The 230,686-nt window shown below is 39.4% G+C and carries 199 protein-coding genes, 2 tRNA genes, 1 other RNA gene and 1 pseudogene (2 of these 203 cut by a window edge); 88 read left to right on the top strand and 115 right to left on the bottom strand.

From position 1 onward, the window contains the following. A protein-coding gene (locus NYP54_RS02200; RefSeq protein WP_283156974.1) for a sphingomyelin phosphodiesterase crosses the window boundary here: on the top strand, positions 1-395 show its end. It extends 544 nt beyond the left edge of the window; only the last 395 of its 939 coding nucleotides appear in the window; its start codon lies off the left edge, out of view; the stop codon is at positions 393-395. A gap of 264 nt (positions 396-659) precedes the next feature. Here the strand turns inward: NYP54_RS02200 and NYP54_RS02205 are convergent, their stop codons facing one another. From NYP54_RS02205 to NYP54_RS02230, 6 genes are all read right to left on the bottom strand, one after another. Beyond that, complete coding sequence (locus NYP54_RS02205) at positions 660-3,803, bottom strand: type I restriction endonuclease (protein ID WP_283156975.1); 3,144 nt, start codon at positions 3,801-3,803, stop codon at positions 660-662. Positions 3,804-3,830: 27 nt separating this feature from the next. Beyond that, complete coding sequence (gene rhuM / locus NYP54_RS02210; protein WP_283156976.1) at positions 3,831-4,406, bottom strand: RhuM family protein; 576 nt, start codon at positions 4,404-4,406, stop codon at positions 3,831-3,833. Further along, positions 4,406-5,713 (bottom strand): restriction endonuclease subunit S, encoded by a 1,308-nt coding sequence (locus NYP54_RS02215; protein WP_283156977.1) that lies wholly within the window; start codon positions 5,711-5,713, stop codon positions 4,406-4,408. Before NYP54_RS02215 ends, rhuM begins: the two co-directional genes overlap by 1 nt. Beyond that, entirely contained in the window at positions 5,710-6,303 is a 594-nt protein-coding gene (locus NYP54_RS02220) for a hypothetical protein (RefSeq protein WP_283156978.1), read from the bottom strand. Before NYP54_RS02220 ends, NYP54_RS02215 begins: the two co-directional genes overlap by 4 nt. Then, positions 6,303-8,270, bottom strand: coding sequence for a class I SAM-dependent DNA methyltransferase (locus NYP54_RS02225; RefSeq protein WP_283156979.1), 1,968 nt, complete (start codon positions 8,268-8,270; stop codon positions 6,303-6,305). Before NYP54_RS02225 ends, NYP54_RS02220 begins: the two co-directional genes overlap by 1 nt. A 206-nt stretch (positions 8,271-8,476) precedes the next feature. After that, positions 8,477-10,402: a lytic transglycosylase domain-containing protein gene (locus tag NYP54_RS02230; protein ID WP_283156980.1), complete on the bottom strand. Its 1,926-nt coding sequence runs from the start codon at positions 10,400-10,402 to the stop codon at positions 8,477-8,479. A gap of 325 nt (positions 10,403-10,727) precedes the next feature. Between NYP54_RS02230 and NYP54_RS02235 the strand changes: the two genes are divergently transcribed. The 3 genes from NYP54_RS02235 (at position 10,728) to nagE (ending at position 16,856) form a co-directional block, all read left to right on the top strand. Further along, on the top strand, positions 10,728-12,038 hold the full coding sequence (locus tag NYP54_RS02235) for a sensor histidine kinase (protein ID WP_283156981.1): 1,311 nt from the start codon (positions 10,728-10,730) through the stop codon (positions 12,036-12,038). Between the two features lie 565 nt (positions 12,039-12,603). Further along, positions 12,604-15,114, top strand: coding sequence for a phosphoenolpyruvate--protein phosphotransferase (ptsP, locus tag NYP54_RS02240; RefSeq protein ID WP_283156982.1), 2,511 nt, complete (start codon positions 12,604-12,606; stop codon positions 15,112-15,114). Next, a complete protein-coding gene (nagE, locus tag NYP54_RS02245) occupies positions 15,114-16,856 on the top strand; it encodes an N-acetylglucosamine-specific PTS transporter subunit IIBC (protein ID WP_283156983.1) in 1,743 nt (580 codons plus the stop codon). Before ptsP ends, nagE begins: the two co-directional genes overlap by 1 nt. A gap of 144 nt (positions 16,857-17,000) precedes the next feature. Here the strand turns inward: nagE and NYP54_RS02250 are convergent, their stop codons facing one another. From NYP54_RS02250 to NYP54_RS02295, 10 genes are all read right to left on the bottom strand, one after another. Further along, positions 17,001-18,647: an NAD+ synthase gene (locus NYP54_RS02250; protein WP_283156984.1), complete on the bottom strand. Its 1,647-nt coding sequence runs from the start codon at positions 18,645-18,647 to the stop codon at positions 17,001-17,003. Between the two features lie 18 nt (positions 18,648-18,665). Then, entirely contained in the window at positions 18,666-19,445 is a 780-nt protein-coding gene (locus NYP54_RS02255) for an ABC transporter permease (protein WP_283156985.1), read from the bottom strand. A gap of 9 nt (positions 19,446-19,454) precedes the next feature. Continuing rightward, positions 19,455-20,381, bottom strand: a complete 927-nt coding sequence (locus NYP54_RS02260; protein WP_283156986.1) for an ABC transporter ATP-binding protein — start codon at positions 20,379-20,381, stop codon at positions 19,455-19,457. A 78-nt stretch (positions 20,382-20,459) separates the two neighbouring features. Further along, complete coding sequence (locus tag NYP54_RS02265; RefSeq protein WP_283156987.1) at positions 20,460-21,809, bottom strand: MFS transporter; 1,350 nt, start codon at positions 21,807-21,809, stop codon at positions 20,460-20,462. A gap of 18 nt (positions 21,810-21,827) precedes the next feature. Next, complete coding sequence (locus NYP54_RS02270) at positions 21,828-22,847, bottom strand: inorganic phosphate transporter (RefSeq protein ID WP_349293365.1); 1,020 nt, start codon at positions 22,845-22,847, stop codon at positions 21,828-21,830. After that, positions 22,847-23,494, bottom strand: coding sequence for a PhoU family transcriptional regulator (locus NYP54_RS02275; RefSeq protein WP_117003557.1), 648 nt, complete (start codon positions 23,492-23,494; stop codon positions 22,847-22,849). The genes NYP54_RS02270 and NYP54_RS02275 overlap by 1 nt, the downstream gene beginning before the upstream one ends. A gap of 255 nt (positions 23,495-23,749) precedes the next feature. Next, the gene (locus NYP54_RS02280) at positions 23,750-23,896 is read right to left on the bottom strand and encodes a hypothetical protein (protein WP_283156989.1); all 147 of its coding nucleotides are present in this window, start codon (positions 23,894-23,896) and stop codon (positions 23,750-23,752) included. A gap of 15 nt (positions 23,897-23,911) precedes the next feature. Further along, positions 23,912-24,109, bottom strand: a complete 198-nt coding sequence (locus NYP54_RS02285) for a hypothetical protein (protein WP_283156990.1) — start codon at positions 24,107-24,109, stop codon at positions 23,912-23,914. A 76-nt stretch (positions 24,110-24,185) separates the two neighbouring features. Continuing rightward, complete coding sequence (locus NYP54_RS02290; RefSeq protein ID WP_283156991.1) at positions 24,186-24,800, bottom strand: hypothetical protein; 615 nt, start codon at positions 24,798-24,800, stop codon at positions 24,186-24,188. 825 nt (positions 24,801-25,625) lie between these two features. Next, entirely contained in the window at positions 25,626-37,397 is an 11,772-nt protein-coding gene (locus NYP54_RS02295) for a LysM peptidoglycan-binding domain-containing protein (RefSeq protein ID WP_283156992.1), read from the bottom strand. Between the two features lie 1,018 nt (positions 37,398-38,415). Between NYP54_RS02295 and NYP54_RS02300 the strand changes: the two genes are divergently transcribed. The 28 genes from NYP54_RS02300 to fliP all read left to right on the top strand — a co-directional run bounded on the left by NYP54_RS02300 (position 38,416) and on the right by fliP (position 61,520). After that, positions 38,416-39,336, top strand: a complete 921-nt coding sequence (locus NYP54_RS02300) for a hypothetical protein (RefSeq protein ID WP_283156993.1) — start codon at positions 38,416-38,418, stop codon at positions 39,334-39,336. A gap of 314 nt (positions 39,337-39,650) precedes the next feature. Beyond that, positions 39,651-40,331, top strand: a complete 681-nt coding sequence (locus NYP54_RS02305) for a hypothetical protein (RefSeq protein ID WP_283156994.1) — start codon at positions 39,651-39,653, stop codon at positions 40,329-40,331. Positions 40,332-40,511: 180 nt separating this feature from the next. Then, positions 40,512-41,417, top strand: coding sequence for a hypothetical protein (locus NYP54_RS02310; RefSeq protein ID WP_283156995.1), 906 nt, complete (start codon positions 40,512-40,514; stop codon positions 41,415-41,417). Between the two features lie 180 nt (positions 41,418-41,597). After that, complete coding sequence (gene fliQ, locus NYP54_RS02315; protein ID WP_283156996.1) at positions 41,598-41,864, top strand: flagellar biosynthesis protein FliQ; 267 nt, start codon at positions 41,598-41,600, stop codon at positions 41,862-41,864. A 9-nt stretch (positions 41,865-41,873) separates the two neighbouring features. Further along, positions 41,874-42,635 carry a flagellar biosynthetic protein FliR gene (locus NYP54_RS02320; RefSeq protein WP_283156997.1) on the top strand — a complete coding sequence of 254 codons (762 nt, stop codon included), beginning with the start codon at positions 41,874-41,876 and terminating at the stop codon, positions 42,633-42,635. After that, positions 42,628-43,689 (top strand): EscU/YscU/HrcU family type III secretion system export apparatus switch protein, encoded by a 1,062-nt coding sequence (locus NYP54_RS02325; protein ID WP_283156998.1) that lies wholly within the window; start codon positions 42,628-42,630, stop codon positions 43,687-43,689. Before NYP54_RS02320 ends, NYP54_RS02325 begins: the two co-directional genes overlap by 8 nt. Continuing rightward, positions 43,686-45,758 carry a flagellar biosynthesis protein FlhA gene (locus NYP54_RS02330; protein WP_283156999.1) on the top strand — a complete coding sequence of 691 codons (2,073 nt, stop codon included), beginning with the start codon at positions 43,686-43,688 and terminating at the stop codon, positions 45,756-45,758. The genes NYP54_RS02325 and NYP54_RS02330 overlap by 4 nt, the downstream gene beginning before the upstream one ends. After that, on the top strand, positions 45,751-46,521 hold the full coding sequence (locus tag NYP54_RS02335) for a flagellar hook basal-body protein (protein ID WP_283157000.1): 771 nt from the start codon (positions 45,751-45,753) through the stop codon (positions 46,519-46,521). The genes NYP54_RS02330 and NYP54_RS02335 overlap by 8 nt, the downstream gene beginning before the upstream one ends. Positions 46,522-46,594: 73 nt before the next feature. After that, positions 46,595-47,371, top strand: coding sequence for a flagellar basal-body rod protein FlgG (gene flgG, locus NYP54_RS02340; RefSeq protein WP_283157001.1), 777 nt, complete (start codon positions 46,595-46,597; stop codon positions 47,369-47,371). A 74-nt stretch (positions 47,372-47,445) separates the two neighbouring features. Further along, positions 47,446-48,468, top strand: a complete 1,023-nt coding sequence (locus tag NYP54_RS02345) for a flagella basal body P-ring formation protein FlgA (protein WP_283157002.1) — start codon at positions 47,446-47,448, stop codon at positions 48,466-48,468. Then, the gene (locus tag NYP54_RS02350) at positions 48,462-49,061 is read left to right on the top strand and encodes a flagellar basal body L-ring protein FlgH (protein WP_283157003.1); all 600 of its coding nucleotides are present in this window, start codon (positions 48,462-48,464) and stop codon (positions 49,059-49,061) included. The genes NYP54_RS02345 and NYP54_RS02350 overlap by 7 nt, the downstream gene beginning before the upstream one ends. Then, a complete protein-coding gene (locus NYP54_RS02355) occupies positions 49,061-50,206 on the top strand; it encodes a flagellar basal body P-ring protein FlgI (protein WP_283157004.1) in 1,146 nt (381 codons plus the stop codon). The genes NYP54_RS02350 and NYP54_RS02355 overlap by 1 nt, the downstream gene beginning before the upstream one ends. A gap of 24 nt (positions 50,207-50,230) precedes the next feature. Then, a complete protein-coding gene (locus tag NYP54_RS02360) occupies positions 50,231-50,593 on the top strand; it encodes a flagellar basal body protein (RefSeq protein WP_283157005.1) in 363 nt (120 codons plus the stop codon). Further along, positions 50,590-51,000 (top strand): flagellar basal body rod protein FlgC, encoded by a 411-nt coding sequence (gene flgC / locus NYP54_RS02365; RefSeq protein WP_283157006.1) that lies wholly within the window; start codon positions 50,590-50,592, stop codon positions 50,998-51,000. The genes NYP54_RS02360 and flgC overlap by 4 nt, the downstream gene beginning before the upstream one ends. An 8-nt stretch (positions 51,001-51,008) precedes the next feature. Beyond that, entirely contained in the window at positions 51,009-51,314 is a 306-nt protein-coding gene (gene fliE / locus NYP54_RS02370; RefSeq protein WP_283157007.1) for a flagellar hook-basal body complex protein FliE, read from the top strand. A 277-nt stretch (positions 51,315-51,591) separates the two neighbouring features. After that, on the top strand, positions 51,592-52,464 hold the full coding sequence (locus tag NYP54_RS02375; protein WP_283157008.1) for a hypothetical protein: 873 nt from the start codon (positions 51,592-51,594) through the stop codon (positions 52,462-52,464). A 16-nt stretch (positions 52,465-52,480) separates the two neighbouring features. Continuing rightward, on the top strand, positions 52,481-53,929 hold the full coding sequence (gene fliF / locus NYP54_RS02380) for a flagellar basal-body MS-ring/collar protein FliF (RefSeq protein ID WP_283157009.1): 1,449 nt from the start codon (positions 52,481-52,483) through the stop codon (positions 53,927-53,929). Continuing rightward, positions 53,919-54,398 (top strand): hypothetical protein, encoded by a 480-nt coding sequence (locus NYP54_RS02385; protein WP_283157010.1) that lies wholly within the window; start codon positions 53,919-53,921, stop codon positions 54,396-54,398. Before fliF ends, NYP54_RS02385 begins: the two co-directional genes overlap by 11 nt. Further along, a complete protein-coding gene (locus NYP54_RS02390) occupies positions 54,391-55,113 on the top strand; it encodes a hypothetical protein (RefSeq protein WP_283157011.1) in 723 nt (240 codons plus the stop codon). Before NYP54_RS02385 ends, NYP54_RS02390 begins: the two co-directional genes overlap by 8 nt. After that, entirely contained in the window at positions 55,085-56,410 is a 1,326-nt protein-coding gene (locus NYP54_RS02395) for a FliI/YscN family ATPase (protein WP_283157012.1), read from the top strand. Before NYP54_RS02390 ends, NYP54_RS02395 begins: the two co-directional genes overlap by 29 nt. Before the next feature lie 2 nt (positions 56,411-56,412). Then, positions 56,413-56,862, top strand: a complete 450-nt coding sequence (locus NYP54_RS02400; protein WP_283157013.1) for a hypothetical protein — start codon at positions 56,413-56,415, stop codon at positions 56,860-56,862. Positions 56,863-56,873: 11 nt separating this feature from the next. Continuing rightward, complete coding sequence (locus NYP54_RS02405) at positions 56,874-57,533, top strand: hypothetical protein (RefSeq protein ID WP_283157014.1); 660 nt, start codon at positions 56,874-56,876, stop codon at positions 57,531-57,533. Positions 57,534-57,536: 3 nt separating this feature from the next. Next, entirely contained in the window at positions 57,537-57,956 is a 420-nt protein-coding gene (locus NYP54_RS02410; protein WP_283157015.1) for a flagellar hook capping FlgD N-terminal domain-containing protein, read from the top strand. Positions 57,957-57,968: 12 nt separating this feature from the next. Continuing rightward, positions 57,969-59,252, top strand: a complete 1,284-nt coding sequence (flgF, locus tag NYP54_RS02415) for a flagellar basal-body rod protein FlgF (protein WP_283157016.1) — start codon at positions 57,969-57,971, stop codon at positions 59,250-59,252. Next, positions 59,252-59,959, top strand: a complete 708-nt coding sequence (locus NYP54_RS02420) for a FliM/FliN family flagellar motor C-terminal domain-containing protein (RefSeq protein WP_283157017.1) — start codon at positions 59,252-59,254, stop codon at positions 59,957-59,959. Before flgF ends, NYP54_RS02420 begins: the two co-directional genes overlap by 1 nt. Positions 59,960-60,145: 186 nt before the next feature. Then, positions 60,146-60,403, top strand: coding sequence for a FliM/FliN family flagellar motor switch protein (locus NYP54_RS02425; protein WP_283157018.1), 258 nt, complete (start codon positions 60,146-60,148; stop codon positions 60,401-60,403). Further along, the gene (locus NYP54_RS02430) at positions 60,403-60,768 is read left to right on the top strand and encodes a hypothetical protein (protein WP_283157019.1); all 366 of its coding nucleotides are present in this window, start codon (positions 60,403-60,405) and stop codon (positions 60,766-60,768) included. Before NYP54_RS02425 ends, NYP54_RS02430 begins: the two co-directional genes overlap by 1 nt. Beyond that, a complete protein-coding gene (gene fliP / locus NYP54_RS02435) occupies positions 60,765-61,520 on the top strand; it encodes a flagellar type III secretion system pore protein FliP (protein WP_283157020.1) in 756 nt (251 codons plus the stop codon). Before NYP54_RS02430 ends, fliP begins: the two co-directional genes overlap by 4 nt. Here fliP and NYP54_RS02440 read toward each other — a convergent pair. The 5 genes from NYP54_RS02440 to NYP54_RS02460 all read right to left on the bottom strand — a co-directional run bounded on the left by NYP54_RS02440 (position 61,517) and on the right by NYP54_RS02460 (position 66,329). Continuing rightward, positions 61,517-62,110, bottom strand: a complete 594-nt coding sequence (locus NYP54_RS02440; RefSeq protein WP_283157021.1) for a tetratricopeptide repeat protein — start codon at positions 62,108-62,110, stop codon at positions 61,517-61,519. The two genes, fliP and NYP54_RS02440, sit on opposite strands and share 4 nt — an antisense overlap. Positions 62,111-62,114: 4 nt before the next feature. Next, positions 62,115-63,326 carry a tetratricopeptide repeat protein gene (locus NYP54_RS02445; protein ID WP_283157022.1) on the bottom strand — a complete coding sequence of 404 codons (1,212 nt, stop codon included), beginning with the start codon at positions 63,324-63,326 and terminating at the stop codon, positions 62,115-62,117. A gap of 28 nt (positions 63,327-63,354) precedes the next feature. Beyond that, positions 63,355-64,737, bottom strand: coding sequence for a UDP-N-acetylmuramate:L-alanyl-gamma-D-glutamyl-meso-diaminopimelate ligase (gene mpl, locus NYP54_RS02450; protein ID WP_283157023.1), 1,383 nt, complete (start codon positions 64,735-64,737; stop codon positions 63,355-63,357). A 55-nt stretch (positions 64,738-64,792) separates the two neighbouring features. Then, entirely contained in the window at positions 64,793-65,482 is a 690-nt protein-coding gene (locus NYP54_RS02455; protein WP_283157505.1) for a 5'-methylthioadenosine/adenosylhomocysteine nucleosidase, read from the bottom strand. Positions 65,483-65,567: 85 nt separating this feature from the next. Continuing rightward, on the bottom strand, positions 65,568-66,329 hold the full coding sequence (locus NYP54_RS02460; protein ID WP_283157024.1) for a metallophosphoesterase: 762 nt from the start codon (positions 66,327-66,329) through the stop codon (positions 65,568-65,570). 290 nt (positions 66,330-66,619) lie between these two features. On the opposite strand from NYP54_RS02460, the gene NYP54_RS02465 reads away from it, so the two are divergent. Beyond that, positions 66,620-67,864, top strand: a complete 1,245-nt coding sequence (locus NYP54_RS02465) for an MFS transporter (RefSeq protein ID WP_349293366.1) — start codon at positions 66,620-66,622, stop codon at positions 67,862-67,864. A 5-nt stretch (positions 67,865-67,869) separates the two neighbouring features. Next, entirely contained in the window at positions 67,870-70,056 is a 2,187-nt protein-coding gene (locus tag NYP54_RS02470; protein WP_283157025.1) for a primosomal protein N', read from the top strand. A gap of 61 nt (positions 70,057-70,117) precedes the next feature. Here NYP54_RS02470 and pckA read toward each other — a convergent pair whose 3' ends face one another. After that, positions 70,118-71,737 carry a phosphoenolpyruvate carboxykinase (ATP) gene (gene pckA / locus NYP54_RS02475; RefSeq protein WP_283157026.1) on the bottom strand — a complete coding sequence of 540 codons (1,620 nt, stop codon included), beginning with the start codon at positions 71,735-71,737 and terminating at the stop codon, positions 70,118-70,120. Between the two features lie 176 nt (positions 71,738-71,913). Here pckA and NYP54_RS02480 point away from each other — a divergent pair, with 176 nt between their 5' ends. Continuing rightward, positions 71,914-73,572: a glutamine--tRNA ligase/YqeY domain fusion protein gene (locus NYP54_RS02480; protein ID WP_283157027.1), complete on the top strand. Its 1,659-nt coding sequence runs from the start codon at positions 71,914-71,916 to the stop codon at positions 73,570-73,572. A 1-nt stretch (position 73,573) separates the two neighbouring features. Here the strand turns inward: NYP54_RS02480 and NYP54_RS02485 are convergent, their stop codons facing one another. Beyond that, positions 73,574-74,140, bottom strand: coding sequence for a DOMON domain-containing protein (locus NYP54_RS02485; protein ID WP_283157028.1), 567 nt, complete (start codon positions 74,138-74,140; stop codon positions 73,574-73,576). A gap of 401 nt (positions 74,141-74,541) precedes the next feature. On the opposite strand from NYP54_RS02485, the gene NYP54_RS02490 reads away from it, so the two are divergent. Beyond that, positions 74,542-76,020: an oligopeptide:H+ symporter gene (locus NYP54_RS02490; RefSeq protein ID WP_117003564.1), complete on the top strand. Its 1,479-nt coding sequence runs from the start codon at positions 74,542-74,544 to the stop codon at positions 76,018-76,020. Positions 76,021-76,170: 150 nt separating this feature from the next. Here NYP54_RS02490 and putP read toward each other — a convergent pair whose 3' ends face one another. Next, on the bottom strand, positions 76,171-77,631 hold the full coding sequence (putP, locus tag NYP54_RS02495) for a sodium/proline symporter PutP (RefSeq protein WP_283157029.1): 1,461 nt from the start codon (positions 77,629-77,631) through the stop codon (positions 76,171-76,173). 111 nt (positions 77,632-77,742) lie between these two features. After that, on the bottom strand, positions 77,743-77,895 hold the full coding sequence (locus NYP54_RS02500; RefSeq protein WP_283157030.1) for a hypothetical protein: 153 nt from the start codon (positions 77,893-77,895) through the stop codon (positions 77,743-77,745). A 170-nt stretch (positions 77,896-78,065) separates the two neighbouring features. Here NYP54_RS02500 and NYP54_RS02505 point away from each other — a divergent pair. The 4 genes from NYP54_RS02505 (at position 78,066) to NYP54_RS02520 (ending at position 81,757) form a co-directional block, all read left to right on the top strand. Beyond that, positions 78,066-78,140 (top strand) — tRNA-Arg (locus NYP54_RS02505). Between the two features lie 93 nt (positions 78,141-78,233). After that, positions 78,234-79,778, top strand: coding sequence for a thaumatin family protein (locus NYP54_RS02510; protein ID WP_283157031.1), 1,545 nt, complete (start codon positions 78,234-78,236; stop codon positions 79,776-79,778). A 37-nt stretch (positions 79,779-79,815) separates the two neighbouring features. Next, entirely contained in the window at positions 79,816-80,352 is a 537-nt protein-coding gene (locus NYP54_RS02515) for a DUF6622 family protein (protein ID WP_117003567.1), read from the top strand. Between the two features lie 136 nt (positions 80,353-80,488). Further along, the gene (locus NYP54_RS02520) at positions 80,489-81,757 is read left to right on the top strand and encodes a cation:dicarboxylase symporter family transporter (RefSeq protein ID WP_283157032.1); all 1,269 of its coding nucleotides are present in this window, start codon (positions 80,489-80,491) and stop codon (positions 81,755-81,757) included. 125 nt (positions 81,758-81,882) lie between these two features. Here the strand turns inward: NYP54_RS02520 and tnpA are convergent. Beyond that, positions 81,883-82,125, bottom strand: a pseudogene (gene tnpA, locus NYP54_RS02525) (IS200/IS605 family transposase); the annotation flags it as partial. 151 nt (positions 82,126-82,276) lie between these two features. On the opposite strand from tnpA, the gene NYP54_RS02530 reads away from it, so the two are divergent. Continuing rightward, entirely contained in the window at positions 82,277-83,560 is a 1,284-nt protein-coding gene (locus NYP54_RS02530; RefSeq protein WP_283156274.1) for a transposase, read from the top strand. Positions 83,561-83,709: 149 nt separating this feature from the next. Then, positions 83,710-85,278, top strand: coding sequence for an ATP-binding protein (locus NYP54_RS02535; protein WP_283157033.1), 1,569 nt, complete (start codon positions 83,710-83,712; stop codon positions 85,276-85,278). A 167-nt stretch (positions 85,279-85,445) separates the two neighbouring features. Here the strand turns inward: NYP54_RS02535 and NYP54_RS02540 are convergent, their stop codons facing one another. Next, positions 85,446-86,810, bottom strand: a complete 1,365-nt coding sequence (locus tag NYP54_RS02540) for a transposase (protein WP_283156153.1) — start codon at positions 86,808-86,810, stop codon at positions 85,446-85,448. A 206-nt stretch (positions 86,811-87,016) separates the two neighbouring features. Between NYP54_RS02540 and NYP54_RS02545 the strand changes: the two genes are divergently transcribed. After that, entirely contained in the window at positions 87,017-87,190 is a 174-nt protein-coding gene (locus tag NYP54_RS02545; RefSeq protein ID WP_283157034.1) for a hypothetical protein, read from the top strand. Here NYP54_RS02545 and NYP54_RS02550 read toward each other — a convergent pair. Beyond that, on the bottom strand, positions 87,187-88,596 hold the full coding sequence (locus tag NYP54_RS02550) for an IS66 family transposase (RefSeq protein WP_283155771.1): 1,410 nt from the start codon (positions 88,594-88,596) through the stop codon (positions 87,187-87,189). The genes NYP54_RS02545 and NYP54_RS02550 overlap by 4 nt on opposite strands. 29 nt (positions 88,597-88,625) lie before the next feature. Here NYP54_RS02550 and NYP54_RS02555 point away from each other — a divergent pair, with 29 nt between their 5' ends. Further along, on the top strand, positions 88,626-89,579 hold the full coding sequence (locus NYP54_RS02555) for an IS982 family transposase (RefSeq protein WP_283157035.1): 954 nt from the start codon (positions 88,626-88,628) through the stop codon (positions 89,577-89,579). 5 nt (positions 89,580-89,584) lie between these two features. After that, positions 89,585-90,130 carry a hypothetical protein gene (locus NYP54_RS02560; RefSeq protein ID WP_283157036.1) on the top strand — a complete coding sequence of 182 codons (546 nt, stop codon included), beginning with the start codon at positions 89,585-89,587 and terminating at the stop codon, positions 90,128-90,130. On the opposite strand, the gene NYP54_RS02565 is transcribed toward NYP54_RS02560, so the two are convergent. The 7 genes from NYP54_RS02565 to NYP54_RS02595 all read right to left on the bottom strand — a co-directional run bounded on the left by NYP54_RS02565 (position 90,127) and on the right by NYP54_RS02595 (position 97,411). Further along, a complete protein-coding gene (locus tag NYP54_RS02565; RefSeq protein ID WP_283157037.1) occupies positions 90,127-90,306 on the bottom strand; it encodes a hypothetical protein in 180 nt (59 codons plus the stop codon). The two genes, NYP54_RS02560 and NYP54_RS02565, sit on opposite strands and share 4 nt — an antisense overlap. A 49-nt stretch (positions 90,307-90,355) precedes the next feature. Beyond that, positions 90,356-91,351: a dipeptide ABC transporter ATP-binding protein gene (locus tag NYP54_RS02570; protein ID WP_283157038.1), complete on the bottom strand. Its 996-nt coding sequence runs from the start codon at positions 91,349-91,351 to the stop codon at positions 90,356-90,358. Next, entirely contained in the window at positions 91,341-92,333 is a 993-nt protein-coding gene (locus NYP54_RS02575; RefSeq protein WP_283157039.1) for an oligopeptide/dipeptide ABC transporter ATP-binding protein, read from the bottom strand. The genes NYP54_RS02570 and NYP54_RS02575 overlap by 11 nt, the downstream gene beginning before the upstream one ends. An 8-nt stretch (positions 92,334-92,341) precedes the next feature. After that, positions 92,342-93,277 carry an ABC transporter permease gene (locus tag NYP54_RS02580; RefSeq protein WP_283157040.1) on the bottom strand — a complete coding sequence of 312 codons (936 nt, stop codon included), beginning with the start codon at positions 93,275-93,277 and terminating at the stop codon, positions 92,342-92,344. Positions 93,278-93,290: 13 nt separating this feature from the next. Continuing rightward, on the bottom strand, positions 93,291-94,229 hold the full coding sequence (locus NYP54_RS02585) for an ABC transporter permease subunit (protein ID WP_283157041.1): 939 nt from the start codon (positions 94,227-94,229) through the stop codon (positions 93,291-93,293). Positions 94,230-94,345: 116 nt separating this feature from the next. Continuing rightward, entirely contained in the window at positions 94,346-95,995 is a 1,650-nt protein-coding gene (locus NYP54_RS02590; protein WP_283157042.1) for a peptide ABC transporter substrate-binding protein, read from the bottom strand. A 153-nt stretch (positions 95,996-96,148) separates the two neighbouring features. Then, the gene (locus tag NYP54_RS02595) at positions 96,149-97,411 is read right to left on the bottom strand and encodes an MFS transporter (protein ID WP_283157043.1); all 1,263 of its coding nucleotides are present in this window, start codon (positions 97,409-97,411) and stop codon (positions 96,149-96,151) included. Positions 97,412-97,564: 153 nt separating this feature from the next. Between NYP54_RS02595 and trmB the strand changes: the two genes are divergently transcribed. Together trmB and NYP54_RS02605 are read left to right on the top strand one after the other, a co-directional pair. After that, positions 97,565-98,251 carry a tRNA (guanosine(46)-N7)-methyltransferase TrmB gene (trmB, locus tag NYP54_RS02600; RefSeq protein ID WP_283157044.1) on the top strand — a complete coding sequence of 229 codons (687 nt, stop codon included), beginning with the start codon at positions 97,565-97,567 and terminating at the stop codon, positions 98,249-98,251. 81 nt (positions 98,252-98,332) lie between these two features. After that, entirely contained in the window at positions 98,333-98,560 is a 228-nt protein-coding gene (locus NYP54_RS02605) for a hypothetical protein (protein ID WP_283157045.1), read from the top strand. 21 nt (positions 98,561-98,581) lie between these two features. On the opposite strand, the gene NYP54_RS02610 is transcribed toward NYP54_RS02605, so the two are convergent. Together NYP54_RS02610 and secA are read right to left on the bottom strand one after the other, a co-directional pair. After that, on the bottom strand, positions 98,582-98,893 hold the full coding sequence (locus tag NYP54_RS02610; RefSeq protein WP_117003696.1) for a helix-turn-helix domain-containing protein: 312 nt from the start codon (positions 98,891-98,893) through the stop codon (positions 98,582-98,584). Between the two features lie 377 nt (positions 98,894-99,270). Then, entirely contained in the window at positions 99,271-101,979 is a 2,709-nt protein-coding gene (secA, locus tag NYP54_RS02615) for a preprotein translocase subunit SecA (RefSeq protein WP_283157507.1), read from the bottom strand. Between the two features lie 78 nt (positions 101,980-102,057). Between secA and NYP54_RS02620 the strand changes: the two genes are divergently transcribed. Continuing rightward, a complete protein-coding gene (locus NYP54_RS02620) occupies positions 102,058-102,513 on the top strand; it encodes a hypothetical protein (protein WP_283157046.1) in 456 nt (151 codons plus the stop codon). After that, positions 102,506-103,177 carry an HAD-IA family hydrolase gene (locus tag NYP54_RS02625; protein ID WP_283157047.1) on the top strand — a complete coding sequence of 224 codons (672 nt, stop codon included), beginning with the start codon at positions 102,506-102,508 and terminating at the stop codon, positions 103,175-103,177. The genes NYP54_RS02620 and NYP54_RS02625 overlap by 8 nt, the downstream gene beginning before the upstream one ends. A gap of 49 nt (positions 103,178-103,226) precedes the next feature. Here NYP54_RS02625 and NYP54_RS02630 read toward each other — a convergent pair whose 3' ends face one another. Further along, entirely contained in the window at positions 103,227-103,514 is a 288-nt protein-coding gene (locus NYP54_RS02630) for a helix-turn-helix domain-containing protein (RefSeq protein ID WP_117003692.1), read from the bottom strand. A gap of 226 nt (positions 103,515-103,740) precedes the next feature. On the opposite strand from NYP54_RS02630, the gene NYP54_RS02635 reads away from it, so the two are divergent. Next, positions 103,741-104,187, top strand: a complete 447-nt coding sequence (locus NYP54_RS02635; RefSeq protein WP_283157048.1) for a hypothetical protein — start codon at positions 103,741-103,743, stop codon at positions 104,185-104,187. A 101-nt stretch (positions 104,188-104,288) separates the two neighbouring features. Here NYP54_RS02635 and NYP54_RS02640 read toward each other — a convergent pair whose 3' ends face one another. From NYP54_RS02640 to NYP54_RS02665, 6 genes are all read right to left on the bottom strand, one after another. Then, positions 104,289-105,296, bottom strand: coding sequence for an FUSC family protein (locus NYP54_RS02640; RefSeq protein ID WP_283157049.1), 1,008 nt, complete (start codon positions 105,294-105,296; stop codon positions 104,289-104,291). After that, positions 105,289-106,308: a hypothetical protein gene (locus NYP54_RS02645; RefSeq protein WP_283157050.1), complete on the bottom strand. Its 1,020-nt coding sequence runs from the start codon at positions 106,306-106,308 to the stop codon at positions 105,289-105,291. Before NYP54_RS02645 ends, NYP54_RS02640 begins: the two co-directional genes overlap by 8 nt. Beyond that, positions 106,283-107,155 (bottom strand): HlyD family secretion protein, encoded by an 873-nt coding sequence (locus NYP54_RS02650; protein WP_283157051.1) that lies wholly within the window; start codon positions 107,153-107,155, stop codon positions 106,283-106,285. The genes NYP54_RS02645 and NYP54_RS02650 overlap by 26 nt, the downstream gene beginning before the upstream one ends. A gap of 221 nt (positions 107,156-107,376) precedes the next feature. Next, complete coding sequence (locus NYP54_RS02655) at positions 107,377-108,333, bottom strand: DMT family transporter (protein ID WP_283157052.1); 957 nt, start codon at positions 108,331-108,333, stop codon at positions 107,377-107,379. 210 nt (positions 108,334-108,543) lie between these two features. Continuing rightward, entirely contained in the window at positions 108,544-109,584 is a 1,041-nt protein-coding gene (gene ruvB, locus NYP54_RS02660) for a Holliday junction branch migration DNA helicase RuvB (RefSeq protein ID WP_283157053.1), read from the bottom strand. 114 nt (positions 109,585-109,698) lie between these two features. Continuing rightward, positions 109,699-110,247, bottom strand: coding sequence for a PadR family transcriptional regulator (locus NYP54_RS02665; protein WP_283157054.1), 549 nt, complete (start codon positions 110,245-110,247; stop codon positions 109,699-109,701). 567 nt (positions 110,248-110,814) lie between these two features. Here NYP54_RS02665 and NYP54_RS02670 point away from each other — a divergent pair. Then, positions 110,815-112,005, top strand: coding sequence for a multidrug effflux MFS transporter (locus NYP54_RS02670; protein WP_283157055.1), 1,191 nt, complete (start codon positions 110,815-110,817; stop codon positions 112,003-112,005). Here NYP54_RS02670 and NYP54_RS02675 read toward each other — a convergent pair. The 5 genes from NYP54_RS02675 to NYP54_RS02695 all read right to left on the bottom strand — a co-directional run bounded on the left by NYP54_RS02675 (position 112,002) and on the right by NYP54_RS02695 (position 117,089). Continuing rightward, positions 112,002-112,607: a hypothetical protein gene (locus NYP54_RS02675; protein ID WP_283157056.1), complete on the bottom strand. Its 606-nt coding sequence runs from the start codon at positions 112,605-112,607 to the stop codon at positions 112,002-112,004. The genes NYP54_RS02670 and NYP54_RS02675 overlap by 4 nt on opposite strands. A 245-nt stretch (positions 112,608-112,852) precedes the next feature. Continuing rightward, positions 112,853-113,398 carry a pyridoxal 5'-phosphate synthase glutaminase subunit PdxT gene (gene pdxT / locus NYP54_RS02680; RefSeq protein WP_283157057.1) on the bottom strand — a complete coding sequence of 182 codons (546 nt, stop codon included), beginning with the start codon at positions 113,396-113,398 and terminating at the stop codon, positions 112,853-112,855. A 2-nt stretch (positions 113,399-113,400) separates the two neighbouring features. Next, positions 113,401-114,276, bottom strand: a complete 876-nt coding sequence (pdxS, locus tag NYP54_RS02685) for a pyridoxal 5'-phosphate synthase lyase subunit PdxS (protein ID WP_151193952.1) — start codon at positions 114,274-114,276, stop codon at positions 113,401-113,403. Positions 114,277-114,436: 160 nt separating this feature from the next. Continuing rightward, entirely contained in the window at positions 114,437-115,897 is a 1,461-nt protein-coding gene (gene guaB, locus NYP54_RS02690) for an IMP dehydrogenase (RefSeq protein WP_283157058.1), read from the bottom strand. A gap of 181 nt (positions 115,898-116,078) precedes the next feature. Continuing rightward, positions 116,079-117,089, bottom strand: coding sequence for a transposase (locus NYP54_RS02695; protein ID WP_349293368.1), 1,011 nt, complete (start codon positions 117,087-117,089; stop codon positions 116,079-116,081). Between the two features lie 68 nt (positions 117,090-117,157). Between NYP54_RS02695 and NYP54_RS02700 the strand changes: the two genes are divergently transcribed. Continuing rightward, positions 117,158-118,336 (top strand): IS3 family transposase, encoded by a 1,179-nt coding sequence (locus tag NYP54_RS02700; RefSeq protein ID WP_283155794.1) that lies wholly within the window; start codon positions 117,158-117,160, stop codon positions 118,334-118,336. Here NYP54_RS02700 and NYP54_RS02705 read toward each other — a convergent pair. Continuing rightward, positions 118,306-119,757: a hypothetical protein gene (locus NYP54_RS02705; protein WP_283157059.1), complete on the bottom strand. Its 1,452-nt coding sequence runs from the start codon at positions 119,755-119,757 to the stop codon at positions 118,306-118,308. The genes NYP54_RS02700 and NYP54_RS02705 overlap by 31 nt on opposite strands. Positions 119,758-120,639: 882 nt before the next feature. After that, positions 120,640-121,923, bottom strand: a complete 1,284-nt coding sequence (locus tag NYP54_RS02710; protein ID WP_283155944.1) for a transposase — start codon at positions 121,921-121,923, stop codon at positions 120,640-120,642. Positions 121,924-121,972: 49 nt separating this feature from the next. On the opposite strand from NYP54_RS02710, the gene NYP54_RS02715 reads away from it, so the two are divergent. After that, positions 121,973-123,586 (top strand): hypothetical protein, encoded by a 1,614-nt coding sequence (locus NYP54_RS02715; protein ID WP_283157060.1) that lies wholly within the window; start codon positions 121,973-121,975, stop codon positions 123,584-123,586. Here the strand turns inward: NYP54_RS02715 and queF are convergent. The 4 genes from queF to NYP54_RS02735 all read right to left on the bottom strand — a co-directional run bounded on the left by queF (position 123,531) and on the right by NYP54_RS02735 (position 131,353). After that, positions 123,531-124,364, bottom strand: a complete 834-nt coding sequence (queF, locus tag NYP54_RS02720; protein ID WP_283157061.1) for an NADPH-dependent 7-cyano-7-deazaguanine reductase QueF — start codon at positions 124,362-124,364, stop codon at positions 123,531-123,533. The two genes, NYP54_RS02715 and queF, sit on opposite strands and share 56 nt — an antisense overlap. A 170-nt stretch (positions 124,365-124,534) precedes the next feature. Next, positions 124,535-125,305 (bottom strand): phosphodiester glycosidase family protein, encoded by a 771-nt coding sequence (locus NYP54_RS02725; RefSeq protein WP_283157062.1) that lies wholly within the window; start codon positions 125,303-125,305, stop codon positions 124,535-124,537. 236 nt (positions 125,306-125,541) lie between these two features. Beyond that, positions 125,542-128,133 (bottom strand): ATP-dependent chaperone ClpB, encoded by a 2,592-nt coding sequence (gene clpB, locus NYP54_RS02730; RefSeq protein ID WP_283157063.1) that lies wholly within the window; start codon positions 128,131-128,133, stop codon positions 125,542-125,544. 430 nt (positions 128,134-128,563) lie between these two features. Then, positions 128,564-131,353: a valine--tRNA ligase gene (locus tag NYP54_RS02735; protein WP_283157509.1), complete on the bottom strand. Its 2,790-nt coding sequence runs from the start codon at positions 131,351-131,353 to the stop codon at positions 128,564-128,566. Positions 131,354-131,769: 416 nt separating this feature from the next. Between NYP54_RS02735 and NYP54_RS02740 the strand changes: the two genes are divergently transcribed. Continuing rightward, positions 131,770-132,765, top strand: coding sequence for a hypothetical protein (locus NYP54_RS02740; RefSeq protein ID WP_283157064.1), 996 nt, complete (start codon positions 131,770-131,772; stop codon positions 132,763-132,765). Positions 132,766-132,777: 12 nt separating this feature from the next. On the opposite strand, the gene NYP54_RS02745 is transcribed toward NYP54_RS02740, so the two are convergent. From NYP54_RS02745 to NYP54_RS02775, 7 genes are all read right to left on the bottom strand, one after another. After that, the gene (locus tag NYP54_RS02745) at positions 132,778-134,106 is read right to left on the bottom strand and encodes an MFS transporter (RefSeq protein ID WP_283157065.1); all 1,329 of its coding nucleotides are present in this window, start codon (positions 134,104-134,106) and stop codon (positions 132,778-132,780) included. A 170-nt stretch (positions 134,107-134,276) separates the two neighbouring features. Continuing rightward, positions 134,277-135,788 (bottom strand): sodium-dependent transporter, encoded by a 1,512-nt coding sequence (locus tag NYP54_RS02750; protein ID WP_283157066.1) that lies wholly within the window; start codon positions 135,786-135,788, stop codon positions 134,277-134,279. Between the two features lie 307 nt (positions 135,789-136,095). After that, positions 136,096-139,170 (bottom strand): efflux RND transporter permease subunit, encoded by a 3,075-nt coding sequence (locus NYP54_RS02755; protein WP_283157067.1) that lies wholly within the window; start codon positions 139,168-139,170, stop codon positions 136,096-136,098. Positions 139,171-139,173: 3 nt separating this feature from the next. Beyond that, positions 139,174-140,373: an efflux RND transporter periplasmic adaptor subunit gene (locus tag NYP54_RS02760; protein ID WP_157968203.1), complete on the bottom strand. Its 1,200-nt coding sequence runs from the start codon at positions 140,371-140,373 to the stop codon at positions 139,174-139,176. A 280-nt stretch (positions 140,374-140,653) separates the two neighbouring features. Further along, the gene (locus NYP54_RS02765; protein WP_283157068.1) at positions 140,654-141,595 is read right to left on the bottom strand and encodes an alpha-L-glutamate ligase-like protein; all 942 of its coding nucleotides are present in this window, start codon (positions 141,593-141,595) and stop codon (positions 140,654-140,656) included. Next, entirely contained in the window at positions 141,596-143,197 is a 1,602-nt protein-coding gene (locus NYP54_RS02770; RefSeq protein WP_283157069.1) for a UUP1 family membrane protein, read from the bottom strand. Then, positions 143,194-143,913: an ATP-dependent zinc protease gene (locus NYP54_RS02775; RefSeq protein ID WP_283157070.1), complete on the bottom strand. Its 720-nt coding sequence runs from the start codon at positions 143,911-143,913 to the stop codon at positions 143,194-143,196. The genes NYP54_RS02770 and NYP54_RS02775 overlap by 4 nt, the downstream gene beginning before the upstream one ends. 171 nt (positions 143,914-144,084) lie before the next feature. Here NYP54_RS02775 and NYP54_RS02780 point away from each other — a divergent pair, with 171 nt between their 5' ends. Continuing rightward, positions 144,085-144,687, top strand: coding sequence for a YigZ family protein (locus tag NYP54_RS02780; RefSeq protein ID WP_283157071.1), 603 nt, complete (start codon positions 144,085-144,087; stop codon positions 144,685-144,687). A gap of 63 nt (positions 144,688-144,750) precedes the next feature. Further along, positions 144,751-145,818, top strand: a complete 1,068-nt coding sequence (locus NYP54_RS02785) for a hypothetical protein (protein WP_283157072.1) — start codon at positions 144,751-144,753, stop codon at positions 145,816-145,818. 31 nt (positions 145,819-145,849) lie between these two features. On the opposite strand, the gene NYP54_RS02790 is transcribed toward NYP54_RS02785, so the two are convergent. After that, positions 145,850-146,281: a Fur family transcriptional regulator gene (locus tag NYP54_RS02790; protein WP_283157510.1), complete on the bottom strand. Its 432-nt coding sequence runs from the start codon at positions 146,279-146,281 to the stop codon at positions 145,850-145,852. 366 nt (positions 146,282-146,647) lie between these two features. Here NYP54_RS02790 and ubiD point away from each other — a divergent pair, with 366 nt between their 5' ends. The 4 genes from ubiD (at position 146,648) to NYP54_RS02810 (ending at position 150,720) form a co-directional block, all read left to right on the top strand. Next, positions 146,648-148,135: a 4-hydroxy-3-polyprenylbenzoate decarboxylase gene (gene ubiD, locus NYP54_RS02795; protein ID WP_283157511.1), complete on the top strand. Its 1,488-nt coding sequence runs from the start codon at positions 146,648-146,650 to the stop codon at positions 148,133-148,135. A gap of 105 nt (positions 148,136-148,240) precedes the next feature. After that, positions 148,241-148,996 carry a phosphatidylcholine synthase gene (locus NYP54_RS02800; RefSeq protein ID WP_283157073.1) on the top strand — a complete coding sequence of 252 codons (756 nt, stop codon included), beginning with the start codon at positions 148,241-148,243 and terminating at the stop codon, positions 148,994-148,996. A gap of 103 nt (positions 148,997-149,099) precedes the next feature. After that, a complete protein-coding gene (locus NYP54_RS02805) occupies positions 149,100-149,690 on the top strand; it encodes a UbiX family flavin prenyltransferase (protein ID WP_224728227.1) in 591 nt (196 codons plus the stop codon). Between the two features lie 13 nt (positions 149,691-149,703). After that, positions 149,704-150,720 (top strand): DUF475 domain-containing protein, encoded by a 1,017-nt coding sequence (locus tag NYP54_RS02810; protein WP_283157074.1) that lies wholly within the window; start codon positions 149,704-149,706, stop codon positions 150,718-150,720. 188 nt (positions 150,721-150,908) lie between these two features. On the opposite strand, the gene NYP54_RS02815 is transcribed toward NYP54_RS02810, so the two are convergent. The 5 genes from NYP54_RS02815 to gcvT all read right to left on the bottom strand — a co-directional run bounded on the left by NYP54_RS02815 (position 150,909) and on the right by gcvT (position 155,911). Further along, positions 150,909-151,328 (bottom strand): GIY-YIG nuclease family protein, encoded by a 420-nt coding sequence (locus NYP54_RS02815; RefSeq protein ID WP_283157075.1) that lies wholly within the window; start codon positions 151,326-151,328, stop codon positions 150,909-150,911. Then, the gene (gene gcvPB / locus NYP54_RS02820; protein WP_283157076.1) at positions 151,276-152,730 is read right to left on the bottom strand and encodes an aminomethyl-transferring glycine dehydrogenase subunit GcvPB; all 1,455 of its coding nucleotides are present in this window, start codon (positions 152,728-152,730) and stop codon (positions 151,276-151,278) included. The genes NYP54_RS02815 and gcvPB overlap by 53 nt, the downstream gene beginning before the upstream one ends. Positions 152,731-152,733: 3 nt before the next feature. Next, complete coding sequence (gene gcvPA / locus NYP54_RS02825) at positions 152,734-154,116, bottom strand: aminomethyl-transferring glycine dehydrogenase subunit GcvPA (RefSeq protein ID WP_283157077.1); 1,383 nt, start codon at positions 154,114-154,116, stop codon at positions 152,734-152,736. 264 nt (positions 154,117-154,380) lie between these two features. Beyond that, positions 154,381-154,764 (bottom strand): glycine cleavage system protein GcvH, encoded by a 384-nt coding sequence (gene gcvH / locus NYP54_RS02830; RefSeq protein WP_151193254.1) that lies wholly within the window; start codon positions 154,762-154,764, stop codon positions 154,381-154,383. A gap of 40 nt (positions 154,765-154,804) precedes the next feature. Further along, positions 154,805-155,911 carry a glycine cleavage system aminomethyltransferase GcvT gene (gene gcvT / locus NYP54_RS02835; RefSeq protein WP_283157078.1) on the bottom strand — a complete coding sequence of 369 codons (1,107 nt, stop codon included), beginning with the start codon at positions 155,909-155,911 and terminating at the stop codon, positions 154,805-154,807. A gap of 193 nt (positions 155,912-156,104) precedes the next feature. Here gcvT and ylqF point away from each other — a divergent pair, with 193 nt between their 5' ends. Further along, on the top strand, positions 156,105-156,947 hold the full coding sequence (ylqF, locus tag NYP54_RS02840; protein ID WP_283157079.1) for a ribosome biogenesis GTPase YlqF: 843 nt from the start codon (positions 156,105-156,107) through the stop codon (positions 156,945-156,947). Between the two features lie 2 nt (positions 156,948-156,949). On the opposite strand, the gene NYP54_RS02845 is transcribed toward ylqF, so the two are convergent. The 10 genes from NYP54_RS02845 to NYP54_RS02890 form a co-directional block, all read right to left on the bottom strand. Beyond that, the gene (locus NYP54_RS02845) at positions 156,950-157,915 is read right to left on the bottom strand and encodes a biotin--[acetyl-CoA-carboxylase] ligase (RefSeq protein WP_283157080.1); all 966 of its coding nucleotides are present in this window, start codon (positions 157,913-157,915) and stop codon (positions 156,950-156,952) included. Between the two features lie 140 nt (positions 157,916-158,055). After that, the gene (lpdA, locus tag NYP54_RS02850; RefSeq protein ID WP_283157081.1) at positions 158,056-159,474 is read right to left on the bottom strand and encodes a dihydrolipoyl dehydrogenase; all 1,419 of its coding nucleotides are present in this window, start codon (positions 159,472-159,474) and stop codon (positions 158,056-158,058) included. A gap of 15 nt (positions 159,475-159,489) precedes the next feature. Next, a complete protein-coding gene (gene aceF / locus NYP54_RS02855; protein WP_283157082.1) occupies positions 159,490-161,070 on the bottom strand; it encodes a dihydrolipoyllysine-residue acetyltransferase in 1,581 nt (526 codons plus the stop codon). 59 nt (positions 161,071-161,129) lie between these two features. Continuing rightward, positions 161,130-163,811 carry a pyruvate dehydrogenase (acetyl-transferring), homodimeric type gene (gene aceE / locus NYP54_RS02860; protein WP_283157083.1) on the bottom strand — a complete coding sequence of 894 codons (2,682 nt, stop codon included), beginning with the start codon at positions 163,809-163,811 and terminating at the stop codon, positions 161,130-161,132. Positions 163,812-163,956: 145 nt separating this feature from the next. Then, positions 163,957-165,231: an MFS transporter gene (locus tag NYP54_RS02865; RefSeq protein ID WP_283157084.1), complete on the bottom strand. Its 1,275-nt coding sequence runs from the start codon at positions 165,229-165,231 to the stop codon at positions 163,957-163,959. An 18-nt stretch (positions 165,232-165,249) separates the two neighbouring features. Beyond that, complete coding sequence (locus NYP54_RS02870; RefSeq protein WP_283157085.1) at positions 165,250-166,539, bottom strand: hypothetical protein; 1,290 nt, start codon at positions 166,537-166,539, stop codon at positions 165,250-165,252. A 117-nt stretch (positions 166,540-166,656) separates the two neighbouring features. Further along, positions 166,657-167,865 (bottom strand): CsgG/HfaB family protein, encoded by a 1,209-nt coding sequence (locus NYP54_RS02875; RefSeq protein WP_283157086.1) that lies wholly within the window; start codon positions 167,863-167,865, stop codon positions 166,657-166,659. A gap of 13 nt (positions 167,866-167,878) precedes the next feature. Then, a complete protein-coding gene (locus NYP54_RS02880; RefSeq protein ID WP_283157087.1) occupies positions 167,879-169,345 on the bottom strand; it encodes a DUF6844 domain-containing protein in 1,467 nt (488 codons plus the stop codon). Positions 169,346-169,596: 251 nt separating this feature from the next. Next, a complete protein-coding gene (lpoB, locus tag NYP54_RS02885; protein WP_170137191.1) occupies positions 169,597-170,184 on the bottom strand; it encodes a penicillin-binding protein activator LpoB in 588 nt (195 codons plus the stop codon). A gap of 165 nt (positions 170,185-170,349) precedes the next feature. After that, positions 170,350-171,093 (bottom strand): DUF2147 domain-containing protein, encoded by a 744-nt coding sequence (locus tag NYP54_RS02890; protein ID WP_283157088.1) that lies wholly within the window; start codon positions 171,091-171,093, stop codon positions 170,350-170,352. 237 nt (positions 171,094-171,330) lie between these two features. Here NYP54_RS02890 and leuS point away from each other — a divergent pair, with 237 nt between their 5' ends. The 3 genes from leuS (at position 171,331) to add (ending at position 175,528) form a co-directional block, all read left to right on the top strand. Further along, the gene (gene leuS / locus NYP54_RS02895) at positions 171,331-173,760 is read left to right on the top strand and encodes a leucine--tRNA ligase (RefSeq protein WP_283157089.1); all 2,430 of its coding nucleotides are present in this window, start codon (positions 171,331-171,333) and stop codon (positions 173,758-173,760) included. 6 nt (positions 173,761-173,766) lie between these two features. Beyond that, complete coding sequence (gene lptE, locus NYP54_RS02900) at positions 173,767-174,408, top strand: LPS assembly lipoprotein LptE (RefSeq protein WP_283157090.1); 642 nt, start codon at positions 173,767-173,769, stop codon at positions 174,406-174,408. Positions 174,409-174,514: 106 nt separating this feature from the next. Then, positions 174,515-175,528: an adenosine deaminase gene (gene add / locus NYP54_RS02905; protein WP_283157091.1), complete on the top strand. Its 1,014-nt coding sequence runs from the start codon at positions 174,515-174,517 to the stop codon at positions 175,526-175,528. Positions 175,529-175,554: 26 nt separating this feature from the next. On the opposite strand, the gene NYP54_RS02910 is transcribed toward add, so the two are convergent. Together NYP54_RS02910 and NYP54_RS02915 are read right to left on the bottom strand one after the other, a co-directional pair. Continuing rightward, positions 175,555-176,697, bottom strand: a complete 1,143-nt coding sequence (locus NYP54_RS02910) for a DUF481 domain-containing protein (RefSeq protein WP_283157092.1) — start codon at positions 176,695-176,697, stop codon at positions 175,555-175,557. A gap of 51 nt (positions 176,698-176,748) precedes the next feature. Continuing rightward, on the bottom strand, positions 176,749-177,129 hold the full coding sequence (locus NYP54_RS02915; protein WP_117001996.1) for a lipoprotein: 381 nt from the start codon (positions 177,127-177,129) through the stop codon (positions 176,749-176,751). 136 nt (positions 177,130-177,265) lie between these two features. On the opposite strand from NYP54_RS02915, the gene NYP54_RS02920 reads away from it, so the two are divergent. Continuing rightward, the gene (locus NYP54_RS02920; RefSeq protein WP_283157093.1) at positions 177,266-178,558 is read left to right on the top strand and encodes a hypothetical protein; all 1,293 of its coding nucleotides are present in this window, start codon (positions 177,266-177,268) and stop codon (positions 178,556-178,558) included. 4 nt (positions 178,559-178,562) lie between these two features. Further along, positions 178,563-180,617 (top strand): ATP-dependent DNA helicase RecG, encoded by a 2,055-nt coding sequence (gene recG / locus NYP54_RS02925; RefSeq protein WP_283157094.1) that lies wholly within the window; start codon positions 178,563-178,565, stop codon positions 180,615-180,617. Here the strand turns inward: recG and uvrC are convergent, their stop codons facing one another. Together uvrC and uvrY are read right to left on the bottom strand one after the other, a co-directional pair. Beyond that, the gene (uvrC, locus tag NYP54_RS02930; protein WP_283157095.1) at positions 180,618-182,459 is read right to left on the bottom strand and encodes an excinuclease ABC subunit UvrC; all 1,842 of its coding nucleotides are present in this window, start codon (positions 182,457-182,459) and stop codon (positions 180,618-180,620) included. A 33-nt stretch (positions 182,460-182,492) separates the two neighbouring features. Further along, entirely contained in the window at positions 182,493-183,143 is a 651-nt protein-coding gene (gene uvrY / locus NYP54_RS02935; RefSeq protein WP_283157096.1) for a UvrY/SirA/GacA family response regulator transcription factor, read from the bottom strand. A 246-nt stretch (positions 183,144-183,389) separates the two neighbouring features. Here uvrY and NYP54_RS02940 point away from each other — a divergent pair, with 246 nt between their 5' ends. After that, on the top strand, positions 183,390-184,532 hold the full coding sequence (locus tag NYP54_RS02940) for an HRDC domain-containing protein (RefSeq protein WP_283157097.1): 1,143 nt from the start codon (positions 183,390-183,392) through the stop codon (positions 184,530-184,532). Positions 184,533-184,589: 57 nt separating this feature from the next. Then, complete coding sequence (locus NYP54_RS02945) at positions 184,590-184,931, top strand: DUF2845 domain-containing protein (RefSeq protein ID WP_283157098.1); 342 nt, start codon at positions 184,590-184,592, stop codon at positions 184,929-184,931. A gap of 6 nt (positions 184,932-184,937) precedes the next feature. Here NYP54_RS02945 and purC read toward each other — a convergent pair whose 3' ends face one another. Further along, positions 184,938-185,645, bottom strand: a complete 708-nt coding sequence (gene purC / locus NYP54_RS02950; protein ID WP_349293347.1) for a phosphoribosylaminoimidazolesuccinocarboxamide synthase — start codon at positions 185,643-185,645, stop codon at positions 184,938-184,940. A 27-nt stretch (positions 185,646-185,672) separates the two neighbouring features. Beyond that, entirely contained in the window at positions 185,673-186,731 is a 1,059-nt protein-coding gene (locus tag NYP54_RS02955; RefSeq protein ID WP_283157100.1) for a hypothetical protein, read from the bottom strand. A gap of 182 nt (positions 186,732-186,913) precedes the next feature. On the opposite strand from NYP54_RS02955, the gene NYP54_RS02960 reads away from it, so the two are divergent. After that, complete coding sequence (locus NYP54_RS02960; protein ID WP_283157101.1) at positions 186,914-188,029, top strand: hypothetical protein; 1,116 nt, start codon at positions 186,914-186,916, stop codon at positions 188,027-188,029. Between the two features lie 105 nt (positions 188,030-188,134). After that, the gene (locus NYP54_RS02965) at positions 188,135-189,385 is read left to right on the top strand and encodes an MFS transporter (RefSeq protein ID WP_283157102.1); all 1,251 of its coding nucleotides are present in this window, start codon (positions 188,135-188,137) and stop codon (positions 189,383-189,385) included. Here NYP54_RS02965 and NYP54_RS02970 read toward each other — a convergent pair. Both NYP54_RS02970 and NYP54_RS02975 read right to left on the bottom strand, forming a co-directional pair. Further along, complete coding sequence (locus NYP54_RS02970; RefSeq protein ID WP_283157103.1) at positions 189,342-190,631, bottom strand: MFS transporter; 1,290 nt, start codon at positions 190,629-190,631, stop codon at positions 189,342-189,344. The two genes, NYP54_RS02965 and NYP54_RS02970, sit on opposite strands and share 44 nt — an antisense overlap. Before the next feature lie 187 nt (positions 190,632-190,818). Next, complete coding sequence (locus NYP54_RS02975; RefSeq protein ID WP_151193227.1) at positions 190,819-191,772, bottom strand: DNA-directed RNA polymerase subunit alpha; 954 nt, start codon at positions 191,770-191,772, stop codon at positions 190,819-190,821. A gap of 271 nt (positions 191,773-192,043) precedes the next feature. Here NYP54_RS02975 and NYP54_RS02980 point away from each other — a divergent pair, with 271 nt between their 5' ends. Both NYP54_RS02980 and NYP54_RS02985 read left to right on the top strand, forming a co-directional pair. After that, the gene (locus NYP54_RS02980; RefSeq protein WP_283157104.1) at positions 192,044-192,889 is read left to right on the top strand and encodes a 2OG-Fe(II) oxygenase family protein; all 846 of its coding nucleotides are present in this window, start codon (positions 192,044-192,046) and stop codon (positions 192,887-192,889) included. A 22-nt stretch (positions 192,890-192,911) separates the two neighbouring features. Then, the gene (locus NYP54_RS02985) at positions 192,912-193,544 is read left to right on the top strand and encodes a phosphatase PAP2 family protein (RefSeq protein ID WP_283157105.1); all 633 of its coding nucleotides are present in this window, start codon (positions 192,912-192,914) and stop codon (positions 193,542-193,544) included. 172 nt (positions 193,545-193,716) lie between these two features. On the opposite strand, the gene NYP54_RS02990 is transcribed toward NYP54_RS02985, so the two are convergent. The 15 genes from NYP54_RS02990 to deoD all read right to left on the bottom strand — a co-directional run bounded on the left by NYP54_RS02990 (position 193,717) and on the right by deoD (position 204,285). Continuing rightward, a complete protein-coding gene (locus NYP54_RS02990; RefSeq protein ID WP_283157106.1) occupies positions 193,717-194,412 on the bottom strand; it encodes a hypothetical protein in 696 nt (231 codons plus the stop codon). A 15-nt stretch (positions 194,413-194,427) separates the two neighbouring features. Next, complete coding sequence (hisIE, locus tag NYP54_RS02995; protein ID WP_283157107.1) at positions 194,428-195,045, bottom strand: bifunctional phosphoribosyl-AMP cyclohydrolase/phosphoribosyl-ATP diphosphatase HisIE; 618 nt, start codon at positions 195,043-195,045, stop codon at positions 194,428-194,430. 8 nt (positions 195,046-195,053) lie between these two features. Then, positions 195,054-195,827, bottom strand: coding sequence for an imidazole glycerol phosphate synthase subunit HisF (gene hisF, locus NYP54_RS03000; RefSeq protein ID WP_283157108.1), 774 nt, complete (start codon positions 195,825-195,827; stop codon positions 195,054-195,056). Continuing rightward, on the bottom strand, positions 195,821-196,546 hold the full coding sequence (gene hisA, locus NYP54_RS03005) for a 1-(5-phosphoribosyl)-5-[(5-phosphoribosylamino)methylideneamino]imidazole-4-carboxamide isomerase (RefSeq protein ID WP_283157109.1): 726 nt from the start codon (positions 196,544-196,546) through the stop codon (positions 195,821-195,823). Before hisA ends, hisF begins: the two co-directional genes overlap by 7 nt. A gap of 12 nt (positions 196,547-196,558) precedes the next feature. Beyond that, a complete protein-coding gene (locus NYP54_RS03010; protein ID WP_283157110.1) occupies positions 196,559-196,846 on the bottom strand; it encodes a type II toxin-antitoxin system RelE/ParE family toxin in 288 nt (95 codons plus the stop codon). Further along, positions 196,834-197,106 (bottom strand): CopG family ribbon-helix-helix protein, encoded by a 273-nt coding sequence (locus NYP54_RS03015; RefSeq protein WP_151193220.1) that lies wholly within the window; start codon positions 197,104-197,106, stop codon positions 196,834-196,836. Before NYP54_RS03015 ends, NYP54_RS03010 begins: the two co-directional genes overlap by 13 nt. Before the next feature lie 264 nt (positions 197,107-197,370). After that, positions 197,371-197,973: an imidazole glycerol phosphate synthase subunit HisH gene (gene hisH / locus NYP54_RS03020; protein WP_283157111.1), complete on the bottom strand. Its 603-nt coding sequence runs from the start codon at positions 197,971-197,973 to the stop codon at positions 197,371-197,373. Next, positions 197,970-199,040, bottom strand: a complete 1,071-nt coding sequence (gene hisB, locus NYP54_RS03025) for a bifunctional histidinol-phosphatase/imidazoleglycerol-phosphate dehydratase HisB (protein WP_283157112.1) — start codon at positions 199,038-199,040, stop codon at positions 197,970-197,972. Before hisB ends, hisH begins: the two co-directional genes overlap by 4 nt. Then, positions 199,027-200,112: a histidinol-phosphate transaminase gene (gene hisC / locus NYP54_RS03030; RefSeq protein WP_283157113.1), complete on the bottom strand. Its 1,086-nt coding sequence runs from the start codon at positions 200,110-200,112 to the stop codon at positions 199,027-199,029. The genes hisB and hisC overlap by 14 nt, the downstream gene beginning before the upstream one ends. Beyond that, complete coding sequence (gene hisD / locus NYP54_RS03035) at positions 200,097-201,428, bottom strand: histidinol dehydrogenase (RefSeq protein ID WP_283157114.1); 1,332 nt, start codon at positions 201,426-201,428, stop codon at positions 200,097-200,099. The genes hisC and hisD overlap by 16 nt, the downstream gene beginning before the upstream one ends. Before the next feature lie 17 nt (positions 201,429-201,445). After that, the gene (gene hisG / locus NYP54_RS03040; RefSeq protein WP_283157115.1) at positions 201,446-202,351 is read right to left on the bottom strand and encodes an ATP phosphoribosyltransferase; all 906 of its coding nucleotides are present in this window, start codon (positions 202,349-202,351) and stop codon (positions 201,446-201,448) included. A 217-nt stretch (positions 202,352-202,568) separates the two neighbouring features. After that, positions 202,569-202,880 carry a YerC/YecD family TrpR-related protein gene (locus NYP54_RS03045; RefSeq protein WP_283157116.1) on the bottom strand — a complete coding sequence of 104 codons (312 nt, stop codon included), beginning with the start codon at positions 202,878-202,880 and terminating at the stop codon, positions 202,569-202,571. Between the two features lie 94 nt (positions 202,881-202,974). Further along, positions 202,975-203,050, bottom strand: a tRNA-Thr gene (locus NYP54_RS03050). A 185-nt stretch (positions 203,051-203,235) separates the two neighbouring features. Next, positions 203,236-203,475, bottom strand: a complete 240-nt coding sequence (locus tag NYP54_RS03055; protein ID WP_117002019.1) for a hypothetical protein — start codon at positions 203,473-203,475, stop codon at positions 203,236-203,238. A gap of 99 nt (positions 203,476-203,574) precedes the next feature. Then, positions 203,575-204,285 carry a purine-nucleoside phosphorylase gene (gene deoD / locus NYP54_RS03060; RefSeq protein WP_283157117.1) on the bottom strand — a complete coding sequence of 237 codons (711 nt, stop codon included), beginning with the start codon at positions 204,283-204,285 and terminating at the stop codon, positions 203,575-203,577. A gap of 220 nt (positions 204,286-204,505) precedes the next feature. On the opposite strand from deoD, the gene NYP54_RS03065 reads away from it, so the two are divergent. From NYP54_RS03065 to NYP54_RS03075, 3 genes are all read left to right on the top strand, one after another. After that, the gene (locus NYP54_RS03065) at positions 204,506-205,153 is read left to right on the top strand and encodes a hypothetical protein (RefSeq protein ID WP_283157118.1); all 648 of its coding nucleotides are present in this window, start codon (positions 204,506-204,508) and stop codon (positions 205,151-205,153) included. Beyond that, entirely contained in the window at positions 205,146-206,102 is a 957-nt protein-coding gene (gene nagZ, locus NYP54_RS03070; RefSeq protein ID WP_283157119.1) for a beta-N-acetylhexosaminidase, read from the top strand. The genes NYP54_RS03065 and nagZ overlap by 8 nt, the downstream gene beginning before the upstream one ends. An 85-nt stretch (positions 206,103-206,187) precedes the next feature. Next, entirely contained in the window at positions 206,188-207,339 is a 1,152-nt protein-coding gene (locus tag NYP54_RS03075; protein ID WP_151193209.1) for a mechanosensitive ion channel family protein, read from the top strand. Between the two features lie 17 nt (positions 207,340-207,356). On the opposite strand, the gene tmk is transcribed toward NYP54_RS03075, so the two are convergent. The 4 genes from tmk to NYP54_RS03095 are packed head-to-tail and all read right to left on the bottom strand — an operon-like array spanning position 207,357 to position 210,613. Further along, positions 207,357-208,022, bottom strand: coding sequence for a dTMP kinase (tmk, locus tag NYP54_RS03080; protein ID WP_283157120.1), 666 nt, complete (start codon positions 208,020-208,022; stop codon positions 207,357-207,359). A 2-nt stretch (positions 208,023-208,024) separates the two neighbouring features. Beyond that, positions 208,025-208,765: a deoxyribose-phosphate aldolase gene (gene deoC / locus NYP54_RS03085; RefSeq protein ID WP_283157121.1), complete on the bottom strand. Its 741-nt coding sequence runs from the start codon at positions 208,763-208,765 to the stop codon at positions 208,025-208,027. After that, positions 208,755-210,023 carry a phosphopentomutase gene (locus NYP54_RS03090; protein ID WP_283157122.1) on the bottom strand — a complete coding sequence of 423 codons (1,269 nt, stop codon included), beginning with the start codon at positions 210,021-210,023 and terminating at the stop codon, positions 208,755-208,757. Before NYP54_RS03090 ends, deoC begins: the two co-directional genes overlap by 11 nt. Before the next feature lie 23 nt (positions 210,024-210,046). Further along, the gene (locus tag NYP54_RS03095) at positions 210,047-210,613 is read right to left on the bottom strand and encodes a UPF0149 family protein (protein WP_283157123.1); all 567 of its coding nucleotides are present in this window, start codon (positions 210,611-210,613) and stop codon (positions 210,047-210,049) included. Positions 210,614-210,721: 108 nt separating this feature from the next. On the opposite strand from NYP54_RS03095, the gene ssrS reads away from it, so the two are divergent. The 6 genes from ssrS (at position 210,722) to NYP54_RS03125 (ending at position 214,663) form a co-directional block, all read left to right on the top strand. Continuing rightward, positions 210,722-210,902, top strand: a non-coding RNA gene (ssrS, locus tag NYP54_RS03100) — 6S RNA. A 231-nt stretch (positions 210,903-211,133) separates the two neighbouring features. Continuing rightward, positions 211,134-212,156: an MBL fold metallo-hydrolase gene (locus tag NYP54_RS03105; protein ID WP_283157124.1), complete on the top strand. Its 1,023-nt coding sequence runs from the start codon at positions 211,134-211,136 to the stop codon at positions 212,154-212,156. 65 nt (positions 212,157-212,221) lie between these two features. Next, positions 212,222-212,533: a hypothetical protein gene (locus NYP54_RS03110; protein WP_117002029.1), complete on the top strand. Its 312-nt coding sequence runs from the start codon at positions 212,222-212,224 to the stop codon at positions 212,531-212,533. Continuing rightward, positions 212,521-213,348 (top strand): DUF692 domain-containing protein, encoded by an 828-nt coding sequence (locus NYP54_RS03115; protein WP_117002030.1) that lies wholly within the window; start codon positions 212,521-212,523, stop codon positions 213,346-213,348. Before NYP54_RS03110 ends, NYP54_RS03115 begins: the two co-directional genes overlap by 13 nt. Continuing rightward, positions 213,341-214,063 carry a putative DNA-binding domain-containing protein gene (locus tag NYP54_RS03120; protein WP_283157125.1) on the top strand — a complete coding sequence of 241 codons (723 nt, stop codon included), beginning with the start codon at positions 213,341-213,343 and terminating at the stop codon, positions 214,061-214,063. Before NYP54_RS03115 ends, NYP54_RS03120 begins: the two co-directional genes overlap by 8 nt. A gap of 3 nt (positions 214,064-214,066) precedes the next feature. Further along, positions 214,067-214,663 (top strand): DoxX family protein, encoded by a 597-nt coding sequence (locus NYP54_RS03125; RefSeq protein ID WP_283157126.1) that lies wholly within the window; start codon positions 214,067-214,069, stop codon positions 214,661-214,663. A gap of 13 nt (positions 214,664-214,676) precedes the next feature. Here NYP54_RS03125 and NYP54_RS03130 read toward each other — a convergent pair whose 3' ends face one another. Next, positions 214,677-215,321, bottom strand: coding sequence for a CvpA family protein (locus tag NYP54_RS03130; protein WP_283157127.1), 645 nt, complete (start codon positions 215,319-215,321; stop codon positions 214,677-214,679). 150 nt (positions 215,322-215,471) lie between these two features. Here NYP54_RS03130 and sthA point away from each other — a divergent pair, with 150 nt between their 5' ends. Continuing rightward, positions 215,472-216,863: a Si-specific NAD(P)(+) transhydrogenase gene (gene sthA / locus NYP54_RS03135; protein ID WP_283157128.1), complete on the top strand. Its 1,392-nt coding sequence runs from the start codon at positions 215,472-215,474 to the stop codon at positions 216,861-216,863. 2 nt (positions 216,864-216,865) lie between these two features. On the opposite strand, the gene msrA is transcribed toward sthA, so the two are convergent. Then, positions 216,866-217,444: a peptide-methionine (S)-S-oxide reductase MsrA gene (gene msrA / locus NYP54_RS03140; protein ID WP_283157129.1), complete on the bottom strand. Its 579-nt coding sequence runs from the start codon at positions 217,442-217,444 to the stop codon at positions 216,866-216,868. A gap of 304 nt (positions 217,445-217,748) precedes the next feature. Here msrA and NYP54_RS03145 point away from each other — a divergent pair, with 304 nt between their 5' ends. Continuing rightward, complete coding sequence (locus tag NYP54_RS03145) at positions 217,749-218,534, top strand: response regulator transcription factor (protein WP_191092694.1); 786 nt, start codon at positions 217,749-217,751, stop codon at positions 218,532-218,534. Positions 218,535-218,548: 14 nt separating this feature from the next. Here NYP54_RS03145 and parE read toward each other — a convergent pair whose 3' ends face one another. After that, positions 218,549-220,438 carry a DNA topoisomerase IV subunit B gene (parE, locus tag NYP54_RS03150; RefSeq protein WP_283157130.1) on the bottom strand — a complete coding sequence of 630 codons (1,890 nt, stop codon included), beginning with the start codon at positions 220,436-220,438 and terminating at the stop codon, positions 218,549-218,551. Positions 220,439-220,461: 23 nt separating this feature from the next. Between parE and NYP54_RS03155 the strand changes: the two genes are divergently transcribed. The 4 genes from NYP54_RS03155 (at position 220,462) to secB (ending at position 222,764) form a co-directional block, all read left to right on the top strand. Continuing rightward, the gene (locus NYP54_RS03155; protein WP_170137190.1) at positions 220,462-221,424 is read left to right on the top strand and encodes a LysR substrate-binding domain-containing protein; all 963 of its coding nucleotides are present in this window, start codon (positions 220,462-220,464) and stop codon (positions 221,422-221,424) included. Positions 221,425-221,521: 97 nt separating this feature from the next. After that, on the top strand, positions 221,522-222,037 hold the full coding sequence (locus NYP54_RS03160; RefSeq protein WP_283157131.1) for a rhodanese-like domain-containing protein: 516 nt from the start codon (positions 221,522-221,524) through the stop codon (positions 222,035-222,037). Beyond that, positions 222,034-222,285, top strand: a complete 252-nt coding sequence (gene grxC, locus NYP54_RS03165) for a glutaredoxin 3 (RefSeq protein ID WP_283157132.1) — start codon at positions 222,034-222,036, stop codon at positions 222,283-222,285. Before NYP54_RS03160 ends, grxC begins: the two co-directional genes overlap by 4 nt. A 29-nt stretch (positions 222,286-222,314) precedes the next feature. Continuing rightward, complete coding sequence (secB, locus tag NYP54_RS03170) at positions 222,315-222,764, top strand: protein-export chaperone SecB (RefSeq protein WP_117002041.1); 450 nt, start codon at positions 222,315-222,317, stop codon at positions 222,762-222,764. Between the two features lie 87 nt (positions 222,765-222,851). Here the strand turns inward: secB and hemL are convergent, their stop codons facing one another. The 6 genes from hemL to rpsO all read right to left on the bottom strand — a co-directional run bounded on the left by hemL (position 222,852) and on the right by rpsO (position 228,991). After that, positions 222,852-224,168 (bottom strand): glutamate-1-semialdehyde 2,1-aminomutase, encoded by a 1,317-nt coding sequence (gene hemL, locus NYP54_RS03175; RefSeq protein ID WP_283157133.1) that lies wholly within the window; start codon positions 224,166-224,168, stop codon positions 222,852-222,854. 212 nt (positions 224,169-224,380) lie between these two features. Further along, positions 224,381-225,337: a glutathione synthase gene (gshB, locus tag NYP54_RS03180; protein ID WP_283157134.1), complete on the bottom strand. Its 957-nt coding sequence runs from the start codon at positions 225,335-225,337 to the stop codon at positions 224,381-224,383. 27 nt (positions 225,338-225,364) lie between these two features. Then, complete coding sequence (locus NYP54_RS03185) at positions 225,365-225,862, bottom strand: GNAT family N-acetyltransferase (RefSeq protein WP_283157135.1); 498 nt, start codon at positions 225,860-225,862, stop codon at positions 225,365-225,367. 175 nt (positions 225,863-226,037) lie between these two features. Next, complete coding sequence (gene erpA, locus NYP54_RS03190; RefSeq protein WP_283157136.1) at positions 226,038-226,382, bottom strand: iron-sulfur cluster insertion protein ErpA; 345 nt, start codon at positions 226,380-226,382, stop codon at positions 226,038-226,040. 219 nt (positions 226,383-226,601) lie between these two features. After that, on the bottom strand, positions 226,602-228,677 hold the full coding sequence (gene pnp, locus NYP54_RS03195) for a polyribonucleotide nucleotidyltransferase (RefSeq protein WP_283157137.1): 2,076 nt from the start codon (positions 228,675-228,677) through the stop codon (positions 226,602-226,604). A 47-nt stretch (positions 228,678-228,724) separates the two neighbouring features. Then, positions 228,725-228,991, bottom strand: coding sequence for a 30S ribosomal protein S15 (gene rpsO, locus NYP54_RS03200; RefSeq protein ID WP_117002957.1), 267 nt, complete (start codon positions 228,989-228,991; stop codon positions 228,725-228,727). A gap of 284 nt (positions 228,992-229,275) precedes the next feature. Here rpsO and adk point away from each other — a divergent pair, with 284 nt between their 5' ends. Next, the gene (gene adk / locus NYP54_RS03205; RefSeq protein WP_283157138.1) at positions 229,276-229,947 is read left to right on the top strand and encodes an adenylate kinase; all 672 of its coding nucleotides are present in this window, start codon (positions 229,276-229,278) and stop codon (positions 229,945-229,947) included. A 336-nt stretch (positions 229,948-230,283) separates the two neighbouring features. Here the strand turns inward: adk and mutY are convergent, their stop codons facing one another. Beyond that, positions 230,284-230,686 carry the 3' portion of an A/G-specific adenine glycosylase gene (mutY, locus tag NYP54_RS03210; protein ID WP_283157139.1) on the bottom strand. It continues 608 nt past the right edge of the window, so 403 of the gene's 1,011 nt are visible here — the last part of the coding sequence; the start codon falls outside the window, past its right edge; it ends in the stop codon at positions 230,284-230,286.

The raw sequence follows: 230,686 nt of genomic DNA on the forward strand, positions 1-230,686 counted from the left end.
GTGCTTTGCAAGAAGCGATTTCAAATCAACATTTTTCAAGCAATGACAAAGTCATTTTAATGGGCGACTTTAACGCAGATAGCGGCTATTCGAGTACCACAGAACCCACTACGGGCAATATCGTCTATCAAACACTGCTTAATATGCTGCATTTAAAATCAAGCGCGCCTTTTGCTCAAAACACATTACCCTTTAGCTATGACAAATTAACCAATAGCATGGCAGTTAGTGATGAAAGAACAACACTTGATCACATTCTTTGTATCGATGGCGCCATCTGCCCAAGTGACACACAATCAAGCGTTGAAATCGTTGCCCTTAAAAACAAGCGCCTAGGTGACATGCCAGATTTATCTGATCATTATGCCGTGATTGGCAACTTGGTTTATCCTTAGATTGCTTTGATTTTAATAACTGGAGTTACGCACTTTAGAAAAAACGATGATTTTATAAACACCCCGTCAGCCTACCGCTGCCACCCCTCTTGCAAAGAAGGGAATTAGGCAAAGGTTGATGATTCCCCTCTTTACAAGAGGGGTGCCGAGCTTGCGAGGTGGGGTGTTGAAATGGAAAAAGGCCGTAACTTCAGTTAATAATGCGGGTATATACCGCCCGCAAAATGATTCACGAGCGGTATAATCCAACTTTACTCTTTGCATTTAGTTACAAATTGCACTATCTGCCTTTTCTGCATAGATCATATCTGCAATCACTGATGTAATTAATGCCATTTTTTCTTTTTGCCCTAGCGCTTGCATGCTTAAATTCTCATGCGTACGTAAACTATCGACAACAGCGCTTTCTACTGATTGTGGCAAACTTCCTTCCAACGCACGCTGTTTGTCATTTGCATAAATCTGCGCCATAGTTTTTTCATCTTTCTTTACTTTATCTTTGACACTCGTCACAAAGTTAATAGCATCTTCATTGCTAAACTCACCTGAAAATAATGCATTAAATTGATCGACAATTTTGCTGAACACTTCAGTTTTCTGATCGCGTGCTTTAGCTTGCCCAGGATTGATTGCATCTATTTTGCCACCTTTTAAATCAATGCTTTGAGTCGCCTGTTTTGTCAGCTTGTAGTTAGTCAGTACCACATCACCAATATCGACTTGAGGAGCTAACTCAGTGGTATGCAAGTTTGGCAACAAACCTCGCGCATAGCTTGAGAATTTTTCTAACTCGACATCATTATAATCATGCACCTGAGACAAGAAGTCATACATTCTGATAAAGGTTGATAACGATTTTTTAAACACATCTAAGTAATTTTTGGCTTCTGATACTTCTTTGAGCTCAGAACTTGTATTTTTGATCGCAATCTCATCATTAGCATCCTTGGCACGATCTAGCTCAAGTTGGGCACGCTTGATTGCCTCAACAGTCTGTCTATAGCGACCTTTAAATCTATCTGCTGCGGGCTTAATAGCAGCACTCATTAGGTTTTGAAGATTTTTATTCTGATAGAATGCTTGAGAGTAAGCCTCTATTTCAGATAGTGTAAATATGTCATATTCATCGAGCTTTTCATAAAGTTCATAAACCAAATTTTCATCCGTTACATCCGTAAGTTCAGCCGCCTTATAGTATGGCTCAAATGCTTCTTTAATATCTTCGGCTTTATTGACAAAATCCAAAATAAAAACATGATCTTTGCCGGTATAGGTGCGATTTAAGCGTGATAATGTTTGTACGGCATCAACACCGCTTAATTTCTTATCAACATACATAGCACAAAGCTTTGGTTGATCAAAGCTTGTTTGAAATTTATTAGCAACAAGCATGACTTGATAATCATCGCTATCAAAGGCGTCACGCATATCACGCCCCTTTAACCTAGGATTCATATTAAGCTCAGTATATTCCTTTTCATCCCCTTCATGATCATCATTAACCTTACCAGAGAAAGCGACCATTGCCGCAACGTTATCAAAAAGTGGATTGCCTTTATTTTTTTCTAAAAAGCGATCAAATTCAATTTTGTATCTTACTGCTGCCTTGCGTGATGAAGTCACTACCATTGCCTTTGCTTGATAGTTCAACAATGGCTTAATTGAATTGGCAAAGTGAGTGAGAATAATATCAATCTTCTGTGCAATCGCATAAGGATGCAATGTGGTATAACGCTTAAGCTTGATTTTAGCCTGCCTAGTTTCCACCTTACGCTCGCCATCTTTGGAGATGATTTTTAATGCTGTTTCATAGGTCGTATAGTTTTTTAAGACATCAAGAATAAAGCCCTCTTCAATGGCTTGTTGCATCGTATAGACATGAAATGGTAGTGGCAGATTATCCTTGCCTGTGGGCTCATTGGGGTTTGCAGGTCGCCCAAAGAGCTCCATCGTTTTGTATTTTGGTGTGGCAGTGAATGCAAAAAAACTGATATTGGTTAATTTGCCTTTACTCTCTAGAGTTGCATTTAACACATCCTCAGCACTCATCTCCTCATCAAGCATTTCAGCATTTAATACTTCCTTTACTTTTTGCGCTGTTTTTCCTGATTGCGACGAATGCGCCTCATCGGCAATAATAGCAAAGTTTTTGCCCTTTAATGAGGTTGTTTTTTGTATCTCTTCTAACACAAAAGGGAAGGTTTGGATCGTCACAGGGATAATGGCAGCACCATCTTTTAAAGCGGTAGCAAGTTGATTAGACTTACTTTGAAAATCCGACGTTTTCTCAATAGGCACCACCAAACCATCAACTTGTTCAAATTGTTTGATCGTTTGTTGTAGCTGACTATCCAAAACCGTGCGATCAGTAATCACAATCACGGTATCAAAGTAACGCTTACCTTCATTACTGTGTAAGGATGATAATTGATGTGACAGCCATGCAATCGAATTGGATTTGCCACTGCCGGCACTATGCTGGATTAAATATTTCTGACCAACCTTTTCAAAATGCACGGCTTGTAGTAATTTCCTGACCACATCAAGCTGATGATAGCGCGGGAAAATGAGGGTTTCTTTTTTGTACTTAACGCCTTCAGCCGTTGTTTTTTCTTCCACCTGAAGGTGCATGAATTTCGCCAAGATATTGAGTAAGCTCTCTTTGCTTAACACCTCCTGCCATAAATACTCCGTAGCAAAACCTTCGGGTTTATGCGGATTGCCTTTGCCACCATTATTGCCTTTGTTAAAAGGCAAGAAAAAAGTATCCTTGCCTTGAAGCTTAGTCGTCATATAGACTTCATCGGTGCTTACTGCAAAGTGTACTAACGCACCACGCTTGAAGCTAAGCAATGGCTCATCTTTGCGTGTTAGCTGATCTTTGGGTAAGCGATCTGATTTATATTGCTCAATCGCATCGTCAACCGTTTGCGTAAAGTCAGTTTTTAGCTCAATGGTTGCCACAGGAATACCATTGACAAATAACACCAGATCAATGCTGTTTTTATTGTTTTCAGAATAAAACACTTGCCTGACCACGCGGCAAATATTGGCATGATAATTACGCTCTAAGGTTTCATTATGTAGCTGTGGCTTAAACTGACAGAGTTTCAATCTTGCTGGATGGGCTTTTATTTCATACCTGAAATAATGAAGAGTACCTTTGTCATGAATCTTCTTGGCAACGAGTTTGCTAATCTCATCATCCGCCTTGTCTTTAAAGCGATTTTGATATTTCTCATAGGCTTCAGGTTGTGTCGTTTTAATATACTCAAGTAAATCCTCGGTATATAACGCTAATGACTTATTATAGCCACTTGAAACGCCTTCAACCCAACCGCACTCGGGTGCGCACATATCTAAAACAACTTGCTCTTCCATTTTTTTCTCGTGGTGTTTTGTACTCATTTATTGCCTCTTCCCTTTGGTAATTGATCAATGCAGTTTATTCTGAACTGTTTTAAAAAAGGTAATACTCGTTTCAAGTGTCGGATCATAATCAACACTGGTCGAGTATATATCCGTTATTTTTTGATAAAAGCGCTTTTCAGATGTGCGAATATCTTGGATGCGTTTGAGTAACTCATCAAAATAATCAAAAGGTTGATCAGGATTTTTCAAGCGCTCATCATCTAATACAAAGCCCTTAATAATATACTCTTTAAGCTGCTTGGTTGCCCATTGGCGGAATCTTGTTGCAATATGTGACTTAATCCTATATCCCACAGATATAATAGCGTCTAGGTTGTAGAGCTTTTGAACTCTTTCCACTTTTCTAGCACCCTCGTTTTGAACTTGTAAGAAATCCTTACAAGTTGAATTTTGATCAAGTTCTCCTTCTTGATAAATATTTTTAAGGTGTAACGTGATATTTTGAGGTGTAACTTGAAACAGCTCAGCCATGTTTTTTTGAGACAACCAAACGGTTTCATCGTGCAAGCGTACTTCTATTTTTGTTTTACCTGATTCAGTCTGATAGATAATAAATTGCGATTGATTTTCCACTGCCATCAAACACACTCCCTTACGTCCACTTTGCCTGTGACGACTGCGGTGATTAAGGCGGTACGTTTTTCTTTAAGCAGTTCTATGGCTCTTTCTGCCTTTTCAATTGTTTGATCTATTTTAGCGGTTTGTTGGTCTAGGTAGTTGCTGATTTTCATTTGTTCATCGAGAAATGGGGTTGGGATTCTAAGCCCATAAAATTCTTCAGATGGTAATCTCCATCTACCTAATTGTGAGCTACCCTGACCATATTTATAGAATATTTTATTAATGTAACAAGTTTGAAAAACATATAAGTAAAAATTTGTATTAAATATCTGATTCTTGATTGAAAAAACTCTGTAGTCTGGACTCACAACTCCATTATATTTTGAGATATCTATATAGCCAGTTAGCAAATCCATATGATTCATTCCAAACTCACCTTTGAAGATAAGTTGATATTTAGAGTAATCCATAGATAGTTGTCCTTCACCACTATCTATATCCTTAACTACGATGCCTTTCTGTGTAATAGATAGAACGTCATAATCCAAAGATCCTGAAATTCGCTTTTCGATCTTAAAGTGAGACTTAACTCTATCAACAATCCAATGCTCAGGCACCTCGCCCAACCATTCAACACCACTATCTTTCATTTTAATCGTTGGATCTAAGCCTTTGGTCACACAATGGGTAATTAAAGCCGTGCGCTTTTCTTTAGAAAGCGCAATTAGCTTTTGATAGTTTTCAATAAGTTGATTTATTTTTACGGTTTGTTGGTCTAGATAATTGGCAATGGTGGTTTGTTCTTTTGTAATAGGTACTGGAAGTTTCAATGAACGTATAGTTTCTTGACTAATATTTGGTTGCCCCGCACCATAAGCCAAATCAATTATGTAATTTCTAGAAGCTAATAGACAATAAAATATGTATTTGCTATCAATAGTGATTGCGGGTTCAAGCACACAACAAGCCTGATTTGTTGTAGCTGAACTAGTCGTAATCGTAAGCTTTCCAATAGTTGCCCCATACATAGCGATGATAATCGAACCTTTTGGATAAACTTTAAGCGTTGAAAAGTCTTCTAATGCTTTTTCCGTTATGTGTCTTTTACTTCCCTCTAAATAACCATCATTAAGGTCACCGGTGTTAACCCAAGGAATCAAACCACCTTCGTAATATTCCTTAGATGTTGATATTGGTGTCGTACCACTACCAATAGATAAAAATAGATTACCTATTTTAATCACCCTCCATTCCTCAGGCACCTCCCCCAACCACTCAACATCACTATCTTTATACTGTGGATAAGGCTTTAGTTTACCAGTCACTGATTGCCTCCTTGCTTATCCATATTATTAACCTTTCTGCCATCATTAATGCAATCGCCATCAAGATAAGACTGCCAAAGTTCAATAGGTCTTGTATAACCTTTTTTGGTATGTGGATTAGTAATTAAAGCACTTTGCCAGTAATCCATTGTTTTATCACAAACCGCCTGACTGACTTCACCATGGCGCGAACATTCGTACTCTAGAATTTGTTTAAATTGATTAAGATGCGTGGTAACACTACGATTATCTGTTTTACAAAACGTAAGCTTATTTAACTTCGGCTCAAAATAATCACGAATCTGACAACCATAGTCTTCAAAACCTCGTATTTCAAGCTCATTAATTGCCCACTCAATCATTGCTGGCAGCGAATCAAAGAGATATTTTGCCCCACCTATTTCAAACAATGGGATAGCTAATGCAACGCGTGTATCGATATGCATAAACACGGCAACATCTTTGCGCTGGATTTTTAGTAAGTCAACTGCCCAATCATCATAAAAAGGTAAAGACTGCGCTTGTGATTGTGGCAAGTCGCCTATTTTAAGCCTGCTTGCCATTTTAGCGGTTAATCTAAATTGTGCCATTATGAATGCACCTCACCTAAAAGTTCTAATATTTCTTTAGTTACCGCATCTAATTCTGCGTCAATTTCCTCTAATGCGCGCGGTGGTTTATACTCGTAAAAGTGACGATTAAAGGGTATCTCATAACCGACGATGCCAATATTTCCATCCTTTTCATCGCGCTTACTCTCATCAATCCAAGCGTCAGGTACATGTGGTTTGACTTCCTTTTCAAAGTAATCATAGATATCTTGTTTTAAAGGGATATTCTCATAATCTCTTAAATCCGTATTGGCTTCTGGATTACCTTTGTTGTCAACACAAACTTCAGCAGCATCATCTGTCTTAGCTAAATGTTTTTGCAATAGCTTAACTTGCGCTGCAGTCATTTTGACTTTTAGGTCGTTTAAGTCTTTTGTAAAGTACTCTTTTGATAAATACTCATCTTTACAATGGCTTAAGGCACTCAATATTTCTTGCTGTTGTTCATCTTTAAGCTTCAAAAACGCGTTATCCTCTTTAAGCGCATTGAGGTTATTCTCGTCTTTCGGGTAAAAGGCAAGCTTTAATGGTCGCTCGATAGTGACCCGCCTAAAACCGAACTCAGTATAATCAAATAACTTACTTGCTTTAGTTTGCTCAAAGTTGCCATACGCTTGAACAATGTCAGCAATAGCGTCTTCATCTAAGTATTTACGTTTGGAGCCCAGTGACTTACGCATGGGGCTGCCTTTATCTGCGGCATTAATCAGTTGCACTTTGCCTTTGCGCTTAGGTAATTTTTTATTGCTTAATATCCAGATATAAGTAGAAATGCCTGTGTTAAAAAACATATCCGTAGGCAAAGCAATAATTGCTTCCAACAAGTCGTTTTCAAGCACATAACGCCTGATTTCAGACTCACCGGATCCCGCCCCACCTGTAAACAACGGTGAGCCATTAAGAATAATGCCAATGCGACTTCCACCTTCTGTTACAGGACGCATTTTTGAAATAAGGTGCATTAAGAACAGTAACGAACCATCACTAACTCGTGGCAATCCTGCGCCAAAGCGCCCGTTATATCCTAGCACCTTATGTTCGTCTTTGACTGCCTTTTCAACCTTCTTCCATTCGACACCAAAGGGCGGATTAGACAGCATGTAATCAAACTTTTTAGATTGCAGTTGATCATCACTTAAGGTATTGCCAAATCTAATATTATCGGCATCTTCACCTTTGATTAAAATATCTGCCTTACAAATGGCAAAGGACTCGGGATTTAACTCTTGTCCATAAGTTTTTAAATGTGCATTAGGGTTAAGCTCTGCGATATATTCACTGGCGGATGTTAAAAAACCACCGGTGCCTACGGTTGGATCATAGAGTGAGCGCACCACACCTTGATCCGTTAAGATCGCATTATCCGCACTAAATACTAAAGACGTCGCCAAGCGCACAATGTCTCTAGGGGTGAAATGCTCCCCTGCGGTCTCGTTAGACTCCTCAGCAAACTTGCGAATCAACTCCTCAAATAAGTTACCCATTTCATAATTTGAAACCGCTTCAGGACTTAAGTCGCAATCTTCTTTTGTGAAGCGCTCAATGACCTTATAAAGCAAGTTTGCTTCATCTAGGTAATGTATCTGATCTATAAACTTAAATCGATTAAAAATATCCTTGATATTGTCACTAAAGGAATCAAGGTAGGTTATAAGGTTTGCTCTTAAGTTATCCGCATCAGCTTTCAGTTTAGTTAGCGTATATTCTGATGTATTATAAAACGTGTTTTGTGATTTAGCCGTTAAAATGGCATTTAGTGGAATGCCTAAATCTTTGCGTTTATTGTATTCATTGATCACATCTTGCCGTGTTGGCGCAAGAACTGCCTCAACACGTGCTAAAACTGTAAAGGGCAAAATCACCTTGCCAAAATCAGAGCGTTTATAATCACCGCGCAATAAATCTGCAACAGACCATATTAATGAAGATAAATTTTTAGTGTTCATTCTTTAGTGTCTATAATCATAAATGATCGTGAATCTAGCAGTAAAGCAGGTCAAAAGCAAGAATGTTACCGACTATAAGAACTGCTATAAACTGAAGTTAGGCACCTTAGAAAAACTATGATTTCATAAACACCCCGTCAGCCTCCGGCTGCCACCCCTCTTGAAAAGAGGGGAATTGGGCGACGATGATTTTAATTCCCCTATTTTTAAGTCTTATCTTTTTGAGATATCGGCTGCATCACTTGCCCTAATCGAAACTCTTTATTGCCTAATATTGCCTGATTATACACCACTATATTGCGCAGAATATTTTTAACATATTTGCGCGTCTCGCCAAAGGGGATGATTTCAATCCATTGATCTGCCGCTAGTTGTTGCGCTGGTAACCAGTTCGCCGCATTACCTTGCCCTGCATTATATGCTGCCATACCGATAATCAAGTTATTGTTAAACAACTGATCCATAAAGTTCAAATTAGCAGCTCCTAACATAATTACTTTTTGCGGTTTGTATAAATCATCATCTTCATAGCTTAGGCGGTATTTTTTTGCTAGAAATGCCGCTGTTGTTGGTAAAAGCTGCATGAGTCCTGTCGCACTTGCCGAAGATACACCGTGCACACGAAAGGCAGACTCTTGACGCATTATTGAGACAATAACATCCGGTTTGATATGAAACTCTTTACCTGCCTTTTGCACATCAGACCAAAATGCCAGCGGATATAAGCCAGTTAGGTTGCTCGAGCTTCCCGCATTAGCATAGGCACTGGTTGAAATCTGGTAGATTTTCTGCTTCTCTGCAAGCTCGCCAATGGCTAGCTGCTCCTCGTTAGTGAAGCCATTTCGACTAAAGCGCCATAAGGCAAACGATAAACCATATTCTTTAATCTGATACAAATCAAAGATCTGCAAAACGGTCTGATTATTTGCCATCTCGTCTAAAGTTTTTTGATCCACCTGAACGGGTTTATTATTTAACGCATAAGGCACACCTAAATCATCGGCAGCTAAAAAACCATAATAACTCGTCTCTTTTGCCAGCGCTGTTAAAATTGGCTTAGCTTTGTCATCTTGCTTTAAGGCTTGATAGCTTTTCGCCTGCCAATAACGCCAATCATCTTCTGATTTAAGCGATTGCGGCAACTTGTTATACCAATTTAAATAACCCTTATAATCATTCCAGTATATTGCTGTACGCAAACGCCATTGCCACAATAAGCTTGTGGCATATTCATCCTCGATATCCTTTAGCCACTGCAGCGCTTTTTTGTTGTGCGCTCTGGCATAATCAATCGCAATTTCAGCATTGATTAGATTAATCGTTTTATTATCGAGCAGATGCTTCTGTTTAAAGGCAAGCCAAAAATCTTCAGCATAATGTGTATCTTTAGCCGATAGGTTGCCCATGACACTAATCACAGCAGATGAGAATCCATTGATTTTATGATATTGAACTGTCCAGTTATCCATATATTTTTTAGGATTTTGTGTGGTCTTTAACCATAGCGAATAAAAGCCTTGTAGCTCTTTGTTCTTTGTCTTATTGATCCACTTTAGTGCATCTTCGACATAGCCAGAAGTAGCTAGTGAATAGGCTTTGAGCCTAATTTGGCGCTCGTTGAGCGTCACCTTACTTTCCCAGGTTGACTCAAAATCATTACATGCTTTTGGCAAACGCGCACGCGATAACCAAAGATCAGTAAAATCATTAATCGCCTTAGCCTTATCACCAACGCTATACTCGGCAACAACAGCATAACACTTGCCATTAAAGCCTAAGTTATTGTCATAATAATGTAGGAACTTCTGCCAATCTTTTTGCTTAAGATAGTAATTTGCTAAATCCTGCTTTAATTGACTTGCCCAAAAGCTGCCTTGATTTTGCTTTAAATAAGCATCGATGGTTTCTTGTTTAAACACATCCGGATCAACTGAGATCTCTTGATATTGCAAAAAGGGATATAACGGTGTTTTAGTAAGCTTTGCTTTGACTTGATAGTAGTCTTTATAATTTTTTGCCAAAAGCAGGCTTTCTGCTTTATTGAAATTCGCTAGATCTGTTTTATTCATTGCAACACTGGTAAATGACATCAGCATCGATGAAGTCAACAGCATTAATTTTCTAAATTGCATCTATTTATATACCTTAAGAACCATAACAGCGATTCATCTTAATAAAAAACATGGCATAAACTCAATAATTGCAGTCACCTTTGTATTACTTTAGGTAAAAAAACTCTACAATGAGCTACTTCAAATAGACATGCTCGCACACATGATTATCTTATACTCTGCATTAGTCGGATTTTTTGCAAGCTGCTTATCCAGCATCTGATGATGTTTATCGTTGCGATTTCAATGCTTGTTTAGCCACTACTCGCTCCTATTTTTGCATTATCGCTTTGGCGCTCTATACTTAAGCTGCAAAAGGATCTGATATGTAATTGATGGAAAAAGCATGCCAAACCAACTCACACAAAAAATAAATACGCACTTCACAACGCTTTTTCTAAAGAACTATATCAGTTTTCCAAAACTAATTAGCATTATGTTGATTCTAGTCATTCTCAATAGCTTTTTTATTACCGCAATACACCTGCACTATCATTCAAAATATGAGGACTCATTAGTACAAAACTCATTGTTTAGTTTACTGCGCATTCGTAATCAATACTTAACTCAAGCCAATGTTGAGCCGCGTTTTGTGCACTTTCAAACAGCAGTCGACCGAAGTACACAGCTCAATCAATTTAATATTATCTTTCAAAAAGTTGCTGGCGCCTATGAAGTAAAGAATACCTTTGTTAGCAATGAGTTATTTGATCAAATGCATCATGACCTACAAACTCATCATGAGTTATTTATCACCAGTCCGATTAACGATGATAAAGGCCATAAGGTTATTACTTTTTATATTTTTCTTAATCCTGATGATGACCTACCTTATCTTTTAAGTAGCAGCATTAGTATTAGCATTGCGATTATTCTTTTACTGTTTTTCATGTGGTATTTAGCGCGTTTTATTCTGCCTAAATTACTGCTTAATTCAGCAACCACCGACAAACAAATAAATCACTTACCAAAATACTTGAATAAAGATGTATCAGCACTTAAACAGCAAATTCAATTATTACTCCAAGAAAAAACGATTATGTTATCGTCGATGTCACATGATATGAAAAACTCGCTGACTAAATTAAAACTCTTAAAATACATTATTGATAACGAGAAAGCGCAAGCAATCCTAAGTCAAGAAATCGATGAGATGCAAATGATTATTGATTCATCTTTGGCTTTTGCAGAGCGTGGTAATAACAATGCCAAAGTGAGTTTTGATCTGTGCGCATTTCTTGACAACCTATACCAGCAACTCTGTCAACGTGGCTACACATTTGATTTTAACAATGAACTAAAAGCACATACCTTTTTCTTGGGATACCCTAATTTATTAAAGCGTGCGTTACTGAATATCATTAATAACGCGGTAAAGTATGCACCTAATTACATGTTGAATGCCTACATTGAAAATGATCATATTGTCATTGATGTTAAAGATAACGGTCCAGGCATTTCAGAGAGCGACTTAAAAAATATTGCTCGCGCATTTACACGCGCGCAACACGATGCACATCAAAATATTGATGGTCATGGGTTGGGACTGGCTATTACTCGGGTGGCTATTGAGTTTAACTCCGGCAAACTAAGTTTTGAAAACTTACAACCAAACGGACTACTTGTCCGCATACGTTTAGCAATTAATGAAAGCTAAACAGTACGAAAGGATTCAGACTAAGGCTAAATATTCACCCATAAGTGCTCACCGCACCCTGATCATAAGTCAAAGCGATGCACTGAGCGTTAGTTGAAGTGTGGTAGCTTGAGAAAATCACATTTCATAGAGGCTTCGACTTACGCTCAGCCAACGCTTATACAATCAAAAGGGGCAAGAATATGATCATAGCCAGAATTCACAACCACATTTAATGCTACATACACGATATAGATCACAGTAAATAATACATATTTATTGAAAATAAACTACATAAGATGTATTTTATAGCTACTTTTGATTTGGCTAAACATTATAAATGTTAGTAATTAAAGTTACGCGCTTTAGAAAAAACTATAATTTTATAAACACCCCGTCAGCCTACGGCTGCCACCCCTCTTGCAAAGAGGGGAATTAGGCAAGAGTTATTTTGTATTCCCCTCTTTGCAAGAGGGGTGCCAAACTTGCGAGGCGGGGTGTTGAGGTAGAAAAAGTGCGTAATTCTAGTTAGTACAAAGCCAAGTAACATTACGGGGTATAAAATAATGAGAGTGAGGGATAGACAATGGGGTTAACATTATACGCGCCTGTTAATGGGTTTATTGTTGAATTAGATCAAGTGCCAGATCCAGTATTTGCACAAAAAATGGTTGGCAATGGCTTTGCAATTGAGCCTCTGGATCAAAGCATTTACTCGCCAGTAATAGGCATTGTTAAAAATATTGCGAAAACAAAACATGCCATCACCATTGCTACTGAATCAGGCTATGATGTCCTTATACACTTGGGGCTTGAAAGTGTCGCACTTAATGGTCAAGGAATTGATGTACATGTATCAATCAACGATGAGGTTGATATCAACACGCTACTACTTAGCTTTGATCTAAGCACTATAAGTAAAAAGATTAAATCCTTAATTACACCGGTGATTATCACTGATTATCAAGAAGATGATCTTTTATTGAAAATAAAAGGAAGGTGCTCGGCACAAACACCAATCATTAGCTTAGATAGCACAGTGCATAATGATAGCAACAAATCAGCATTAAAAACGCAAGATCAGATTTTTGTAACGCGTAGCATCACTATCAACAACCCACATGGCTTGCATGCTCGTCCCGCAGCATTACTAGCACATACTTTAAAATCATTTGATGCCACTGCCGTAATATACAAAGGTGATACCAGCGCTGATGTTAAAAGTCTTGTCGCCTTGATGGGACTAAATATACAACTCAATGACAAAATCACACTGACTGTCAGCGGTGAAGATGCGGAGAAAGCAGCTTGCGCATTAGAAGAGGCACTCGTTAACTTTGTCGATGATCACATAGCCGAAGCACAACCCACAAAATCTGAACTTAATCAGACTAAAGTTAACGGTAATCAATACCTAGGTATCTCTGCTGCCAAAGGGATTGTTATTGGTGAGTTGCGGCGGATTAATGAAGAGCACTTTAACTATGCCGATGAAGCAAATGTACCAGAATCACAAGAGCTCAAGCGCTTTACATTAGCGAAAGAAAAACATGAAAAGCAACTATTAGCACAAATGACTACTTATGCACATGATAAAGCAAAGCATGCAATGCTTGGCGCGCATATAGGGCTTTTAAATGATGCCAATATTAACAACAGCATCACTCAATTTCTAGCTCAAGGCAAAACAGCAGAATACGCGTGGGATCATGCGATTATAGAATCAATCACCATTCTGGAGAAGACACAAAACACCCTACTGCAAGAACGTGTTGCCGACTTAAAAGATATTCGCAAACAAGTGCTATATATACTAACCAATAGCACACCAACTAAAACACACTATACCAAGCCCACCATTCTTATCGCGGATGAGTTTACCTTATCGGATATTTTAGAGGCGGATCAAAATGTCGTAGGCTTTATCTCAACAAAAGGCGGTCGCACTTCTCATGTCGCGATTATTGCCAACAACAATAACCTGCCTTTGTTAATCCAAGTAGATAGCAGGTTATTTGACCACTGTGCTCAACACGTTATCTTAAATGCAACGGATGGTTATGCTATTATTAATCCTGATCTTGATACGATGACGCAATACCAAGCTCAAATTGCTACTTTAAATGATGCCTTAGCATTAATGCGCGCTAAAGCAACAGAACCTGCTAAGACAAAAGATGATCATACGATTCATTGTTATATGAATATCAAATCACCTGAAGGATGTCTTAACTTCGCGCAATCAGGTGCTGAAGGCGTTGGTCTCTTTAGAAGCGAATTTGTTTTCTATGATCGCTTATCTGCACCAACTGAAGATGAGCAACTTAGCATTTATAATGAAGTATTAGATGCAACCAATGACAAACCTATTATTATTCGCACCTTAGATGCAGGTGGCGATAAACAAATCGATTATTTAAATATGCCACATGAAATGAATCCCTTTTTAGGTGTTCGCGGCATACGCTTATGTTTGAAGCACCCTGAGATTCTACGCACACAATTGCGCGCAATCATTCGCACAGAAAATCCTAACGCGCATATTATGCTGCCAATGATTACAAATATTGCTGAGTTTCGTCAGGTCAAAGCCATCTATAAAGAAGAACGTCTAAAACTTGGTAGTAGCATAAAACAGCCCTTGGGCATTATGGTAGAAGTGCCAAGTGTTGTCTTTCAAGCAGAGCTGTTTGCCAAAGAAGTCGATTTTATGTCGATTGGCACCAATGACTTAACACAATACCTTTTAGCAATGGATCGCGAGCATGATGCGCTTGCCGCTGAGATTGATCATTTGCATCCTGCGGTTATTCATGCCATTAATAACGTCAATATTGCCGCACACAAACACAATACTAAGCTATCCATTTGTGGCTTAATGGCTGCAGATCAAGAAGCACTTGCGATACTCATTGGCTTAGGCATTAAGCATTTATCAATGCGCAGCAATATGTTAGCTGAGAATAAAGCCTTGATTCGCGGGCTTAACTTGACTGATTGCCAACAGTTAGCACAACAAGCTTTAACACTTGAATCAGCCGAAGCTGTAAGAACACTTGTACGTCAACAAATTAGTTTTAATGAGGGAGGAAACTAATGGCTAAGAAATTTAACTTTCAAAATTTGCAACAACTTGGTCGCGCATTAATGCTGCCAATTGCAGTATTACCGGTTGCTGGTATTTTACTGCGATTTGGACAACCTGACCTACTCAACATCAAAGCCATTGCCGATGCTGGTAATGCGATCTTTGCCAACTTACCACTTTTATTTGCTGTGGGTGTCGCTCTTGGCTTTGCTAAGAAGAACCATGGCGCCGCTGCCCTTGCCGCTGTCGTTGGTTTCTTTATTATGAATAGTGTCATCAATACCATTGATACCGGCGTTAATACCGGTGTACTTGGTGGTATTGTTATCGGTATTGTTGCCGGAATGCTTTATAACCGTTTTTATGAAATCAAACTACCCGAATACCTCGCATTTTTTGGTGGTAAACGTTTTGTGCCGATTATTACGGGACTTACTGCCGTTTTGCTTGGTTTTCTCTTTGGCTATATCTGGCCTCTGATTCAAGAAGGTATTAATGCCTTTGGTAATTGGTTAATTGGTTCAGGCTCGATTGGTTTGTTTTTATATGGTGTTTTTAACCGTATTTTATTGATGTTTGGCTTACATCATATCCTAAACAATCTCGTGTGGTTTCAATTTGGTTCATTTCATGGTGCCGCTGGCATTGTTCACGGCGATATTGCACGATTTATGGCGGGTGATCCAACGGCTGGTGCATTTATGGCAGGCTTCTTCCCAATCATGATGTTTGGCTTGCCTGCAGCTTGCTTTGCGATGTATCGCCATGCGCATAGTCACAAGCAAAAGGCTGTTGCTGGTATGCTGTTTTCTATCGCATTAACTGCCTTTTTAACTGGGGTGACCGAGCCGATTGAATATAGCTTTATGTTTCTAGCACCCGTTTTATATCTAATACATGCACTACTTACCGGTATTTCGATGGTTGTTATGTATGTGCTAGGTGTCAAACTCGGGTTTACCTTTTCAGCAGGACTCATTGATTATGTGCTTTTCTTTAAGATGGATACACATCCATGGTTATTGCTACCTGTAGGTGCTGTAACAGCTGTTGTTTATTACTTCTTATTTAGTTTCTTCATTAAGAAGTTTAACCTGCTAACCATTGGTCGTGAGGTCGATGAAGTGGTTGAAGAAGATGAAAAAGATGAAAAAGAAGCATCTCAGTTAACCGACTCACGTGCACTTAACTTTATTGGTGCTTTAGGTGGTAAAAACAACTTAGATAATATTGATGCATGTACAACGCGCTTACGCTTACAAGTCAAAGACAGTAGTCACATCAATCAAGCACTACTTAAAAAGCTCGGTGCGCGCGGCATCGTTGTGCCTGATAGTAAAACTGTCCAAGTGATCTTAGGACCTGAGGCAGATCTTATTGCAGGTGAGATGAATGAAGCGTTACCTCATTCTGCTGATATCTCATTTATGAGCACAGCTAGAGATAAAACAAGCAATCACACCGAAACAACTGCAAAAACTATAAAAACAGTGACCGAACAAACTAAGTGCTATGACATCGATGCTATTATTAGCGCACTGGGTGGCAATGATAATATTGTCAATGTCAGCATGTGTTCATTAACACGACTTGATATTGAGCTTAAAACGGCTGATAAGGTAAATTCAAGCACCTTATTTGCGCTTGGCATTGATGGCTGTATTACCTTGGATAAACACTTAGTACAGCTATTGGTAATGCAATCCCCTGAAATGCTATTAACGGAGTTAAATGCGGTTTCTAGTCATTAATTGTATTACTTACTGAGGTTACGCACTCCATTTATTCCAACACCCCGCCTCACAAGCTCGGCACCCCTCTTGCAAAGAGGGGTGGCAGCCGTAGGCTGACGGGGTGTTTTAAAATCATAGTTTTTCTAAAACACGTAACTTCAATTACTTATTAAACTTCGCCGTGGTTGGCATACGTCGTCCCATACCAAACGGGCGGCGTTGAATAAATAAAATCTGTGGCGCTTGTTTGCGCTTAAACTCCGCTAATTCAACCAAACGATAAATTCTCTTTTGCTCAATTAAATCTACTTCAGCAACAATGCTCTCTAGTCGCTTTATTTCATCATCTGCCAACAAATCACGCTCTAGATATAGCTTAAGTATTGCATCAAGATGATCATAATCCGGCAAGCTATCAGAATCCTTTTGCCCTTCGGATAATTCAGCTGATGGCGCTTTATCGATAATGCTTTGCGGGATCAGCTCACCATATGCTTGATTAATATAATTTGATAAAGCATAGACGTCATTCTTATACAAATCACCAATGCAATTTAGTGCACCACACATATCACCATAAAGTGTCGCATAGCCCACAGCAAGCTCACTCTTGTTACCCGTTGTCAGCATTAAAAAACCTGTGTCATTGGAGTACTCCATCACAATTCGCCCACGAATACGTGCTTGCATATTCTCTTTGGTCAATTTTTTAGGTTCAGTTCCAAAGGCTTTGCTAAAGTTCCTGCAGGTGAGTAAAAACTCCTCTTTAATTTCACGTGTGAAAAGTTCAATTCCTAAATTCTGGCACAATTCAACGGAATCGCTTACCGAACCTTCGGAGGAATACACAGAAGGCATCGTAATCGCTTTGACATTATCTTCACCTAAACTCAAAGTAGCAATCGCCAAAGTCAATGCACTATCAATGCCACCAGATGATCCAACAACCACACCCTTAAACCCACACTTGTGGACATAATCCTTTAATCCACATATCAGTTGTTGCAAAACAAACGCTTGTGGGTTGTCTTGATATGGCGCATTAAGGATTGCTTGTGGTAAACGTTCAAGATCAATGCTAAAACTCCCCTCTTTAAAGCTATCTGCTAATGCCATAAGCTCTGATTTAGCATTACACACGAAACTTGCACCATCGTATATCAGCTCATCATAGCCACCAACTTGTGAGCTATAGATTACAGGGGCTTGAATCTTTTTGGTGATATTTTTTGCAATCTGTAACCGCTGCTCAAACTTACCAAACATCGAAGGCGAAGCATTTAACACAATAAGCGCATCTAGGTTTTGAGGTAAATCATCGATAGGATTTATTAAATAGCCCTGATGGTTGTCATACCAGATATCTTCACAAATCAAAATAGCTAAATGCTGACCTTTAAACTTGAAGCTTAGCTTATTGTTTTGTCCGGCAATAAAATGCCTTGTCTCATCAAAAACCCCATAGCTTGGAATAAGCTGTTTGTGATAACAATGAACAATCTCACCCTCGGCAATGACAAGTGCACTATTGTGAAATTTTTTAAGCCCTGCTATCGCCGTTGCCGCACCGATTACTACCGCTGTATCCAGTGTTTTTGTAAGCGTTTTAATCTTATCAATGATCTGATTTTGTCTGTTGATTACTTCATCATAAGTCAATAAATCATAGGGATAATAACCGCTGATACAAAGCTCAGAGAACACGATTAAATCCGCTGCTTTGTGCTCATGCATCGCGCGCGAAATTTTTTCAAAGTTATACGTAAAATCAGCAATGGTGTAATTTAATTGAACGACTGAAATTTTCATCTATTTCCTTTCATTTCCTTAAGATTTTAAGCGAATACCACGTGATAGCAAATACCATGCCAAGCTATAAAGAATAGCGATTAAGAGCACGATAGCAACTAAAGCAACCCATGGGTTGACAGATGAATAGCCGATAAATGCATAACGCACAAAATCAACGATATAGAATAACGGATTATATTGCGCGATATGTTGCCAAAAAGGAGGTAATGCACTCAAACCATAAAACACGCCACCAAGATAAATCAAAGGCGTAAGTACAAAGGTAGGGAAAATCGTCGTATCATCAAAGCTTTGCGAGAAAATACCATTTAACAGACCACCCAATGAAAACAAAGTACCGCATAAAATAAATGATAATAAGATTAATAGTAATCCACTAAAGCCAATTGAAATCCCGCCAAATAACCCTGCGACAACTGTAACCATCATCCCAACAAAAAAGCCACGCGCAACACCGCCTGAGACATAGCCCAGAATAATCAAATGATTGGTTGCCGGAGATACCAAAAGCTCTTGAATGGAGTGATTAAAGCGCGCACCATAAAACGAGCCCACGACATTGGCATATGAGTTATTAATAACTGCCATAATTACAAGACCAGGTGTAATAAAGTGCATATAACCAAAACCATCCATCGTACCAACGCGAGCACCAACCACTTTCCCAAAAATGAGGAAATATAAACTAATGGTAATCGCTGAAGGTAAAAGGGTTTGCGGCCAAATGCGTAGCACACGCACCACTTCTTTTCTTAATATTGTGTAATAAATAATCCAGTATTCTTTAAATGTCATCTTCCCCACCTATGCCTTATTTCTTGCGACATCAATAAACAGTTTTTCCAGTTTATTTGTTTTTGTCTTAACACTTAATACGTCAATATTCTGCTGACTTAAATCAGCAAATAATTGATTCAATGTCACACTCTTATCGACCTCAATTTCCAAGGTATTTGAATCAACTAACTGGCATTGCCCGTATTCACATTGCATTTGTGATGGTGTTATTGGCTCTTTCAAATCAAAAATATACGTCTCTTTTTCCACTGATCTTAACAGTGTCTTCATGTCTGAACTCGTGTGCAATTTACCCTGATGAATCAACGCAATGCGATTACACATGCTCTCAGCTTCTTCAAGATAATGTGTGGTTAAGATAATGGTTAAGCCTTCTTTATTTAACGCGCGCATTTGCTCCCATAGTGATTGACGTAGCTCAACATCAACCCCTGCCGTTGGCTCATCCAAGATCAGCACCTTGGGTTTATGAATAAGTGCACGCGCCACCATCAAGCGACGCTTCATACCACCAGATAAGAAGCGTACTTGCTCATCCTTTTTATCCCACAACGCCATATCTCTTAACAGCTTTTCAGCATAAGGTTTGGTTGCCTCACGGTCTATACCAAAGTAGCCTGCCTGTGTTAACAGGATTTGCATCGGTGTTTCAAAGATATTTAAGTTTACCTCTTGTGGCATAACCCCTAGATGCTTGCGCGCCATAAAGGGCGATTTCAGCGTATCATAGCCACAGACTTCAATGCTGCCGCTGGTTTTATTGACAAGCGCTGAAATCATCCCCAATGTAGTTGATTTACCCGCACCATTAGGTCCTAATAAGGCAAAAAAATCTCCCGGATATACGTCAAAACTGACATCTTTTACCGCATGAAAGCCACCTTTGTATATCTTATTGACATTAACCAAAGACAGCGCTTTTGTATAATTCATCGTAAACTCGATTATTAATTATAGATAGCTTTGCATTGTAACAGACAATTTATAGCTGACTAGCGGTACGTGCTTTTTTTATAAAACTGATTTCAATGTAACTTCATCAAATATTTTTTTATCAACTTTAAGATAGGCTGCCCCCTCATTTAAACAGACCATTGCCTCCTCAACACCTGGCAAATTAAGAATTTGCTGTTGTAGCGCCTTAGCATCCATATGCTGAGCTTTATTGAGGCTATATAGTTTAGAGCTTAATTGTTTCGGTTTTTGCATCGTTATAGCGATCACAATCCACAACACACCTAACAGACCATTAAAAATAAAAACACCCTGTATACCAAAGTGATGCATGATCACACCACCTAATACGCCACCAAAAAATATGCCAAAGAACTGAGCGCTAGAGTAAACACCCATTGCCGTGCCTTTGCTGCTAATTGGTGCCATTTTTGAGATCAGTGACGGCAAAGCCGCTTCAAGCAAGGTAAAGCTTGCAAAGTACAATACTAATAAAACACTCATCACAATGACATGATGATCAAATTCATACAGTAAAAACTGCATTGCCGTGAGAATGATGATCGCACCAATAAAAACAGGTTTCATCAAGTTTTTAGTCTCGGCAATAATGATAAATGGCACCATAAGGAAAAATGAGATAAATAGCACAGGCAAATAGATAATCCACTGCTTATCGATACTCACGCCAATATAGTCAATTAAAATAACCGGAATAGCGAGAAACAATGCCGTTAACATTGCATGCAAGCTAAAGATACCATAGTTTAAACGCAATAATTCAGGCTTTTTCAATACACTCTTGATTTGACTAGGTGTGGTTTCAGATCCTTTATGAAAAATAATTTTTGTCGGCGTTGGCACACCATAAATTAAGATAACAATACCAATAGCACCCAAGATGGCTGTCAACCAAAAGATACCCGACAAACCAATCCATGTATTTAAAATAGGACCTAGCACCATCGCCCCAATAAATGATAAACCGATTGTCATACCAATCACTGACATCGCTTTCATGCGATTTTCTTCTTTGGTCGTATCGGCAACTAAAGCGGTAAGTGTACTACCTATGGCACCTGCTCCTTGCAAAGCGCGACCAATGATAATGCCATAAATCGTATGTGACATCGCCGCGACAACGCTACCAATAATAAATACAATCAAACCAAACAATATAACGGGCTTTCGTCCATATTTATCGGATAGCACACCCAAAACAATCTGTAATAATGCTTGCGTTAAGCCATAAATACCCAATGCCACACCGATTAATGTTGGCGTTGCGTCAATAATCTTATCAGCATAAAGACTAAAAATAGGCAAAATAATAAAAAGACCCAGCATTCTAAACGCATAAATACTGGCAATACTTAAGGTAGATTTCTTTTCTGATTTTAACAACATAGTTAAACCTCAATATGACTAAATGTTAACGGATATCCCCAAGTCTCCAAAAAGTGCAAAAAGTAGTTTGTAGGCAACAAAGCTCATGATCATACAACACGGTAAGGTTAAAATCCAAGCCGTTGCCATCGTGCGTACGACACGCCAGTTAACACCACCGCTTTCTGGATAGCCCGCCCCCATAATTGAGCCTGAAGCAGCTTGCGTGGTACTCACTGGCAAGCCTAAATGTGAGGCGCCAAGAATCAATAACCCTGAGCTCATCTCAGCGGCAAAACCGTTCGCTGGACCAATTTTGGCAACACGTGTTGTCAATGTCTTAATAATGCGCATCCCACCGGATAAGGTACCAAGTGCCATGGTTAATGCACACAAGCAAATCACCCATACAGGAATGTGTGAAACCGTTGACACCATCCCAAAGCTAAATAATGCCAAGGTAATAATCGACATCGTTTTTTGCGCATCGTTTGAACCATGACTTAAAGCTAATAAGCTACTAGAGATCACCTGCATCTCACGAATACGTGCATTTGATTTACGTGGTGTTTTACGCTTGCTTAGGATTCTAAATAGAATAACGACTAGGATAAGTGCTAGGAAAAATGCCAAAATGGGTGACAGTATCATCGGTACAATAATCTTGCCAACTAAAATACCATAATGAATCGTGTGGACATTACTTGCGGCAATAGCAGCGCCTACCAAAGATCCAATTAGCGCATGTGATGAGCTAGATGGAATACCGAAATACCACGTAAACAGATTCCAGCTAATCGCCGCGAATAATGCAGCAATTAATACTAAATGTGTTACGACATTGGCATCAACCAGACCTTTACTAATCGTTGTCGCTACTGCTGTACCAATAAACGCACCAACAAAGTTAAAAATTGCGGCAATGATAATCGCTTGATAAGGGGATAATGACTTTGATGCAATCGGTGTTGCTACAACATTGGCAACATCATGAAAGCCATTAATGAATTCAAAAAAAAGTGCAATGATGATAATACTAACAAGAACTATCATCATAATTAGATTTCCTTGACGTAAATACGCATCACCGAATCACATAAAGTAGCACTGGTGTCAACCGCTGATTCTACAGCCTTGAATACTTCCTTTAGCTTGATTGTTGTCAATGTATCGTAATCCGCCTTTTTGATCTGATCAATCGCATCACCCAAGTCTTCAACGACATTCTCATCAAGTTCTGTCGCGCGCTGTGACGCAAGTTTAAGCTTTTGACCATCTTTATTTTTAAAGGCAATCAATAAGTCACACAAGGATTTTGTAATCTCTTGCAAGGTGACCACACTGCGAATCAAGCAATCATCGACTTTGCTGTCAATCGCATAAATTTGCATTTTTTTGTTGATCTTAATAATGCGTTTAGTCAGTTTGAGCATAATTCCCGATAAATGAAAAATATCACCACGATCAATTGGCGTAATAAATTGCTCATTCAACTCAACAATGATTTTCTTATTAATATCTACCGCATTTTGACGCTGCTGACGCAATTTAGCCATTAACTCAGTTGCTTTGTAAGCATTTTCTTCATTAACGATATCAACCAGAAGTGATGCTGAGAAATGCACATTTTGTGCTGCCTCAACAAATAGATCAAAAAAAACTTCCCCGCGTGACGGAATCAATGACTTGATAATTTTTCGCAACATAAGCGCATTTTTCTAAAAACCTTTCAGGTATCGCCATAATAATCGTATTGACGTAAAACACAACCTTAAACTTTATTTTTTGCAAGATCTTCCACACGCATATGTTACGCCATTTTGCGACGCATAATTAAAAATAAGATCAACATCAATAATGAAAAGCAAAAAAACCAAGCACCATAAAGGCTTGCCGTATGATCAAGAAAATTTCCAGCTATAAAGCCTGTAATGCACACGCTATTCCACTAAAGCAGATCATCACAACGCTATAACGCATTGATCACGTCTCCACAAAAAATCAATATCATCACCGATCGCTTTGCGAAGTCCTATGCTACCAAAGCTTACGGTTTCATTGGCTGCCAAGTTGGTCATCTGCCTTGCTAAAAAGTCTTTGTTTTGCATGTAAAAAGAATCAAATTAATGCTGCAATCCTTGATATATTCGATTAATTTCTTCGATACTCAATTCAGTAATTTCAGCAACATCCTTGGGCGTATAACCTTTCATCAGCATATTTTGCGCAACTACCATGGTCTTGTCGCGCATACCTTGTTGCATGCTTTGTTGCATACCATCTTGCTTTGCTGCTTCTTCTCTTCTTTGTAGATAGTTCATAAATTCATCCTTAGTTTTGCTTTAATGCCATTATTGTTGTTGATTCATGCCACTAGATCAAGTTTATTTTAAGGCTTTATCCCCTAGCTGTTTCATTCAATGCAACTTGTGATAATTTAACCGCCTGACCATTTATTTTTAGATCATCCAAGTCCTTGATTAATTCTGCAATATTATTTCTAATCGCGCCCTCATTGGCAAGTCGCAATCGTGTAGCACCAACAAATGCATCCGACGTCGTTGCCGTATATTTACTGCTTATCTGCTTATGCCAAACAGATTGCTTATTGTGAGTATTAATCAAATCGTAGCTTGCTGTAGCAGACACCGTCATGTCAAACCCCATAAAAGGTTGCTCGAGTTTTTCAAGCTTTGCATTTAACGCGTATTCAGCTTTGTTTGCAGGGGCATATAAATTGGCATGTTTCAGAGAGTCAACCAATGCTGCTTGCATGTTTTCATTATTAACTTTTGATGCCAACAGTGGATTTGTTTCACTACCTCCCGTCACACTTGTCACTACAAGATTGTTACTGAGGACTTTATTGTGCGTCACTGCGGCACTATAACTCATCCCAGTCACTGTAGCATTAGAGGCGCATCCCGTTATAAAAAGTCCACCGGCAAATATAACACTAAATGCCACCAATTTTTGGACATTCTTTTTGGCCTGATTTGTTTGTTTTTTCATAATTTGCTTTTTATTCCTCTCTTTGTTGTTGATTAAATTTTTAACTTTAAAATATATTTCACCGCTGCAAGTAGCTGATGTGACTTACTTTTGGCATTGCTCCAAAAGTAAGCAAAAACGCTAGCCTCACAAATTTTTTAACGCGCATTTTAGCGCTGCTTCACAAACTCGCTACGCTCAAACATGTTGCGCAGTAATCCTCTTCAATGCGCTAAAATTTGCAATGGCACCTTCTCTTTGCCCATTCAAGTTTTGCGTCAAGTAAAATAGATACCCCCGGGTAAACCCGGGGTTCTTGAGCGGCTGAGCCGCTGCACAACTTCGTTATGAGGTTAACGCTTCACATTGTGAAGCGACCAAAATTAAATACTCAATTTAATTTTGGTACTCTCATTCACCCACGGGCAAACCCGTGGTGCTCTGTCTTCGACCGCATATGGATCTAATTTTTGCTTGCCAATCTCTGTCCTCCGTCTTCTGTCTTCTGCTATCTGAACGGGCAAACCCATTATCAACACACCAAACAGTGTGGTGGATATTAGACCTAACTCCGTCATTATTTCTGGGTAGTCAGGACTCCATTAACCAAACCGACATGCCAAACACTCGCTACCATCATCTGTCATATATTCTGCAAACCAATAATGTGGATCATTGGGTTCGGCATACTGAAGATGCTCTAATGTATATGTGACTTGTTTAGAAAACTTATTTCTGAGGATAATTAATCGTGAACACCTAGGAGCCCAGCTTGAAATTTCATCTATTACATTACCTTGATTTAGTTCTATTTGTAGAATTTTATTAAGGTCGGGAGATTTGAAGCTAACCATTCAGTTCACCTTTTAATAACTCTATATCTTGAACTTTAGACAAATTACTCTCGAACTCTTTTATAAAAATTTGAGTTCCTCCTCCACTTCCAAATTGTGGGTTGGCTCGAGTAATTCCAATAGCTGCGTTAGTATCTTCAGTAAAGACATATTTTGCAATATTGGGGCGATACCCAAGAGTTTCATGCGATTTAACTTGAAGTGATTGCCATAATTTATCAGGAGAGCTTCCAAATCGTCGCAAAGTATTACTTGTAAAATAGTAATTACTTTGCCCTGGAATTCCTCCGTACACTTCAGTACCTTTTTTTATAGTTATGTTTTTATAATTATCAACTCCAAGATAAGGAGCTTTACCCTGCCAACTTTTAGCTAATTTAGAAATATCTTCATCAAGATAAAGTGTACTTTTGGTTGCTTTGTTTTCACTAACAAACAACGACGCAACTTTGTTCCCAAACGTTTTAAATCCATCAGCAACCGTTGATGCACCGAGTTTTAACGCACCCCATGCCGCAACAGGATCCTTGGCAACTGCTACACCGAGTCTGGCAACATCATAAGCACCACCAACTGCCATCGCTAAGTTCATGCCTTCTTCCCAAACATCAACTAATGGTTTTTCTGGAGTTGGTACGTTTGATTGCATCACCCCGTTTCTTTCAAAGTAATGATCATCCACCGCGTTTAATGATGAATTATGAATGTTAGATGTTGAATGATAGCTATCCGGATCCAGTGCTCTGCCCATATAGTCACCTACAAGGCTGTTAACAATATCATCTGCGGTCGATTCTGAATTTTGAATGTTGGATGTTGAATGTAACATTGCATCAAACAATCCATCATCACTCATATCCGCATCTAAACCACTTAGAGAATCATTTGCCATTTGATCAAAGACATCTTTGCCAACACTGCCAAAATAGCCGCCTTTTGCAGCATTACTGGATCCCCGGGTCATGCCCGAGGATGACAATACAGAATCCGTCCTCTGTCCTCTGTCTTCTGTCGTCTGTCCACTGAGCCAGTGTGCCTTAATATCTGAGCCAATCGAATTACCCAAACCATTACCAAACGCATCTCTGGCAATCGAGCCCATATTAAAAGCAATATCATCACCGATCGCTTTGCGAAGTCCTACATTCGCATAAGCATTAACCTCAGTTTGTACCACTCTTGAACCTGTACGTATAAACAGGTCATCATTTTCGGTCAAACGATCTGTACGCAGTTTAACCTGTGACTGATAGCTTGCTGCCGCTAAGCCTGTCGCAATTAAAGTTTCACGCCAATTAAAGCCATGCTGACGATTAGCGGCAATCTGCACGCCTTGGGAGGCTACATCACTTAAGCCTCCAATAAGTGCACTTTGATAGAGACTACTGGCGGCAACATTTACCCCTCCTGTAACACCTGCAGAAACCCCTGCCGTTGCCGCCGAAACTAAGCTTTGGGTAAGGAGACTCTTCCAGCTAAATCCGTATCCAATATTCGTATCAAAAGCTGCATCAAATGCCTGTCCTGCTAAATAACCCGCCATATAGCCTGCGGCTCCCGCTGCTGCTCCTACACCCATCGCTGTGGCTGTCGCACCTACCGCTGCAACCATCGGTGCCGATAAGGTGCCTAAGCTATATACCGTCACTACCGCAGCAACAACGGCAACCACTGCGGTAATAATAGCACCAACTACCCCGCAGCCACCGCCGCCATCGGCGGATGCCGGTGGTGGTGGAATCACTGGCATGGTCGGGTTAGTATCGCCGATAACCTTAGCTAAATCCTGTGGGCGGAAAGTTTCACTGCTGTTATGAATATTATCGATCTTATTCGGGATCGTCAGCGTCTGCCCGACTTTGGCTTTTAAATCATCATTGCTGGTGATGTTATTGGCATCGGCAATAACATACCAAAGCTTGCTATCACCAAACACCGTTGCCGCAATTGATTGTAGAGTGTCTCCTGTTTGCACCACATAGCTTGTTGGCGCTTTGGCAGGATAGCCATCACTGACTTTGACATAGTTATAATCAAAATCAGCGCTCGGCGTTTTGTCATCTTTGTGCTCAGGGTTAATATTATCGACATTGCCTGAAGTGCCTACCGGTTTACCATTGACGTAATAATAGCGCTGCACGCGATCTGCCTGATGCTTCTCAAGCACCATGCCTTCGGTGTTGTTATAAAAAGTGCGATCGTTGTTATGATCCTTTTCATCACTGACTGCTTTCAAGAAACCATTACCATCATAGTCAAAGGTGGTTGAGCCTGCCTCAAGCACGCCACTGTCATTTTTGCCACTGATCTTGGCTTGTTTATAGCTATCAAATTTGTAATAGGTCTTGGTGTAGTTGATATCATACGGTGTGCCTTCAGCGACATGTACACGATAATGCGTTAAATTACCAACACCATCATAATCCCCTGCGGCATCATAATAAACGGTATTACTTAAGCTACCATCGGCTTTGTAATTATCCTGTTTAACGACCCAACCATTTTGGTTATAGCTAGTCACTTGCTGATTGCTTAGCTTATCTTTATCACTATAGCTTTTAAGCGTTAATACTTGCCCTAGCTTATCAAGCTCCCTTAACTGGGTCACATAAGCCGAGTCAGCATGATCAATATAATTATAATGCGTGCTAAGGGTTAGATTACCATTTTGATCATACTGGTAACGATCACCCGAGAGAATCGGGCGTTCAAGGCGCACTTTACCGCCGATATTACTCTCGATTTTAAACAGTGTATCTTCGGTGTAATAGTTGACACCAATGCGTTTACCGACCTGATCATATAGGATCTCAACGGATTTGCCATCGGCAGCAAGCTTGATCTTACCATCTTTGATCTCACCACCACTTATGATCATGCGATCATCGGCATCGTATAGATAGTAATTATCTTGTGCACTATAGGATTTGTCATTAAACGACCAGGTCGTATGGCGGCGATTACCCACCGCATCATAGTCATAATGACCATGATAGCTATTATCCGATTTTGCCAGATCATTGCCTGAAATATCGGTCACACGTCCTAGCGCATCGTAGCTTACTGTTGTTGTTTGATCGACCTTACCATCATAACCTGTGGAATGCGTTAAGGTCTTATTGCCCGCTAGATCATACTCAAAGTAGTCTTTGTTACCAACGATGCCATCATCAATCGACTTAAGTAGTCCATTGTCATAATAATCATAGGTTTGTACTTGATTGAGGTTGTTGGTTTTTAACTGCAACTGATTAAGCTCGTTATAGCGATAAGTAAAGCTATTGCCACCAAGATCGGTATGTGCCACTAGACGGTTTTGTACATCATATTGCCAGCTCATGCTGTCGTTATTGGCATTGATCTCTTTGATCTTGTTACCGCGATCATCATATTGATAGGTACTTGTTTGCCCACCTGCCAAGGTTTGTTTAATTAAGTGATGCTCGTTGTCATAATCATAACGCGTGCTAAAACCTAAGGCATTGGTCGCACTTATTCTGTCGCCTAACTCATTATAGGCATAGTGATTCACGGCAAAGCCATTATCCTCAGCCACTAGCTGATCATTGCCATCGTAACTAAAACTCGTTTTTTGTCCTAAAGCATCAACTGCCGCAACTTTGCGCCCAAGCTGATCATAGCTATAGCTTGTGCTATTTCTTAAGGCATCGCGCGTTTGCGTCACCCGATCTTCAGCATCATAAGCTTTGGTTTGCATATGACCATTGCCATCAATCTCAGCAATCTCACGCCCCATGGCGTCATAGCCCTTAATCAGCACAGGTGCCATCATTTGCGCATTGCCTGCTTCATCCATCACGGCAATTTTCGGTAATGTCGTTTGTAGCAGCTGACCATGTTTGTTATAGCGGTAAGTTGTGGTATTGCCAAGCACATCGGTTTTGGTTAATAGCTCACCCCAGCGGTTAAAGCTTTGTTTAATCTCAGGGGTATAGCTTGTGCCATTTTTAGTAAATGTTGGCAAGGTGATACGAATGGGATTACCCGCACCATCATAAAAATAACTTGTGACCAGCATATTGTTATGAATAATCGTTGCAATATCATTGGCTGAGCTAAACTCATCACTTAAAAGCTTCTGACTTTGACTGGTCACTTGAGCACTCAACCTGCCCTGTAAATCATATAAATATACCTTGGCAATCCCATCTTTTTGATTTGTGCGCCATAATTGCCCTTTATTATCATAGTCATTATGCTCATAGATCTGACCATTTACACTCCGCGTGATCACTTGTGAGAAGGCATCGTATTGCACACTCTCGCTGCGTTTATGCCCATCGACTTCGGTTAATATGGTTTCGGTTTGCTGGGCTAAGACATCATAGGCATAGCTTTCAATCATCTCTCGCGCATTACCTAAACTGTCATGCACGGTTTGTTTCTTTTGCGCAAGCTTATTTTGGTGGTTATAACTGAAATAACTTAAGTTTCCATTGCCATCACTTTGCAGGATCATTCGTCCCCAAGCATCGTATTGTGCCGTGGTACTAATGTCATTTGCTGACATTGCAAAGCCAAAGCCCGTATCAGTAAGTGCGCTAACCCCTGAATTTAGGCGCGTGCTTGCCACCAGATTGCCGGCGATATCATACTCAAATGCAGTCACTGGCGTTTTAGATAAATCACTACCTTCAACAAAACCGCCGGTTTTCGCGATCAAATGTCCTTGTTGGTCATACATCATGCGCTGGGAAACGCCCAAAGCATTGGTTGTTTTAATGACATTACCCATCGCATCGTATTGCATGCTGGTGGTTAAATCAGCTGTTTTATTGACCAGTTGATAATGCGCTTCATCAATCGCTTGATAATCAACCGCTAACTCAGTTTTACTCACCAGTTGATGATTATGATCATAGTGATATTCAATCGTGCGATCATCATCACTATCATTAGGGAAACTATAAAAGCCCTTATTCCAAGCACCCTGCTCAAGAGGTGTTGCAAACTCAATTTGACGGCTAACATTGCCAAATTGATCATAAGACTTATAGGTCAAATAGCCTTGTGAGTCAACCTCTGCGACCTGTTGATTCAACGCATCGTAATAAAAATAATGCTCTGCCCACCGTTGATTAGTTGAATCAATCAGACTTGATGTTCTCACCACATTGCCAAAGCTGTCATAGTCATACAAAGTGATATTACTGCTATCGGCATTGGCTGTTTGATTTTGGTAACTAAAGACATGATCCTGCTCTGCACGCACTAAGCGATTGCCTTGATCATATTGATTGCTAATCGTGCGATCAAGCTTGCTTTCCTGAATCTTCGCTTTTAACTCGGCTTCATTAATGCCATTAGGGTGGTCTGTCATATCCACGGCGGTGGCATAGGCGGTTGTTTGCACTTTATTGCCAAAGTGATCATAGCTATATTCTTTAACATAACCCTTGGCATTGATTTCAAAACGCAGCTGATTTAATTGATCATATACCTTATAGGTACGATTACCTTGCTCATCAATATTGACAATTGCTCGCCCTAATGTGTCATAGATAACCGTATTACTTAAGTTTGTTAGCGTTGAGGTATTGCTTTGCACATCAAATACTGCCACGCCTTGCTGCGTGGTTTTCACTTGTCGATTTAATGCATCATAGCTGTAGCTTGTCGTATGCGCTTTATCGGTATCGCAATGCTCCGTAATGGCGATAACATTACCCATGGCATCGTATTGATAGCGAGTAATCGGTGCCTGTGTTGCTTGGCTTAACACAAGCTTGCCATTTACAAGTGTTGTCGTAGCAACAGCCAGCGCATCGCCTTGTTTACTGAGCATGCGTCCAGCACCATCATAACTGTAATGCCATTGATAGCCATTTTTTTGCGTGTGTGTTATGACATTGCCATTAGGATCATAAGCAAAATGCTCGGCAAAGCCATTGCCATCACAGGCAGTGATTTTGCGCCCTAAGTGATCGTATTCGTAAGTTATAGACTCGTTGCTATCTGCCGTTTTATTTACCGCTTGCGATAGCATCTCACTTAATGTCGTTTGCGGGATTGCGGTCATTTCCATGACAATTGCCACACTGGCGCGCTCGTAATGATCGCCGACTTTATGCACATAGTAAAACGTCGTCGATTGCGCTGATTGAGTTGGTCCCACATGAAAACGCGCAGTCGTGCCAACTTTGGCATTGCCTCCGGCATCATAGTGATCGATATCTAAGTAATAATCACCGCCTTGTGCTTGATCAATGGTTGCCTGATAAAACCCATCAACAATCGTAACCGGTACTTCAACAGGCGCAATTAAGCCATCAGCGCGCCAGATTTTGAGCTTCGTCGACCCTTTTAAATCTGGATACGTCGATACCGGCCAGCGAATCACCTGCTGATAGCTTTCAGCTATGTTTGGCGACACCGTTTGTTTGACATTGGTTTTTTTAATCAAATTGCCATCATTGTCATAGCTCAATGACGTGACCTTGGCATTAAATGCGTCTTGTTTTTCTAAGGTATAGCTTAAGCGCCCAGCGTGATCATAGACGTTGCGAAGCTCATGGTTATCTTGATCTGTGCTATCTAGCTGCTTTAAAAAGCCCTGCATATCAACCACGCTATTGCTTCTGTCAAAAAGCATATCAAGTGGTAGCGCGACATCAACCCATTGCCCATCAACTTGCTCTTTATGATGTGTTTCAAGCTTTAATTGTGTGCCGCTATCAGCCGTCGGAATAAAGGTGCCATTCCAAAAAGCCACCAGATTGCCACCGGCATCATAGCAGTTAACGGTAAAATCAGATTGATCCTGAGTCAAACTCGGTAATGACACCTCATAAAAACCATTGTGATAAGTCACCTTAGCTGCCATCTTTGAGCGATGCTGCCAGTCATAAACAAACTCAATCTTGCCATTGGCTGGCATCGGCGTTTGCCCTGCTGCCCAGCGTAAGGTGATTTTATTTGAACGCACCAGATCTTGAGAAATCGGTTTGGCAAACTCAGTCTTTTTGATCACTTTGCCACTGCCGTCATAATCAAACTGTGTCACTTGTTTTAAACTATTGATCTGATAACGCACTTGATTGACATTATTATAGATAAACTGCGTCGTCTGATCGTGAGCACTATCCACTTTAAGCGCACTTTCAATGCTTTCTCTTGTTAAAACCTGAGGCAAGGTAATCGCCGTGGCATATTGCGTTTTGATCGTCACATTGCCGTTGTAGTCGTAGTGATATGCCGTTAATGCGTTTTGCGGGTTGATCTCATACAATAGCTCGCCGGCTTTGCCATAAACATAATGATTGATATTGGCAGCTGTATCACCGTTTAGTGCTGTGGCAAGCTTATCTAAGCTATCAAGACCTGACAACGTAGCTGTATCAATGGTTTTGCTATATTGAACTTCGGCGATTTTTTGCCCGTTTTGATCATAGCGTAGCTCACTGACCTGACCAAGTGCATTAATCGTAAAGCGCAAGCGCCCCATAGCATCATAGCGATAGCTGGTGGTGTTGCCATTAGCGTCTGTTGCGCTAATGAGTTGATTGCTTTGATCATAGTGATAAGTTTTCGTGATCTTCAATCCGGTTGGATCGGTAATCTCAGAGCTTAAACGCCCTAAATGATCATAGGTATAGGCTTTTGTTATACCACCTTTAGTTACAAGCACTTTGTTGCCTTGGGCATCATAGCTAAAGCTACTGATAACAGCTAAACCATCTGCATCTTCAATCATCTTGGTTAAGTTGCCATTTTGATCGTACTCAAAATGGGTTTTGACACCATTGCCATCCGTACTTAACACCTTGTTACCCAGTGCATCATATTGCATGCTGGTGGTGATTTTAAGCCCCTCTGGATCGATGGTTTTTGTTAACAGTCGCCCTAGCGCATCGTATTGGTAAATGACTTTATTGTTATCAGCGTCAACTGTTTCAATCAGCTGATTATTGGCATCAAAACGCGCGTGAGTCACCCCATTCTCACCATCAATAGTAGTGATTAGATTACCATTTTTATCGTACTGATAATGTGTGCTTACGCCATTGCCATCTGTTAATGTTATTTTCTGCCCATGGCGATCAAATGCTGTGGTGACATGCACGCCCTCACTTGAGGTTGCTGTCATGCTATGGGTTTGATCATCGTAGCTTATGGTTGTGATATTGCCAAGCGCATCCTCTTGTGTGAGCTTGCGCCCAAAGGCATCATAGCTTATGCGATTTGTCGTGCCATCTGCTCGTGTTAACGTGATCTCGCGCCCTAATGCGTCATATTGATGCTCGATACTGAGACCTGCGGCATCGGTTTGTTTGATCAGGCGTCCAAAGGCATCATAGCTTTGCGTCTTGATAGCATTAAGCCCACCGACATCTTGCGTGGTTTTAAGCAATTGCCCCATGGCATCATACTCAAAACGATCAATTCTTTGCTCGGGATTGGTTTGCGTGTTAGCCACACCTACATCCTGGCTTTGTTCAACCACATCAGCAAATGCATCATACACCTTGTGCGTAATATGATGTAAACCATCGATGACTTCAGTCAAATTACCTCGGCTGTCATATTGATACTTAAGATGAATATCTTGTGCTGTCGTTTTTAGCTGTTTTTCTAAAGAGCTAACTTCATTAGGGTTTAATGCATTATGGTCAACGGCTTGTGCATAACGTATCTTTTCAGTGACCTGCCCAAAGCTGTCATAATGAATACTGGTGACGCCACCACTGCCATCAACGCTATAACTTAGCCTGCCATTTTGATCATAGTAAAAGTAGCTGACATGCCCTAATGGATCGGTTTCTATGATTTTATTGCCAATGGCATCATAGCTAAAACGCGTTGATTTCGTTTGCCAGATGCTGTCAATTTCCTGTTGCGATTTAGCTTGTGTTAAAAGTGCCACCGCATTGGCATCTAAGCGTGCTATCAAATGCCCTTGTAAATCATATTTATTCTGTATTGTGCGCACGTCTGCATAATCATTGGCTTGTTCACCAACAAAATGCCCCACCTCAGACTGGGTCAGATTACCCATCGCATCATAGCTAAAGCGACTGATTGTGCCGTAAGCATCAACACTTTGAATCAGATTACCCTTGGCATCATAAGCATACGTCACTGTTTGATCATGCGCGCTTTTTTGAGGTCTCAATGCTTGAAGCTGCAAATTCGCAACCTCAGCAAACGCTGGCATTTGTGCGATCTTGTTGCCAAAGCGTGTTTTACTGACAAGCAGTCCATCCTGACCATAGTGGTACTCGGTTAAATAACCCGCGCTATCGATTTCAGCCTGTTTTTGCCCTGCCTGATCGTAAAGCACAAAACTTCTTAAGTCATCATTAGTTGCCGTTGGCATCAACATCAGGCGCGCGTTATTATCTGGCGCTTTTTGTAATGCGTCTTGCGCAACCGTTTGGCTGTAGTGATTAACAGCAACAACGGCTCCAGCATTGTTATACGCAAAACCTGTAGCGCGCCCTAGAGCATCGATCTGATAGCTTACGCGTCCAGCTGCATCATATAGTGTAAAACTATGGCGATCTTGAGCAGTTGTTTGAATATTTAATGGCGCATTACTTGCCAAAGCGCTTAATGCCACAGGGGTGGCATAATGGATCACTTCCGTCTGCAAGCCGCGCTCATCATAACGAAGCTCACTAACGCCACCATTACCATCGATCTGATAGTGAAGGCTGTTATCAGCGTTATAGATAAACCATGCTTTTTGATCTAACGCATCTTGCTTTGGTTTGATGCTGGAAAAATCTTTGTTTAACCACACCCCTTTATCATCTAACCAGTTACTAGGATCGACACTGTTCGCATAGCGTATTTTTTGGTTGATATTACCGGCTTTGTCATAGACATTCTCAGTGACATTGCCTGTTGCATCAACCTCGGCAATTTGGCGATTCTGTCCATCGTAGAAATAATATACTCGCTGCCCTAGGGGATTCTGCACGTACGCCAATAAACCTTGATCATTATAGCTAAAATGTGTAACCCCCAGCGTCTGTCCTGCTTGATCAAGCGCTGTTTTACAAATAATTTGCCCACTGTGATCATACTGCTCAAGAGACACTAAACCATTAGCAAATTGGGTGCGAATCTGTTGATTGGCATCATCATAGCTCGTTGTTGTCGTATTGCCCAAAGCATCGGTTTTACTCAATAATCGTCCTAGAGCATCGTAGGTGAAGTGCGTTATTTGCGCATTGTTTTGCCCATCAAAGCTAATTTGCTGCATCAACTTACCACTAGCATCATAGACATATTGGGTTTTAAACATCTGATTACTTAACCCATTGCCTGCTTGATCCAACCCACGATAACTTAAGGTTTGTGAGAGCTGCCCCAAGGCATCATATTGATAGTCTTGACGCATGACAGCCTGAAGGTTTGCCTGTTGCTGCCAAGTTGAAATCGCTTCTAAACTTAACTGCTGATTTGCGCTGAGTGTATTAACATCAAAACGATTAGCAAGATACTGCAAGGTCGATATTTTATTGCCTTTGTTATCATAGCGATACTCAAGTACATCGCCCGTCTCATCAACGATAAAGCGCAAATTGCTATGCTCATCGTAAACATAACGCTTGGTGAGCGCTTTTCCTGCAACCGTTTTTGTCTCACTCACTAGTTGATTGTTTGTGTCATATGCTCTTGTCAGCGTGTTGCCATTAGCATCGGTAATACTGATGATATTACCCTGTTGATCATAGCCATAACTTGTCTTATGTGCATTACCATCAATAAAGCTGATCAAATTGCCATGCGTGTCATATTGATATTCATTAACTACAGGTGTGAGCTTATCACTACTTGCGGCAACAAACTTTATCACACGTTGATGATCATCGTAAAAAATACTGCTGTTATTACCATGCGCGTCGATAATATCGGTTTTGTGTGCATCTAAATCATATTGCAATGTCGTTTGTCGCCCTTGCCCATCAATCCAATGGCTGATGCGATACTCATTACCAACAAGTCCATAGCCAAATTGCATGACACTGCCATCACTTTGCTTGATCATCGTAATGCGTTGACTATCACCATCGTACGCGTATTCGGTAACATAGCTTTGATCATTCGCCATAAGCACCGTCGTTTTGATCAAGCGCTTATTCGCATCATAGCCATAATGAATTTCTGAGATCGTGTTATCGACACTAACACTCTTAATGCCTGAGACTAAATCGCCATCGTAGCTTAGGATGATTTTGCCATTTGAGCTATCGTCTATTTCAACAAGCTTACTACCATCATAACGATAACGAATCACATTACCCATCTGATCAGCTTTTTGTGTCAGCTGACCATTGCTATCAAAGCTTTCTATGGTTTTGTGATCACCTGAGATATGCTGCCATTGTTGATTGACAAAACGCAGCTGGCTTAATGCGCCACGTTCATCTTTTGCGCTATAGCACCCTTTATCCGCATCATAGCTAAAACGCAATACATGCCCATCTTCTGCGGTATAGTCGATATAGCTATTGGCAGTATTAAGCGTGCCATTTAGCCCTGAGATACTGGCGGTATTGAAACGCCAATGCGAAGCGTCACTCAACTGCCCTTCGCTGTTATAAAACTGATTAAGCGTATTATCAAGCCTCGTGCTTGCTAAATGCAATCCTTGGTCTTGTAACACCAAGTTGCCATTAGCCGCGTTGACGAAAAAGCCCTCTTGACGCTGTCCCAAGGTTTGGGTTTTTCCCCCTAAAAAATTAAAATTCGATCCAGATAACCCTAATCCATCTACTGCAAAAATATTTGACATGCTATTCCTTAAACTGATCAATACGACATCATTTACAAACCATTTTGCTGGTTTAACGCTGGGTATAAATAGCTATGCAAGTATTATCAGGTATTTTTTTAGATTCTCGGATCAAGAACGTCATCCTCGGACTTGATCCGGGGATCCAGTATTGACCCAAATATCCATGATTACCAACAAGCAATTGCTTAGATACTTACATGTAACTCCCATCTTTGTTGCGATGATACTATACGAATTTTCTTTAGCAGTTCAAGCACAATAATTAATTATTTTCTAAAATCTCAAACTTTGATTGCAAAAAGATCAAAATAAATAAAAAACCGCAGCATTGATCACATAAAAACCCATTAAAGAGCTTTATCAAAACACATTCATTACAAATTTATAACAATTTTTATTTATTTCTCTATTGAAATTAAACTTATTTTCTATACAATTCCTGCCGAATATAACAAAGGTCGAGATGTATTATGGTTATCACTATCGATAAAAGAGTTATCACATAACACGTATCTGGTATCTGATTTTGGATATTGGATACTGTGAGCGTTTGATTTTGAATGTTAGGTTTTGGATGCTCGATTTTGGATGATAAATTTTGGATGCTGGATTTTGGGTGCTGAACTGTCATCCTCGTGTTTAACACGGGGATCCACAAAAAATCACCATTAAAGAACACGGTATCGGTATCGATATAAATAAACTAGTAACTGAAATTGCACATTTTTCAGAAAATTATAACTCTTAAAACACCCCGTCAGCCTGCGGCTGCCACCCCTCTTGCAAAGAGGGGAATTAGGCAATGGTCGATTTTACATTCCCCTCTTTGCAAGAGGGGTGCCGAGTTTCCGAGGTGGGGTGTTGAAATAGAAAGATGTGCACAACTTCAGCAACTAAGAAGGTTGCAGTACAGGCTTTAGCACAATGCATTTATGCATGTTTCTCCTCAAAGCTTGAGCCTGTTATTGCACTAAAAAAATATGATTAAAAGGGAAATAAGGGAATAAAAACCAAAATGGGTAATAAACGATTTTTAAAACTGATAACAACTGTTGTTTTAGGTAGTGGCTGTGTTTCTCTGGCATATGCAGATTTTAATAGCTGTTTGGCTCAAGTTAGCTACCATGATACCTATAACAATGTTTTAAATTGTACAGATCAAAGTAAGGCTAAAGACTCCAGACAAGTTTGTGATAGCTCAGGCGGAGGAGGAAATTACCCATCTCATACAACATGTTCTGTATTGCAAAGTTCATATCTTATCGATTGCGTCCCAAGAATAGCTTTGTGTGCTCAACAAGACCTAAGTACACGCATTGATTGGCAATATGCTGATACTCGTAATTTATGGAATCAATTTAGCACATATAAAGACCAAGTAAATTATCGTTTTAATGTAGATGAGACATCGGCTACCAATAGTTTCAACAATGTAAACGCCCAAATTCAAGCAACCAATAATAGTATTGCCACCACAGTTACCAATACGGTGAATCAGCAGTTGCCTGCACAAGTTACGCAAAACTTGCCACAAGTGGTACAAAATCAGCTCACGCCTGAGCTTATTGCCAAAGGTTTACAAAGCCAATATCAAATGGCGCTAAGCACCAAGTTCAAAAAAAATAGCGGCGCGCTTTATATTCGCGGCTTTATGACCAAGGTGAACGAAAACGGCGGGCAAGAGCTGCAAGTCTATGCGGTTGATCCCGACACCAATTTTTGCAACTCAACAGATGGCTTTATTTCACCATCACAGGCGACCTTACATATGGGGCAAAAAAATGCCACGACCATTGCTGCTTATTTATTTAGCGCTTATGCCACTGGCAAACCCGTCGTGCTTGAGACACAAAGCGGTCATGATAGCAACAATAACCCGTACTGCAACATCCTCAATATCAAACAGGATGTTGATGTGAATACTTTAAAAGCATAATGGCAATACGGTGTTTAAAGCTTACCATCCATGGCAAACTGGATTATCGGCCTCCATGCCGATAATGACGGGGCGTTAACTGTCATATTCGGGCTTGACCCGGATATCTAAGGTCATCCTCCGACTTGATCGGAGGATCCACGAAAATAGTGATGAGAAGTGCTGCCAATAGTGACGAAGTGTTAACTGTCATCCTCGTGCTTGACACGGGGATCCAAAAATACTCTTGACACGGGGCTGGGCTTAGAAGCAAAAGACTGTTTTAAAGATTATAAAAAACCAAGATAAAAACAACCAATATTTTAGGGATAATTATGATGATACAAACTCGTAAAACCATATTAAGCACTGCACTTTGTCTTATGCTTGGCGCCTGTGGTACAACAGCCTATGCTGATAGTATGTTTATCATTAGCAACAACACAGCAAACTCCATTTATGTTGCTGAGGCGACACATGGCGATAGCGCAGGCTTTAATGGCAAAACCTATTACTGGCAAGAAATAAAGCCCGGCAAACAAGCACAATTTCAAGCCTTAGATAGCAGCTATAACGCTGCCTTTTACGCAGAATCACACGATAAAGATGGCACATGGAAATGGTATGGTGAGAAAAACGACAGTGACCCAAGCCAATTTGCCATTTGTGTGCCTCAGTTTAACGCTGTTGATATACGCCCTAGCTTAAATGATCAAGATCATCCGCAAATTATGCCGTGGAATTTTGATCCCGCGCACAAAGATGCTCCTAACTGCTATGGTATGTTTGCGCCTCAAGCCAAAATACTCACCGCGAAAACGCATGCTGCCACTTGGGTGTTAACAGAACAAAATGCCTCGGATGTGCCAGCAGGACAGCAGAAACCTTTAAGTCTTTTGACACTCAGTGGCGAGATTGCTAAGCAAATAACACCATTTACCAAGGGCAGCAATCCGGATGTTTATAGCAGTATTGAGGACACACTTAATAAGCTGCACGATGGTGGGGTTTACTAATCCAGAGGACAGAAGACAGATGACAGAGGACAGAAAACTGAGGTTGGATGCTTAATTTTGAATGTTGAAAGCTAAAGGTTGGATGATGAACTGTCATCCTCCGACTTGATCGGAGGATCCATAAACACAAATGACAAGAATTGAAATGCTAAAACAATAAGCAAAGAAGGATAAATAAACATGAAACAACTTACTCGCCTATTTATTGCAGGCACATTAAGCGTAATTGCCAGTAGTAATCTCTATGCCAGTATGGCAAGTTGTTTACAAGCACATCCAGTGAATATTCCTGCTCATCGTATAGCAATAGGAGGCGTGATAATGGATTTACCTGCCAGTTCGATTGTATGTGATTTTGCCTCAGCGTCCACAGATAACTGTGTAAATACTCAGGGCTGTATCAGCATTAAAAACGCTTGCATACCAACAATATACAATTGTATCGACTCTGAAATTCAAACAGCAGCACAAAACGCCAACGCGCAAATCACCGACCTTAAAAACCTTCACAATGTTGATACCTCTCATATTGTTGATAGATTTAATCAAGACGAAGCAATTATTAATAATAATCACAATAATGTACTAGCTCAGATTCAAGCAACCAATAATAGTATTGCTACCACAGTTACCAATACGGTCAATCAACAGCTGCTTGCACAAGTGTCGCAAAACTTGCCACAAGTGGTGCAAAGTCAGCTAACCCCTGAGCTTATTGCCAAGGGCTTACAAAGCCAATATCAAATGGCGTTAAACACCAAGTTCAAAAAAAATAGCGGCGCGCTTTATATTCGTGGCTTTATGACCAAGGTGAACGAAAACGGCGGGCAAGAGCTGCAAGTCTATGCAGTTGATCCCGACACCAATTTTTGTAATTCAACCGATGGATTTAAATCACCGGCACAAGCGACTTTATATATGGGTCAGAAAAATGCCACCACCATTGCTGCGTATTTATTTAGCGCTTATGCCACTGGTAAGCCCGTAGTGCTTGAAACACAAGGTGGCAAAGATGGCAGTGGCAATCCTTATTGCAGTATTGTCAATATTAAACAAGATGTTGACGTGAATACTTTAAAAGCATGATGGCAATACGAGATTTAAAGCTTACCATCCATGGCAAACTGGATTATCGGCCTCCATGCCGATAATGACGAAGTGTTAACTGTCATCCTCGTGCTTGACACAGGGATCCACAAGACGCTTTAACTTGTCACCCTGAGGCTTAAACCAAACGTATCATATAAAAAGAGGACAAAACAAACAATGCAACAAAGTCTGGCGATTTTTTTCTCAAAAGCGCTGTTGATTAAAGCAATGATTATTGGCGCGCCTGTGATTATTGTCGCTTTAATCGTTGGCATTGTTATTAGTATTCTTCAGGCAATCACTCAGATTCAAGATAGTAGCTTAAGCTTTATTCCTAAGATTATTGCCGTGGCATTGGTGCTGATGTTGTGTGGAGGCTGGATGTTAAGCGAGCTTAGCGAATATGCCATTAATCTGATTAATCACATCCCTGATTATATCTAAGGATTGGTGATGATGACTTTTTCGGCTGAACTCCTGATATTGACCTTACTTATTAGCACACGCCTAGGTATTGTTTGCCTGTTTACCCCCCTGCCGATCTTAAGCTATATTCCACGGATAATACGTGTGCTTTTTGTTTTGAGTTTTTCACTGCTGTTAGCACTTAACCAGCCCTTTCAACAGCTTGATTTAACAGCCATTAACTTAGTCAGTGATTTTTTACAAGAGATTGCAATTGGCAGCTTGTTTGCCTTTGCGGTATATGCAAGCTTTGCTGTATTTAGCTTTGCAGGCAATTTGATGGAGACGCAAATGGGGCTTAATGCTATTGGCACTTTAAACCCAAACGCTGCTGAGCAATCGCGTCTACTGGAGAGTTTTTGGGTATTACTGGCAACGCTTTTTTTTGTGATCAGTGGTGGTTTTAGATATTTTTTTGGCGAGGTTTCAGCCAGCACACTGATGACATTAAATCCCAATCTATTAAATAGTAGCTTTAGTCTTGCCAAGTTAAGTATGGTCTTTGGTAAGACTTTTAGCTTTGGTTTAATGCTCGCTGCCAGTGTTTTATTTGGCATTTTTTTGCTGGATATTATTTTAGGGGTGATCTCACGCATTATGCCGCAGATGAATATCTACTTTGTAAGCTTACCGCTTAAAATGGCTTTAGGTCTGTGGTTGATGACTTTAGCCATTGGGCTTAGCAGTCATCTTGCTAATCAGCTAACGAGTATGGCAATCAAAACATTCTTTGGGGGCAGTTATGGCTGAAAAAGCATTTAATCGTAGTGAGAAAGCTACCCCCTTTAAGCTACGTAAGGCGCGCGAAAAAGGACAAACCGCCAAAAGCATGCTAACCAATCAATTGATAAGCCTTGTGATTGGAGGATTAACCCTCTATTGGTTACAAGATCAACTTGCTCGCGACTTGCAGCAGCAGTTTTATACGCTTTTGCACTTAAGTGGTGATTTTGAGTTTAGCCTTAATAATTGGCAGAAACTCGCGAACTTACTAATACTACAATTCTTTGAACTATTACTCCCGTTATTGCTTATTATTGTTTTGGCAGTGATTATTGCTAATTTATTCCAATCAGGTTTTATCTGGAGTTTTGAACCGCTTAAACCAGATGTTAAGCGCCTTAACCCCGTTGATGGCTTTAAGCGCTTATTCAATCTAAAAATGCTATATGAACTGTGCAAAAATCTCTTGCTATGCGGCGCTATTGCGCTGGTGATTTATCTTAATTTCTCCACACAACTAAGTACGTTTTATCATTTAAGCCTTATCTCGCCAAAGGCATATGGCACAATCATCAGTGAGGATATTATCAAGGTCATCAAGTCCTTACTGGTGGTTATTAGTATTGCCGCTGTCATTGATATCATCTTTGTCCGCAAGCGCTTTGCCAAAGAGATGATGATGAGTAAACATGAGCTGAAAGATGAGTACAAAGAGCAACAAGGCAACCCTGAGATTAAACAAAAGCGCAAAAGCTTATTAAGGCAAAGCTATCAACAAACCGCAGCTCTTGGTGAGGTTAAATCTGCAGATATCGTTATCACCAACCCCACACACTTAGCCGTTGCCCTTAAGTATGAGCAAGGCAAAATGATCGCACCCAAAATTGTGGCGCGTGGTCAAGCAGCGGTTGCCAGACGCATTCGCAAGCTTGCCCATAAATACCATGTCTATATCACTGAAAACAAACCGTTGGCACGCAAGCTTTATCGCCAGAAAGTAGGCAGCTACATTGAGATCAGTGAATACGAAGTCGTTGCACAATTATTAAAAGATGCCTATCTGGCTAAGGGGCATGTATGATCGCTAAAACAAACAACTGGCAGCTTTTATTTGGCAAGCGCAGCGAGCTTATGTTTGTTGTTATGATTATTGGCATCTTATTGGTATTGTTTATGCCAATTCCTGCCTTTTTGCTTGATTTGCTATTGATCCTCAACCTAAGCTTTGCCTTGGTGTTGTTTTTATTAACCTTTTATATCGATAAACCGTTAAGCTTCTCAACCTTTCCTTCATTACTGCTCATTGCAACCTTATTTCGTTTAGCCTTAAACATCTCGGCAACACGTCTGATTTTAACCCATGCTGAAGCTGGTAAAGTCATTGAAGCCATTGGCACTTATGTTATTCAAGGTAATTATATCGTTGGTCTTGTGGTGTTTTTGATTTTAATCGTCGTTCAATTTATCGTTGTCACTAATGGTGCACAACGCGTCGCTGAAGTTGCCGCACGCTTCACCTTGGATAGCTTACCGGGTAAGCAAATGAGTATTGATGCTGAGATGAACTTGGGACTCATTGATCACAACACTGCACGCAAACGTCGCCAAGCGCTTGAAAAAGAAACCAACTTCTACGGCGCGATGGATGGAGCCAGCAAATTTGTCAAGGGAGATGCCATTGCTGGCATTATTATCATTCTGATTGATATTATTGCCGGTCTTACCATTGGGTTGTCACAGCATGCCATGAGTTGGTCAGGTGCATTACATACCTACACCCTTTTAACCGTCGGCGATGGGATCATTACCCAAATCCCGGCACTTATCATCTCAACCGCCACAGGGGTTATTGTCACACGTGCTGCCACCGATGCCGAGCTTGGTCAAGAGGTCAGTCGACAAATCAGCGCTTACCCTAAGATTCTGGTGATGGTCAGTATCGGGTTATTTGTGTTGATGCTATTGCCTGGCATTCCTGGATTACCTGTTTTTATCGTACTTGCTTTGTTGGTATTTTTATCTTATCTGACGATTAAACGCTTTAAAGCAGGCGAGAATAACACTGATAATAGCAACACGACTGACAATGATAGTAAGACACCACATCATGATGTGGAATCGGTGCTTGTTGTTCATCCGATTGCGATTAATTTACACTCGCAACTTCAAGCGATTATCGGCAGCAAACACGAGCTACTTAAATCACGCATTGATCAATTTCGCATCAAATACGCGCAGGAAATTGGTTTTATCCTGCCTGCAGTACACATCACTTTTAGTAACACACTCAAAGAAAATCATTACGAGATCACCTTTAATGAGATCAAGGTAGGCGAAGGATTATTGATGCCACAGCATCAGCTTGCCATTAATGCGCATAATGCGCCAATTCAGTTAGCTGGTATTGTTACGGTTGATCCGACCTATCAGCTGCCCGCTATTTGGGTGGATGAAAATGCCGTGGATAAGGCAAAAGCACAAAAGCTCACCGTTGTTTCAAGCTTAAATGTCCTGATGACGCACTTTAGCCAAAAGGTGCGTCTACATACCGCTGAGCTCTTGACACGCCAAGCGCTAGAGGCAAGGCTTCATACCTTAAAATCAACGCATGAAAGCCTTATCGATGAAGCGATCCCTGAGATTATTAGTTTAAGCGTGCTGCAGCAGATATTAAAACAACTGCTTAAAGAACAAGTCTCGATTCGTCAATTAGCTACGATTTTAGAGGTTATTATCGATGAAGGTAAAGCACAAAACCAACCCGCTCATCTTATTGAAAAGATCAGACAACGTCTTGCTAATACGATTTGCTATCAATTAATGAAGGAGCACAAGGAACTACACGTTTTAACACTGGCGCCACAGCTTGAACAAAGCTTTCATCAAGCATTGAGTGAAAACAATTTTCAAACACTGGTGTTAGCACCGACTGTCATTGAGCGTTTTAGCAAATCGCTGTTAAAACAGGTTGAGACGATGCTTGCGCACAATCACCCACCGGTACTGCTGACAAATACCCCATTGCGTCGACATCTTAGGTTGATTACCGAGCGTATTTTTCAGCAACTGACGATCTTATCGATTGATGAAATTCCGCAACATGTTGCTCTTAAGTCTTTTGCAACCGTGACAGGAGAGAGTAATGCTTGATGCCATTCATGCAGCGCACCATGCGCTTAACCAAACACAACAACAGCTTGACATTACTGCTGAGAATATTGCCAATGTCAATACACCTGCTTATAAAGAAGCGATCTATCAAGGTAATGTTACTTACGATGATTCAAGGATCGACAAAATAACGACACATTCGCAGGCACGAGAGGCAAAAGAAGCACAAAGACCACAAATAACGTATGATTTTGCACAAGGTCATGCGATTTATACGGCAAGACCATTGGATATTATGCTCAAAGGTGATGGGCTTTTACATGTGTCTTGGCATGATCAAAGTTACTATACACGCCTTGGTAAGTTACACATCGGCAATGATGGCAATCTATATCTTGATAATGGCGCACGTCTTTTGGGCCTAAACGGTGCTATTCCTAATGATGTTGAAAAATTAACCATCGATCACAATGGCATCATCTGGGCAGATAATCGCAAAATCGGACAGCTTGATCTTGTTCAAATCACACATCCTCAGAATCTACGCTATGTTGCCCAAGGCATGTATCAGCTTACACAAGGGGCAACGAGTCAGATCATTCAAGAAAACCAAAACAACCAAAATAGTCAAGATAGTCAAAAGAATAAAGTTGAAGTTCTCCAAGGTTACCTTGAGAGCTCTAATGTCAATAATGTCGATACAATGATGAATATGATGAAGATCTCACAAGATTTCTCTGCTTCACAAAAAGTAGTGCAAACCTATGATGATATGTTAGGGAATGCCATTAATGATATGTGAAAAATACTTAACTCGTATGGTGTCATATTCGGATTTAATCCGAATCGCCATAACTAAAACAGGATATTAAATAATGAGTAATGATGCATTAGCCATTGCCGCAACCGGTATGAAAGCACAACAGTACGAAATCGATGCGATTTCAAATGACTTTGCCAATATCAATACCAATGGCTATAAGAGTAGCCGTGTTAATTTTGCCGATGTGATGTATAAACCCGTCACCGAAGTAAACAATGATGCGCAAAACAACGTCAATCAACTCGGTGTTGGTACCATGGTTGAATCCAGTAGCAAAGACTTTAGCCAAGGTGCGCCTAAACAGACACAAAACCCTGAAAATATTGCGATTAATGGCAATGGTTTTTTTGAGGTTACCCTTGCCGATGGCAGCTATGCTTATAGCCGAAGTAACACGCTTAAACCTGATAGTGATGGCTATCTGGTAACCGATGGCGGCTATCGCTTATCTGATAACATCCAACTGCCACCAGATACGATCGCTTACCAAATTTCCAAAGAGGGTGAAGTCAGCGTTCAGCTAAATAATCAAAATGAGCTGATGAGTGTGGGTCACATTCAACTAGCTAAGTTTATGAACCCTGGCGCGTTAACTGCCAAAGGTGATGGGCTTTATCTTACCAGCAATTTATCTGGTGAAGCCTACTTGGACACCCCAGGGCAAAATGGTCTAGGCACACTTAATCAAGGCATGATTGAAGCCTCTAATGTCAACATGGTTGAAGAAATGATGCGCTTAACGATGGCGCAACGTGCCTATCAGTTAAATGCCAAAGCGGCACAAGTTGCCGATGATATTGATAAACAAACCAATGAGCTACGTCGTTGATGAAAGGCTTTGTGATGCTTATATTAAGCTTATATGCAAATAGGATTGGCTGTTTTCTGGGTTTTCGGAATAGCATGTCATACTCAGACTTGATCCGAATATCCACTATTGCCAGCAAGCGATTATTGAAGTTCTTATTAGTCTTGGCATTGTTATCTATCAATTTATGCTATAGCGCGCCAACAGTCATGCTTAAGCTAAAACCTGCAATAACGGTTACTAAGCCAGATATTTATCTACGTGACATTGTTGCACTAAACGATGATACGCTTAGTACTTGCATGCTAGCAAATCTATGGCTTAGCCATGCGCCTAAATATAGCCAAAACATGCGTTTATCCGCTGATTTTATTAAAGGCAAAATCAACCACCTACGCCATATGCCTTGTCAGATTCAATGGCAGAATGACATCGCCGTGAACATTAGCCGCTCTGGACAAATGCTTGATCAAAAATCCATTGAGAAAACCGCGCAAACGCAACTGTTTGACTATCTTCATAAGAAGTTCCCTCAAGCGCGTATTGCGCTTACCCTCAAAACCGCGCTTAAGCCCAATGCCGTGGCTTTAGGCACGATAGACATTCACTATACAATGCCGATAAACATTGCCTCGAGCATGCCTGTTAATGTTTCAATCCAGATTAATCATGCGCCAGCATTAAACTTTAGCATCTGGTTTGAGAGTCATATTGTATTAAAAGCCTATGCCCTTTCCCATGATGCAGCACGCCACAGTCGTATCAATCGCTCCATGCTTACAGACGTTAGTATTGATTTTGCGCAAAATCCGCTAAGTATTATTGATGCTCAGGATTTTGATCATCACTGGCTTAGCCAATCCCTAGCAGCAGGACATGTATTACAGCACCAAGATTTAACTGCTATTGCTGCAGTTAAAGCCAATGATATTATTGAGGTAACAAGCTGTTCAGGTCGGGTTTGCATTAAAACCCAAGCGCGTGCTTTGAACAATGCTTTTGTGCAATCACGCTTATTAGTCGAAACCCTTGATACGCATCAGCGTTATTACGTTACTGTCACCGATGATGCCAAGGCAATCAGTAATACGTTTGAGTCTAAGGAAATAAAATGTTAAAAAACAAACTCCCCAAGTTGTCATGCCTATGCGTTGGTATATTGATATTTATTAGCGCAAATTGCCCATTGGCATTTGCGCAAAACCTGTTTGATGCACAACATTACCAACCACTGACCGCTGATCAACGTGCACATCAGATTGGTGATATTATTACTGTGTTGATTTTACAAAACAGTACAGCACGCTCCTCGGCAGATTTATCTACCAATAAAAATATGAATATCAACGCTCAGGCAAATGCCAATGGCACCCAAAACAAAGTGGGTGCTGGCGTTGGTGTTTCAGATAATGGTAGCGGCGAAACCTCGCGAGGTGGCAATCTTAAAGCCGTAATCAGTGTGACGATCTGTGGCATTGATAGCAATGGCAACTATCTGATCAAAGGCGAGCAGGAGATGCTGATCAATGGCGAGAAACAAAGTATTACCCTCTCTGGTAGCGTTCGCAGCACTGATATCAGCAGTAATAATACGATTTATTCCAGTCAAATCGCGAATGCCAATATCAGTTACACTGGTGACGGTGCGCTATCTGCGGCACAGCGTCATGGAATTTTCTATCGTATTTTTTCATTTTTGGGGTTGATTTGATGACTAAGATAATCACGAATGCTAGCAAACTATTCTTTAAGAGCATGTTCTTATTACTTATTGCGCTATTTAGCGCACAAAGCGCTATGGCAGCGCTTAAAGTGCGCATTAAAGATATTACCCATTTCTCTGGATTAATCGACAACCCCGTGGTTGGCTATGGACTGGTGGTTGGTCTTGCCGGTACTGGTGATAGTAATCGCGCTAAACAAACGGTGCAATCCGTTGCTAACATGCTTAAAGCGTTCAATATTAACGTGCCCGTTGATGATCTAAACACGCGCAATGTCGCAGCAGTGATGCTTACTGCGAGTTTAAGTCCTTATGCTTATGAGGGTGATAAAATCGATGTGCAGGTTTCCTCTCTTGGCGACGCGCGCAGTCTTGTGGGTGGGACTTTGCTGATTGCACCGATGAAAGCTGCTGATAATCAAACTTATGTGATCGCACAAGGTGCGGTTTCGGTGGGCGGCTATAAATATGATATGTTTGGCAATGTCGTGCAGAAAAACCACCCTACCGTTGGACTGGTAAGTAATGGCGGCATTGTCGAGAAAACACTTGATAATCATTTACTGGGCATCAAAGATGGTGCATTGCAACTGGTGTTAAATCGTGCTGATTTCACGACTGCCAGTCGCATTGCAGATAAGATCAATAGCAATTTCGGCATTGAGATCGCCAAAGCACGAAGCCCCGCTGTGATCAGTATTATTGCCCCAACAGGCAATAACTTAATTGATTTTATTAGCATCATTGAACGCTTAAACATCACACCAGATGATCAACCGGTGGTTGTCGTTAACGAGCGCACTGGCACGATTGTCACTGGTGGCGATGTTGTATTAGACAGTGTCAGTATTTCGCAAGGTGACCTGCAAATTAATATTCAAACAGATTACAGCGCATCACAACCCTGGCTTGTGCGTCAAACCGGCGATGATGTCAAAACCGTTGTGCTACCGCATACCAAGATTCATGCCAGTGAAGATAATGCCTCCTTAGTGAGTTTACAAAGTGGTGCCACAATTGCTGATCTTATCAGCGCGCTTGCCAAGGTTAAAGCCAGCACACGCGATGTTATTTCGGTACTAGAAGCCCTTAAACGCTCAGGTGCTTTGCATGCTGAGCTGATCGTGCAATAAGGTTAAAGGATAAGGATTAGAAAAATGCTCCAAGATGTCACCTTATGTCTGCTGCAGCGCGTTTTAGATGTTGATGATCTAAAACAGCAAGTCATCAGCAACAATATTGCTAACACCAATACTCCAGGCTTTACAGCACAACGTGTTGATTTCAGTCAAGCCCTTGCCGCCATTGCCCAATCCCTAAACCATGGCGATCGTCCTGAGCAGACACGTGATGTTATTGCGCATGCTAAAGCAAAGATTGAAACGGCAACTGATCACAACACCTTGGATCAACAAATGCTGATGATGAACCAAACATCAATTGAATATCAAACGTTGATCAAGGGCGTGCAGCAAAAGTATAGTTTACTTAATATTGCCATTAATGGAGGGAGTCAATGAGTTATCATGATGTCTTTGCCATTGCTGGCAGTGGCATGGCGTATGAACAGTTGCGCCTTGATGCCGTTGCTAATAACTTAGCCAACATTCACAGTATTGACACCAATGGTCAACCCTATCAGCCGCTTGAAGTCATTGGCGATGCTAAGAGCATGAGCTTTAGTGATCACTTTGCCGGAGGTGTCACTAATATGGCGATTGTCAGTAACAACAGCTCCCCCAAAATGGTCTATGAGCCGAATAACCCACATGCCAACGCACAAGGTCTTGTCGCCTATCCCAATGTTAACAAAGTAGATGAGATGATGACGATGATGGCAGCCAAACGCGCCTATGAAGCCGATGTTAAAGTCATCAATATTGCTAAAACTATGGCATTAAAAGCCCTTGAAATCGGAGATAAATAGGATAAGTCATGATTCATAACATTGATTTTTTAGCCCCTATCGATGCAATGCCAAATGTGCAAAGCCCTGTGATCATGAGTGAGACTAAAATGAAGGATAGCTTTTCACAGCTGTTAAGCACTCAGTTATCTGAAGTCAATAACAGCCAAAGTGCGGCAGATAGTGCTTTACAAGATCTGGCTTTAGGCAAGACAGAAAACACGCATTCGGTGATGATGGCATTGCAACAGGCAAAGCTTGAGTTGCAATTAACTCAAAGCATCCGTAATAAATTGCTAGAGTCTTATCAGCAGATTATGCGTGAGCAGATTTAGGTTCAGAAGACAGAAGACAGAAGACAGAGGACAGAGGGCAAACTCACATAGTAGAGTTACATATTTTAAAACTATGATTTTTTTAAAACACCCCGTCAGTCTACGACTGCCACCCCTCTTGCAAAGAGGGGAATAAGGCAAAGGTTGATTTTATATTCCCCTCTTTGCAAGAGGGGTGCCGAGCTTGCGAGGCGGGGTGTTGAAAATAGAAAACGTGCGCAACCTCAGTAAACAACAAGAATTGAATTACTAAAACAACAAAAAAGAAGGATTAAAAATGAAACGAATTATTTTGAAGACGGTTATATCATCACTCGCAGTGGCAAGTCTCGTAGCTATTGGACACGCGGATATTCAAAGCTGTATCCATCAAGCTACATACAATGATCCCCTCAGACGAAGCTCTCCTTGTGATGAAGGGTTAATCAATCTTCAAAATAGTCAGTATGTTGATTTGTATGTCACTCAATGTATGCCTAAACTTTATAATTGCATCCAAGCAGAAATTAATGCCAATACACAAAATGCCATTAATAATGCCAATGCGCAAATAGGCACTCTTAATAATCAGCGCACAACAGATATTACTAATATTAACAACCGTTTCAATGGCGATGAAGCCGCGATTAATAATAACCACAATAATGTGCTAGCTCAAATTCAAGCAACCAATAATAGCATTGCTGCCACAGTCACCAACACAGTCAATCAGCAGTTGCCTACGCAAGTTAGTCAAAACTTGCCACAAGTGGTACAAAGCCAGTTGACACCTGATCTTATTGCCAAAGGTTTACAAAGCCAGTATCAAACGGCATTAAACACTAAGTTTAAAACAAATAGTGGTGCGCTTTATATTCGTGGCTTTATGACCAAGGTGAACGAGAATGGTGGGCAAGAGCTGCAGGTTTATGCCGTTGATGATAAAGATAATTTCTGTAACTCACAGGATGGTTTTAAAACACCAGCACAAGCCACTTTATATATGGGACAGAAAAATGCCACCACCATTGCTGCCTATTTATTTAGCGCTTATGCCACTGGGAAACCAGTTGTACTTGAAACTCAGGGTATTGTAGGTACAGATGGCATATTACAGTGCCACATTATCAACATAAAGCAAGATATTGATGTGAATACTCTAAAAGCATAAACAACAGAAGACAAATATGTTAGAAACTTTAAAACAACTGATCTTAAGCAACAAAAAACGTGCCATTGGCTTGATCAGTGGCTTGATGGCTGTGGTTATGCTCACCATCTTGTTGCTCTATTGGTTAATGACACCGAGCTATGCTATTTTGTTTAGCCATCTTGAGCCTGGCGCTGCTGCGAGCATTAGTCAAAAACTCGATGCACTTAAGATTAGCTATAAGCTAGAAGATGATGGTCAAAGCATCCTGGTTGATCAAAGCCTTGTTGCCGCGACACGCCTTAAATTATTATCTTCGGGTATTGGCATGAGTTCGCATACCGGCTTTGAGCTTTTTGATAAAAATGATCTGGGCATGACCGACTTTAGTCAAAAGATTAATTACCAACGTGCGTTACAAGGTGAGCTTGAGCGCACGATTATGAGTTTAAATGCCGTCAAGGATGCACGTGTCCACTTGGTACTGCCTGAGTCGAGCCTTTTTAGCGATGATCACAACAAACCGAAAGCAGCTGTCAATTTAACGTTAAAACCGTTTACAGAACTAAGTAGCGCTGAAATCCAAGGCATTCAACGCCTTGTCGCCTACTCAGTGGCAAAGCTTGATGTCAATGAAGTGACGGTTATCGATCAAACAGGTAAGGTCTTGAGTGCGTTAAGTGATGATAGTAGCGCCAATCTAAGCGATCAGCTTAAACAGCAGCAAGCGATTGAAAACTATCTCAATAGCAAAGCCAATGCGATTTTGCATAGCATTTTCCCACAACAGGACGCTTCCGCGCGCGTGAGTGTTGAGCTTAATTTCGATCAGATCAAACGCACCTCTCAGCGCTATTTGCAGGCTGATCAAGATCCAAAGCAACAGCAAAACAGCAAAAATACAAATGATTTCAAGGGCGTGATCAGTCATATTCGTGAAACAACAAATACCTCAAATACCAGCAACAATGCTAATAGTAATGCGCAAGAGGTCGACTACAAAGTGGGTAATGAAGTCGAGCAGATTATCGTCTCACCAGGAAGTATTGAGCATATGGCATTAAGCATTATCGTCCCTAAAGACACAACAGTACAACAGATGGATGAAATCAAAGCATTGATTAGTAATGCCGTTGGAATCAATATAAAACGTGGTGATGATATCAGTATTGCTGCATTGATCACTGAACCTAAGATAGCAACACCTAAGATCAATACAACAAAGCTGCCAATCATTGCAACGCAACAACCTGTTAAAGCAGTTAATGCTAAACTTGACCTTGTCTCGTTGTGGCAGCAGTTTAGCTGGCATATGAAACTTTTGTTATGCGTGCTGTTGTTTTTAGCCTTATGTGGTGTGATCAGCTTGATAACCCTAACCTTCCGCAAGCGTCACAAAAAGTCATTATCTGAGCATGAGAGACAACAGCTGTTAACCGAGCTTAATCAGTGGCTAACACACAAGGATTCCGAGCATGGCACATGATGCACTGATACTGCTTCGCTTTGCTCACTTGCCAAAGAAAGATAAGCGCTGGTTTAAACAACAACTTGGCAACCGAGCCTATCAACAATTGCACGCTGAGCTTAAACAGTTACCTAAGCACCTAAGAAAACAACTAGACGAGCAACTCATTGCTGAACTAGCCGCTTTTACGACATCTAGCGATCAGGAAACTAAAGCAATATCAAGTAACAATGAGTTTTCTAATGAACCGCGACAACTAATGGATGCTTGTCAGTGGTTTTTAGGTGGTGATCGCTTAGCAAATCCTGAGATTCAGTTAACCGCTGATTGCCAACAATTGATACTTAACCTATTTGCAGAAATGGGGGGAATGAATGAATTGGAAGATAAAGCTAAGCAGCCAAGCTTTGCGCAACTGTTGGCTAAGCAGCTTTATGCCGATGATTCACTGAAGCAAGATGAAAATACTAAGCTCTACCATGACTAAAATAATAAAACACACGGACAATCAACACCCATCTTTTAATAGCTACTCGTGGTTAGAGCAATCTGCTACCCAAAACAAAAAGATAGCACCCGCATCTGAAAAAGATGAATCAACAAATACCTATATAGCTAAAAGCACGCAACCAACGACTGATAAGCAGCTAACTGACGCTTATGAACAAGCACAAAAAGACGGTTATAAGGCAGGTTATGCGCAAGCCCTTGACACGTTTAAAAACAAAATAGCGGATGATCAAGCTCGCCTTAATGCCTTTATGACAACCATTGAGTCACTTAAAGGTAAGATTCATATCGCCTATCGTAAACAAGCCACGTTATTGACACTTCAAGCCCTACAAGCATTACTTCCTCAGCTTGTGCATGATGAAGAAACCATCAAAGCGACCATTGAGATGTTATTAGAGCCTCTGGCTTGCGAGCAAGCTGCTCAAAATAAGCAGCAAGAGCAAGATAAGCCAGCGGCAACCCTTTTACTAAGCGCGCGTGATCATATGACATTACAACATGCCAAAGCGTATTACCAAACGCTTGTTGAAACATCGGCACTTAGTATCCAATCAAGTAAACAGGTTCACTCAGGCGCTGTGTTGTCTTTATCCGATGGTGGTGAGTATGACGCGCAGCTTGAGCAGCTTATTGACTTATTAAAAGCGGATCTACGCAGTTATGTACAAAACGATGAAGTGCCGAGTTGAGCCAATGATTGACGCTATTTTTAAGACCACACAACCGTACTTACGCTGCGGCTATGTCAAGCATATCTATGGCAATATTATCGAAGCCAGTTGCCCACCCCAAAGTATCGTTGGTGATATTTGCCGCATTAAATCAATTCATCACGAGGATCTGCTGGCTGAAATTATTGGTTTTAATGACAATAAAGCGATTCTTATGCCCTATTCTTCTTCATATGGGGTCATGGTTGGTGCACGCATCACGATCTGTGATCACGCCAACAAAATTCAGGTGAGTGATGCATTACTAGGTCAAGTGGTTGATGCATTTGCTAAGCCATTGACAAATGACGTGCTTATATCAGGTCAGAGTATTAGTACACAGATCAGCGCAATTAATCCTGTTTTGCGTCAACCTATCAATGAGAGATTAGCAACAGGGATTGCAGTTATCGATAGCTTGATGACCCTTGGTAAGGGGCAACGCATTGGCATTTTTGCCGGTAGTGGTGTTGGCAAGTCAACGCTACTTAATATGATTGCGCAACATTGCCAACAACAGATTTGCGTTATTGCGTTGATTGGTGAGCGTGGGCGCGAAGTGCATGATTTTTTAAACACCTTAAGTGATGATAAACATCAGCATATTGTCACGGTCGTTGCAACATCTGATCAATCCGCCCTGTTAAGAAAACAAGCCGCTTATACAGCAACTGCGATTGCGCAATACTTTGCCCAACAAGGGCATGACGTATTGCTGATGATGGATTCGATTACGCGTCTTGCTATGGCACAACGCGAAATTGGGCTTGCGATTGGCGAGATGCCTACGGCTCGCGGATATACCGCAAGTACGTTTAGCATTTTGCCTCAACTTTTGGAGTGTTGTGGTCGTTTTAAAGAACAAGGCAGTATCAGTGCTATTTACACCATTTTGGTTGAGGGTGATGATCTTAATGAACCCATCGCTGATTATATGCGCGCAAGTCTTGATGGTCACATTGTACTTAATCGTGAATTGGCACACAGTGGACAATATCCGGCGATTGATATTTTAAAAAGTACGAGTCGACTTTTTCATCAACTGACTGATCCTGAAATACAAACTTTAGTGCATCAACTTAAAGCACAATATCAACTGGTGCATAAATATCAGGATATGATCGCACTGGGGGCTTATACTCAAGGCAGCAACCCTACATTAGATACGGCAATACAAAAGGTTCAAGCACTCAATCGGCTCTTTGCACAGACGGCTGATCAATCGATGATTTATGATCAGGTTATCATTCAAATCAAATCGATTCTTAAGGATTAACAATGGATCTGGCTATGCTTAATCAACAAATGGCACAATGTCGCATGTTACTACGCAAACTACAGGCAGATCAGCTACAACATGAACTGCAATTATCCAAAGTTCAGCGGGATCTCTTGTTGGTTGAAGATAAACTCCAGCAACTTGAGCATACGCTTAATACGCCCTTTGAGCCGTCATCAATGCACTTAAGTCACGCCTATTACCATTATCGTGAGACTCAATTTAAAGCGCACACCCAGCTACATACTGAAATAACAAAGCTTAAACAACATGAGCAAAGCATTATCAGCAAACAAATGAAGTTAGTCTCTGAGTGCCATCTTTATGAGCACAAGATTGAAGCTTTACAAAAGCAACATCATCAAATTGAGCAAAAATCGCAATGGTTAGCACTAGATGAACAAGTCACTAGAAACAAAAAAGTTAGCAAAGTTAAAAATGATATCTAAGGCAACAGCAAATGAAAATAGATGATCAAAAGGGTTTATATACTCAGACGCAAACGACAAATGACAACGGTGCACTGCTCTTTAACCTTCATGCACGTCAAGGTTTTGATCAATCTTTCCAACTGGTCAATCCTCATCAAGAAAATACTTCGTGCAAGGAATTGCCTAAAGCCAACATAGCACATAAAAAACAAGCTAGCACCCAAGAAGAAGCTATTTTGTCGATAAAAAAACCACTTACGTTTACGAGCACACATGCGAGGCTGAGTTTTACGACACAATTACTGAAAACCAAACAAAGCATAATGCCACCACAACACACCTTGTTAAAAATGCATGACAGTACTAGTAATACTGATAACTATATAACTTCTCAGCCTATTAAGGCTGACTCATTAAAACCAAAGCTTGAAAAAGTTGAAAAAATTGAACAAATCAATAAGAGCCTTTCAGCTTTGTTAAATGATCAAACGCTTCATAGTCATGCTCACATTAGCGAAAATCAACTTGATCTTAGTATGCGCACACAAGCAAATATTACTGACGATACTCTTAAAAAGTTAAAACAGCACATTATTGTTACTGCCAAAGAGATGGGGCTTCAACCACGCCATATCCACATAAACGGTCAGTTAATACACTTTATCAATTCAATACAAATAGAGGATTAAGGCATGTCTATCGATAGCATTAACGCCATCTCAGCTAACCCAACTGCAAATAACGCCATGCAGAACAACGTTGATCAAATGGATTTTTTAAAGCTTTTTTTACAAGAGCTTAATTATCAAGACCCAACCAAGCCGGTTGATAATAAAGAATTCATGGCACAGATGGCACAATTTTCAGCATTACAAGAAGCACGACAAACGCGCACTGGCGTGGAGAATCTACAAAAGATGCTAATGGCAAACCAAGCACTATCACTCGTGGGCAGAATGGTCGAGCTAAGTGTGGATAAAGAGAAACCTTATCAGGTTGCTTCAGTCAGCTTTGTCGATGGCGACCCTGTTTTAAATCTAAGTAGCGATAATCAAAAAGTGTTAACTGCCAAATTAAGTGATATTTCACGTGTATATGGACCAAACAAATAGGATAGAAACAAGATGAGCAGTATTTATTACAACAGCCTAAGTGGCATGCAAGCTGCTAGTAGCGGTTTGGACAACGTCTCAAATAATATGGCCAATATGAAAACCAATGGTTATAAAAAGCGCACACAGTTTTTTAGTGAGTTGACCAAAGAGCATCCTGACTATTTAGGGCAACAAACTTCTCAGGGAGTTAAGTCACTTGGCAATAGTGTTAACTATCAACAAGGGCAAATTCAAAAAACAGGCAATAAACTCGATGTTGCTCTTGATGGCAATGGTTTTTTTGTTTTAAAGAAAGACGGCAAAACTTTCTACACTCGCGATGGTGAATTTGACTTTGACCACAATGGCATACTTGTTGATAAGATTAATGGCGCGCATGTACAAGCGCTTGATAAAAATGGCGCACTTAAAGATATCAGTATTACCGATGAACGTGAGATTCCAGGCAAGCCCAGTAGCCAAATCGAGTTATCTGGGAAGTTAGCTTTACAAGAAGATAAAAGCACAACACCACCAACTCCAGGTGGTGATACCTCTGATAAAAAGTATTTACCTATCTCACAGAACATTACGATTTATGATCAAAACGGACAGGAACACCAACTAACCATTCTGCTAACCCCTAAAAAATCAGATGTCCCAACACCTGGCGTCACCACGCCACATAATTGGCAGATCAGTATCAAAGACGAGCACGGTAAAACCTTGCAAATAACATCACAAGATGAAATTCAATTTGATCTGATGGGGCAACCACAGCTTGGCTTCAATAAAATCGGCTTTACTTATGTTAGTGACAATGGGCAAAAGCAAGCGATCACGCTTAATTTTGGTGAGCCAAACTCAAGTAAAGGAGTTACCCAGATTGATAACTCGTTAACACCTGGCAATAATGACAGTAAGCTTGAAAAAACAAAAGATGATGGTTTTGGTGTTGGTAAGCTGATGGATTGTCAGTTTGATAGCAATGGTCAACTGGTTTATCAATACAGCAATGGCCAGACACGCAAATCCGATCTGATTGCCCTTGCTAATTTTAGCGATTTATCGACACTAAACGAAATCAGTGGCAATTTATTTGTCAGTACAGATCATGCAAAACCTGAGCTATCACAGGCAGGAGTCAATGGCTTTGGGCAGATCAAAACAAACTCCGTTGAGCTATCCAATGTTGATCCAAGCACCGAGTTTGCCGATATTATCGTTTATCAGCGTATGTTTCAGGCATGCTCTGAAGTGATGCAGGTGGAAAAACAGATGCTTGAAAACTTATATAAAAATGGGGGCATGTAATGGCTCATACATTTGTTCTACTGTCAGATAATCGTCTTAAACTACTTAAAACACATTATCACACGATCATCCACACTTGGCTTAAACGCTGGTTTATGCTTGAGCAATTTACACTTGATACTACGGCTATAAAAGCCGCTACGCTTTTAGATCAGTCATTCGTGCTAAATCAGGTTATTTTTAACCCATCTGAAGAAAGTAAAATATTCCATGCTGTTTTTGATCATCAACCCACAAATAATGACAAAATTAAACTGTTTTGTGAGCATGTGGCAGATGACTTATACCAAGTTATTTTTAATAACAACCAAAAAAGTAACAGTAATGATATGACTTCAGCCAATCCCCCTTTGGATGACTGTTTGCAGCTTACCATTAAAGCTCGCACCTGTTTTGGGCACTTTAGTTTTAGTATCTATCTAAGCTCAGTGCATTTTTATGCTCTTTTGCCCTTGTCAACTGCAGCAAATAGCGCCTTGACCAAGCTCACGCATGCCATGACGGATTGTGAGATAACAATAGATGCAACATTAGACCCCATACACATGACACTTAAGCAAATTAAAAATTTAGACATCGGTGATGTTATTGCCACGGAGCATCATTTTGATTCACCGGTGACGCTTAAGATAAATAGCACAAACGAGCTCAAAGCCAAGCTTATTGCCGATAATGGCTATAAGGCATTGTCGTTATTGAATAGCTAAGTAGAATTCTAAGTTTAAAACACCCCGTCAGCCTTCGGTTGCCACCCCTCTTGTAAAGAGGGGAATTAGGCAAAGGTGACTTTACATTCCCCTCTTTACAAGAGGGGTGCCGAGCTTGCGAGGCGGGGTGTTGAAATAGAGAAAGTATGTAACAACCTTAAAACAGAAAAAAGAGAGTAAAAATTAATGAGTGAAAATACTGTATTAAACAACAATTTGACCCTGTTGGATGAATTAGACGTTGAATTAACCGCTGTGCTAGGGCAAGCAAATCTTAAAGTAAAAACACTGTTATCTGCCAAAAAAGATACCATCATTGCATTAGACCAGCCTATTAATGCCCCGCTTAAGCTCATGCTAAATGGACATTGTATTGCTGAAGGCGAACTGGTCACTGTTGCTGAAAACTTTGCGATTAAAATTACCAAGGTTGCTGATCGATAATGCAAAAACTAACCCATTACATCCTGCTATTGATTGCAATCAGTCAATTAACTTGGGCTGATGATGCTATCCCTTTCGCACAAAGCCAACATTATGGTTCAGCATTAATTAGAGTATATATTGCATTATTCGTCCTATTAGCTATTGCTAGCTGTATCTTGTTATATCTTAAACGCAAAAAAGGATTTAATCGTTTAAAGCATACTGCAAAGCAAAGTGACATCACATTAAACGCACAACGCAAACTCAGTGCCAAAACAACGCTTTATCACATAACAGTCGATAATCAACCTTTTCTCGTTGCTGAACATGCACAAATGCTAACGATTCAAGCATTGAGTGAGCACCAGGGTGTGACATCATGAAAAGATATTGCTTATTTATTATCGCCATAAGCTTCACCCTATGGTCTCAGCATGCATTAGCCAACGATTTACTTCAAATCCCAGGACTTAATCTATCCTTATCAAGTAGTGCATCAAATCACACACAGATCAGTACTAGCTTACAAATTATCACACTTCTAACAGTATTATCATTAGCACCTTCTATTTTGATCATGTTGACTGCTTTTACGCGCATTGTGATTGTGCTATCGATGTTACGACATGCTTTTGGTTTACAGCAAACACCTCCTAACTCAGTCATTATCAGCCTATCGTTATTTTTAACCTTTTTTGTTATGGCACCGGTATTTAGCCAAATCTACACACAAGCAGCCAAACCATATCTTGAGGAGAAGCTCGAAGCAAAGCCTGCTTTAGATAAAGCCATTACACCATTACGTGCTTTTATGATCAAACAAACGCAAGAAGATGACATGGCATTAATTTTAAAACTCTCTCACAGTGCTCAGCCTAAAACAGCAGATGACATCCCATTATACAAGCTCATTCCGGCATTTATGCTGAGCGAACTACAAACCGCTTTTAAAATTGGCTTTATTATCTTTTTACCGTTCTTATTGGTTGACTTACTTGTGGCTGTAATTTTGATGTCGCTAGGGATGGTAATGCTGCCACCAACAACTATTTCATTACCGATTAAGATATTACTATTTGTGCTTATTAGCGGTTGGGATATTGTAATCAATGCCTTAGTTGGCAGCTTTCATTAACACGACCAGTCTTGATATTTTTCAAGGAGTTGCAAGACATTCAACCGCCCTATTTCCTTATTATTATTCTTATTATTTTCTTGTAGCAACTCACTCTTTGTATTAGGTTGATTCATCTTACCAACGGCATTAACAATACTCTCAACATATTGATTTAATGCTGGATTTTCCTTGTTTACGGTAACTCCCTTGCTTAAATCATCCAATGCTTGTGTGAAATTCTCATTTGCCAATGCGTTAAGACCTTGTCCAAAATAATGGAAATAATGCCCATCCATCATCTCGCTGGTTAATCGCTGTGTATATTGTGCCATAGTAGCTGTATCACCCATATATAGGTGAATAACTGCCAATTGAAATACGGCAATCATCATATCTGGTTGTAGTTGCAGCGCTTTTTGCATTGAGCTTGTGGCTTTGTGCAGCAATTGTAATTCCGCGTATTCAGCGCCCAATAAAAAATATGCTTGTGCATTCTCTGGCTCATTGTCTATCACAGATTTTAACAAGCGAATGGCACTTTCTTTATCCCCTCTGTAACTTGCGTTGATCGCCAATGAGATTGATTCTTCTGTATCAAATATATCCATGATTTTATTTAACCTGATTTTTTACATTTTTAGTCTTATGCGCATCATTTAAATGCTTGTTAGCTCTGTTGTTTCTTGCTTGTAATTGTTGTACCAATAGATCAAATTTTTGCTGATCAACACCTGGAATATATTTTTTAATCTCATTTATTTTTTGTTGTGCTTTTACTGGATCTTGTGTTTGCAATACTAATGCTTCGGCATAATTCCCGCTGATATTGTGTGGATGAAGCTTCTTAGCAGTCGCAATATAACTATTGGCTAGATCACTATCTGCTTCAAGTACAGCAATAATTGCCAAACCACCATGACTTTCGGCAAAGTTATGATCCAACTTATAGGCTCTAGTAAAGCTTTGTTTGGCATTTATGAACATCCCTTGCATTAATTCACACCACGCCTTAAGCTGCCATATACCAATAAACTCGGGAAATAATGATACTGCTTGATCACAAGCTTGATATGCTTTTACAAGATCACCAAGCAGCATGTAAGCCGTCGCAAAATTTATCCAGGCACGTGCATTTTTGCTATTAAGTTCAATAAGTGCTTTTGCCTGTTGATACGCTTTTTGTGCATCCTGCTCATGTAAAGTCAGATAGTTTTCAACCAATAATGCTTCTTGTTGCATAGGATTTATAGCTAGCGCCTTTTTCATCCAAACCAGTGCGCGTGGCAGTTGATTTACATCAGCATATAATAACGCATACACACCACAAAATTCTGCATCATCTTGCGCTGTTTCTTTATTTTGTTCCAATATGCTTAATGCATTTTTTATCTCACCCAAGGCATGTAAAATACGTGCTTTTAAGATAATATGCTGACGCTCTGGCGATGTATCCAATCCACCCTCATCAAAGGTTTTAAGTGCATCTGAATATTGCGCTATTTGAAAATAACAAAAGCTGAGTGTAAAACTTATATTTTTATCACTTTGATCATGCGCATACAGACTAGCTAATAATTCAATCGCCCGCGGAAACTCACCCATTTGTAAATGCCACACAGCTAATTGATAGGTTTCGTTGAAACTTAATGCTAAGGTTGCAAGCTTATCCAATAACTGACGTGCTTGAATCAGATGGTTATGTTGAAGATATATTGGCACCAAGTCCATAATTAATGCTACATTATCAGGATCTTGATTTAAATAATTTTGATAACGTATGAGTTTACTCTCTTTACTTTCTTTACTCTCAGTTGTTTTACTCATAATCCTTTCTCGTTTTTCTTACTTTTTATTAACTGAAATTACGCAATTTTTCTGTTTGAATACCTCGCTTTGCAAGTGCACCTAACTGTTGATGCAACCCATCAAAAGCGCCATTACTCATAACGACGTAATGGGTAAAGCGCTCGGGCTGTGATTGCTTGAAATGCTCAATAATATCGGTAACATGATTAAACACCAGAAAGTTATCTTTGACATACGATGCCGCTTGCCATTGCATCACACTGTTTTGATAAAACCAGATTTCATCGGCGATATGAAGTGCATTGATTAATGCTGATTCTTGCGCACCCATTTTCATCGTGTTTGAGCGCGGCTCTAAAATTGCGACGACTCTTTCCTTATCACCAGCTCGTGCTTTAATGGCTTTGAGTGTTTGTGCTACTGCCGTTGGATGGTGAGCAAAATCATCATAAATGGCATAGTGATCGTTTTGTGCAATGCATTCAAGACGGCGCTTGACCCCTTTGAAGTTTTTAAAGCTCTCTGTCACTTTATCCAATGAAACACCGAGTGTTTTTAAAACCGCATACGCTGATAGCGCGTTTTTAGCATTATGCTCACCTAATAGCGCCCAGTTAATCTTAAGTGTTCTATTATGATCTATAATCTCAAACTGGCTATAGTCTTGAAGTAAAGGCTTAATATCAAGTCCATGCTCAGCTTGCAGCAGGCAACGTTCAGACCAACAGCCCATCGCTAATAGCTTATCAATATGTGTATCATGCACAGGGTAAATAATCGTGCTCCTGCCAGGTAACAGACGCATGAGATGGTGAAACTGGCGATAAATATCCTCAATTGAGTTAAAAATATCGGCATGATCAAACTCAAGGTTATTAATGACTAATATATCCGGATGGTAATGCATAAACTTCGAGCGCTTATCAAAAAATGCCGTATCATATTCATCGGCTTCAATCACAAAGTACTCCGAATCCGTTAAGCGCGATGATACGCCAAAGTCCTGAGTAATCCCACCAACCAGAAAGCTTGGATTTAATCCCACATCATCCATCAGTTTAATCACCATTGAGGTGGTAGTTGTTTTGCCATGTGTGCCAGCAATGGCAATGACTTTTTTATCTTTGAGAATTTCTTGATAAAGCCACTCAGGGCCCGAAAAATACTCAAGCTCGCTATTTAATAAATATTCAACAATCGCCATGCCACGGCGCATCGTATTACCAACAATCACCTGATCCGGTTTAAATGATTCAATATCATACTCATAACCGGATATAAGCTTAATGCCTTGAGACTCAAGATAGCTGCTCATCGGTGGGTAAACATTTTGATCACTGCCTGTGACCTTATAACCTTTTTCACGCGCTAGTAACGCTAAAGCACCCATAAACGTGCCACAAATACCTAATATATGAATGTGTTTCATGCTAAAAGAAACCTTGTTTAACTATTTACTTTCTAAAACCGTATCTTTATATACCTTATAACAACCTTACCAACGATAAAATAAGTGTGGCTGATTGCTTAGCTGCTTTCTCAACAAACTGTGGGAAATCATCCACTGCCTGACCATCTGCTGTATCTGAGATAGCGCGCAATACCACGCAAGGGATATTAAGCTCATGACACACTAAGTTAACACTGGCTCCTTCCATCTCAATCGCCTGCGCATTGAAGTGCTTTACGATCATCTCTTTCACTTCTTTGCTATGGATAAACTGATCCCCTGTTGCAATAACACCTTCCTTTAAGGCAATACCATGCGTATTTGCCGCTTTCTTTAACTTTGATGTTAAGCGCTGGCAAGTTTCGATAAACACTTTACTGCCTGGAATTTCGCCCTTTTGGCGACCAAATGCGGTGATATCAATATCATGTTGTACTGTTTGTGTGGCAACAACGATATCCCCAACTTGCACATCTGCTGAGCCGCCTCCTGCGACACCAGAGAATAGCAAAACTTCCGCGCCAAAATGCTCAATCATCACGGTTGCGGTCAAGGTTGAAAATACCTTACCAATTTTACTATAGGCAATAATTAAATCATGTCCATGATAGCGTCCTAGATAATAGGTGTTATTGGCATATTTTTTGGTGTCATAAGTATCTAATTCAGCAAGAATTGGTGTAATCTCTTCGGGCATTGCCCCCATAATTGCAATTTTCATTATTATTTTTGATTTTTCTTGGTCATGATGAATGGCAGATACTATACGCAAAACATTATTGGTTGACCATCAATAACTGAGCTTATAACTAGAACTTAGCATCATAATCAAATGCCGGATGCTTTGATAAATCTATCACACGATGTGGTGATGGCTTGCCTTGTTTACCAGTAGATGTCCCGCCATCATAAACACGTGGGATCCCCCATTTACCACTCCACACTAAACCATCGTGATTATGACCAAACAAAAGCATATCAATCTTATGTGCTTTAAGTATTTTACCTAAATCATCTGAGTCTTTTAAATGATGAAATGGACAGGGAGAAAAGGGATGGTGATGCAGATAAACCACGCGATATTCTGCATTTTTAACATCTTCATCATGGCTTAAATAATTATCTAAACGCTGTAATTGCGCCTCACCCAACTGCCCCTCGGCAAATAATCGATCATACCAATGAAGCTCTTCTGCCATTGAGTCTAATCCCAGAAAGGCAATATTATCGATAATCGTTTTAATTGGATATTGCACATCAATACTGCCATAAAAAGCTTGTTTAAATGCTGGCACATAACCACTGTAGCCAATCGATCCTGTGCCGTAATCATGATTACCCGGAATCACGAGCACATGAAACCCCGCGCGCTTTAAGCGATTGATCTGTGCTAAGGCCTCATCATAAGCACCATCCTTTGTTGCATCCTCGACAATGTCGCCAGTAATGACAATAATATAATCACCCGCCTTTTCCTTGGTAAAAATAATGCGTGTAACTAAATCACGCATAACTGAAGATAGGTTTTCATAACCTAAATGGGTATCAGTTAAGTGAATAATCCGTTTCATTGCTTATCCTTTTATCTGTTGGTTATAACTTTAATTTGTAAGCATCTAAGCAATGGTTTATTGGTAGTCATGGATATTTGGGTCAAGCCCGAATATAACGGTTAGCGGTCATTCTCGGACTTGATCCGAGAATCCAAAAAAAACACCTAATAATATTTGCATAGCTACTTAAGATACGACTTCAGTATAGTCAAAACTTTCGACATAAAAGAAAATTTATCTCTAGTCTTGCCAAAATTTCATTGATAGAATCAGGCAACCCCGATGTGAATATGGACAGATCAATCAATATGCTTAATAAAAATCAACGTAAAATTCTATGGTTATCAAGCTTAGGTGGCATGCTTGAGTTTTATGATTTCATCATATACGCACTCCTTGCTGGCTATATATCACAGCTTTTCTTTCCGACACATTCAGCAATTAACTCGCTTTTAATTGCCTTTAGTGCTTATGCTGTTGGTTATTTTGCGCGTCCATTTGGCGGCATTATTTTTGGACATTTTGGTGACAAATATGGGCGCAAGAAGACCTTTACCATTTCAATTTTGGTAATGGCATTATCAACGTTTGTCATTGGCATTCTACCAACGTATCAAAGCGTTGGCATGTTAGCGCCTATTTTATTGGTGATTTGTCGCATTGCCCAAGGCTTCTCTGTCGGTGGCGAAATCCCAGGTGCCATTACCTATGTCAGTGAATCAGTGCCGGATAAAAAAGCCTTTATGACGGGTTTTGTCTTTTGTTTTTTAATCTCAGGCGTCGCCATTGGTTTTATTGTTGAAGCACTCTTATTGCAATTTTTTAGCCATGAGCAAATGCTTATGCATGTGTGGCGTGTGCCCTTTATTTTGGGTGGCATTTTTGGCTTTATTGCTTATTACCTACGTAAACAATTGATGGATATTGAGGACTTTCAACCCTTTATCCAAAAAGAATACGCTTTACCAATTACCAAAGTCTTGCACACCCATGGCTGGAACTTAGTCTATACCACCATCATTGTCTCATTCGGTGCATTATGCTTTGTGACCTTATTTTTATTACTTCCAGCGTATTTTGGCACTATTCTTAACTTGCATTTGAAAAATTTTGTGTGGATTAATAGCTTGGGCGTTATTATTCTGTCAGTTTTATGTATCATCGTTGGTTTTTTTGCCGATAAAATCAATAGACAAGTGATTCTATTATTAACCACTATCATCACAATAATTGCCAGCTTTTTTATCTATCACATCTACACACAAAACCAAGATATTTACTTTGTTGCGATTGTCATCAGTGCGATTGTTTGCGCGTTATGCTGGGGCAATATCCCCGCAATGCTTATTGATGCTTTCAAACAAGATGTACGTTATAGCGGCATTGGTTTTGCATATAATTTAGGTTTTGCTGTTTTTGGTGGTTTAACGCCAACGATTGTTATTGCTGCCATTAAAACCAGTGGCAACTTAATGGCACCTGCTTATGTCTTGGCTATTGGTGCCCTCATTACCCTTATTGCTATGCTCATTAATCGTATGATCAAAAAATAACATTTATGACTGTTGTTCGCGTTCTTGTGCATGGTCCCTTTACTGATGGACTTGATTATCTTTATTCTGTGGCGACACCAGCAATGCCTTTCACTCGTGTTATTGTCCCACTTGGCACACGTAAGGTGATTGGTGTCATCAGTGAAATCAACCCTAAAGCTAGCTTACCCAAAGATAAACTTAAATCCATTGTTAAAGTACTTGATCATAAGACGCTGCTATCAACACCAGCGATTGATCTGATTAAATGGCTTGCCAATTACTATCAGTGCACGTTGTATCAAAGCTTAAGATTATCACTACCCAAACACTATTTGCAAAAAGAACAACCCGAATGCGCCAAACAAATTATTTATACCTTAAATAACGCTGATCATAATGATTTTAATCCTGCTAAAAATGCACATAAACAGCATAAAGCATTAGCATTATTGCGTGAACATGGTGGTGTTTCGCATGATACCTTTATCAGTCATGAGATAACATCATCAACCATAAAATCACTTATCAGCAAAAATATCATTACACAATCAAAGCATAGGCTCTTTCCAAAAACTCACGCCACAACAGCAATAACACCGCGCACATTGACTAACGCACAGCAAAGCGCTGTTGATGCGATTTGTCAGCATCTTCATCACTTTAAAACCTTTTTGCTGTTTGGTGTGACGGGAAGTGGCAAAACAGCAGTCTATATTGAAGCGATTAAGCCTGTGATTCAAAGCGGCAAACAAGTATTAGTTTTAGTGCCTGAGATCAACCTAACCCCTCAAACGTTGATGCGCTTTGAGCAAAACTTTAATGAACCTATTGCGGCTATTCATTCGCAACTGACTGATCAGGCACGCTTTGAGCTGTTTGTTAAAGTACAAAATACTGAGATCAATATTATTATCGCAACACGCTCAGGTCTTTTATTTGACACACCAAATCTTGGCATGATTATCGTTGATGAAGAGCATGACGCTTCTTATAAGCAACAAAACATTCCTACCTATCACGCGCGCGATATTGCGATTGTCAAAGCGCAAAAATATAATATTCCGATTATCTTAGGTAGTGGCACGCCATCTTTAGAAAGTTATTATCATGCATCAAATGGCAAGTATCATTTATTGACCTTAAAAAATCGCGCATTGAATCAAGTTAGCAATCAAGTACACATTATTAACTTGCAGAAAAGTAAAACTCAAGCTGGCCTGAGTCCGATATTAATTGATAAAGTCAAACAGACGATTGCCAACAATGAACAAGTCCTATTATTTATTAATCGTCGCGGTTTTGCCCATAGCTTAATCTGTCAAGATTGCGGTTGGTGTGCTAACTGCAACCAATGCGAGAAACCGTATACCTTACACACTAAACCACAGCATCTGGCATGTCATTTTTGTGGCAAAGCACGTGAAATTATTCTGCAATGCCCTAATTGCCAATCACATAATTTATCAGATATCGGACAAGGTACTGAAAAACTCGAAGATGAATTAAGCGCCCTTTTACCAACAGCTAATATCGCGCGTCTAGATCGCAGTTCAACGCAAAAAAAAGGTGCGCTTGAAGATGTGCTTAATGACATTAAATCACAACATATCGATATTATCGTTGGCACACAGATGATTGCCAAAGGGCATGACTTTCAAAATGTCAGCCTTGTCGGTATTATCAATGCCGATGCAGGCTTTTACAGTCAAGATTTTCATGCGGTTGAGAGAACCGCGCAATTGATTATTCAAGTCGCCGGTAGAACAGGACGAGGAAGTAAGCCAGGAGATGTTTACATTCAAACTTATCAACCAGATAACCCTATATTGCAACTGATTTTACAGGCTGATTATAAGAAATTCTTAGAGCATAGCCTTGAAACACGCAAGCTTCTTAGCTACCCGCCCTTTTCCTATCAGGCATATATTTATGCCCAAGCAAGTAAGACGCAGACTTGCACACATGCCTTACAACAATTAAATCATGCACTTGTAAACTGTAATGAACAAAAAAAATTACACTGTCAAATTTCGCATGTGTTGCCTGCAATTAATATCAAACAAGCAGGACATTATCGCTTTATGTTGATGCTGACAGCAGGTACACGCAAACAGCTGCATCAACTGCTAAACGCTGTTACTAACGACATTAAGCTTGCGCGTAAGAAAGTAAGAATTACCATTGATATCGACCCAATAGATATTAAATAAAACCCCACGGGCTCACGCCCGTGGGGTTTTATTCTACTTGTTCCCTGATTTAAGCTATAAATTAAACCAAGGCATCAGACTTTGGGCCGTATTGCTCATACTTTTTGCCTAAGTCATTATTAGTAAACTTCTTGAAGTTATTGACAAACATCTCAGCAAGCTTCTGATATTGAGCATCATAGGCAGCTTTATCTGTCCACGTATTGCGTGGATTTAAAATATTACTGTCAACATCATGCAAAGCTTGCGGAATCTCAAAACCAAACATTTCATCTTTACGTAATGGCGCACGATCAATCGAACCATCAAGTACCGCATCAATGATTGCACGTGTATCTTTGATCGAAATGCGGTGCCCTTTACCATAGCCACCACCCGTCCAGCCGGTATTAACCAAATAAGCACTGGCACCATGCTCAAGCATTTTCTTACCTAAAATTTCAGCATATTTTGTTGGGTGAAGTAATAAAAATGGTTGACCAAAGCATGATGAAAATACGGCTGTTGGCTCTTTAACGCCTAGCTCAGTACCGGCAACTTTTGCCGTGTAACCGGATAAGAACTGATACATTGCCTGCTCAATCGATAGCTTTGATACAGGCGGTAGCACACCATAAGCATCACAGGTTAAGAAAATGATCTTAGTTGGGTGCCCTGCCTTAGATACAGGCTTAACAATATTATCAATATGGTAAATAGGATAAGAAACGCGTGTATTCTCAGTTTTTACATTTGATGCGAAATCAATGCTTTTATCATCGTTTAAAACCACATTCTCAAGCAACGCATTACGGCGAATCGCATGATAAATATCTGGCTCATTTTCTTTAGATAGGTTAATGGTTTTAGCATAGCACCCTCCTTCTAAGTTGAAGATGCCATCATGATCCCAACCATGCTCATCATCACCGATAAGTTCACGCTTTGGATCAGCAGACAATGTTGTTTTGCCCGTACCTGATAAACCAAAGAATAGTGCTGAGTCACCCTCTTTGCCAACATTTGCAGAACAATGGAAAGAGCCGATTTCTTGCAATGGTAAGAAGTAATTCATCATCGAGAAAATACCCTTTTTAATCTCACCACCGTACCATGTACCACCGATTAAAGTCATACGCTCAGCAATATTAAATGCCACAAAGGTTTCTGAGTTTAAACCCCATTTCTGATAATCTTCACATTTCGTTTTGCACGCATTTAAAATTGTCCAATCTGGGGTGAAATTTTTAAGCTCATCTGCTGTTGGGCGGATAAACATGTTTTTAAAGAAATGTGCCATCCATGCAACTTCAGTCACTAAGCGCACAGATAATCGTGTTTCAGGATTAGCACCACAAAAGCCATCCATAACATACAGTTTTTTATCATTAAGCTGTGTCGTTGCCAATGTTTTTAAATGCTGCCAGCTTTCAAGAGACAATGGCTTATTGTCTGAGCCATCTTTTGCCCACCAAACATTTTTCTTGGCTTCAGCCGTTTCAACAATAAATTTATCTTTTGGTGAACGCCCTGTATATTTACCCGTATCCACCGCAACAGCACCAGTAGCTGTTTCAACCCCTTTTTCATACCCTTGAGCAGTTGTTGATGTTTCATGATCATACAAGCCTTCATAAGAAATATTGTGGAATATTTCTTTTGTTTCATTAATTCCGCATTTTTTCAACTGATCAAGTAGCATTTTTGTAAATTCTCCATTATTTTGTGCATAAATATAATAATATGCCAAAGAAAAATGAACAACCCACTCTAACCAACTTTATCAAAATTTTATTCGCTTTACTAAGCTTGCTATTGAGCTCATTGATAAAGCACTTTACAATGGCGCGGTTAACTAAATTAAAACTCGAGTAAACAATGTCTGAAACTGCACACAAGACCAATTTTATACGTAATATTATCGATAGCGATCTTGCTAACAATAAAACTCATGGCAAGGTGATTACACGCTTTCCACCAGAGCCTAATGGCTACTTACATATCGGCCATGCCAAATCGATTTGCCTTAACTTTGGCTTGGCATTATCTTACCAAAAAGGACCATGTCACTTACGCTTTGATGATACAAATCCAGCTAATGAAGAAGCAGAATTTGTTGCGGCAATCAAAGAAGATGTCAAATGGCTTGGCTTTGACTGGGGAGATAATCTTTTCTACGCCTCTGACTATTTTGAAACACTCTACGCGCTAGCGGTTAAGCTAATTACAGAGGGTAACGCCTATGTTTGTGACTTAACAGCAGATGAAGTGCGCGCTCACCGCGGCACACTAACTGAAAGCGGTAAAGATAGCCCATATCGCCAACGCAGTGTTGAAGAAAATTTACAAAAATTTGAACAAATGCGTCAAGGCCTCTTTGATGAAGGTACGTGCACCTTACGCGCTAAAATTGACATGAGTGCCGGTAACATAAATATGCGAGATCCAGCACTTTATCGCATTAAGAAAGTAACTCACCCGCATACAGGGGAGCTTTGGTGTATTTATCCTATGTATGATTTCGCGCATGCTGCCTCTGACGCCATTGAGAACATCACTCACTCACTTTGCACGCTTGAGTTTCAAGATCATCGCCCATTGTACGACTGGGTTGTTGAAAAGTGTGGATTTGAGAACAAACCACAGCAAATTGAGTTCTCACGCTTGAATTTAAACTACACCATTACCAGCAAACGCAAATTAAAATATCTTGTTGAACACAAGCTTGTTTCTGGCTGGGATGACCCTAGAATGCCTACCATTCGCGGATTACGTCGCCGTGGTGTGACACCTGCTGCTATTCGTCGTTTGATCGATCTTGTAGGCATTTCAAAGCAAGACTCCATTACTGATTACAGCTTATTTGAAGAGGTCATTCGTGATGATCTAAATCAAACAGCTGAACGTCGCAATGCCGTATTAAAGCCGTTATTGGTTGAAATCGATAATCTAGCAAACGAAGTACTCAATGTCCCGAATCATCCACAAAACCCTGAGTTTGGACGCAGAGATATTAGCATTTCAAATCGTATTTATATTGAACAAGACGATTTTATGGAACAATTAGAGAAAGGTCATAAAAAGCTCTCTTTAAATGGACGTGCGCGCTTATTAAATGCCTATGTGATCGAATGCTATGATCTTGAAAAAGATCACTTGGGTCATATCACCAAATTGAAATGTCGCTATTTACCAGAAACACTAGGTGGCAAAAAACCAAATGATGGTATCAAACCACAAGGGATGCTCCATTGGGTAGATGCTAATAATTGCATCAATGCTGAAATCAAACAATATGATCGCTTGTTCAACTGTGAAAACCCCGCTGCCTTAGACAATTTAGAGCAAGGCTTAAATCCACACTCTTTAGTGGTTATTAACAATGCCAAGCTTGAAGCTTCATTAGCACAAACTGAATCCGAAACACGTTTCCAGTTTAATCGTTTAGGGTATTTTTGTGCTGATCAAGTTGAGCATAGCGCTAGCAATATTGTCTTTAATCAAATTGTTAATCTTAGAGATACTTGGGCAAGTTAATTTATTTAGGCAACTTTATCTCCGCACTAGTGCGATACTGATGATAACTAGTGAAATTCTTTGCGCCATTTTTGCCATAAGCCAAAATGATGGGAATATCTTCACCTTGAGTAAACGTATAATTATATTTAGCAGATGATGGCGTCATTGGCAGTGTGAAACTAATGGTTGTTTGCCCTTTTTCCACTTTGCCTGAAATCAGTTTAACCTCTGGCGTACCGCCTAAAGATATAACACTCTTGTGTGGTGGACGTCCTTTCACCCCATACTCCTGTGATAACTGCACTTTACCATCGGCATCAACATATCCCAACACCATCATCGCATCTACCATCGTATTGTTAACACCAAATCCGACGGCAACCCATCCCGTTGTCTTGGCACTTAATGTAAACTTGATATTTTTATCTGCTTGCAACTGATAAGACAAGTACATATTCTTCAAATGCAGTGAACACACACCCTCTTTGCACACCTCATTAGGTACTTTGGCACCCGCAAATACAGCTGTCACCATCAAACTGCCTAGCAATACACCTCTTAATATTAATGTTAATTGTTTATCCATTGAACTTCCTTATTTTAGTTAGCGTGATCTGCACCGTCATTTAAACACAGCAACTCTCGTAATACAATTACAGTAAACAGCAAAAACAGTACTAAAAGTTATCATACAAAATGTATCAAATGATAAAGCCACTCAAAAATGAAGTAAATTTACACTTGTTTACTTATTTTCAGTTGATTTTAATCATAAAAGGATTTATAAATACTGCCAGAGCGGAAGAAGTTAAAACTTATATAATCTAGAGAGTTACGATGCATTATCACTAATTATGAGGCGTTGTAACTTTATTGATTTCTTGTTATATACCCATGTGAATCATTTTGCGGTGGTTAGTTGCAAAGTAGTTTGCGGTGGGTATAACTTCCGATTCTACATATTATTAAAAATACGGGAGAAACTACATGTCAAATGAGGTTATTGCCTCTAGAGGACTACCCAAACCATTTTGGGTAATCTGGGGAATCGAATTATGGGAACGCTTTGGTTATTATGCAACCCAAGCAATTTTAGCACTCTACTTTGTAAGTCACTTAGGCTTTAGCCAAGAGCTAAGTATTTATACTTTTGGCTCTTTTTCAGCCTTTGTATATGGATTTGTTTGGGTTGGCGGCTATGTTGGTGATAAATACCTAGGTGCCAAGCGTACTGTTGCACTCGGCGCCATTATTTTACTTATTTCATATGTTGCATTAGCAATGTCAACTAAGGGCACGATATTTTACGCGCTTGGCGGGATTATTGTCGGTAATGCGCTGTTTAAAGCAAATCCATCATCACTTATTTCTAAGTTATATGAAAAAGGTGACCCTGCTTTAGATGGTGCGATGACCTTATATTATATGGCAATCAATTTAGGTTCATTCGTTTCTATGCTAATTGCCCCAGTTGCCGCACAAGCTTTTGGCTGGGAAGCAGCCTTCTGGATCAGTGCTTTTGGCTTATTACTTGGTCTTTTAAACTACTTTGTCTTTTATAAAGTCTTAGGCTCTCTATCGACCGAAGCAGGCGCAAAACCAATGATTTTCGGTCGTTTGATCACCATTATTGTTGCATCAATTGTTGCTGTTATTGTTTTTGGTAAACTGCTACCGCATACAGAAATTTGTTACACGATTGTTTACATTGTTGTTGCAGGTGGTTTCTTATACTTCTTAAAAACCGCCTTAAGCTTAAAAGGCTCTGATCGCATTCGTATGCTTATCGCATTTCTTTTGATCCTTGAAGGGATTGTCTTCTTTGTTCTTTACAACCAAATGCCTACTTCATTAACATTTTTTGCTGTGCACAATATCGATAACAACCTCTTTGGTTGGACAATTCCTGCAGCTTCTTACCAAGTTTTAAACCCACTAGTAATTATTATTGCCTCACCTATTTTGGCTGTGATTTATAGAAAACTACCAGGAACGCACGTTACAAAATTCTGCTTTGGTATGACATTGTGTGGTCTTGCCTTCTTAGTGCTTTATTTACCACGTTTTACTGCTGCTGAAACAGGTCTTGCCTCACCTTGGTGGATGGTATTAACTTATACCTTGCAATCTACCGGTGAATTGTTAGTTTCTGGTTTAGGTGTTGCCATGGTTGCTGAGCTTTGCCCGCGCGCCATGTCTGGCTTTGTTATGGGTATTTGGTTCTTAACATCAATGTTAGCGGGTCCACTAGGTGCGTTTGTTGGTAATATGACTTCTCCACCAAGTGGTGTGACATTAAGCACACTGGAAAGTCTCCATGTCTATACAGGGGTGTTTGCACAAATCGGTATTGTTACCTTGATTATTGCCGCAATCATGTGGCTATCACGCCCAATTTTGAATAAGTACATCCATGATAAGAAAGAGATCACTAGTGATCATCAAATCAATGAAGTTATCAACTAAATATATTTCCTAAATTCAAGTCATAAGTGCCTATACACATATTATCAGGTGTTTTTTAGATTCTCGGATCAAGTCCGAGAATAACTGCAAGTCGTCATGTTCGGGCATGAGCTGAATATCCATGATGACCAATAAGCCATTGCTTAGTACTTATAGATGATCAAGCATTTGTTGATGGCGTTGATAAATCGCATCACTTGGTGCTTTACTCAAGACACTACCCACATAGATAGCAATACAGGCAAAGACAAAGCCAGGGAGCAATTCATACAATTCAAAAATGCCACCCAAGCTCTTTAAATAAGGCCAGATAATGACAGTTAATGCACCAACAACGATACCGCAAAAAGCGCCAGTTAAATTCATGCGTCTCCAGAAAAGTGACAACACAATAATCGGACCAAATGATGCACCTAGTCCTGCCCAAGCATATCCCACAAGATTTAAAATCGAGCTTTTAGGATCAAGCGCCAATAGCACTGCAATAATAGCAATTACAGTGACAATGATGCGACTAATAATGAGCATTTCATTGGCTTTAGCATTCGGACGAATAAACTTGTGATAAAAATCCTCAACCACAGCACTTGAAGACGCCAGAAGCTGTGCTGAAGCCGTACTCATCGTTGCTGATAAAACTGCTGCTAATAACACACCTGCCACCCATGGATTAAATAATGTTTCTGCTAATACAATAAAAATCGTTTCAGGATTTTTAAGCGTATGTGGTGCGTAATATGCAATACCAAAAAGCCCAGTAAATACTGCACCAATGAGTGCCACGCACATCCACGTCATACAGATAAACTGCGCTTGCGGGATGGTTTTCGCACTCTTAGTTGCCATAAAGCGCACCAGAATATGCGGCTGACCAAAATAACCTAACCCCCAAGCAAAGAGTGATAACACACCAATAATACTTGTGCCTTTAAAGGCATTTAAATATACCGGTGATTGCTGAGAAACAGTGTGTAATGCCTCAGATAAACTGCCAATATGCACCCATACGGTAACCGGCACGATAATCAAAGCAATAAACATCAAAGCCCCTTGGAAAAAATCAATCCATGAGATCGCTAAAAAGCCACCGACACAGGTATAAACCAGAATAATCAATGCAGTAATATAAAGACCTGTGGTGTAATCAATTTTAAAGGTTGAACCAAACAACAAACCTCCGGCAACAAATGCTGATGCCGTATAGAAAGTAAAAAAGATCAAAATCACTAGCGCACTGAGCAGGCGCAGCATACCACTTTTTTCCATAAAGCGGTTTTCAAAATACGATGGAATCGTAATTGAATCATTGGCAACTTCAGTATAAACACGCAAGCGCTTAGCGACAAACTGCCAGTTTAAGTAAGCACCCAATGATAAGCCAAGCGGCAACCAGATCTGGTTTAAACCATTAAGCATGACAGCCCCTGGTAACGCAAGTAACAACCATGAGCTCATATCAGAAGCGCCAGCTCCTAGAGCGGCAATGGGGCCACTTAATGAACGTCCACCGAGCATATAATCATGTAGATTTTTTGTGTAAAAATATGAGCAAATACCTAGCCCTAAAATAATGCCGATATACAGCACAAATACAATAACTAAAACCGTCATCCCCTACCCCTTTTATTTTACTTAGCTAAACAAAATGACTATTGACTAAAACGACCTAAAAGTATTTATATCCCTTACTTCTAGTGTCTTTTTAGTACTCAATTATATTGTTTAAGGTTTATTTTTAATGTAATTTGCCAATGACAAACCAATAATCACGACTAATGGAGCAAACACAACCGCCCACGAACCTACAGATCCCATAGATACCTCCAAAAAATTAAAGCCATCCATGCTATGAGTCGTATTTTTTAACGTATTCATTCGCATTTCTGACATTTTTCTACATAACTCTGGGCGAGGATACTGAAAACTTTTACAAATTGCAAATACCAAAACAAGCTTAGTTCAAGAAAATTAATGTTTAAATGTTTCTATATAGCTACTCCACTTGAATATGCTGATCTTTTCAGGCATCATCACCTCATCTTTTTGTCCTGATAGTTCAACGGATAGAACAAGCCCCTCCTAAGGGCTAGATGCAGGTTCGATTCCTGCTCGGGACACCATATTTAAAATTGCGCTTACCTCGTAAATATTTAAATTGGTGCTAGAATCATACTTGCCTATACTAACTAAAGTCATCGCACAAGGAGTTTTTGATGATTCGCAATACACGAATAATTTCCCTAGCCACAATTGGTGCATTTTCACTAATCCTCTTTGGGTGTGGCGGTAGTAGCTCTCCATCAACCACTGCACTCTCACTCACTGGCACGACCAATCAATATTACAACCAAAGCTATACTTATACAGCGACCTTTTCCAATCTTGGGAGCACTCAGGGTACTGGCATCACAAACTGCACATTGAATATTTCAGGAGATGCTAGCGCCTATCTGCAAATTGTTAATACACAAACCACTGCTAATCAATGCATATTTACGGTAAAAGACAGTAATACAACAAATACTAATTTATTAGCCTCACTATCAGCAACTGCTAGCTATAATAATCAAAGTTATCAATCTGGTAATAGCCTTCAAGTGGAAGCATATAGCATCCAAGTCAACCCACCACAGCCAGGAACTACCAATTACTGGCGCTTAAACTTCCCTTCCGGCACGCCTTTGCCAAGCTATGTTTATCAAGGTCAGAAATTAATTGCTTATGTTGAAAGCTTGGCACAACCGGTTTTTTTAATGCCAACAAATACAAATGGTACTTTCCAAATCATCACGCCTAATGGCGATGGAACTTACCGAGGTTGTCAGTTGACGATGTCTCAATCAAATACTGTCTCTGGCAGCTGTCCTGGAATTAGCACGCCTCAACTAAGCGGTAATGAGCTTAATGTTTCTTATGCAGCTGGGACACTACCAAATATTACCCCACAAGTAACACCAACACCTCCCTCGTATCCCCCTCGACAAATTGTTTTTATGAATAATCTCACGTTACCGGTTACCATAAAAGTTACCGGCGGTGGTCAAACAAGTTCATTCACAGTAAATGCACAATCAAACTATAACTACGCCATTCCTGATGTGGGCCTAACATCCTATAATTTTCAAGTGGCTAGTATTGATACACGCAATGTAAGTGATGGCACATATGGTGAATATGCCACACTTTTAGAAGCCACCTATCCTGCACTTACGGATATTCACAACCAAGCAAATATTGATGTTTCAATGGTCAATGGCTATAACACACGCTATAAGCTCTACCCTCAAGCAGGAACTTATTTTACTTATGATTTTGCACTAGGTGACACCACACAGGCAGTATCTTATTTTGATGAACAAATCCCTGCATCCACATTAAACCCGTCAAATATTTCACTGGAGCAATTATGCCAAACCATTGATAGCGGTATGAAAGCTCAGCAACCACAGTTCAACAGTACTAATTTTATTGCGACATCATCATCAAGCTTTGCTGGCTGCTATAGCCCAGGGTCAGTAGCTAGTGTTGCCTTTGGTCCCACGTCTAATATTTTTCAGCAATATGGTTGCGTTGGTGCTTACAACACACCGGCAACATGTACAACTGGCGCTAATTCTAGTTATGTTAGTAATATTCATGCCAATGCCTTTCGCGGCTATGCTTACCCTTACGATGATTGGTTTGCTGATTATTCTGCTGATCGCCACACCTCTTTAGTATTTGAAATATTGAGCGCACCCAATGGCTTAGCAAACTAACTAGAATTAAGTGAAACGAGTTAAAGGAGTAATATCAATGAACACAACGACAATTAGTTTTTGGACCATGCTTATTTATACCCCATGGTGGGTTTATCTGATTTTTATTTACTGTCTTGTGATTGGCATCAAAGCGACTAAGCCGCGCACGGTATCACTAACGAAACTATCCATTATCCCAATTATTTTTACCTTATTGTCACTTGATACCTTAATTAGTGTATTTCCGCTAACATTAACCAATATTATCATCTGGATTATCGCTATACTCATTGGCATTGGTATTGGACTAATTATTGCTTTAAACGGTAAATATGATGTGATCGTCAACAACAAATCTATCCATTTTCATGGTGGTTGGTTCACTTTCGTGTTATTGGTCATCATCTTTATCAGTAAATACGACGTAAACTATAAGCTTGCATTGGAACCCGCGCTTGCTGATCAATTTACTTTTAGTCTTATTAGTCTCAGTGTCTCGGGAATATGTAGTGGTCTGTTTGTTGGACGATTGATTGGTTACATCAAGCGCTATCGTCAAGCCAAACAAGCGATCAATAGCACATATAACTGACCCATCTCATTAATCAGTTTTTCTTATACTGTTAATAAATAATATATCGACTGTTTGTTTTGCTATCGTCCAACAACTCGCCTATCATTATCCAATGATTATCTTTATCATTTTACAACCATACGGAGCCCTCTACGTGATCACAACTATTTTTTTGCTGATATCAATCCTATTGGCACTGGCACAATTTTATAAAATCAGTTTTAACATTCGTGCCGTCGCCTCTTTAGTCATCGGTGTTGCCTTTGGTATTATTTTACGGCTATTAAATCAAAATAGTGGTGATGACACCTTGCATAGTCTCTTAAATTTAGTTAGTGATACTTATATTAGCTTACTTAAGATGTTAATTATCCCACTGGTATTAACTGCCATTATCCATGCGATCGTTAACCTGCGTCATCACCAAGGATCTTATCTGATTAAAATGGTGACAAAGGCGGTTGTCATTATTCTGCTTCTTACTGGTATCAGTGCAGTTATTGGCGGAATGGTCGGATCATGGATGCATATTGGCTTTGGCATGTCATTCTCTGGTGCTTTAAACACCCCTGAAGCACATAGCCTTGTGGATACGATTACCGGCATGTTACCAAGCAACCCAGTCACGGCAATGGCAGATAATAATGTCATTGCCGTTGTTATTTTTGCCGCTTTGATTGGCTTTGCCACGTTAAAGCTTCATCAACAGGAAAAAGAAATCGCAGCCCCTTTTATTAGCTTTATTCACTCAGCATTTTTTGTTGCCAAAAAGCTTGCCAATATGATTATTGCTCTGACACCTTATGGTGTCTTTGCATTGATGACACAAATGACACTTGATCACGGATTAACAACTTTAATGCAAATGATTAACTTCATTGCTGCGATGTATATTGCCATGCTTATTGTTATTATTATGCATACCATATTGATTACTCTAAGCGGTGTTAATCCAATTCATTATTACAAAAATGTTTGGCGCGCATTACTGGTTGCCTTCACCACACGTTCAAGCTTTGGCACATTACCGGTAACCATGGATGCTTTAGGTAATCGCTTAAAGCTCTCTGAAAGTGTTTCAAACTTCACACCAAGCATAGGCGCTACAATTGGCATGAATGCTTGCGCGGGTATTTATCCAGCGATGCTTGTGGTGATGACCCTAACGATTATGGGTGAGCCAATTACTTGGCAAATCATTCTACTAGTCGGTGCGATTAATATGATTGCTTCATTAGGTGTCTCCGGCATCCCAGGTACTGCCTTTATTGCAGCGGGGGTTACTTTTGCAACGCTTGGGTTACCATTTAATATTATCGCGCTTGTGCAGGGCGTTGACCCCATTCTTGATATGGGACGAACTGCCACCAATGTTAATGGGGTGATGACAACAGCAGTTATTACCGATAGAACAACACGATAAATGCCTGCTCTAAATCAGTTGAAAAAATTCAATTCAATACTATAGTCATACCGCTCCCGTGGAACGGGAGGCTTGGCGGTTTTTAGCAGCCCCAAGGGCTGCCAGATTAAACGTTATTCCAAGATTTAAAACTTACCAGATTCGTCTGAACCTCGTCCGTCAATCTGCTCTTGGTTCTTAATGTACTCACGTATCTGAACCTCTTCAAAGCCTACTGTCGAAACAGCATAGCCTCTTGCCCAGAATCGCTCACCATTGAAATTACGCTGCCTTCCTCCAAATTGACGCGCAACTGCAATCGCACTTTTACCCTTGATATACCCAATTACTTCAGCAACTGAGTATTTCGGTGGTATTTTTATTAGCATGCTGAAAACTCCCCAAAAATTTAAAAGCGTGTACAATACGTCCGAAGCAATGATATAAGAAGAGGAATCACAAGGATGTCGCACACTACTTTTGGTGATCACATGAGTAAATTATTAAACAAAATGACATCAAAGGTGTCTTTTAAAAAATGTGAAGACCATACTGGAAAAGGTTTTAGAGCATGGCAGTTTAAACCTTTATTCAATCAGTAGCAGCCAAAAGGAGTACGAAAAATTGAGACGGACAATTACAGGTGACAATAAGCTAAATGACTTTGATCCCGAGCAAATTAGTGAAGTACTATGTACTGAAGCAGCCAAGAAATATGAAGCTTCCGATAATGTTATTTTGATTCATGATCCCAGTGAGATACGCAAAAAATATACCAAGCAGGCAGAGCATATAGGAAAAGTAAAGGATCTGAATAAGAAAACCATCAATGGCTACAGCAGCTTCAATACAATTGCCGTTAATTTAGATAATAAACAGATTGATTTATTGGGTCATGAGCTATACAGCAACAAGCAGCCAGAGTTTTTATCAAAAGAAACGATTGAACAGTTGAATTCTGGTGCGGATATCGTGATTTCACAGGAGTCTAAAGAAGCCTATGATGACGATAGTTATTTGACTTCAAAGCGCGTAGCATTAAAGCATATTAAATCCTGCTCTAACGCCTTAAAAGAAAAGAATTCAACATTGAATATTACGCATGTATTAGATCGTGAGTTTGATGATAGCGAGTACTTTGATTTTATACAGGAAATGAAAGATGAGTTTGTCATACGATTGAAGAAAAGCAGGACGGTTTCAGGCTTAAGCGGTGATAAGGAGCAAAAAGGGAAATTGATAGATCACGCCTTTGAACATTCATATACTTTCTGTATTCAAAAGCTGTATATCAGTGGACGCTGTTTTCAGGATTGCGTGATCAAGGCCAAATGGCAGAAGATTGGGCAGTATCATGTTGTTTTAATGACGCTGCTTGATCGCAAGGGCAAAGAAGCTTTTGACGAACCGATGCTTTTAATCACAAATAAGGAGCTTATGAATCAATATGACGTTTACAACGTTTATGATTGCTATTTAAAGCGCTCTCGTATTGAGGGTGTGTTTAAATTTATCAAAGGTGAGTTAGGCTGGGAAGAGTTTAGGATAAAAGACTTTGAAGGGATTAAAGCCATTACTGCTATTGGTTTCTTTGTTGCATCTTATTTATATGAGATTGGTCAAGGTGAAGTTTATGATGACTTTGTTGTATTGATTGCACAGCTTGGCGGCTCTAAATCAGGTGAAGTAACAAGGCATTACATCTTGGAAGGAATGAAAACATATCTTGCAAAACTACGCGTAGATCAGTTTATTGAGGAGCATCAGATAAGCCAAGCAGACTTAAAAGCCATATTGAATTTTATTGGGCGAGGAGAAATTTAAAAAATGAGGAGTTTTCAGTATTTTTTAGAATTAAGAGCTGATGGGGGAGAGTAAAAATCTATTTCGTAATGACTTCGCTATTTCTATATTTCTATCAACAGACATATTTGCTAGACTTTGTGGCAATGATATTTTGAGTTAGTGTTGTGATGCATATGAAAAACTTGCCGATTGGTTATTCGAGCCTGTCTGAGATGATAAATGGCAATACTTTTTATGTTGATAAAACCCGTCATATTTATGAGATTGCGGCAAAGGGTAAGTATTATTTTTTATCACGTCCACGCCGTTTTGGCAAAAGCTTAACTATTGATACGTTAAAGCAATTATTTTTGGGTGAAAAGTCACTTTTTAAAGGCTTGTACATCGAAGATAAATGGGATTTTGATGAGACTTTTCCTGTGATTCATTTTAGCTTTGGGCGCTCTAAATCGGTGTTTTCAGAGGAGTCGTTGCTGCAATGGATTTTACGTGAGCTATCAGATACTGCCAAACACTATGGGATTGAGTTAGATACCAGTAAGCATTATGACCTGCAGTTTGATCAATTGATTAAATCGTTATTTGAAAAAACAAACAAGCGCGTCGTGCTCTTGGTCGATGAATATGACAAGCCAATTTTAGATGTGATCACTCAATCAGATGAAGCCTTGCGTAATCGTGAGATTTTAAAGGGTCTTTACAGCGTGATCAAAGACAATGATGCATGTTTGCGCTTTGTGTTTTTAACTGGCGTTTCTAAGTTTTCCAAGGTGAGTTTATTTAGTGGTTTAAATAACTTGGAAGATATTTCTTTTCGTGCACCATTTGCTGACTTATGTGGTTATACGCAAGATGAGCTAGAGAGCACATTTACAGAATATTTAAAGGATATTGACCTTGTTAAACTCAAAACATGGTACAACGGTTATAACTTTGATGGGACTGAAGCACAAAAAGTTTATAACCCATTTGATATTTTATTGTTCTTTAGCAATGGTTCACGCTATCAAAGCTACTGGTTTGAAACGGGCACACCGAGTTTTTTAGTTAAGCTGATTAGTCAGCGTCGCGACATAATTCCTGATTTGGAGAACTATAAGGCAACACCTGATGCGTTAAATAGCATTGATGTCAATAATACGCCAATTGCTGCATTGATGCTGCAAAGTGGTTATTTGACGATTAAAGAGCAATTTTATTTTGGTCAAGATCTTTGGTATCGCTTAGGCTATCCTAATTTTGAAGTTAAAACGGCTTTGAATAGACAGCTGACTAAGATTGGCATTACCCAAGAAGATGCAACCATGAATCAACTTGCGATTAACAATGCGCTTTTGACAGATAACTGGCAACAGTTTGAAAAAGCAATAGCGAGTTTTTACAGTAGTATTCCCTATGATTATTATGTCAATACACCATTAAACCGCTATGAGGGTTATTATTGCTCGATTATTTATAGTTACTTCGCTGCACTTGGCTATGATGTTAGGCTCGAAGATCACAACTCTGAAGGCCGTATTGATATGTCGATTGTCATTCCTCATAAGAAGGTGATTGTTTTTGAGTTTAAGGTCAGTCATGGCGAGAACTTAGCAGCCAAGGCAGTACAGCAAATTGTTAGCAAAAATTATGCATCAAAGTTTACCCATCTAGAGGTGCCCATTTATCAAGTAGGCATATCATTTGATCACAATAAGCGCACTATTAATGGCTTTGAAGTGCTTGAGAAAAAATAAGCTTAGTCGAGTTGCAAACTAGCAGTTAAGAGCCATATAAAGTTGGATGTAACATCTATAAGGTGTCTAAATATCTGATTTGTAATCAAATTATGCATTTATTATGAATCGGCTATATATTTCTAAAGACTGTTTCTAATTAGTTATCTGAACTTTCCCAAGTTTTGTTAAGCGGCAAGCCCAATAATCATTTGAATCCATGAATTTCTATGATTTTTTAGCTCAGATTCACCATTTTGACAAACCCTGAGTTTATTCTGACGCTTTATCAACAACTTTCGTGCCGCAGAAAAGGTGTATTGCGGCTTAGTGCCATTATGTGTTAGCTCATTGACTGCATCACTTGGAAGATGCATGACAGCGATCCAAATAATCGTAATGGCAAGCATGCACATATTCAAGTGGTTTATCACCGAATGCTCCAATCTTACTTGGGCTTTTTGGCTGCCGATGTCATGTTTGAGCTCTTTGAAACCAGACTCGATCTTCCACCGTGCGCTATAGTACTCCAATATCTGCGTTACGCTTAAGCTTAAGTCTGTTGTTGCTAAAGCAACGAAGTGATTTTTGTAATAGGCAAAGACAACTTTTATCGGGCATTTAAAAGCTTTAGACATGAAGTTTTTCTCGTAGACAAGCATGTCACGCTTTTTACCATAAACAAAGCTTGTGACTTTTTGGGCTTTAGCTTTATATTCATTTGCCAAATCCCTAACAGAACCTGCTTTGGCACCATATTTTGCAGGACGCCCACATGTTTTACCTTCGATAACCTCAGGAAAACCGTATAAAACACTGTTTTTGCGTAACATGGTGAGGATATGGACTCGATTACCTAGTTGATCTTTTAACGGGTTGTACAATTTACCATTACCAAACCATGAATCAGTCACAATAAGAATGGGGGATTTTGTCCAGGTGCTAAGCTTAAGAATCATTTGGCAGGCCAGTGTAATTTTACTGTTAAAACACTCAGCCGCTGCTTTGTTGCTAGAGTGATAAAATCGCGTCAACAATGGCAAAAATGCCCAACGGGTATGAATGAACTTTAAGAGCCCCAGTTGAACAAAGCACTGTGACCAAGGGTATTTACTTTGATTGTGCTTGGCTGCATGATCAAAGAAATGCTCACAACCAAATATTTCCTTACCGCTTTTAGGCGTGGTAGAGTCATCTAAGGCTATGATAAGGCGTCCATCAGTCAATGGTAATGGAATCAGTTTGAATATAGCTTTCCAAATCACATCCCAGTTAAAGCATTTACTTGCCATAAAGCGATAAAAGCGTGTTCTGCTAAGTGAGTAACCTATTATCTGAACGAGTTTACGATAAATTTGACTACTGATACCAGAACCGATAGGTATAATCATTGCTAAAATCACTGCACTAAAAAGCCGTCCTTTTTGAGTGCTTCTTTTAAAAAGTGCTTGCAAGTGATTAAGTAAAGGTTGTAAGGTATCCATCGATGAGTTGCTCCTGTTTTTTAGCAACCCTAAGATATAGGGATAAACTTTGGTCTGCAGCTCATCCATAGCAAATTCTTACAAAATTCGGGAAAGTTCAGTTAGTTATTTATTCGCTATTTTATTATCGCCTGCGCTCGTAGGTCTATACCCGGAGTCGGGTGTGGAAATTTAATATGTACGTAGTAACCTGAGTTCGGAATTAAAATCCTTGATTTAAAAGGGTTTTATGGTGTTAAAATAAGTAATTCTTATGGTAATTTCTCAAGATCAACATGATAGAACTACTTATTTCAACATTTTGCCGCATAGACGACTTTTGCATTATCTATGAAAAGCAACTTAAACTCAAACAAATTGGCATGGATAGAAACAGAAAATATGGCAAAGCGCAACAGTTAGCAGTGAGTGAAATTATGACAATTCGTAACTACCCAGCAGCTTGTTAATTGAACTGTGGAACTTTGCCATTAAAGACATCCGCAATGGTATCAATAATCTTCCAACCCTGTTTGCGTGCAGTTGATAATAATGTGCGAATACGCACAAACTTTTGAGCGCCAGTTTCACTACGAAAGCAGCCTGATACCTTTTGTTTTACCTTCATCATACGCAAGTCATTCTCAGCCTGGTTATTAGTAAAAGGCACTTCTGAATCATAGATAAATCTAAGCACGTCATTCTTGTAATCACGCAATCGTAATAATAAGTTGTGCCCCGTTCGTCGCTTTTTTCTACCTCGTTTACCAGTGCTTCCTAAAGGCATCAAAATTTCATGGTATTTAAGACCATCCGCTACAATCCGATCATAAATTTTGCTGATTAAAACTTGCTTATTAGGCAATAGTACTGATTGATCAGATATATTCACCAAATGACAGCTTTTCCTCAGTAATCTCATCATACGTTTTGCCCAAATTTCGCCATCTTCAGCTAAAGATCTTAACTCACGCAAGTGATGAGCATTGCATAATGCATGACTTATACCTTCAAGGGTAAAATAGGATTTCCAATGATCATGAACCACGATACCTGTTAGACCAGTCAGTAGAGATTTACGCTTAGGACTCACGTGATAATAAGTATAGTTAGCATTTGAGCAAACATGTAACCATTGGGTTTTTGAGCATATGCGATAACCAGTTTCATCTAAATGTTTAACTGGAGCATTTTTAAGCTGATCAAGAACCATTTGCTCGAATTCAATCAATTGATCAGCACATGTTTGACTAAACTCTGCAATACTGGCTTTTGCCACACTAACACCAAATAAATCTTCTAACAACTGCTGAATGCGTTGCTCAGGAATAAAGTGTTGATTTTGCAAATACGTTGTATAGCTTTTTAGCTTATTACCATACTGCACTGGCGCATTAATACCTTCTGGAAAACTTGCCGTCGTATATTTCTGACAGTTCGGACAACACTTTTTCTCATGACAATATTCAATCACCTTAAGCTTTGGCATTTCAGGTAGATCATGTAACTGGCGTCTTACATAGCCTTGTGCTTTTGTGTCACTTAAATCGCTCTGGCAATGATCGCAACTCGTTACAGATTTAGTCACGACTTCATCTGGTTTAGCTTGCCAAAGATTGCTACCATTATGATCTTTTTGACCACCTGATTTCTTCTTGGTAGCCTTGGATTTAAGTTTACCTTTTTCGCTGACACTGTTATTTTTGTTAGGACGTGACAAACCATCGCTTGAAGGCGGTTTTGAGCTGTTACGACTATTCTTGGAAAGCCGCTTCTTAAGTTGCTCAATCTCCTCTTTTAATCGAGCATTTTCACGCTCAAGCGTGTCGATTCTAGCCAATAGCTCTTGAATCATTTTTTCTAGTTTCATATCCATCGATCAAATTACGCCATATTTATTTGCAAATGAAAACATCAAATCTGGAAAAATTGCCAAAAATTACTGTTTATCAAAATCTAACCTGCTGGGTAGTTACGACAATTCTTATTATGTTTCAGATAACTCAATATCGCAATTTCAAAACATATTACAACGAGTTTATCAAAGTTTATTGGCATGAATATTTTCCTCAAGCGCCATCGTATAATCGCTTTGTAGAGCTGATGAGTCAAGCGATTTTACCGTTGTCTTACTTTTTAACTTATCATCAAGGTGAGCGCACTGGTATTTATTATGTTGATGCAACAAAACTGCCAGTTTGTCATAACTTACGCGAGAAAAATCATAAGGTTTTTGAGGGACTAGCAGGTAAAAGCAAAACGAGTACAGGTTGGTTTTTTGGGCTGAAATTGCATCTTGTGGTTAATAATCTTTGTGAGCTTGTTAGCATTCGAGTCACTCGTGGCAACACTGATGATAGGACGCCATTGTTGGATATGTGTAAGGAACTTCAAGGGATGATTTTTGGCGATCGTGGTTATGTATCCAAAGCCAAAGCAGAATGCCTTGCAGAGCAAGGGCTTAAATTGATTACTACGCTCAAAAAGAATATGAAAAAGCTATTTAGGACTCCACAGGAAAAGCAATTGTTACGGCATAGAGGTATGATTGAAACTCTATTTGATCATTTGAAAAATAGTTTAATGTTGTGGCATACAAGGCATCGCTCACCTGTAAATGCATGCACACATTTGATGGCGGTCGCATTAGAATACGAAGTAAAAAGCGAGGTCCAAAGACAGCTAAGAAACGTAATAGATTTAAAGGGCAGTGGCGAGAAGTTAAGTTGTTTGTTATTTACGTGGTTGATGAGGGAGGTAATAAGATTAAGAAGGAGTTACCGATTATTGATGGCATCATCGGTAGTCGTCAGAAGGTTTTTAATTTACTCAAAAATTACTTGGCGGGACTTGATTTAAACACAGTGAGTAATCTTGTTTTTGTTGCTGACGGAGCCCCTTGGATTTGGAAGCGTATTAATCAACTTCTTGAAACGATGACATTAAGATCTGACATCAAGGTATATCAGGTTCTTGACTATTATCATGCGATGGAGCATTTAAATGCTTTAGCTAAGCAACTTTATAAAAGTAAACGTGATCAGAGTAAATGGGTAAAGTCGTGCAAGGAGCTTTTGCATGCCGGTAAAGTTGATGAGTTTATTGCAAAAATCAAGCGGGATAGTAAGCATAAAAAAGGGAAACTAGTTAAGTCAGAGAAAGGTTACTTTATTAATAACGCCGATCGTTTAATCTATAAAACATGCAAGGATAATGGTTTGCCTCAAGGCAGTGGCGCTATTGAGAGCGGCGTCAGAAGGGTTGTTAATCTCAAAATGAAAGGCAACTCCATTTATTGGAAAGAGGACAGCGCTAATGATATGTTATTCATACGGTCTTTTTACAAGGCTGGGCGATGGGAAGATATTGAAAGAATGGCTTATGCAGGCGGGTTAGCAATGGCTTCCTAAAATACCCACAAATTGCGAATGCGCCCCACCCCAGTGCCCACCCCAACAATCAAGGTGCCTTTACCTTTTGGTGCACTATCTGAGCTTGCAGCTTGCGTGTTGCCACTTCCGCCACCACAGCCTGACAATGCAGCCAATGTTAAACCTAATACCAATACTTTTTTTGATCCCTTCATATCGCTTTTTGCACTCCTTATTTTGTTTTAGCTTCTTAAGTTTTATTGTTTAATGTTTAACCTGTAATTTTATACATGCCGCTTTGCGCTCATCTGACAACGCATATAACTGCGGCTTGTCTTTGGCACACGCTTCATCCGCCAGTGGGCAACGTGTACGAAACACGCACCCCGATGGTGGATTAATCGGTGAGGGTAAATCTCCCTCCAAAATCTGAATTTTTTTAGCACGTTCAAGTACTGGATCTGGCAATGGCACCGCTGATAATAACGCTTTGGTATAAGGATGTGTTGGGTGATCACATAATGCTTTTGACTCACCAACTTCCATTAAGTTACCCAAATACATCACCATAATGCGATCTGAAATATGCTTAACCACACTTAAGTTATGTGCAATAAATAAAATCGTCAAGCCTAGTGTTTGTTGCAGCTCTTTTAATAAATTTACTACTTGCGCTTGAATCGATACATCCAGCGCACTAACTGGCTCATCACATACCAAAATCGATGGCTTTAATATCAGCGCGCGCGCAATACCTACACGCTGACACTGCCCACCTGAGAATTGATGAGGGTAACGATTAATATGTTTTGGCGATAAGCCCACCATACGCATCATTTGTTCAACACGTGTACGCCGCTCTTCTTTGGATAGCTTAGGCTCATGCACTTTTAATGGTTCAGCAATAATATTACCAATAGTAATACGTGGATTAAGGGAGGCAAATGGATCTTGGAAAATCATTTGAATCTCTTTTCTCACCGGCTGCCATGACTTTTTATGTTTCAATGCCGTTAAGTCTTTGCCTGCCCATACCACTTTACCCTCAGTTGCATTAACTAAACCAACCACCGCACGAATCAATGTTGATTTACCACAACCTGACTCACCCACGATACCTAAGGTTTCACCCTTTTTGACATCAAATGACACACCATCTACCGCTTTGACAAAGCGTGTTTCTTGCCAAGGCCATGATTTTTTCAATGGAAAATAAACCTTTAAGTTCTCTATATTTAAAACCGTTTCACTATTCAGCATGAGTTGTTGCCTCCATTTGTTGTTTGGCATAAAAGCATGCAACTAAATGCGCTTTACCTGATGAGTAATTTTCAAGCTTTGGTTTATGACTTAAACAGTTTTGTAAGGCAAAATCACAGCGCGGTTGAAATGCACAACCTTGTGGTAAATTGGATAAATCAGGCGGTTCTCCTGGAATTGCCTGTAAGCGTGCGCTTGGGATATCAACGCGCGGTGTTGCTGCCATTAAACCTTTGGTATATGGGTGATGATGATGTTTAAACAAATCATCGATACCTGCTGACTCAACTGGCGAGCCACCATACATTACCATTACGCGATCACATGCACCGGCAACAACACCAATATCATGGGTAATTAAAATCGTCGCCATATGAAATTCATTTTGCAACTCTTTTAATAGTTTCAAAATCTGCGCTTGCACCGTCACATCTAATGCGGTTGTCGGTTCATCAGCAATTAATAGTTTCGGGCGACACATCAGCGCCATTGCAATCATCACCCGTTGACGCATGCCACCCGAGAACTCATGCGGGTAAAGCTTTACTCGATTCTTAGCATCGGGAATATGTACGGCATCAAGCATCTCTATGGTCCTCTTGGCTGCTTCAGCTTTTGAGCAATTGCGATGAATCATCAATGTCTCTGATAATTGCTTTTCAACCGTAATATAAGGATTCAGCGAGGTCATCGGATCTTGGAAAATCATTGAAATTTGATCACCACGGATTTTATTTAATGTATTCGTTGGCATACCAACCAACTCTTTGCCATCAAACTTAGCAGAGCCCGAGATCACTGCATTAGACGCTGATAAGCCCATTAATGCCAATACGGTTTGGCTTTTGCCAGAGCCTGACTCGCCAACAATCCCTAAGGTTTCACCTTGATCTAAACTAAAGTTAATTTTATTAACCGCGCTAACCAATCCATCATTGGTTTTAAATTTTACTTCTAAATCTTTTACTTCTAATAGTGACATATTTCCTCCTAGCGATGCTCGCGCGGATCAAGCGCATCTCGTAAACCATTACCGACGAAATTAAAGCATAGTAAGGTGACCGTTAAGAAAATCGATGGAATGACCAATACCCACCAATAATTAAAGGCAATCACTTGCACGCCATCACTAATCAGTCCACCCCAATCAGTCATTGGTGGTTGAACACCCAGACCTAAAAAGCTTAAGAATGCTGCCGTCATAATCACAACCGGCACAGTTAACGTAATATAAACAGCAATGATCCCAATAAGGTTTCTGACAATATGACGCGTGATAATCACTCTTTCACTGACACCACAAACATAAGCCGCTTCGATAAACTCTTTGCTTTTTAGACCTAAAGTCTGCCCACGCACGACACGCGCCATATCCAGCCAACTGACCGCACCAATGGCAATAAAAACCAATACAAAATTTCTACCAAATAATGTCACCAATAAAATGGCAAAAAACATAAAAGGTAAGCCATAAAGCACATCGACAATACGCATTAAGATATTATCGATTTTGCCACCAAAAAACCCAGCAGTAGCGCCAACTAGTGTGCCAATAATCACACTAACCAGTGTCGCTACCAAGCCAATTTCAAGAGTCACGCGCCCACCAACCATCACTCGTGTAAAGACATCACGTCCTAAACTATCCGTGCCAAACCAGTGAATTGCACTAGGTGCTTGATAGACTTCGAGTAGATTTTGATACGCATAGGTATATGGTGAAAACCATGGTAACACCACAACTGCTAAGACAATCAGCAGCAATATTACTAAACTGATCATCGCAATTTTATTTTTCTTAAAACGCATCCAAGCGTCATAATATAAGCTTCGTCCTTTAAAGGCTTGCTCATGTGAGGTGTTTGCAACTTCTTCTAGAAAATTTGCGTTCTTCTTTTTTTGTTCAATTGTAAAACTTTTTGCCATTTTTCAGCTCTCTCTAATAACGAATTTTTGGATCTAAAAAGGCATAAACAATATCAACGACCAAGTTAAATAAGATCACTAATAAGCTATAGATAATCGTTAATGCTAAGACTAAATTGTAATCACGGTTTGTTGCCCCTTGTACTACTTGCACTCCAATACCAGGAATGGTGAATACGGTTTCAACGACCACTGATCCTGTTAAAATACCAGCCACTGCCGGACCTAAGAATGACACTACAGGCATTAATGATGGCTTTAAAGCATGTTTCCATACAATGCGCGGCATCGAAAGCCCTTTGGCTTTTGCCGTACGAATAAATGGCGAGCTTAAGATCTCAATCAAACTACTTCTTGTGATTTGCGTGATAATCGCAATATAAGGGATTGCTAAGACAATAACCGGTAAAACCAAGTCATTCCAACTCCCCCAGCCACCTGCTGGGAATATACCTAAAATTACCGCAAAAATAAGTACCGCTAAGGGGGCTGTCACCACAATTGGTGTTGAAATAAAAAGCATCGCAATCACACCAATAATATGATCGACAAAGCCTAGTTTTGTATTACGCGTTAAAGCAGAGAATATGCCAAAGATAATGCCAAAAATACTTGCCAAAATAATACTAAATATACCCAACTGCACCGACACCCAGAAACCACCTTGCCCGCCATCAGGGAAAACCAACTGATTAATAGATTGTCCTTGGTATTTATAGGAGTAACCCAAATTACCATGCAGCAAATCATTGATATAGTAGAAAAACTGCTTCCACAAAGGCAAATCTAAATGATACTGATGGTGCAACTGCTTCAAGACCTCAGGTGGCAAAGCACGCTCTGTTGCGAATGGATCGCCTGGCGTCATATGCACCATCAAAAAACTAATAAGCACCACTACAAATAACGTGGGGATGGCACCACCTAAACGTCGAATAATATAACCAAACATTATCTCTCCCTTGTTGTTTTAACGCATCTTTCAAACAAATAAACGCGCATTTCCTATGCGGCTATCGTATGTATTTTAAATAATTAACACAATAGCGTCACAAAGTATTTATAGGCTTATGCTTGATATTTAAACGATAGCCACTTGTCATATAAATGATCTAAATGATTGTTTTGAATCTCATAACCTACGACATAAGGTTTCACAAGGTGAACCACCGGCTGCACAATAAGTGGTGTGCTTGGGTAATCATTTTGCATAATATCTAATGCTTTTGTGTAATACGGGATAGCGGCATCTGCTGTTAATTGCTTTTGTCCTTGTGTAATCAATTTGTCATATTCAGCATTGCAGTATCCGGCGTTATTTTGTGGATTAGTGCACATCCACATATTAGCAAAGTTATCGATGGTATCAAAGTCAGCCACCCAACCATCGCGGGCAACACCTTCATAGCTATGTGATTGACGCAGCTTCAAAAATACTTTGAATTCAGAATTTGCCAAATTAACTTTAACACCCAAATTCTGTGCCCACATTTGACTAATCGCTTCCATAAGCTTCTTTAAACGTCCGTCGGTATTATAATCCAATGAGACAACTAATGGATTATCTGCTGAATACCCTGCCTTTTTGTATAATTCTTTTGCCAAATCTATACGCTTTTCTTGTGACCAATCATGCCATGCATAGGTAACATTTTTATAACGTCCGCCATCAATATCTGCCGGAAATAAACTATAGGCTGGCACACTACCATCATTAACCACATTTTTGGCTAAAGCCACACGATCAATGGCTAAAGACAGAGCTTCGCGTAAATCTTTATTATCCTTAAAAGGAGGATTTGTCATATTGAAATCTAGATAATCCAGCGTAAGCCATGGAGTACTTTGTAGCTCGGTACCATAGCGCTTTTTAAGCACATCCAAACTTACTGTTGGTACGTACTGCACATAATCAACTTGACCTGATGCATAGGCATTTAATGCAGAACTGCGATCAACAATAGGTAGAAACTTCACATTTTGAATTTTAACGTGCTCGGCATCCCAGTAATAAGGGTTTTTAGTCACAAGCACATAACCATTAGGCACCCATTCTTTTAACTCATAGGGACCATTACTTATAAGCTTACCTGCTTGGAAAAATCCTTTACCATATTGCTCAACACCCGCTTTATAAACTGGATAAGTCACAGGATCTGCCATAATACTTAGGAAATAATAGACAGGATAATCAAGTGTTATTTCAATTTCATGCGCATTAATTACTTTAACGCCTAAGCTAGATACTGGCTTTTTGCCATCCATGATTGCTTGGGCATTTTGAATTGGTGCAAGCTTATACGCCATCTCTGATGCAGTTTGTGGATTAACCGCGCGCTTTAATGCATAAGCAAAGTCTTCTGCCGTAACTGGTTTGCCATTCGACCATTTGGCATTATCCCGCAAATCAAACGTATAAACCAAACCATCCTTAGATACTGTATATGATTTAGCAACACCAGGAATAGGCTGATTTTTTTGATTCTCAGACATCAAGCCTTCACCAATATCGTACATGATATTGGATGAATAAACATCTTGAGCATGCGCTGGATCTAGCGAATCAGGTTCAGCTGCATTTGCACGCACTAAAGTATCTTTACCTTTGGGTGCAAACTGATCTGATGATTTATTTGACGTTTGTGAGTTACTGCCACCACAGCCTGCAATAAAAAGCGCTGACAATAATAATGAGGGTATTAATTTACTCTGTTTCATATTTCCTCCCCAGGAATAAAGTTCACTACCGACGAAATTAAGTTATAACTTTTAAACGAAGATGTCACGCAAAATATATAAGATTTTGTAAAATTATTACCCAAGCCTTAAGTAAGATCAAAACACAGTCAACTATTTGTTTAAGTATCCTTTTTAAGGATTACTAACAACTTGATGATTCTTGACAAAAATAATCAAAAGCACAAGCAAACATAGACTAGCAAACCCCATCGACCAAGCTGTATTAATTGTCATAAAAACACCGCCTAATACGCCTGACACACCCCAACCAAAGCCCTTGGCAAGCGTGTATAAAAAGCCTGAAATAAACCCCTGATAGCGGATCTCAACCGCATTGCTAAAGCCAACAACCAATAATGAAAAAACCACCATATCGCCAAATGCCATAAAAAAACTTACAACATAGACCAGCAACTGGTTATCCGTTGGATATAATGCTAATAACATTGCCCCTAAAGCACCAACTAACATTGCTAAGATCGCAGTAATAAACAACGTCTGATAACTTAAAAAACGCTGCAGAATCGGTAAAAGAATTAAAGCGGATATCATCAAAGACAAGCCAATAAAACTAACCAATATTCCAATTTGGGCAACGTTAAAGCCAAGCTTGAGTTTAGCAATTGGTTGAATAAACTGAAAATACATGCCCCAAGCTAACTGATCTAACAATAAAAGCACGATCAAAATAGCTATTTTTTTCTGCTTTACTAATCGCCATAGCGTCTGCATAAGGGGTATATTTTTCTGTACTTTTTCTTGCTGATAATAGCGCTCTGGTTTATAACACCACCAAAGAGTAAATATCAAAATAATGGAAATCACTGCAATAACATAATACGGCGATATATAACTCTCACATTGCGCCATAATCACACTACCGACAAATGGACCAATAACAAAAGCAAGCCCCGTAAAAAATTGTAGTAGCCCAACCCATAACAGTTTACGTTTATCGTTATGTGCCGCACTTGAAATACTGGCAATCACCACTGGAAACATACCATATAAAAGCTGTCCTAATAGATAACCTATGATAAATAACACCATCATATGTAGGTAGGTTGAAAATATGGCACTGATTCCAGTAATTGTCACTGCTAGCATCGATATCACCGCAACTTTTTTGCGTCCAATATAATCCGAGATAAGGCCCCACAACACATTGGCAATAATCCCTGCTATTTGTCCAGTTAGTAAAAATAGACCATAGTAGATGCCTGCTTGCTGTTGAGAGCCAATGCTTAACCAAAAAGGTGATTTTTCATCAAAAAACAACTGAACATAACTAGGGTTAATCAGCGCAAATAATACTTCTGTTGAAAATATCAATAAATAAGCTTGAAAGAAAAAGCGATATGATATGCTTTGAGTTGATTGAGATACCTGTCGCATCGGATCAAGTTCCTTGGTCTTTGTCATAAAGAGGTGCTATTTAACCTTGCCCCATTACTATAGTCAACACAAGATCTAAACTTTAAGCTTGTGCTTTTTAAGTTAGCGCTTTACCATAGCGCTTTTTAGACTGACCATTTTTATCAAGACAAAATGAGCGATAACAACACACCTCCTATGCGCACTATCAAAAGCTTTGTTAAGCGTGCCGGCAGAACAACCGTGCGTCAACAACGTGCATTAGATAATTATGTCGACCTTTATCAAATTCCTTACACAGTTGAGGAAACCAATTTTGATATATACTACAAAACGCCTCAAGCGCTCGTTGTTGAAATTGGTTTTGGGATGGGAAATAGCCTAGTCACCATGGCAAAAGAAGCGCCTCAAACGAACTTCCTAGGCATCGAAGTTCATGAACCTGGTATTGGTAATATCTTAGATCATATCCATGAGAACGCATTAGGCAACCTACGCGTAATGCAGCATGATGCCGTTGAAGTCTTTAAACACATGATTAAAGATAATACATTACAAGGTGTGCAAATATTTTTCCCTGATCCATGGCATAAAAAGCGTCATCACAAACGCCGTTTGGTTAATCCTGAGTTCATTGAACTTATTCTACAAAAGCTTGAACCTGCGGGTTTTATTCATTTTGCCACAGATTGGCAGAATTATGCTGACGAAGTGCTCGAATTATTTACCGAGAATAGCCAGCTTAATAATCCGCACAACGATTTTGCACCACGCCCAGCGCATCGACCATTGACCAAGTTTGAAGCACGCGGTCAACGCCTAGATCACGGCGTGTGGGATATTATCGTTTACAAACAATAACTATTCCGCTGTAAAACCTAGTATTCACCACTCTTTTTGCATATAGTTTGATCTATTGAAAAAATAAAGCTTATTGAAACTATGAAAAAATTACACCCTTTACAGCTGATATTCTTAATTGCCGTTGCAGCACTGCTATTGCCACTTTTTCTTTTCTTAGGCGTATGCTTTGTTATTTATGGCTTAATTGTTAAAAAACGCATTAAGGATATGCTTAACAAGGCAAGCCAAAATACAAATGAAGAGTTAAATAACAATACTCATAGTTATAGAAATACAAGCAACGGGCGTGTTATTGATCATGAATAAGTAAATGAGTAAGTAAAAGAATTATTTTAGTGGTGATTCATCTTCCGCTTCAAGCATATTGTATTGCTCAAGCTTTTTACGAAAAGTACCACGGTTAAGTCCAAGAATGCGCGCAGAACGGCTTTGATTGCCGCCTGTGAAGTCCATCGTTGCTTCAATCATTGGACACTCTGTTTCTTCCATAATTAATTCATATACATCGTCAGGATTTAAGCCTTCTTGTGAGACCATCTTATAGTAATGCTGCACGCGTTTACGCACAACCTCACGTAGTGGAAATGTCTCAGCAGATTGTTCATCCGGTTTCAATTTATAATGCATTGTTGCAGCCATAATCGTTTCCCCCTATATTGAAACTTTGTTCATTAGCTGTTGGTTAATATCCAACAAGAGATTAATTGATTTAACATCTAATAACAATAGCGTCACAGCCAAAAAATATCATTTTGCCGCGAAAAAAATACTTTGATTATAAGAGGGATTAAAAAGCAAACATATTGCAGGTTGCATTTAGCAGAATATACCGCTCGTAAATCATTTTGCGGTGTTTGGTGTTGAAGAAGTTTTTGATGCTTTTGAGTGCTTGAGTTGTAGATAATAGCTAGGACTATTGGCAAAATGCAAGCGCTCAAAAGGGCGTAAAATTCAATGACAGAAATGCTGTACAATGGTTTGTGAGCGGTATATAACAAAAATAAAGAAAAATCAGATTAATCTAATGCACCATGGCATTGTTTATATTTTTTGCCTGAGCCACAAGGACATGGGTCATTGCGCTTCACTTTGGGCACATCACGCACAAACGGTTGATGCGCTTTTTGTGCATTCTCTTCATCAGTTACCGATGAAGAGCCACCGGCTAAAACATCCTCATGCTGGGCTTCAATATTTTTAATTGAGTTTTTCCACTCTTCTTCCATACGCTGCGCTTCTTCTGGCGCTTGGATTCTGATCTTAGCAAGATTAGAAATCACTTCATATTTAAAGTTATCAAGCATACTGGAGAAAAGCTCAAAAGACTCTTTTTTGTATTCATTCTTAGGATCTTTTTGCGCATAACCTCTTAGATTAATACTATTACGCAAATGATCCATCGCATTTAAGTGCTCACGCCAATGCGTATCTAAGGCTTGCATTAGACTGATTTTTTCAAATTGGCGAATAGACTGCGCTTCAAGGTTTTCTGTCTTTTGTTGATATTCTTCAACAATGGCTTTGATCACCAGCTCTTTTAATGTTTCATCATGTAAATGATCATCTTCAGCAACCAGTTTACGTAAGCTTAGCGAAATAGAAAAGTCACCTAGTAATGCTTTTTCCAAACCTTCTAAATCCCACTGTTCTTCCATTGAACCGGCTGGCACATGATCATGGAATAGTTTTTCAGCAACGTCATAGCGCATATTAGCAATAATTTCAGAAACATCATCTTTGCCTAGTAACTCTTCGCGCTGCTTATAAATAACCAAACGTTGTTCATTAGCAACATTATCATATTCCAATAAGTTCTTACGAATATCAAAATGATATTGCTCAACTTTAGATTGCGCTTTAGCAATAAAACGCGTCATCATCCCAAACTGGATAGACTCACCACCAGAAAGCGCTTTTTTCATACGATTAGCTAAGCTTTCAGAGGCGAAAATACGCAATAGATTATCATCCATCGACAAATAGAAACGACTCTCACCTGGATCCCCTTGGCGTCCAGCACGACCACGTAACTGATTATCAACGCGGCGTGAATCATGACGCTCTGAGCCTAAAATACACAAACCACCAGCTTCAATAACTTTTTTATTACGTGCTTTCCAAGCCGTTTTGATTTCATTAATTTGTGCTTCAGTTGGCTCCTCGATTTCAGCAATTTCCGCTTCCCAGTTACCACCTAAGATAATATCCGTACCACGACCTGCCATGTTGGTTGCGATTGTCACATTTCCAGGGTAACCCGCTTGTGCGATAATCGCTGCTTCTCTGGCATGCTGTTTAGCATTTAGCACGTCATGTTGGATCTTTTTCTTGCGCAAAAGTGTCGATAAGATTTCAGAGGTTTCAATCGACGCCGTACCGACAAGTATCGGCTGCCCTTTTTCAACACGCTCTTTGATATCATCAACAATCGCCATAAACTTATCTTTTTGATCACCAAAAATGCGATCATGATGATCTTGGCGTTGTGGCGGACGATTTGTTGGAATAACCACGACCTCTAAACCATAGATTTCATGAAATTCAAAAGCTTCCGTATCTGCTGTTCCCGTCATTCCCGACATCTTATTATAAAGTTTGAAGAAATTCTGGAATGTAATTGATGCGAGTGTTTGGTTTTCACCCTGAATTTTAACACCTTCTTTAGCCTCAATCGCTTGATGTAAGCCATCTGACCAACGGCGCCCTTCCATCGCACGCCCCGTGTTTTCATCAATAATAATCACTTCTTGATCACGAATAATATAATCAACGTTTTTTTGATACAAACTATAAGCACGCAAGCAAGCATTTAAATAATGCATTTTCGTTACATGCTGTGGTGAGTAAAGATTATCTCCCTCATTTAATACGCTTTCTTTAATTAAAGCTGCCTCAATCTTCGTGTGACCTTGATCGGTTAAATAAGCTTGTTTTGATTTTTCATCTAAGTAATAATCGCCATCAGTTGCTTCTTCATTTTCCTGTTTAACCAAGGTTGGCACCAACCGATTAAACAATAAATACATATCCGAGCTATCTTCTGAGGCACCTGAAATAATCAATGGCGTGCGCGCTTCATCGATCAAGATCGAGTCAACCTCATCGATTACCACGAAGTTACGACTACGTTGAACCTGCTCTTCTTTGCTAAACGCCATGTTATCGCGTAGATAATCAAAACCAAATTCATTATTCGTACCATAGGTGATATCGCAAGCATAGGCAGCACGACGTTGATCAGGTGATAAATTGGCAATAATCACACCCGTCGTAAGTCCCAAGAAACCATAAATTTGACCCATCAATTCAGCATCACGTGAAGCAAGGTAATCATTGACTGTAATGACATGCACGCCTTTGCCAGTTAATGCATTTAAATATACAGGCAAGGTTGCAACCAACGTTTTACCTTCACCGGTTCGCATCTCAGCAATTTTACCTGAATGCAACACCATTCCACCGATAAGCTGCACATCATAATGACGCATACCTTTAACGCGTTTTGCCGCTTCTCTTACAACGGCAAAGGCCTCTGGCAACAATTGCTCAAGACTATCGCCTTTGGCTAATCTTTCTTTAAATTCAAGGGTTTTAGCCTTAAGCTCAGCCTCAGATAGTTTCTCAATTTCTGGCTCTAAGGCATTGATTTTATTAACTGTCTTTTGCATCTTTTTAATCAAGCGGTCATTTCGACTGCCAAATAATTTTTTAATAATCATTGATATCCTAGATAAGGCTTTTCCACATAACTGGTTTTGGATTATACTGCAACTTATACCATAACAAAAGCCAAGTGCGTCAAAATGATCCGTAAGTATAGTGCATCTGTCACTGAGCTTTTAAACAGCAGAAAAAATAAAAAAGGTTCGCTGTTGCATACCATTAAACAACAGCATGAACTGGTTAAAACGACCGAACAAAAGTTGCTTTATTTTGACATTCCTTATTTCAACCATACTAAAGTGTGTTTTTACAATGGCAAAAAGCTGGTATTAAAAACGGAAATCCCTGAATTGATTGCTAAATTTCGTGAACTGAAAAAAGATCTTATTGCGCTATTAAATACCAGTGAGTATTTTAAAAACTTAAGTACTTTAGAATTGGTTCTTGTATTTGAGCCAAAGCAAAAGACAACCTCACCTGAAGCACGTATGCCTAATAGTGCACAAACTGCATTTAAAAACTTGGCAAAAACACTAGAAGATGATCAAATCAAACACGCGATAAATAACCTCCTTAAAAAGCATCACCATGAATAAAACCCACTATAGCACCCTTTTTTTTGATCTTGATGGCACACTCATTAATAGTGTCAGTGACATTACCTACGCGCTTAATAAAATGCGCGCGTATTTTGCACTCGATCCCATTTCTGACCAAACAACAGCAAACATTATTGGTAAAGGCTTTCCAACAACAACCCAAAAAGTGTTAGCACTTGATTTGACAGCTGACCAAGTTGCCGCTTATGCCAATGATGCCTTAAAACTTACCTTAGATCATTATGAACAAACGATGGGACAACATACACACATCTATCCTGGGGTTATTGACGCATTAACTCATTTTAAAGAGCTTAAGATTAAAATGGCAGTCGTAACAAACAAGGAAGAAGCACATGCCATTAAAACACTAGAGCATTTAGGTTTAGATCAATACTTTGATTGCGTTGTCGGCGGTGATACTACGCCATTTTATAAACCAAATCCCGCCCCCTTAGAATATGCCGCTAAAATGCTAAACGCTGATATCACAACAAGCCTTATGATTGGTGATTCCGCCAATGATGCTTATTGTGCTAAAGCCTATAATATGCCCTATATTCTTATAAGTCACGGCTATGCCAATGGGGTGGATTTATACAGTTTAAATGCTCTTGCAGTGATTAAGCATTTTGATGAATTAAAAGACTACATTATCTGAAACAAAAAAGGCTGCACCTGGCAGCCTTTCGATATTTGAGTTGTTGAAATTACAACATACCGTAATGTGCTAATTTCTTACGGAAAGTACCACGATTAATACCTAGAATTTTTGCAGCACGGCTTTGATTACCACCAGTATACTCCATCGTTGCTTCAATCAAAGGCAACTCAACTTCAGCCATCACCAACTCATAAACGTTTTGCGGCTTAGTACCTTGTGAAACCATATTTTTATAGTATGTTGCAATCACTTCTTTGATATGATCACGCAATGGTAAATCTTGCTGATGAGCATCTTGTTTATGCGCATCGCCATAGTGCATAGTTGCAGGCATAATATTTTCCTCTTTATCTTGATTTTCTTATATTTTTATTACTTGTTTATTAAACAGGAACTCCCCACCAAATCATGTTTTGAGCACTGTTTCTATTGATCTTGTCAATCAACTGTGTATTATAAGGACAGCCTAATTTAAAAGCAAGCATAATACTTGCTCAATAACTTGGTTAAACCCTCAAAATAGTAATTAATAACCCTAAAATAACGAAAGAACACTATTCATGACAGATACACCATTTAGAAAAACCCTCTCATTGAAACGCAAAAAACCAGCTGAGACAACATCTAAACAACAATCAGACAACGCAAGCAATACCAACAATCATCCTAATATCAACAATGCTCATGGACGAAACAACAATGCATCACAGCACAACCATCGTACGAATAAACCAAAGCGTCACTTTCAAGAACAGGAAGTAAGCTTTAGCACGCAAAAGCAACAACAAAACAGTTCACCCGATCATGTCGCTTTTCTTGCTAAAAACGACCCATTATTGCAGAATTTACAAAAAAAACGCGATGGCTTGCTTGAGCAAATTAAAGTGCTTGAACAGCGTTTGGTGTTCATCTCCAGCGAGCCGTTGCAAGCAGCTTGTAATGAACTAAAGAAAGAAGATACTGCAATTTTGTGCCAAATCAACGATTACCTGATCAGCAAGCAATAATACTAATTCATCTATAAATAAACTACCATCAGCGAGCACCTCTCCCCTTGCGCGAGAGATCATTCAGTTTGAATCTGGGCGGGTGAGGGGGACATTAAAACTCAACCTCTTTTTGATTCATCACTTTGTTTAAACTGAATCAATGCACTTTGCGCTTGATATGCCAGATGATCAAAAGATCGCAGATTCTGTATAATTTCCTTTTCAACATCCGTGGTGAAACACTTATTCTGACATACTTGATCTAAAGAAAATTGGCGCGACACATCATAATCTAGCAACTGATTCAAATCATCACAGATCGTCTCAAAAATCGTCTTATTTTGATCAATGAACAACTCCATTTCTTTTTGATTATACTCGGCTAGATAATGCAAGCTAATTAAATGCACACGCATCTTAAAAACAGGCCCAAGGCAAGCATCCATTAACTGTTGTTGCTTTGGTCTTAACTTTGTTTTATTAAGATCCGCCGCTTGCTTTAAGCTAAGGAGGCTATTATTAAAATTCGTGGCATATTCAACGGATATATTCCTAAACTGTTGCTCAGAAAATGATTGATACATCAACGCAAAATGTTTGGCATAAGCTTCTAAGATATCTTCTAAGTCCTTTAAAATAGCATGCGCAATCATCTTTCTTGGTCTAAAAAAAACTTCTGCAACAAAGCAAATCGCACAAGCGGCAAAGGTATCCACTAATCGCGCTAGCATAAACGTTGCTGGCGACATCCCTTTGGTATACATCACGGAATAAAGCAGCATAACCGCAATCGTCACAAACATGGCCGAATAGGTATAATTGATCATTGAAAAATAAAGTACAAAAAGCACCAGCAATGGCAAAAAGACAATCCAAGTGACATGTGCCATGATTATTTCAACCAAAATAAAGCCGAATAAAAGCCCAATAATCGTACCAATTAAGCGCATCTTGATACGGTTATTAACAAGCCCAGGCTCAAAAGGCATATAAATAATCATCAAAGTCATTGCGATCCAATAGCCTCGCTCAATATCAAAAATCAACCATACAGCAACAGCAACGGTAAGCATAACACTGATTCTCACCGCACGATAAATGCTTAGACGATCCATGATACTAAGCATATTTCTTCCTTAACGCTTTGACTTTTATATAAAGCGTATTCAACAATTGTAAGCACGCATCTGCACGCTCAATTGCTTTCTTTAATTGCACATTTTCTTCAAGTAACTGCAAACGAAACGCTCGATTTTCAAGCGCTGTTGCTTTGATTGCTAGATCATCTTGATCCAATAAATTATCAATTTTAAGACAAGCCTCATAAAATGGTAATTTCACTGCATGATTATTAATAATGTAAACGTAAATCATCACAATTTGATAAACCACATCCACATATTCATCAATTATCTGATTAAATTCAGTAGTAAAGTGCTTATGGTGATTATTCTTTTGTTGACGCAAATAATATAAATGACGATACATACAATATAGATTATCACGATAGCCTTTTTCATCTGTGCTACTTAACATGCGTCTTAATGCATAGATATATTCAGTCATTGCAATCAACACCTTTGCTTCATAACGTCGCGGTTGAATCACTGCAACGGCTACAGAGAACAAAGTACAAATTACCATTGCCACGCTATAATTAATAAACATTTGAATACTATTGGCTGGCGCTATCATTGTAGGATCATCAACCAAATGAATAAAAATCGGTAAAAAAAGCACCCCCAGCCCAAGATATAAGCGCAAGTTCATATCTTTAAGTGTCAACAAATAGTAGCTTAAAGAAAGTACAAGCACCAAAAATATAGTCCAGCCCTTTGAGCCCACAACAGCAAAAACACCCACGAAACAAAGCCAAAGTCCAAGACTAATCCACAATGAGGCTTTTACTTGCCCCCAACGCGACTGCCCAAGCGGAAAAGCACTCATGAAAATTAGTAATATCGAAATTAATAAGAAAATAAGAAAATCTGGCCATTGGAAAATCATATAACAAATCAGCAACACGCAGAATGCCACTAAGGTAACAATCACATGATAAGCAATATCTAAATAAGAGTCTTGAGGCAATGTATAGCTATCGCGATATTTACCTCTATTTCGTCGTTTCAATCGTAACATACGCACTTGCCCCGACATGCAATGGAAAGTTTGGATCTGGGTTATCTATTTTAATCATCACCGGAAAACGCTGTGGCAAGAGTAACCATTGATTCTCTTGCGGCACTGATTGCAAAAGGTCGGCTGAGTCGACAGCTCTTCTGCCCACTGCCCAATTTGTATCGGCAACTGTTCCTTGATAGACTTTATCGCCCATATACATCCGTAAACGAATAGTAGCCTTATCCCCTTTTTTAACATCAGCTAAATCTGTTTCTTTAAAATTAGCCTGCACCCACCACTGATTGGTATCAATAAATGAAAATAAGCTCTGATAGGCCTTCACAAGAGTCCCTTTAGCTAAAAACAAATTGCTAACAATACCATTTTCAACGGCATAAATTTTCGTTGCTGCCAATTGGGATTTTGCGTTATCAACTGCTAATTGTGCTTGCTGTACTTTAATTTCTGTAGTTTTAACCTTTACTTTTAATAATTGAAGTTCACTAGCATTTTGTTGCAATAAATCTTTTTGTGCGTAGTTTGTTAGTAATTCCTTTGCGGCTAGATAAGCAACTTCTAAAGCCCGCAGGTTTAAATTAGCCTCTTGTAGTTTTATCTCATAAGGCTTGGGATCTAAAGAAAATAATAACGTCCCTTTCGTTACCATCTGGTTATTATTAACATACACTTCTTCTACTTTACCTGAGACTTCCGCTGCAACTGACTGAATATTCGCAACAATATAAGCGTTATCGGTTGAGGTTGATCGTGTTGCCCAAAAATAACCAACATAAGCAATAATAAGTAAAACAATAATACTGACAACCACTTTGCTGCGTTTGAGTAAATTAAATAGTGCTGACATTTCTTACGATAAACTCCTTTTATATAGACAAATCAAGTGTAGAACATTAGTACTTTTTAGCAACTTCTTTAACAAGCAACCTGAGCACATACCGCCCGCGAACCATTTTACAGAATTTCTATCATTGAATTTCTCGTATTTTTGAATGATTGAATTTTGCTAATAGTCCTAGCTATTACCTGCAATCCAATCACCCAAAAATATCAATAACTTCTTTGATATTAAACACCGCACAATGATTCACGAGCGGTATATTTCTTATTGCCTTTTGAGGCAAAGTAAATCCCTATAATTAACACGACACTCCACAAAATAAACGACTCCTGCACATGCGTGATATTAAATAACACGCTAAAAATGCCTGCCCAAAAGATAAAGCTGGCATTGAATGTCGTCCCAAGACTCGCTCCTATGCGTTTGATCGCATGATAGTACGCAAGATATGAAGTTGAGGCAGATAACACACAGCCTAAAATCAATAGGGGTAAAAATAAATGTCTCATTACTGCCCAAGTTTGTTGATAATCAACAATAAGTAATATTGCTAGTATCAATAAATAACTTACTGCTGAGGCACTTTGACGCACTGCTAAAAGCCATGAGACATCTTGTGTTGATGACTTTTGTGCGATTGAGAACAAAATCGACTCGGCTCCCCAACCTAGCATTGCACAACTGGCGAAAATCAAGCCGATTAAAATATATGGCGCACCTGATCTCACCCCTGCAATGGAGATAAACATCACCGCAATCACTGATAAGATAATACCAACAACCTTTATCTTTGTTGGCTTTTCTCGCAATAAAGTCATTGCTAATAACAGCGCAATAACCGGATAGCATGAGGTGACAACTCCGGCATAAACAGGACCAGCATAAGCAATACCCATAATACCTGCAACCATCCCTAAGGGACCCGCACAAACAGCAGCAATGATCAAAGGCCAAAAATTCTTATGTCTGGTTTTAATCATATTTGTCTTAAAGCTACCACGCATCGCGTGATAACTATAAATCCCCGCACAAGAAAAACTATCCTGCATCAAGGATAAAATCAGTGCAAATACTAATACCGCAAAAGTTACTGTACTAAACAAGGCTTGCTCGGAGTAAACGTTCGTCAATACATCGTTTAAGCCCCATAACATACCTGAAATAATTCCAATAATAATACCCAAAATTTCCCCTCGTATACTTGCTTTATTTACAATAACTCATATTGGCTATAACCATCTTCCTGCCCACGTTGACTGAGCGTAAGTCGAAGCCTCTATGAAGAGTGATTCTCCCAAGCCCACCCACTGCGGCTAATGCTCAGTGCATCGCTTCGACTTATGCTGAAGGGACGGTGGGCACTTGTGGATAAATATTTAGTCTTAGCCCTAATATTAATCATCTAACGATAACTGCTGCAAATCATTTAATTTCTCGGGCATGACTACATCAAAATGTCGATAAGCATGGTGAGTGGCCACGCGCCCTCGTGCTGTGCGCATAATATAACCCTGTTGTATCAAATAAGGTTCAATCATATCCTCAATCGTGCCACGCTCCTCTGAAATCGACGCGGCAATGGTATCTAAGCCAACAGGACCGCCCGAGAATTTATCAATCAGAGCTAATAAATAACGTCGATCCATATGATCAAAGCCAACTGGGTCAACATTAATCAATGATAAGGCTTTATCAGCAATCTTATGATCAACGACACCTTTGGCTTTAACATCGGCGTAATCACGCACACGTCTTAATAGGCGATTAGCAATACGGGGCGTGCCACGCGCGCGTTTTGCAATTTCCTTAGCGCCTGATGCTTCAATTGTCACATTTAATAGCTTAGCTGAGCGCATCACAATATCTGCCAAATCACTGACTGAATAAAATTCTAAACGTTGCACAATGCCAAATCGATCACGTAACGGGGAGGTTAACAGCCCTGCTCTTGTCGTTGCTCCGACTAAAGTAAAAGGTGGCAAATCAATTTTAATTGATCTCGCGGCAGGTCCCTCACCTATCATAATATCCAGCTGGTAATCCTCCATCGCCGGATAAAGAACCTCCTCAACCACAGGGCTCAAGCGATGAATCTCATCAATAAATAATACATCATTGGTTTCAAGATTAGTTAATAATGCCGCCAAATCACCCGCTTTTTCTAACACGGGACCTGAGGTTTGTTTCAATGAGACATTCATCTCATTAGCAATAATGTGTGAAAGTGTGGTTTTTCCCAAACCAGGAGGACCAAAAATAAGCACATGGTCTAAAGCTTCAGAGCGCTTTTTCGCTGCTTCAATAAAGATCTCCATCTGCTCTTTGACCACTGGCTGACCGTGATAATCTTTGAGCATTTTAGGGCGGATCGCGCGATCAATCTGCTGATCTTCTTTTTGCTTATTCCCCGAGATAATACGGTCTGTCTCTATCATAGAATGTAAGTAATCAAGGCTTTTTATAACTGAGTAAAAGCCTATCATGTTTTAACGTTAAAAACGATTAAAACGATATGATTTTTAGTGTCTTACTATGATGCGTTATGTAATCTACATCGCCTGTAACGCTTGAACCGTCTCTTTTGCCCACTCAAGCTCGGCTTTTAAACGCTTTTCATTATAGCGATATACTAATAACAGATAATCTTGATCCTCTCTACCGTTATGATCAATACTAATATGACTAACAACTTCAGCAAGCTTAATCTGTAGCATTTGCAAATGGGTAATATAGTTATTCACATGTTGTAAAACATCTACTTTATCCATCGCAAAACCACTGCTTAGCTTTAACAATAATTCATTACGTTCTTTAGCACCATAACTAATTGGCTGCATTAACCATTGCATTAAGTGCGCACGACCTGATTCTGTAATTGCATAAATGCGCTTTTGACGTTTACCACTGGATTCATCTAAGCGTGATTCGACAAATCCTTGATCCTCTAATTGCTTAAGCATCGGATAAATTTGCGCATTACTTTCTGACCAATAAAAATGAGCAATCTTTTCAAAAAGTGCTTTGACACCATAGCCAGATAACTCTTTTTTGTTGAGTAAACTCAAAATTGCATAACAGGAATTATTTTCTCTTGCCATATTTTTCCTCTGTTCTTTTTATTATATAAACATTATCTGAGCGTAAATCAAAGCCTTTATAACTGACGTTATAAGTAAATACCCAAACAATAATCCCTTGGTAATAATGGATATTCGGGTCAAGCCCGAATATGACTACTCACTGTCATTCTCGGACTTGATCCGAGAATCCAAAAAGACACCTGATAATATTTGCATAGGCATTTATAAGCTTCACACACATTCTCGCATTTCCAAACACACCCTTAGGGGGTTACTCAGACCATGACCATCATTTCTTAGTAATTGGGGTTACGTACTTTTCTATTACAACACCCCGCCTCACAAGCTCGGCACCCCTCTTGCAAAGAGGGGAATAATATCACTGCTGCCTGATTCCCCTCTTTGCAAGAGGGGTGGCCGCCGCAGGCTGACGGGGTGTTTATAAAATCACAGTTTTTTCCAAAGCATATAACTCCAGTGAGTAAACACTCAATCATAGGCAAAAATTTTTATTGCATTTTACGCACATCAAGAGTATAGTCAACAGGTATTTAATACCTATATAAAAATCCTAATTAGGATAGAATGAAAAATAAGATGATGTTTTTGGTTCTCAGTGTTTGCATTATCACTCCTTTTGCAAATGATATATTTATTGCTTCCTTCCCTGAAATGGGACAGACGTTTAATACATCTCATATCGGCTTAGTGATGACCGTTTTTATGATTGGTCTTGCTACTGCTCAACTTTTTTACGGCCCACTACTTGATCGCTTTGGCAGAAAACCTGTTTTAGTCACTGGGCTTGTTATTTATACTTCAGCGAGCTTAATGATTGTTTTCTCAACAAGCTTTCACATGTTGCTTATTGGACGCTTTTTTCAAGCGATAGGCACATGCAGCAGCATTGTTGCAGCGATGGCAATTGCTCGTGATGTCTATAAAAAAGAAGATCTAGTTAAGGCAATGGCAATGATTATGGCGATTATTGGTATTTGTCCGGCAATTGCTCCACTTCTTGGTAGCGTGTTGCAAGAGCTATTTGGCTGGCATGGTGCTTTTATGTTTTTACTGTTACTTGGCGTATTTTATCTATTGGTTATTAGTTTTCTATTTAAGGAAAGTATCCAACAAAAAAACATGCATGCGACAAAACCTAAACAGCTTTATGATAATTATCTGTCATTACTTAAAATCAAAAGCTTTCAAGGTTATATCTTAACAAGCGCTTGCTCATATGGTGTTTTATTCTCATATGCTGCGGCAAGTAGCATGCTGATTATCGGGGTATTTCACTTTTCAGTACTTGCCTTTGGGATCATTTTTGCTGTTAACTCACTGGCAATTGTCATTATGTCTATTTTGGCACCGAAACTAAATAAACGCTTTAGCATTAGTCAACTGGTACTTACTGGTGCAATACTTCTGGTGACAGGTGCTATGTTAACCATTCTGCTAAATATCATCTTCACAAGCAATATTTATACCTTAGTATTACCTATGTGGATCACAACCCTAGGCTACGCCATGATTCGCCCAACAGCAAGTACAGGCGCTATATCAAGTGCACCGCACCACATCACAGGATCAGCAGCGGCATTGTTTAACTTCATGTCTTTTCTAGGTGGCGCCATTGCAACTTTCTTATTGACACAATTTACAATGACGAGCATCCATTTCGCGACATTTGTACTGGCCATTGGATTGCTTGCTATTATTTGTGCACGCCATGCGCACAAAGGACATTCATTTGAGCTTGTTACTGCTAAAAGTTAAAAACGGATAAAAAACTTCGCAGTAAATACCACGCCAATATAAGATAATTCTGCGCCAAAATTTTTATAAGCATAATCAATATAAAGCTCAGGAATCGGCAACACAGGTAAATATTTCGCAATATCTGACATCCTTTGATCATAGCCTGAAATTAACCCTAAACGATAACCGACATTTATCTGATTGTTTTGTGATAATTGATTAGTATAGAGATTACGTTGCACCCCAACCACAAAAGCTCGGTCACTGAATGAATTAAGCAAAGTACCAACAAAGATACTGTTATAAACTCCACCAATCAAATTATTCGACCAACGGTCATGCGCTCGACTTTCAGGATTAAAATGCCAAGTAAACATCCCTAAGTAAACAGCATTATCCGGCTGTGTACCTTTTAAGAATGTCCAAAAGCTCTCGTCCTTGCCTGATTTATCTGAGGAATCCTGTCCTTCATCATCTGAGCTATTTGCTTTTTGCGCTGACTCAGGACCAATAGCTGCATTCGCTGATGATGCTGCTTTTGCAGAGCTCTCATTATTATTTGCAGCAAAGCTAACACTCGCCACAATCAATAAAACCCACCCTAATAAATAGTTTCTCACTCTAAACCTCATTTCTAGCACACTAATCATCACATTCATCAAAAAATTGTGATCAAAATCATAAAAATTAAGCGCGCATAATCGCAAAATCTTGCTTTATAGTCAATGCACAAAAATACGTAATAATAAAGCAATATGCTGGACTTAATACTGAGATAGGAAGAATGAGAGTTATTTAAGCATTCCCTTCACTAGAGACAACTCTCGCCACTTATATCAACAAATGATTGGCAGAACAGATCTTCCTACTGCCGTATTAAATCGATAAAATATTTATGAATTGGCGAGCTTTGACATAACTCAGGATGAAAAGTTGCTGCGAGTACTTTATTTTTTCTAATTAAAACCGGTTTATCTAAATGATAAGACATGATATCGATTTCTTTATCATTAATCGTATTAATAATCGGTGCGCGAATAAAAAAAGCTTCGACCTCTTCCTCTGTTGTGTCAAATTTAACACTTAGAGGAAAAATACCACTTTCTAATTGTCGCCCATAACCATTGCGGATGACATCGATATCCAATACACCCATTTTTTGCAATAGAATCACACCAGCACATGTTGCCAAAACTGGAATCTCTTGCATGCGCTTAATCAATGGTTGCCAAAGTTGATGTTTCTGCAGCAAATACGTCATTGTTGTGCTTTCACCACCAGGCAAAATCAGTGCATCAACCTTAGCTAAAGCGGCTTCTGTTTTAACTAAAATGCAGTTAATACCTAATGATTCAATTTTTTTCTGGTGCGCATCATACGCACCTTGTAAGGCAAGTACCCCGATATTCATTACTAGCCTCTAACTGAAAACATCTCGTGTGGCAACAAGTGATCACAGTTGATTCCAGTCATTGGCGCACCTAGATCTTCTGAGACTTTAGCAATCACATCTGGATCATTGAAATGTGTTACAGCACTTACAATCGCTTCGGCACGTTTTTTAGGGTTATTCGATTTGAAAATACCCGAGCCAACAAAAACAGTTTCAGCACCTAATTGCATCATCATCGCCGCGTCAGCAGGTGTTGCAATACCACCGGCTGAGAAATTAGGTACAGGCAATTTGCCATGCTCATGTACATATCTTACTAATTCGTAAGGTGCAGCTAGTTTTTTAGCAATTGCCATCAGCTCACCACTATCTGCCATTTGCACTTCTTTTATCTGACGATTTAATGCACGCATTTGTTTTACCGCCTGAATCACATCACCCGTTCCTGCTTCACCCTTAGTACGGATTAAAGCAGCACCCTCACCGATTCGACGTAGTGCCTCACCTAAATTACTACAACCACAAACAAAAGGTACTTTAAAGGCATGCTTATCGATATGGTTCTCATCATCAGCAGGTGTCAATACTTCACTTTCATCAATAAAATCAATGCCTAACGACTCTAAAATCTGTGCTTCAACAAAGTGACCAATACGCACTTTTGCCATGACCGGAATACTCACGGCTGCCATAATTTCTTTGATCAGCTTTGGATCTGACATGCGTGCCACGCCACCGTCTTTACGAATATCAGCAGGAACGCGTTCAAGCGCCATCACCGCAACAGCACCCGCCTCTTCAGCGATTTTTGCCTGCTCTGCAGTTACAACGTCCATAATCACGCCACCTTTAAGCATCTCAGCCAAGCCAACGTTAATCTTCAATCTATCGTTCATGAGCCAATACTCCACTTTTATTTTGAGTTTAAAATAAGGTTTATAAATACTGTATCGCGGTAAATTATTTAACGATACATAAAATACCCGCATACAATAGAGCAATTTTAATGCTGATACAATCGCTTAGATTCCAAATCTGCCTTTTTTGTTATTTTTCCTATTTCAATTGATAGTTTGGTGGCTCTTTGGTAATCATCACATTATGCACATGGCTTTCGTTAAATCCCGCCCCTGTGATTTTGACAAAAGTTGGCTTGGTATTCATCTCAAGAATTGTAGCGCAACCGGTATATCCCATGCCGGCACGCAAGCCACCGATTAATTGATGAATTACCGCGGCTAATGTGCCCTTGTATGGAACACGACCTTCAATACCTTCAGGTACGAGCTTTTTGGCATCAACACTATCTTGAAAATAACGATCTGATGAGCCTTTTGCCATAGCACCTAATGAGCCCATACCTCGATATGATTTATATGAACGCCCTTGGAATAATTCGACCTCACCAGGGGATTCTTCTGTTCCTGCAAACAATCCACCAACCATGACTACTGAAGCACCTGCGGCAATTGCTTTACAAATATCACCAGAGTAGCGAATACCGCCATCGGCAATCACAGGCACACCCAATGGTGCCATCACTGCAACCACATTAGAAATCGCCGTTAATTGTGGCACACCAACACCCGCAACAACTCGAGTTGTACAAATTGAGCCAGGACCAATACCCACTTTGACACCATCAGCTCCCGCCTCAACTAAAGCTTTCGCCGCTTCCGCTGTGGCGATATTGCCACCGATCACTTGCACTTTTGGGAAATGCGTTTTTACCCATTTTACGCGATCAAGCACGCCTTGCGAATGACCGTGTGCGGTATCGACAACAATCACATCAACTCCGGCTTCAACCAATGCTTTGACGCGCGCTTCAGTGTCTCCTGCTGTACCAACAGCCGCACCAACCACCAAGCGCCCTAACTCATCTTTACAGGCATTGGGTTTATCAATCGATTTTTGAATGTCTTTTACTGTAATTAAACCAACAAGTTCATAGCTGTCATTGACAACCAATACTTTTTCAATACGGTGCTGATGTAGTAAGCGTTGAATCTCATCTTCTTGCGCGCCTTCTTTAACTGTTACCAAACGCTCTTTTGGCGTCATAATACTTGAAATCGGTTGTGTCAGATCTTTTGCAAAACGAATATCACGTGACGTTACTAAACCAACGAGTGACTTACCCTCAACAACCGGCACACCTGAGAAATGATACTGCTCAGTAATTGCCAACAACTCACGTATCGTTGTTGCAGGTGAAGCGGTAATTGGATCAATGACCATACCATTTTCAAACTTCTTAACCTTGCGCACTTCAGCGGCTTGTGCTTTGATAGGCATATTCTTATGAATAATACCCACGCCACCCTCTTGCGCCATAGCAATCGCTAAACGTGATTCGGTTACAGTATCCATTGCAGCGGATACTAATGGCATCTTTAGTTTTATTTTACGCGTAAGATGCGTTTCTAATGAAACCTGATGTGGCAATACATTGGAATAACCAGGCGACAACAGCACATCATCAAAGGTGATGGCTTCTTCAGTGATACGTAACATAAATGACCTCGTAATTAAGTTTGGATAAATTTGGACTCGTCTTAATTACAGCGGCATTCTAGCAATATTTATGATCCTTTACTAGCATTGACATTTAATTTTTTATCGAATTTTATGATCAGAACAACAGGTTAAAACAAAATACAAATAAAATCATTAATCTGAACTTTCCCAAGTTTTGTTAAGCGGCAAGCCCAATAATCATTTGAATCCATGAATTTCTATGATTTTTTAGCTCAGATTCACCATTTTGACAAACCCTGAGTTTATTCTGACGCTTTATCAACAACTTTCGTGCCGCAGAAAAGGTGTATTGCGGCTTAGTGCCATTATGTGTTAGCTCATTGACTGCATCACTTGGAAGATGCATGACAGCGATCCAAATAATCGTAATGGCAAGCATGCACATATTCAAGTGGTTTATCACCGAATGCTCCAATCTTACTTGGGCTTTTTGGCTGCCGATGTCATGTTTGAGCTCTTTGAAACCAGACTCGATCTTCCACCGTGCGCTATAGTACTCCAATATCTGCGTTACGCTTAAGCTTAAGTCTGTTGTTGCTAAAGCAACGAAGTGATTTTTGTAATAGGCAAAGACAACTTTTATCGGGCATTTAAAAGCTTTAGACATGAAGTTTTTCTCGTAGACAAGCATGTCACGCTTTTTACCATAAACAAAGCTTGTGACTTTTTGGGCTTTAGCTTTATATTCATTTGCCAAATCCCTAACAGAACCTGCTTTGGCACCATATTTTGCAGGACGCCCACATGTTTTACCTTCGATAACCTCAGGAAAACCGTATAAAACACTGTTTTTGCGTAACATGGTGAGGATATGGACTCGATTACCTAGTTGATCTTTTAACGGGTTGTACAATTTACCATTACCAAACCATGAATCAGTCACAATAAGAATGGGGGATTTTGTCCAGGTGCTAAGCTTAAGAATCATTTGGCAGGCCAGTGTAATTTTACTGTTAAAACACTCAGCCGCTGCTTTGTTGCTAGAGTGATAAAATCGCGTCAACAATGGCAAAAATGCCCAACGGGTATGAATGAACTTTAAGAGCCCCAGTTGAACAAAGCACTGTGACCAAGGGTATTTACTTTGATTGTGCTTGGCTGCATGATCAAAGAAATGCTCACAACCAAATATTTCCTTACCGCTTTTAGGTATAATACCCCAAGAAATTTAAACAGTATCTTTTGAAATTCATTTCCGATATATTGTTGAAAGTGAAATGAACAGAGGGCGTATTTATGAGCACAAAAAGGACAAGTTACTCATCCGAGTTTAAGGTCAAAGTTGTATTGGAATTATTGGCAAATGAGCTTACGTTAGCAGAGCTTGCTAGCAAGCATAATATAACGACAAAAAACATCCAAAACTGGAAGAAAATCTTCTTGGATAATGCCGTTATTGCTATGGAGCCAGCCAAGGCGGTTAAAGAGTACAAGTCTGAAAATGATAAGCTTCAACACGAGGTGGATAAGTATGCTAAGAAAGTTGGTCAGCTTACTATTGAGAGGGATTGGCTTGAGGGAAAGCTCGCAAGCTTGGACTTATCAACTAGAAAATCTATGGTAGAGTCCAAGCTAGAAACTATTTCCATAGTTAAGCAATGCCAATTACTGGGTATTAATCGAGGCACCTGCTATTACACGCCTAAAATCAATAAGGAAGCACTTAAAATTAAAGCGCATATCCAGAAAATCCATGAAGAAATCCCTATTTATGGTGCGCTGAAGGTTCATCAGCAATTGCTTGAGGATGGATTTAGTGTCAGCGTGAATACGGTGCAGAAATACCGTCAGGAAATGGGCTTAAAAGCGGTGTTGGCTGTCAGGTTTCCTAATTTGTCCGAGCCTTGTAAACAACATGTTAAATACACTTATAAACTGCGTGGTATTAATATTTGTCGCGTTAACCAAGTGTGGTCTACTGATATCACGTATGTGAAGCTTAAGGGTGGTATGGTTTATCTTGCTGCGATAATTGATTGGTATTCAAAAGCCGTATTAAGTTGGCGTATATCGAATACGATGGATAGTAGCCTGGTAATGAGTGTTTTGCATGAAGCCCTTGATCGCTTTGGCAACCCTGAGATTTTTAACACTGACCAAGGCAGTCAATATACCTCGCATATACATACTGAGGCATTATCCAGTAGAGGTATTACTATTTCAATGGATGGCAAGGGGCGAGCTACTGATAACATTTGTATTGAGCGTTTTTGGCGCAGTGCAAAATGCGAGCGAATTTATCTTAATGAATATGGTTCTTTGCCTGAGCTTAGGTCTGATCTTGCTGATTATATTGATTTTTATAATCACCGTAGATTTCATGAGAGCTTGGGATACAAAAAACCAATGAATGTGTACAAAGAAGGTGCTATTGAATTTAAAAGTCAGGTGCAAAAAACATTGCAGGTTGCATGACATGTATAGGAATAAGAATTTTTAAAAAACTGTATTGACACTTTGGGGTAGAATAGGGAAAGGTTTTGATTTTTCTCTGACTTTGCGTATGAATCAACACTATTAATAAACTTTGCAAAATTCTTTGATTGATCTTTTTGTTTTATTTGCACAAGATGGGCTAAAACTTTAGGTTCTATCTTGTATTCCTTACTATCCAACTGTTGGTAAAAAGCACTGTTTTTATATGCCCAATTAATTAAGTCATAGTATTTATTTTTTGGATCATTAAATGCCTGAAAAAAGTTGCAATCGTTTTTACTTTTATGCATAAAAAATTGATAAACATCATGTAATACAGAGTTAGTATATTTTTCTTTACATTCAGGATTGTCTTTGCATTTGATTTTAATAACTCTATCTTCTTTGGGGTGGAACGAGTTTACTTTAGCTTTAGCCTTAGACAAATCATCAACTAGCTCCTCACTAATAATACCGTATTGCAACTTTATTTGAGCATTGTTTTTTGACTGTATTTCACCTAAAGTATTTTTTCCAGAGAAAAATTTATTACCTTCTTTTTCTGTATAGGCGATTGTTTGGTGAGTAGCCCTAGAATAGCTTATCTCTACATCTACGTTATCAGGGATGAATAAAGGACGCCCGTTTTTAAAATTAGGATCAATCCCGTAAGGAAGCTGAGACTTATAGGCTGTTCGTCTTTCGTCAGCGGCATAACGCAAAGTTAACCTATCAACATAAGCTCCTATCCTAATAGGCTCTACCTGAACAAGATGATTCTTTAAGTCATTTGAATCATTTTCAGCATGGAAGTTCTCCATTGGTATATTACGTACCACTGATTTCTCAAGAGCTCCATAATCAAGGCCTGCTACTGGATCAATAACGTACAAACTTCTGATAGAAACCTTTTGTTTATCGATACCCATCTTCTGCAAAAAATAAGATAATTGATTGGAAAAAGCTATAGCAGTAATCGCCCCTCTACTATGAGATGCAGGTATTGATATAGCCACACGCTCATGTTTACCTAGCTGCTCAATAATAAAATTGCAAGCTATGATTAATGCCAACTGCATATTATGCTCCCAGCCATCACCCCATAGTCCAGTTGAATTGTTTGTAGTATGTTGGGACATGTATTTTGAGTTAAATTTGCCAGTGCCAGGTTTATCGTATTTCGTGTTTTTTCTCTCGGCAGCAGGTCCAGGAAAATAAATTTTTAGATATTGATTTTCCAGAATATTCTGATTACCAATCAAACCATCATACTTTTCTCTGTTGAAATATGTTTCGACGCTTTTATCATTATTGTAGGCTTCTCCAACGACCGTTGGATCTTTACCATTATCTTTGTTACAAAATGTCCCATCAAAATATAATTTAAGTTCTGGTACTATTTTTTCTAGCTCATTTCCCATAGTACACTCGCTCCCCATCACCCCAAATATTTACCAACAATGGATTGATTTTACAAAACCACATATTCAATGTGTTCCCATAAAAAATATATGGCAGACATGTTGAAATGCTGCACTCTTGATACATCATAATTGATCAGAACTTTATTCGATAGCGTAAAACTACTTATCTTTGAGCGCATCTAAATTTCAATTATTATTGGCTCTTGGTAAAGATCTGCGTCAGAATTCCTACCTCAGCACAAAATATGATTAATTAAATCTCAAGGTTATGTAACCATTTGTTGCGAGCAAGCTTATTTAAAAGCAACAAGTGCAGGGTGCCTCGGGGCTCATAATAGATTTTGGGACTTCGAAGTCAGCCAAAATCGAATCGCTTCCCTCGGCGGTTTATTCTTTTGGGCGGCACGGCTCCCTCTCAAGCAGGCTTCGACGAAAACTACGTATTCTTCTACGCCATCTTGCTCCTGTACGCCTCTACGGCGTGAAAATATAGCTTCAAGCACAGACTTGCTCTGGCGCCTACGGCACGTCGCGCGCTGGGAATGAAGCCACGCCTACCTTGTCTACTAGACCTCGCGTTCCGCTCTCCATGTCTCGCAGCGTACGTAAAGTTAGATATTTTACACCTCCTAATATGACAATGTATGACATAAATAAACACTTCCACATGTTGACAAAACAGCTTACCAAGCCAAATAATGATAACAAGTCTCATTATCATGTTTTTTTTGATTTTAAGGCTTTGTTTATATCAAATATATGGAGGATAAAATGAAAAAAACCATACATAGTTTAGCTGGTTTATTAATCGGTAATTTCTGTTTGGCAGAAATACCTTTAAACAATCAAAATAATATATTACTGAAAACTCCTCATTTTTTAAATTTCTCCTCGCCCAATAAAATTCAATATGGCTTTTAAGTCTGCTTGGCTTATCTGATGCTCCTCAATAAACTGATCTACGCGTAGTTTTGCAAGATATGTTTTCATTCCTTCCAAGATGTAATGCCTTGTTACTTCACCTGATTTAGAGCCGCCAAGCTGTGCAATCAATACAACAAAGTCATCATAAACTTCACCTTGACCAATCTCATATAAATAAGATGCAACAAAGAAACCAATAGCAGTAATGGCTTTAATCCCTTCAAAGTCTTTTATCCTAAACTCTTCCCAGCCTAACTCACCTTTGATAAATTTAAACACACCCTCAATACGAGAGCGCTTTAAATAGCAATCATAAACGTTGTAAACGTCATATTGATTCATAAGCTCCTTATTTGTGATTAAAAGCATCGGTTCGTCAAAAGCTTCTTTGCCCTTGCGATCAAGCAGCGTCATTAAAACAACATGATACTGCCCAATCTTCTGCCATTTAGCCTTGATCACGCAATCCTGAAAACAGCGTCCACTGATGTATAGCTTTTGAATACAGAAAGTATATGAATGTTCAAAGGCGTGATCTATCAATTTCCCTTTTTGCTCCTTATCACCGCTTAAGCCTGAAACTGTCCTGTTTTTCTTCAATCGTATGACAAACTCATCTTTCAGTTCCTGTATAAAATCAAAGTACTCACTATCATCAAACTCACGATCTAATACATGCGTAATATTTAATGCTGAATTCTTTTCTTTCAAGGCGTTAGAGCAGGATTTAATATGCTTTAATGCTATGCGCTTTGAGGTCAAATAACTATCGTCATCATAGGCTTCTTTAGACGCCTGTGAAATCACGATATCCTCACCGGCACTTAACTGTTCAATCGTTTCTTTTGATAAAAACTCTGGCTGCTTGTTGCTGTATAGCTCATGACCCAATAAATCAATCTGTTTATTATCTAAATTAACGGCAATTGTATTGAAGCTACTATAGCCATTGATGGTTTTCTTACTCAGATCTTTTACTTTTCCTATATGCTCTGCTTGCTTGGTATATTTTTTGCGTATCTCGCTGGGATCATGAATCAAAATAACATTATCCGAAGACTCGTATTTCTTGGCTGTTTCAGCGCATAGTACTTCACTAATTTGCTCGGGATCAAAGTCATTTAGCTTATTGTCACCTGTAATTGTCCGTCTCAATTTTTCGTACTCCTTTTGGCTGCTACTGATTGAGTAAAGGTTTAAACTGCCATGCTCTAAAACCTTTTCCAGTATCGTCTTCACATTTTTTAAAAGACACCTTTGATGTCATTTTGTTTAATAATTTGCTCATGTGGTCACCAAAAGTAGTGTGCGCCATCCTTGTGATTCCTCTTCTCATATCATTGCTTCGGGCGTATTGTACACGCTTTTAAATTTTTGGGGAGTTTTCAGTATATTACAAATACAGCAAAGCAGTTATAAGCCAACCTCCTCTACGTATGCCTTGTTCGATAAAGTGAGCGAAAAATCGTTAGATGAAGATAAACTAATGATAGTAGAGTTTCCAGATGCTTATGAAGTTTTGCTGCATAGCTTTACCGAAGGGATTGAGCAAGGCGTTTTTCAAGCTCAAGATCAAGCAACTGTTTTGATGTTAGCACATGAAATAAATAGAATACATAGAGCATTTACTCAATATGCAAAAGGAGAGCTCTCTTTTCTTGAGTTTTCCCGAATTTTATCGGATGTAACATTAATCATTAGTGCTTATAGCTATTTATTTCCTTGGGATAATATAATAAGTCGCTTCCCCAGAGAGTACCATCTTCAAATTGAATTTGTTATAGATCTAATAGAAAAAGTGAGTTCTGACGGGCTAGCTGCTGTTAACGAGGTGTATGTTAATTATCTGTTTAAAAAATTGGTACATGATGTCATCTATGAAAAATTATACCATCAAAACACCCAACAATTTTTTGAAAATGTGCTTGCAGAATACCCTTTCAGAGTACCTGCAGACTTACACCATACACTGGTATCTATCCAGCCAATGTTATATGAGCAAAGCCATCGGTGCTGTCGTGAGGCAATTGCCATTGAAGGCGGAAGCTTATTATATCTGGCATTTCTTGATGTAGCAGATGAAATTCATCAAAAAAGCAAAAACGATAATCTAAACCAATGGTTTCAACAATTAAATGGTTTCCCAAAAAGAATAGTTGAGAGGTCATTAAACATTTCGATAAGTGAAGTATCACATTATACAGGATGTATGTTTAAAATACCTCACCACCTAAATATGACAGGGTCAGAAGCATTGACATATGTTGAAAGAGCTGGTCTTGGTGGTGCCATTAAATATAAATTAAGGAAAGTGCTATCGGATACAGTTGATATTTTAAAGCCGGACAATATATATCATTACAAGCGTGATATATTTAGCAGTTTAAATATTGATGAGCTTAGCAATAAAATCTTATCCACCCATCGCGATCAAGTCGCTCAAAGAGGCGCTATCAACAGTATTATATATGCTTTGGAACCTTTCCTTCCAAGAGGGTATGGGGCAAGTGCTTTCATTCCAATATTAGCAGAGGTTTTTGATGAGTATCTAAAGAACAGTGAAGATGAGAAAGAGGCGTATCATTTTGTCGTTAATGGGATAAAAATAGGCTATCTTACGATTTTGGCAGTCAATCGATTATATGAATCTCAGCGAATAATCAACCTGTGTAAAACTTCAATCGAACCACATGACGATCAAGATAATAAGCCTAATAAACCAAAACATTATCAACATCGTATTAGCTTACGATTTACTCCTCCAGTGGAGAACAAATTTCATGTGTATAATAAGCAATTGTTACTAAACGAAGAAATAAGAACTATCAACGACATACCAAAAAGCATTATTGACGTGCCAAACGTATCTGTTTTTGCTCATTTTGCTCAGCATCAAACATAAAGTTTGCGCGCATTGGATTAATGTCCAAGCCACCACGACGTGTATAGCGCGCATAAACACATAATTTCTCAGGCTGGCAATAGCGCATAATATCGGTATAAATACGCTCAACACATTGCTCATGAAACTCATTATGCTCACGGAAAGAAACAAGGTATTTCAACAATCCTTCTCGATTAATTTTTCCTCCTTGGTATTCGATCAACACACTACCCCAATCCGGCTGAAAGGTTACTAAACAGTTAGATTTCAATAGATCACTACTTAGGCGCTCATGCACTTTGCTTGTTTGATCTGCTGATAAAAACTGAGGGTTTGTCATATATTCATTGATTTCGATATCAAGCTCATCAATCGACTCTGCTGCAAATTGATTGGCAACATGACAAGGGTAGTCTTTTAGTGCGTATAATGTCACAGATACTACACCATTGGCAGCTTGTGAGAGGTCATGCTGCATAATTTTAGCAACCTCATCATCACTGGCAAAATGGGTGTTATTAAAAGAATTCAAATAAAGCTTAAAACTTTTGGACTCAATCAAGCATTGAGAAAGCGCATCAATCTCAAATACGGCAATGCGCACTTGTGGCTTGCCTTTCATATTCAACCATGAGACTTCAAAACCCGTCCAAATATCAACACCCTTAAACTCAGGGACTCCCTTTATCCCCAACTCATCACGCTTTATCGATCGAGGGATCGGAAATAATAAACTGGCATCATATTGTGTTTTATATTCAGATTTTTTACCTAACTCAGAAAACCCTAAATCCATTAGCTTAAACTTAAACGTAATTTTAATAGCGAAACTGTATCATAATGTACATTCGCACTCAATCGGCATAGTTAACATTTCAGCAACTAACTATGCTTGCTTTTCATTCCTCTCAACTATTTATGCGCGTTAAGCTAAGTGGATGGTCTCCTTGATTGGCTAAGTAACTTCTAAGCGACATTCAAACTAAAATAAACTACACTTTTCACAGGACTATATTCTGGATAAATCACTGGCGTCATATATTTACGCAAGATAAAAGCACCTGCTTTGCCACCATCAAAATTTACCGCGCGCTTAATCTTAATATCAAAATAATCAGCAAGTGCTTTAACAACATACGCCGCCTGCTGTAAGGTTGTGCTATCGATATAAATCACCATAAGCTTTGTGCTTGTTTGCGCGTAAATAATGCGTTTGGCAATTTTATCATCATTGACTTTTTGTACGATATTATCTTTAAGCAAGATAGGACCCACTTGGAAAGCATAGTAAGCATGATGATATTTTTGATCTTTATCCAAGATATTGATTTGACCCTGTTGATCAATCGTAATAATTGATGATAACAACGTATTATTAACCAATGGTAAACGTAGTTTACTTTGATCGATCAAAAGACCATTGACAAGAAACCCTTCTTGATAAAAGCCACCATTAGTTGCTAGAAACGCATCCTTTTGAGTTGCCACATCAAGCACACTTTGAACATTATCTTGTGATTGAATCGTGAGTCCCGCTTTATATGTACCATTATCTAATAACACTACATCAACAATCAGAGGGAAATGCTTATCTTTAATCGCCTCAAAAGTATCAAACTTCACTTTCTCTGGCACAATATCAATGGATTTTTTTTGCTGAAGCTGCCACGAGCATGCAAATGAGGTAATAGCACTGCTTAACAACAGTCCCAAAGCGAATATACGTTGTAATGGCATAAATACATTAATCTAAATAAATATGCCCAGCATTATATCAGAAAGTATGCCAAGCATTTATACCGCTCATAAACCATTTTACAACATTTCTGCCATTGAATTTTCCGCCCTTTTGGCTGATTGAATTTTGGCAATAGTCCTAGCTATTACCTGCAACCCAATCATCCAAAGGCATCAAAAACTTCTTCGGCACCGAATACCGCAAAATGATTTACAAGCGGTATATTACCAAGGTGTTATTTTTCCATAACAGCTACATCTTTTTTAGAGAATACGAAGCTATCATTTTCACTGGTTATTTGAATAACATCACCCGCGACATAACGCCCTTCTAAAAGATAGGTAGCCAATGGATTCTCAATATATTGCTGAATCGCCCGTTTCAATGGTCTTGCGCCAAATACCGGATCAAACCCGTGATCTGCCAGCTCATCCATTGCTACTGCAGAGATTGTTAATGTCAAATCACGCTCATGCAAACGCTTACGCACACGATTGATTTGAATTTCAGCGATTTGTTTGATCATCTCTTTATCTAATGGCTCAAAGACAACGGTTTCATCAATACGATTGATAAACTCCGGTCTAAAGTGTTGCAACACAACCTGCAATACCTGCTCTTTCACCTGATCATATCCTTCGCTATGCAGTTTTTCTTGGATTAACTGCGAGCCTAAGTTTGAAGTCATAATTAGCACGGTGTTTTTAAAATCAACCGTACGCCCTTGGCTATCAGTCAAACGCCCATCATCTAAGATTTGCAATAGAATATTAAAAACATCTGGATGTGCTTTCTCAACTTCATCAAGCAAAATTACCGAATAAGGTTTGCGTCTAACGTGCTCAGTTAAATAACCACCTTGCTCATAACCAACATATCCTGGAGGAGCACCAATCAAACGTGCTACCGAGTGTTTCTCCATATATTCTGACATATCCACTCTCAGCATCGCATCTTCACTATCAAACATAAACTCAGCCAATGCTTTAGTTAGCTCAGTCTTACCAACACCGGTTGGACCCAAGAATAAAAACGACCCTGTCGGGCGATTCGGATCAGATAACCCAGAGCGCGCGCGACGAACAGCATTCGACACGGCGGTAATCGCTTCTTTTTGACCAATCACACGTTTGCCTAAGAAGTCCTCCATATGCAACAGCTTCTCACGCTCACCTTCCATCATTTTATTGACGGGAATACCTGTTGATTTAGACACCACTTCAGCAATCTCATTCTCAGTGACTTGGGTGCGTACTAATTTGGTTTTAATCGGATCAGCACTGGCAAGCGCTTTAATCTGCTCCTCTAACTGCGGAATAAGCCCATATTGCAACTCTGCCATTTTCGATAAATCACCGGTTCGCTTAGCAGCATCAAGATCAATTTTAGCTTGATCTAATTGCTCTTTTAGTTTTTGTGAGCCTTGCATTTGTGCTTTTTCTGCTTTCCAGATTTCTTCAAAGCCAGAGTATTCTTTTTCTAAAGCTTTGATTTCATCTTCTAAAACATCCAGGCGCTTTTTGGTGGCATCATCTTTTTCTTTTTTCAATTGCTCACGCTGCATTTTTAGCTGAATAATCCGGCGATATAGTTTTTCCATTTCTTCAGGGCGCGAATCAATCTCCATACGGATTTGACTTGCTGCTTCATCCATTAAATCAATGGCTTTATCCGGCAGTTGTCTGTCGGTAATATAGCGATGTGATAGTGTTGCTGCGGCAACAATTGCCGGATCAGTAATATCAACACCGTGGTGCACTTCATAGCGCTCTTTTAATCCACGCAAAATCGCAATGGTATCTTCAACCGTTGGCTCATCAACCAATACTTTTTGGAATCTACGCTCTAATGCGGGATCTTTTTCAACATTCTCGCGATATTCATCTAATGTCGTTGCCCCCACACATCTTAGCTCACCACGCGCCAAGGCGGGTTTTAACATATTGCCAGCATCCATCGAGCCTTCAGCTTTACCTGCGCCAACCATAGTGTGCAACTCATCAATAAATAAAATCACACTGCCCTCTTGCTTGGACAGCTCTTTAAGCACTGATTTTAAGCGTTCTTCAAAATCACCACGGAATTTAGCACCTGCCAATAACGCTCCCAAATCCAAAGATAAAATACGCTTATTGCGAATTCCTTCAGGCACCTCATTGTTAACAATGCGCTGCGCTAAACCTTCAACAATTGCGGTTTTACCAACCCCTGGGCGACCAATTAATACAGGGTTGTTTTTAGTACGACGTTGCAATACTTGAATCGTGCGTCTGATCTCATCATCGCGCCCAATTACCGGATCAATTTTACCTTGTCGCGCTCTTTCAGTGAGATCAATGGTATATTTCTTTAACGCACCTTGCATATCTTCAGCATTCTGACTCTCAACGCGTGCACCACCTCTGACTTTATCCACAGCTTGAGTTAGACTTTCTTTTGATAAGCCCGCCGCTTTAAAGATCTTGCTGATCACACCATCGGCAAACCCTGCGATTAAGAATAAATCACTTGAAATAAATTCATCTTGCTTTTCAGTGGCTAGCTTTTCCATCTGTTGCAGTATTTTAATCAAGTTATTTGATGCACTGATTTGGCTGGCAGCACTACTTGTCGCTAGCGCATTCAAGGCATTACTTAACTCACTATTGAGATTTGATAAATTACCCCCTGCTTGGGTGATAATAGATGCAATCATGCCACCTTCTTGATCCAACAATGCTTTTAGCACATGAATAGGCTCTAGCATCGTATGACTCTTGCTGATGGCTAAACTCTGCGCTTCAGTAAGCGCTTCTTGTAACTTATGGGTAAACTTCTCTGCTTTCATATATCCTTTATCCTCATTTCTTCAACACAATAAATTATCTAAACAGTCACGAGCTTAAGGAATAATCTTAAATTAATCATTAAACCTAGATCATTCATTTATAGCTTTTTATATTATTTATCTTTAACACCCTGCTGAACATCAGCGCATGATCAACATTCCATTATTTACTAGAGTTACGGACTTTTTCTATTTCAACACCCCGCCTCGCAAGCTCGGCACCCCTCTTGCAAAGAGGGGAATATAAACCATCATTGCCTAATTCCCCTCTTTACAAGAGGGGTGGCAGCCGTAGGCTGACGGGGTGTTTATAAAATTATAGTTTTTTCTAAAGTCCGTAATTCCAGTTATTTTATGCTTAACAACACATGGGGCTTTAAAAATTCAATGCCTAGAAAGTGAGGATAGGAAATTTTTTTTCAAGAAATTTTTAATGCAACGCCGCTAATTTTTCAAATTGTTCGATCAATTTGCTTTGCGTTGTTTGATATTCAGTAAGCTTTTCCTTCTCCTTAGCTACGACATCCTCTGGCGCATTGTCGACAAACTTTTGATTACCAAGCTTTGCCATTAAGCGTGCGATTTCCTTGTCGAGTTTTTCTTGTTCTTTTTTCAAGCGTGCTTGTTCAGCTGAGACATCTATGAGTCCCGCTAATGGAATATGTAACTCCAGTGTATCAACAAGACTTGTTGCCGACATTGGCACATCATCACTCACTGTAATATTTTCGATTTTTGCCATTGATTGAATAAGCGCTTTGGTTGCTTCAAGTTTATCTAATTCATCTGTTGATGCGTTTTTGATAAAAAGCGGAATACTCAAGCTTGGCTTGATGTTCATCTCAGCACGCACGGTGCGAATGGCAACGATAACACGCTTAAGCCATTCTATCTCGTTAGTTGCTTTATCATTGATCAGCGCCTCATCAAATAACGGGAAGTTACTGACCACAATCGATGTTGCATCCTCTTGAGTAAATATTTTAATCTGATTAAATATTTCCTCAGTAATAAATGGAATAATCGGATGCGCCAAACGTAAAATCTTATCAAGCACTGTGATTAAAGTATATTGCACAGCATGTTTGCGCGCGGCACTAATCGCTTCTTCATTAAGTGTTGCTTTTGCTAGCTCAAGATACCAATCGCAATATTGATTCCAAACAAACTCATAAATTGCTTGCGCTAATAAATCAAAGCGGTAATTCGCTATATGCCTATGCACTTCTGCCACGGTTTTATTAAGCTCATGCCAGATCCACTCTTCAGCCACACCCATTTCATATTGATTATATGATGGATCATAACCTTCTAAATTCATCATCACAAAACGTGAAGCGTTCCATAGTTTATTGCAGAAATTACGATAACCTTCCATACGTGAAACATCAAAACAGATATCGCGCGAGGTGGAGGCAAGAGCGGTAAAGGTAAAACGAAGCGCATCAGTACCATAAGCCTCAATCCCCTCTGGGAAGTGTTTACGCGTTTGTTTCTCAATCTTAGCTTTCATCTGTGGTTGCATCAAACCTTGTGTTCTTTTAACAACCAAGTCTTCTAAAGAAATACCATCGATCAGATCCACGGGATCCAATACATTGCCTTTTGATTTAGACATCTTCTGTCCTTCAGCATCACGAATAAGACCTGTGATATAAATATCTTTAAAAGGGATCTCATCCATAAAATAAAGTCCAAACATCACCATTCGTGCCACCCAGAAAAAGATAATATCAAAGCCTGTTACTAAGACACTGGTTGGATAATATTTCTTAAGCTCAGCGGTGTTATTTGGCCAGCCTAACGTTGAAAACGGCCATAATGCTGATGAGAACCACGTATCAAAGACATCATCATCTTGATGCAATCTAAGCTCTGACGATAAGCCATATTTACTGCGAACATCGGCTTCCGATTCACCAACATAGACACTGCCATGTTCATCGTACCAAGCAGGAATTCTATGTCCCCACCAAAGCTGACGTGAAATACACCAATCTTGCAAATCACGCATCCATGAATAATAAGTATTTTTCCAGTTATCAGGCACAAAGCGAATATCACCATTTTCAACCGCCTCTAAGGCAGGTTTACCTAACTCACTGGCTTTAACAAACCATTGTTTAGTCAAATACGGCTCAAGGATAACACCGGTGCGATCACCGCGCGGCACTTTCAACGTGTGCGGTTCAACCTTGACTAACAAACCTTGCGCTTCCATATCAGCAACAATTTGTTTACGCGCATCAAAGCGATCTAAACCACGATAGGTTTTTGGTGCATTATCATTGATCTTACCTTCTGCTGTTAGGATATTGATCATTGGTAATTGATGACGTTTGCCGATCTCGTTATCATTAAAATCATGTGCTGGAGTGATCTTCACACACCCCGTACCAAAAGCAATATCGACATAATCATCTGCGATAACAGGAATCTCACGTTCGGTTAATGGCAGTTTAATCATCTTGCCAATCAAATGCTGATAGCGCTCATCATGTGGATTTACTGCCACAGCAACGTCTCCTAACATCGTCTCAGGACGCGTGGTCGCAATCTCGATGTTACCACCATCTGCTAATGGGTAGGCAAAGTGCCATAATGAACCTTTTTCTTCTTCTTGCACAACCTCGAGATCAGAGACTGCGGTTAAAAGCACTGGATCCCAATTGACCAAACGCTCACCACGATAAATCAAACCATCTTCATAAAGCTTAATAAAGCAAGTTTGCACCGCTTGTGACAAACCTTCATCCATCGTAAAGCGCTCACGCGACCAGTCAGCAGAGGCTCCTAAACGACGCATTTGTTTAGCGATTGAGCCACCTGAGTATTCTTTCCACTGCCAGATTTTTTCGATAAACTTCTCACGCCCTAGATCATGGCGCGTCAATCCTTCAGCATTTAAATTGCGCTCAACCACCATTTGTGTTGCGATACCCGCGTGATCAGTGCCCGGCTGCCATAAGGTATCATCACCCATCATGCGATGATAGCGTGTTAACAAATCCATCAAAGTTTGCTGGAAACCATGCCCCATATGTAGCGTTCCGGTGACATTAGGAGGTGGCAACATAATCGTATAAGGCGCGCCATTGGTTTGCCCACATTTGAATAAACCTTTTTTCTCCCACTTATCATAGCATTGCTGCTCTAAAGCTTTGGGATCATAGTTTTTTTGCATTTCTTGAGATTCTTGCTGCTCTTTTCTCTCTTGCATTTTTTGCGTTTTTTGCACTTCTTGCATTTGCGACATTACTTAAACCCTATTATTTGTTACACCCATCACAGACCACTTTGCGATGGGTATTAATATTAAAAAATCAAAAATTTAGAGCCGCATTTTAGCACAACGCACCAAGATTGGTTCACACAATTTTGATTAAAAAGCTGAATTAAAACACCATAAGACCTTTCTTTAATATTTCTGTAACAATTGCGGCTTACTCTCCCTTTTATAATTTATTTGCTTTTAATCGCAAGATGATATGGAAATTGAACATGCAGCAAGATGGTATAGATATAAAGGTGGATAATCTCTATTTTCCAATCGCAACTATTTTATTAGCATCAAGCTCAACGGTTATGTACTTAAACAATAATTTCACAACCCAACAATGCTTAAGGATCAATAGCATGAAACCATTTAGACAATACAGAAAACTCTTAGCTGCTGCATTATTTGCCATGACGTGCCAGAGTGCTTTAGCACAAGCACCTAAGATAAAACCTGCAACGGTTGATTCATTGAGGCTGTATAGTGAAGTCACTTCACTGACGATGGCATTTAACGCCAAATACGGGAAACCGTTTAGCTTGCCAACCAATGCCAAAACAGCAATAGATCAAATAGCTGACAATTCTGACACTAAGCGCTATATGGGCACTAAAGACTATAATGATTTTGCCAAAGACTCTCAATTTGCCAAGGATGCCAATACAATGATGAGTGATTTAACCAAGCTTATTGCCAACTTTAAAAAGATTGGCTTTATCCATGCAATTGAAGCTAAAGGTAAAACACCAGCGATTATGTTTGATATTGATAACACCATTCAATTAACCTCATTTGATGATGATTATTTCACTAAATCAGGGATCAATGACCCAGCCACTGCTGAGTTTATTGCGCAAAATTGTTTCAAAGATGGCATTGCCTGCTACTTTATCACCGCAAGGTCTTGCAATCACAATGAGTCATCTGCCACCAGAAGCTGGCTTAAAGAACATCTACATTTATCAGATAAAAAACTTGATCAATATGTCTTTTTATCAGGATCAGTACCTGCAAATGCTTGTACAAACAATGCCAATGAACGCGTTGCTTACAAGGATGTTTTGCGTCGCGCATTGAGTGACCAGCGTCACGTCTATTGGCTTATGTCAGTAGGGGATCAAATGACTGATTGGTTTGGCAAAGATACGGGCTTAAAGGTTTGGTATCCTAATGCGATGTTTGACAGCTCCATTGTTGAAAACAATCACAACAATGCTAACGCCAAATTGCATCTGCAAAGTGTAACCGCACCAAATAACCAGTGTTATAACAAATTAAAGAAAGATGTTTTAGCACAAAGCACACTTCAGTATTGTATTGCTTTTAAGAATGACCATTTTGTTAAAAGTGCTTAATACCAGAATTTCCTAGGCTGATTTTTTATCTTTTTTACTCCAAATATAAGTTCCAACCGCAATAATAACTGCCACCACGATCGCGACACTGCTAATCAAAGCGGCTACTGTTTGGGTACTATAATCAACCGTCATTGAAGCAATATAACCGCCTGCCACATTCCACACTGCCAGCATTAAGAAAAATATACCTGTGCCAATACCTACTTTTGACTTTGGCATATATCTTGCTACAACACCAAGCCCAATCGCGCTGACAAGAAGCTCTCCAATAGCATTCACAATATAAGTTAGCACCAAACCTGTGCCGCCATTCCAATTAGAGATAATGCCACATGATAATGCTATTAATAATGTACCAATTGCCATTTTATAAAAATCATGTATCGCAAAACGCTTATATACACCCAAAAATATTGAGCCGAAAACCACTATTGTCAACGGGTTTAGCACGAGCATGAGTTGCCCTAACACCTCACCTACATTTGCTTTTGCTTCACTTAAAAAGCTCGTATATAACTGAACATAAACGATGTTAAATGGCGCAATAATAAACATCAAGGCAATAACTGCCCAAACGCTTGGTATTTTTAATGCAAGTTTAAACAAATAAAGCATCGCAATAACCGAAACCACTATCGTGATTATTGTAAGCAATGTTTTAAATGACAGAATCATTGAGACGATAATACTAAGTACAGGAATGATGACTGCAATATACTTCATTTGGTTTTTATCAAATTTCTTGGCACCTCCCGCTGTAGAAACATCCTTTAATGTATGTCGCATTAAATAAAAAGTTAGAATCACCAAAAAGCTTGAGATGGTGCTAATCCAAAAAAGCGATACATAGTCAATAAATGCAAAAGCAACGAGCATTAATGTAAGTTTAGCTATCACAGAACCTATATTTATCGACATATAAAGCGCTGTAAAATTCTTCGATTCTTCACCTAATTTAGTTACTTGTGCCAATAATGCTGAGGGCGCTGCTTTAAAAAGACCTATGCCTACAGCTATGACTGATAACGCAAAAATTGCCATACTTAAATGCGTTGATAATGCCAAAATTAAAAAACCTACTCCTTTTGTAAATAGACCAATATACACCATTCGCTTAGCGCCAAAACTGTCTGCCAAATAGCCTCCTAGCACCATGATGGCATATGTCATACCACTTGTGCCGGCATAAAGCAGATAGGCATATTTATTGTCCACACCAAATACAGCCATTAGATAAGCGACTAAAATCCCTGATAATGCTGACCATGAAAATCGTTCAATCACCTCAACTTGATATAAATTCCAACGACCAAATCTCGTTAAATCTTTACTATGCATACTCTTTCCCTCTTTTATTTATTATTAGTTATACCACTGACAAGACATCCTGTATTTTAGTGTAGTGTTTCCAAGCCCCTTCCACTTTGCTCAGGGAGCGATAACTCTATTTTAATAAGATGCAAGTCCCTTTAACTGCGCTCAGGGGACGATGGCAGTATGTATTAGCTTTAAACCTTGCGACTTAAGCGCTGAGCAATCACAACACTCAATATTAAAATCAAAGCGCCTATTCCCCATAAGTAACCATTAGGATAGCCGCCATAACCACCTGAGATGTCGGCGTAGACCTGCTTGATAAACAGTACACTTAATACAATCGGAATAATATAAGCGGTTAATGCTTTAAACATAACATGCAATATATTATTGGCATTATGATTAGGGAAAAGCTCGCGCGTGAGCTTGTTAATATCATAAAGCCACGCGATCACAAGTGCTTCGGCAACCATCACAACAAGCATTAAATAACCATTGATAAAATGATCAACCACATCAAGCAAATACAACCCATTACCCATGGTATAAAACAGATTACAAATAAGCAAAGCCACGCAAATAATAAATAAAATACTGGCACGCTTAAGTTTAATCTTGCTATCCATCAAAGCTGCCAAGACCGCTTCAAATAAAGATACGATCGAGGTAAATGCCAAAAAGAAAACCGATGCATAAAAGATAAATGAAAAGAATTCTTGTGCTGCAGGCAGCAACGTCAAAGCATGTGGGATAACGACAAATGCCAAACCAATGCCACCAGAAACCACATCATGAATACTCTTACCATCGACGTGTGCAACATGCCCAAGTACTGAAAAGACAATCATACTGCAGATAATTGATGCTAACGTATCACCAATCACCACAATCGTACATGTGCGCCCAATTTTGACATCCTTGCCCAATAACGCACCATAAGCAAACATAACCCCAGTCGCTAGAGAAATTGAAAAAATCACCTGTGTTGCTGCAGCAAACCAGATTTTGGTTTCTAAAAGGGATGACCATATTGGCACAAATAACGCGTATAATCCGGTAAGGCTTCCCGATAAAGAAACTGAATTAGCCAGTAAAATAATTAACAATATAAAGGGAATCGGGGTGATCCATTTTGCAACAAACGCCAAGCCACTGGTGCCTCTATATAATGAAATATACGTCAATAGCAAAATAGCAATTACACCGAGCACAATTGCCAACTTAGGCGTGCCAAAGCTATCAATGCCCGCACTTAATCCTAGAAATTGATTAAAGAAATAACTTTCACTGCCTGTTTGCCACGGCATTTTAAATGAATCTACGGCAAAATTAAGTACCCATGAGGTAATCACGATGTAGTAAGTCAACACACCAAAGGCAGCAAGGACTGCAAGCCAACCGATGATTTTAAAACGCTTGGCATGACCAATAAGTGCTAATGATTCAGGTGCGCCTTTTTTTGATACTTTACCTAAGCCCACTTCAAGGATTAATAGCGGCAAGCCAATGCACAGTAAACAGATGATATATGCGATAAAAAACGCGGCCCCACCATGCTCATATGCCAAATAAGGAAAGCGCCATAAATTGCCAAGTCCAGCTGCAGATCCCACCGCTGCCAAAATAAATATCCAAACGGATGTAAAGTCTTTGCGTGTTTGCCCCATATTTCCTCCTGTTTTCAACAAAAGACTATTCAACATAGTCCAAAAAGTATCTTATTTGCTACTGAATTTATGTCAACATACGAAATCATTCACATGGGTTTTGATCTGCAATCCCTTATCAATAAATACATTCCATTGTTTACATATTCAAATTAAATTTATAACTTGAGCTACGGACTTTTTCCATTTCAACACCCCACCTCGCAAGCTCGGCGCCCCTCTTGCAAAGAGGGGAATATAAAAGCACTGCTGCCTAATTCCCCTCTTTGCAAGAGGGGCGGCAGCCGTAGGCTGACGGGGTGTTTATAAAATCATAGTTTTTTCTAAAGTGCGTAACTCCAGTTTATAATAATCGCGCCTTATTCGCTTTGAGTATTTTCTTTTTCTTATGATCTAAAGGTGACAATATCACATAAGCCACAGGCACAATCAATAGCGAGAATATTGTACCAAAACAAAGTCCACCGACAATTACCCAACCAATCATATTATTAGCGACATTTCCAGGACCCATCGCCAGTGCTAAAGGAATTGATCCCAAAACCATTGCCGAGGTTGTCATCAAAATAGGACGTAAACGCGTAATTGCACCCGTTTTAACAGCATCGATTAAAGAGACACCCTCTTTGAAGTTTTCATTAGCAAATTGCGTGATCAAAATACCGTGTTTACTAATCAGCCCGACGAGTGTAATCAAACCTATATTCGTAAATAAGTTCAAATCCCCTCCTGTCATTAGCATCGTGATCAAAGCACCTACCGTTGATAAAGGAACGGTAAGCAAAATAATAAATGGATCGACAAAGCTCTCAAACTGAGCAGCAAGCACCAGATAGATAAAAATCAACGCCAAAGCAAATAAGCCAAACATCGTACCACTCGAGGATATGAATGCTGCCATACGCCCACCAAAATCAACACCAGCGCCATCAAGCTTTGTTTGATTTGCCAGTTTATTAATTTCGTTATAGACCTCACTCATGCTATAGCCGCTTGAGATATTCGCACTAATTTGCGCTGTGTTAACCCGATTGTATCTAAAGAGGCTACTTTGTCTAACATCCGGTGTTACCTTGATTAAGTTTGACAATGGCACCATTAAACCTGAATCACTTGGCACATAGATCTTACTTAAACTGCCAAAGCTTGATAAGTCTTTCAGATTCATTTGCACCAAAACTTGATAGCTTTTCTCATCGGTTTTAACGTCAGTAATATGTTTACCACTCATCAAAATACTAAATGTATCAGCAATATTTTGCGGATCAACGCCAACATTGGCAGCAAGCTCACGTTGAAACTTGACATTATAAACGACATTATCAAACTTCAGACCATTGTTAACATTATTAAGTCCTGGGTAATTCATGAGTTTCTTGGTTAGACTATCAGCAGCTTTAACCAAATGATCAATTGGTCCTACATTATGCAAATAAATAATCACATCAGAGCCATCCGCATCGGGTCCAAAACTCACAGGGTCTGGGACACTCATACTGACTTTGATGCCAGGAATCTGCTGTGCCTCGGCGAGTAATTTGTCAATAATTGTCTGAGTTGATACTTTACGTTTATCACCCCATGGTTGCATTGTGACAAAGTTATTTGCATTACCCGAGAATACATATTCGGCATTATTCAAAATATAAGGATTATTATCATAAACACGCTGACTTAACATGTTCATATAATAATTGGTATAATCAAGAGCTGCACTTGGCGGAGAAGTAATTGTCGCCTCAAAATATCCAATATCCTCTTTAGGAATAAATGACTGAGGCACGACTTTAAACAACATAAAACACAAAACACCCAAAGCAACAAGTAATGCTACCACCCAATATTTTGCCTTCAATACGAAGTTTAATATTTTGGCATAAGCCGCATTTAATTTATCGAAAATATGCTCTAGCCAAACTTCTATTTTGGTTTCTTTTTCACGTGATTTTAAAATATAGGCACACATCATCGGTGATAAGGTCAATGCGACAAAGCCTGAGATTAAAACCGATCCCGCTAAGGTAAAAGCAAACTCTCTAAAAATAGTCGCACTAAAACCTGATAAAAAGCCAATCGGCGCATAGACTGCTGCCAGTGTTAGCGTCATCGCAATCACTGAAAATCCGATTTCAGCTGAGCCTTGTACGGCTGCATCAAAAGGTTTCTTGCCCATTTCAATGTGCCTGTGAACATTCTCAAGGACAACAATCGCATCATCAACCACCAGACCAATGGCAAGAATAATTGCTAAAAGTGTGACAACGTTAATACTAAAGCCACACAGTAGCATAACACCAAAGGCACCGATAACGCACACTGGGATGGTTAAAATCGGAATTAGCGCAGCACGGATACTACCTAAAAATACAAACACCACCAACATTACCAAAATAATTGCTTCAAGCAAGGTGTCATAACCATCCGCAATGGATTTCTGTAAAAAGGTTGATTGATCATAAACCACTTTAACTTCCATACCTTTTGGTAGCTGTTTGGCAACACGCTTAAGCTCTTCTTTGGCAAGGTTTGCTACGGTAATTGGGTTGGCATTGTCTGTGGGGCGCAGCTGTACACTAATGGCATTTTGCCCATTAATCAACATGGGCGAGTCGCTTAAACTCGCATTACCCAAATCCACTTTTGCAATGTCTTTTAAATAAACCGGTGCACTACCACTATCTTTAACGACAAGGTTTTTAAATTGATCTGCTGTAGTCAAATCCGTATCTGAACTAATGGAGAAATTACGATACTTGCCACGAACACTACCGCCTGAGAAGCTAATATTATTACTATTTAAGGTGCTTTGCACATCCGAAACGGTAATACCAAGCGCTGCCATTTTTTGTGGATTAAGCCAAATTCGCATCGCGTAATCACTAGCACCATAGACCCAAACAGCCCCCATACCTGGAATGGATTGAAAGATCGGAACAATATTCTTTTGCACATAGTCACGTATTTGTGCTGATGTTAGATTTTTATCTAACACGCCCAAGTTAACCACAGGGCGCTCAACGCCCCCTTGAGTCACACTAGGCGCATTAATATCAGCAGGCAGTTTCTGCGAAATAATACTTGAGATATTATCACGCACCTGCCCCATGACATTGGTCATATCAGCATCATCGGCAAAGGTTAGATTAATCTTACTACTACCATATGAACTCGTTGAGGTCATCTTGACCAAGCCATCGATATTATACAGTGCATCTTCAACCGGTACCGTAACATCATTTTTCATCAACGTTGGTGAGGCGCCTGAGTATGAAATCGAGACTTGCGCAATTTTCTGCTGAATCTTAGGGAAATAACGAATCTCAAGATAGCTAAAGCCAACGATACCTAAGACGATAATCATCAAACTTAAAACAACCGCAAAAACGGGTCTCTCAATACAAATTTTTGAAAGCTTCATGCGTTACTTACTTCCATTATTACCATTGGTTGCTGCTTGATCGTTAACCCCAAAGCCGCTTTTTGGATCAACATTAATATTTAATTCTTTTTGTAATTTATCAAACCCTGGTGGTGGTAAATCAGAAATGCTAATTTTAGCGCCATCAGTAAGCTTAAATCCGCCAATCGTCACCACTTTTTGACCTTCTTCTAAGCCTTTGGTTATCTGTGTCCAACCACTGCGCACCATGCCGATATCTACTTGTACGGCTTTAACCGTATTATCAGGGTTGACCACATAGACAAATGATCCTTGTTGATTGGTCTGAATCGCCATATCTGGTAATGCCAAAATCGCTTGTTTATCCTTTAGGATTTGTGAAACCGACATAAACATCCCCGGAGACAATAAATAATCATCATTATTGACTTCAGCCTCAATCTCAAGTGTGCCACTTTTGCTATCTACCGTTGGCGAGATGTAGTTAACAATACCTTTGAATATTTTCTTGGGATACGTTTCAGTGGAGAGCTCAACCTCATTACCAATTGCTACTTTTGGTTTAAGATCTGCTGGAATCGCAAAGCGTATCTTTAGGGGATTTTCCTGTGTTAATTGCACAACAGCAGTACCCGCTGCCACATATGCACCAACATCAAACTTATAAATCCCAAGCACTCCGGTAAATGGTGCTTGTAGTTTATCATGAGCGACCACCGTTTGCTGTTGATCAACATCGGCTTGCGCTTGTTGTAAATCCGCATATTTCTGGTCGATATCTTCTTTGGAAATTGCACCTGATTGCTCTAACAACTTAACGCGAGAATAAGTCTGTTTGGCCAAATTTAACTTTGCTTGCAATGAGCTTAACGTTGCCATATCTTGCTGATCATCTAAAGCTGCAACCGTTTCACCTTTTAATACCCGATCCCCATTTTTGAAATATTTCTCTTTTAATTTACCACTATTATCAAAGCTTAAATCAACCTGTTTTAACGCATAGATATTACCCACTGCGGTAATTGTCTCTGGCACATTAATCTTCTTAACCTCACCGACATTAACCGCCGTTGGTTTGACCACTTGCTCCTTGTCAGCTCCGTAAGCAAACTGATGTAGACTCATCAATGGGACAGCTAAAGCCATCATCAACGTAGTGATCTTTACTGTTTTTAATGTTTTTAAGATTTGATATTTGCTATTTACATTATTGTTGTTCATAGGCTCACTTGTTATTGAATGTGTTAAGTCATAAGCTAATTTGATTATAGCCACTGCTTTTATTATGTCTAATAAACTATGATCTTTTATTATCACTAACTGGAATTACGCACTTTTTCTATTTCAACACCCCGCCTCACAAGCTCGGCACCCCTCTTGCAAAGAGGGGAATTAAAATCACCATCGCCCAATTCCCCTCTTTGCAAGAGGGGTGGCAGCCGTAGGCTGACGGGGTGTTTATAAAATCATAGTTTTTCCAAGACGCCTAACTCCAGTAAAATTATAAGCGATCTAAAACATATTTAATACGCTCTTCCTTGGTCATTGGCTCATTAAGCACTGGCTTAATCAGTGCATGACGCTTTGCCAGACCAACTTGGTTCGCGATTTGAATATTAAGGCCAGGACGTGCATTTAACTCAAGCATCAGTGGTCCATGATCTTTATCTAACACCAAATCAACACCTAAATAACCTAAATTGGTCATATCATAGCTAGCACTTGCGATTTTTAGACACTCTTGCCAATGTGGCACAGTAATCCCCTCGATTTCATGTAAGGTGTCTGGGTGATGTGTGATAATCTCATTATGCCAAACCCCATGCAATGTCAAACCAGTTTTTAGATCAACGCCAGCACCAATTGCACCTTGATGCAGGTTTGCTTTGCCATTGGATTGCTGTGTTGGTAAACGCACCATTGCCATCACTGGAAAACCTTTGATCAAAATAATCCGAATATCTGGCACCCCTTGATAGGCAACTTTGGCAAAGGTTGGATCAAACTGAATCAAGTATTCAATCATCGCTTTATCAGGACGACCACCGAGTGAGTAAGCGCCGCTTAATGTCGTTGATGTGTGATAACGCAACTGATCTAGCGTCATCAATTTACCATTTGCCAAACGGTAGCGATTATTAATAAAGTGCGTAATGACCAGAATGCCCTCACCACCGGCACCTTGCGCAGGCTTTATCACAAACTGATGGCGATCGCCTAAGATCGATTGCAGATTTTTATTATCATGCTCTGAACCAATCACGCCATAAAGCTCAGGCACATTAATACCATGCTCAAGTGCCAAGGCTTTGCTCTTGAGTTTATCATCAACCAACGGGTAGTATTTGCGATCATTATATGCTTGGATATAGCCAACATTGCGATTATTAATCCCCAATACACCCGCTTGTTTTAGTGCACGCCATTTACTAATCCACCACATTTACTGATCACCTTTACCCGTTTTACCTTGCTGCTGATCATTAATTTTCTGTGCTAACGCCTCAAAGCGATAAAGCTCAGTCAAACGGTAGCCACGATAACGTCCAATTAATAACATCACAGCCATGACCACTAATAGCAATCCTGGGAATGTAAAAAACCAATACTCTAAATAGGCATTAAAGATAAAGATATAACAGATCGTTGCAGCCAACAGACTACCAATCGCAATTTTAATGGCTTCAGTGCCACCACGTTCTTCCCAAACAATCGATAAACGCTCTATCGACATGGTTAAAATAACCATTGGGAACAAGGTAATCGATAAGCCTTGAGATAGCTCCATCTTATGCATTGCAATACTAATCAATGCCATAATAAGCACAACAACACACAGAAGCATCCCAAGCCGTGGCACGACCAATAATTGTAATTTCTCAAAATAAGCTCTAAAGCTTAACCCTAAAATGACCACCAATGAAAATAAGATAATTCCCCATACCAAAGTGGTATCCTTAAAAGCTAACGCAATCAATACCGGCATAAATGTACCCAATGTCGGCACGCCGATAATAATGCGCAAAATCAAAATAATCAGCACCCCAAAAGGCACCATTAAAATGATTTTATAAATTTCCTGTGTTTGCGCAGGCAAATTAAGTAACGAAAACTCATATATATTTTGCTTCACAGTATTATTTTTAAGATCCAGATAACGCTCCATCGGGATGCTTTGTTGTGCTGCGGTAAAGGATACAAGCTTAACTGTCCCGCCCTGGACATTGACAAAATCACCATTACCACTCCACCAGGTCATCGCTTTGCTATTAGGATTATCAATATACTCACCTGTGCTAACATCATACGTATGCCAATCTTTGCCATAGTAAACTTTAATCCACGTTGGCAAGTTCTTAAGACTCAATTTATCCTCATACTCATAAGGTACCACATGAATAATCAAGTTCGGCAAATTAAGCTCAGTTAATAAATAATTAAGCAATCTTGCGCGCGTTTTTGCCGTTGGCTTGCCACTGGTCATCTCCTGCCAGAAGTACAGATTACCATCATCATTAATAAAGTTGATGGCTTGCGCAATCAAGGTGGGCGAATCTGCTGATTTCTCTGCAATCCCCTTGGCAGTGGTTAACAACGTTAATAACTTTTTAGGCTCTAAAATATCTTTTATTTTCTTTTTTTCTTTTTCAAGATCAGGGACGGTGCTTGGTGCACTTTGTGCATTACTTGCCACCGTCACATCATAAATCACCGTTTGCTTGCTATTAACCTCGCTTTTAGAGAGCACTGCCATGCGGTTATTTTTATCCTCTGAACGCAAAACGATCTTACCAAAACCGGCAGCATTAATGCTTTCATCTAGTACATCCGCCTTAACCAAGTTTGGCACCAACAAATTCACCTTTAATGATGAGTTTGTCGTATCTGGCACAATCTGCAGCTCAGCATTAAACTTCCACGTCATATTCTCATCATTAGGCCACCACGACAGCCCGAGTTTAAAATGTTGATAAAGACTAAAACCAATACCTGCAACCAACAAAATGATCAAAAGTGTGAAAAACTGCTTATTAACCTTACTCATTGCTTATCCATATCATTTGTATTGCTATCATCTGGTGACTGATCACTCGTATTATCAGCTTTCTTTGGTTGGTCTTTAGAAGCTTCAGTACCATCACTTTTTTTAGTGCTATTTATTGTTGCTTCTTTTGTTTCTTTCTCCTCTTGCTCTTTTGCCATCTTTGCAAATAGCGCTTCACAGGCACTGCCATCCATCGTGAATTTTTGTGCCGGATCGATCACAGCACCCAATTGAATCAATGCTTTACGCCCTAAGAGTAGCGGGTAATCAAAATGCGTTCTATCGGTTAAATTAACTTCAATCGTATAGATTTTGCCATCAAAGCAAACCGGCATTTCAACGACAGGGCGCTCATCATATTGATCTTTTGTGTCCTCACCGGCACGGTTTTTAATCTTCATCTCACGCTTTAACGGCAAATCATATGCTACCTTTTCAACCTTATCTTTATTACGCTTGCCCTGCTGTTCTATCGCTTCATGGGTGACATCAAAGCGCACATATTCCTTCGCATCCTTTTCGTATACGTGAATATTTGTCGCCGAAATCGAGGAAACCCCAGCCCCTGTGTCTAGCTTGGCATCCAATAACGTTTTGCTTGGTAAAATATACACATTTTCAACATAGCCATACCCTGTTTTTATATTTGCCATCGCTGTACTCGTCATTAATATGGTTGATAAAGCTAAATGTTTGATGATCTTATTTGCCTTCATTTGTTTCCCTTTAAAAATTTTTACCTTTAGGCAGTAAATTGCTTCGTAGTATAGTTATAAACTTGGCATTATGCCAATGGATATGCTATTAACTATAAAGCCTAATTATAAAGCGCCTAATAACACCATACTTGCATTAATTGAACCTTAAGAATGATAACAATATCGACTATGACAGCAAATTATTACAGCGTTGAATGCATATCACAGCATGAGATTGAGCCGATTAAAAAGTCTCGCTTTATTGCTCACTTACTGCCTTTAAAGGAGACTTCGGAGCTTCACAGTTTCTTGCAGAAACTTACCAAAGAATATGCCAATGCCAATCATCACTGTTGGGCTTATCATCTCTTTGATAATCAGCAGATGCGTTTTAATGATGATGGCGAGCCTTCAGGTTCCGCTGGCAAGCCCATCCTTAATCACCTTCAAGGCAATAAACTCATCAATGCTGCTATCGTTGTGACACGAATCTTTGGCGGCACCAAACTTGGCGTGGGCGGCTTGGTACGCGCCTATGGTCAAGCAGCTAGTGAAGTCATTAAAAATAGTCAGCTTGTGAGCTTCACACCAAGCAAAAGACTGTCACTGACCTATCAATACAGAGATACCGCATTAATTGAGCAAGTGCTACACACACTTCAATTAACACCTATTGATTCGATCTTTGGCAATGACATCACCCTGCATTTTGATATTGCATTAACTCATTGGGACACCACTTATCAAACGTTACTAGAAATGACACAAGGGCGAGTCATTATTCATCGATAAATCGCTTTGCATTTCCTCATTTTTTCTCTACCATGTGACAAATCAATTGAGTTTGAAGCAGCTATGTTACATCCAACTTACGATATTCATAAGTCTTATGACGAGAATTACAACAATGGACCCATGTGTGATTTTACTATTCCCACACGCATTTCATTAAAACCGATTAACTTGTGGGGCTACCAAATAAACTCACCCATTGGCGTGCCAGCGGGTCCTTTAATTAATGCCGAATATATTAAGCTATATGCCCAGTTAGGCTTTGATCTACCGGTGTATAAAACCGTGCGCACACTTGAACGCAAAGTGCACCCGGCACCGAACTGTTTAATGGTTGATAGTCATAAGCAACTAACCATCGATGATATTGGCCAAAATATTTACCCATTTGATCAAGCACCACAAACACCGCATGAGATTGCCATTACTAACTCTTTTGGTATTCCAAGTAAGTCGATTGAAGTCTGGCAGGCAGATATTGCCAAAGCCAATGCGTTTATGGCGCCTAATCAGCTGATGATCGTCTCATGCGTTGGCACACCTGTGACAAATCGCAGTTTTATCGATGACTTTGTTCTTTGCGCACAAAAAGCGGTTGAAGCGGGAGCTAAAGCCATTGAGCTTAATTACTCATGCCCTAATGTTGTCTCTAAAGAAGGTAGCATTTATCAAGATGCCAAGCTTTCAAGCACGATCTCAAAAGCGGTAAAAAAAGCAATCAAGGATGTGCCGCTTATGATCAAGATGGGCTATATCAAAGAAGAAGCCAAAGCATATGACATCATCAAAGCCAATGCGCCATTTGTTGATGGTATTGCGGCGATTAATACCATTTCAATGCAAGCAAGAAATAAAGATAACAGCCAAGCACTTCCTGGTGAAGGACGCTTAAATAGTGGCATTTGCGGCAGTATTATTAAAAATCTATCGCTTGAAATGACTAAACGCATTCATAAGATACGCAAAGAGAATCACTTTGATTTTGTGCTTTGTGGTGTCGGTGGTATTGTTTGCCCTGAAGATATTGATGATTACCTAAACGCGGGGGCTGATATTGCCATGAGTGCAACAGGTGCCATGTGGAATCCATTATTAGCGCATGATTGGCAGAAGTTGCAGACAACAAAATAGTCGCTAACTCACGCGCTTTTTTTATTCTTCTTTATTTTTTCTTTTTCTTATTCAAACAATCCTTGCATTCGATATAGAGCACAGAACTATGCTCAACAAGATTGCCACCTAGCTCTTCGACTGCTTTCATTTGTCTTGCTTCAATCACATGATCAACAAATTCTTCCACCTTGTGACATTTAACACAGATCATATGATCATGGTGATCATCTGAATCAAGCTCATACACCGCCTGCTCGCGACCAAGGTTTAGGCGCTGCAAAAGTCCTGCTGACTCAAATTGTGCCAAGACACGATAAACCGTCGCAATACCGATATCTTCTTCTTTTTCTTTAACGATTCGATAAACATCGTCCGCAGATAAGTGACGCTGATCTGATTCCTCAAAAATACGTAATATTTTCAGTCGTTGTTGCGTGATCTTCAATCCTGCCTGTTTTAAATCTTCTTTTCCTAATGACATTTGTGTATAAGCACTCATTAAATTCGTCAATGCTAGACATTCTAACCCGATCATTTCGATAAATGAAGAAGTCACTACTGCAAAATTTTCAGTTGTTTATCTATTGCCAAACAAAAACAGTTGCTTTCAGCCCCCTCACCCGTGCAGCTTATGCGGCACGACCTCTCCCGCAAGGGGGAGGTTATTTCACGTTGGCTGAGCGTTAGTTGAAGCCATTATGCAATCACTCAACCGTACCCTTCGACTATGCTTAGGGGACGGTTAATACTTTACACTTTTGAGAAATCAAAGCGTTATACTTGCTTTTTTGCATCGTGAATCATTACCATAAGTGCCATCTTTAGATAAATTGATAAGACATTTATGCTGAACTACAAAGACTTACGCGAATTTTTAGATCACTTGGAGGAAATAGGTGAGCTAAAACGCATCAAACAAGAAGTATCGCCCTTTCTGGAGATGACTGAGATCTCATCGCGCGTACTGCACAACAAAGGACCCGCTCTTTTATTTGAAACCCCGAAAAATCATCATATGCCAGTGTTAACCAACTTATTTGGCACTGAAAAGCGCATTGCGTTGGCACTTGGTGCAGATGATGTCAGTCAACTGCGTGAGATTGGTAAACTTTTGGCTTATTTAAAAGAACCTGAACCACCAAAGGGTCTTAAAGATGCTTGGGATAAAATGCCGATTTTAAAGCAAGTCTTGAAAATGTCACCTAAGGTCATCAAAAATGCCCCGTGTCGAGAGGTAAGCATCAACAAAGAAGACATTGATTTTTATCAAATGCCAATACAAACCTGCTGGCCTGGAGATATTGCCCCACTTGTGACATGGGGCTTAACCATCACCAATAGCATTCGCAAAGAGCGTTTAAATCTAGGCATTTATCGCCAACAGGTCATTGGTAAGAATCGCCTTATTATGCGCTGGCTTCATCATCGCGGTGGTGCACTTGATTACCAGGCTTGGTGCAAAGCAAATCCTGAGAAGCCTTTTCCGGTATGCGTGGCATTGGGTGCAGATCCCGCGACTACTTTAGGAGCCGTAACACCCATTCCTGATACGCTCTCTGAGTATGCTTTTGCCGGATTATTGCGTGGTAGTAAAACCGAGCTCACTCCCTCGATACTTCATGGTGAAGATATTATGGTGCCAGCGCATGCTGAGATCATTTTAGAGGGTTTCATATATCCAAATGATGTCGCTGAGGAAGGTCCCTTTGGTGATCACACCGGCTATTATAATGAAGTTGAAAAGTTTCCTGTATTCACCGTTGAGAAAATCACTCATCGCAAAAACCCGATTTATCACAGCACCTATACTGGGCGACCACCAGATGAGCCGGCTATTTTAGGTGTTGCCTTTAATGAGATATTCGTGCCCATCATTCAAAAGCAATTCCCTGAGATTGTTGATTTCTATTTGCCACCTGAAGGTTGTTCCTATCGCTTGGCAGTCGTTAGTATCAAAAAGCAATACCCAGGACACGCCAAACGCGTGATGATGGGTGTTTGGTCATTCTTGCGCCAATTCATGTATACCAAGTTTGTGATTATTGTTGATGATGATATCAATACCCGCTCGTGGGAGGATGTGATCTGGGCAATTACCACTCGTATGGATCCGACAAGAGATACGACCTTGATCGATAATACACCGATTGATTATTTGGATTTTGCCTCGCCTGTTGCTAGCCTAGGCTCGAAAATGGGACTAGATGCAACCAATAAACTCCCTGGTGAAACAATGCGCGAATGGGGAGAAGTGATCACCATGCGCCAAGATATTATTGATAAGATTGATGCGATCTGGGCAGATTTAGGGATCGATAATGACTCAAAAGCCTAAGCAGCCCAAAGCCTTCTTCACGTTAAGGCAGAATAATTTTTACAACTTCCTATCTTAAGGTTTTTTTGCTACCCTATGCGGACTTTGAGTTTACTTTAAAAACCTATGCCTATTTTTTTTCAACGTATTTACGCATGGTTCGTACATTTATTTACCGCTAGTGGCGCTGTTTTCTCGGTACTGGCACTAACCAGCTCAGCACAAGCTTATGCGGCTAAACTATTAGGAAACCATCTTGATTATATCCATTATTTAAAGCTTTCTTTTTTATATGTCGTCATTGCGATTTTAATTGATGCCGCTGATGGCACATTAGCACGTCGTGTTGATATCAAAAAGCTAGCCCCTTTAGATGGTGGCTTATTAGATAATATTATTGATTTTACCAATTACGCGGTTATCCCTGCTGTGTGGGTTTATATCACCGACGTCGTACCTGATGGCTTTAAAACACTTGCGCTTATCTTGATCATGCTTGCCTCATGCTATCAATTTTGCCAACTTGATGCTAAAACCAAAGATCACTTCTTTAAAGGCTTTCCAAGCTATTGGAATCTGGCAATTTATTATCTGATTTATTTCCAGTTCTCGGGAACCACTAACTTTGTAATTATTGTCGCTCTGACGATTTTGACCTTTGTGCCGATTAAATACATTTATCCATCACGCATGAATTATCTAAGCAAACGTAAATCAGTTATTTCATTAATGTTTATTTACACATTGATATGGGGTGCGGCAACGATTGCTTCAGCGCTTATTTGGCCAGTAGCCAACGCCATTTTAACTTGGACGATTGTTAGTTATATTTTGGTCTATTTTCTATTTAGTCTTTATCGCACGCTAAAGCCTTTAAACTAGCTGTAAATAATAAGATGTATAAAGTATTGGGCGTATACAATACGCCCCTACAAAAACATCTATAAAATACCGCACCTGTCATATATACTCCCAACCAATTTAAATGATGACTTTATTATTCAAGCACATGCTTAAACATAATCGAATTATTATTGCGTTATCCGGTGCCACCGGCATTGAATATGCTGTCAGAATGCTTAAAGTTTTAAAAGTGCAAGGCATTGAAACGCATCTAATCGTATCAAAACCCGCTGAGATGACGCGTGAATACGAAACAGCGTATCGCTCACAAGAGATCAAATCCTTAGCGCATAGCTATTATGCTAATGCTGATATTGGCGCTAAAATTGCCAGTGGTTCCTATCCAACCGATGGCATGATCATCATTCCCTCATCGACCAAAACCTTGGCTGAAATCGCTAATGGCATAGGGGATTCGTTAATCGCACGTGCTGCGGATGTCGTGCTCAAAGAGCGACGTAAACTGATTATTTGCTTAAGAGAAACCCCTTTTAGCTTAATACACATTGAAAATATGCAGAAAGCGACATTAGCAGGTGCAATTATCATGCCGCCTGTACCTGCTTTTTATCACAAACCGCAAACGCTTGATGACATCATCGATGACTTTGTTTATCGTACACTCGATGTTTTTGGACTAAATTTACCACAAATGAAACAATGGCAAGGATAGAAGGATAAAAAACATGCATCAAAACCTTAAGTATTTTTACAGTGCTTTTTTCATTACGATTGTTGGCATTATTGCCGCAGTCATGCTTGAACCAACACACAAAGCCTATGCGCTTTATTTGATTCTGGTTTTGGCACTCTTGGAGATTTCATTGAGTTTTGATAATGCAGTCGTTAATGCTAAAGTATTGGCGAAAATGCCTAAAAAATGGCAAAAAATATTTATCTGGATTGGTTTGCCAATTGCTGTATTTGGTATGCGCTTAATATTTCCTATCCTCTTGGTCAGTGTGACGACAAGCCTATCCTTTCTTGATGTCTTTAAGCTAGCTACTAATGATCCTGCGGCTTATCAACACGCCTTAGAGCTTGGCTTTCCTACGATCTGCGCATTTGGTGGTGGATTTCTGATCATGGTGTTTTTGAAGTTTTTCGTTGCTGAGAAACATGATCTTCACTGGATCCCAGCAATTGAAGAAAATAGATTTATTAGCCTGATTCGCGACTATCCAGGTGGCTATATTATCTTTGCATTAATTATTGGCTTTATCGTTATTTACAATGCAGATAGCAATCAAGGGGGTACACTAGCACTTGCCTTTTTAATGGGCTTAATGGTGCATGAAGCATTAGGTATTTTAAATCATGCTTTTGGTAGCAATATGACCGGCAAGGTTATGCAAAATGGTCTTATGGGCTTTTTATATCTTGAGGTATTAGATGCATCTTTCAGCTTTGATGGTGTTATTGGTGCCTTCGCCATTTCAACAAATATCTTTATTATCATGATTGGTTTGGGTATTGGTGCGATGTATGTGCGCTCACTAACCATCTTCTTTGTTGAGCATCAGACCTTAACGAAATTTCGCTACCTTGAGCATGGCGCACATTATGCTATTGGCTTTTTGGCGATTATTATGTTTATCAAGATCTACACTCATGTACCAGAATGGTTAACAGGGACTGTTGGGATTGGTTTAATTATCGTGGCATTTGTTCACTCAAATATTGCAAACAAACGCTCGAAATAACCTCTTGGTAATGAATCAAGAATAAGTTGTACTTTAATTTCCCCCTCACCCGCGCAGCTTAATGCTGCACGACCTCTCCCACAAGGGGCGAGGTTCTAGCTGATGCAACTTATTCATACATCGTTACTCACTTGCCTTCGACTTACGCTCAGGCAACGTGGTCATATGATGAGGAAGGTGCCCCCCTATCAATGATCTTCTGGTGAATTTTTGCTCTTATTAGAATTTCGGCAAATCGATAATATATGTAACTGATTATAATCACCTTGAATTAAGGCTTCTTTTTTCTTTCGACTCCAGCCTTGAATTTGCTTTTCTCGAGCATAAGCCTCATCAATTCGATCAAATTGTTCAACAAATACTAACTTTACTGGCAAACGCTTACGTGTATGATTTGCTCCTTGGCCATTTTGATGCTCCCACAGCCTAAGCTCAACATTCTTGGTGCTCCCTGTGTAATAACTTCCATCACTACATTCAAGTATATAAACAAATGCTTGCATAAGCTTATTCCCCGTTGGCTGAGCGTCAGTCGAAGCCAAACACTCTACTTTGTTAACAACATTGCCCAAAGACAACGTCAAGCTCGCGCACGGCTTTAACATCATCAACGCGCTTTACCGGTTGCGTTAACGGCGCTTGTTTCATTTTCTCAGGATTTGTTCGCGCTAGCTCACGAATTTCAATCATTGCATTAACAAACTGATCCATTTGCTCACGCGTTTCCGTCTCCGTCGGCTCAATCAATAAGCATTCAGGCACTAACAATGGAAAATACATCGTTGGCGCATGCATATCATGATCTAGAAGCTGCTTAGCAAAATCATTGGCATTAATACCATAAGCTTTTTTCTCAGGTGCTAATGAGACGATAAACTCATGTGACGCACGACGATCAGGTAATGCAATGGTAAAGCCTGCCAACTTCAAACGTGCCATCATATAGTTGGCATTTAACGTAGCGATTTCTGAGGCTTTGGTTAAACCATTGCCACCCAATGTTTTAAGGTAAACATAAGCACGAATCAACACGCCAACATTACCCATAAAAGCATGCATCGCACCAATGGTTTGTGGAATAGCCTCTTTACCTTTAATGCGATAGATATCACCCTCTTTAACAATGGTTGGCACTGGCAGATAAGGCAATAAACGTTTATTCACGGCAATAGGTCCACCTCCTGGTCCACCACCGCCATGAGGTGTTGCAAAGGTTTTGTGAACATTCATATGCATTACATCAAAGCCCATCTTGCCTGGTTTGGCTTTACCCATAATCGCATTTAAATTCGCACCATCATAATACAAAAGCCCGCCTGCCTCATGCACAAGCTTAGCCACCTGTTCGATATCACGTTCAAATACGCCCATCGTTGATGGGTTAGTTAGCATAATCCCTGCCGTATTAGGTCCTAGGACTTTCTTTAAAGCCTCAATATCAATGTCACCGGTTTTAAGTGATGTTGGGATCTCAATCACTTTGCACCCTGCCATGACTGCCGTAGCTGGATTGGTACCATGTGCGGCATCCGGCACAATGATTTCATTGCGATGCGCTTCATTATTAGCAATATGATACGCTCTGATCATCTGCACTCCAGCAAACTCACCTTGAGCACCGGCACAAGGCACAAGTGACACACCATCCATACCAGTGACTTCGCTTAAGATTTCCTGTAATTCATAGAGCATCTCCAACAAACCCTGCTGTGTCAACTCATCCTGATAGGGATGAATATTTAATACCGATGGGTTAAACGCACACTTCAACGCAATACGTGGATTGTATTTCATCGTGCATGAACCCAATGGATAAAACTGCGTATCAATTGAGAAGTTCTTTTGCGATAACTTGGTGAAATGACGTAAGACTTCAAGCTCACCTAATTCTGGTAATAAGGGTTTATCATCGCGCAAATGCTTTTGGTCAAAATGGATAATATCTGACACTGCCCACTTTTGTGAATTTGCTCTACGGTTTTCCGCTGATTTTTCAAAACTAACTGTCATTGATTATACCTCTGCTGCACAGGTTGCTAGAACTTTTGTTAATACATCGACATAGCGATTTAGATCCGTCTCATTGTGCACTTCAGTGACACACACTAATAAGCTATTGACCTGTTGAGCATCAAATTGCCCAAGATCATAACCTAACTGAACTTGCTCTTTAGTCGCAAGCGCCTTAGCTTCTTTGGCTGAAATCGGCAAGTCTACAACCATTTCATACATATAATTATGTGTAAAACGAACTTTAACACCTGATATCTTTGATAGCTTATCTATCAATCGATACGTGTTTTGGTGGGATTGTAATGCCACTTCTTTTAAGCCAACAGCCCCCATCAATGTCATATAAACTGTTGCTGCTGTGACAAGTAAGCCTTGATTTGAACAAATATTTGATGTTGCTTTCGCGCGTCTAATATGCTGCTCACGCGCTTGAAGTGTCAAACAAAATGCCTCTTTACCATCAACATCAACCGTGCGTCCGACAATGCGCCCTGGCATTTGACGCGATAGCTCTTCCTTTGTGGTAATAAAACCAAAATAAGGACCACCTCCACTTAAAGGCAAGCCTAGACTTTGACCATCGCCACAAGCAATATCGGCACCATCTTCCTCTTCTCCCCAATAGCCAGGTGCCTTTAACAAGCCTAGCGTCATTGGATTGACAAAACCAATAACCATTACTGAAGATTCATGTGCCCAATCGGTTATTGCATCAAACTCGGTAATCTGACCATAGAAGTTAACTTGCGGCACGATAACAGCGGAATAATCACCCACTTCAATTTCAGGTAAATCATCAATTTCAGTTTTACCAACGCTTGGATTTGGCGTTAAAAACTCAAGTTCAACCCCTTGGGCATGTGTCATGGACTTAATCACATTAACATACTGCGGAAAAATCGCATCGGTGATAAGCACTTTTTTACTCTTGATTTTCTTATTGGCACGCACCGCCATCAACACGCTCTCAGCTAACGCTGTAGCGCCATCGTACATCGAGGCATTAGAGATATCCATGCCCGTTAATGAAGCGATCATTGTCTGATATTCATAGATCACCTGCAATGTCCCTTGTGAGGCTTCTGCCTGATATGGGGTATATGAAGTATAAAACTCGCCACGACTAATCACATCCGTGACAATCGCTGGTGTGTAATGCTGATAAGCACCCGCACCAATAAAGTTGGTTTGCGGGATATTTTTAGCGCACTTGTCATTAAACAAACGATGCATTTGGCACTCATTTAAACCATCTGCCAAGTTTAAATGACTTTTACTCTTAATCGATTGGGGAATTTCATCAAATAAGTCTTCAACTTTTTTTGCTCCAATCGTATAAAGCATCATATCAATGTCACGCTCGGTATGCGGCACAAAAGGCATATAGGCTCCTTATATCATGATAAAAAATAAGTTGTACTACTTATCACCTCGCCCCTTGCGGGAGAGGTCGTGCAGCATTAAGCTGCACGGGTGAGGGGTAATCAAAGTGCAACTTATTTTTCATTAGTTACTATGTTTTTATCATCTTACTTACAAGAGCGTATTCAATACGCCCCTACTTACATTTAAAATCATATTTTGTCATTACAAACAAAAACGCCCGATGTCATCACAGCTCATCGGGCGTCTCTTTATATGCCAAACTTAAGCATCAAGCTCATCTGCATATTCTTCTGCAGACAATAAATCATCTAACTCGGTTGGATCATCCATTTTAATTTTGAATAACCAGCCCTCATCATAGCACCCTTCATTAACCATTGACGGTGAATCAATCAATGCCTCATTAACTTCAACAATTGTTCCTGATACTGGTGCATAAACATCCGATGCTGCTTTAACTGATTCAACAACACAAACATCGTCACCAGCTTTTACTTCATCATCCAATTCAGGCAGCTCAACAAACACAAGCTCACCGGCACTTGATTGCGCAAAATCATCAATCCCACAAACGGCAATATCACCCTCAACACGCACCCACTCATGTGACTTGCTGTAGCGACACTCTTCTCTTATTTCTGCCATTTTTTTCTCCTTAGGTTTTATATGTCATTCATTAATGGTATTAATTTTCAGTCACTGCTTTTTGGCATTCTCTATATACTTTTTCGCCTTTGCGTACAAAAGGAAACTGCACAATTTTAGCTGGTACTTGTTTATTGCGAATTTCAACAAATACACTCTCAGCATCTTTAGGGATACGTGCAAGCGCTATACTTTCAGATAGTGTTGGTGAGAAAGTGCCACTGGTGATAACCCCTGTTTTACTACTTCCTTCCACCACAACCTTTTGACCATGACGCAATACACCGCGATCCAAAAGCACCAAGCCGACAAGCTTGCTATCAATCGCAGGTTTTTTATTTAGTAACGCCTCTTTACCAACAAAGTCGCGATCATCGGTTAATGATACTGTCCACATTAATGCTGATTCTACAGGTGTTGTCGTTTGATCCATATCTTGGGAATAAAGATTCATCCCCGCCTCTAAGCGTAACGTATCGCGTGAAGCTAGACCACAAGGGATTACATCCTCGTCAATCAACTTATCCCAAAATGCACATACTTCACTTGCAGGTAGTGAGATTTCATAGCCATCTTCACCGGTATAACCAGTGCGTGCAATCATCCACTCACCATTTTTGTACATACTAAATGGTTTTAAGCTTTTAACTTCTGCTATGGCTAAACTGCTCAGTGCCGCATCAGCCTTTTGCCGCGCCTCTGGCCCTTGCACAGCAATAATTGCCAAATCATCACGCACATTAATCTTTACATCAAAAGCTTCTTTATGTTTATTCATCCACTCAACATCTGTTGTGCGATTACCGGCATTAATCACCAACCGAATAAAGTCATCCCTAAAATGATAGGCAATAAGATCATCAACAATGCCTGCCTCTTCATTGAGCATGCAAGAATACAATGCCTTACCTTGTGGTATTTTATTAATATCATTGGCTAATAAAAATCGAATAAAGCGCTTTGCGTCCTTGCCAACAATATCAACCGTTAGCATGTGACTAACATCAAACATGCCGGCACTTTTGCGTACCGCATGATGCTCTTCAATCACGCCCTGATATTGAATAGGCATCTCCCAGCCAGCAAAGTCAACCATTCGTGCATTGTGTTGTAAATGCTTTTCATATAAAGGTGTTCTTAATCCCATGAATAACCTCGTATGGCTTAATCCTCTTACGTCGAGGGCTCATTATAGCCAAAAGAAAATAGTGAATAAATCGCTAATTGGCAGAAATTTACAGAATTTAAATTCCCCTCACCCGTTTCTTCATATTGTTTACTTCACTAGGCAAATACGCTAAGGTAGCCATCAATTTACTATAAATATATTTTACCTTACGATGATTCACTGGTTTCCAGGGCATATGCACAAAGCAACAAAAGAGCTTATGAAGCTTATGCCACAAATTGACATTGCAATTGAAGTTGTTGACGCGCGCGCTCCTGAAGCAAGTGCAAATCCGGTATTGCATGAAGCAGCCAAAAGCAAACCGATTATTAAGATTCTCTCTAAATCTGATCTTGCTGATCCCAAAGTCACCAAACAATGGCTTCAGTTTTATAATGGTAAGGCAATTGCCTTGGATATTGCTCGTGATAAAAAAAGCGCGCAAAAGATCATTCAATTATGTAAAAAACAACTACCCAATCGCGGTACGCTTTTAAAGCCAATACGTGCGGTTATTTTTGGCATTCCTAATGTTGGTAAATCAACACTTATTAATAGTCTTGCCAAGCGTAAAATCGCACAAACGGGCAATGAACCTGCAGTCACTAAAAGGCAGCAAAAAATTGAGATTGAAAAACATTTTTATCTTAATGACACACCAGGGATTATGTTCCCAAGCCCGAAGGATGAAGGTTGTGGCTTTAAGCTTGCTGCTATTGGTTCGATTCGTGATACTGCCATGGATTACCCAACAACTGCTTATTTTATGCTGCAACTATTAAAAGAAGATTACTCTGGGGTATTAAATTCTCGTTACAAAATTACTGAAGACTCCGAAGATTTAGAACAGATGCTTACAGAAGCTGGCAAAACACTAGGGCAGCAGCATATGCATCATATTGCCGAGAAGCTTATTCAAGACTTTCGCCAAGGCAGAATAGGAAAAATAACCTTAGAAACACCTGAGAATTATTTGAAATTTCAGGTGGCTGAAGATATTGAAGAAGATATCTAAATTTAGCTTTTTTTAATAACAGAAGCTTCACCTGAAGAAAATACGCGTTCACTATTTCCAACTTTAAGCTTCAATTGACCTAATGCATTGACACCATTAGCAACACCGGTAATCACTTCTTTATTTAAAATATTTAAACCAATGGTTTTGCCTTTTAAGTAATCATACTTATCATAATCTTCAATAAAGATACTAAAATCCTTGTTTTCAAATCGCTCTAAAGTTGAGATCAGTTCATTGCTAATGCCGATGGCTAAGTCATTGCGATCAATATAATAATTTAACTCACTTGTCAATGATGTCCAGTCTTGTGTGATATCATCGCGTTGCTGCATATTAACATTAATACCAACACCAATCACGATCTGGCTTTGCGCATTGGACTCGGCTTTAACCTCAATTAAAATACCTGAAAGTTTTTTAGCATTGATATAAATATCATTTGGCCATTTGATTTTAATATCTAATGTTGGATATTTATTCACTAAAGCTTTTGCAACACTCACTGCCACTGCCAAACTCAAGCCTGACAGCTCACTTAATTCTTTGTGTAAGCTCACCTTCAATGAGTAATATAGATTCTCAGCAAAAGGCGAGCACCACACACGATCAAAACGTCCTTTTCCTTGGCGCTGCTCTTCTGCGATACAAATATGATACTTACTTTTAAGCGCTGAATTCTGCAAGTAAGTATTCGTTGAATCAACAGTTGTTAAGCATTCAAGCGCTATGTTTGTCACCTCAACAGCTGCTAAAATCTTTGCTTGATCAAGCATAATAAGCGGTGATTGTAACTTATATCCATGAACACGATGCGACTCAATCGCTATATGATAATCATTTTGCAGTTTTTGAATCGCTTTCCATACCGCGGCGCGTGTAATTCCAAGCGCATTACCGATGGTCGTACCATCAATATAAGTCTCATGACTTAGCTGCTTTAAAATCTCTAACGTTGTTGTATTCAATTATGATTACTCCATTGTGTAACTGTGTCTTTTATTGACACATTCAGCAATATTGACAGTAAGGAAATAAAAACATGCCCCAAAGAGCATGTCTTGATATGATATTAAAAATTTAAAAGGTAATGTTGTCGTAATTAGAGTTACTTCTTCTTAGGCGCATAAATATCAGTTGCTGTACCCTCATAAACCTCTGTCGCCATCATCAACGTTTCAGAAAGGGTTGGGTGTGGGTGAATCGTCAATGAGATATCTTCAGCATCACAGCCCATTTCAATGGCTAATGCCGCTTCAGCAATTAACTCACCAGCGTTTGGACCAACAATACCTGCACCGATGATGACATGGTTCTCATCATAAAGGACTTTAGTCATCCCTTCATTGCGCCCAATACTAAGGGATCTGCCGCTAGCTGCCCATGGGAATACACCCTTGTCATATTTGATACCTTTTTCTTTGGCTTCTTTTTCAGTCACACCAACCCATGCTACTTCAGGGTCAGTATAAGCAACTGCTGGTATGCATTTTGGTTCAAAGTAATGCTTCATACCACAAATCACTTCAGCAGCAATACGCCCCTCAGGCACTGCTTTGTGTGCTAACATTGGCTGACCAACTACGTCCCCTATCGCATAAATATGTGGGATATTTGTTTTCAACTGATTATCAACAGCGATAAAGCCACGTTCATCAACGTTAACGCCTGCTTTCTCAGCATCAATTAATTTACCATTTGGTGTACGTCCAACCGCCAACAAAATGCGATCAAAGCGCTCATCTTTAGCAGCTTTTTTACCTTCCATTGAAACATAAAGACCATCTTTTTTCGCTTCAACTTTCGTCACTTTAGTCTCTAAGCGAATATCATAACGCTTAGCCATCATTTTCTCATAAGGCTTAACGATATCTTTATCGGCAGCACCCATTAATTGATCCATAAACTCAACAACGGTAATCTCAGTACCTAATTCACTATAAACTTGCGCCATTTCAAGACCGATGATACCGCCACCAATAACGAGCATCTTCTTCGGCACCTCTTTCATTTCTAGTGCGCCTGTTGAATCCATAATACGTGGATCTTCTGGAATAAATGGTAATTTAATTGAGCTAGAACCCACCGCAATAATCGCGTTTTCAAACGCAATCTTTTTAACGCCATCTTTTGTTTCAACCGCGATTTCATTAGCACCTGTAAACTTACCATAGCCTTGAACAATCTCAACTTTACGTTGCTTTGCTAACCCCTTTAAGCCGCCTGTTAGCTGACCAACAATCTTATCTTTATAACCTAAAATTTTATCTTTATTGAAAGTTAAATTATCAAAACTAATCAAGCCATCTTTTTCTAAATGACGCGCTTCATTAATGACTTTAGCGACATGCAACAACGCTTTTGATGGGATACATCCAACATTCAAACACACACCACCAATTGAGTCATAACGCTCAATAAGTACAACCTTTTTACCTAAATCTGCCGCACGAAATGCTGCACTATAACCGCCAGGTCCACTACCTAAGACAACGACTTCTGTTTTAATATTGTTTACATCACTCATTTTTTTACCCTTTGTTTATAAAAGTATTTCTCTTAAATCTGCCAAAATTGCACAGTACCGCGTTAAGAACTGTGCTGCTAACGCGCCATCAATCACTCGATGATCAGTTGATAATGACAATGGCAACATCGTTCTTGGCGCAAACTCTTTACCATTCCACACTGGTTTAATCGCAGCCTTTGATACACCCATAATTGCCACTTCAGGCATATTAATAATTGGTGTAAATGCTGTCGTACCCAAAACACCTAAGCTTGAAATGGTAAATGTCGCACCCTGCATATCATCAGGCTTTAACTTACCATCACGCCCTTTCTTAACTAGCTCCATAATCTCGCGTGAAATCTCAAAGATCCCTTTTTGATCGGCATCTTTAATCACCGGCACAACCAAACCTTTTGGTGTGTCAGCGGCAAAACCGATATTAAAGTATTTCTTAACAATTAAACTCTCACCATCATTCGATAATGAGCTATTAAAACGTGGGTATTCTTTTAATGCCACAGCTGCGGCTTTAATCAAGAATGACAACGGTGTGACTTTAACCCCTGCTTTTTCAGCAGCTGCTTTTTTCGCATTTCTAAATTCTTCAAGATCAGTAATATCTGCATCATCATAGAAAGTCACATGCGGGATCTTAACCCAGTTACGCGCTAAGTTCTTAGCACTTAATTTATTAATGCGTGACAGGCTTTCGACTTCAATCTCACCAAATTTGGCAAAATCAATCTGTGGATCAGGTAAAAGATCTAAACCACCACCGCTTGATACATTGCCTGATTGAACGGCTTGTACGGCTTTTTTGATATAGTTTTCACAATCTTCTTTGGTAATACGTCCTTTGCGACCTGTTGCCACAACGCGCGCCAACTCAACACCTAAGATACGCGCTAAACGACGTACAGCAGGAGATGCATGTGCATTGGTATTATGCACATCTGTTGTTTCAACTGCAGCAGTTGACTGAGCTTGAGCCGCTGGAACAGCAGCTATCGTTGCTTCTTTGGTTTCTAATTGTTTTGGCGCAGGTGCCACAGTTGCCGCACCTGTCACTTCAAGGGTTAGCACCAAATCGCCTTGTGATACTTTATCACCGACCTTGATTTTGACATCAACGACTTTACCTGATTCAGGTGCTGGAATTTCCATTGACGCTTTATCAGTTTCAAGTGTTGCTAATGAATCTTCAGCATTGATCTCGTCCCCCGGCTTGACGTTGATCTCAATAACATCAACCCCTTTATAGTCACCGATATCAGGAACGGTCACATCAATCACTTGTGTACTTTGCGCCTGTGATGGTGCAACTTCTGCCGCTACGGGCTCTACTGATTGAGATGGCTCAGATGAAGCAATTGCATCAGTTTCGACCGATAGAACTAATGAGCCCTCTGAAACTTTATCGCCCACTTTGATATTAATCTCTTTAACAACACCTGCAAAGGGAGCTGGAACTTCCATTGACGCTTTGTCTGTTTCTAGGGTAACTAATGAGTCTTCTGTCTCAATCGTGTCCCCCACTTTGACATTCACCTCAATTACATCAACATCTTTATAGTCACCGATATCTGGTACTGTGACTTTTTGTACTGCCATGCAATTTTCCTCTTGTTTTTATTTTTTTAATTTTTTAAATTTAGTTTTAAAACGCCCGATTAGTGACTTACTGGATCAAGACGCTCAGGATCAATATTGTATTTCTTAATCGCGTCTTTAACCACTTTAGCAGTCACAGCACCTTCGCGTAACAAGCCCGTTAACGCGGCAATAACCACATGATAACGATCTACTTCAAAGAAGCTTCTTAAGTTCTCACGCGAATCAGAGCGACCAAAGCCATCCGTACCTAAGGTAATATAATTTGTAGGCATAAACTCACGTAATTGCTCAGTATAAAGCTTGATATAATCCGTTGATGCAATCACAGGTCCTGTATGACCTTTTAAACATTTCTCAATATGCGTCTGTTGTGCTTTTTTATCAGGGTGAAGCATATTCCAGCGCGCTACTTTACGACTATCGCGATAAAGCTCATTCGCTGAGGTCATGCTCCAAACATCACTTGTTACACCAAAATCTTTCTCTAACAACTCAGCTGCTGCCTCAACTTCACGCAAAATAGTGCCTGAGCCCATTAACTGCACATGCTTTTTCGCATCGGCTTTTTTGGCACCTTTTAACAAATATAAGCCTTTGATAATGCCTTCTTCAGAGCCTTCAGGCATCGCGCCATGCACATAGTTCTCATTCATTACCGTGACATAATAGAAAACCTGCTCACCTTCAACATACATGCGACGCATACCATCCCAAAGAATCACAGCAAGCTCATACGCATACGTTGGATCATAAGAGATACATGATGGAATAAGACCGGCTTGAATATGACTATGCCCATCTTCATGTTGAAGCCCTTCACCATTAAGTGTGGTGCGTCCTGCAGTACCTCCTAATAAGAAGCCTTTGGCATGTGAATCACCTGCCAACCATGCAAGGTCACCAATTCTCTGAAAACCAAACATAGAGTAGTAAATATAAAATGGAATCATCGGTACACGATGAACACTATACGAAGTCGCTGCCGCTAACCATGAACAAAAACCGCCAGCTTCATTAATACCATCTTGAATGATTTGCCCATCCGTTGATTCCTTGTAATACATCACTTGCGCTTTATCTTCTGGCACATATTGCTGACCGCGATGGTTATAAATGCCTAGTTGACGGAATAAACCTTCCATACCAAACGTACGTGATTCATCTACTGTCACTGGCACCAAACGATCTTTTAGCTCTTTATGACGTGTTAGATTAACAAACATACGTACAAATGCCGTTGTCGTTGAAAATTCACGATCACCACTTGCCTCTAAGAATAACTGACCAAAGTCCTGATAACTTGGAATCGGTAAAGCGGTGTTATTCTCAAAACGTGCAGGCGCGTAACCATCTAAGGCTTTACGTTGCGCATGTAAATAAGCATGTTCTTTAGAACCTTCTTGGAATTTTAAAAATTCCATATTCTCAACTTGCTCATCCGTTGCCGGCACATCGAATCGATCACGAATATATTTTAATGCTGCGGTATCAAGCTTTTTAACATTGTGCGCAATGTTCTTAGATTCACCCCACTCACCTAAACCATAGCCTTTAATCGTCATTGGTAAAATAACCGTTGGCTTACCTGTTGTATTATTAACAGCGCGTTGATAAGCAGCATATACCTTAATCGGGTCATGGCCACCACGCATTAAGTTTTGTACATCTTCATCAGTGTAACCTTTGCCCATTTCTTCTAGCTCTGGATCGCCACCGAAAATTGTTTGACGCAAATCTTGTCCGCCATGCGAACGTGCAAACTGCATCTGACCATCATTCATCTGTGCTAAGCGTTGTTGTAATTTTCCATTGGTATCTTTGGCAAATAATGGCTCCCAATTACTACCCCATAACACTTTAATGACATTCCAACCGGCACCTGTGAAGATCTGAGCGAATTCCTCAACGATCTTGCCATTGCCATCAACAAGACCATCTAAGCGCTGAAGGTTACAGTTAATCACAAAAATTAGATTATCCAATCCTTCACGTGCCGCACGATTAATGGCTCCTAATGACTCAGGTTCATCCATCTCGCCATCACCACAAAATGCCCATACACGGCGATTACTCGTTTCAGCTAACTTACGTGCTTCTAGATACTTCATAAAGCGCGCTTGATAAATTGCTTGCAGTGGACCAAGTCCCATCGAAACCGTTGGGAACTGCCAATAGGTTGGCTGTAAATATGGATGCGGGTAAGATGATAAACCTTTATCACCATTGAATGCTTGTTGGCGGAAGTTCTTTAACTGCTCTTCAGTTAAACGCCCCTCAAGATAAGAGCGCGCATAAATCACAGGCGTTGTATGCCCCTGATAAAAAACCAAGTCCCCTGCTTTTGTTTCACTTGGTGCATGGAAGAAGTGGTTAAACCCGACTTCATAAAGCGTCATAATTGAGGCACCTGAACCAATATGCCCACCTAGTGTACCATCTTTTTTATTGGCTTTGGCTACCATAACTGCCGCATTCCAGCGATTAAGATTTTCAATCTTTTTCTCAACTTCCAAATCCCCTGGATAACCAGGCTGATCAGCCACTTTAATCGTATTCATAAACGAAATACTTTTCGCAGGCGCATACGCACTATCAATACCAATTTCACCAGCGCGATCCAATAAACGATTTACTAAAAAACTCGCACGTTCAGCACCTTCACGTGTCACGACATCTTCTAATGCTTCTAGCCACTCTTGCGTTTCGGTTGTATCAATATCATGAAACCTTTCAGACATGTTGCCTCCATAGACAGTTAAAACTTCAAAAGCTCAGTTAAAGCTAAGTATTAAAAACGGCGACAATTATAAACCTAAGATACCTGAAAATATAGGCGAATTAGCATTTTAGCGGAAAAGCTTGGAATCTGTGACTAAAACACACTCACAAAGTAATATCTTTTGCTCTAACTTCTTTGAAGAAAAGCGCAATCACAAAGGATAGTAACATTAAAACAGGGATTAAAATCATCATATATTGATAGGCTTGATGAAGACCATGCGAGCCCTTAAAGAGCTGCAATAAGAAACCAGACAATGGCTGCAATACCGCACCACTTAATGGCAAAAACAGATTAATAAACGCAATGCCAACACCTAATTGCTTATCATGAACATGCCCTTTAATCATCGAGAAATTAAGCACATGCGCACTTTGCATTGCACCAAATAAAAAGCATAGCAGGTAGACAAGATATACATTTAAGTCAACATAAATGAGTAATAGCACAACCACAAAGCCAATAATTGGCGCCCATATTAAGAAAACTTTGTCCTTATTTATAATTGTTGCTAATGTGCCCCAAATTGGACTTGAGATAGCAACCGAAATAAAAATCAAACTACAAGCAAATGCCGCTTGCGCTTCAGTGATATGATGGACACTACTTAAGTAGCTAATTCCCCATAAATCAGCAAAGACAACGGTTGTACCATAGATGGTGAAAAAGTACAGTCCATTTAACAAAAGTTGGCGATTTTTAACCATTTTACCCAGCGCTAAAATTTGCTGCCAAACTGTCTCTTGGTGAATCAAATGACGCTTTCTATCCATTGAAGGGTGTTTCCGTATAAAAAGCGCACTCATCAAAAACAACAGCAAACTGATTATCGCGACCACAAAAAACACTTGTGAAATGGTGTAGTGATCCAAAAACAAAACTAAAGGCAATGCTGAGAGCGCACCGCCGGCATAGCAACTAAACTGTGTAAAGCCTACAAACATTGAAAACAATCGATCTGGCAACCATAGTGACAATGACTTTAACGCACACAAAATGCCAAATCCTCCAGCAAAGCCCGCGATGACGCGTGCCAAGATCATCACAATGGGATTATGACTTAGTGAGAACATAAACATCGCCACGGTAAACAAAAACGTACTACAAACCATGATACGCTTGACGCCAAAGCGATCTACCAATAGTCCAGCTGGAATTTGTGAGATCACATAGGATAGATAAAATGCCGAACCTAGAATAGCAATCGTCGATGAGTCAAAACCATAATCATCACGTAGCGACAATGCCAAGGCATTGGTCGATGAGCGCACAAAATATTCAAAGCCATAAAAAAGCGCACAAATACTCCAAATAAAAAGTCCAAGTGCGGTTAGTTTTTTGACGGTGTTGTTTACGGTATCAGCATGATTAGAATGCACGTTATCTCCTACTAAGTCTTAAATAATAAAATGATATACTTTCGTGAAATCACCCATATTTACAATCCATAGTAATGTTGTTTTATTTGACTTAATGTCAACTGGTGTCTCTTTTAATGCGATATCTAGCGTATATTTTCCTGGCGTGTATTGCTGCTCAAATAATTGAATATTATTAGGCAATAGCAACCAGCTGCGCTCATCGGCTTGCGCGGTCATAAAACTATATATGGAACCTGCTAACAAGCCCCAGCCACCGGCTTGGTTACTCGCCTCATAAGTTGCTAGTGATTTTACCACCAAGCGAATCACTTCACGGGTAATAATCGCAGGATACTCTTCAGTTAATGATTTCATTGCCATTTGCGTGGTATTCACCAACAATGAGGTCTGCCCTTTATCGATGATTTTTTTATCTTGTGTGATATATAAATCTTTTGCAGGTAACAAAGTGTACTTTGATGGATAGTAGGCTACCGCAACCTCTTGCAAACCAAGTTTCCCTAAAAAAAGTGGCAGTTTAAATGCCTCTCTTGGAGTGACAAAACCTTGCTCATAAAGCACAACCAAACGCCCTTTACCAGATGCATAGGCGTTACCGCCATTAAAGCCGCTTTCAATCTCTTTATAAGTCCTCAAGACATAAGGATTATCAGGCAAAAGTCTTTTGGCATCTTTGATCGAGACAAAGGCATTATTGTAATTACCATCAAATGCTTGATATAAAATACTTGCCAGATAATAGCCAAAGCCATTTTCATAGGCGTTACTGGCATCTTTGACCGCACTAAACATCTGATTGATTTCAGTCGATTTGTTAAGCCCTAGCTTATCTTGATCAACCCCAGCCTTACTCGTATCTTTTTGATATTTATTTTGCAAGTCTCCTGCCATTAATTTTTGCTGATACGTCCAATACTGTGCATTACTTAACTGACGAATAGCCACAAGCGCGCCACTTAGATCATTTTCAGATAAGTAATTCAATGCCTGATACGGATATAAAAATGTCATTGCATAATCAGGCGTTGAAAATGGTAGCTCACGATCATTGGTGAGTACCGCACCCATATTCTCTAGCATTTTAGATACTTGAACTTTCGCTGCCATTTTACTCGTTGCCACGGTTTGAATGACTGCTTGATAATCTTTCTTAGACTCGGCGACATTACCATTTAGTTGCGCTAAACGCGCCTGCTCTAATAAATATAAGTTATCAGTTGTCGGCTTATCACCAAATTCATCAATAAATGCCTTTTGTGCTTCCGATATATTACCACTTGTCGCATCTGCCTTTACTTGCTTCATTTTATTGGGATAGGACGCTGAAAAAGTCGCGCACCCTGATAACATTAACGTGCTAACACAGAATAGACTTAACCCGCTATTTTTAATTATTTTTGCCATTCTCTTTAACCCAAATCACTACTTTATAGGATAAACCTGTAAACCTCTAACAACCGTATTAGCCTGACCTGAAAGCACTTTTGCTATTGCATATTTTGGTGTCACACTCATCACTTCAAGCTCAGCAAGCTTTTTACCTTGTATTGGAATATGCTCCCCTGTACTTGGATCGATTACCGTATCTGCTTTTCCGCGCACTTCAAATTTTTGTCCCACCTGCACGCGCGCGCCACCTTGATTAAGATATATATCATTACCTTGAACGGTTAATATCGTCAATGGATAAATCAACCCAATCACTTCATTAGCAATCTGCTGCCCTGCTTTGTCAAACAAAGACTGTGCGATCGCATTTACCGCTGTGTTTTCTGAATTCATCTCTTTTGCAACATCAGATGACGGCAAGTAAACTTTAACACTATCTGACCATTTAATTGCCATCGTTGCCGTTTCAATGACGCGATAGTTAATGACCAAACCAACATGCCATGTTTTGAAATCCTCACCATAAAATTCTTTTTTGGTTTGATAAAAATCAAAGCTTGCAATATCACCAACTACCATAAAATCAGCACCAATTAACTGTTTAATACGCGCTTTTTCAGCTGGCTTGGCATGCCCTGATTCCAGCACTGCCATTTCATCCTTATATGCGCCAAAATCTTCAGCACTGCGACTGACCACATTAAACTTGCGTGACTGGACAAACTGGTTTTGCAATGCCTCTTGAATCATTGGTTTTACTTGCTCTAAACCAATTAAGCCATTAATTGATCCAGGCATGAAATGAAAAGGTGTTAATGCAATCGAGTAAAGCTTCAACTTCTCACGCTCATCAATACTTTGATATTCGCTCATTTTGACAACAACCGTTAGCTGCCAGACACCATCAACCTCTTTGCTATCAATCACATCATAGCCATTGATTAAGCCTTTGGTTGCGGTTTTAATGCTCGATTCATAGCTTTTTGATAGCTTAACATCTGCCTTTAAATCACCATAGTCACTGCTTTTGGCATCAATATTCGCATCAAAAGTTTTATTAATCGACTGCTCAATTGATGACACATCGACACCGTTGACTTGCGATACTGCTTGAACTAAGGCGCTTTTTAAAGCCTTGTCATAAGTCTTACCAACGCCTGTGACATTTTTTGACACTTCCGTCACCTGTGCAAAAAGCACCGCAGGAAGCAATGAAAGTGCTAATATCGTTTTTTTAATCATTATCGATTCTCACTTAAAACTGATGTAAATAAGGATTGTCTTCACTCTCGCTCACAATCGCTTTACTGTTTTGTTTATTTTGTTTATTTGCCACGTTTGTCTTATCAGCATGGTCTTTTTGCTGTGCTTGATTATATGCATTTGCATTAAAATCTTTAACGCTTTGCGCTAAATGCATACTTGTTGGCGACCACGCAAGCACAACACCATAAACAGCATCATTGTTACCTTTTTGTGTATAACGCCACGTTTTTGCCACTTGCACACCGGATAATGACGTGCTTGCCGTGTTTTTAATTTCACTATCAAGCATATTAATTAGGTTGTTTGTTGATTTAATGTTTTCTTTACCAGTAGTGAGATTTCTAAACACATACTCAGCACTTTCTCTACCTAATTTTGTCAACTGGCTGGTCGTCATTGATGAGTTTAAGAAATTAGCATAATTTGCTTCAGCAACTGCGCGTGCCTGCGCCACTGCGATATCCAGAGAGTTAGCTGAGCCACGACGTTGATAACCAAATTGCGCATAGGATAAGATAACCGGTTCACCGCACTCATCAAAGACAATACGAATGCCAAAATCATTTTTCAGCACATTGGCTGATTTATTGACAACCTCATTGATACTCAGACCTTTTTGATAATGTATTGATGATGCTTTACCTGATTTAACATCTGTTACCAAAGTCCTTATTTTCTCAGAATATAACGCGATAACTGCAACATATTGCTGATTATCTTTAGTCACGACAAATGTCTTTAACGGCAGCAAACCTGCAACTTCCAAATAAGCATTTTTATACGCTTCAATCAACATTTTCTGAAATGCCACTTGTTTTTTAAGCATCGGATCTTGAGCAATTTTCTCAGCATCAACACCTTGCTTTGCTAATTCTTTATCTAAATCATTACTCTTTATCGCAATATACTTATGATACAAGGAGCTCATCGTACTCCAAAAACCATCACCACCTCCGGGCAATTGGTCATTATCAATGTCATATTTATTTGAGCTATCATCTTGATGGCTCTCAAATACTATTTTGGTTAAGTTCTTACTAACCACGCTGTTTACCAGTTCAGCTTGCGCTTTTAACATCGCCTCTTGAAATGCAAGCTGCAAAGTCGTCGCATTCATCGCGTTATTATCATTATCACCTTTAGCCACTTTAGCGTATGCAGAATACACTCGCGTATCTTCGTTATTAAAATTCAACCCATTACTAGCGATATAAGCACCCACCTTATCCATAATAACTTCTTGAGCAGTACGATCATCTTGATCTTCCACCTCTGAAATAGGTGTATCTTTAGCGGCTACTTGATTTATTGTGCTTTCAATAGGCGTTGTTTCCACCTTCTGCTGTGTTTTTGCGTCAGGTGTACGTGCATCGGTAGTTGCTTGATTTTGCTGTGTGGCATATACATGAACACCTGCCATCATAAACAAAGTGGCAGCAATTGCTTTTAGTTTCATAAAAGTCCTTATTTACTATAGAAAGTAAAATTAACTGAAGTTACGGACTTTTTCTATTTCAACACCCCGCTTCGCAAGCTTAAGCACCCCTCTTGCAAAGAGGGGAATACAGAATCAACCTTTGCCTAATTCCCTTCTTTGCAAGAGGGGTGGCAGCCGGAGGCTGACGGGGTGTTTATAAAATTATAGTTTTTTCTGAAGTGCGTAAATCCAGCAATTAATATTTACATAGAGACCTATGTGTTGGTAGGTTACCAGCCAAAAGAGCTGCGCTTTTGTACTTTGCGAATTTGTTTTTGATCTTGCCAAACAATAATACCTGTTTTTAGATCAATCATTTTTAATGTAATCAAATAGAATAAAGATTGTTGGTCACTATTCATCGATTGCATATCGGCAATACTGCCATAAATCATATATTGTGCACCGATTTGTTGACCCATCTTTGTCGCCGTTGCTTGATCGACCATACCAGATTCCGATTGATAATCCATCTGCTCTTTCATTTGCTTGACTTGCGACATATCAGTGAACTGGAATTTACCACTATTGATAATCTCAGTTGACACAGTATTCGCTAGCATACCAGTATTAATGTGCTCTGCGGTTTCATTTTTAATCGTACTAAAGAATACAATCGGCTGCTTGCCACCCGCTGTAATACGTGCAATCGCTGGAGATGCTAGCATGCCACCAACCATTTTCTGCGTTGTCGTTTGCAAGTCTGTTGAGTTGAAATTAATCGATGTCGTATCAACACCCTGCGGATCTACATAGCTAACATTACTTGAACTAGCACAGCCTGCGAGTAAGCCAACAGATAGTAATGCTGGCAGCATATAAATTGACTTGGTCTTTAACTTTTTTTTCATATTCATCGTATTCACTCCATAATCCTTAGAATCCAAAATTCAAACGAGATTCTATTGAAAAAAGATCTCACTTTCAAATTTTATTTATTCTGCACACAGCTAATTTTTGTTTTTTGATCACAAACTTCACAATTAAGCACCAAAATTACACAAACCATTGGCTTTTAGAGTAATCTTTGAACATTGCTGCCATAATTTCTCATTGGTAATTTTTCCTGTTTTGTCAGCATAAGCATAATGCCCATCTTTGGTTAAGCCACAGACTTTAGCGCATTGCAATGCTTCCTGCTCATCAATACGATACCAATATTGCGTGCGTCCAAATAATGAGAAACCAACATAACCACGCACATAGAGCTTTTTGCCATTTTCTTGTGTTTGAATCTTGCAACTATAGACTTTGCCATTTGATGGATCCAAAATTGATCCGCTTTTATATAACGCTCCATCTGATCCATCTTTGTCACCATCTTTGCTGAAATTCCACATTATTTTCAAGCCTTGCACTTGATTGTTTGGATAACTTGAATAGTCAAACTTATAACCGTTTTCATCACCCTTACCACAGTTTTTACACGAAACATCAGGCACTTGTTCTTTGTCACCCACAATATTAACAAAAGGAACAATAATCTTACCTTCAAGCTTACCATCTTTACCTTTGTAAACTTGCAAAATTGACTGTGCTTGTTTATCACCATCGGTATACTGCAACCAATAACCAACGGGTGAGTACAGGTTTTGCGCTTTATGCATTTTAGCAATTGTTTGATCATTATACGACTTCACTGAAGCTTGATCAGTAGCTGCTTGTGATAGCCCGATACTGGTAGCTACAGACATTGAAGCTAATAATGTTATATATTTTCCTTTCATCTTGTTTCCTTTGTTTTTTATTAATGTTTTATTTTAAAAGAGCGTTCTGACGTGCTCATAACTACGTATTGTTTCATCCGCTGTTATTAATATTGCGCCATAAAAGTTAAAGCATTAACAACAGTAACGCAAGATAAACACTATTGACACTAGTCGTTTCTTAAAAATTTCGCTAACATACTGACAATTTAGTAAATACTTTCTACCGCTACTTAGAACATACAATTGGATAATAGAATGCAACAAACTTATGATTTCACCCAATTAGAAAAGCAAATCCAAGCCTTCTGGCAAGACAATCAATCTTTTAAAGCCGTTAAAGATACTAACAAAGAAAAGTTTTATAGCTTGTCGATGTTGCCCTATCCAAGTGGTACACTGCATATGGGGCACGTGCGTAATTATACCCTTGGTGATGTCGTTAGCCGCTATCAACGCATGCTTGGTAAAAATGTATTGCAACCTATGGGCTGGGATGCCTTTGGTTTACCGGCTGAAAATGCTGCTATCAAACATCAAAAAGCACCCGCTGATTGGACATATAGTAATATTGCTTATATGAAAAAGCAGTTACAATCTTTAGGTTTTGGTTATGACTGGGATCGCGAGGTTGCAACATGTGATGATAGTTATTACAAGTGGGAGCAATGGTTTTTTATTGAGCTTTACAACAAAGGCTTAGTCTATCGCAAAAATTCAGTAGTTAACTGGGATCCCGTTGATCAAACCGTGCTTGCCAATGAACAAGTTGTTGATGGTCGTGGTTGGCGCTCAGGTGCACTTGTTGAGAAAAAAGAAATCCCTCAATGGTTTGTTAAAATCACGGACTATGCCGATGAGCTTTTACAAGATCTAGACAAACTAAAAGGCTGGCCTGATGCGGTTAAAATCATGCAGACTAATTGGATTGGCAAGTCTGAAGGCACAACGATAACATTTGATGTCAATGGCACTAAACTTGATGTTTTCACCACGCGTCCTGATACCTTAATGGGTGTGACTTATCTGGCAATTGCTGCTGAGCATCCACTGGCATTACAAGCTTCAAAAGAAAATGCTGCAATTGCTAAGTTTATTAAACAGTGTCAGCAAACTTCGACCATGGAAGCCGATCTTGCCACACAAGAAAAGCTTGGCATTAAAACACCTTTTTATGCGACACACCCTATTACTGGTGATAAAGTTGAAGTCTGGATTGCCAACTTTGTCTTAATGAGCTATGGCACAGGTGCTGTGATGTCGGTACCCGCGCACGACGAGCGTGATTGGGAATTTGCACATAAATATAACATCCCATTAAAGCAAGTCATTGAAACCACCGAAGGCAATACTGACCTTAGCAAAGGCGCGATTACCGAAAAAGGTACTTTGATTAATTCAGGGCAATTTGATGGTCTTGATTTTGATACTGCTTTTAGCAAAATTGCCAAGTATTTAACTACCAACAACAAGGGCGAGATTACAACCAACTTCAGGATTCGTGATTGGGGTGTTTCGCGCCAACGCTACTGGGGCTGCCCTATTCCAATGATTCATTGTGAAAATTGTGGCATAGTCCCTGAAAAAGAAGAAAACCTACCTGTCAAACTACCTCAGGATGTCACATTAACAGGTGCTACCTCACCACTTAAAGTAATGCCTGAGTTTTACGAAACAACCTGCCCACAATGTGGCAGTAAAGCAACACGTGAAACAGACACCTTTGACACCTTTATGGAGTCTTCATGGTATTATGCACGCTACACCTGCCCAACAGCTGATAAAATGCTTGATGATGAAGCCAACTACTGGCTGCCTGTCGATCAGTATATTGGCGGTATTGAGCATGCAATTATGCATCTGTTATATGCACGCTTTTTCCATAAATTGATGCGTGATGCTGGTCTTGTCACCAGTAGCGAGCCATTTACCAACCTATTAACACAAGGCATGGTGCTAAAAGATGGTGCTAAAATGTCAAAGTCAAAAGGCAACACGGTTGACCCGCAAGCTTTGATTGAACAGTACGGTGCTGATACCGTGCGTTTATTTAGTATGTTCGCTGCTCCTCCTGAGCAATCACTTGAGTGGTCTGATTCAGGTGTAGAAGGAGCACATCGATTTTTAAAGAAAATATGGAGCTATATTCATAGCAATCATGACAAGATTGATCCAAAATACACATTGAGCCTTGATAAGTTAAGTAATGATGATAAAAAGGTGCGCTTTGAAATCTATAGCGTGTTAAAGCAGGCGCTTTTTGATTTTGATAAGATGCAGTTTAATACGGTTGTTTCAGCGTGCATGAAGATTTTTAATAGTTTACAAAATGCTCAGAACAGCGCTGTTATCACTGAAGGCGTGAGTATTCTGCTGCGTTTATTAGCGCCATTTACCCCACACATTGCACAATCCTTATGGTCAGAGCTTCACTTTGGTGATGATATTTTAAATGCAGGCTTCCCGCAAATTGATGATCAAGCACTTATTAGTGACAACTTCACTCTAGTGGTACAAGTCAATGGTAAATTACGTGCCAAAATTGATGTCTCTAGTGAGCTTACTGCCAAAGAGATTGAAGCCATAGTTATTGCCGATGAAGTGGTCAGCAAATTTCTTGAAGGCAAAACAATTAAAAAGGCGATTTACGTGCCGAAAAAATTAATGAATCTAGTGATTGGAGCGTAATGGATCATGCATTATTTACGCTTTAAAAACATTAATCTTAAATTATTACTTATCGCATTGTTTGCTACCTTAATTTATGGCTGCGGCTTTCACTTACGCGGCTGGAATGAGGGCATGCCTAAGTTTATGCAAAAAGTATATATCAGCTACAATGGCAGCGATTTTAGCTTTATTAACGCCTTAAACTCTGTGATCACATCCACTGGCGCTGAAGTTGTCCCATCGGCCAAAGATGCGAATATTATTATTCACATTAAGTCTGCCGCACAAAGCAGTCACTTAGTGGGCATCACCGGTGGCGCATCTTCCAATGACTACATCATGAGCTATGCCGTGAGTTATGATATTTTGAATAACAAAAATCAAGTTATCCTCAAAGATCAAAGCAATTCTGCACAGCAAACGTATACAACGAATGCAACACAACAGCTAAGTAATAACTCACAACAGCAACAAATTTACAACAGCCTACAATCACAAGTGGCAAGTAATATTATTGTGCAGATGCAGAGTATCACGCTAGAAAAGTATAACGCTTCTTCCGGTGACAAACCTGACACGCAATCATCATCTAATAATCATGAGTTAAAGTTAACTGGCAAACAAGAGATCACACCAACGAATGCCAGCTCTACTTCCAAATCATAATAATAGATAATAGCCTTAATCAAAATTACACAATCATTTTACTACAAGCACAGTTTTGGACTAGAATGCCCATAAAGTTATCTTATAGCCTAAACTAAGGATTAATGTGATCGATTTTATTAAACAACTACCAAAAGCTGAGCTTCACGTCCATATTGAAGGAACCCTAGAACCAGAGCATGCCTTTTTAATTGCTCAAAGAAATAATATTTCAATGAAATATAAAAGACCTGAGGATATGGTAGCAGCCTATAATTTCCATGATTTGCCGTCATTCTTAGAAATTTATTACTCCGGCATTAATGTTCTAAGGACTGAGCTAGATTTCTATGAGCTCACTTATGCTTATCTTGAACAAGCATCAGCCAATGGCATTGTTTATGCTGAAATATTCTTCGACCCTCAAGCGCATACTCGCCGAGAAATAAGTTTTAGCACAATTATCAATGGCATAACCAAAGCACAAGAAATTGCAAAATCCAGATTAACTATCGACTCAAACTTAATTATGTGCTTTTTACGTGAACTTTCTGTAGAGTCTGCTTTTGAACATTTAAAAATGGCTGAATCATATCTAAGCAAAATCATTGGAGTGGGATTAGATTCTAATGAAAAAAATAATCCACCCATTAAATTTAAAGAAGTTTTTGCAAAAGCTAAAGCAATGGGATTGAAAGTCACCGTTCATTGTGACGTTAATCAAGAGAACTCAATTGAGCATATTCGCCAAGCCATTGAGGACATTCAAGCAGATCGTATTGACCATGGTATTAATGTACTAGAAAGCAACAAGCTTTGTGCTGAACTTATAAATAAAAATATTGGTTTGACGGTTTGCCCTGTATCAAACAGATATGTTGTCAACTCGCTGACTAGCAAAGAAATTATTCAGCTACTTAGTCAAGGAATTAAAGTTACCATCAATTCCGATGACCCTTCTTATTTTAATGCCTATCTCAATGAGAATCTAATACTTCTACAACAAGAAGGGAAGCTAACCAAAGAACATATCATACAGCTAGTCAAAAACTCTTTTGACATATCTTGGATCAGCGACAATCAAAAACAATACTATTTTGACCTACTTCAAAAAACCACCATACAAGCAGCGGAAGCTTAATTAACACTCAACTCTAGGGTAACTTATTAAAACGAATACGCAATCGTTGTTGATGTCACAGTATTAACACGTTTCTTATTGGAGCTTGCCCAACTGCTACCATTGATTTGGAAGCCTAATTGCAAAATAAGATTCTTATAAATCTCTGTCGATAAGGTGCTATTGGTCTGATAAGTCGTTGCATCATCTGCTGTCCAGTTGACTAAAATGCTTTGTTTAAAGCTTGAGGTATCCGTAAAGTTCCACACATAATCAAGTCCACCTTGCGCACCGAGTGCATTGGAAAACTCACCGGTATCCTTGACCTTCTGTTGCGTTAAACTCGGACCGATCGATGATGTAAGGCTCATCGTATCATTACTATACAACTGGCGCTGATAACCGATAGATTCTGACAAAATATAACTGTATGTATCAAGCTGATCATTTAAGTAGTTAATCCTGCCATAAATACCATTGTTCTTATCAAAATTCCATGAAGTCGTTCCTGTTGCTTGGAACTTATTGGTTTTAACGCCTTTGCCATCGGGCATATCATCGCGATTATACAAGTAACTCATCACCAATGTGTTTTTCCATGGGATAATCGGGTTATAACTAATATTGGCATTACCATTATAGTTAGTTGCTGCAGAGTTCCCTGTGACAATGCTACCACCCAACCCAAAGCTCGTACCTTTCCAAGGGTCTGCAATGGCTATGTTTGGCTTTTTCTGTGATACTGCATCATCATTAGCAATGCCTTCTGGCAGATTTAAACTACTAAGTGACGACGTAGATTGCGCCTGTGATGTTGCCGCAGTATCTGCACTTGATTTAGATGCTTGCACTGACTGAGCTACTGGTTTTTTCTGCTCTTGCAGTGAATCACTCCAAGGACTAAGAACTGCGGCACTGGCAACGGGTACTTTAGCATTTGCTGCTGCGCTATCTGTCGCTTGTGTAGCCGTAGTAGCTGTTTTTGTGTTTTGTGCTGTATCATTTTGCTTAATTTTAACGCTACCAGCATCGGCAATTGCCTGATAGTGTTTGGCTAAATCTTCATAGCTTTGCGCTAAGGCACGATATTTTTGTGCCATGGTTTGTGCGTCATCAGGACTCATTGCATAAACTGCTGTTACATTAAGTGTTCCTATCAATACAGCTAAAGCAGTTAGCCTCTTTGTCATTACTCACTCCAATTGTTTTGTTTTTATTTTTTTTAGTTGTTTTTTTATCTTTTATTCACTTTGATTTTGCAGACTGTTTGAACCCTGCTGATCTTGCTGACTTTCGGTGTTTTGTATATCCTGCTTAGCTTCTGCATCATCAGTCGTCTGCTCATTAGTTGATGGTAATGTTGTATTGCTTTGAGCACTTTGCTTATCTTTATCATCATTGTTTGTTGTATCAACTGATTTATTCGATGGCTTATCATTATTGCTAGTATCTGCCGACTGCGCTGCTGTAGCGCTTGTCTTTGTTGCATTAGAGGTTTCGGTGGGCTTTGCGACCGTCGCAGTATCATCCTTTGGCAAATACAAAGGTCCCATTTGCCCACAACCAGCTAATAAGGTCATAGGAATAAGTAATGTAAATAATTTTATAGATTTTTTTGTCATAATCCGCTTGGCGCTATGTAAATATTCGTTAAAATAATTCCCAACATAATAAAAAACATTATGCGCGAAGCCAAATAGAATTATGGTCTTTCTGCAATGAATTTGACATCTCTTACTTTTACGAAGGAATATGTGTGTGATTAAAAAACTCTTACTTAGTATTGTCGGCATTATTGCACTGTTGATTATTTTAATGTTTATCTGGTTGATATTTATTTTCAACCCTAATGATTATAAAGCTTGGATCAACAGCAAAATAAACAATGACCCCAATATCCACATTGTGCTTAATGGATCGCTGGATTTCTCGCTAAAATCAATGCAGCTTAATGCTAAAGAGGTCACTATTAACGCACAAAATGGCACCTTCACAAGCCATTGGCAAGATGCAACGATTAAAATCAACCCACTTGATTTTTTTATCCACCCGAGCAATCCTTTTGAGTCTTTAACGCTACAAAACGGTGAAATTAGTGCTGCACATCAACAGTTTAAAGCATCTCTTTTGAATATCATTGAAAAACATCAACGCTATAGCGTGAGCACTGAGTTAACCAACGATGTCAAGCAGCTAAATATTCAATTAACTTTAACCCCACACACTAACAGCACTGAAATTACGGATTTAAGCATACAAACGATACTTAATAACTTGCCCGTTTGCCTTAAAGTGCCCAGTATTTATCTGAACAATAATAATATGCTCAACAATATTGATAATATTCGCTTGAAAATCAAAGATCAGCTACTCATAGGTAATATCAGTCAAATCGTACTCAAACCTAAGCTTTCATTTAAAGGACAATTCACTGCACCCTATCTTGCATTAACACAAATAGTTAATCTTAACGGTTTCAAAGTCAACTTAGATTCGTTTGCACTTAACTTTGCACTTTCACACAATGACTCAGTAGCAAAAGCTGACATTAGCATCAATGCTCAAAGTGCTAATCTTATCGGTATTGATCTTAATGCGATTGCTTCTTCAACACACAATCTATTAAGCGCTGTTGATCAAGGCGATGGTATTGGTAGCGCCTTTCAAACATTGAAATCTCAACTACTACCGCTTCTTGCTAAGGATAAACTTGTTGCTGATCCAAACAAAAGCACACAATTAAAACAACTTAGCATTCAAAGTCATATTGACAATAACCAACTTAAGACAACTTCGATCAATTGGCAAGCCCCAGAGTTTAGGGTCACAGGCTCTGGACAAATAAACTTAAGCACACACGAGTTAAACTACCCACTTTCGATTCATATCAAAGGCACCCCAAGCCTGACTATCCCATATAGTCTAAACTATCAAGACAAGCAATTTACTGCCGCGATTAATCAAGCTCAACTGCAAAAAAACCTACAGCCCATTATTGAAAAGGCACTTACAAATGCCTTAAACAATAAACTCGGTTCGTTCTTTAGGTAAATGCATGTCCGAAGATCTCTCAAGCTTAAAAGGCATTGGTAAATCGACATTAGCAAAGCTTAATAAAGCCAACATTCACACGCTGTGGGATTTGTTACTTCATTTACCCAAAGACTATCAAGATCGACGCACCATTACACCGATTGGACAGACTGTTTCAGGGCAAAAGCAGCAAATATCAGGTGTTATTCGCCAAGTGAATATCAACAACTTTGGCAAAAAGCATCTTAATTGCTATTTCTCTGATGACACCGGCATGTGTAAAATGCATTTATTTAAGTTTTACCCCAATCAAACTAAGCTACTGCAAAAGGGTAAAATTATTCGCTGCTTTGGTGAGATTAACCATACCCATCACGGCATTGAAGTCATTCACCCTGAGTGGCAAATTATCAATGATCAAAATGAAACTTTAAGCGGGGAAATTACTGCGATTTATCCAACAATTGAAGGTATAAGCTCGACAGTTATCCATAAACTAATAAAGCAGATTAAATCATCGATATCTTTTAAAGAACTGCTGCCTACTGCGATCTTGCAAGTTCATGGATTTATGGATATTAATAGCGCTTTAATGGATATTCATTTCCCACAAAACAGTGACTTTGAGCAGTCCATTAAGCGCGTCACGCACGCTCGTTATCGCTTAGCGATTGAGGAAATGCTGGCACATAACCTTAATGCGAAAAAAGTGCGCCTAACCAATCAATCAGCACCGTTTGCAAAGATAAAAATCAAACCTAAATTACTTGATAAGTTTATCAGTCAGTTGCCTTTTGCTCCAACCAAAGCCCAAGAGCGTGTTATTGCTGAGATTTTTGCTGATTTGACCAAAACCAAACCATGCTCACGCCTTGTGCAAGGTGATGTCGGTTCAGGTAAAACCATTGTTGCCAGCGCTTGTTTGATTCAATCTGCTGCTAATCACCTACAATCAGTGATGATGACACCCACAGAGATTTTGGCAGAGCAACATTATCATAATCTAAGTAACTGGCTTAGTCCTTTTGATATTCCTGTTGTCTTTATCGCTCAAAAATTAACTGCAAAAGAGCGTAAGAACGCACTTAAGATAATACAGACACAGCATAATTGCGTTATTGTTGGCACGCATGCAGTGTTTCAGCAAAGCATTGATTATCCTAATCTTGGATTAGTGATTATTGATGAGCAACATCGTTTTGGTGTTGAACAACGTTTGGCATTAATCGATAAATCAAGAAGTAACAATTGGCAGCCCCATCAAATTGTAATGACGGCAACCCCTATTCCACGCACATTGGCAATGACCGTATATGGTGATCTTGATCTATCGATCATTGATGAGCTGCCACCTAATCGCAAACCAATCACCACCAGTGTGTTAAATCAAAATAAAAAGCAAACACTAATCAATAAACTTGAAGCACATATCAATGCCGATGGGCAAGCCTATTGGGTTTGTCCACTTATTGAATCATCCGAAGTGTTAGTGACACTGCAAGATGCTGAATCACTCTTTGAAACCATCAAAGAAATGTTGCCAAGCGCACGCATTGGTCTTATTCACGGCAAGATGAAGGCTAAGGAAAAAGCACTCATTATGCAGCAATTTAAAGCGCATGAGCTAGATATCTTAGTTGCGACCACCGTGATTGAGGTTGGTGTTGATGTGCCTAATGCCAATATTATGATTATCGATAATGCTGAGCGTTTGGGTTTGTCTCAACTGCATCAGTTACGTGGTCGCGTTGGACGTGGGCACAAGGAAAGTAACTGTATTTTGCTTTATCAATCCCCCTTATCACTCACCGCTAAGAAGCGTTTAGAGCTTATGCGCCAAACCCAAGATGGTTTTATCATTGCTGAGGAAGATCTTAAACTGAGAGGCCCTGGAGATATTTTTGGTAAAAACCAAACCGGTGATATCCAGTTTAAAGTCGCAGATTTAAGTCAACACCAAAATCTATTTGATGAAGTTGCTACTATCGCGGATACGCTTATACAGAACTACCCTCAAACTATTGAGCAAATTATAGGACGCTGGCTAACGAAGGCCGATGAATATATCAAAGCATAATTAACGAAACGCATGCCATATATGATCAGCAAGCTTAGAGCTAATGCCTTTGACCTTTGCAATCTCATCAATTGAAGCGCGTGATAACTCTTGCCAACCACCAAAGTGCCTCAAAAGCGCTTGTCGGCGTTTACTACCCACCCCTTCAATTGACTCAAGTACGGATTCAGTTTGGCGTTTTGCTAGTTTTTTACGCTGCGCTTTGATGGCAAAGTCATGTGCTGCATCACGAATTTGTCTTAATAACAAAAAGGCTAAATCATGCTCTGGCAAATGATACACTTCATCATTAAAACCTTGAAAAATATCCTCTTTACCACTGATTCGCTCAATCCCCTTGCCAAGACTCAAGAGTTTAATATTATGCTGCTGATTATATTGCCTCAGTACATCTTCAGCCTTTTTGATCTGTCCCTTACCGCCATCGATAATCATAACATCTGGCAGATTATTTGCCTCTATCCCTGATTCAACGCGTCTTGTGACCGCTTGCGCAATGGCTGCATAATCATCCCCTGGCGTAACACCCTCAATATTATAACGTCGGTGTGCAGATTTTAATGCGCCACTTTGGTCAAAGACAACACATGAAGCCACCGTTGCCTCACCTTGGTGATGACTAATATCAAAGCATTCAATACGTTTAATCTCAGGGATATTAAGCCACTTTGCTAAAGCTTCAAACCGTTTGATAAATTGCTGCTTAGATTGCAAATTCATTTGTAATTTTTGACGTGCGTTCATTAAAGCAAGCTTCTGCCATTTGGCATTATCAGCAATCGCCTCTGTAATCCATTTAATTTGTCGCTCAGCCTTTTGTGCAATACTTATAAGTAGCGACCCTGATACCTTAACTTCCTTCGGCAAAATAACTTCTTCAGGCCAAATTGTTCGCGGTTCTGCCAAATAATAATGTGATAAAAAAGCCTCTAAAATATCCGTCAACGTACTGCCATTTTGACTAATAAACCAATGTTTATCATCTGCCACTTTACCCTGTTCAATACTAACCAATGTAATACACACCTTATCGACTTCCTGTAAAACACCCAGTACGTGCAAACGCTTATTATTGACTTTATCGAGAAATTGTTGCTGTTGTAGCTTGGTCAGTAGTGCCAATTGATCACGTAACTGCGCGGCAAGCTCAAATTTTTCTTCATTCGCAGCATCTTGCATTTTCTGTGAAATTTCTTCCAATACTGAAGTGAGCTTACCATTCATAAATTTCGCCAGAAGATCAACTTGCATTTTATAGTCTTCAATACTGATTTTATTTACACAAGGACCACTGCAACGCTTAATCTGGTATTGCAAACAAGGGCGTGAGCGATGATTAAAATAACTATCCTCACATTGCCTAATGGGAAAAAGCTTTTGCAGTATAATCAATGTTTCTTTCATTGATGATAATGAGACAAAGGGACCAAAAAATTGTCCTGCCTTGCGCGGCTTACCGCGAAAACCAGACAACCTTGGAAACACATGATCGCTTAAATGCAAATAAGGATAACTTTTATCATCTTTGAATAGAATATTATATTTAGGCTTATGTTTCTTAATTAGCGCACTCTCTAACAAGAAAGCATCATAATCACTGGGTGTCACCGTGACATCAATAAACACGACTTGTTCAACTAACGTCTGTGTTTTGATATCTTTAGCGCCCTTTTTAAAGTAACTATTAACACGCTTATAGAGATTTTTAGCTTTACCAATATATAAAATCGTATGCGCTTTATCATACATACGATAAACGCCTGGATGCGTTGTTAAATGCTTTAAAAAGGAATCTAAATCAAATGCTTGCTTGGCATTTTCAGAGCCGTCTGAGTGAAACATAGTTTTTTATAGATAGGAATAAACTAAAAAGTACTATTCTTTGTTGCTCTCAACATCAATCAGTTTATGTCTAATCGCCATATGCGTTAATTCAACGTCACTATCGATACCTAGTTTCTCAAACAAGCGATAGCGATAACTATTAACCGTCTTTGGACTTAAACACAGCTGATCTGCCACTTCATTGACCTTCTGACCGCTTGTGATCATGATTAACACTTGCATTTCCCGCTCTGATAATACATCAAACGGTGACTCATCATCATGCGTTAAGTGCTTTAAAGCAAGTTGCTGGGCAACCTCAGGTGACAAATAACGTCTTCCGGCATACACTGTTTTGATCGCTTGAATCATCTCATCAATGCTAACCCCTTTAGTCATATAGCCAGAAGCGCCTGCTTGTAATACACGTGTTGGATAAGGCTCCTCACCATAAACAGTCACAACCAAAATTTTAATCTGCGGATAAGTCTTGGCAATGCGTTTGGTCGCCTCCAAGCCACCCATACCAGGCATTTTAACATCCATCAAAATGACATCAGGTAACAGTTTAGAAGTTAGCGTAATCGCTTCCTCACCACTGGCTGCTTCACCAACAATCTCAATATTATTGACATCACTTAACAGCTTCTTAATCCCTAATCTTACCAAATCATGATCATCAACCAAAAGCACTCTTATCATTACCTTGCTCCCATGTTTTAGGTCACCTCCTAAGGAAATACGCCTATCTACTTTATGCTTTAGCTTAAACGTTTTGCGTCAAAAGCTCAAAGACCACACTGATCAATACGCATACTCACTTGTGAGATTTTGACCATAGTATAGCGTAAAACTTCCAATGTTGCTGTAGCAATTTGAGCTTATTTTACTTGTATTTCTAACTTTTGTTTGTAAGATAAAGCATTTGTAAGATGACAGTCACCCTCAATGATTACAAATAGCAATGATTTACAACACATTATGCCGCTATTGATGGCAGAATCAATAATAGCACTAGATACTGAATTTTATTGGCGTAATACCTATTATCCTGAGTTATGCCTTATCCAAATCGCAACAACCGATCATATCTATTTGATTGATGCTTTATCAGCTGAAATTAACTTACAACTACTTAACCCACTCTTTACAAGTAAGCACACACTTAAAATCATGCATGCAGCCGAGAATGATATCAAAATTTTGAGACATTACTTAGATTGTGAGTTTAATAGCATATTCGATACGCAAATTGCTATGGCATTTCTGGGACATGATCATCAATTGTCACTTAGTAACACGCTAAATCATTTAGGGTTTGATGATTTAAATAAAGATGAGAAGATGTCTGACTGGCGTAAGCGCCCTTTATCTAGCGCGCAAATAGCCTATGCCACATCTGATGTTATCTCCTTAATTCAATGTCAAAAATTACTAACAGATAAGCTTAAACAAACACCATGGTCGAAGGCTTTTGAAGAAGAGATGCAATTTATCCAAAAGATGCATTTTAATAACACACAAGATGCTCCCTTAAAATTCAAGCATCATCTTGCACGCCTAAGTGCATCTGCTCGCACGCATTTAATCCAATTATCAATTTGGCGCGAAGCGTATGCACAAAGTAGGAATTGGGTAACGCGTTATGTACTTTCAGATCAAGAGCTCGTCAACCTGGCTAAGTTAAACCCTCAAGATCTGCAAACTATTGCCGAAAAACATATTCTGTCGCATAAGAAAGTACAGCGTTTTGGCGCTGAGCTTATCCAGCTATTACATGTAGCAAACACTCAATATGATATGAGTTTGATTGAGCGCACACGAATTAAAATCAACAAAGAGCTCTTACTGCTGTGCTTTGAATACCTAGCTGAAATCGCTGAGAAACAGCAATTGCCAATAGCATTAGTTTCATCAAAGCAGGAGCTCAAGCACTTTCTCTATCAAAAGCTTATTAACCCTCAACACATGGGTAGCAATAAACTAAATAGTGGTTGGCGCTTGCAATTTTTTGGTCAGCTGATTACTGATTATGCATATCAACAATGCTCAATATTGGGACTTCCTTACAATAAAATCTTGACGAATTAAAATGATATTCTACGCTTAAGAGTGCCTCGCATAATTTATCAACTAAGGAGAATACTTATGAAGAAATCGTCTTTTTTGTTACTTATTCCAGCGAGCTTGCTCTTTATTGGCACCAGCACTTACGCTGCCACAGACAGCAAAGCACCCACATCCACGCCAACCATTCAATTAAACTGTAATGGGAGCGTATTGAACTTAGGGCAGACTCAAGCTGAAGTCACTAAAGCCTGTGGTGAGGCTAGTTCTACCAGAAGCTCTAAGAAACATAACAGCACATCGCTATATTATAAAACACCTGAAGCCACGGCTTCCATCGAGAATAAAACCAAACTTAAATTTGTTAATGACAAGTTAGTTGAAATTTCTTATGAGCGTGAAAATAAAAAATTTGATGATTGAAAAAGCTTATAAAACCAAGCCAATACGTTTAGCAACCGTTTTATAGTGACCAATCACATCACCGAGATCTTGGCGAAAACGATCTTTATCAAACACTTCTTTTGTTTCTTTATCCCACAATCTACAACCATCTGGACTAAACTCATCCCCCAATAGGATCTCATTTTTAAAACGTCCAAACTCTAGCTTATAGTCAACCAATAACAATCCAGCTTCATCAAAAACGCTAGATAAAATATCATTGACTTTGAAAGTGGCTTCGCGCATAAACTTAATTTCTGATGCAGTTGCCCAGTTAAAGCTTAAAATATGCGATGTATTAATCATTGGATCACCCAACGCATCATCCTTTAAAAAGAATTCAAACACCGGTTTATCAAACTTCATGCCTTTTTCAAGACCTAAGCGTTTACAAATCCCACCTGCTGCATAATTGCGCACCACACACTCAACAGGGATCATTTCAAGGCGTTTCATCAAACTTTCATTATTATTTAACGTTTTAACAAAATGCGTTTTCACTCCCTCTTGTTCAAGCTTTTGCATAATATAAGCATTAAAAAGATTGTTAACACGCCCTTTATCTTTCAGCGCTTCTTTTTTAACACCATTAAATGCTGTGGCATCATCACGATATTCAATAATAACATAATCGGCATCATCACTCTGATAAACGGACTTAGCTTTTCCTTGGTATATTAATTCTTTAACCATTTTCATTATCCTTTTATTACTTTCTAGTTATTTAAGTGGGATATGTGATGCAATCGCAGATAAAATCGGCTTTGCCTTATCCACTGGAATTAATACTTGTTTGGTATCAAACAATGAAACTCTTAATTGTTTTTGCTCTTCTCTGAAGAAGTTACGCCAATTACTCATATCACTAAATATCGAGCCATTTTGTGTATATGGATACAAATACAATAAGTAGCTTTGATCTTTGTTATCTTCAAATAGAATCGTCTGCTCCTTAGCATCATAGGCAACGTATTTATAGCCTGCTGCTTTTAATGCACTCTCCAAGGTCTTTCTTGCTAGCGCTTCATCACCAACAAAGACAATAGAGACAACTTCATCCTTGGTATAAAGCTGGAACTTTAAGCCATTCTCACTATTGATAAAACCAAACTGTGCATTGACTAAAGTTTCTTCAGTGACTTTTTGACCTTCTATTGATTTTTGGATTTGCTCAACAATGCTACTTGCTTCCTTAGTGACCGCAGGTTTTTCATCCATATTAAACAAGGATAACTCAGCGCGTCTAAATTCATTTTTAACCTGCGCGATAAACACATAGTAAAACTCGCCAGAAGCTTTGTCTTTAACCACAAAGCGATTATTATCTTTGTCTGCTTTTTCAAGTGTCACATTCGGCAGTTTATCTTTTAATGCCGATTCCACAATCATCCATGTCACCGCGTGTGGTTCATAAATAACTAATTTAGCTTGATTATCTTTATCATAGTTTAATTTCGTTGTAACAACATAAAGCTGCTTTTGCTCAACCGTACTCACATCATAATTCGATGCGAAATTAGGTGGTAACATCGCATTTTGCGCCTGAGATAATTGATTCTTAGTAAAGCTTGTTTGCCCTTCAGGAATTACAAGTGCTGGGTGAATATTAGGATCCGTTGAAACTGATTTTGGTACTTCCAATGGCTTGTTTTGTTCAACGGGTTGACGCGCATAATCAAAATCACGGTTACGAAAGAAATTACTGGTTGACGCGCACCCTGCCAAGGTACTGATACTTAAAATTGCAAGTGTACATGCAGTGATTTTATTAAATTTCATGACTACTTTACTTGGAAAAAGGTAAATGCATTATACACATGCAAAGCTTAAATACGCACAGGATTTTAGCGCAAAAGTCCTAGTTATTTAAAAAACTAATACCCCTATTAGGAATACTAATTTCCATAACTGATCAAAAAACAGTAAATTTCTCCCCGCAACACAAACACACGGAGAAGAAAATGAAAAAATTAAGTTTAATAATTGCTAGCAGCTTTATGTTATCAACAACAGCTTTTGCAACAAAAAATGTAATATCTAATGATGTTGCGAAAGCAGTTACACACGTCAACGATGTAAGCTTTTCAGATCAAGAAGGTACTGAAAACATTCAACAACTTAAAAAATTAGTGCAAAATGCCAAAGCAAACAACTATATTGCTGCCGTTGTCAATACTGCCAATTTAGTTTCAATAACAGCACCACAATATAATGCTTTTAACACATCTCAAGATCTATATAACATGTCAGATAATCTTGCTGGTTTTACCAACGCGTTAAAAGCAGTTGTTAATAATTATCCGATGCTTGACAAGATGGATCAGGCGCTAACACAAGCATACACTGAGCTACAGGCAGCTTGGGACCATCGCGTTACCTTCCTAAATGGTGAATCAGGAGAGCACAAAGCCTATGAGTTTAATTACTTATTAAATTACCTGACTGTTAACGGCGTTAATGTTTTGCAAAAAGGCAAAAGCATTGATGAAACCAAAGACTTTTATGTCAAGCTAAACACTCTAGCTTATAGCATTCCAACAGATGCCTTTAATAGCTATTATCAAGCTCGTGATATGGCAGTTGAAGCAGTTTATTCTATCAATAAAAACATGGTTGTTTCTGCTTTGCAGAACGTACAAAGTAACGCAAAAGTTCAAAAGCTATCTGAAGCAACTAACGATATTGATATTGCTATTAATGATTTCCTAAATTTAAGCTACAGCTTTAAGTTTTTGGGCAAGACCATTGAGATTAAATTAATTCCTGATCAAGTAAAAGATATGGTACACAATGCTCTGCAGAAATCTGGCTTTAATGACACTAAAAATGCGCTGAACTTTCTTTTAATCTCAACAGCCGAAGGTCAAAAAAATATTCCATTAGCATCAGATTACAATAACATTAAAGACACTCAGGACAATAACGTGTTTGCACGCTTAATGGTTACCTTATCAACGATGCTTTCACAAAACATTAATAACAATATGCAAGATCCGCAGTTCCATATCACTGACGAGCAAGCTTATTATGTAATCACCTATCAACTTGCCGAACTGGTTAATAAGAATCTCGTGTAAGCAACAACATTTAATGAAAACTTAAAACACTCTTCGACATTTGATCTGTTTTTCAGTATAAAAGGCACATTAAAAAAATGAAAAAAATGCGCTAGCGATAAACTTATGATCAGACAACGAAATATACTTGCCGCTTGGATTTGCTTTCTTGGCGGCTTTTTTGTGCTCTATCAATTCCTGCTGCAAGGCTCAACCAGTTTAATGGTGCCAACATTAATGCGTGATTTATGCATTAACCTCACTGAGATCGGCTTTTTATCTTCTGCTTTTTTTTACCCTTATATTCTTTTGCAAATCCCCTCTGGTTTTATCATTGATAAAATTGGACCTAAGAAAACCTTATTTATTGGCGCACTTATCTTAGGTCTAAGCACATTAGGTTTTGCTTTTTCTGAAGGCTTTGCCACTGCGAATATCTCGCGGATTATCATGGGTATTGCAAGTGCGCCAGGCGTTGCATGTGCGATGTATCTTGCTGCACGCTGGTTTCCCAAGAGATTCACTATTGTCGCAGGTCTGATTGAAATGATGGGCATGCTAGGCGGTGCTGCTGGCGATTACTTTCTAGAACATGCGATAAATGGTTATGGTTGGCGCACCGCGATGATTATCTGCGCTGTTATTGGTTTAGTGCTTGCTGCCTTGATTTTAATTTTCGTTAAAGGAAATGCGCATGAATACTGTAAATCACAAAAACAAGACAACTGTCAAACACATACCTTAAAGCATTTTGTGGCATTATTGAAGAATAGTGACGTATGGCGTTATAGCTTATTTGGTGGTTTAATTTTTACCATTATCAGCGCCTTCGCTTCTCTTTGGAGTATTGGCTTTATCCAAGTGCTTTATCCTGAACAAAGCAGTCATGCATCACATGCTACGGCACTGATTTTTATTGGGGCAGCATTAGGAGCTGCATCCAGTGGTTGGCTTGCTAATAAAATTCGCTGTATTCATGTTATGCAACTATTTAGCGTGCTCGCACTGATTAGCTTTATCATCCTTTTATATATCGCAATTCCTTTTTATCTTGGCAATATTTTGCTTTTTCTACTTGGCTTTGGTTCTGGTGCTTATATTCTACCCTTTGCCTCGATTGAGAAACTATCTCATCCTGATGCTCAAGGTATGGCAATGGGCTTTACAAACATGGTCATTATTGGACTAGGTGGTCCGATACTGCAACCTTTAATCGGTTGGATTTTAAGCTGGTATCAATCAGCTTATCAGTGTAACGCTAACACCTTAGGCGGATTTCAAACGGCACTATTGCCTATCTTAATTGGGCTAATTATTGCCGTGATCTTAAGCTTTATTCCTGCAAAGTCGGCAAACGTTTGCAATACGTCTCTTTAATTGTTAATAATCCAATAACAAACGCAATGGCAAAAAACACAGTGCAACCAATAGTAAGTGCGACTTGATAACCATGAACACTGATATTCTCGCCACCCTTAGAAAATTGATTTAACACAATACCGGTGACGTTCTGCGCAGCCCAAGCACCTAATAACACAAACATATTATTAAACCCCACAGCAGTTGCCGTTAATGAGGCGGGAACATTCTCAATCATAATGGCAAAAGATAAGGTTTGCGCACCTGCTGCAACCCCAAGCAAAAACATTAAAATTGAAAATATCACATAGCTATCAATCGCTAGCCAATTAAGTAGCAAACTAATAACGACACCAAATACAGCGCAGCCTAAAAGCACGTATTTGCGCCTACCTAATCTATCTGATAATAGTCCAACGAGTGGACTACCTAGACCTAGCCCAAGCCAGACGAATGATACTGTACTTGCGGATATCGTTTGGCTAAAATAATGCTCCAAATAACCAACACCACTCATTGAACCAATGACTTCAACCGCCGGATAAACAAAAAAAGCAAAGATCGCGATTAACCACACCTGCTTTATTTTGATTAACATCACAAGTTTTTGTTTAACTGTTAATGTACTCTTGTTATTTAATTCTATCTTATCTACTTGACGTTTAGATTTATCTCTAACAAATAAAAAGAAAAACAACGCCAAAACACATCCGGCAACAAATACACCATGGAAGATTAATCGCCAGTCATTATCGGTCACAACAAGCATTAGTACAAAAGGGGCACCCGCTAGAATAGGACCAATCATTCCAAGTATTTGCGTCATACCACCCATAACACCTAAATGCTGATGCGGAAACCAATCGAGAATGATCTTAAACATCATCGCAAAAGCAAATGCAGATCCCAAGCCTATGGCAAAACGCCCAATCCAAGCGACAGCTGCTGTGGTTGCAAAGCTAAATAGCAAAGCACCAAGCGCGGTAACAATAATGGCAAAAGTACCAACCTTGCGCACGCCAAAATGATCAATCAGTATTCCTACCGGCAGTTGCATTAAAGAATATGCCAAAAAATACGCTGATGAAATACTACTCACCGTTAATGCATCTAAATTAAGGTCATGAGCAAAAACAGTATTCATCGAGCCAAATGAAGCACGGCAAAAAAACTCATATAAAAAGAAAATACCCGCTAATGAGAAAAAGAACCAGCCCTTAAAAAGCTTACGTGAGAAAAGATTGGGTTGAACTAATGACGACATGTGGTGATTTTTTAGATTTAAGGTGTCTTTAAATTACCACAGCTAACGATATAAAAAAATAAAATTAAATGAATTTAGGCTTCGACTAATGCTCAGAAAACGCCTATCGTACCCTGAGCAAAGTCGAAGGGAAGATATTAGACAAAAGGAATATATGGCTTCGACTAACGCTCAGCCAATGTTTGTTTTAGATCAACTCTTTTGGCCAATCATCAACGATGGTGCCTAATGAGTAACCATAAGAAGAAAGCTTTTCTTTGATTTCATTTAACGATTTGCGTCCAAAGTTAGGTGTTTTCATCAGTTCAGACTCGGTGCGCTGTACTAATTCACCAATATAACGAATATTCTCTGATTTTAAGCAATTTGCTGAACGCACCGTTAAATCCAACTCTTCAACTGTTTTCAATAAGAATGGATCAATTTGCGGTTCTTCTTCAACATACAGACGCTCTGCTAACTCTGCTTCATCGACGATATTTGACATTTGCGTTTGAATTTTTTGTGCTGCCAAACTCAATGCCTCAGACGGTGTTAAACTACCATCTGTTTTAATCTCAAGAATTAATTTATCTAAGTCAGTTTTTTGAGCAACACGCGCATTTTCAACATTATATGTGCAACTTACAATCGGTGAATAAGACGCATCTAACATAAACCAGCCATCAGCAAACGCTTGCTCTGCAGCAACATAACCGACACCTAAATTAATTTGCCCGTCGATTGATAGTTTTTCTTTACCTTCATATTGGCAAATATAAACATCAGGATTCAAGATCTCTAAGCCTTCAGAAACCGTTAAATCTGCTGCATAAATATCTTTTGCCTTACCTGAAAGTTTAATCGCAATCTCAGCTGATTTATGCTCAGGTGAAAGCTTAAACTCAATTGCTTGCAAATTAAGTAAAATCTCTTCAATTGTTTCAGCCGTTGGCAGTTTAACCGATAGATCATCACCATCATTGAACTTAACACGTGTTAATGCAGCTCCTGCCAATGCATTAGCTAAAATCTGCTTTAATGAGAATCCAAGCGTGTATCCAAAACCACGCTCTAAAGGCTCCAAAATAATCTTTGCTTCTTTATCATTTTTCTCGAGATTATTCACTGTTGTCGGATGCAGCAAATGTTCTAATGCCATCGTTTTATATACCCTTTTGTTTATATATCTTACATCTCAATACCTTTTGATTACCTGATCAGTTCAGGCATCAATCAGCACGATTTGATAAATACAGATGTCGAAATTTTGCAGCATTCTATCAAATTTTTTCTAAAAAACCTAAAAGAAATTGACATTTGATCAAAACTTATTGACACCTGCCAAGTATAACGGCTTCTCTCCTTGACAGACTTCGCATTGCAATCTAGCATGCCAACGTCATATTAAATCAATAAAGCAGGTATTTTTAATGGAAATTTTAAGTGTTGATTACTACGCAGATAATGCGCCAAAGCGCTTTACCGACTCGTTGAAACAAACAGGCTTTGGGGTATTGGAAATACACCCTATCGACTGGCAACTTATCGAAGATGTTTATAGTGAGTGGCGTGAGTTTATTAACTCAAAAGCCGCACATAATTACTATTACGATAAGAGAACCCAGGATGGCTACTTTCCGATGGATATCTCAGAAACAGCCAAGGGAGAGACCGCTCGTGATATCAAACACTATTTCCATTTATACTTTCCAAATGGTCGCTATCCTAAAGAAGTCTCTAACAAAGCACGTGAGCTTTTTGATAAACTTTTTAAATTGGGTAAAACATTACTGCAATGGATCGATGATCATATGGATCCAGAGACTTCCAAGAAACTGCATATGCCATTAGTCGAGGCTTTGTCATTTGATCGCACGTTGTTTCGCGTATTGCATTACCCTGCGATCAAGGGTGATGAGGAACCAGGCGCCATCCGTGCTGCAGCGCATGAGGATATCAATTTAATCACCCTTTTACCCGTTGCCTCTTCACCTGGCTTAGAAGTGTACTCACATAAAGAAGATAAATGGTATGAAGTGCCTTGTAAACCGCAATCTATCATCATCAACATTGGTGATATGCTGCAAGAGATGACCAACTTTGAATACATTGCTACCAAGCATCGCGTGGTTAAACCTGAAGGTGAGGCACAAGGCGTTGATCGCATGTCAACACCTTGTTTTATGCATGCCAAAGCCGATGTTTATTTATCTGAAAAATATAAAACGGCTGATATCTTCTTGGATGAACGCTTGATTGAACTTGGGGTTAAATAGCTTCATAAGGAATTAATTCAACATGACCAATAACTTCAAAAAATTGATTAAAACCACCCTAATCTATGGCATTATCACGTTTGTCATATGCGCAATAAGCTATATCTATTTTGATCGTTTACTCGTGACATCAATTAGTGAACAACTGCAACATAATATTTTAATTAAGCTCTCAAATATTCTCTCTTTTATTTTTGATCCTAATAACTGGTTTGTTCTTTTCATCATTCTTGTGATTATCTGTATATGGCAAAAAACACGTGGCAAACTCAATCCACGTTTATTGGTATGGACCATGAGTTTGTTTATCTCTATTGCTGCGGCAACAGTGCTAAAAGTGACGCTGGCACGCTATCGCCCTGAGCTATTCTTACAAGAGGGTTTATATGGCTTTCACTGGTTATCACACAAGCGCTTATTTAATAGTTTCCCATCGGGGCATGCCACGCTTGGATTTGCAGGATTACTCGGGTTAGCTTATTTAGTACAAAATAAGAAATTTACGGTGCTATGCATCATCATCGCACTTATTATCACCATTAGCCGAATTTTAAGCTCAGAGCATTATCTAAGTGATGTGTTGGGTGGCGTTTATATCGGGGTCTTTAGCTATCTTTGGGCAAAAGCACTTTGCCATAGGGAATCATCATCATAAACGCAAAAATACAAAACATATGGGCAAACGAATAATCAGGGAATGGTTTAGAAATGGTGTCAATATTGCTGATCGAAATATGAAAACAGTTGAGGAGAGGAAAAACATCTTCGACCAGCTGTTTGGTAGTGTAGGCGTTTAAACTTAACTCAAACTTAATGGTTTTGTTTTTTTAGTTTTTCTTGCTTTTCTTGTTTATCTTCTCCATTTTTCCGAAAAGTTCTTTTAGCTCTTCAGCATTTTGTTCACCCCAAAGTAATATAAGTTTGAAATCGTTGAGTTTTGCTTCTTCAGTTCTAAATGAACCTACCCATAGCCACAAAAAGTACAAAAATATCGTTAGAACAATCAGAGCTTGTAACATCATATTACGAGGTAATTTATCAAAAAAGGCTCCTAAGGCCACAAAAAATATAGCAGCCACAACTGAAAGAACTGGATGTTGCAGTATTTGAAGCCTTTTATACTCTGCTTCCTTTGTAATTCTATTAGCAAGTTCGACTAAATATTCTGGGTTATCTAGTAAATCAGGGCACTTCTCATAAAACATAAAATATTTTGTGCTACGCCAGTATAGCTTTTCTCTTTTATAGAGTAATAGCATAGCACCATTTAAATTGTAGTAGCGAATAATAGCTCTATCCAGATAGAGTATATATATTACAGTTAAAGCCATAAAACCCATTAATAAAATCACTTTCATCCATACGTTATTTATAAAAATACTCAGTATGAGTCCTAATATACCTAACATCCATAGAGCAAAAATAGCTTTGAGTAGCTTACTATTAAATCTAAATGGCAATAAAATTCGATATATCTTAAGTTTTTTAAAGCTATCAATACGCTTGTAATCCATTAACTTCATCTCATAAACCTTAAATCAATGCTTATTTTCTCTTAATTGTAAAACATTAATCACATCCTGCAGAGATAACTCTTTTTCTCTTAGCAATACGAGCAAATGAAAGATCAAATCAGCACTTTCATTTTTAAGCTCGTCTATATCATTCTTCATTGCGGCAATTACGGTTTCAACACCTTCTTCACCAACCTTTTGCGCAATTCGCGACACACCACTAGAAAAAAGGCTCGTGACATAACTATTTTGCGGTTTATCTTTTTTGCGTTGTTTGATGGTGTTTTCCAATCGAGTCAATACGCCATATGGATGATCATAGGTTTTATCAAAGCAGCTCTCGGTACCCTTGTGACATGTCGGCCCCACAGCATCAACTAGCGCAACAAGGCTATCTCCATCACAATCTATAGCGATATCAATGAGCTTCAAAACATTGCCACTTGTTTCACCTTTTTGCCACAGCCTTTGTTTACTGCGACTGTAAAAAGTTACAAAGCCAGTAATCATCGTCTGTGATAAGGCCTCTTCATTCATGAATCCTAACATCAGCACCTTGCCAGAGGTGCGACATTGCACAACAACAGGCACCAAGTGATTCATTTTCTGCCAGTCAATTTTGTTTAAAATAAGTTTATCCACATTTATCCTTAATTCGACATTCTAATGGTTTGATCATGTGTTTTGAGATAGGCTTTAAGCTCATGAATATCAATACTACCACTGTGAAAAACACTCGCAGCAAGTGCACCTGATACCCGTGTTTTTTGAAATACATCATTGAAATGCATCATTTCTCCGGCACCCCCTGATGCGATTACAGGGATATTAACCATGTGTGAAATTACCGCCAAATGCGCAATATCATAGCCATTTTTAACCCCATCTTGTTGCATGCAGTTCACGACAATCTCACCGGCACCTCGTTTAGCGACTTCCTTTACCCAATCTTTTGTTCTACGTGTGGTTTTTAGCGTTTTTTCAACATCACCGGTATATTGACAGACAACATATTCACCATCGATATCATTGCTATCAACACCAACGACAACACATTGCTGACCAAAAGCATCGACTAATTCATCAATAAGCTCTGGACGCTCTAGTGCAGGCGAGTTAATCGATATCTTATCCGCTCCAGCATTCAAAATAATGCGCGCTTGATCAACACTACGAATACCTCCCGCCACACAAAATGGGATATTAATCGCTTTGGCAATATCGGTTACCCACTGCGGGGAGACAGCTTGTTTACGCGTACTTGCGGAGATATCATAAAACACCAACTCATCGGCACCTTGCTCACTATAGTACGTGGCTAACGTAACAATATCACCGACAATGCGATGATTCTGAAATTTTACACCCTTTACCACTTGATCATTTAATACATCCAAGCATGGAATAATGCGTTTTGTCAGCATGCTAATGCCTCATTTAAGCTAAATTTATTTTCATAAAGCGCGCGTCCCACAATCACATTCTGCACCTTGGTTTTTTTGAGATTGTGCAAATCAGCCAAGGCACCAATACCACCAGATGCTTGAAAGGAAATGCTTGGATATTTAGCTACCAATTCTTGATAAAGTTGTGTGTTAGTGCCTTGTAACATGCCATCTTTGCTAATGTCAGTACATAGCACGTGCGCTAAATCATATGCTAGATAATAGTCAATGACATCATATAGACTTTGATCACTGGTATTAACCCAGCCATGTGTTGCAACCATCGGTGTGCCATTAACGATATTAACATCAAGTGCTAATATAATTTTATCCGCACCAAAGCGCTTAATAAAGCGCAGCGTTTGGTCATAATCTTTTACAGCAATGCTGCCTAGCACCACACGATCAACACCGATTGATAATAAATCATCGATCGTTTCTTCATCCTTAATGCCACCACCAACCTGCATGATTGACGTCGTACTATTGCGAATACGTTTAATCACATCAAGCTGATTAAGCCTACCTTGTTTTGCACCATCCAAATCAACAACATGCAAATAGTTAGCACCACTTTGTTGATAATTCACTGCCATTTTTTCAGGTGTAACCGTATATTGGGTAACGGCATTAAAATCACCTTTTTGTAAGCGCACACACTGACCATTGATTAAGTCTATTGCTGGGATAATATTCATTTATTTCCTCTTTTAATAACCTGCTTCTTTCTGATGTTTAAATGACAAAACATGACAAATATCAGTCATCGCTTCATATCTGTATAAAACCGCATAGCCAGAATCACCAAATGGAATAATCAACTCCCGAAGATAATCAGATAATGGTCTACCAATTTCTGGCGTCTCTTTAAGTAATTGAATATACTTGGCGATTTCATGTGCTGCGCGTTGACTTGCCAGAGTATTTCTGGACTCAAGAAAAGATTGGCAACGCTGAATCCCTTGTAAAGCACCTTCTGTAATTTTTATTTGTGACATTTAGGTGCAGGCTCCTCACTATCAGTTCCCCAAGTTTGCAACCAGCGAATGGCCTCATCTCCAGTAATATGTAAGCCTGTTTCTTGAAAAGACTGCCATGAAGCCAATGCTTCCTGCTTAAATTGTTCTTTCTTTTCTTCTTTTAAAACATACTCATTAATTGCCCGCATCATAATCCAATGTGGCGTTCTGTCTTGTAATCGTGCAAGCTGCTGAATCCGTCCTTTTAAATCATCTGAAATTTTTAGTGATGTTGACATAATATGCTCCTTATAACACTAGGTAATACCTAGTATCATTCTAGACTACTAATAACTAATATCCAAAACTTTTTAGTTTTTCAACTTTTTAACCTTTAGATTTTCGGGCTATGACCATATTCCTACCCACTTTAATTGTGTAAGCTTTGGCTGAGCGTCAGTCGAAGCCTCTATGAAGTGTTATACCCACTTCGACTAATGCTCAATGCACCGCTTCGACTTACGCTCAGGGTACAGTGATCACTTGTGGGTAAATATTTAGTCTTAACCAATTTTCGTAATAAAATTTTTCAACAGTTGCTCACCCACTTTACCTGATTTCTCTGGATGAAACTGCATACCATAAAAATTATCTTTATTAACCACCGCACTAAAGTGATTAATATAATCGTTATACGCTATGGTAAACGCTGTAGGTTCAGCATAAAAGCTGTGCACATAATAGACATAATCATCAGGATTAATACCAGAAAACAAGGCATTGGTATTATGTGCTATATCATCAATCAATAACCGATTCCAGCCCATATGTGGAATCAAGGCATCACTTGATTGAAACCTTTTAACGCTACCGGGGATGATTTTCAAACACTCAACCATGCCCTCTTCTGAGAACTCATGCATCAACTGCATTCCTAAACAAATACCTAATACAGGTTGTGTAAGTCTTGGAATCAGCTGATCTAATTGATGTGACTTTAATGCCGCCATCGCTGTTTTGGCATGACCCACACCTGGCAAAATCACATAATCCGCTGCTTGAATAACCTCATGATCATGCGTTAATACGACACTTTGTCCCAAGCGCTCTAACGCATATTGGATTGAGGCAAAGTTACTGCCACAACAATCAATAATTGCAATCATAACACCCCCTTGGTACTTGGCATATCTAACGAGGTCTTTGCCACCGCTTGCTTTAAGACTTTACCCAAGGCTTTAAATGCCGCTTCAATCATATGATGCGTATTGTGCCCTTTAAGTTTAATATGCAAGGTTGCCTTTAAGCTCTCTGCCAGTGAGTAAAAGAAATGACTAACGAGCTCAACCGATAGATCACCAACTTTATCACGCTTAAAATCAGCCTCAAATAAACAACAAAATCTCCCACTTAAATCTAAAGCGATCTCAGCACTTGCTTCATCCATGGGTAGCAAGAAACCGTAGCGCTGTATGCCTAATTTATCAGCCAAAGCTTGAGATAATGCTTGTCCCAAAGTAATGGCAATATCCTCAACCGTATGATGATCATCAATATGCAAATCCCCTTGCGCTTGAATATCCATGCTAATGCCTGAATGTTTTGCCACTTGCTCAAGCATATGATCTAGAAAATCAATACCACTATGGATATTTATTTTGCCTGCTTGATCCAAGTTGACTGACACGGTGATGTCGGTTTCTTGTGTTTTACGCGTAATCGTTGCCACTCTTGGCGTGTAAAGAATATGATTTTTAATCGTTAACCAATCAGGATATTTCTCATTTGTAATTTGAATGCCTTTAATCCCTAGATTATCAGCCAGTTGAAGATCCGTTAACCTGTCCCCTATGACATAACTGTGATCGCGATTGATACGCTGATCACGCAAATAGGACATGAGTAACCCCACTTTTGGCTTGCGACAATCGCAATGATCGTTATCAAAATGCGGACAAATTAGAATATCTTCAAAAATAATCCCTTGCGATTTAAGGACTCTCAACATCAACTCATGTGGTGCGTTAAAATCACTCTCTGAAAAAGAAGACGTACCTAAACCATCTTGATTACTAACCATAACCAGCTTAAATCCCGCCTGTTGCAAGGTAATGAGCGCATCAAACACACCCGGTAGAAAATCAAGCTTATCAATATGATCAATTTGTTTATCTTCTGGCTCGATAATGATTGTTCCATCGCGATCTATAAATAAATATTTATGCTGTTTCATTGTTAGCACCGATAGTTCCTGTGTTTATATTTTCTAATGCCTTAATAAGCTTATTTACTTCTTCAACAGTCCCTATGCTAATACGCAACATCGTTTCATCATTAAATACCTTTGCCATTGATCTGACGATAATGCCTGCCTGACATAATTGGTTGAATATATCCACTTTAAACTGCACTAATAAAAAGTTAGCTTGTGAGGGATATACTTTATTAACCAATCTTGATGCTTGCAGGTATTGAAATAAAAGCGTCCGCTGACTAATCGCTTCATGTATTTTGTTTTTGACTAATGCTAAACGCGCAGGTTGCAATGCAGCTACTGCATTTTGCGCTACCGACAGTGCTATGGGGTAAGGTGCAATCACCTTTTTGATCAAACTCACCAAACGAGCATTAGTGATAACGGAGCCAACACGTTCTGCCGCCAAACCATACGCTTTGGATAAGGTTCTAAGAATGACTAAATTATCATATTGCTTAATTAAGCTTGCTGCACTTTGCTCGCCACTAAATTCAATATAGGCCTCATCAACAACAATCATGCTTTTGTCGGCTAATGCAAGACATAAGCTTTCGATATCTTCTCGCGAGATTAAGTTTCCAGTCGGATTGTTCGGTGAACAGATAAACACAAGCTTAATATTTGGCTTTTTATTTATCTCTTTTAATAAATCATCAATATCAAGTGCGAATTCATTCGTGGGATCAAGTGCATATTCAACATACTCCACCCCTTGTAAACGTGCGCTGACCTGATACATACCAAAGGTTGGTTTAAACGCCATAATGGCATCTTGTTGATAGGTGCAAAATAATCGAACCAATAAGTCAATGCCCTCATCACTGCCACGTGTTACCAATATTTCGTCTTGATCCACTTGATAAAGTGTCGCTAAAGCATTCACCAACTCTTGTGGTTGCGGTTCAGGATAGCGATTAAAACCTTCTTCAGATAAATCATAGGGTAATTCATTGGCATTAAGCCATATATCACCTTTAAGATTTAACGATCGGGCGGAAGAATAGGCACTAAACTCAGCTAAATCTTGACGAATCAACTTCTCAAACATGTCGCCTCCGCTGTATTTTCAAGCGCTTTAAGACGCAGATCAACTGCTAGTTTATGTGCTGTTAAGCCCTCAATATCAGCTAATTGTGCTGCTAAGTCACCAATAGCTAATAATCCTTTTTCATCGACATATTGCACACTCATTGCTTTCATAAAATCAATCGTTGATAAACCGCTAAATGACTTAGCATAACCATATGTTGGCAACACGTGATTTGACCCGGTGACATAATCACCTAATGCTTCAGCCGCCCATTGCCCGACAAATACCGCACCGGCATTATGGATTTGATCAATATACTTTTCAGGATCTCCCACCTGCAAAATCAAATGCTCAGGCGCGTAGTCATTAGCAAGTACAAAAGCATCTTCTAAGGTCTTAACCACTAAAACACGACTATGCACTAATGCTTCTTTGATGATGTCGTGACGCGTTAATGTACTTAACTGTTGGTTGATGGCAGCTATCACCTCATTGGCTAATACATTACTGGTTGTTATAAGTATTGCTTGAGAATCAGCACCATGCTCCGCTTGTGCCAGTAAATCTGCTGCGACAAATTGAGCATTTGCTTGCTTCTCAGCAATCACCAAGACTTCAGAGGGACCCGCTGGCATATCAATTGCAGCTCCGTCAATATCATCAGCAACAAGCATTTTAGCTTTGGTTACCCAACTATTACCTGGACCATAGATCTTATTGACTTTAGTGACTGATTCCGTGCCATACGCCATCGCTGCAATCGCTTGAGCACCACCTATTTTATAAATTACATCAACACCACATAAATCAGCGGCGACTAATAATAATGGGTGAATTTTGCCTTGTGCATTAACCGGTGTGCAAACATTTACTTGCTTACATCCTGCTGCTTTTGCTGGAATTGCCAGCATAATAAGGGTTGAGATCAATGGCGCACTTCCGCCAGGCACATATAAGCCAACGCTCTCAATCGCGCTAAAAACTTTATGACAACAAACACCATCCTTGCTATCAACTAGCGTATTTTTAGGTTTATTGATTTCATGGTAGTTTTTCACTCTGGCAATAATATTTTTGATTAACTCAATGTCTTTATTGCTAACTAGCGCATACGCTTCTTTTATTTCAGCTTTTGCTACAGATAAATCATCAAGCACACAGCGATCAAAGCGCGCAGTGTAGTCAAATAGCGCTTGGTCTTTCTTGCGTTTTACTTCATTAATAATCGCTTCAACTTGTTGATTTAAGTCATTACTATTAACTTGTGGCGCACGCTTAAGAAGAGATTGCCAAGCGGGTTTATCATCGATATTGATTTGATAGGTTCTAATCATCTTTCATTCTCACATTCTCACGCTAACATTTTTTCTATTGGCAACACTAAAATCGCACTGGCGCCTGCCTGCTTTAAACGCTCCAACGTATTCCAAAATACACCTTCCGTCGTCACAATATGCACAGCAACCTTATCATGAACCCCTGCGATAGGGATAATCGTCTGCCCTTCGTGACCTGGCAAAATATCATTGATCGTATTAAGTGATGACTTAGGCGCATGAAACATCACATATTTACTTTCTTTGGCTTGCATCACCCCATTCATGCGATCAATCAAACGCTGATAAAATGCTTCAAGCTCTGGCGCAAGTGTATGGCTATTACGAATTAATAATGCCTGTGATTGCATGATTTCAACGACTTCTTTGAGATTATTCTCCTCCAATGTGCGTCCTGTTGACACCAAATCACATATCGCATCAGCCATACCAAGATTAGGTGCAATCTCCACCGAGCCTGAAATATTTAAAATCGATAAATCCAAATTATTTTGACGTGAAAATTCCATTAATAGCTCAGGATATGAGGTCGCAACTTTCATTGCTTTTAAGCTATTGATATCCTTATATGCTTTGCTATTGGCAATAGCAATTGATAAACGACAAGCCCCAAAGCCAAGCGCCTTGTCTATGGTGATATTATTGCTTTGCTTTTTCTCATTCAATGTCAAACAAAACTCATCCAACACATTCTGCCCAATAATACCAACATCGCAAAAGCCATCATTAACTAAAGTAGGGATATCGTCATCACGCACAAATAAAAAATCAACCGGCACATCAATTGCATGACAATAAAGACCACTTTTTGATAACTGCACTTTAATGCCGATTTTCTCAAACAGCGCCATTGACTCTGTGTTTAGTCGCCCTTTTTTCTGTACCGCAATGCGTAATCGTTTATTTTGCCCACTACTCATTTAATTTACCTTTTATTTTAATTTTTCTCTTTTTCAATAGTCATAATGACCAGTTTCTACCTAAAAAAGTGCTCACGCACCCTGAGCATATGCCGAAGTGGGTAGGAACAGAAACAACCCATATATAAAGGCTTCGACTAACGCTCAGCCAACATGAACACACATAAGGCTTCGACTGACGCTCAGCCAACACTGACACGCATATGGTCTACCTCTTTTACTTACTTTTCTCTTTTGCACTCTCTACTTTGTCATACATCAAATTATACCCACCAGCGCCATGTGTGATACAACGCGCAATTCTTGCCACTGTGGTCACACTTACACCGGTTTCAGCATAAATCTGGCGATAAGATTTATCATTTTTGATCTCCTGAACCGCGCGCCAACGATCTGCCATCGCTGAAATCTCCGCAGGCGTGCATAAATCCTCGAAAAGTTTCGCAACCTCCTCGCTACTTTCTAGCAATGATAACGCATGAAAAAGCGCATCAATATCAGATTGCTGTGCTTGTTTAATATTCACCATAAAAATACCATTTACACCTCACAATGTATTAATACGTTATAACATAATCATTAACAGTAAAATGCTCAAGAAGTTTTTGCAGAAAAAATAAAAATGGTGCCGACAAGCAGAATCGAACTGCTGACCTATTGGTTACGAATCAATTGCTCTACCAACTGAGCTATGTCGGCATAATGAATAATGGCTATAACCATATTCCATCCCACTTTGATTGTCCAAATGTTGGCTGAGCGTGAGTCGAAACCTTTATGAAATGTGATTTCTCAAACTTACCCTTCGACTTACGCTCAGGGTACGGTGAGTACTTGTGAGTGAACACCCAGCCTTAGCTTGAATAATAAACAATGAATAAAAATTACTGGTTATTTTTCTCAACTTTATTAAGCACAATCCCGACAACAATGAAGATTGCACCAATAATTAAGCTTGCACAACCCAGCATGCCAGTTATAACGGATTCACTTAAATCGTAAAGACTATGCGCCGGAGGAAACCAACTAAACGCACCAATGATCAGCACGATGCTTAAGATAACTAATATAATTCCGATGACTAGACAGCCAACAATGGAACCTGACTGTTTACAACATTTCATCACTATTCTCCTTGTTTTCATATATGCGAACCTGCACGAGTAAGAATAGTTGGTTTTTTAAAAAATGCGAGAAAGAAAATTATGTGTAAATAACTGAAATTAGGCACTTGCCAAAGCAATTTCAATCATTTTAGTAAATGAATTTTGACGCTCTTCACTCGTCGTAACCTCTTTTGTAACCAATGAGTCAGAAACCGTTAAAAGACAAGCTGCTTTTTTACCATAGGCTTTGGCATTAGCAAAAATTGCGACAGTTTCCATTTCCACTGCTTTACAGCCATGCTCACTATGAAGCTTAATATAATCATCAAAGTTTTTGCGATAAAATACATCGGTACAGTGCACTTTTGCTTTTGTCACAGGTAAGCTCAAACTCTCTGCTGTTTTTGCAATATGTGCTGTTAAATTAGCATCTGGCTTTGCCACTCTTGTTTTCTCACCAGTCACAATCTCGATATAATCAGACTCACAATAGCTTTCGGTAACTAATAGCACATCATATACCTTAATCTCAGGCACATAAGAGCCACACGAACCAATGCGAATAATCTGATCAACATCATAGTTATTAAACAATTCTGCCGTATATATCCCTGCACTTGGAATGCCCATGCCATGCGCCATAATCGTTAATTTCTTACCTTTATAAGCCCCAGTAAAGCCCAGCATATTACGCACACTATTGACTTGCTTAATATCCTTAAGATACGTCTCAGCAATCAGCTTAGCACGCAATGGGTCTCCTGGCATAATGACCGTCTTAGCAAAGTCATCTTTGTTTTTTGCTTCAATATGAGGTGTTGGAATCATTTTTTACCCTTTTTATTTTTGTTTTCAATTGATCAAATTTTTCAAGTCGCCAGTGTACTGTTTTTATTACAAATGAACAAATAAGTTGAATCACAAATTAAATAGAAAGTCCCTCAAGCAACGCTGCCTCAGATACAAAGCGGTGCAATAAATACTGTAAAATGCATTGCTGTGCGTATATACTTTAGCGCAGTCGCAATAAATCTAGCATTAATTACCAATGAATAGTTTCCAGCAGCAACTTAAGCATTTACGTGAACAACAACAATTAACCGTCGATGGTGTCGCAAGCAAAATGAGCTTCACCGCACAAACCATTCAAATGCTAGAAGATACAGATGATCTATTCTCACTAGAGTTACCGACACAATCGCTTAAAAACTATTATCGTAAATATGGCGAGTGCCTTGGGATGCCTGAGCGCAAAATTGTGAGCATGTTAAATAGAATTGATTATTTGGATTATAAACGCTCACGCAAAGGCAAAATGAAACCCTTTGATTATCTTAATCGCTTAGTCATTTTGGTTTTGATTGCTCTACTAGGTCATACGGTTTACACACTTTATCAGCAGCAAAAAGCCAATGCGCTAAAGCAAAGTGTCGTTACTTTAAGTGCGCCAGTTGTCTCTCAATCGACTGAACAAGAAAGACAAGCAATCTCATCTTCGATGAACGATCAAACAAGTAATGCTACTGCAACACCAAACGCAGCAACATCTAACACAACTACTAATAGTGTAATGACATCTAATACTACAGGCGCGTCAGCAGCCGTAAATACTGACACAGCTAATACTGTAGCACCGACGACATTGCAACAAAATGACGTTACACAACAGCAATCTGCTGAGCAACAAAATGCATAGTAACTCAATCACGGCTCGTTTTATTATTGGTGTTGAGTCGACTGAATTAAGCACTCACGACATCAACCGTTTACAAAACAAACATGTGATTGGCGTGATTTTATTTAGTCGCAATTTCATAAATTCTAAGCAGCTAAAGCAATTAACCGCAGCCATTAAATCATGTCGCCATGATCTTGTTATTTGTGTTGATCAAGAAGGTGGACGCGTTCAGCGCTTTAAAAGCGATCAGTTCACACCACTACCCTCACTCTATGAAATTGCACAAGCAAATGATAAAACACAACTTAAACAACATGTTGCCACACTTGCCAATGAGTTGAAACATCATGGTATTGACTTTAGCTTCACCCCCGTGGTTGACTTATATTCAAAAGACAGTCGCGTGATTAATACACGCGCTTTTGCTGAGAATGCAGATGAAGTCATACATTATGCCAGAGAGTATATTGACACTATGCATCAATATAGCTTACCGAGCGTTTTAAAACACTTCCCAGGACATGGCAGTTTAGCTGCTGACTCTCATACTGAAAGCGTTATTGATCATCGAATTTTAAGTGACATTGAACAAACCGATTTACTGCCATTTATCACGTTTATTAATGAAAATAAAGCCGATAGCATTATGGTTGCTCATCTATCTTATCCACAAATAGACACTGAGATTGCTTCACAATCGAAGTTTTGGCTTACGACTTATCTTCGCCAAAAGACTGGCTTCAAGGGTATCATCTTTAGCGATGACTTTGGCATGGCTGCAGCAACACAGACTGCTAAGCATCCACTAGAGAATTGTCAGAGGTTCTTTGATGCTGGAGGAGATATCGCTTTGTTATGCAATGATTTTACTGTTATGAATGAAATATTCGATATTTTTAATAATGATAGTTATTGCGATGACAAGAGCTTCAATAACCGCTGGCAGCACTTTCAGCAGGCTTTTTAACATCTATTATTAAAGCACTCGCTACCTTGAACTTCTTATGATTTTCCCTAGAATAATGATCATTGCAAAATATTATTAACAACTTATGGATCCTATTACACAATATTTAGATCTTAGTAAAAATTATGCTGAATATGTTCATGCTGCAATTGTGATTGTCGCTATTTTGCTAATCAATGTAGTTATTCGCATTGTGCTTGCGGTCTTTGATAAGAGTCTTGCCAAAAAATCACCATATTTACGCATATTTTATCAAGCGGTTAATCGCCCAGTACGTTATATCACATGGATCATAGGATTATGGATTATTTTAACGCAACTGATTGACTGGCAAGGCAAACAAGTTCAAGCCATGCTAAATATTGCCAACATGGCAGTCAAGGTTTTAGTTGTCCTTTGCGTTGCCTGGATTTTAATGCGCTTTGCCCGCGGCATGCGTAAATTGTTTATTGAAAAAAACACACGTACTGATGGTGGCTACAATGACTTTAGCATGATTGAAACGGTTTATAAGGCTTCTCAAGCAATTATTATCATTCTACTGTTTTTCAGCATTCTCGGCGCGCTTGATATCCCGATTGTCGCCTTAGCCGGCATGGCTACTGTGGTAACGGGCTTTTTTGCGATTACGCAACAAGAACTTATCAAGAATCTCTTTGGTGGCACCGTTCTTTATCTTGATCGACCTTTTGCCGTAGGTGATTGGATTTACACTGTTGGCGGCGGGATAGAAGGAACTGTTGAGAAAATAAGCTTTCGCCTTACGATTATTCGTGGCTTTGATAAGCGCCCTATTTACGTACCCAATGCAACTTTTCTAACCACGGCTGTTGTCAATGCGTCACGCATGACAAATCGCCGGATTTTGCAATATATTGGTGTGCGTTATCAGGACTTCACCAAGGTACACCAAATCTTGCAAGATGCTCGTGATATGCTAAAAAAGCACCCCGCAATCGACCAAAAGTGCATAACATTGGTGTGTATCGTCAATGGCAATACTAATATGGGCTCAAATACTGAAGGCGTCTTTGGTTCATATTCAATTAATTTTATGGTTTACACCTTTACCAAAACCACTAATTGGGTCAAGTTTCAAGCTGCACAAGATGACGTTATGCTAAAAATCGGAGAAATTATTGAACAAAATGGCGCGCAAATTGCTTTCCCAACAACCACTTTGGATATTCCTGAAGGTGCATTACATCAAGTGACTGCTGCTAGCAGTAAAGCATAGCCATTAATTGCTCGAAACTACTTAATGAATTTTGAAAACACTCTGGTTAACTGTGCTTGAACTTGTTCAATGGTATTATTAGCATTAATCACAACACTTGTTTGCGGATTCTCTTTAACAAGCTTTAAAAATATCTCGCGCGCACGATTGAAAAACTCTATTTTTTCCTGTTCAATACGGTCGAGTGCATTTCTTGATTTAGCACGCTGAAGTCCAAGTTCAGGCTCAATATCCAAGTAAATCGTTAAATCTGGGCGAAAGGATGATAGCAACAAATCATTTAACTGTTTTACCTTATCAAATCCAAGCTCTCTACCACCTCCTTGATAAGCCAAACTTGACCAGTTAAAGCGATCACTCACCACCCATTTACCACTATTAAGTGCCGGTTTTATCAACCTTTCAACATGCTGCATACGTGTTGCGTACATAAGAAGCAATTCAGCTTCAGGACACAGTGCTTCTTCTACATACGGCGTAATCAGAAGTTTACGTATTTTTTCAGCTAGAAAAGTACCACCTGGTTCACGCGTAAAAACAGACTCAATTTTCTTTTGTGACAATATGTCACGAATAAACTCAATAGCAGTACTTTTACCCGCCCCTTCTAAGCCTTCAATAGCAATAAACTGTGCTCTTTCATTACTTTGTTTTTTTTGATTACTCTGTCTATTTTCTTTCATCTCTAATAAATGCCTGTGCTTGGCTCAAGGTTTAATAATTTATCTAATAAACCGCTAACACCAAAGCGAAAATGCTGTTTATTGATATAATGGTCACCACATAGAGAACGCGCTAATTGAATGTACTCAAGCGCTTCAGTATAACTTCTAATACCACCTGATGCCTTAAAGCCAACTGCACGATCTGATAAGGCAATTTCCTGCAGAATAATCTTAGCCGCTTCTAGCGTTGCACCAATGGCTGTTTTACCTGTTGAGGTTTTAATAAAGTCTGCTTGGGCATTAATCATATCGCGACTGATGATCTGGATAAGCTCAGGTGATAATTCACCAGACTCTATAATCACCTTTAACCTACGATCATGGCATAGCTCTTTTGCTGCTTTGACCATATTTATTGCATCTAGCGATGAACCATTTTCAAGATACTCCGTATAGGGAATGACTAGATCAATTTCATCAGCACCAAGTTTAATCGCATTTTTAACTTCCATGACGACAGAATCAAGAGATGCCTTACCTTCAGGGAAATTAACCACCGTTGCAATCGCAATATCTGGATTCACTTTAGATTTAATATATGAAATAAACTCAGGATAAACGCAAACTGCAGCGACTGTACCTAGATGATTAATGCTCTTTTGTAATAATTGATCCATACTCGCCTGAGTATCTGACTTATTCAGTGATGTCAGATCGATAAGAGAAACAATATCTGCTAACTGGTTGTGATCAATCGACATGTGCCATATCCGTTGATTTAAAAATCGACTGCCCAAAGCTTAAGGGTGCTAATCCCATATAATCGGCAATGCTCTGACCAATATCAGCAAAACTCATGCGCTCGCCAATGCATTCAGTCGCGATCTTTTTGCCCCACACCAGAAAAGGAATATGCTCACGCGTGTGATCTGTTCCCTGCCAGCTTGGATCACAACCATGATCCGCTGCAATAATAACTATCGTGTCATCATCTAGTAGTTGATCAAGCTCGGGCAGGCGTGAGTCAAAATACTCCAATGCCTTGGCATAGCCCTCAATATCACGGCGATGACCAAAACTTGAATCAAAATCGACAAAATTAGTAAAAATAAGCGAATTAGGTTTAGCGCTTTGATAAGTTGACAGTGTCACATCGAACAACTCTGTCAGCCCCGTGGCTTTAATGCTTCGTGTGATTCCTTGGTTAGCATAAATATCGGCAATTTTACCAATTGAAATCACTTCACCACCGGCTTCTTTTAATTTATCAAGCAAGGTAGCCTCAGGCGGCAACACCGAATAGTCTTTGCGATTTCCAGTGCGCGCATACTCATTTGCTGATTCGCCAATAAAGGGACGTGCGATCACGCGTCCTACTACCAATCCCATTTCATCCAGAAGCTCACGTGCAATCTTGCATATCTTAAGCAAACGCTCTAAACCAAAATACTCCTCATGCGCTGCAACCTGAAACACACTATCCGCTGAGGTGTAAATAATTGGCTTTTCCGTCAAACAATGCTCAACGCCATGTGTTTTAAGCACTTCAGTACCTGATGCATGACCTGCATCAATCACACCTTGAATTAACTCACTGCGCTTTAACCATTCATCAATAAATGCTTTAGGAAATACCGATGCATCTTCATCACCCTCATGGCGACTTTGTGTAAAATAATGCCAATCAAACATCACGGGCACGCCTGCAATTTCCCAGTGACCACTTGGTGTATCTTTGCCTTTGCTATTTTCAACACAATAACCATATTTGGCTTCAACAACAGGCTCTTCTTCAGATAAGTCAACCGTAAGCTTACGTGCACGACTTAACTCTGCGGCTTTTTGTAAACCACGTTTGGCAAGATTTGGTAAATCTAGCGATCTTTTATACTGCGCACGATAATCAACAATATGCCCCAAGGTATCGGCACCTTGATCACCAAACAGTTTAGCATCTTTAGCTTCACCAATACCAAAAGAGTCCATTAATAATATAATTACTTTCTTATTATTTAACACGAGTGTTTTTCCTCAAGATATATTTATGAATACAAGCGTTTAAGCCCAAACTCGCTATGGATAAGAAGTACCGCGACCTTCGTATATTCAACCAGTTCCATATAAGCTCTTTCTTCATCTTCTTGCCCTGTGACTTCATCATCATATTGCAAGCGCGACATATCGATTAAATCAGCAATTGCCTCTTGAACCTCAACAGAGCCTTTGGTGTAATCGATCTCCATCAAGCCCAATCCTGATAAAAAGCCTTGACTCCACATTGCTAGCGCGTCAATGCGCATATAGAATTTCTCGTCATCATCAGGCAGCAACAAATCAAAATGCATATCCTGCGCCAAAAACTGGGCTTTTGTTACCTGATACATTTCGGCTAATACTTTTAATGCACCTTGTGCGACAACATCACCTGCCTCAATTGGCTCAGCCATCAGCGAATCCATCCATGCTTCAATACGCACTTCAGCCCCCCCTGTGAAAAGCGCACACAACAAAGCATGCGCTTCAGAAGCCTCAGATAAAGCATTGATTTTACGAAGTGCAGCAGTAACCTCCTGATAATCAGGTAAAACTTGTTTTTCCGTTATTTGCATAAGTGTTTATATCATTATAATCAAGATGCCTCTATCGTATCATTTTTTTTACAACAAATCACTTGCACTTAGTAACATATGCTTCTATGATTTCAAGTGTAAGTTTAGTGTTGCCTGTGCTGTTAGCCAGTCCTTACATTCTTGAGCCGATGTATTTATATCGGGAGCGTAGATACTTGTTTTAGCGTGCATGCTCAGCCTGACTGAGAAGCCCAACGAACAGCAAACGCACCCACTTGGTTCTTGAGGGTTCAAGAGCCATGTAAGCAGCGGCAGATATGGGCGGCACTATAAAGTTTCCTTTCTCTTTTTCCATTTTTCCCCAATGCTGAATCATTAGCAATGATCTTCACTTACTGTCAAATACATTAATTATTTTTATTCATTCAATCACAAAAGATTAATTTTGGTAATTGAAAAGCCGATATATGATTTCATTCTGTAACAAAGGCACACACTCATCACACTACAACTTTATGATGAGTGTAAAAACCAATCAATATAAGTTGGAGACTTTCATATGCGCTATAAACCTTGGTTCTTTTCTAAAAAATTTCGCCAGTCAAACAATCAAAACTCGATAAAAGCACATCGCCTCATCACTAAATCAATTGGATTATCTGTACTCTTTAGCTTATCTTTTTGTTCTTTGAGCTACGGCACAAACTCTACAGCAACATGCACTAACAATCCATTAAGCCTGCAGCTTTTGGGCTCAGGCGGTCCGATAAGTGATGACAAACGCGCCTCATCTGGGGAAATTATCTGGATCAATGGCAAAGCTCGGATATTAATTGATGCAGGTGGCGGAACTTATTTACGTTTTGGTCAATCTGGCGCCAAACTCGAAGATCTAGACTTTATTGGCATTACGCATTTTCACACTGATCATGTTGCTGATCTTCCAGCAATTTTAAAAGGCGCTGAGTTTTTTAAACGTGAACGCCCAATTGCAATCGCAGGACCCAAAGGAAATGCCCGCTTTCCAAGTCTAACGCATTATCTGAATAATTTATTTAATGCCAAAGATGGTGCTTATGCTTATCTTTCTAACCTACTGACACCAAATAACAAAGATGGTGTTTTAACGCTCTCACCAATCATAAATGTCGACTATCAAAGTCCTCAAAAAATCAAGGTGTTTTCTAATGCAGAATATACCATATGGGCATTAGGCATCCCACATGGCAATGTTCCTGCACTTGCTTATCGCGTTGAATCAAACTATGGCAACATTGTCATCTCAGCTGATCAAAATGGTAGTAACGATGCGTTTATCGATTTTGCCAAAGGTGCCGATGTTCTTGTTATGCCTTTAGCAATAGATGAAAATGCAGATAAAATTTCAAGTTTTGTCCATGCCAAACCATCTGTTGTCGGGCAAATTGCTAACAAAGTTAACCCTAAAATGCTGGTACTTAATCATTTTATGGGTAAAGGTTTGCTCTACAAAAATGAATCGATTGAGATCGTTAAAAAATACTATACAGGTCCAACCGTTATCGCACGCGATCTAAGCTCTATACCGCTACTCAAAAACTAGAACCATGCGTTAATCTATACAAAAAAGATACTCACCATAAGAAACTATTTATAAGGAAAAACAACATGAACAACACAATTACTTTATCTATCGCAATAACATCATTGCTTGGCTTATCCATAAGTAATACCGTAAATGCAAGCACTTCAACAACGACTCAGACAAGCGCTGTTACCGCCGATACAGGTGGTAAATGCGCAGCAGGCAAATGCGGCACTGTAAAGCGATATGCAGAGGCTGAAATCACACAAAACCCACAAGAAAAGCTCGTCTATGCACGTGATGGCAAATGTGGAGTCACCGGCTATGGATTAAACCCTGATGATGAAGTAGTGAAAGCACAGACTAGATCAGTAGGTGGACGATGCGGTCAATAGCACAGAGCGATTACGGCATTGGTCTACGCCATGAGCATCTACAAACGCTTGCTGATGAACCTGTGCATGAGCTGATTGACTTTCTTGAGCTCGCCCCTGAGAACTGGATTAACATGGGTGGATCATATCATCATTTGTTAGAAAAAATTGCCGATAAATATCCTCTTGTAGCACATGGTCTTAGTTTATCCATTGGTAGTGCAGTAAAGCTTAATACGTCATTTCTTAAAGAAATTAAATCGTTTTTAGATCAATATAATATTACTGTATATAGCGAACACTTGAGTTTCTCACAGGATAATACGGGCTATCTTTATGAGCTCTTGCCAATCCCTCGTTACAAAGAAGCGTTAAGCTACTTAGCCAACAGGATTGATCAAGTTCAAACAATTATTAAGCGTCCTTTAGTGCTTGAGAATGTTTCATACTATCACAGCTATCCTGATCAAATGCCTGAGCATGAATTTATTCAAGAGCTCATTAAATTAAGTGGCTGCCAACTACTACTTGATATCAACAATGTTTATGTCAATAGCGTTAATCATAACTACAATGCGCTTGATTTTATCAAACACATGCCAAGCAAAGCGATCAGTTATTATCACCTTGCTGGTCATTTACAAGAGCATGGTGATTTTCTACTTGACACACATGGTACAGAAGTTACGTCAGAAGTATTAGCCCTCACACAAGAAACAATTAAACTCCATGGAAATAAGCCAATACTACTAGAGCGTGATAATAATGTACCTCCATTAAACCAACTCTGTGATGAGCTGTTAAAGATAAAACAAGAGGTTCATCACTATGCCTAACTATATTCAGCACCCACTTAAACCTGCACCATCAAATTTTGTAATGGCTATTGATAAGCTATGTGCTAAGATCCGAGACAAGCAAAATAACATAACAAGTAGCAGCCACACTCTTTACCGCAGCTTTATTTTAGGGAATATCAACTCTGTCATCGCAGTTTCTTTTCCTTTATTTCATAAAATTATTTGTTGTGAGCAACTTAGCTTGCTTGTTGACGATTTTCTAATGCATCACCATGCAACCGAGCCACAATTCCATCATATTGCCACTGAGTTTTTACGCTTTGCGCAATTACACCGCGATCTGCCCAAAATACTACTGTCATTGCTTGAGTATGAGTGGTTACTGTTTTCAACCGAAAGCAATCCTCTCATTCTGCATAATCAAAGCCAAATTACTGTCACTAAAAAAAATAGCAAAATAAGCATCAATCCCACGCTTCAATATATTTGCATGCCCTTTGAGCTTAAGGACTATCACGATTATTGCCCAATTGACTCAGGACAATTTATTTATGGTGTTTTTCGCAACCTCAATGGTCATGTCATTACCAAACACTTATCTCATGATGAAGCAAATTTACTCAAAACCATTGATGCTATTAACAATCCATCATTTACAGACATACTCAAAACAAACAACGGGGCAATTAACTTAAATGCCCTAACATCATTAATAAAAATCGATCTAGTTCATATTAAACACGAGGAGTAACCCATGATACGAACCACAATAACCTGGATAAATTCAACTTTATATAAAGCAAAATCAATAGACTTTATTGCCCTTCTTGCCATCAGGCTTTTTTTACTACCTGTCATTTATGAGGGCGCTCACTCAAAAGTCACAAACTTTAGTAAAACAGTTGCTTGGTTTGGCGCATCTACAGCTGAAGGCGGCTTAAATTTACCATTTCCAGATCTATTGGCATTTCTTGCAACCTCAACAGAAGTCTTTGGTTTAATTTGTATAGCACTTGGGTTATTTACACGTTTTATCACCATTCCCTTAACCATACTCATGTGCGTTGCGAGCCTTATGGTACATTTACCTCAGGGCTGGTTAGCCATTGCCAGCAACAATATGGAGTCCGCAATGCGTCTTGGTGACTTCCTAAGCTGGTTATCTATAAATTTCCCTGGTAGATATAACTATATTACTGAGCTTGGTGACCCGGTTATCCTTAACAATGGTATCGAGTTTGCTACCACTTACTTTATCATGCTTCTAGTACTGTTATGCTATGGTGGTGGGCGCTATGTGAGTGCTGACTACTGGTTAAGTAAAGCTTTTAATCGTAAAAAGAAAAATTAACATTCAATTTGTACTAGCCAATCGCTTCTAATTCAGCTTTTGACTTATGAAATTCCTGCTCTTGATAACCATTTGAGTTATTTTGAGCATCATTATTATCAGTTGCTGGCTTGCCTTCATCACTGTTTTTGTCATTTGGATTATATTTGTAGATGCTATTGTTATGTATTTTTTGATGGACATCCTCTGGTAATTTATGATCAACCCAAACCGCGCCTTTAACCAACCATGGCACCAGTAATGAGTCCTGCCAAGCTTTCTGCTCAGTGAGCGCCTTATTATAACTAAGTACACCAACAATTAAGCTAACCACAAGCGTTGATTTAACGATGCCAAATAAAAAGCCCAATAAGCGATCCGTAACCGTCTGATTATCTTTGCGAAAAACACCAAAAATAATATGCACAATACCACCTAAGATCCAAACGATCACGACAATGGCAAAAAACGACATCCAAAATGCCACTTCAGGTGAGTTAAACCATTTTGCAACAAAATTCATATCAAGAGAGTCTGCAAAGAAATACGCCGACACCGCAGCAATTAGCCAAGTAAGCAATGAGATTAACCCACGCACAAAACCTTGCGAAAAACCAATAATCGCAAAGCCAAACACTATAATAATAAAAATCCAATCAAGCCAATTTAGCAGTGACATTATTTTTCCTTATAAGCCTAAAACAGCTTTTATTGTAGCGTGCTTTTGATACTTGGCAATCATTGCGCTGAAACAATGCTTAAAAAGTTCCACACGGCGATATTCCATATGCTACAATTTGCAGCAAATTTCCAGAAAGGCGTAAATACCATGCAATTTGATTCTTTTAACTCTTTTGACTACGATGTCATTGTCATCGGCAGTGGACCTGGTGGTGAGGGTGCAGCGATTAAAGCAGCAAAATCAGGGCTAAAAGTAGCAATCGTTGAATCCGAACTTATCGGCGGCAACTGTACACATCAAGGCACAATCCCAAGCAAAGCACTGCGACATGCGGTATCTCACTTTTCATTTCATGCAAAATACCATGACTATAGTTACCCTCAGATGCTGGAAAATGCATCACGTGTCATCAATGCCCAAACTGAACTAAAAACTGGGTTTTACAAACGCAACAATGTGGAGATGTTGCATGGTTTTGCACGATTTATAGACCCGCATACCATTTGTATTTGCTCAACACACGAAGAAGAACAGACCAAAGAGCAGTTCAAAGCAAAATATTTTGTCATTGCCACTGGTTCAAGACCTTATCACCCCAAAGATATTGATTTTAATCATCCGCGTATTTTAGACAGCGATAGCATTTTACACCTTAATGACAACCCCAAAACTATCTCTATTTATGGTGCAGGTGTTATTGGCTGCGAATATGCCTCTATTTTCCGCACGTTAAAAATCCGTGTCAATTTGATTAATAACCGCGAACGACTATTATCTTTTCTTGATAATGAAATTATTGATGCCTTAAGTTACCACTTTCGCGAGCAAGGTATTCGCACCCATCACAACGAGCATTATGACAGCATTGATGCCAATGATAACGAGGTAATTCTAAAATTAAAGTCAAATAAAATCATCAAATCAGATTACCTATTATTTGCTCAAGGACGCACTGGAAACACCGATCAATTAGGGCTAGATGCGATTGATATTGAGGCGAATATTCGCGGTTCTATCGAGGTTAATCAAAACTATCAAACCCTTAAACATCCTCATATTTATGCCGTTGGCGATGTCGTTGGTTACCCATCACTTGCTTCTGCTGCCTTTGACCAAGGGCGCTTTGCTGCAACACATATTGCCGAAGGCAAGTGCACCAATCATTTAATCAAGGATATTCCAACGGGAATTTATACCTTGCCTGAGATCAGCTCCGTTGGTAAAACCGAGCAGGAACTCACCGAAGAAAAAATTCCTTACGAGGTAGGTCACGCCTTTTTTAAAGATCTTGCGCGCGCGCAAATCTCGGGTAAAACCGCGGGCATGCTTAAGCTTATTTTTCATCGTGAGACACTACAGTTATTAGGGATTCACTGCTTTGGTAGTCAAGCTTCTGAGATTATTCACATCGGACAGGCAATCATGTCACAAAAAGGCAAAGCCAATACATTGATGTATTTTATCAATACAACATTTAACTACCCGACCATGGCGGAAGCTTATCGCGTCGCAGCTTTAAATGGATTAAACAGGCTGTAAACTTATTGCCAAACTTCCTTTAAGCGCGCATCACGCCCACATTGCCAACGGTAAAACGCATAACTAACAGGATTTTTTAAATAGTATTTTTGGTGATATTCTTCCGCAGGAGTAAAGGTAGTACTTGGACGCAACTGCGTATATATTGGTTTATTTAAATAATTTTTCATGTTATCAAGCACTGCTTGAGCCGCTGCCTTTTGTCCATCATTTTCGTATAAAATAGCGCTTTGATATTGCTCTCCCAAGTCACAAAACTGTCTACCTTTAACCGTAGGATCAATATGTCTAAAGAAATAATGCAAAAGTTGAATGTATTCCAGAACATCATTCTCATACCAAATTTTCACAGCTTCTAAATGATCTGTTTTCCCTTGGGATACATGTTTGTAATTTGGATACAAGGTTGTTCCACCATCATAACCTACTTCAGTTTTAATAACACCCTTAAGCTTATCAAAATCAGCCTGAACACACCAAAAGCACCCACCGGCTACAACTGCTGTTTTCATCTCGGCATAGCCTAACTGAACTAAAAGGAACAGTCCTAGCACGCTTAAAAATTTTACATTTTTCAACATTTTATCACTCCGAATTAATCCTTCAGATGTTTAAGGTATAGATCACAAAGAAGACAAACTCAATTAAGGGGAAATTACATAAAATACTAAAAGCATAAACGATCTATTTTTTACTATTTTTTATCTGCTCGATACAATAATTATGAATATTACATCACTTTTTAAGCAGTTATGCTGTAAACAACATGGAAAGTCAGAAATATTTTAAATATAATTACGCACAATATGACTATGTGTTATTTAGTTTAAGCTATTATTCACAATAGTCTGGGAGATTTTTAACCAAATGATGATGAGAGACCCTATGAAAGACGACAGTAGTATATTATTGGTTAGTACCAATAAAGAAAATACCAAAGATTTACAAACATTACTTCAACGTTATCTACATCAGACGAACGTTGCCCACTCAGGACAGGAAGCATTGGATCTACTGGCTGCCAATAAAAACACCAAAGTAGTACTCCTTGATTTATTACTGCCGGATATGTACGGCATTGAACTGTGCAAAAATATTCGTGAACGCCATCCAAGCATGGCGATTATTTTTGTCTCAAAAAGTACTGATGCAACTGAAATCGTCTTATGTTTTGAAGCAGGTGCTGATGACTATGTCGAAATCCCTTATAACCAGCATGTGTTAATGGCTCGCATCAAAGCAAAATTACGTGATCGCAATACCTCGCAATCACCGTATGCCATTACTGGATCAGTCAATATTGAAGATATAAACATTAGTGACTACAGTCAGATTCAATTTGGCAAATGGGTATATCATCCGCGTAAATCATTAGTGACACACCCTGATCATTCCGACATTTACTTAACGGATAAAGAAGGCGCTTTACTTAAAATGCTACTATCAGATCCAAGCAAAACCTTTATGCGTGAAGAAATTGCCAAATATCTTAATTTAAATGTTAAAGAAAGCATGATACGTGATGTCAACATTCATGTGCATCGCTTACGTAATAAGCTTACCCAAGGGCATAACTCAAGCTCACCAATCAAAGCCGTACGCTCACAAGGTTATACCTTGGATTCGTATTTAAACTATGTTTATGATGGCAAAGAAGTATCTTTTTTATAATTTCTCTTACTGGATTACTCTAGATCCGCTAAATTTCCTTTCTGCTCCAACCAATGTTTGCGATCCAATGAACGTTTTTTAGCAAGCATTTCATCCATTTCCTCTAGATCAAAATTCTCATCACTTGATAATGTTAACTGCACAAGACGTCTGGTATCCATTGCCATTGTAGACTCTCTTAATTGCATGGGGTTCATCTCGCCCAACCCTTTAAAGCGCAACACATTAGCTTTAGCTGATTTTTTATTTTGGGCAATTTTATGCAAAATGACATTCTTCTCAGCCTCGTCTAATGCGTAATACACTTCTTTGCCGACATCAATTCTAAATAATGGCGGCATTGCTACATAGATATGCCCCTTCTCAACCAATGGTTTAAAGTGACGCAAGAATAAAGCGCATAGTAATGTTGCAATATGTAATCCATCCGAATCGGCATCCGCGAGAATACAAATTTTGCCATAACGTAACCCTTCTAGATTATCACTGCCTGGATCCACACCAACTGCCACGGCAATATCGTGAATCTCTTGAGATGATAACACTTCTGACGAATCAACTTCCCATGAGTTTAATATCTTACCTCTTAATGGCATCACTGCCTGGAACTCACGATCTCGCGCCTGCTTTGCCGAGCCACCTGCTGAATCCCCTTCAACTAAAAAGAGCTCACTATATTGGGTATCTTGTGTCACACAATCGGTCAATTTACCGGGTAACTGCGGACCTTGAGTTACCTTTTTGCGCACTACTTTTTTCTCAGCTTTAAGGCGTTTTTGCGCACGCGAAATAATCGCTTCAGCAATTTGATTTGCCGTCTCAATATTTTGATTTAACCACAAACTAAAGGCATCTTTAACATGTGTCGCAATAAAGTTCACACAATCGCGTGATGATAGTCGCTCTTTGGTTTGCCCTGAGAATTGCGGCTCAGGCATTTTAAGTGACAACACATAACAAAGACCTGCGAAAATGTCATCTGGCATAATTTTGACACCACGCGGCAGAATATTATGAAGCTCACAATACTCACGTATTGCATCTAAAAGCCCAGATCTTAAACCATTAACATGCGTGCCACCTAAAGGCGTTGGGATCAAGTTAACATAACTTTCTGTGATTAAATTATCGCTTTCTTGCGGCCAACAAAGCGCCCAGTCAACAACATATTGTCCATCGGTAAAAGAACCTGAAAATGGAATCGATGGCAATATTTCAAGACCATCAATTTTCTCTTGTAAATAAGCCAATAACCCGCCATCGTATTGCCAAGTCATGCGGTCGTTTTGCTCATCATTTTGATATTCAACGATAAGACCTGGACACAATACCGCTTTAGCTTTTAATAAATTCTTTAATTTACGCGTTGCGTATTTTGGGGTATCGAAATATTTAGGATCCGGCCAAAAGCGTACCGTAGTCCCAGTGTTTTTTTTGCCAACGTCGGATACCACCTTTAGCTCTTCAACCTTATCACCATGCTCAAAGGCAATAAAATAGCGCTTACCATCACGTTTGATAAACACCTCAACACGCAAGCTTAATGCGTTAACCACTGAAACACCAACCCCGTGAAGCCCGCCTGAATAGAGATAATTTTCTTTGGAAAATTTTCCTCCAGCATGCAGGCGCGTCATAATGAGCTCAACACCCGATATCCCTTCCTCTGGATGGATATCAACCGGCATACCTCGACCATTATCCTCAACCTCAAAACTACCATCATCATAGACTCTGATATTAAGCTTATTGGCATGTCCTGCTAACGCCTCATCCACCGCATTATCAATCACCTCTTGTGCGACATGATTAGGGGTTTGTGTATCGGTATACATCCCAGGACGTCGCTTAACAGGGTCAAGACCCGATAGAACTTCAATCGATTGAGCAGTGTATTGATTCATAACAAAAGGGTGCTTATTATTTTATGTCTAATTTTATCGTTTATTCTGGCACAAAATCGAGTAATCTTAAATCTAAATGCTGCCTTGAATGGAAAATTATGAATATCCGTGACTTAGAATATATTATTGCTGTTGCCAAACATAAAAATTTCAATAAAGCAGCACAAGAGTGCTTTGTCAGTCAACCAGCACTGAGCATGCAAATCAAAAAGCTTGAGGATGAGTTGGGTGTTGCCATTTTTGAACGCTTCCAAAAAAGTGTGCTTGTGACCGCTATTGGGCAGCAGATTATTGACAAGGCACAATCCTTATTAACCATTGTTCAAGACATCAAAGATTTGGCAGCAACGCATAATAAAACAGAAGATTTGCTATTTAGAATTGGTTTATTTCCAACCCTTGCTCACTATCTGTTACCACAACTCATTCACACAACCCTAGCGGATAAGAGTCCTATTAAGATATACCCTATTGAGGAAAAAAGTCCTATTCTTATTCAAATGCTGCAATCAGGTAAAATTGATGCGGCTCTTTTAGCACATGACTCACTACCTCAAGGGCTTGAGTTTTTACCGCTGTTTAAAGATACATTTAAACTCGCTGTGTATGACGGGCATCCATTAAGTCAACTGCCTGAGATTGATATATCGAAACTTGACGATGAAGCCATGCTTTTCTTAGAGAAAGGACACTGTCTACGCGAACAAGTGCTCTCTTTAAATATCAATCCCGCACAAAGTATTCAGTGCAATGCCACAGGTCTTGAGACTTTAAGGCAAATGGTCATTGCTAAACTTGGCATTACCATTATCCCTGAGATTGCCACACTTACCTCACACAACGGCATTCATTATATTGACTTTAAGGCACCTGCTCCTTTTCGTGAGATTGGTCTGGTTTATCGCCGTGGTTCAGCAATTACTAAATGGCTAAAAGCAATTGAATTACTTGTGAAAAAAAGCGTGCCAAGTTTGGCTTCTCATTAAATTTCAAACCCGCTATAATCCACCATATTAATAAATGAGTCTACCCTTGCTAATCTTGGGACTCGCACTAAAAAACAAATATATAAATAGGAAAAACATGTCAAACCTGAGTCATTTCATCTCTCAAAATTTAATACTATGTATTATCTTTGTACTTGCCATTTTGATCTATCTTGGTTACGAAATTCGCCAAGCTAAATCAGGTCGCTTCCAACTATCAATACAAAATGCCATTAACCTCACAAACCGTGATAAAGGCATATTCTTAGATATTCGCGATAGCAAGCTTTTTAATGAGAGTCATATTGTTGGTGCGATCAATAGTAGTGCTGCTGAGCTTAAAGAAAACACAAAAACACTTAACAAATATAAAAACAATCCAATTGTCGTTTATTGCGCAACAGGTGCGCAAAGTGCTAGTGTTTGTGATTTGTTAAAAAAGGCAGGCTTTGATAAGCTTTACACGCTAAAAGGTGGCTTCAAGCAATGGTTACAAGATAAATTACCCACTGACAATAAAGCCTCAGCACATAATGAAATGAATACTGACAAGAAAGATCTAAAAAATAGAAAAGATAAAAACGACAGAAATGATAAAGGCACAGCTAAATGATTGAAATCTACACTAAACCGACTTGCCCTTATTGTATCAATGCCAAAGCATTGCTTAGCAAAAAAGGCGCGACCTTTACTGAATATAATATCAGTGATAAACCTCAGTTACGCGAAGAAATGATCAAGCGTGCCTCAGGTCGAACAACGGTGCCACAAATATTCATCAATAATCAGCACATCGGTGGCTGTGATGACTTGTATGCCCTTGAAGATGCCAATAAACTTAACCCATTACTTGGAAAATAACACTTAACTTAACGACATAAGGAAAGATAATGACAACTGAAACAAATACCCCTGATATTCAATTCCAAATCCAGAAACTTTACACCAAAGATATTTCATTTGAAATTCCTAAGGGTGCTGATGCGTTTAAACAAGAGTGGAAGCCTGAATTAAACGTCGCTTTGAATACTAAAGTGACAGGCTTGCCTGAAGAAAATATGTATGAAGTTGTGTTAACGGTTGAAGCTGATGTTAAATGCGGCACTAATGATGCTTTCAAGGCAGAAGTGCAACAAGCTGGTATTTTCCTTATTTCTAACATGGAAGAAGGACAATTAGATCATGCGCAATATGCATTTTGCCCTAACATTTTATATCCATATGCACGCGAGGCAATCTCTGATTTGGTTGCTAAAGGCGGCTTCCCACAATTATGCTTAGCGCCTGTTAACTTTGATATGATTTATCAACAAAAGCAGCAAGAGAAAAAAGCAAACTAGCTAATCACCATATTGGGGTCAAGCCCGAATATGGCGTTCATTACTCACTCTCAGGATTGACTCAAAAATCCTCAAAACAACTCATACCTACTTAACTAAAGTTACACACTTTTGCTCAGTTACCTCTTCTTTTTGCAAAAACTCAGCGAACAAAGCTATCGTTTTATCAATATCTTGATCACTATGCGCAATTGACATAAACCCTGCTTCAAATGCGGATGGTGCGAAATAAACACCATGCTCAAGCATAAAATGGAAAAAACGATTAAAGCGAGTTAAATCACAAGCCTTAACATCATCAAAACTTAGAATATCTTGTGCCTCAGTGAAAAACACCCCAAACATGCTACCCAAAGATTTAGCTAAAAACGGAAAGCCTTGTGCTTGAGCCGCATGATTTAGCCCATCAACAAGTTTTTGTGTTTTAGTGGTTAATGCCTCATAGAATCCCTGTTGTGAGATCTTGTCTAACGTAACTAATCCCGCAATCATTGCCACTGGATTGCCTGATAATGTCCCTGCTTGATAAACGCCACCTACAGGTGCGATAAGCTCCATAATTTCCTTCTTGCCACCAAAGGCACCCACGGGCATGCCGCCACCAATGACTTTACCAAATGTTGTTAAATCAGGGGTGATCTGATATAAGCCTTGCGCGCCCTTTAGACCAACACGAAACCCTGTCATCACCTCATCAAAGATCAATAAAGCGCCATGCTCATTACATAGTTGACGCAAACCTTGCAAAAATGCTTTGGTTGGTTCGATCAAGTTCATATTGCCAGCAATCGGTTCTAAAATAATACAGGCGATTTGCTCGGGATAGGTTTTAAATAAATTAGCAACACTCTCTAAATCATTAAATGACGCTGTCAGTGTATCTTTGACCGTATCTTTTGGCACACCTGGTGAGTTTGGCACGCCAAGTGTTAATGCGCCTGATCCTGCCGCTACTAAAAACTGATCAGCATGACCATGATAACATCCAGCAAATTTAATCACTTTGTCACGCTTGGTATAGCCCCGTGCTAAGCGCACAGCACTCATTGTTGCTTCAGTACCCGAGCTTACAAAGCGCACCATATCAATACTATCAATCAAATCACAAATCTTCTTGGCAAGTTTTACCTCAAGCTCGCATGGCGCACCATAGCTTAAGCCAAGTGTTGCTTGATCCTGCACTGCTTTGATCACATCATCATCAGCATGTCCCAAGATCATCGGGCCCCAAGAGCCAACATAATCAACATATTTATTCGCATCAACATCATAAACATAAGCACCCTTTGCCTTGGCAATAAACTTAGGTATGCCACCAACCCCTTTGAACGCACGCACGGGCGAGTTAACACCGCCTGGAATATATTGCTTTGCTCTATTAAACAAATTTTCTGATTTTGTCATTTTACTTATTCCTATCTATTTCTTCTTATTTACTGGAGTTACGAACTTTTGCTATTTCAACACCCCGCCTCGCAAGCTTAAGCACCCCTCTTGCAAAGAGGGGAATTAAAATCACCGTCGCCCATTCCCCTCTTTGCAAGAGGGGTGGCAGCCGTAGGCTGACGGGGTGTTCATAAAATCATAGTTTTCCTAAAGTGTAAAATTTCAGTTATTTACTTTCGATTCATCACTCGATCTTCAACAACATCCATTAGTATATCTGTTGCATTGACACCACTTTCATTAAAAATTTGTTGTGTCATTGTTGGACTGGTTATATTAATCTCAGTCAAACAATCACCAATAACATCAATGCCAGCAAACAGTACACCACTTTGTTTAAGGTCCCTGCCAACAATACTGGCAATCTCATACTCTTCAGCCGTAAGCTTTCTTACCACCGTTGATGCACCACGTGCTAAATTGCCACGACTATCATCACCACTTGGAATACGTGCCACCAAATACTCTAATGGCTCACCATCTACGATTAAGATACGCTTATCACCATCTTTAATCGCGGGTTGATATTGCTGCACCATAATAAATTGTGATTCATATTTTGTGATTGTCTCTAGAATGACATTTTTATTGGGATCATTTGGCTGAATGCGAAAAATCGACTCACCACCCATGCCATCAAGCGGCTTGACCACCACATCCTGATAATCATCAATAAAACGCTTAATATGTTTAAATGAACGACTCACCATTGTTTTTGGTGCTAAATCAGGATAACGCGTAATTGAAAACTTCTCATTGGCATCCCTTAAGGTTTGCGGCTTATTGATAATTAATGCACCCTGTTTTTCAGCCACTTCCAAAATATACGTCGCATAGACGAATTCCATATTAAACGGTGGGTCTTTACGCATAAAAATCGCATCGAAATCACCTAGCTTCACTTTATCCATTGGGTTTAGATGATACCATTTGTTATGCTCTTTACTTGCAGTAAGTGTTAGCTCATAACCCTCACCATAAGCAACACCCTCTTCAACAAAAATATCCTCAATCTCAAAGACGTACTGCTGCCAGTCTTTCTTAGCAACTGATAGCATCATCATATAAGCGGTATCTTTTTTGATATTAAAAGTGTGTAATGGGTCAATAATAAAGGCGACTTTCATAGGTTTCCTTAAGTCAACACGATAAACTTATGCTAATTCTAACACCATTAAATATTGATCATAGAACTGATTGTGCACTTTTATTGATTTTGGTTCTGTACCATAAGTCTCAAAATCAAACTTCTGGTATAACGCCAATGCCACAGTATTTTCAGTCACGCAATGTAAATGTAGTTGCGTCACATAATCAGCGGCATGCTTGATGACTTGATGCATCAATTGCTTAGCAACACCCTTACCACGAGCAGCTAGAGACGTATACATGCCCCAAATCATTCCACGATGCGCGGTTTTAACGCTTTTCAATGACGAAAAGCCAACGCAACCGACAGTATTACTGCCATCAAAAGCTGCAAAAATATCATTTCCCTCAAGCATCTCTTTGAAATATTGATCATTACAAAGCAAGGTCTCCTCATAAGATGAACCAAAGCTCTGAGGTGAGTCTTTTAGCGCTTGTAAGCGTATTGCTTTCCATAATTGCCAATCAGCAGATGTAAGCAATCTAATACAAATATCAGCCACCTATTAAACTCCCTGATCAAATAAACCGTAGGGGCGTATTGTATACGCCCTACATTTAAAATAGCTAGTAAAATCACCCCTCACCCGTGCAGCCCAAGCTACACGACCTCTCCCGCAAGGGGAGAGGTGACAAATGGTGCAACTTGTTTATTGAAGAATATTAAGGCAAAGAAATTTAAACAGAAAAAGAAGAGCCACAACCACAGGTGGTTTTAGCATTTGGGTTACGAATAATAAAGTGAGCACCTTCGACATCTTCTTTATAGTCAATATCAGCACCAACAAGATACTGGAAACTCATCGCATCTACCAATAAATAAACACCATGATTTTCAAAGATCATATCATCTTCTTTTTGTTCTTCATCAAAGGTAAAGCCATATTGAAAACCAGAACAACCACCACCGGTGATATATACGCGTAGCTTCAAATCTTTGTTGTCTTCTTCTGAAATCAGCTCTTTTACTTTCAAAGCAGCTGCATCAGTAAAATTAAGCGGTTGTGCCTGTTGGACGCTCATTTTGCTTTCTTATGCTCCCTTATTTTACCTGTTACTAATAAAAATTAAGTTGCGCTTAAATTATCCCCTCACCCGTGCAGCCTAAGCTGCACGACCTCTCCCGCAAGGGGAGAGGTAATAGGGGAAATGCAAGTTAAATTTTAATCACCCCTCACACTACGCGAGTTATTCCACAGTGGGAGATAATGAGAAATGCAACTCATTTTTCATTACTACTAGCTATTGAACCGGCACGAGCTTGATTTTTCCCATGCGATCAATATTTTGCACCATAACATTCATGCTTTTGCCTTCTGCCATCGTATTTGGGTTAACACCAATACTTTCAAGCTCAGCAAATGGCAATAAGCCATCTTTACCCGGCAGAATATTAATAAACGCACCAAAATCTAAAACTTTAACGACTTTACCGCTATAGGTTTGACCCACTTCCGCACTGGCTGTTATTGCTAATACCTCTTCAATGGCAGCATTTAATGCATCACGGCTCTTGGCAAAAATCTTGACATCACCATTATCTGATGTGTCAATCGATGCACCGGTTTTCTCAGTAATACCTTTAACCGTCGCACCACCTTTACCAATCACATCACGGATTTTACTTGGATCGATTGTAATGACTTCAACTTGGGGCGCATTATCAGAAGTTTCTGTTTTATACTCAGAAATCACTTCATTCATAATGCCCAAAATATGCAAACGACCTTCGCGGGCTTGCTCAAGCGCTGCATGCATGATTTCACGTGTGATACCTTTGATCTTGATATCCATCTGCAAAGCCGTTACACCATAGCGCGTACCCGCTACTTTAAAGTCCATATCACCCAAGTGATCCTCATCACCTAAGATATCTGATAATACAGCGTATTTATCACCATCTTTAATCAGCCCCATTGCAATACCTGCAACAGGAGCGGCTAACGGCACACCGGCATCCATCATTGATAGTGATGAACCACAAACGGTTGCCATTGAACTTGAGCCGTTTGATTCCGTAATTTCAGATACCACACGGATAACATAAGGATAGGCATCTTCATTTGGGAATACTGCTTGTGTCGCACGTTTCGCCAAATTAGCATGACCAATCTCACGACGCTTAGGTGTGCCAATCATACCCGTTTCACCAACTGAGTATGGCGGGAAATTATAATGTAACATGTAGCGATTTTTCTTATCGCCCCCTAAAGTTTCAACCAACTGTGCATCGCGATCATTACCTAAAGTTGTCACCACTAAAGCTTGTGTTTCACCACGTGTGAACAACGCTGAACCATGCGCTTTAGGTAGCACACCTGTGCGCACATTAATTGGACGCACTGTACGTGTATCACGACCATCAATACGTGGCAAGCCACTTAAAATATTTTTACGAACGACTTCTTTTTCAATGTCGTGGAAAATTGTTTTAATCTCTTCCACAGAAACTTCTTCTAATTCCGTTTCATCAGCAACAATAGCCTCAACCACTATTTTGCGTAAACGGTTGATTGCCTCAACACGCTTTTGTTTCTCAGTTTCTTGATAAACTGCTTTAATCTCACTATAAAAACGTGACTTAATCTGCTCTTTTAATGCTTTGTTTTCCGCTTTTGGTACAAAATCCCAGCGCGGCTTGGCAGCATATTTCGCTAAGTGATTAATCGCTTCAATGATCACTTGCATTTCTTTGTGACCATATAAAACAGCGCCAAGCATGACATCTTCTGGCAAGCTTTTTGCTTCTGATTCAACCATCAACACGGCATCTTTCGTACCGGCAACGACTAAATCCAACTCTGAAATATCTAGTTTGGCAAATGATGGGTTTAAAACATATTGCCCATCAATAAAGCCGACACGCACACCAGCAACAGGACCCTCAAATGGTACCCCAGATAATACCAACGAAGCCGAAGCACCGATCAGCGCTGGAATATCCGGTGGCACCTCAGGATCATATGATAACACGGTTGCCACAACTTGAACTTCATTATAAAAGCCTTCAGGAAACAATGGACGCAGTGGACGGTCAATCAAACGAGCTGTTAAGGTCTCGTTTTCACTTGGTCGCCCCTCACGACGCGGGAATCCGCCTGGAATCTTACCTGCTGCGTATGCTTTTTCTTGGTAGTTGACTGTCAATGGGAAGAAATCTATACCTTCTTTAGCCTCTTTTTGCGCTGCGGTTGTTACCAATACAACGGTATCGCCCATAGTAACTAAAACCGAACCTGCCGCTTGACGCGCCATTGATCCTGTTTCCAATGTTACTTGATGTTGTCCTAACTGAAAGACTTCTTTAAATATTTTCACGTGTGTACCTTATTATCATTGTTTTGCGGTGTGTCGTATCTTTGATCTTATCTACGTAAACCTAAACGCTCGATCAATGCGCGATAGCGCTCGATATCTTTGCTCTTCAAATAGTCAAGAAGTTTACGACGTTGACTTACTAAACGCAACAAACCACGTCTTGAGTGGAAGTCTTGTTTGTGTGATTCAAAATGCCCTTGCAACCCGGTAATGCGAGCTGTCAATAGTGCAACTTGTACTTCTGGTGAGCCTGTATCGCCTTCTGAACGTTGATATTCAGAAACGATCGATTGTTTTTGCTCGGTGCTTAACATAGTGTTTTCTCCTAAGATTTATTTCTTTTGTTAAACTTCCCATGTGATATTTTGTACATTTAACCGTAAAAAATATCGTGACAGTTTAGCAACGCCGTATGATACATGCTTTTTAGATAAACAACAAGCAAAGGCAAAGCTTATGTAGAGAATAAATAAACTATCCTAAGCAAGAATAGATAAACGAACGAAAATTCAAACCTAACCAATTTTTTAAAAGACTTTTAAACCATTTCTTTTTATCATAGAGCCACATTTTATTTTTACTTTTACGTGGAAACCACATGAACATTATTCTTCTAGGCCCTCCAGGGGCTGGCAAAGGCACGCAAGCAAAGCGCATTGAAACACAATTTAACATTCCACAGATCTCCACAGGTGATATGCTGCGAGCGGCGATCAAATCAGGCTCAGAAACCGGCATGAAGCTAAAGAAAATATTAGATGCTGGCGAGCTTGTTTCTGATGATTTTATTATGCAAATCGTTAAAGAGCGACTATCGCAAGCTGATTGCAACAATGGTTTTATGCTTGATGGCGTACCACGCACATTAGGACAAGCCGACGCCTTTAAAAAACTTGGCATTAATATTGATTTTATTATTGAGATCACACTAGATGACAATATCATCATCAAACGCATGTCAGGTCGTAGAATTCACGAGGCTTCAGGCCGTACCTATCACGTTGATAATAACCCACCAAAAGTTACTGGCAAAGACGATCAAACCGGTGAAGACTTGATTCAACGCGAAGACGATAAAGAAGAAACCGTTAAGAACCGCTTAAATGTCTATCATGCGCAAACTGCACCATTGATTGAATACTACCAACATTTTGATACCGCGGGCACCAAACTTAAAAAGCCTACTTATGTTAAAGTTGATGGCAATCAAAGTGTTGATACAGTGACCAAAGAAATTTTCCAAGTACTTAGCCAACACGCAACTGCCTAATATCACATTTCATCCAATTACGCACTTTTTTTTCTATTTCAACACCCTGCCTCGTAAACTTGGCACCCCTCTTGAAAAGAGGGGAATAAAAAATAACCATTGCCTAATTCCCCTCTTTTCAAGAGGGGTGGCAGCCGTAGGCTGACGGGGTGTTTTAAAATCATCGTTTTTTCTAATATGCATTACTTGTTAGGGCTATGACCACATTCCTGACCACTTTTATTGCGTAAGCGTTGGCTGAGCGTAAGTCGAAGCCTCTATGAAGTGTGATTACCCTTCGACTTACGCTCAGGGGACGGTGAGCACTTGTGGGTGAATATTTAGTCTTAGCCCTTATTAGCAAATCAAATGCTTTGCCAATGGTGCAGGCAATGCATATTTCTTTATATTATCCTTGCTCACCCAATAAGCATTATCAATCGTTGCTTTCTGAGTTAATTGATACACTTTAATATCATAATAAAGCTCAAAATGCGTGAATATATGCTTTTGCTCTTCACATAGCATATGACTATATTCACCAATATTTAACGCAGACTCTGGTAACGCGTATAACCCACCCCAAATACCTTTGTTGGGTTTTTTGATAAGTAGCAGCTCATCTTGATATTGATAAAGATGAAACACTGCTGATTGCACTGGCTTCACCTTTTTTTCTTTTTTCCGTGGATATTGATCTACACGCTCATTGGCAAAACTCAAACAAATATCCTGTAACGGACAAAGCCCACACTTTGGC

The organism is Cysteiniphilum sp. QT6929, from assembly GCF_030035755.1.
GTDB classification, from domain to species: Bacteria; Pseudomonadota; Gammaproteobacteria; order Francisellales; family Francisellaceae; genus Caedibacter; species Caedibacter litoralis.

Coding starts and splice junctions, on each gene's coding strand:
- nagZ (WP_283157119.1), top strand. CDS start 205,146: ATGCATAGTAACTCAATCACGGCTCGTTTTATTATTGGTGTTGAGTCG.
- NYP54_RS02390 (WP_283157011.1), top strand. CDS start 54,391: ATGACTAAAATAATAAAACACACGGACAATCAACACCCATCTTTTAAT.
- NYP54_RS02555 (WP_283157035.1), top strand. CDS start 88,626: ATGAAAACATCAAATCTGGAAAAATTGCCAAAAATTACTGTTTATCAA.
- hisG (WP_283157115.1), bottom strand. CDS start 202,351: ATGAGTAGTGGGCAAAATAAACGATTACGCATTGCGGTACAGAAAAAA.
- NYP54_RS02385 (WP_283157010.1), top strand. CDS start 53,919: ATGGCACATGATGCACTGATACTGCTTCGCTTTGCTCACTTGCCAAAG.
- sthA (WP_283157128.1), top strand. CDS start 215,472: ATGCAATTTGATTCTTTTAACTCTTTTGACTACGATGTCATTGTCATC.
- NYP54_RS03010 (WP_283157110.1), bottom strand. CDS start 196,846: ATGTCACAAATAAAAATTACAGAAGGTGCTTTACAAGGGATTCAGCGT.
- NYP54_RS02320 (WP_283156997.1), top strand. CDS start 41,874: ATGATGACTTTTTCGGCTGAACTCCTGATATTGACCTTACTTATTAGC.
- rhuM (WP_283156976.1), bottom strand. CDS start 4,406: ATGGCAGTGGAAAATCAATCGCAATTTATTATCTATCAGACTGAATCA.
- trmB (WP_283157044.1), top strand. CDS start 97,565: ATGAGCGATAACAACACACCTCCTATGCGCACTATCAAAAGCTTTGTT.
- gcvH (WP_151193254.1), bottom strand. CDS start 154,764: ATGGCAGAAATAAGAGAAGAGTGTCGCTACAGCAAGTCACATGAGTGG.
- NYP54_RS02805 (WP_224728227.1), top strand. CDS start 149,100: ATGATGACTTTATTATTCAAGCACATGCTTAAACATAATCGAATTATT.
- NYP54_RS02550 (WP_283155771.1), bottom strand. CDS start 88,596: ATGGATATGAAACTAGAAAAAATGATTCAAGAGCTATTGGCTAGAATC.
- NYP54_RS02735 (WP_283157509.1), bottom strand. CDS start 131,353: ATGCAAGAGAGAAAAGAGCAGCAAGAATCTCAAGAAATGCAAAAAAAC.
- grxC (WP_283157132.1), top strand. CDS start 222,034: ATGATTGAAATCTACACTAAACCGACTTGCCCTTATTGTATCAATGCC.
- flgC (WP_283157006.1), top strand. CDS start 50,590: ATGAGTTATCATGATGTCTTTGCCATTGCTGGCAGTGGCATGGCGTAT.
- NYP54_RS02205 (WP_283156975.1), bottom strand. CDS start 3,803: ATGAGTACAAAACACCACGAGAAAAAAATGGAAGAGCAAGTTGTTTTA.
- NYP54_RS02745 (WP_283157065.1), bottom strand. CDS start 134,106: ATGCATAGTAAAGATTTAACGAGATTTGGTCGTTGGAATTTATATCAA.
- NYP54_RS03115 (WP_117002030.1), top strand. CDS start 212,521: ATGCGGTCAATAGCACAGAGCGATTACGGCATTGGTCTACGCCATGAG.
- NYP54_RS02445 (WP_283157022.1), bottom strand. CDS start 63,326: ATGAGTAAAACAACTGAGAGTAAAGAAAGTAAAGAGAGTAAACTCATA.
- parE (WP_283157130.1), bottom strand. CDS start 220,438: ATGAATCAATACACTGCTCAATCGATTGAAGTTCTATCGGGTCTTGAC.
- adk (WP_283157138.1), top strand. CDS start 229,276: ATGAACATTATTCTTCTAGGCCCTCCAGGGGCTGGCAAAGGCACGCAA.
- fliP (WP_283157020.1), top strand. CDS start 60,765: ATGAAAAGATATTGCTTATTTATTATCGCCATAAGCTTCACCCTATGG.
- deoD (WP_283157117.1), bottom strand. CDS start 204,285: ATGATTCCAACACCTCATATTGAAGCAAAAAACAAAGATGACTTTGCT.
- flgF (WP_283157016.1), top strand. CDS start 57,969: ATGAGCAGTATTTATTACAACAGCCTAAGTGGCATGCAAGCTGCTAGT.
- leuS (WP_283157089.1), top strand. CDS start 171,331: ATGCAACAAACTTATGATTTCACCCAATTAGAAAAGCAAATCCAAGCC.
- NYP54_RS02630 (WP_117003692.1), bottom strand. CDS start 103,514: ATGCCTGCAACTATGCACTATGGCGATGCGCATAAACAAGATGCTCAT.
- hisD (WP_283157114.1), bottom strand. CDS start 201,428: ATGATTAGAACCTATCAAATCAATATCGATGATAAACCCGCTTGGCAA.
- secB (WP_117002041.1), top strand. CDS start 222,315: ATGACAACTGAAACAAATACCCCTGATATTCAATTCCAAATCCAGAAA.
- hemL (WP_283157133.1), bottom strand. CDS start 224,168: ATGACAAAATCAGAAAATTTGTTTAATAGAGCAAAGCAATATATTCCA.
- pdxS (WP_151193952.1), bottom strand. CDS start 114,276: ATGAACGATAGATTGAAGATTAACGTTGGCTTGGCTGAGATGCTTAAA.
- NYP54_RS02305 (WP_283156994.1), top strand. CDS start 39,651: ATGATGATACAAACTCGTAAAACCATATTAAGCACTGCACTTTGTCTT.
- NYP54_RS02635 (WP_283157048.1), top strand. CDS start 103,741: ATGACAGATACACCATTTAGAAAAACCCTCTCATTGAAACGCAAAAAA.
- tmk (WP_283157120.1), bottom strand. CDS start 208,022: ATGAAAGAAAATAGACAGAGTAATCAAAAAAAACAAAGTAATGAAAGA.
- NYP54_RS02915 (WP_117001996.1), bottom strand. CDS start 177,129: ATGACAAAAAAATCTATAAAATTATTTACATTACTTATTCCTATGACC.
- NYP54_RS03120 (WP_283157125.1), top strand. CDS start 213,341: ATGCCTAACTATATTCAGCACCCACTTAAACCTGCACCATCAAATTTT.
- NYP54_RS02790 (WP_283157510.1), bottom strand. CDS start 146,281: ATGTCATTAGGAAAAGAAGATTTAAAACAGGCAGGATTGAAGATCACG.
- NYP54_RS03110 (WP_117002029.1), top strand. CDS start 212,222: ATGAACAACACAATTACTTTATCTATCGCAATAACATCATTGCTTGGC.
- hisC (WP_283157113.1), bottom strand. CDS start 200,112: ATGTTTGAGAAGTTGATTCGTCAAGATTTAGCTGAGTTTAGTGCCTAT.
- NYP54_RS02300 (WP_283156993.1), top strand. CDS start 38,416: ATGGGTAATAAACGATTTTTAAAACTGATAACAACTGTTGTTTTAGGT.
- NYP54_RS02965 (WP_283157102.1), top strand. CDS start 188,135: ATGATCAGACAACGAAATATACTTGCCGCTTGGATTTGCTTTCTTGGC.
- NYP54_RS02220 (WP_283156978.1), bottom strand. CDS start 6,303: ATGGCACAATTTAGATTAACCGCTAAAATGGCAAGCAGGCTTAAAATA.
- NYP54_RS02360 (WP_283157005.1), top strand. CDS start 50,231: ATGCTCCAAGATGTCACCTTATGTCTGCTGCAGCGCGTTTTAGATGTT.
- ptsP (WP_283156982.1), top strand. CDS start 12,604: ATGGGGTTAACATTATACGCGCCTGTTAATGGGTTTATTGTTGAATTA.
- clpB (WP_283157063.1), bottom strand. CDS start 128,133: ATGAAAGCAGAGAAGTTTACCCATAAGTTACAAGAAGCGCTTACTGAA.
- NYP54_RS02335 (WP_283157000.1), top strand. CDS start 45,751: ATGCTTGATGCCATTCATGCAGCGCACCATGCGCTTAACCAAACACAA.
- NYP54_RS02980 (WP_283157104.1), top strand. CDS start 192,044: ATGGAAATTTTAAGTGTTGATTACTACGCAGATAATGCGCCAAAGCGC.
- NYP54_RS02665 (WP_283157054.1), bottom strand. CDS start 110,247: ATGGCAAGAGAAAATAATTCCTGTTATGCAATTTTGAGTTTACTCAAC.
- aceF (WP_283157082.1), bottom strand. CDS start 161,070: ATGGCAGTACAAAAAGTCACAGTACCAGATATCGGTGACTATAAAGAT.
- rpsO (WP_117002957.1), bottom strand. CDS start 228,991: ATGTTAAGCACCGAGCAAAAACAATCGATCGTTTCTGAATATCAACGT.
- NYP54_RS02725 (WP_283157062.1), bottom strand. CDS start 125,305: ATGCCATTACAACGTATATTCGCTTTGGGACTGTTGTTAAGCAGTGCT.
- queF (WP_283157061.1), bottom strand. CDS start 124,364: ATGGATTTAGGGTTTTCTGAGTTAGGTAAAAAATCTGAATATAAAACA.
- NYP54_RS02985 (WP_283157105.1), top strand. CDS start 192,912: ATGACCAATAACTTCAAAAAATTGATTAAAACCACCCTAATCTATGGC.
- NYP54_RS02225 (WP_283156979.1), bottom strand. CDS start 8,270: ATGAACACTAAAAATTTATCTTCATTAATATGGTCTGTTGCAGATTTA.
- NYP54_RS03160 (WP_283157131.1), top strand. CDS start 221,522: ATGTCAAACCTGAGTCATTTCATCTCTCAAAATTTAATACTATGTATT.
- gcvPB (WP_283157076.1), bottom strand. CDS start 152,730: ATGACAGTTAGTTTTGAAAAATCAGCGGAAAACCGTAGAGCAAATTCA.
- NYP54_RS02975 (WP_151193227.1), bottom strand. CDS start 191,772: ATGGCATTAGAACATTTGCTGCATCCGACAACAGTGAATAATCTCGAG.
- NYP54_RS02250 (WP_283156984.1), bottom strand. CDS start 18,647: ATGAAAATTTCAGTCGTTCAATTAAATTACACCATTGCTGATTTTACG.
- erpA (WP_283157136.1), bottom strand. CDS start 226,382: ATGAGCGTCCAACAGGCACAACCGCTTAATTTTACTGATGCAGCTGCT.
- NYP54_RS02325 (WP_283156998.1), top strand. CDS start 42,628: ATGGCTGAAAAAGCATTTAATCGTAGTGAGAAAGCTACCCCCTTTAAG.
- hisF (WP_283157108.1), bottom strand. CDS start 195,827: ATGCTGACAAAACGCATTATTCCATGCTTGGATGTATTAAATGATCAA.
- NYP54_RS03145 (WP_191092694.1), top strand. CDS start 217,749: ATGAAAGACGACAGTAGTATATTATTGGTTAGTACCAATAAAGAAAAT.
- NYP54_RS02535 (WP_283157033.1), top strand. CDS start 83,710: ATGCATATGAAAAACTTGCCGATTGGTTATTCGAGCCTGTCTGAGATG.
- NYP54_RS02470 (WP_283157025.1), top strand. CDS start 67,870: ATGACTGTTGTTCGCGTTCTTGTGCATGGTCCCTTTACTGATGGACTT.
- NYP54_RS02345 (WP_283157002.1), top strand. CDS start 47,446: ATGTCATACTCAGACTTGATCCGAATATCCACTATTGCCAGCAAGCGA.
- NYP54_RS02740 (WP_283157064.1), top strand. CDS start 131,770: ATGAAACCATTTAGACAATACAGAAAACTCTTAGCTGCTGCATTATTT.
- putP (WP_283157029.1), bottom strand. CDS start 77,631: ATGACGGTTTTAGTTATTGTATTTGTGCTGTATATCGGCATTATTTTA.
- NYP54_RS03155 (WP_170137190.1), top strand. CDS start 220,462: ATGTCTAATTTTATCGTTTATTCTGGCACAAAATCGAGTAATCTTAAA.
- guaB (WP_283157058.1), bottom strand. CDS start 115,897: ATGTTACGTATCACTGAAGAAGCCATCACCTTTGATGATGTGCTGTTG.
- NYP54_RS02870 (WP_283157085.1), bottom strand. CDS start 166,539: ATGAAGCAAGTAAAGGCAGATGCGACAAGTGGTAATATATCGGAAGCA.
- NYP54_RS03015 (WP_151193220.1), bottom strand. CDS start 197,106: ATGTCAACATCACTAAAAATTTCAGATGATTTAAAAGGACGGATTCAG.
- recG (WP_283157094.1), top strand. CDS start 178,563: ATGTCCGAAGATCTCTCAAGCTTAAAAGGCATTGGTAAATCGACATTA.
- NYP54_RS02405 (WP_283157014.1), top strand. CDS start 56,874: ATGAAAATAGATGATCAAAAGGGTTTATATACTCAGACGCAAACGACA.
- NYP54_RS02260 (WP_283156986.1), bottom strand. CDS start 20,381: ATGAATTATACAAAAGCGCTGTCTTTGGTTAATGTCAATAAGATATAC.
- NYP54_RS02395 (WP_283157012.1), top strand. CDS start 55,085: ATGTACAAAACGATGAAGTGCCGAGTTGAGCCAATGATTGACGCTATT.
- NYP54_RS02580 (WP_283157040.1), bottom strand. CDS start 93,277: ATGGCAAAAAGTTTTACAATTGAACAAAAAAAGAAGAACGCAAATTTT.
- NYP54_RS02540 (WP_283156153.1), bottom strand. CDS start 86,810: ATGGATGAGCTGCAGACCAAAGTTTATCCCTATATCTTAGGGTTGCTA.
- NYP54_RS02515 (WP_117003567.1), top strand. CDS start 79,816: ATGAACACAACGACAATTAGTTTTTGGACCATGCTTATTTATACCCCA.
- NYP54_RS02420 (WP_283157017.1), top strand. CDS start 59,252: ATGGCTCATACATTTGTTCTACTGTCAGATAATCGTCTTAAACTACTT.
- NYP54_RS02280 (WP_283156989.1), bottom strand. CDS start 23,896: ATGCAAAACAAAGACTTTTTAGCAAGGCAGATGACCAACTTGGCAGCC.
- NYP54_RS02290 (WP_283156991.1), bottom strand. CDS start 24,800: ATGAAAAAACAAACAAATCAGGCCAAAAAGAATGTCCAAAAATTGGTG.
- NYP54_RS02890 (WP_283157088.1), bottom strand. CDS start 171,093: ATGAAAGGAAAATATATAACATTATTAGCTTCAATGTCTGTAGCTACC.
- NYP54_RS02500 (WP_283157030.1), bottom strand. CDS start 77,895: ATGAATACGTTAAAAAATACGACTCATAGCATGGATGGCTTTAATTTT.
- NYP54_RS02755 (WP_283157067.1), bottom strand. CDS start 139,170: ATGAAGCTTTCAAAAATTTGTATTGAGAGACCCGTTTTTGCGGTTGTT.
- NYP54_RS02760 (WP_157968203.1), bottom strand. CDS start 140,373: ATGAACAACAATAATGTAAATAGCAAATATCAAATCTTAAAAACATTA.
- NYP54_RS02275 (WP_117003557.1), bottom strand. CDS start 23,494: ATGTTGCGAAAAATTATCAAGTCATTGATTCCGTCACGCGGGGAAGTT.
- NYP54_RS02425 (WP_283157018.1), top strand. CDS start 60,146: ATGAGTGAAAATACTGTATTAAACAACAATTTGACCCTGTTGGATGAA.
- NYP54_RS02775 (WP_283157070.1), bottom strand. CDS start 143,913: ATGAAGGCAAATAAGATCATCAAACATTTAGCTTTATCAACCATATTA.
- NYP54_RS02410 (WP_283157015.1), top strand. CDS start 57,537: ATGTCTATCGATAGCATTAACGCCATCTCAGCTAACCCAACTGCAAAT.
- NYP54_RS02465 (WP_349293366.1), top strand. CDS start 66,620: ATGCTTAATAAAAATCAACGTAAAATTCTATGGTTATCAAGCTTAGGT.
- NYP54_RS02545 (WP_283157034.1), top strand. CDS start 87,017: ATGATAGAACTACTTATTTCAACATTTTGCCGCATAGACGACTTTTGC.
- NYP54_RS03130 (WP_283157127.1), bottom strand. CDS start 215,321: ATGTCACTGCTAAATTGGCTTGATTGGATTTTTATTATTATAGTGTTT.
- NYP54_RS02285 (WP_283156990.1), bottom strand. CDS start 24,109: ATGAACTATCTACAAAGAAGAGAAGAAGCAGCAAAGCAAGATGGTATG.
- NYP54_RS02785 (WP_283157072.1), top strand. CDS start 144,751: ATGTTACATCCAACTTACGATATTCATAAGTCTTATGACGAGAATTAC.
- NYP54_RS03065 (WP_283157118.1), top strand. CDS start 204,506: ATGAATAGTTTCCAGCAGCAACTTAAGCATTTACGTGAACAACAACAA.
- NYP54_RS02765 (WP_283157068.1), bottom strand. CDS start 141,595: ATGTGGTGGATTAGTAAATGGCGTGCACTAAAACAAGCGGGTGTATTG.
- NYP54_RS02945 (WP_283157098.1), top strand. CDS start 184,590: ATGAAGAAATCGTCTTTTTTGTTACTTATTCCAGCGAGCTTGCTCTTT.
- NYP54_RS02960 (WP_283157101.1), top strand. CDS start 186,914: ATGAAAAAATTAAGTTTAATAATTGCTAGCAGCTTTATGTTATCAACA.
- NYP54_RS02595 (WP_283157043.1), bottom strand. CDS start 97,411: ATGCGACAGGTATCTCAATCAACTCAAAGCATATCATATCGCTTTTTC.
- NYP54_RS03055 (WP_117002019.1), bottom strand. CDS start 203,475: ATGAAATGTTGTAAACAGTCAGGTTCCATTGTTGGCTGTCTAGTCATC.
- ylqF (WP_283157079.1), top strand. CDS start 156,105: ATGATTCACTGGTTTCCAGGGCATATGCACAAAGCAACAAAAGAGCTT.
- NYP54_RS02575 (WP_283157039.1), bottom strand. CDS start 92,333: ATGTCACTATTAGAAGTAAAAGATTTAGAAGTAAAATTTAAAACCAAT.
- lpoB (WP_170137191.1), bottom strand. CDS start 170,184: ATGCTGCCAGCATTACTATCTGTTGGCTTACTCGCAGGCTGTGCTAGT.
- NYP54_RS02440 (WP_283157021.1), bottom strand. CDS start 62,110: ATGGATATATTTGATACAGAAGAATCAATCTCATTGGCGATCAACGCA.
- fliF (WP_283157009.1), top strand. CDS start 52,481: ATGTTAGAAACTTTAAAACAACTGATCTTAAGCAACAAAAAACGTGCC.
- NYP54_RS02310 (WP_283156995.1), top strand. CDS start 40,512: ATGAAACAACTTACTCGCCTATTTATTGCAGGCACATTAAGCGTAATT.
- NYP54_RS02480 (WP_283157027.1), top strand. CDS start 71,914: ATGTCTGAAACTGCACACAAGACCAATTTTATACGTAATATTATCGAT.
- NYP54_RS03045 (WP_283157116.1), bottom strand. CDS start 202,880: ATGGTGAATATTAAACAAGCACAGCAATCTGATATTGATGCGCTTTTT.
- NYP54_RS03075 (WP_151193209.1), top strand. CDS start 206,188: ATGGATCCTATTACACAATATTTAGATCTTAGTAAAAATTATGCTGAA.
- NYP54_RS02350 (WP_283157003.1), top strand. CDS start 48,462: ATGTTAAAAAACAAACTCCCCAAGTTGTCATGCCTATGCGTTGGTATA.
- NYP54_RS02780 (WP_283157071.1), top strand. CDS start 144,085: ATGACAGCAAATTATTACAGCGTTGAATGCATATCACAGCATGAGATT.
- NYP54_RS02585 (WP_283157041.1), bottom strand. CDS start 94,229: ATGTTTGGTTATATTATTCGACGTTTAGGTGGTGCCATCCCCACGTTA.
- NYP54_RS02800 (WP_283157073.1), top strand. CDS start 148,241: ATGCCTATTTTTTTTCAACGTATTTACGCATGGTTCGTACATTTATTT.
- hisB (WP_283157112.1), bottom strand. CDS start 199,040: ATGAAACAGCATAAATATTTATTTATAGATCGCGATGGAACAATCATT.
- NYP54_RS02810 (WP_283157074.1), top strand. CDS start 149,704: ATGCATCAAAACCTTAAGTATTTTTACAGTGCTTTTTTCATTACGATT.
- gcvPA (WP_283157077.1), bottom strand. CDS start 154,116: ATGCCTTTTGTGCCGCATACCGAGCGTGACATTGATATGATGCTTTAT.
- NYP54_RS02610 (WP_117003696.1), bottom strand. CDS start 98,893: ATGGCTGCAACAATGCATTATAAATTGAAACCGGATGAACAATCTGCT.
- NYP54_RS02295 (WP_283156992.1), bottom strand. CDS start 37,397: ATGTCAAATATTTTTGCAGTAGATGGATTAGGGTTATCTGGATCGAAT.
- ruvB (WP_283157053.1), bottom strand. CDS start 109,584: ATGATAGAGACAGACCGTATTATCTCGGGGAATAAGCAAAAAGAAGAT.
- NYP54_RS02955 (WP_283157100.1), bottom strand. CDS start 186,731: ATGAAATTTAATAAAATCACTGCATGTACACTTGCAATTTTAAGTATC.
- NYP54_RS02940 (WP_283157097.1), top strand. CDS start 183,390: ATGATTACAAATAGCAATGATTTACAACACATTATGCCGCTATTGATG.
- NYP54_RS02670 (WP_283157055.1), top strand. CDS start 110,815: ATGAAAAATAAGATGATGTTTTTGGTTCTCAGTGTTTGCATTATCACT.
- NYP54_RS03095 (WP_283157123.1), bottom strand. CDS start 210,613: ATGCAAATAACGGAAAAACAAGTTTTACCTGATTATCAGGAGGTTACT.
- deoC (WP_283157121.1), bottom strand. CDS start 208,765: ATGTCGATTGATCACAACCAGTTAGCAGATATTGTTTCTCTTATCGAT.
- fliE (WP_283157007.1), top strand. CDS start 51,009: ATGATTCATAACATTGATTTTTTAGCCCCTATCGATGCAATGCCAAAT.
- gcvT (WP_283157078.1), bottom strand. CDS start 155,911: ATGGGATTAAGAACACCTTTATATGAAAAGCATTTACAACACAATGCA.
- gshB (WP_283157134.1), bottom strand. CDS start 225,337: ATGAAAGTCGCCTTTATTATTGACCCATTACACACTTTTAATATCAAA.
- NYP54_RS02620 (WP_283157046.1), top strand. CDS start 102,058: ATGATCCGTAAGTATAGTGCATCTGTCACTGAGCTTTTAAACAGCAGA.
- uvrY (WP_283157096.1), bottom strand. CDS start 183,143: ATGATAAGAGTGCTTTTGGTTGATGATCATGATTTGGTAAGATTAGGG.
- NYP54_RS02400 (WP_283157013.1), top strand. CDS start 56,413: ATGGATCTGGCTATGCTTAATCAACAAATGGCACAATGTCGCATGTTA.
- NYP54_RS02355 (WP_283157004.1), top strand. CDS start 49,061: ATGACTAAGATAATCACGAATGCTAGCAAACTATTCTTTAAGAGCATG.
- flgG (WP_283157001.1), top strand. CDS start 46,595: ATGAGTAATGATGCATTAGCCATTGCCGCAACCGGTATGAAAGCACAA.
- NYP54_RS02645 (WP_283157050.1), bottom strand. CDS start 106,308: ATGTTACGATTGAAACGACGAAATAGAGGTAAATATCGCGATAGCTAT.
- NYP54_RS02330 (WP_283156999.1), top strand. CDS start 43,686: ATGATCGCTAAAACAAACAACTGGCAGCTTTTATTTGGCAAGCGCAGC.
- purC (WP_349293347.1), bottom strand. CDS start 185,645: ATGGTTAAAGAATTAATATACCAAGGAAAAGCTAAGTCCGTTTATCAG.
- NYP54_RS02430 (WP_283157019.1), top strand. CDS start 60,403: ATGCAAAAACTAACCCATTACATCCTGCTATTGATTGCAATCAGTCAA.
- NYP54_RS02485 (WP_283157028.1), bottom strand. CDS start 74,140: ATGGATAAACAATTAACATTAATATTAAGAGGTGTATTGCTAGGCAGT.
- NYP54_RS02460 (WP_283157024.1), bottom strand. CDS start 66,329: ATGAAACGGATTATTCACTTAACTGATACCCATTTAGGTTATGAAAAC.
- uvrC (WP_283157095.1), bottom strand. CDS start 182,459: ATGTTTCACTCAGACGGCTCTGAAAATGCCAAGCAAGCATTTGATTTA.
- NYP54_RS02625 (WP_283157047.1), top strand. CDS start 102,506: ATGAATAAAACCCACTATAGCACCCTTTTTTTTGATCTTGATGGCACA.
- hisA (WP_283157109.1), bottom strand. CDS start 196,546: ATGAATATTATCCCAGCAATAGACTTAATCAATGGTCAGTGTGTGCGC.
- nagE (WP_283156983.1), top strand. CDS start 15,114: ATGGCTAAGAAATTTAACTTTCAAAATTTGCAACAACTTGGTCGCGCA.
- NYP54_RS02605 (WP_283157045.1), top strand. CDS start 98,333: ATGAAAAAATTACACCCTTTACAGCTGATATTCTTAATTGCCGTTGCA.
- NYP54_RS03125 (WP_283157126.1), top strand. CDS start 214,067: ATGATACGAACCACAATAACCTGGATAAATTCAACTTTATATAAAGCA.
- NYP54_RS02490 (WP_117003564.1), top strand. CDS start 74,542: ATGTCAAATGAGGTTATTGCCTCTAGAGGACTACCCAAACCATTTTGG.
- aceE (WP_283157083.1), bottom strand. CDS start 163,811: ATGTCTGAAAGGTTTCATGATATTGATACAACCGAAACGCAAGAGTGG.
- NYP54_RS02750 (WP_283157066.1), bottom strand. CDS start 135,788: ATGTTGAATAGTCTTTTGTTGAAAACAGGAGGAAATATGGGGCAAACA.
- NYP54_RS02255 (WP_283156985.1), bottom strand. CDS start 19,445: ATGACATTTAAAGAATACTGGATTATTTATTACACAATATTAAGAAAA.
- NYP54_RS02875 (WP_283157086.1), bottom strand. CDS start 167,865: ATGATTAAAAAAACGATATTAGCACTTTCATTGCTTCCTGCGGTGCTT.
- NYP54_RS02650 (WP_283157051.1), bottom strand. CDS start 107,155: ATGTCAGCACTATTTAATTTACTCAAACGCAGCAAAGTGGTTGTCAGT.
- NYP54_RS02590 (WP_283157042.1), bottom strand. CDS start 95,995: ATGAAACAGAGTAAATTAATACCCTCATTATTATTGTCAGCGCTTTTT.
- NYP54_RS02375 (WP_283157008.1), top strand. CDS start 51,592: ATGAAACGAATTATTTTGAAGACGGTTATATCATCACTCGCAGTGGCA.
- mpl (WP_283157023.1), bottom strand. CDS start 64,737: ATGAAACACATTCATATATTAGGTATTTGTGGCACGTTTATGGGTGCT.
- msrA (WP_283157129.1), bottom strand. CDS start 217,444: ATGTTGAAAAATGTAAAATTTTTAAGCGTGCTAGGACTGTTCCTTTTA.
- NYP54_RS02880 (WP_283157087.1), bottom strand. CDS start 169,345: ATGAAACTAAAAGCAATTGCTGCCACTTTGTTTATGATGGCAGGTGTT.
- lpdA (WP_283157081.1), bottom strand. CDS start 159,474: ATGAGTGATGTAAACAATATTAAAACAGAAGTCGTTGTCTTAGGTAGT.
- NYP54_RS02970 (WP_283157103.1), bottom strand. CDS start 190,631: ATGTCGTCATTAGTTCAACCCAATCTTTTCTCACGTAAGCTTTTTAAG.
- fliQ (WP_283156996.1), top strand. CDS start 41,598: ATGCAACAAAGTCTGGCGATTTTTTTCTCAAAAGCGCTGTTGATTAAA.
- NYP54_RS02230 (WP_283156980.1), bottom strand. CDS start 10,402: ATGCAATTTAGAAAATTAATGCTGTTGACTTCATCGATGCTGATGTCA.
- NYP54_RS02510 (WP_283157031.1), top strand. CDS start 78,234: ATGATTCGCAATACACGAATAATTTCCCTAGCCACAATTGGTGCATTT.
- NYP54_RS02770 (WP_283157069.1), bottom strand. CDS start 143,197: ATGAGTAAGGTTAATAAGCAGTTTTTCACACTTTTGATCATTTTGTTG.
- pdxT (WP_283157057.1), bottom strand. CDS start 113,398: ATGAATATCGGGGTACTTGCCTTACAAGGTGCGTATGATGCGCACCAG.
- NYP54_RS02700 (WP_283155794.1), top strand. CDS start 117,158: ATGAGCACAAAAAGGACAAGTTACTCATCCGAGTTTAAGGTCAAAGTT.
- NYP54_RS02565 (WP_283157037.1), bottom strand. CDS start 90,306: ATGAAGGGATCAAAAAAAGTATTGGTATTAGGTTTAACATTGGCTGCA.
- NYP54_RS02705 (WP_283157059.1), bottom strand. CDS start 119,757: ATGGGAAATGAGCTAGAAAAAATAGTACCAGAACTTAAATTATATTTT.
- NYP54_RS02910 (WP_283157092.1), bottom strand. CDS start 176,697: ATGACAAAGAGGCTAACTGCTTTAGCTGTATTGATAGGAACACTTAAT.
- NYP54_RS03105 (WP_283157124.1), top strand. CDS start 211,134: ATGCGCTATAAACCTTGGTTCTTTTCTAAAAAATTTCGCCAGTCAAAC.
- lptE (WP_283157090.1), top strand. CDS start 173,767: ATGCATTATTTACGCTTTAAAAACATTAATCTTAAATTATTACTTATC.
- NYP54_RS02235 (WP_283156981.1), top strand. CDS start 10,728: ATGCCAAACCAACTCACACAAAAAATAAATACGCACTTCACAACGCTT.
- NYP54_RS02265 (WP_283156987.1), bottom strand. CDS start 21,809: ATGTTGTTAAAATCAGAAAAGAAATCTACCTTAAGTATTGCCAGTATT.
- NYP54_RS02570 (WP_283157038.1), bottom strand. CDS start 91,351: ATGCTGAATAGTGAAACGGTTTTAAATATAGAGAACTTAAAGGTTTAT.
- hisH (WP_283157111.1), bottom strand. CDS start 197,973: ATGATTGCAATTATTGATTGTTGTGGCAGTAACTTTGCCTCAATCCAA.
- NYP54_RS02640 (WP_283157049.1), bottom strand. CDS start 105,296: ATGCTTAGTATCATGGATCGTCTAAGCATTTATCGTGCGGTGAGAATC.
- NYP54_RS02990 (WP_283157106.1), bottom strand. CDS start 194,412: ATGAAGTTAATGGATTACAAGCGTATTGATAGCTTTAAAAAACTTAAG.
- pckA (WP_283157026.1), bottom strand. CDS start 71,737: ATGCTACTTGATCAGTTGAAAAAATGCGGAATTAATGAAACAAAAGAA.
- NYP54_RS02815 (WP_283157075.1), bottom strand. CDS start 151,328: ATGATGTTAAAGCCGTGCGCGAGCTTGACGTTGTCTTTGGGCAATGTT.